This window comes from Kribbella sp. CA-245084 (assembly GCF_050942355.1).
In the GTDB taxonomy this organism is placed as follows: Bacteria; Actinomycetota; Actinomycetes; order Propionibacteriales; family Kribbellaceae; genus Kribbella.
Window position 1 is genome coordinate 172,020 of sequence record NZ_CP192053.1, and the last position, 219,970, is coordinate 391,989.

233 protein-coding genes, 3 tRNA genes and 1 riboswitch (2 of these 237 only partly in view) are annotated in these 219,970 nt (G+C 67.9%); of the genes, 113 read left to right on the forward strand and 123 right to left on the reverse strand.

The genetic code is table 11. From position 1 onward, the window contains the following. On the forward strand, positions 1-80 hold the final stretch of the coding sequence (locus ACQPYH_RS00850) for a nitroreductase family deazaflavin-dependent oxidoreductase (RefSeq protein WP_432885140.1). The gene continues 388 nt to the left of window position 1, outside the view; the window shows 80 of its 468 coding nt (coding positions 389-468); the start codon falls outside the window, past its left edge; the stop codon is at positions 78-80. On the opposite strand, the gene ACQPYH_RS00855 is transcribed toward ACQPYH_RS00850, so the two are convergent. Genes ACQPYH_RS00855 through ACQPYH_RS00865 form a run of 3 tightly spaced genes read right to left on the reverse strand, consistent with a single transcriptional unit; the run spans position 77 to position 4,714 of the window. Next, positions 77-1,867: an ABC transporter ATP-binding protein gene (locus ACQPYH_RS00855; protein WP_432885142.1), complete on the reverse strand. Its 1,791-nt coding sequence runs from the start codon at positions 1,865-1,867 to the stop codon at positions 77-79. The genes ACQPYH_RS00850 and ACQPYH_RS00855 overlap by 4 nt on opposite strands. Then, complete coding sequence (locus tag ACQPYH_RS00860; protein WP_432885145.1) at positions 1,854-3,650, reverse strand: ABC transporter ATP-binding protein; 1,797 nt, start codon at positions 3,648-3,650, stop codon at positions 1,854-1,856. Before ACQPYH_RS00860 ends, ACQPYH_RS00855 begins: the two co-directional genes overlap by 14 nt. 59 nt (positions 3,651-3,709) lie before the next feature. Further along, entirely contained in the window at positions 3,710-4,714 is a 1,005-nt protein-coding gene (locus ACQPYH_RS00865) for a zinc-dependent alcohol dehydrogenase family protein (protein ID WP_432885148.1), read from the reverse strand. 99 nt (positions 4,715-4,813) lie between these two features. On the opposite strand from ACQPYH_RS00865, the gene ACQPYH_RS00870 reads away from it, so the two are divergent. Continuing rightward, a complete protein-coding gene (locus ACQPYH_RS00870) occupies positions 4,814-5,872 on the forward strand; it encodes an adenosine deaminase (protein ID WP_432885150.1) in 1,059 nt (352 codons plus the stop codon). On the opposite strand, the gene ACQPYH_RS00875 is transcribed toward ACQPYH_RS00870, so the two are convergent. From ACQPYH_RS00875 to ACQPYH_RS00900, 6 genes are all read right to left on the reverse strand, one after another. Beyond that, positions 5,864-6,634, reverse strand: a complete 771-nt coding sequence (locus tag ACQPYH_RS00875) for an ABC transporter permease (protein WP_432885153.1) — start codon at positions 6,632-6,634, stop codon at positions 5,864-5,866. The genes ACQPYH_RS00870 and ACQPYH_RS00875 overlap by 9 nt on opposite strands. Then, positions 6,634-7,614 carry an ATP-binding cassette domain-containing protein gene (locus ACQPYH_RS00880; RefSeq protein ID WP_432885156.1) on the reverse strand — a complete coding sequence of 327 codons (981 nt, stop codon included), beginning with the start codon at positions 7,612-7,614 and terminating at the stop codon, positions 6,634-6,636. Before ACQPYH_RS00880 ends, ACQPYH_RS00875 begins: the two co-directional genes overlap by 1 nt. Before the next feature lie 146 nt (positions 7,615-7,760). Beyond that, positions 7,761-8,456 (reverse strand): PadR family transcriptional regulator, encoded by a 696-nt coding sequence (locus ACQPYH_RS00885; protein WP_432885158.1) that lies wholly within the window; start codon positions 8,454-8,456, stop codon positions 7,761-7,763. A gap of 57 nt (positions 8,457-8,513) precedes the next feature. Further along, positions 8,514-9,563, reverse strand: a complete 1,050-nt coding sequence (locus ACQPYH_RS00890) for an acyltransferase family protein (RefSeq protein WP_432885160.1) — start codon at positions 9,561-9,563, stop codon at positions 8,514-8,516. 78 nt (positions 9,564-9,641) lie between these two features. After that, a complete protein-coding gene (locus ACQPYH_RS00895; protein WP_432885163.1) occupies positions 9,642-10,058 on the reverse strand; it encodes a GNAT family N-acetyltransferase in 417 nt (138 codons plus the stop codon). Further along, positions 10,058-11,011 carry a helix-turn-helix domain-containing protein gene (locus ACQPYH_RS00900; protein ID WP_432885166.1) on the reverse strand — a complete coding sequence of 318 codons (954 nt, stop codon included), beginning with the start codon at positions 11,009-11,011 and terminating at the stop codon, positions 10,058-10,060. The genes ACQPYH_RS00895 and ACQPYH_RS00900 overlap by 1 nt, the downstream gene beginning before the upstream one ends. 82 nt (positions 11,012-11,093) lie before the next feature. Here ACQPYH_RS00900 and ACQPYH_RS00905 point away from each other — a divergent pair, with 82 nt between their 5' ends. After that, entirely contained in the window at positions 11,094-11,357 is a 264-nt protein-coding gene (locus ACQPYH_RS00905; protein ID WP_432885168.1) for a hypothetical protein, read from the forward strand. On the opposite strand, the gene ACQPYH_RS00910 is transcribed toward ACQPYH_RS00905, so the two are convergent. After that, positions 11,345-12,517 carry a DUF418 domain-containing protein gene (locus tag ACQPYH_RS00910; RefSeq protein WP_432885170.1) on the reverse strand — a complete coding sequence of 391 codons (1,173 nt, stop codon included), beginning with the start codon at positions 12,515-12,517 and terminating at the stop codon, positions 11,345-11,347. The two genes, ACQPYH_RS00905 and ACQPYH_RS00910, sit on opposite strands and share 13 nt — an antisense overlap. 84 nt (positions 12,518-12,601) lie before the next feature. Between ACQPYH_RS00910 and ACQPYH_RS00915 the strand changes: the two genes are divergently transcribed. Then, positions 12,602-13,426: a class I SAM-dependent methyltransferase gene (locus tag ACQPYH_RS00915; RefSeq protein ID WP_432885173.1), complete on the forward strand. Its 825-nt coding sequence runs from the start codon at positions 12,602-12,604 to the stop codon at positions 13,424-13,426. Here ACQPYH_RS00915 and ACQPYH_RS00920 read toward each other — a convergent pair. Then, positions 13,420-13,560, reverse strand: a complete 141-nt coding sequence (locus ACQPYH_RS00920; RefSeq protein WP_432885176.1) for a hypothetical protein — start codon at positions 13,558-13,560, stop codon at positions 13,420-13,422. The genes ACQPYH_RS00915 and ACQPYH_RS00920 overlap by 7 nt on opposite strands. 102 nt (positions 13,561-13,662) lie before the next feature. On the opposite strand from ACQPYH_RS00920, the gene ACQPYH_RS00925 reads away from it, so the two are divergent. Beyond that, entirely contained in the window at positions 13,663-14,520 is an 858-nt protein-coding gene (locus ACQPYH_RS00925; protein ID WP_130445603.1) for a DNA-formamidopyrimidine glycosylase family protein, read from the forward strand. On the opposite strand, the gene ACQPYH_RS00930 is transcribed toward ACQPYH_RS00925, so the two are convergent. Together ACQPYH_RS00930 and ACQPYH_RS00935 are read right to left on the reverse strand one after the other, a co-directional pair. Continuing rightward, positions 14,513-15,457: a trypsin-like serine peptidase gene (locus ACQPYH_RS00930; RefSeq protein WP_432885179.1), complete on the reverse strand. Its 945-nt coding sequence runs from the start codon at positions 15,455-15,457 to the stop codon at positions 14,513-14,515. The genes ACQPYH_RS00925 and ACQPYH_RS00930 overlap by 8 nt on opposite strands. Before the next feature lie 74 nt (positions 15,458-15,531). After that, the gene (locus ACQPYH_RS00935; protein WP_432885182.1) at positions 15,532-16,368 is read right to left on the reverse strand and encodes a hypothetical protein; all 837 of its coding nucleotides are present in this window, start codon (positions 16,366-16,368) and stop codon (positions 15,532-15,534) included. A gap of 124 nt (positions 16,369-16,492) precedes the next feature. Here ACQPYH_RS00935 and ACQPYH_RS00940 point away from each other — a divergent pair, with 124 nt between their 5' ends. Further along, positions 16,493-16,816 (forward strand): rhodanese-like domain-containing protein, encoded by a 324-nt coding sequence (locus ACQPYH_RS00940; protein WP_432885185.1) that lies wholly within the window; start codon positions 16,493-16,495, stop codon positions 16,814-16,816. Between the two features lie 38 nt (positions 16,817-16,854). On the opposite strand, the gene ACQPYH_RS00945 is transcribed toward ACQPYH_RS00940, so the two are convergent. The 3 genes from ACQPYH_RS00945 to ACQPYH_RS00955 are packed head-to-tail and all read right to left on the reverse strand — an operon-like array spanning position 16,855 to position 19,725. Further along, positions 16,855-18,006: a sensor histidine kinase gene (locus ACQPYH_RS00945; protein ID WP_432885187.1), complete on the reverse strand. Its 1,152-nt coding sequence runs from the start codon at positions 18,004-18,006 to the stop codon at positions 16,855-16,857. 5 nt (positions 18,007-18,011) lie between these two features. Continuing rightward, positions 18,012-19,169 (reverse strand): sensor histidine kinase, encoded by a 1,158-nt coding sequence (locus ACQPYH_RS00950; RefSeq protein WP_432885190.1) that lies wholly within the window; start codon positions 19,167-19,169, stop codon positions 18,012-18,014. Between the two features lie 13 nt (positions 19,170-19,182). Next, positions 19,183-19,725, reverse strand: coding sequence for a hypothetical protein (locus ACQPYH_RS00955; protein ID WP_432885193.1), 543 nt, complete (start codon positions 19,723-19,725; stop codon positions 19,183-19,185). Between the two features lie 155 nt (positions 19,726-19,880). On the opposite strand from ACQPYH_RS00955, the gene ACQPYH_RS00960 reads away from it, so the two are divergent. The 3 genes from ACQPYH_RS00960 (at position 19,881) to ACQPYH_RS00970 (ending at position 24,915) form a co-directional block, all read left to right on the forward strand. Continuing rightward, the gene (locus ACQPYH_RS00960; RefSeq protein ID WP_432885196.1) at positions 19,881-20,540 is read left to right on the forward strand and encodes a response regulator; all 660 of its coding nucleotides are present in this window, start codon (positions 19,881-19,883) and stop codon (positions 20,538-20,540) included. 78 nt (positions 20,541-20,618) lie between these two features. Beyond that, the gene (locus ACQPYH_RS00965; protein WP_432885200.1) at positions 20,619-23,984 is read left to right on the forward strand and encodes a phosphodiester glycosidase family protein; all 3,366 of its coding nucleotides are present in this window, start codon (positions 20,619-20,621) and stop codon (positions 23,982-23,984) included. Positions 23,985-23,994: 10 nt separating this feature from the next. Next, positions 23,995-24,915, forward strand: a complete 921-nt coding sequence (locus ACQPYH_RS00970; RefSeq protein WP_432885202.1) for a S66 peptidase family protein — start codon at positions 23,995-23,997, stop codon at positions 24,913-24,915. Between the two features lie 54 nt (positions 24,916-24,969). On the opposite strand, the gene ACQPYH_RS00975 is transcribed toward ACQPYH_RS00970, so the two are convergent. After that, the gene (locus ACQPYH_RS00975) at positions 24,970-26,040 is read right to left on the reverse strand and encodes a helix-turn-helix domain-containing protein (protein ID WP_432885204.1); all 1,071 of its coding nucleotides are present in this window, start codon (positions 26,038-26,040) and stop codon (positions 24,970-24,972) included. 153 nt (positions 26,041-26,193) lie between these two features. Here ACQPYH_RS00975 and ACQPYH_RS00980 point away from each other — a divergent pair, with 153 nt between their 5' ends. From ACQPYH_RS00980 to ACQPYH_RS00990, 3 genes are read left to right on the forward strand one after another with little or no spacing between them, the layout of a single operon-like run. After that, positions 26,194-26,451: a hypothetical protein gene (locus tag ACQPYH_RS00980; protein ID WP_432885206.1), complete on the forward strand. Its 258-nt coding sequence runs from the start codon at positions 26,194-26,196 to the stop codon at positions 26,449-26,451. Further along, the gene (locus ACQPYH_RS00985; RefSeq protein ID WP_432885209.1) at positions 26,448-26,885 is read left to right on the forward strand and encodes a hypothetical protein; all 438 of its coding nucleotides are present in this window, start codon (positions 26,448-26,450) and stop codon (positions 26,883-26,885) included. Before ACQPYH_RS00980 ends, ACQPYH_RS00985 begins: the two co-directional genes overlap by 4 nt. Further along, positions 26,882-28,189 (forward strand): hypothetical protein, encoded by a 1,308-nt coding sequence (locus ACQPYH_RS00990; protein WP_432885211.1) that lies wholly within the window; start codon positions 26,882-26,884, stop codon positions 28,187-28,189. The genes ACQPYH_RS00985 and ACQPYH_RS00990 overlap by 4 nt, the downstream gene beginning before the upstream one ends. Before the next feature lie 42 nt (positions 28,190-28,231). Here the strand turns inward: ACQPYH_RS00990 and ACQPYH_RS00995 are convergent, their stop codons facing one another. After that, positions 28,232-29,641, reverse strand: coding sequence for an MFS transporter (locus tag ACQPYH_RS00995; RefSeq protein ID WP_432885214.1), 1,410 nt, complete (start codon positions 29,639-29,641; stop codon positions 28,232-28,234). Positions 29,642-29,780: 139 nt separating this feature from the next. Between ACQPYH_RS00995 and ACQPYH_RS01000 the strand changes: the two genes are divergently transcribed. The 4 genes from ACQPYH_RS01000 (at position 29,781) to ACQPYH_RS01015 (ending at position 35,857) form a co-directional block, all read left to right on the forward strand. Beyond that, positions 29,781-31,541 (forward strand): ABC transporter transmembrane domain-containing protein, encoded by a 1,761-nt coding sequence (locus ACQPYH_RS01000; protein WP_432885217.1) that lies wholly within the window; start codon positions 29,781-29,783, stop codon positions 31,539-31,541. Beyond that, positions 31,538-33,316 (forward strand): ABC transporter ATP-binding protein, encoded by a 1,779-nt coding sequence (locus tag ACQPYH_RS01005; RefSeq protein ID WP_432885220.1) that lies wholly within the window; start codon positions 31,538-31,540, stop codon positions 33,314-33,316. The genes ACQPYH_RS01000 and ACQPYH_RS01005 overlap by 4 nt, the downstream gene beginning before the upstream one ends. 84 nt (positions 33,317-33,400) lie before the next feature. Next, positions 33,401-35,182, forward strand: coding sequence for a S9 family peptidase (locus ACQPYH_RS01010; RefSeq protein ID WP_432885223.1), 1,782 nt, complete (start codon positions 33,401-33,403; stop codon positions 35,180-35,182). A gap of 117 nt (positions 35,183-35,299) precedes the next feature. Further along, on the forward strand, positions 35,300-35,857 hold the full coding sequence (locus ACQPYH_RS01015; protein ID WP_432885225.1) for a dihydrofolate reductase family protein: 558 nt from the start codon (positions 35,300-35,302) through the stop codon (positions 35,855-35,857). Here ACQPYH_RS01015 and ACQPYH_RS01020 read toward each other — a convergent pair. Further along, a complete protein-coding gene (locus ACQPYH_RS01020) occupies positions 35,854-36,858 on the reverse strand; it encodes a GTP pyrophosphokinase (RefSeq protein WP_432885228.1) in 1,005 nt (334 codons plus the stop codon). The genes ACQPYH_RS01015 and ACQPYH_RS01020 overlap by 4 nt on opposite strands. Before the next feature lie 149 nt (positions 36,859-37,007). Here ACQPYH_RS01020 and ACQPYH_RS01025 point away from each other — a divergent pair, with 149 nt between their 5' ends. The 5 genes from ACQPYH_RS01025 (at position 37,008) to ACQPYH_RS01045 (ending at position 42,072) form a co-directional block, all read left to right on the forward strand. After that, a complete protein-coding gene (locus ACQPYH_RS01025; RefSeq protein WP_130445616.1) occupies positions 37,008-38,201 on the forward strand; it encodes an ATP-binding protein in 1,194 nt (397 codons plus the stop codon). A gap of 49 nt (positions 38,202-38,250) precedes the next feature. After that, positions 38,251-39,093, forward strand: a complete 843-nt coding sequence (locus ACQPYH_RS01030; protein WP_432885232.1) for a DUF3152 domain-containing protein — start codon at positions 38,251-38,253, stop codon at positions 39,091-39,093. Between the two features lie 30 nt (positions 39,094-39,123). Further along, complete coding sequence (locus tag ACQPYH_RS01035; RefSeq protein WP_432885234.1) at positions 39,124-39,957, forward strand: hypothetical protein; 834 nt, start codon at positions 39,124-39,126, stop codon at positions 39,955-39,957. Beyond that, entirely contained in the window at positions 39,954-40,616 is a 663-nt protein-coding gene (locus ACQPYH_RS01040; RefSeq protein WP_432885236.1) for an alpha/beta fold hydrolase, read from the forward strand. The genes ACQPYH_RS01035 and ACQPYH_RS01040 overlap by 4 nt, the downstream gene beginning before the upstream one ends. Positions 40,617-40,632: 16 nt before the next feature. Further along, a riboswitch (TPP riboswitch) is annotated at positions 40,633-40,751 on the forward strand. Beyond that, a complete protein-coding gene (locus ACQPYH_RS01045) occupies positions 40,747-42,072 on the forward strand; it encodes a purine-cytosine permease family protein (protein WP_432885239.1) in 1,326 nt (441 codons plus the stop codon). It overlaps the preceding riboswitch by 5 nt. Here ACQPYH_RS01045 and ACQPYH_RS01050 read toward each other — a convergent pair. Genes ACQPYH_RS01050 through ACQPYH_RS01070 form a run of 5 tightly spaced genes read right to left on the reverse strand, consistent with a single transcriptional unit; the run spans position 42,014 to position 46,794 of the window. Further along, complete coding sequence (locus ACQPYH_RS01050; protein WP_432885241.1) at positions 42,014-43,231, reverse strand: cation:proton antiporter; 1,218 nt, start codon at positions 43,229-43,231, stop codon at positions 42,014-42,016. The genes ACQPYH_RS01045 and ACQPYH_RS01050 overlap by 59 nt on opposite strands. A 38-nt stretch (positions 43,232-43,269) precedes the next feature. After that, positions 43,270-43,500 carry an anti-sigma factor family protein gene (locus ACQPYH_RS01055; protein WP_432885244.1) on the reverse strand — a complete coding sequence of 77 codons (231 nt, stop codon included), beginning with the start codon at positions 43,498-43,500 and terminating at the stop codon, positions 43,270-43,272. Then, entirely contained in the window at positions 43,500-44,129 is a 630-nt protein-coding gene (locus tag ACQPYH_RS01060; protein WP_432885247.1) for an RNA polymerase sigma factor, read from the reverse strand. The genes ACQPYH_RS01055 and ACQPYH_RS01060 overlap by 1 nt, the downstream gene beginning before the upstream one ends. A gap of 23 nt (positions 44,130-44,152) precedes the next feature. Further along, a complete protein-coding gene (locus ACQPYH_RS01065) occupies positions 44,153-44,857 on the reverse strand; it encodes a flavodoxin family protein (RefSeq protein ID WP_432885250.1) in 705 nt (234 codons plus the stop codon). 8 nt (positions 44,858-44,865) lie between these two features. Beyond that, entirely contained in the window at positions 44,866-46,794 is a 1,929-nt protein-coding gene (locus ACQPYH_RS01070; protein WP_432885252.1) for a thiamine pyrophosphate-binding protein, read from the reverse strand. A gap of 86 nt (positions 46,795-46,880) precedes the next feature. Between ACQPYH_RS01070 and ACQPYH_RS01075 the strand changes: the two genes are divergently transcribed. Together ACQPYH_RS01075 and ACQPYH_RS01080 are read left to right on the forward strand one after the other, a co-directional pair. Next, on the forward strand, positions 46,881-47,498 hold the full coding sequence (locus tag ACQPYH_RS01075; protein WP_432885254.1) for a hypothetical protein: 618 nt from the start codon (positions 46,881-46,883) through the stop codon (positions 47,496-47,498). A 16-nt stretch (positions 47,499-47,514) separates the two neighbouring features. Further along, positions 47,515-48,198 carry a class I SAM-dependent methyltransferase gene (locus ACQPYH_RS01080; RefSeq protein WP_432885257.1) on the forward strand — a complete coding sequence of 228 codons (684 nt, stop codon included), beginning with the start codon at positions 47,515-47,517 and terminating at the stop codon, positions 48,196-48,198. A gap of 89 nt (positions 48,199-48,287) precedes the next feature. Here ACQPYH_RS01080 and ACQPYH_RS01085 read toward each other — a convergent pair whose 3' ends face one another. Together ACQPYH_RS01085 and ACQPYH_RS01090 are read right to left on the reverse strand one after the other, a co-directional pair. Next, complete coding sequence (locus ACQPYH_RS01085; protein WP_432885259.1) at positions 48,288-48,854, reverse strand: methylated-DNA--[protein]-cysteine S-methyltransferase; 567 nt, start codon at positions 48,852-48,854, stop codon at positions 48,288-48,290. Continuing rightward, complete coding sequence (locus tag ACQPYH_RS01090; protein WP_432885262.1) at positions 48,847-49,341, reverse strand: RNA polymerase sigma factor; 495 nt, start codon at positions 49,339-49,341, stop codon at positions 48,847-48,849. Before ACQPYH_RS01090 ends, ACQPYH_RS01085 begins: the two co-directional genes overlap by 8 nt. 234 nt (positions 49,342-49,575) lie before the next feature. On the opposite strand from ACQPYH_RS01090, the gene ACQPYH_RS01095 reads away from it, so the two are divergent. The 5 genes from ACQPYH_RS01095 to ACQPYH_RS01115 are packed head-to-tail and all read left to right on the forward strand — an operon-like array spanning position 49,576 to position 54,022. Next, on the forward strand, positions 49,576-50,127 hold the full coding sequence (locus tag ACQPYH_RS01095) for a flavin reductase family protein (RefSeq protein ID WP_432885265.1): 552 nt from the start codon (positions 49,576-49,578) through the stop codon (positions 50,125-50,127). Further along, positions 50,120-51,163, forward strand: coding sequence for an ABC transporter substrate-binding protein (locus tag ACQPYH_RS01100; protein ID WP_432885268.1), 1,044 nt, complete (start codon positions 50,120-50,122; stop codon positions 51,161-51,163). Before ACQPYH_RS01095 ends, ACQPYH_RS01100 begins: the two co-directional genes overlap by 8 nt. Beyond that, on the forward strand, positions 51,160-51,999 hold the full coding sequence (locus tag ACQPYH_RS01105; RefSeq protein WP_432885270.1) for an ABC transporter permease: 840 nt from the start codon (positions 51,160-51,162) through the stop codon (positions 51,997-51,999). Before ACQPYH_RS01100 ends, ACQPYH_RS01105 begins: the two co-directional genes overlap by 4 nt. After that, the gene (locus ACQPYH_RS01110; RefSeq protein ID WP_432885273.1) at positions 51,975-52,688 is read left to right on the forward strand and encodes an ABC transporter ATP-binding protein; all 714 of its coding nucleotides are present in this window, start codon (positions 51,975-51,977) and stop codon (positions 52,686-52,688) included. The genes ACQPYH_RS01105 and ACQPYH_RS01110 overlap by 25 nt, the downstream gene beginning before the upstream one ends. Then, complete coding sequence (locus ACQPYH_RS01115; protein ID WP_432885276.1) at positions 52,685-54,022, forward strand: LLM class flavin-dependent oxidoreductase; 1,338 nt, start codon at positions 52,685-52,687, stop codon at positions 54,020-54,022. The genes ACQPYH_RS01110 and ACQPYH_RS01115 overlap by 4 nt, the downstream gene beginning before the upstream one ends. Before the next feature lie 171 nt (positions 54,023-54,193). Here ACQPYH_RS01115 and ACQPYH_RS01120 read toward each other — a convergent pair whose 3' ends face one another. Further along, complete coding sequence (locus ACQPYH_RS01120) at positions 54,194-55,171, reverse strand: zinc-binding alcohol dehydrogenase family protein (protein WP_432885279.1); 978 nt, start codon at positions 55,169-55,171, stop codon at positions 54,194-54,196. Between the two features lie 39 nt (positions 55,172-55,210). Here ACQPYH_RS01120 and ACQPYH_RS01125 point away from each other — a divergent pair, with 39 nt between their 5' ends. From ACQPYH_RS01125 to ACQPYH_RS01135, 3 genes are all read left to right on the forward strand, one after another. Next, the gene (locus ACQPYH_RS01125; protein WP_432885281.1) at positions 55,211-56,035 is read left to right on the forward strand and encodes a glycerophosphodiester phosphodiesterase; all 825 of its coding nucleotides are present in this window, start codon (positions 55,211-55,213) and stop codon (positions 56,033-56,035) included. Positions 56,036-56,275: 240 nt separating this feature from the next. Further along, positions 56,276-56,692: an ATP-binding protein gene (locus ACQPYH_RS01130; protein ID WP_130445631.1), complete on the forward strand. Its 417-nt coding sequence runs from the start codon at positions 56,276-56,278 to the stop codon at positions 56,690-56,692. 37 nt (positions 56,693-56,729) lie between these two features. Beyond that, the gene (locus tag ACQPYH_RS01135) at positions 56,730-57,698 is read left to right on the forward strand and encodes a DUF5926 family protein (protein WP_432885284.1); all 969 of its coding nucleotides are present in this window, start codon (positions 56,730-56,732) and stop codon (positions 57,696-57,698) included. 232 nt (positions 57,699-57,930) lie between these two features. Here ACQPYH_RS01135 and ACQPYH_RS01140 read toward each other — a convergent pair whose 3' ends face one another. Together ACQPYH_RS01140 and ACQPYH_RS01145 are read right to left on the reverse strand one after the other, a co-directional pair. Beyond that, positions 57,931-59,148: an arginine deiminase gene (locus tag ACQPYH_RS01140; RefSeq protein WP_432885287.1), complete on the reverse strand. Its 1,218-nt coding sequence runs from the start codon at positions 59,146-59,148 to the stop codon at positions 57,931-57,933. A gap of 87 nt (positions 59,149-59,235) precedes the next feature. Then, positions 59,236-59,826 (reverse strand): dihydrofolate reductase family protein, encoded by a 591-nt coding sequence (locus ACQPYH_RS01145; protein ID WP_432885290.1) that lies wholly within the window; start codon positions 59,824-59,826, stop codon positions 59,236-59,238. Positions 59,827-60,023: 197 nt separating this feature from the next. Here ACQPYH_RS01145 and ACQPYH_RS01150 point away from each other — a divergent pair, with 197 nt between their 5' ends. Further along, positions 60,024-60,815 carry a glycosyltransferase family 2 protein gene (locus tag ACQPYH_RS01150; RefSeq protein WP_432885293.1) on the forward strand — a complete coding sequence of 264 codons (792 nt, stop codon included), beginning with the start codon at positions 60,024-60,026 and terminating at the stop codon, positions 60,813-60,815. Continuing rightward, entirely contained in the window at positions 60,812-62,356 is a 1,545-nt protein-coding gene (locus tag ACQPYH_RS01155) for a DUF2029 domain-containing protein (RefSeq protein ID WP_432885295.1), read from the forward strand. The genes ACQPYH_RS01150 and ACQPYH_RS01155 overlap by 4 nt, the downstream gene beginning before the upstream one ends. Before the next feature lie 6 nt (positions 62,357-62,362). On the opposite strand, the gene larC is transcribed toward ACQPYH_RS01155, so the two are convergent. Continuing rightward, complete coding sequence (gene larC, locus ACQPYH_RS01160; RefSeq protein ID WP_432885298.1) at positions 62,363-63,823, reverse strand: nickel pincer cofactor biosynthesis protein LarC; 1,461 nt, start codon at positions 63,821-63,823, stop codon at positions 62,363-62,365. Next, positions 63,823-64,539 (reverse strand): nickel pincer cofactor biosynthesis protein LarB, encoded by a 717-nt coding sequence (gene larB / locus ACQPYH_RS01165; RefSeq protein WP_432885301.1) that lies wholly within the window; start codon positions 64,537-64,539, stop codon positions 63,823-63,825. Before larB ends, larC begins: the two co-directional genes overlap by 1 nt. Positions 64,540-64,651: 112 nt before the next feature. Between larB and ACQPYH_RS01170 the strand changes: the two genes are divergently transcribed. After that, a complete protein-coding gene (locus tag ACQPYH_RS01170) occupies positions 64,652-65,134 on the forward strand; it encodes a DUF4446 family protein (protein WP_432885304.1) in 483 nt (160 codons plus the stop codon). Positions 65,135-65,858: 724 nt separating this feature from the next. On the opposite strand, the gene ACQPYH_RS01175 is transcribed toward ACQPYH_RS01170, so the two are convergent. Further along, positions 65,859-66,446 (reverse strand): GNAT family N-acetyltransferase, encoded by a 588-nt coding sequence (locus ACQPYH_RS01175; protein WP_432885306.1) that lies wholly within the window; start codon positions 66,444-66,446, stop codon positions 65,859-65,861. Positions 66,447-66,520: 74 nt separating this feature from the next. Then, positions 66,521-68,113: a diacylglycerol kinase family protein gene (locus ACQPYH_RS01180; RefSeq protein ID WP_432885308.1), complete on the reverse strand. Its 1,593-nt coding sequence runs from the start codon at positions 68,111-68,113 to the stop codon at positions 66,521-66,523. A gap of 94 nt (positions 68,114-68,207) precedes the next feature. On the opposite strand from ACQPYH_RS01180, the gene serS reads away from it, so the two are divergent. Together serS and ACQPYH_RS01190 are read left to right on the forward strand one after the other, a co-directional pair. Further along, on the forward strand, positions 68,208-69,482 hold the full coding sequence (gene serS / locus ACQPYH_RS01185; protein WP_432885310.1) for a serine--tRNA ligase: 1,275 nt from the start codon (positions 68,208-68,210) through the stop codon (positions 69,480-69,482). Further along, positions 69,479-70,267, forward strand: a complete 789-nt coding sequence (locus ACQPYH_RS01190; protein ID WP_432885312.1) for an HAD family hydrolase — start codon at positions 69,479-69,481, stop codon at positions 70,265-70,267. The genes serS and ACQPYH_RS01190 overlap by 4 nt, the downstream gene beginning before the upstream one ends. Before the next feature lie 138 nt (positions 70,268-70,405). On the opposite strand, the gene ACQPYH_RS01195 is transcribed toward ACQPYH_RS01190, so the two are convergent. After that, positions 70,406-70,960, reverse strand: a complete 555-nt coding sequence (locus ACQPYH_RS01195) for a WhiB family transcriptional regulator (RefSeq protein ID WP_432885315.1) — start codon at positions 70,958-70,960, stop codon at positions 70,406-70,408. Between the two features lie 573 nt (positions 70,961-71,533). On the opposite strand from ACQPYH_RS01195, the gene ACQPYH_RS01200 reads away from it, so the two are divergent. Further along, positions 71,534-72,343, forward strand: a complete 810-nt coding sequence (locus tag ACQPYH_RS01200) for an HAD family hydrolase (RefSeq protein WP_432885318.1) — start codon at positions 71,534-71,536, stop codon at positions 72,341-72,343. Positions 72,344-72,348: 5 nt separating this feature from the next. On the opposite strand, the gene ACQPYH_RS01205 is transcribed toward ACQPYH_RS01200, so the two are convergent. The 3 genes from ACQPYH_RS01205 to ACQPYH_RS01215 all read right to left on the reverse strand — a co-directional run bounded on the left by ACQPYH_RS01205 (position 72,349) and on the right by ACQPYH_RS01215 (position 74,256). After that, on the reverse strand, positions 72,349-72,960 hold the full coding sequence (locus ACQPYH_RS01205; protein WP_432885321.1) for a bacterial proteasome activator family protein: 612 nt from the start codon (positions 72,958-72,960) through the stop codon (positions 72,349-72,351). Positions 72,961-72,982: 22 nt separating this feature from the next. After that, positions 72,983-73,513 (reverse strand): CGNR zinc finger domain-containing protein, encoded by a 531-nt coding sequence (locus ACQPYH_RS01210; protein WP_432885324.1) that lies wholly within the window; start codon positions 73,511-73,513, stop codon positions 72,983-72,985. 170 nt (positions 73,514-73,683) lie between these two features. Next, positions 73,684-74,256, reverse strand: a complete 573-nt coding sequence (locus tag ACQPYH_RS01215; RefSeq protein ID WP_432885326.1) for a TetR/AcrR family transcriptional regulator — start codon at positions 74,254-74,256, stop codon at positions 73,684-73,686. A 72-nt stretch (positions 74,257-74,328) separates the two neighbouring features. On the opposite strand from ACQPYH_RS01215, the gene ACQPYH_RS01220 reads away from it, so the two are divergent. Next, the gene (locus tag ACQPYH_RS01220) at positions 74,329-74,745 is read left to right on the forward strand and encodes a VOC family protein (RefSeq protein WP_432885329.1); all 417 of its coding nucleotides are present in this window, start codon (positions 74,329-74,331) and stop codon (positions 74,743-74,745) included. Here ACQPYH_RS01220 and ACQPYH_RS01225 read toward each other — a convergent pair. The 3 genes from ACQPYH_RS01225 to mobA all read right to left on the reverse strand — a co-directional run bounded on the left by ACQPYH_RS01225 (position 74,735) and on the right by mobA (position 77,450). Next, the gene (locus ACQPYH_RS01225) at positions 74,735-75,712 is read right to left on the reverse strand and encodes an NAD(P)H-quinone oxidoreductase (protein WP_432885332.1); all 978 of its coding nucleotides are present in this window, start codon (positions 75,710-75,712) and stop codon (positions 74,735-74,737) included. The two genes, ACQPYH_RS01220 and ACQPYH_RS01225, sit on opposite strands and share 11 nt — an antisense overlap. Before the next feature lie 75 nt (positions 75,713-75,787). Beyond that, positions 75,788-76,750: a TRM11 family SAM-dependent methyltransferase gene (locus tag ACQPYH_RS01230; protein WP_432885335.1), complete on the reverse strand. Its 963-nt coding sequence runs from the start codon at positions 76,748-76,750 to the stop codon at positions 75,788-75,790. Between the two features lie 160 nt (positions 76,751-76,910). Further along, positions 76,911-77,450 (reverse strand): molybdenum cofactor guanylyltransferase, encoded by a 540-nt coding sequence (mobA, locus tag ACQPYH_RS01235; protein ID WP_432885338.1) that lies wholly within the window; start codon positions 77,448-77,450, stop codon positions 76,911-76,913. Between the two features lie 41 nt (positions 77,451-77,491). Here mobA and ACQPYH_RS01240 point away from each other — a divergent pair, with 41 nt between their 5' ends. The 5 genes from ACQPYH_RS01240 (at position 77,492) to ACQPYH_RS01260 (ending at position 82,551) form a co-directional block, all read left to right on the forward strand. Next, positions 77,492-78,283 carry a carbon-nitrogen hydrolase family protein gene (locus tag ACQPYH_RS01240; RefSeq protein WP_432885341.1) on the forward strand — a complete coding sequence of 264 codons (792 nt, stop codon included), beginning with the start codon at positions 77,492-77,494 and terminating at the stop codon, positions 78,281-78,283. Positions 78,284-78,341: 58 nt separating this feature from the next. After that, positions 78,342-79,370: an Rv2231c family pyridoxal phosphate-dependent protein CobC gene (gene cobC, locus ACQPYH_RS01245; RefSeq protein ID WP_432885343.1), complete on the forward strand. Its 1,029-nt coding sequence runs from the start codon at positions 78,342-78,344 to the stop codon at positions 79,368-79,370. Between the two features lie 147 nt (positions 79,371-79,517). Beyond that, positions 79,518-80,168: a BatC protein gene (locus tag ACQPYH_RS01250; RefSeq protein WP_432885346.1), complete on the forward strand. Its 651-nt coding sequence runs from the start codon at positions 79,518-79,520 to the stop codon at positions 80,166-80,168. Positions 80,169-80,173: 5 nt separating this feature from the next. Beyond that, complete coding sequence (locus ACQPYH_RS01255) at positions 80,174-81,595, forward strand: cupin domain-containing protein (protein WP_432885349.1); 1,422 nt, start codon at positions 80,174-80,176, stop codon at positions 81,593-81,595. A 29-nt stretch (positions 81,596-81,624) separates the two neighbouring features. Next, entirely contained in the window at positions 81,625-82,551 is a 927-nt protein-coding gene (locus tag ACQPYH_RS01260) for a sucrase ferredoxin (protein WP_432885352.1), read from the forward strand. An 18-nt stretch (positions 82,552-82,569) separates the two neighbouring features. Here ACQPYH_RS01260 and ACQPYH_RS01265 read toward each other — a convergent pair whose 3' ends face one another. The 3 genes from ACQPYH_RS01265 to ACQPYH_RS01275 all read right to left on the reverse strand — a co-directional run bounded on the left by ACQPYH_RS01265 (position 82,570) and on the right by ACQPYH_RS01275 (position 85,975). Next, positions 82,570-83,169, reverse strand: coding sequence for a gamma carbonic anhydrase family protein (locus tag ACQPYH_RS01265; protein ID WP_432885354.1), 600 nt, complete (start codon positions 83,167-83,169; stop codon positions 82,570-82,572). Between the two features lie 275 nt (positions 83,170-83,444). Next, positions 83,445-84,662 carry an MFS transporter gene (locus tag ACQPYH_RS01270; protein WP_432885357.1) on the reverse strand — a complete coding sequence of 406 codons (1,218 nt, stop codon included), beginning with the start codon at positions 84,660-84,662 and terminating at the stop codon, positions 83,445-83,447. A 74-nt stretch (positions 84,663-84,736) separates the two neighbouring features. After that, the gene (locus ACQPYH_RS01275; RefSeq protein ID WP_432885360.1) at positions 84,737-85,975 is read right to left on the reverse strand and encodes an MFS transporter; all 1,239 of its coding nucleotides are present in this window, start codon (positions 85,973-85,975) and stop codon (positions 84,737-84,739) included. 248 nt (positions 85,976-86,223) lie between these two features. Between ACQPYH_RS01275 and ACQPYH_RS01280 the strand changes: the two genes are divergently transcribed. Continuing rightward, positions 86,224-86,312 (forward strand) — tRNA-Ser (locus ACQPYH_RS01280). A gap of 46 nt (positions 86,313-86,358) precedes the next feature. On the opposite strand, the gene ACQPYH_RS01285 is transcribed toward ACQPYH_RS01280, so the two are convergent. Together ACQPYH_RS01285 and ACQPYH_RS01290 are read right to left on the reverse strand one after the other, a co-directional pair. Beyond that, complete coding sequence (locus ACQPYH_RS01285) at positions 86,359-88,221, reverse strand: tetratricopeptide repeat protein (RefSeq protein WP_432894296.1); 1,863 nt, start codon at positions 88,219-88,221, stop codon at positions 86,359-86,361. Positions 88,222-88,294: 73 nt separating this feature from the next. Then, positions 88,295-88,666 (reverse strand): helix-turn-helix domain-containing protein, encoded by a 372-nt coding sequence (locus ACQPYH_RS01290; RefSeq protein ID WP_432894298.1) that lies wholly within the window; start codon positions 88,664-88,666, stop codon positions 88,295-88,297. Between the two features lie 105 nt (positions 88,667-88,771). On the opposite strand from ACQPYH_RS01290, the gene ACQPYH_RS01295 reads away from it, so the two are divergent. The 5 genes from ACQPYH_RS01295 (at position 88,772) to ACQPYH_RS01315 (ending at position 91,949) form a co-directional block, all read left to right on the forward strand. Beyond that, entirely contained in the window at positions 88,772-89,275 is a 504-nt protein-coding gene (locus ACQPYH_RS01295) for a hypothetical protein (RefSeq protein WP_432885363.1), read from the forward strand. A 131-nt stretch (positions 89,276-89,406) separates the two neighbouring features. Beyond that, positions 89,407-89,748 (forward strand): ArsR/SmtB family transcription factor, encoded by a 342-nt coding sequence (locus ACQPYH_RS01300; protein WP_432885365.1) that lies wholly within the window; start codon positions 89,407-89,409, stop codon positions 89,746-89,748. Between the two features lie 3 nt (positions 89,749-89,751). After that, a complete protein-coding gene (locus tag ACQPYH_RS01305) occupies positions 89,752-90,258 on the forward strand; it encodes an SRPBCC family protein (RefSeq protein WP_432885368.1) in 507 nt (168 codons plus the stop codon). Then, positions 90,258-90,923, forward strand: coding sequence for a dihydrofolate reductase family protein (locus ACQPYH_RS01310; protein ID WP_432885370.1), 666 nt, complete (start codon positions 90,258-90,260; stop codon positions 90,921-90,923). Before ACQPYH_RS01305 ends, ACQPYH_RS01310 begins: the two co-directional genes overlap by 1 nt. A gap of 51 nt (positions 90,924-90,974) precedes the next feature. Continuing rightward, positions 90,975-91,949 carry a GNAT family N-acetyltransferase gene (locus ACQPYH_RS01315; RefSeq protein ID WP_432885373.1) on the forward strand — a complete coding sequence of 325 codons (975 nt, stop codon included), beginning with the start codon at positions 90,975-90,977 and terminating at the stop codon, positions 91,947-91,949. A gap of 110 nt (positions 91,950-92,059) precedes the next feature. Here ACQPYH_RS01315 and ACQPYH_RS01320 read toward each other — a convergent pair whose 3' ends face one another. Together ACQPYH_RS01320 and ACQPYH_RS01325 are read right to left on the reverse strand one after the other, a co-directional pair. Then, positions 92,060-92,482, reverse strand: a complete 423-nt coding sequence (locus tag ACQPYH_RS01320) for a hypothetical protein (RefSeq protein WP_432885375.1) — start codon at positions 92,480-92,482, stop codon at positions 92,060-92,062. A 99-nt stretch (positions 92,483-92,581) separates the two neighbouring features. After that, on the reverse strand, positions 92,582-93,310 hold the full coding sequence (locus ACQPYH_RS01325) for a DinB family protein (RefSeq protein WP_432885377.1): 729 nt from the start codon (positions 93,308-93,310) through the stop codon (positions 92,582-92,584). 126 nt (positions 93,311-93,436) lie between these two features. Between ACQPYH_RS01325 and ACQPYH_RS01330 the strand changes: the two genes are divergently transcribed. Together ACQPYH_RS01330 and ACQPYH_RS01335 are read left to right on the forward strand one after the other, a co-directional pair. Further along, entirely contained in the window at positions 93,437-94,426 is a 990-nt protein-coding gene (locus ACQPYH_RS01330; protein ID WP_432885379.1) for an acyltransferase domain-containing protein, read from the forward strand. Next, a complete protein-coding gene (locus ACQPYH_RS01335; protein WP_432885380.1) occupies positions 94,417-95,178 on the forward strand; it encodes an alpha/beta fold hydrolase in 762 nt (253 codons plus the stop codon). Before ACQPYH_RS01330 ends, ACQPYH_RS01335 begins: the two co-directional genes overlap by 10 nt. Here the strand turns inward: ACQPYH_RS01335 and trpD are convergent. Beyond that, a complete protein-coding gene (gene trpD, locus ACQPYH_RS01340; protein WP_432885382.1) occupies positions 95,156-96,214 on the reverse strand; it encodes an anthranilate phosphoribosyltransferase in 1,059 nt (352 codons plus the stop codon). The two genes, ACQPYH_RS01335 and trpD, sit on opposite strands and share 23 nt — an antisense overlap. A gap of 148 nt (positions 96,215-96,362) precedes the next feature. Continuing rightward, complete coding sequence (locus ACQPYH_RS01345; protein WP_432885383.1) at positions 96,363-97,148, reverse strand: glycoside hydrolase family 16 protein; 786 nt, start codon at positions 97,146-97,148, stop codon at positions 96,363-96,365. An 85-nt stretch (positions 97,149-97,233) separates the two neighbouring features. Here ACQPYH_RS01345 and sigJ point away from each other — a divergent pair, with 85 nt between their 5' ends. After that, complete coding sequence (gene sigJ / locus ACQPYH_RS01350; protein WP_432885385.1) at positions 97,234-98,112, forward strand: RNA polymerase sigma factor SigJ; 879 nt, start codon at positions 97,234-97,236, stop codon at positions 98,110-98,112. On the opposite strand, the gene ACQPYH_RS01355 is transcribed toward sigJ, so the two are convergent. After that, positions 98,093-98,830 carry a phosphotransferase family protein gene (locus ACQPYH_RS01355; RefSeq protein WP_432885386.1) on the reverse strand — a complete coding sequence of 246 codons (738 nt, stop codon included), beginning with the start codon at positions 98,828-98,830 and terminating at the stop codon, positions 98,093-98,095. The two genes, sigJ and ACQPYH_RS01355, sit on opposite strands and share 20 nt — an antisense overlap. A 76-nt stretch (positions 98,831-98,906) precedes the next feature. Here ACQPYH_RS01355 and ACQPYH_RS01360 point away from each other — a divergent pair, with 76 nt between their 5' ends. Continuing rightward, positions 98,907-100,175, forward strand: coding sequence for an FAD-binding oxidoreductase (locus ACQPYH_RS01360; RefSeq protein WP_432885389.1), 1,269 nt, complete (start codon positions 98,907-98,909; stop codon positions 100,173-100,175). 76 nt (positions 100,176-100,251) lie between these two features. On the opposite strand, the gene ACQPYH_RS01365 is transcribed toward ACQPYH_RS01360, so the two are convergent. Both ACQPYH_RS01365 and ACQPYH_RS01370 read right to left on the reverse strand, forming a co-directional pair. Beyond that, the gene (locus ACQPYH_RS01365) at positions 100,252-101,124 is read right to left on the reverse strand and encodes an SH3 domain-containing protein (protein WP_432885391.1); all 873 of its coding nucleotides are present in this window, start codon (positions 101,122-101,124) and stop codon (positions 100,252-100,254) included. 269 nt (positions 101,125-101,393) lie between these two features. Beyond that, the gene (locus tag ACQPYH_RS01370) at positions 101,394-101,684 is read right to left on the reverse strand and encodes a hypothetical protein (protein WP_432885393.1); all 291 of its coding nucleotides are present in this window, start codon (positions 101,682-101,684) and stop codon (positions 101,394-101,396) included. A gap of 253 nt (positions 101,685-101,937) precedes the next feature. Between ACQPYH_RS01370 and ACQPYH_RS01375 the strand changes: the two genes are divergently transcribed. Beyond that, positions 101,938-102,705 carry an enoyl-CoA hydratase/isomerase family protein gene (locus ACQPYH_RS01375; protein ID WP_432885396.1) on the forward strand — a complete coding sequence of 256 codons (768 nt, stop codon included), beginning with the start codon at positions 101,938-101,940 and terminating at the stop codon, positions 102,703-102,705. Here ACQPYH_RS01375 and ACQPYH_RS01380 read toward each other — a convergent pair. The 3 genes from ACQPYH_RS01380 to ACQPYH_RS01390 form a co-directional block, all read right to left on the reverse strand. Then, positions 102,676-103,038 carry a YciI family protein gene (locus ACQPYH_RS01380; RefSeq protein WP_432885398.1) on the reverse strand — a complete coding sequence of 121 codons (363 nt, stop codon included), beginning with the start codon at positions 103,036-103,038 and terminating at the stop codon, positions 102,676-102,678. The genes ACQPYH_RS01375 and ACQPYH_RS01380 overlap by 30 nt on opposite strands. Before the next feature lie 80 nt (positions 103,039-103,118). Beyond that, on the reverse strand, positions 103,119-103,274 hold the full coding sequence (locus ACQPYH_RS01385) for a DUF6131 family protein (protein WP_166679556.1): 156 nt from the start codon (positions 103,272-103,274) through the stop codon (positions 103,119-103,121). Between the two features lie 87 nt (positions 103,275-103,361). After that, complete coding sequence (locus ACQPYH_RS01390; RefSeq protein WP_432885402.1) at positions 103,362-104,756, reverse strand: MFS transporter; 1,395 nt, start codon at positions 104,754-104,756, stop codon at positions 103,362-103,364. A gap of 180 nt (positions 104,757-104,936) precedes the next feature. Here ACQPYH_RS01390 and ACQPYH_RS01395 point away from each other — a divergent pair, with 180 nt between their 5' ends. Genes ACQPYH_RS01395 through ACQPYH_RS01405 form a run of 3 tightly spaced genes read left to right on the forward strand, consistent with a single transcriptional unit; the run spans position 104,937 to position 107,182 of the window. Further along, positions 104,937-105,290, forward strand: a complete 354-nt coding sequence (locus ACQPYH_RS01395) for a YciI family protein (protein WP_242000643.1) — start codon at positions 104,937-104,939, stop codon at positions 105,288-105,290. Then, entirely contained in the window at positions 105,287-106,513 is a 1,227-nt protein-coding gene (locus ACQPYH_RS01400; RefSeq protein WP_432885405.1) for an RNA polymerase sigma factor, read from the forward strand. Before ACQPYH_RS01395 ends, ACQPYH_RS01400 begins: the two co-directional genes overlap by 4 nt. Positions 106,514-106,516: 3 nt before the next feature. Next, positions 106,517-107,182 carry a hypothetical protein gene (locus ACQPYH_RS01405; protein WP_432885408.1) on the forward strand — a complete coding sequence of 222 codons (666 nt, stop codon included), beginning with the start codon at positions 106,517-106,519 and terminating at the stop codon, positions 107,180-107,182. On the opposite strand, the gene ACQPYH_RS01410 is transcribed toward ACQPYH_RS01405, so the two are convergent. The 3 genes from ACQPYH_RS01410 to ACQPYH_RS01420 all read right to left on the reverse strand — a co-directional run bounded on the left by ACQPYH_RS01410 (position 107,179) and on the right by ACQPYH_RS01420 (position 110,194). Continuing rightward, complete coding sequence (locus ACQPYH_RS01410; RefSeq protein ID WP_432885410.1) at positions 107,179-107,682, reverse strand: DUF4240 domain-containing protein; 504 nt, start codon at positions 107,680-107,682, stop codon at positions 107,179-107,181. The two genes, ACQPYH_RS01405 and ACQPYH_RS01410, sit on opposite strands and share 4 nt — an antisense overlap. A gap of 108 nt (positions 107,683-107,790) precedes the next feature. Beyond that, complete coding sequence (locus ACQPYH_RS01415) at positions 107,791-109,266, reverse strand: hypothetical protein (protein ID WP_432885413.1); 1,476 nt, start codon at positions 109,264-109,266, stop codon at positions 107,791-107,793. Between the two features lie 124 nt (positions 109,267-109,390). Continuing rightward, positions 109,391-110,194, reverse strand: coding sequence for an alpha/beta fold hydrolase (locus ACQPYH_RS01420; protein WP_432885416.1), 804 nt, complete (start codon positions 110,192-110,194; stop codon positions 109,391-109,393). Between the two features lie 76 nt (positions 110,195-110,270). Between ACQPYH_RS01420 and ACQPYH_RS01425 the strand changes: the two genes are divergently transcribed. Further along, positions 110,271-110,906, forward strand: a complete 636-nt coding sequence (locus ACQPYH_RS01425; protein ID WP_432885419.1) for a TetR/AcrR family transcriptional regulator — start codon at positions 110,271-110,273, stop codon at positions 110,904-110,906. Here the strand turns inward: ACQPYH_RS01425 and ACQPYH_RS01430 are convergent. Together ACQPYH_RS01430 and ACQPYH_RS01435 are read right to left on the reverse strand one after the other, a co-directional pair. Next, positions 110,894-111,973: a lysylphosphatidylglycerol synthase transmembrane domain-containing protein gene (locus ACQPYH_RS01430; protein WP_432885421.1), complete on the reverse strand. Its 1,080-nt coding sequence runs from the start codon at positions 111,971-111,973 to the stop codon at positions 110,894-110,896. The two genes, ACQPYH_RS01425 and ACQPYH_RS01430, sit on opposite strands and share 13 nt — an antisense overlap. Before the next feature lie 59 nt (positions 111,974-112,032). Further along, entirely contained in the window at positions 112,033-113,109 is a 1,077-nt protein-coding gene (locus ACQPYH_RS01435) for a LacI family DNA-binding transcriptional regulator (protein WP_432885424.1), read from the reverse strand. Between the two features lie 195 nt (positions 113,110-113,304). Between ACQPYH_RS01435 and ACQPYH_RS01440 the strand changes: the two genes are divergently transcribed. From ACQPYH_RS01440 to ACQPYH_RS01465, 6 genes are all read left to right on the forward strand, one after another. Further along, a complete protein-coding gene (locus tag ACQPYH_RS01440; RefSeq protein WP_432885426.1) occupies positions 113,305-113,631 on the forward strand; it encodes an L-rhamnose mutarotase in 327 nt (108 codons plus the stop codon). 3 nt (positions 113,632-113,634) lie between these two features. After that, on the forward strand, positions 113,635-114,798 hold the full coding sequence (rhaI, locus tag ACQPYH_RS01445) for an L-rhamnose isomerase (protein WP_432885429.1): 1,164 nt from the start codon (positions 113,635-113,637) through the stop codon (positions 114,796-114,798). Positions 114,799-114,800: 2 nt separating this feature from the next. Then, on the forward strand, positions 114,801-116,834 hold the full coding sequence (locus ACQPYH_RS01450; RefSeq protein WP_432885431.1) for a bifunctional aldolase/short-chain dehydrogenase: 2,034 nt from the start codon (positions 114,801-114,803) through the stop codon (positions 116,832-116,834). An 8-nt stretch (positions 116,835-116,842) separates the two neighbouring features. Further along, entirely contained in the window at positions 116,843-118,354 is a 1,512-nt protein-coding gene (locus ACQPYH_RS01455) for a rhamnulokinase (RefSeq protein WP_432885434.1), read from the forward strand. A 5-nt stretch (positions 118,355-118,359) separates the two neighbouring features. Then, a complete protein-coding gene (locus tag ACQPYH_RS01460; RefSeq protein ID WP_130445686.1) occupies positions 118,360-118,602 on the forward strand; it encodes a helix-turn-helix domain-containing protein in 243 nt (80 codons plus the stop codon). A gap of 66 nt (positions 118,603-118,668) precedes the next feature. Then, positions 118,669-118,917 carry a hypothetical protein gene (locus ACQPYH_RS01465; protein WP_432885438.1) on the forward strand — a complete coding sequence of 83 codons (249 nt, stop codon included), beginning with the start codon at positions 118,669-118,671 and terminating at the stop codon, positions 118,915-118,917. 739 nt (positions 118,918-119,656) lie between these two features. Here ACQPYH_RS01465 and ilvA read toward each other — a convergent pair. Next, positions 119,657-120,940, reverse strand: coding sequence for a threonine ammonia-lyase IlvA (gene ilvA / locus ACQPYH_RS01470; RefSeq protein WP_432885441.1), 1,284 nt, complete (start codon positions 120,938-120,940; stop codon positions 119,657-119,659). 232 nt (positions 120,941-121,172) lie between these two features. Between ilvA and ACQPYH_RS01475 the strand changes: the two genes are divergently transcribed. Then, positions 121,173-122,039, forward strand: coding sequence for an HIRAN domain-containing protein (locus ACQPYH_RS01475; protein WP_432885444.1), 867 nt, complete (start codon positions 121,173-121,175; stop codon positions 122,037-122,039). A gap of 47 nt (positions 122,040-122,086) precedes the next feature. On the opposite strand, the gene ACQPYH_RS01480 is transcribed toward ACQPYH_RS01475, so the two are convergent. Then, positions 122,087-122,911 carry an NAD(P)H-binding protein gene (locus ACQPYH_RS01480; RefSeq protein WP_432885447.1) on the reverse strand — a complete coding sequence of 275 codons (825 nt, stop codon included), beginning with the start codon at positions 122,909-122,911 and terminating at the stop codon, positions 122,087-122,089. Positions 122,912-122,987: 76 nt separating this feature from the next. On the opposite strand from ACQPYH_RS01480, the gene ACQPYH_RS01485 reads away from it, so the two are divergent. Continuing rightward, positions 122,988-123,410 (forward strand): MarR family winged helix-turn-helix transcriptional regulator, encoded by a 423-nt coding sequence (locus ACQPYH_RS01485; protein ID WP_432885450.1) that lies wholly within the window; start codon positions 122,988-122,990, stop codon positions 123,408-123,410. Here ACQPYH_RS01485 and ACQPYH_RS01490 read toward each other — a convergent pair. After that, positions 123,396-124,349 (reverse strand): hypothetical protein, encoded by a 954-nt coding sequence (locus ACQPYH_RS01490; RefSeq protein WP_432885452.1) that lies wholly within the window; start codon positions 124,347-124,349, stop codon positions 123,396-123,398. The two genes, ACQPYH_RS01485 and ACQPYH_RS01490, sit on opposite strands and share 15 nt — an antisense overlap. Before the next feature lie 87 nt (positions 124,350-124,436). Here ACQPYH_RS01490 and ACQPYH_RS01495 point away from each other — a divergent pair, with 87 nt between their 5' ends. Together ACQPYH_RS01495 and ACQPYH_RS01500 are read left to right on the forward strand one after the other, a co-directional pair. Then, the gene (locus ACQPYH_RS01495; RefSeq protein WP_432885455.1) at positions 124,437-124,667 is read left to right on the forward strand and encodes a hypothetical protein; all 231 of its coding nucleotides are present in this window, start codon (positions 124,437-124,439) and stop codon (positions 124,665-124,667) included. Between the two features lie 102 nt (positions 124,668-124,769). Next, positions 124,770-125,981 carry an alpha/beta hydrolase family protein gene (locus ACQPYH_RS01500; RefSeq protein WP_432885458.1) on the forward strand — a complete coding sequence of 404 codons (1,212 nt, stop codon included), beginning with the start codon at positions 124,770-124,772 and terminating at the stop codon, positions 125,979-125,981. Between the two features lie 6 nt (positions 125,982-125,987). Here the strand turns inward: ACQPYH_RS01500 and ACQPYH_RS01505 are convergent, their stop codons facing one another. After that, positions 125,988-127,394, reverse strand: coding sequence for an FAD-binding oxidoreductase (locus tag ACQPYH_RS01505; RefSeq protein WP_432885460.1), 1,407 nt, complete (start codon positions 127,392-127,394; stop codon positions 125,988-125,990). Between the two features lie 89 nt (positions 127,395-127,483). Further along, positions 127,484-130,645: a BTAD domain-containing putative transcriptional regulator gene (locus ACQPYH_RS01510; RefSeq protein WP_432885463.1), complete on the reverse strand. Its 3,162-nt coding sequence runs from the start codon at positions 130,643-130,645 to the stop codon at positions 127,484-127,486. Between the two features lie 51 nt (positions 130,646-130,696). Between ACQPYH_RS01510 and ACQPYH_RS01515 the strand changes: the two genes are divergently transcribed. The 3 genes from ACQPYH_RS01515 (at position 130,697) to ACQPYH_RS01525 (ending at position 132,171) form a co-directional block, all read left to right on the forward strand. Continuing rightward, positions 130,697-131,281 (forward strand): class I SAM-dependent methyltransferase, encoded by a 585-nt coding sequence (locus ACQPYH_RS01515; RefSeq protein WP_432885466.1) that lies wholly within the window; start codon positions 130,697-130,699, stop codon positions 131,279-131,281. A 102-nt stretch (positions 131,282-131,383) separates the two neighbouring features. Then, complete coding sequence (locus ACQPYH_RS01520) at positions 131,384-131,677, forward strand: GNAT family N-acetyltransferase (protein WP_432885468.1); 294 nt, start codon at positions 131,384-131,386, stop codon at positions 131,675-131,677. A gap of 20 nt (positions 131,678-131,697) precedes the next feature. Beyond that, positions 131,698-132,171: a hypothetical protein gene (locus tag ACQPYH_RS01525; protein ID WP_432885471.1), complete on the forward strand. Its 474-nt coding sequence runs from the start codon at positions 131,698-131,700 to the stop codon at positions 132,169-132,171. Here the strand turns inward: ACQPYH_RS01525 and ACQPYH_RS01530 are convergent. The 4 genes from ACQPYH_RS01530 to ACQPYH_RS01545 all read right to left on the reverse strand — a co-directional run bounded on the left by ACQPYH_RS01530 (position 132,168) and on the right by ACQPYH_RS01545 (position 136,235). Beyond that, the gene (locus ACQPYH_RS01530) at positions 132,168-133,127 is read right to left on the reverse strand and encodes an acetylxylan esterase (protein WP_432885474.1); all 960 of its coding nucleotides are present in this window, start codon (positions 133,125-133,127) and stop codon (positions 132,168-132,170) included. The genes ACQPYH_RS01525 and ACQPYH_RS01530 overlap by 4 nt on opposite strands. Before the next feature lie 4 nt (positions 133,128-133,131). After that, positions 133,132-133,590 carry a hypothetical protein gene (locus ACQPYH_RS01535; RefSeq protein ID WP_432885477.1) on the reverse strand — a complete coding sequence of 153 codons (459 nt, stop codon included), beginning with the start codon at positions 133,588-133,590 and terminating at the stop codon, positions 133,132-133,134. A gap of 34 nt (positions 133,591-133,624) precedes the next feature. Beyond that, positions 133,625-134,563 (reverse strand): hypothetical protein, encoded by a 939-nt coding sequence (locus ACQPYH_RS01540; protein ID WP_432885480.1) that lies wholly within the window; start codon positions 134,561-134,563, stop codon positions 133,625-133,627. A gap of 97 nt (positions 134,564-134,660) precedes the next feature. Then, a complete protein-coding gene (locus tag ACQPYH_RS01545; RefSeq protein WP_432885483.1) occupies positions 134,661-136,235 on the reverse strand; it encodes an LCP family protein in 1,575 nt (524 codons plus the stop codon). A gap of 265 nt (positions 136,236-136,500) precedes the next feature. Here ACQPYH_RS01545 and ACQPYH_RS01550 point away from each other — a divergent pair. Further along, positions 136,501-136,590 (forward strand) — tRNA-Ser (locus tag ACQPYH_RS01550). Between the two features lie 163 nt (positions 136,591-136,753). On the opposite strand, the gene ACQPYH_RS01555 is transcribed toward ACQPYH_RS01550, so the two are convergent. Continuing rightward, positions 136,754-137,626 (reverse strand): LLM class flavin-dependent oxidoreductase, encoded by an 873-nt coding sequence (locus tag ACQPYH_RS01555; RefSeq protein ID WP_432885486.1) that lies wholly within the window; start codon positions 137,624-137,626, stop codon positions 136,754-136,756. After that, positions 137,617-137,922: a pyridoxamine 5'-phosphate oxidase family protein gene (locus tag ACQPYH_RS01560; RefSeq protein ID WP_432885489.1), complete on the reverse strand. Its 306-nt coding sequence runs from the start codon at positions 137,920-137,922 to the stop codon at positions 137,617-137,619. Before ACQPYH_RS01560 ends, ACQPYH_RS01555 begins: the two co-directional genes overlap by 10 nt. Positions 137,923-137,950: 28 nt before the next feature. On the opposite strand from ACQPYH_RS01560, the gene ACQPYH_RS01565 reads away from it, so the two are divergent. Then, the gene (locus ACQPYH_RS01565; RefSeq protein WP_432885492.1) at positions 137,951-138,607 is read left to right on the forward strand and encodes a phosphoribosyltransferase; all 657 of its coding nucleotides are present in this window, start codon (positions 137,951-137,953) and stop codon (positions 138,605-138,607) included. A gap of 56 nt (positions 138,608-138,663) precedes the next feature. Here the strand turns inward: ACQPYH_RS01565 and ACQPYH_RS01570 are convergent, their stop codons facing one another. The 4 genes from ACQPYH_RS01570 to ACQPYH_RS01585 all read right to left on the reverse strand — a co-directional run bounded on the left by ACQPYH_RS01570 (position 138,664) and on the right by ACQPYH_RS01585 (position 144,077). Next, the gene (locus ACQPYH_RS01570) at positions 138,664-140,553 is read right to left on the reverse strand and encodes a phosphoenolpyruvate carboxykinase (GTP) (RefSeq protein ID WP_432885494.1); all 1,890 of its coding nucleotides are present in this window, start codon (positions 140,551-140,553) and stop codon (positions 138,664-138,666) included. Between the two features lie 324 nt (positions 140,554-140,877). After that, positions 140,878-142,074 carry a hypothetical protein gene (locus ACQPYH_RS01575; RefSeq protein ID WP_432885497.1) on the reverse strand — a complete coding sequence of 399 codons (1,197 nt, stop codon included), beginning with the start codon at positions 142,072-142,074 and terminating at the stop codon, positions 140,878-140,880. Beyond that, on the reverse strand, positions 142,071-142,661 hold the full coding sequence (locus tag ACQPYH_RS01580) for a hypothetical protein (protein WP_432885500.1): 591 nt from the start codon (positions 142,659-142,661) through the stop codon (positions 142,071-142,073). Before ACQPYH_RS01580 ends, ACQPYH_RS01575 begins: the two co-directional genes overlap by 4 nt. A gap of 861 nt (positions 142,662-143,522) precedes the next feature. After that, positions 143,523-144,077: a hypothetical protein gene (locus ACQPYH_RS01585; RefSeq protein WP_432885503.1), complete on the reverse strand. Its 555-nt coding sequence runs from the start codon at positions 144,075-144,077 to the stop codon at positions 143,523-143,525. 109 nt (positions 144,078-144,186) lie between these two features. Between ACQPYH_RS01585 and ACQPYH_RS01590 the strand changes: the two genes are divergently transcribed. Together ACQPYH_RS01590 and ACQPYH_RS01595 are read left to right on the forward strand one after the other, a co-directional pair. After that, a tRNA-Arg gene (locus ACQPYH_RS01590) sits at positions 144,187-144,259 on the forward strand. 517 nt (positions 144,260-144,776) lie between these two features. Next, on the forward strand, positions 144,777-145,538 hold the full coding sequence (locus ACQPYH_RS01595) for a phosphotransferase enzyme family protein (protein ID WP_432885505.1): 762 nt from the start codon (positions 144,777-144,779) through the stop codon (positions 145,536-145,538). Between the two features lie 123 nt (positions 145,539-145,661). Here the strand turns inward: ACQPYH_RS01595 and ACQPYH_RS01600 are convergent, their stop codons facing one another. After that, the gene (locus ACQPYH_RS01600; protein WP_432885508.1) at positions 145,662-146,336 is read right to left on the reverse strand and encodes an isochorismatase family protein; all 675 of its coding nucleotides are present in this window, start codon (positions 146,334-146,336) and stop codon (positions 145,662-145,664) included. Positions 146,337-146,747: 411 nt separating this feature from the next. On the opposite strand from ACQPYH_RS01600, the gene ACQPYH_RS01605 reads away from it, so the two are divergent. The 3 genes from ACQPYH_RS01605 to ACQPYH_RS01615 are packed head-to-tail and all read left to right on the forward strand — an operon-like array spanning position 146,748 to position 148,018. After that, complete coding sequence (locus ACQPYH_RS01605) at positions 146,748-146,897, forward strand: hypothetical protein (RefSeq protein WP_432894300.1); 150 nt, start codon at positions 146,748-146,750, stop codon at positions 146,895-146,897. Further along, entirely contained in the window at positions 146,875-147,612 is a 738-nt protein-coding gene (locus ACQPYH_RS01610) for a hypothetical protein (protein ID WP_432885511.1), read from the forward strand. The genes ACQPYH_RS01605 and ACQPYH_RS01610 overlap by 23 nt, the downstream gene beginning before the upstream one ends. A gap of 19 nt (positions 147,613-147,631) precedes the next feature. Continuing rightward, the gene (locus ACQPYH_RS01615) at positions 147,632-148,018 is read left to right on the forward strand and encodes a DUF7660 family protein (RefSeq protein ID WP_432885514.1); all 387 of its coding nucleotides are present in this window, start codon (positions 147,632-147,634) and stop codon (positions 148,016-148,018) included. Between the two features lie 7 nt (positions 148,019-148,025). On the opposite strand, the gene ACQPYH_RS01620 is transcribed toward ACQPYH_RS01615, so the two are convergent. The 4 genes from ACQPYH_RS01620 to ACQPYH_RS01635 form a co-directional block, all read right to left on the reverse strand. Then, positions 148,026-148,628 carry a hypothetical protein gene (locus ACQPYH_RS01620; protein WP_432885516.1) on the reverse strand — a complete coding sequence of 201 codons (603 nt, stop codon included), beginning with the start codon at positions 148,626-148,628 and terminating at the stop codon, positions 148,026-148,028. Between the two features lie 698 nt (positions 148,629-149,326). Further along, complete coding sequence (locus ACQPYH_RS01625) at positions 149,327-149,734, reverse strand: arsenate reductase ArsC (protein WP_432885519.1); 408 nt, start codon at positions 149,732-149,734, stop codon at positions 149,327-149,329. Further along, entirely contained in the window at positions 149,731-150,201 is a 471-nt protein-coding gene (locus tag ACQPYH_RS01630) for a hypothetical protein (protein ID WP_432885522.1), read from the reverse strand. The genes ACQPYH_RS01625 and ACQPYH_RS01630 overlap by 4 nt, the downstream gene beginning before the upstream one ends. Continuing rightward, a complete protein-coding gene (locus ACQPYH_RS01635; RefSeq protein WP_432885524.1) occupies positions 150,138-150,521 on the reverse strand; it encodes an ArsR/SmtB family transcription factor in 384 nt (127 codons plus the stop codon). The genes ACQPYH_RS01630 and ACQPYH_RS01635 overlap by 64 nt, the downstream gene beginning before the upstream one ends. A gap of 79 nt (positions 150,522-150,600) precedes the next feature. Here ACQPYH_RS01635 and ACQPYH_RS01640 point away from each other — a divergent pair, with 79 nt between their 5' ends. Further along, positions 150,601-151,998, forward strand: coding sequence for an FAD-dependent oxidoreductase (locus ACQPYH_RS01640; protein WP_432885526.1), 1,398 nt, complete (start codon positions 150,601-150,603; stop codon positions 151,996-151,998). Between the two features lie 407 nt (positions 151,999-152,405). Here ACQPYH_RS01640 and ACQPYH_RS01645 read toward each other — a convergent pair whose 3' ends face one another. The 5 genes from ACQPYH_RS01645 to smpB form a co-directional block, all read right to left on the reverse strand. After that, the gene (locus ACQPYH_RS01645) at positions 152,406-153,023 is read right to left on the reverse strand and encodes a GNAT family N-acetyltransferase (protein WP_432885529.1); all 618 of its coding nucleotides are present in this window, start codon (positions 153,021-153,023) and stop codon (positions 152,406-152,408) included. Positions 153,024-153,163: 140 nt separating this feature from the next. After that, a complete protein-coding gene (locus tag ACQPYH_RS01650) occupies positions 153,164-153,790 on the reverse strand; it encodes a DNA-3-methyladenine glycosylase (protein WP_432885532.1) in 627 nt (208 codons plus the stop codon). Then, complete coding sequence (locus ACQPYH_RS01655; protein WP_432885535.1) at positions 153,787-154,158, reverse strand: hypothetical protein; 372 nt, start codon at positions 154,156-154,158, stop codon at positions 153,787-153,789. Before ACQPYH_RS01655 ends, ACQPYH_RS01650 begins: the two co-directional genes overlap by 4 nt. A gap of 83 nt (positions 154,159-154,241) precedes the next feature. Continuing rightward, the gene (locus ACQPYH_RS01660; protein WP_432885538.1) at positions 154,242-154,778 is read right to left on the reverse strand and encodes a GNAT family N-acetyltransferase; all 537 of its coding nucleotides are present in this window, start codon (positions 154,776-154,778) and stop codon (positions 154,242-154,244) included. A gap of 21 nt (positions 154,779-154,799) precedes the next feature. Beyond that, positions 154,800-155,279, reverse strand: coding sequence for an SsrA-binding protein SmpB (gene smpB, locus ACQPYH_RS01665; RefSeq protein WP_432885541.1), 480 nt, complete (start codon positions 155,277-155,279; stop codon positions 154,800-154,802). Positions 155,280-155,315: 36 nt separating this feature from the next. Here smpB and ACQPYH_RS01670 point away from each other — a divergent pair, with 36 nt between their 5' ends. Further along, entirely contained in the window at positions 155,316-155,702 is a 387-nt protein-coding gene (locus ACQPYH_RS01670) for a DUF7668 domain-containing protein (protein WP_432885544.1), read from the forward strand. A gap of 64 nt (positions 155,703-155,766) precedes the next feature. Then, positions 155,767-156,273, forward strand: coding sequence for a DinB family protein (locus tag ACQPYH_RS01675; protein ID WP_432885547.1), 507 nt, complete (start codon positions 155,767-155,769; stop codon positions 156,271-156,273). A gap of 5 nt (positions 156,274-156,278) precedes the next feature. Here the strand turns inward: ACQPYH_RS01675 and ACQPYH_RS01680 are convergent, their stop codons facing one another. From ACQPYH_RS01680 to ACQPYH_RS01695, 4 genes are all read right to left on the reverse strand, one after another. After that, positions 156,279-157,493, reverse strand: coding sequence for an RNA polymerase sigma factor (locus ACQPYH_RS01680; RefSeq protein WP_432885550.1), 1,215 nt, complete (start codon positions 157,491-157,493; stop codon positions 156,279-156,281). After that, positions 157,493-157,996, reverse strand: coding sequence for a YciI family protein (locus tag ACQPYH_RS01685; protein ID WP_432885553.1), 504 nt, complete (start codon positions 157,994-157,996; stop codon positions 157,493-157,495). The genes ACQPYH_RS01680 and ACQPYH_RS01685 overlap by 1 nt, the downstream gene beginning before the upstream one ends. 144 nt (positions 157,997-158,140) lie before the next feature. Then, on the reverse strand, positions 158,141-158,557 hold the full coding sequence (locus ACQPYH_RS01690) for an NUDIX domain-containing protein (RefSeq protein WP_432885556.1): 417 nt from the start codon (positions 158,555-158,557) through the stop codon (positions 158,141-158,143). Positions 158,558-158,584: 27 nt separating this feature from the next. Beyond that, positions 158,585-159,610, reverse strand: coding sequence for a hypothetical protein (locus ACQPYH_RS01695; protein ID WP_432885559.1), 1,026 nt, complete (start codon positions 159,608-159,610; stop codon positions 158,585-158,587). Between the two features lie 70 nt (positions 159,611-159,680). Between ACQPYH_RS01695 and ACQPYH_RS01700 the strand changes: the two genes are divergently transcribed. From ACQPYH_RS01700 to ACQPYH_RS01710, 3 genes are read left to right on the forward strand one after another with little or no spacing between them, the layout of a single operon-like run. Further along, positions 159,681-160,436, forward strand: coding sequence for an SAM-dependent methyltransferase (locus ACQPYH_RS01700; RefSeq protein WP_432885561.1), 756 nt, complete (start codon positions 159,681-159,683; stop codon positions 160,434-160,436). A 43-nt stretch (positions 160,437-160,479) separates the two neighbouring features. Beyond that, the gene (locus tag ACQPYH_RS01705; RefSeq protein WP_432885564.1) at positions 160,480-161,238 is read left to right on the forward strand and encodes a phosphotransferase enzyme family protein; all 759 of its coding nucleotides are present in this window, start codon (positions 160,480-160,482) and stop codon (positions 161,236-161,238) included. A 28-nt stretch (positions 161,239-161,266) separates the two neighbouring features. Further along, on the forward strand, positions 161,267-162,526 hold the full coding sequence (locus tag ACQPYH_RS01710) for a hypothetical protein (protein WP_432885566.1): 1,260 nt from the start codon (positions 161,267-161,269) through the stop codon (positions 162,524-162,526). Here the strand turns inward: ACQPYH_RS01710 and ACQPYH_RS01715 are convergent. Genes ACQPYH_RS01715 through ACQPYH_RS01730 form a run of 4 tightly spaced genes read right to left on the reverse strand, consistent with a single transcriptional unit; the run spans position 162,485 to position 165,133 of the window. Next, complete coding sequence (locus ACQPYH_RS01715; protein WP_432885569.1) at positions 162,485-163,456, reverse strand: threonine ammonia-lyase; 972 nt, start codon at positions 163,454-163,456, stop codon at positions 162,485-162,487. The genes ACQPYH_RS01710 and ACQPYH_RS01715 overlap by 42 nt on opposite strands. Positions 163,457-163,494: 38 nt before the next feature. Further along, the gene (locus ACQPYH_RS01720) at positions 163,495-164,223 is read right to left on the reverse strand and encodes a nucleotidyltransferase domain-containing protein (protein ID WP_432885572.1); all 729 of its coding nucleotides are present in this window, start codon (positions 164,221-164,223) and stop codon (positions 163,495-163,497) included. Next, on the reverse strand, positions 164,220-164,786 hold the full coding sequence (locus ACQPYH_RS01725; protein ID WP_432885575.1) for a histidine phosphatase family protein: 567 nt from the start codon (positions 164,784-164,786) through the stop codon (positions 164,220-164,222). The genes ACQPYH_RS01720 and ACQPYH_RS01725 overlap by 4 nt, the downstream gene beginning before the upstream one ends. A gap of 2 nt (positions 164,787-164,788) precedes the next feature. Then, positions 164,789-165,133 (reverse strand): ClpX C4-type zinc finger protein, encoded by a 345-nt coding sequence (locus tag ACQPYH_RS01730; protein ID WP_130445727.1) that lies wholly within the window; start codon positions 165,131-165,133, stop codon positions 164,789-164,791. A gap of 93 nt (positions 165,134-165,226) precedes the next feature. Here ACQPYH_RS01730 and ACQPYH_RS01735 point away from each other — a divergent pair, with 93 nt between their 5' ends. Both ACQPYH_RS01735 and ACQPYH_RS01740 read left to right on the forward strand, forming a co-directional pair. Beyond that, positions 165,227-165,658, forward strand: a complete 432-nt coding sequence (locus ACQPYH_RS01735; RefSeq protein WP_432885578.1) for a hypothetical protein — start codon at positions 165,227-165,229, stop codon at positions 165,656-165,658. 20 nt (positions 165,659-165,678) lie between these two features. After that, a complete protein-coding gene (locus ACQPYH_RS01740) occupies positions 165,679-166,176 on the forward strand; it encodes a hypothetical protein (RefSeq protein ID WP_432885581.1) in 498 nt (165 codons plus the stop codon). On the opposite strand, the gene ACQPYH_RS01745 is transcribed toward ACQPYH_RS01740, so the two are convergent. Then, positions 166,173-166,373 (reverse strand): VOC family protein, encoded by a 201-nt coding sequence (locus ACQPYH_RS01745; RefSeq protein WP_432885583.1) that lies wholly within the window; start codon positions 166,371-166,373, stop codon positions 166,173-166,175. The two genes, ACQPYH_RS01740 and ACQPYH_RS01745, sit on opposite strands and share 4 nt — an antisense overlap. 232 nt (positions 166,374-166,605) lie before the next feature. Between ACQPYH_RS01745 and ACQPYH_RS01750 the strand changes: the two genes are divergently transcribed. Next, on the forward strand, positions 166,606-166,980 hold the full coding sequence (locus ACQPYH_RS01750; RefSeq protein WP_432885586.1) for a hypothetical protein: 375 nt from the start codon (positions 166,606-166,608) through the stop codon (positions 166,978-166,980). Between the two features lie 99 nt (positions 166,981-167,079). On the opposite strand, the gene ACQPYH_RS01755 is transcribed toward ACQPYH_RS01750, so the two are convergent. After that, complete coding sequence (locus ACQPYH_RS01755) at positions 167,080-168,015, reverse strand: phosphotransferase (RefSeq protein WP_432885588.1); 936 nt, start codon at positions 168,013-168,015, stop codon at positions 167,080-167,082. Positions 168,016-168,033: 18 nt separating this feature from the next. On the opposite strand from ACQPYH_RS01755, the gene ACQPYH_RS01760 reads away from it, so the two are divergent. Further along, positions 168,034-168,861, forward strand: coding sequence for a DUF72 domain-containing protein (locus ACQPYH_RS01760; RefSeq protein ID WP_432885590.1), 828 nt, complete (start codon positions 168,034-168,036; stop codon positions 168,859-168,861). Between the two features lie 19 nt (positions 168,862-168,880). Continuing rightward, positions 168,881-169,339 carry a hypothetical protein gene (locus tag ACQPYH_RS01765; RefSeq protein WP_432885593.1) on the forward strand — a complete coding sequence of 153 codons (459 nt, stop codon included), beginning with the start codon at positions 168,881-168,883 and terminating at the stop codon, positions 169,337-169,339. Between the two features lie 26 nt (positions 169,340-169,365). On the opposite strand, the gene ACQPYH_RS01770 is transcribed toward ACQPYH_RS01765, so the two are convergent. The 3 genes from ACQPYH_RS01770 to ACQPYH_RS01780 form a co-directional block, all read right to left on the reverse strand. Beyond that, a complete protein-coding gene (locus ACQPYH_RS01770; protein WP_432885596.1) occupies positions 169,366-169,866 on the reverse strand; it encodes a methylated-DNA--[protein]-cysteine S-methyltransferase in 501 nt (166 codons plus the stop codon). A 37-nt stretch (positions 169,867-169,903) separates the two neighbouring features. Continuing rightward, positions 169,904-170,734, reverse strand: coding sequence for a carbon-nitrogen hydrolase family protein (locus tag ACQPYH_RS01775; RefSeq protein WP_432885599.1), 831 nt, complete (start codon positions 170,732-170,734; stop codon positions 169,904-169,906). Positions 170,735-171,116: 382 nt separating this feature from the next. Next, positions 171,117-171,572, reverse strand: coding sequence for a cupin domain-containing protein (locus ACQPYH_RS01780; protein ID WP_432894302.1), 456 nt, complete (start codon positions 171,570-171,572; stop codon positions 171,117-171,119). Between ACQPYH_RS01780 and ACQPYH_RS01785 the strand changes: the two genes are divergently transcribed. Next, positions 171,481-171,846, forward strand: coding sequence for a MarR family winged helix-turn-helix transcriptional regulator (locus tag ACQPYH_RS01785; protein WP_432885602.1), 366 nt, complete (start codon positions 171,481-171,483; stop codon positions 171,844-171,846). The two genes, ACQPYH_RS01780 and ACQPYH_RS01785, sit on opposite strands and share 92 nt — an antisense overlap. A 79-nt stretch (positions 171,847-171,925) precedes the next feature. On the opposite strand, the gene ACQPYH_RS01790 is transcribed toward ACQPYH_RS01785, so the two are convergent. Continuing rightward, positions 171,926-172,267: a hypothetical protein gene (locus ACQPYH_RS01790; protein WP_432885605.1), complete on the reverse strand. Its 342-nt coding sequence runs from the start codon at positions 172,265-172,267 to the stop codon at positions 171,926-171,928. Positions 172,268-172,358: 91 nt separating this feature from the next. Between ACQPYH_RS01790 and fgd the strand changes: the two genes are divergently transcribed. Both fgd and ACQPYH_RS01800 read left to right on the forward strand, forming a co-directional pair. Next, positions 172,359-173,363: a glucose-6-phosphate dehydrogenase (coenzyme-F420) gene (gene fgd, locus ACQPYH_RS01795; protein ID WP_432885607.1), complete on the forward strand. Its 1,005-nt coding sequence runs from the start codon at positions 172,359-172,361 to the stop codon at positions 173,361-173,363. Between the two features lie 31 nt (positions 173,364-173,394). After that, positions 173,395-173,973: a GNAT family N-acetyltransferase gene (locus ACQPYH_RS01800; RefSeq protein ID WP_432885609.1), complete on the forward strand. Its 579-nt coding sequence runs from the start codon at positions 173,395-173,397 to the stop codon at positions 173,971-173,973. Positions 173,974-173,997: 24 nt separating this feature from the next. Here the strand turns inward: ACQPYH_RS01800 and ACQPYH_RS01805 are convergent, their stop codons facing one another. Next, complete coding sequence (locus ACQPYH_RS01805) at positions 173,998-174,762, reverse strand: IclR family transcriptional regulator (RefSeq protein ID WP_432885611.1); 765 nt, start codon at positions 174,760-174,762, stop codon at positions 173,998-174,000. Positions 174,763-174,875: 113 nt separating this feature from the next. On the opposite strand from ACQPYH_RS01805, the gene ACQPYH_RS01810 reads away from it, so the two are divergent. The 8 genes from ACQPYH_RS01810 to ACQPYH_RS01845 all read left to right on the forward strand — a co-directional run bounded on the left by ACQPYH_RS01810 (position 174,876) and on the right by ACQPYH_RS01845 (position 180,976). Then, entirely contained in the window at positions 174,876-176,063 is a 1,188-nt protein-coding gene (locus tag ACQPYH_RS01810) for a DUF6986 family protein (protein WP_432885614.1), read from the forward strand. A 9-nt stretch (positions 176,064-176,072) separates the two neighbouring features. Continuing rightward, on the forward strand, positions 176,073-176,312 hold the full coding sequence (locus ACQPYH_RS01815; protein ID WP_130445744.1) for a thiamine-binding protein: 240 nt from the start codon (positions 176,073-176,075) through the stop codon (positions 176,310-176,312). Then, on the forward strand, positions 176,305-176,754 hold the full coding sequence (locus ACQPYH_RS01820; RefSeq protein ID WP_432885617.1) for a helix-turn-helix domain-containing protein: 450 nt from the start codon (positions 176,305-176,307) through the stop codon (positions 176,752-176,754). The genes ACQPYH_RS01815 and ACQPYH_RS01820 overlap by 8 nt, the downstream gene beginning before the upstream one ends. 91 nt (positions 176,755-176,845) lie before the next feature. Further along, complete coding sequence (uraD, locus tag ACQPYH_RS01825) at positions 176,846-177,340, forward strand: 2-oxo-4-hydroxy-4-carboxy-5-ureidoimidazoline decarboxylase (protein ID WP_432885620.1); 495 nt, start codon at positions 176,846-176,848, stop codon at positions 177,338-177,340. Further along, the gene (gene uraH, locus ACQPYH_RS01830) at positions 177,337-177,651 is read left to right on the forward strand and encodes a hydroxyisourate hydrolase (protein ID WP_432885623.1); all 315 of its coding nucleotides are present in this window, start codon (positions 177,337-177,339) and stop codon (positions 177,649-177,651) included. The genes uraD (ACQPYH_RS01825) and uraH overlap by 4 nt, the downstream gene beginning before the upstream one ends. A 4-nt stretch (positions 177,652-177,655) precedes the next feature. Next, a complete protein-coding gene (pucL, locus tag ACQPYH_RS01835; RefSeq protein ID WP_432885626.1) occupies positions 177,656-178,561 on the forward strand; it encodes a factor-independent urate hydroxylase in 906 nt (301 codons plus the stop codon). 1 nt (position 178,562) lies between these two features. Continuing rightward, positions 178,563-179,906 (forward strand): 8-oxoguanine deaminase, encoded by a 1,344-nt coding sequence (locus ACQPYH_RS01840; protein ID WP_432885629.1) that lies wholly within the window; start codon positions 178,563-178,565, stop codon positions 179,904-179,906. A 119-nt stretch (positions 179,907-180,025) separates the two neighbouring features. After that, complete coding sequence (locus tag ACQPYH_RS01845; protein WP_432885632.1) at positions 180,026-180,976, forward strand: type IV toxin-antitoxin system AbiEi family antitoxin domain-containing protein; 951 nt, start codon at positions 180,026-180,028, stop codon at positions 180,974-180,976. A gap of 80 nt (positions 180,977-181,056) precedes the next feature. On the opposite strand, the gene guaD is transcribed toward ACQPYH_RS01845, so the two are convergent. The 6 genes from guaD to ACQPYH_RS01875 form a co-directional block, all read right to left on the reverse strand. Then, positions 181,057-182,334, reverse strand: coding sequence for a guanine deaminase (guaD, locus tag ACQPYH_RS01850; protein WP_432885635.1), 1,278 nt, complete (start codon positions 182,332-182,334; stop codon positions 181,057-181,059). Continuing rightward, on the reverse strand, positions 182,331-183,197 hold the full coding sequence (gene xdhC / locus ACQPYH_RS01855; protein ID WP_432885638.1) for a xanthine dehydrogenase accessory protein XdhC: 867 nt from the start codon (positions 183,195-183,197) through the stop codon (positions 182,331-182,333). Before xdhC ends, guaD begins: the two co-directional genes overlap by 4 nt. A 5-nt stretch (positions 183,198-183,202) precedes the next feature. Then, on the reverse strand, positions 183,203-185,704 hold the full coding sequence (gene xdhB, locus ACQPYH_RS01860) for a xanthine dehydrogenase molybdopterin binding subunit (protein ID WP_432885641.1): 2,502 nt from the start codon (positions 185,702-185,704) through the stop codon (positions 183,203-183,205). Next, entirely contained in the window at positions 185,701-187,137 is a 1,437-nt protein-coding gene (locus tag ACQPYH_RS01865) for a xanthine dehydrogenase small subunit (protein ID WP_432885644.1), read from the reverse strand. Before ACQPYH_RS01865 ends, xdhB begins: the two co-directional genes overlap by 4 nt. Then, positions 187,134-189,047 (reverse strand): 2-oxo-4-hydroxy-4-carboxy-5-ureidoimidazoline decarboxylase, encoded by a 1,914-nt coding sequence (uraD, locus tag ACQPYH_RS01870; protein WP_432885646.1) that lies wholly within the window; start codon positions 189,045-189,047, stop codon positions 187,134-187,136. Before uraD (ACQPYH_RS01870) ends, ACQPYH_RS01865 begins: the two co-directional genes overlap by 4 nt. A gap of 142 nt (positions 189,048-189,189) precedes the next feature. Next, positions 189,190-190,722 carry a PucR family transcriptional regulator gene (locus ACQPYH_RS01875; RefSeq protein ID WP_432885649.1) on the reverse strand — a complete coding sequence of 511 codons (1,533 nt, stop codon included), beginning with the start codon at positions 190,720-190,722 and terminating at the stop codon, positions 189,190-189,192. A 153-nt stretch (positions 190,723-190,875) separates the two neighbouring features. Between ACQPYH_RS01875 and ACQPYH_RS01880 the strand changes: the two genes are divergently transcribed. Genes ACQPYH_RS01880 through ACQPYH_RS01905 form a run of 6 tightly spaced genes read left to right on the forward strand, consistent with a single transcriptional unit; the run spans position 190,876 to position 197,569 of the window. Next, positions 190,876-191,688 carry a hydroxypyruvate isomerase family protein gene (locus tag ACQPYH_RS01880; protein ID WP_432885651.1) on the forward strand — a complete coding sequence of 271 codons (813 nt, stop codon included), beginning with the start codon at positions 190,876-190,878 and terminating at the stop codon, positions 191,686-191,688. Between the two features lie 14 nt (positions 191,689-191,702). Next, positions 191,703-192,593: a 2-hydroxy-3-oxopropionate reductase gene (locus tag ACQPYH_RS01885; RefSeq protein WP_432894304.1), complete on the forward strand. Its 891-nt coding sequence runs from the start codon at positions 191,703-191,705 to the stop codon at positions 192,591-192,593. Further along, positions 192,593-194,368 carry a glyoxylate carboligase gene (gcl, locus tag ACQPYH_RS01890; RefSeq protein WP_432885654.1) on the forward strand — a complete coding sequence of 592 codons (1,776 nt, stop codon included), beginning with the start codon at positions 192,593-192,595 and terminating at the stop codon, positions 194,366-194,368. The genes ACQPYH_RS01885 and gcl overlap by 1 nt, the downstream gene beginning before the upstream one ends. Further along, the gene (locus ACQPYH_RS01895; RefSeq protein WP_432885657.1) at positions 194,368-195,420 is read left to right on the forward strand and encodes a glycerate kinase; all 1,053 of its coding nucleotides are present in this window, start codon (positions 194,368-194,370) and stop codon (positions 195,418-195,420) included. Before gcl ends, ACQPYH_RS01895 begins: the two co-directional genes overlap by 1 nt. Beyond that, complete coding sequence (gene allB, locus ACQPYH_RS01900; protein WP_432885659.1) at positions 195,417-196,757, forward strand: allantoinase AllB; 1,341 nt, start codon at positions 195,417-195,419, stop codon at positions 196,755-196,757. Before ACQPYH_RS01895 ends, allB begins: the two co-directional genes overlap by 4 nt. Continuing rightward, on the forward strand, positions 196,754-197,569 hold the full coding sequence (locus tag ACQPYH_RS01905) for a bifunctional allantoicase/(S)-ureidoglycine aminohydrolase (RefSeq protein WP_432885662.1): 816 nt from the start codon (positions 196,754-196,756) through the stop codon (positions 197,567-197,569). The genes allB and ACQPYH_RS01905 overlap by 4 nt, the downstream gene beginning before the upstream one ends. On the opposite strand, the gene ACQPYH_RS01910 is transcribed toward ACQPYH_RS01905, so the two are convergent. Next, positions 197,559-197,978 (reverse strand): GNAT family N-acetyltransferase, encoded by a 420-nt coding sequence (locus tag ACQPYH_RS01910; RefSeq protein ID WP_432885665.1) that lies wholly within the window; start codon positions 197,976-197,978, stop codon positions 197,559-197,561. The two genes, ACQPYH_RS01905 and ACQPYH_RS01910, sit on opposite strands and share 11 nt — an antisense overlap. A gap of 123 nt (positions 197,979-198,101) precedes the next feature. After that, positions 198,102-198,641 (reverse strand): GNAT family N-acetyltransferase, encoded by a 540-nt coding sequence (locus tag ACQPYH_RS01915; RefSeq protein WP_432885668.1) that lies wholly within the window; start codon positions 198,639-198,641, stop codon positions 198,102-198,104. 82 nt (positions 198,642-198,723) lie between these two features. On the opposite strand from ACQPYH_RS01915, the gene ACQPYH_RS01920 reads away from it, so the two are divergent. Continuing rightward, the gene (locus ACQPYH_RS01920) at positions 198,724-199,491 is read left to right on the forward strand and encodes an SDR family NAD(P)-dependent oxidoreductase (RefSeq protein WP_432885670.1); all 768 of its coding nucleotides are present in this window, start codon (positions 198,724-198,726) and stop codon (positions 199,489-199,491) included. A gap of 306 nt (positions 199,492-199,797) precedes the next feature. Beyond that, positions 199,798-201,507, forward strand: coding sequence for an ABC transporter ATP-binding protein (locus ACQPYH_RS01925; protein ID WP_432885673.1), 1,710 nt, complete (start codon positions 199,798-199,800; stop codon positions 201,505-201,507). Here ACQPYH_RS01925 and ACQPYH_RS01930 read toward each other — a convergent pair. Together ACQPYH_RS01930 and ACQPYH_RS01935 are read right to left on the reverse strand one after the other, a co-directional pair. Further along, positions 201,434-202,228: an ABC transporter permease gene (locus ACQPYH_RS01930; RefSeq protein WP_432885676.1), complete on the reverse strand. Its 795-nt coding sequence runs from the start codon at positions 202,226-202,228 to the stop codon at positions 201,434-201,436. The two genes, ACQPYH_RS01925 and ACQPYH_RS01930, sit on opposite strands and share 74 nt — an antisense overlap. Beyond that, positions 202,225-203,166 carry an ATP-binding cassette domain-containing protein gene (locus tag ACQPYH_RS01935; protein WP_432885679.1) on the reverse strand — a complete coding sequence of 314 codons (942 nt, stop codon included), beginning with the start codon at positions 203,164-203,166 and terminating at the stop codon, positions 202,225-202,227. The genes ACQPYH_RS01930 and ACQPYH_RS01935 overlap by 4 nt, the downstream gene beginning before the upstream one ends. 94 nt (positions 203,167-203,260) lie before the next feature. On the opposite strand from ACQPYH_RS01935, the gene ACQPYH_RS01940 reads away from it, so the two are divergent. After that, entirely contained in the window at positions 203,261-204,034 is a 774-nt protein-coding gene (locus ACQPYH_RS01940) for a TetR/AcrR family transcriptional regulator (protein WP_432885681.1), read from the forward strand. On the opposite strand, the gene ACQPYH_RS01945 is transcribed toward ACQPYH_RS01940, so the two are convergent. The 4 genes from ACQPYH_RS01945 to ACQPYH_RS01960 form a co-directional block, all read right to left on the reverse strand. Further along, a complete protein-coding gene (locus ACQPYH_RS01945) occupies positions 204,020-204,622 on the reverse strand; it encodes an FMN reductase (RefSeq protein ID WP_432885683.1) in 603 nt (200 codons plus the stop codon). The genes ACQPYH_RS01940 and ACQPYH_RS01945 overlap by 15 nt on opposite strands. Then, positions 204,619-205,764: an LLM class flavin-dependent oxidoreductase gene (locus ACQPYH_RS01950; protein ID WP_432885686.1), complete on the reverse strand. Its 1,146-nt coding sequence runs from the start codon at positions 205,762-205,764 to the stop codon at positions 204,619-204,621. The genes ACQPYH_RS01945 and ACQPYH_RS01950 overlap by 4 nt, the downstream gene beginning before the upstream one ends. A gap of 127 nt (positions 205,765-205,891) precedes the next feature. Then, a complete protein-coding gene (locus ACQPYH_RS01955) occupies positions 205,892-206,227 on the reverse strand; it encodes a tetratricopeptide repeat protein (protein WP_432885688.1) in 336 nt (111 codons plus the stop codon). Positions 206,228-206,290: 63 nt separating this feature from the next. Beyond that, entirely contained in the window at positions 206,291-207,166 is an 876-nt protein-coding gene (locus ACQPYH_RS01960) for an aldo/keto reductase (RefSeq protein ID WP_432885690.1), read from the reverse strand. Positions 207,167-207,421: 255 nt separating this feature from the next. Here ACQPYH_RS01960 and ACQPYH_RS01965 point away from each other — a divergent pair, with 255 nt between their 5' ends. From ACQPYH_RS01965 to ACQPYH_RS01980, 4 genes are all read left to right on the forward strand, one after another. After that, positions 207,422-207,652 (forward strand): antitoxin VbhA family protein, encoded by a 231-nt coding sequence (locus ACQPYH_RS01965; RefSeq protein WP_130445777.1) that lies wholly within the window; start codon positions 207,422-207,424, stop codon positions 207,650-207,652. Continuing rightward, on the forward strand, positions 207,649-208,431 hold the full coding sequence (locus ACQPYH_RS01970; RefSeq protein WP_432885693.1) for a Fic/DOC family protein: 783 nt from the start codon (positions 207,649-207,651) through the stop codon (positions 208,429-208,431). Before ACQPYH_RS01965 ends, ACQPYH_RS01970 begins: the two co-directional genes overlap by 4 nt. A gap of 46 nt (positions 208,432-208,477) precedes the next feature. Continuing rightward, a complete protein-coding gene (locus tag ACQPYH_RS01975) occupies positions 208,478-208,960 on the forward strand; it encodes an N-acetyltransferase family protein (RefSeq protein WP_432885696.1) in 483 nt (160 codons plus the stop codon). Positions 208,961-209,098: 138 nt separating this feature from the next. Continuing rightward, positions 209,099-210,751: a hypothetical protein gene (locus ACQPYH_RS01980; RefSeq protein ID WP_432885698.1), complete on the forward strand. Its 1,653-nt coding sequence runs from the start codon at positions 209,099-209,101 to the stop codon at positions 210,749-210,751. On the opposite strand, the gene ACQPYH_RS01985 is transcribed toward ACQPYH_RS01980, so the two are convergent. The 9 genes from ACQPYH_RS01985 to ACQPYH_RS02025 all read right to left on the reverse strand — a co-directional run. Next, positions 210,748-211,830, reverse strand: a complete 1,083-nt coding sequence (locus ACQPYH_RS01985; RefSeq protein ID WP_432885700.1) for a hypothetical protein — start codon at positions 211,828-211,830, stop codon at positions 210,748-210,750. The genes ACQPYH_RS01980 and ACQPYH_RS01985 overlap by 4 nt on opposite strands. After that, the gene (locus ACQPYH_RS01990) at positions 211,830-212,921 is read right to left on the reverse strand and encodes a hypothetical protein (RefSeq protein ID WP_432885703.1); all 1,092 of its coding nucleotides are present in this window, start codon (positions 212,919-212,921) and stop codon (positions 211,830-211,832) included. The genes ACQPYH_RS01985 and ACQPYH_RS01990 overlap by 1 nt, the downstream gene beginning before the upstream one ends. 93 nt (positions 212,922-213,014) lie before the next feature. After that, positions 213,015-214,454 (reverse strand): diguanylate cyclase domain-containing protein, encoded by a 1,440-nt coding sequence (locus ACQPYH_RS01995; protein ID WP_432885706.1) that lies wholly within the window; start codon positions 214,452-214,454, stop codon positions 213,015-213,017. A 257-nt stretch (positions 214,455-214,711) separates the two neighbouring features. Beyond that, the gene (locus ACQPYH_RS02000; RefSeq protein WP_432885708.1) at positions 214,712-215,458 is read right to left on the reverse strand and encodes a sugar phosphate isomerase/epimerase family protein; all 747 of its coding nucleotides are present in this window, start codon (positions 215,456-215,458) and stop codon (positions 214,712-214,714) included. Between the two features lie 19 nt (positions 215,459-215,477). Continuing rightward, the gene (locus ACQPYH_RS02005; RefSeq protein WP_432885712.1) at positions 215,478-216,293 is read right to left on the reverse strand and encodes a sugar phosphate isomerase/epimerase family protein; all 816 of its coding nucleotides are present in this window, start codon (positions 216,291-216,293) and stop codon (positions 215,478-215,480) included. Then, a complete protein-coding gene (locus tag ACQPYH_RS02010) occupies positions 216,290-217,684 on the reverse strand; it encodes a dihydrodipicolinate synthase family protein (RefSeq protein ID WP_432885715.1) in 1,395 nt (464 codons plus the stop codon). The genes ACQPYH_RS02005 and ACQPYH_RS02010 overlap by 4 nt, the downstream gene beginning before the upstream one ends. After that, positions 217,684-218,844: a Gfo/Idh/MocA family protein gene (locus ACQPYH_RS02015; protein WP_432885717.1), complete on the reverse strand. Its 1,161-nt coding sequence runs from the start codon at positions 218,842-218,844 to the stop codon at positions 217,684-217,686. Before ACQPYH_RS02015 ends, ACQPYH_RS02010 begins: the two co-directional genes overlap by 1 nt. 11 nt (positions 218,845-218,855) lie before the next feature. After that, positions 218,856-219,584: a cupin domain-containing protein gene (locus ACQPYH_RS02020; protein WP_432885719.1), complete on the reverse strand. Its 729-nt coding sequence runs from the start codon at positions 219,582-219,584 to the stop codon at positions 218,856-218,858. A 148-nt stretch (positions 219,585-219,732) separates the two neighbouring features. Further along, positions 219,733-219,970, reverse strand: partial view of a hypothetical protein gene (locus ACQPYH_RS02025; protein ID WP_432885722.1) — the 3' end only. The gene runs 2,891 nt beyond the window's last position; the window shows 238 of its 3,129 coding nt (coding positions 2,892-3,129); the start codon falls outside the window, past its right edge — the gene reads right to left on this strand; its stop codon occupies positions 219,733-219,735.

The following is a 219,970-nucleotide window of genomic DNA, read 5'->3' on the forward strand; positions in this document are numbered from 1 at the left end:
GCGGCGACGTCACCAAGAACTCTCCCGACGAGGTCCTGCACCACATCGCCCCCGGCGTCCCCGTCTTCAAGATCAGCTAGTGGTACGACGCCGCTTGGATCCGGTACAGCTCGGCGTACTGTCCGTCGAGGGCGATCAGCTCGTCGTGGGTACCGGTCTCGACCACCCGGGCGCCGTCGAGGACCACGATCTGATCGGCCATCCGCACGGTCGAGAACCGGTGTGAGACCAGGATCGTGATCCGGCCGTCGGTGCTGTCCTTGGCCGCCGCGGCGTACCGCTCGAACAACGCGTGCTCGGTCTCGGCGTCCAGCGCAGCGGTCGGCTCGTCGAGTACGAGCAGCAGCGGCCGGTCCCGCATGAAGCCACGCGCCAGCGCGAGCTTCTGCCACTGCCCGAAACTGATCTCCGCCCCGTCCGGCCAGGTGGAACCGAGCTGGGTGTCCAACCCCGACTCGAGCCGGTCCAGAACATCCTCGGCGCCGGCCCGTCCCACCGCGGTGGTGACAGCCGGTACGTCGTCCAGCCGGGGCAGATCACCAAGCCCGACGCTGTGCGCCGCGCGGAACTCGAACCGGAAGAAGTCCTGGAACGCACCCGCGATCTTCTCCCGCCACGCTTCGGTCGCGATCCGGTCCAGCGGCTGATCGTCCAGCAGTACACGTCCATCGGTCGGCTCGTACAGCTTGCAGATCAGCTTCACCAGCGTGGACTTGCCCGCACCGTTCTCGCCGACGACCGCGATCACCTTGCCCGCAGGCAGTTGCAGGTTGACGTCTTCCAACGCCGGCCGGTCGGATCCGGCGTACGTGAACGAGACGTGCTCCAGCCGGATGCCGTCGGTGAGCCGTTCGGGTGCGGGGAGATCGGCGGTGTGGTCGAACGAGGCCGCGTAGTTCTCCAGCCAGACCAGCCGCCGCGACCCGTCCAGCCAGATCCCCCGCAGGAAGCCGATCTCGCCGACAGTCGCGCCGATGTACGACGACAGTCGCGCGCCGGCCGCGAGGATCAGCAACACGTTGCCGACCGAGCCGTGCGGTCCGGTCGCCACGAACAACACCGCACCGACGTACGCCGCGCCGAACACGGCCCAGGCGGCGGCATGCCATCCGGCGCTGACCCAACGAGCAGAAGCGATCGGCCCGTACCACTGCTCCCACTCGCGGCGACGGTTCTCCACCAGGTCACGACCGATGCCGATGACGCGAACCTCCTTGCCCGGCGCGGGTGTCGTCGCGGTCTTGAACAAGTGGTCGGCCAGGCGACTGTGCGTGGCGTTCCGCTCCTCGACCTGACGCTCGACGCCGGGCCGCCAGCTCGAGCTGACGACCGTCGGCAGCGCGAACACCAGCAGGAGCGCGAGGACGGGCTGAATCGACATCAGCAGGACGACGGTCACTCCGAGGCGCAGGATCCAGCCGCAGGTCGAGAACAGCGACATGTACATGTGGTCGAGCACGAAGACCTGTTTGCGCAGTACGGACAGGCGGTCTAGATAGTCGCGGCGTTCGTGGTGCTCGACCGTGGCGACGGATGCCTGCAGACGGGCGACGTGAGCCTCGAGCATGATCGTCACGCGGTCGCGGAAGCGTCGGGAGATCCGGGTCGACAGCGTCCGTAGGAACCAGGTCGCCGTCACAGACACGGCCAGGCCGGTAGCGGCGAGCAAGGTCGCTCGCCGGTCGTCCTGCAGTACGCCGTCCGCCAGGACCTTCATCCACAGCGCGAGCAAGGCATCCGGGAGCGCGGCGAGCAGCGTCATCAGGAAGGCGGCGACCAGCAGCCACGGCTCATGCTGGTAGCCCAGCTTGCACAGTCGCCACATCGCGGCGAGGGCCTTCGGCTCTTCGACTTCAGAGCGTGTCATAGCTCAGCCCTTCCTCGTCGACCTCGGCCGTGAAGCGCTTGGCCTGCAGGTCGAACATCGTCCGGTACCGCCCGCCGAGGAGCATGAGTTCGTCGTGGCTGCCGATCTCGACGACGCGACCGTGCTCGAGGACGCAGATCCGGTCGGCATGCCGGACCGTCGAGAACCGGTGCGAGATAAGGATTGTGGTGACGCCGCGGGTCGCGGTCAGGATCCGGTCGAAGATCGCTGCCTCGCCGCGAACATCCAGCTGAGCCGTCGGTTCGTCGAGCAACACGAGACCGGCACCCTGCCGCACCGCGCAGAGCGCCCGCGCCAACGCGACCCGCTGCCACTGACCACCGGAGAGATCCGTGCCGTCGCCGTACCCCGTGGCCAGGCGGGTATCCAGGTCGGCCAGCTGGTCGGCGCCGGCGTCGGCGAGCGCGGCACGGATGTCCGCCTCGGGCGCGCCGCCCGGTGCGACGTTGTCCCGCAGGGGCAGCTCGAGCTTGAGGAAATCCTGGAAGACCGCGGCGACGCGCGTCCTCCAGGCATCGACATCGAGGTCGCGAAGGTCGGTGCCGTCGACGCGAATCGTGCCGTCGTCCGGGTCGTACAACCGGCACAGCAGCTTGGCCAGGGTGGTCTTGCCGGCACCGTTCTGGCCGACGACCGCGAGCGACGAGCCGGCCGGAATGGTCAGGTCGAGCCCCTCGAAGACCGGTTGAGCGGCGTGTGGATAACGGAACTTCAGGCCGCGAAGATCGAGCTCGACAGCTCCCCGCGGAACGGTGAGGCGACCTGGCGTCAGCGCGCCGGCCGGTGCCATCGCGGGCTCCAGCCGATGTACGGCGGCGACCGGCGCGGCTGCTCCGTCGAGCGCCCAGTTCAGTCCGCCGAACGCGATCATGCCGACGCCGATCGCGACCTGGGCGAAGACGACCAGCCGGTCGAGCTCCAACCGGCCGCCGATCGCCGCCGCGCCGAGGGCCCAGAAGACGAGGCCGTTGGCGACGGCGATGATCAGCAGGCTCCAGATCATTGGTCGCTCCCGCAAACGGGTTGCGGCGTACTGCAACTCGAACAGCCGGCGCCGCCGTTCGGTGAAACGCTGCACCGTCCAGTCCGCGAGGCCGAACAGCCGCAGCTCCTTCGCCGGATCAGGCTCGACCGCCAACTCATAGGCGTAGTGGGCGTGCCGTTGCGCCGACCGAACCTCGGCCGTGTTCCGGTCCCTCCAGACACCGCTCTCGCGAAGCAGCCAATGCGTCGACGCCCAGGCGGCAACGAGCAGCAACGGCGCCCACCAGCTGAACCCGAACAACACCACCGCGGACGCGATTCCGCCGACCAGCTCAACCAGACTGCCTGCGACGAAATCGACATTCAGATACATCGGCGGCCCGGTCTGCCCGTGATCGAACTCCCGCGCAACGGTGAGGTCCTCACTCAGCGCCGGATCCTCGAGATGCCCGATCCCCGGCGGCCCGACACAAGCCTCAGCCAGCCGATCATTCAGGTACGCCGACACGCGGCTGCCGAGGTTGGCGCTGACCGCCTGATGCACCGGCGTCAGCACCTGCAGCAAGATGAACGTCACGCCCATCAAGCTCAACGGCGCCGCCAGCGCATCCCCATGCTGCACCGCGCCGACCACCCACCCCATCGCGATCGCGAACACCGCAGGCAACGCCCCGCGCGCCAGCAGCAGCCCCCACCAAGCCGTAGCCAGCCGCGCATCAGCCCGCGGCAGCACCCCGAAGAACTGCCACTCAGCCCGCCCCCGCAGCCGTTTCACCATCCCCTCACCATGCCACCCCGCACCGACGGAAATCTTGAACGTTTGCCGGATCGCAGGGATCAAGCCGCGTGCGAGATCACGACCTTGCCGAACCCGCCGCCGTCGATGTAGTAGCGGAACGCCTCGGGGGTCTCCTCGAACGGGAAGACCCGGTCGATTACCGGATGCAGGCCGGCTGCCGCGATGGCCTCGTTCATCGCCCGGAAGTGCGCGCGGTGTCCCAAGGCGATCGGACGCAGCGTGACCGAGGATGTGAACAGCAACCGGGCGTCGATCGGGTCCGCGCCACCGAGTGAGCCGACGAAGGCGACCTCGCCGCCGGTCGCCGTGGCCCGCAACGACTCGTTCAGAGTCCCGGCCACATCCACGACGTGGTCGACACCGCGTCCGTCGGTCAGCGCACGCACCTGCTTCGCCCAGTCCGGCGTGACGGTGTGGTTGATGACCGCATCGGCGCCGAGCTCGAGGAGCCGCGCCGCCTTCTCGTCGCTGCCGGCGGTCGCGATCACCCGGGCACCGAGCAGCTTGGCGAACTGCAGCGCAAACAGGGACACCCCGCCCGACCCCAGGGTCAGGACGTGCTCACCGGACACCAGACCTTGGCCGCCGACCAGGGCGTTCCACGCAGTCACAGCCACACACGGCAGCGTCGCTGCCTCCTCGAACGTGAGCTCACCCGGGATCGGTACGACGCCGTCCTGGTCGAGTACGGCGTACTCCGTCAGCAGACCGTTCAGCGACCCGCCGAGCTGGTCGGCGTGGGCGAGGTCGAAGCGGCCGTCGAACCACCGCTGGAACACGACCCCCATCACCCGGTCGCCGACCCGTACCCGATCCACGTCCGTGCCCACCGCAACGACCTCGCCGGCTCCGTCCGACGCGGCGATGATGTCGTCAGCCACCGGCAGCGGGTAGCGCCCGCGCAGGATGTTCAGCTCACGCGCGCTGAGCGAGTTCGCCCAAATCCGAACCAGCACCTCGCTCGGCCCCGGCGCCGGCACCGGATGCTCCCGCAACCGCAAGCTCTCGAGCCCACCGCCGTACTGAATGTGATAACTCTTCATCGTCTCCACCCGCCAACAGTGCGTCCCCACCCCACCCACCCTCAATTCCCGCCCGGGTATGAGCCCGCAGCGCGGGAGGCCGCCTGCGAAGATGGCTGGATGATGACTCCGGAGTTGGTGAATGCGGCGCCTAAGGTTCTTTTGCATGACCATCTTGATGGGGGTTTGAGGCCGGAGACGGTGTTGGAGTTGGCGGGGGAGATCGGGCATGCGTTGCCGCGGGCGGAGGCGCCCGAGTTGGGGGCGTGGTTCGTCGAGTCGGCGGACTCGGGGTCGTTGGAGCGGTATCTGGAGACGTTCGATCACACGGTCGCGGTGATGCAGACGGCCGAGGCGATCAAGCGGGTGGCCAGTGAGTGTGTGCAGGACCTCGCGGCGGACGGCGTGGTGTACGCCGAGGTTCGGTACGCGCCCGAGCAGCATCTGACGCGTGGGCTGTCGCTCGAGCAGGTTGTGGATGCGGTGCGGGAAGGGTTCGAGCACGGGATGGCGGTCGCCGAGCGGCCGATCGTGGCGCGGCAGCTGCTGACGGCGATGCGGCACAAGGCGCGGTCGATGGAGATCGCCGAGCTGGCCGTCGCGTATCGCGACGCCGGAGTGGTCGGGTTCGACATCGCGGGCGCCGAGGCCGGCTACCCTCCCACCCGGCACCTGGACGCGTTCGAGTACCTGCAGCGCGAGAACGCGCACTTCACGATCCACGCCGGCGAGGCGTTCGGGCTCCCGTCGATCTGGCAGGCGATCCAGTGGTGCGGCGCCGACCGGCTCGGTCACGGCGTACGGATCATCGACGACATCAACCACGACGGCGACAAGGCCGAGCTCGGGCGGCTGGCGGCGTACGTCCGGGACCGCCGGATCCCGTTGGAGATGTGCCCGAGCTCCAACCTGCAGACCGGCGCGGCCGCGTCGATCGCCGAACACCCGATCGGCCTGCTCGCCAAGCTCCGCTTCCGGGTCACGGTCAACACCGACAACCGCCTGATGAGCGGTACGTCGATGAGCCGCGAGCTGACCCTGCTGGCGGAGGCGTTCGACTACGGGCTGGAGGACTTCCGCTGGTTCGCGATCAACGCGATGAAGTCCGCCTTCATCCCCTTCGACGAACGCCTCGCCATCATCAACAACATCATCAAGCCGTGGTACGCCTCAAACTGACCGCTGGTACGTCCGGAAAGCCCGAGTAGAAAGCCAGCCGACGATCAACGTGAAGGCCAGCAAATAGGAGCAGTGCCGCCAGACCGACGACCAGTCAGGGCTGGCGGCCAAAGACTGGCGGGCGGCGATCGTGGCCCAGTCGACCGGGTTGTAGCGGGCTGCCACGTTGACCCAGTGCGGCGCGACCGCGGGATCGATCATGATCGAGGACATGAAGGTCAGCGGCAGCGAGACGAACTGCGAGATCCCGATCAGCGCCTCCTGCTGACGCGTGAGCAGCGCGACCGCGTTCGACAGTGACCCGAATGCCGTCCCGATCAGCATCGACGCGATGATCGTGATCACGTAGCCGCCGACCCCGCCGTCGTACCGAGCTCCCGCGGCGAAGCCGATCGCGAACACCAGGATCGTCTGGATCAACGTCGTCGACGCATTGCTCAGCAGTTGCCCCGCCATCAGTCCGCCCCGGCTCACCGGTGACGCCAGCAGCCGATCCATCACGCCGCGTTCCATGTCCTGGATGAACGCCGTACCGCTCCAACCGCTCGTCATCAACGCGGTCATCATCACGATCCCAGGCGTCAGGAACGCGATGTACGACGAGTCGCCGAACCCCGGGATGTGCACGACACCCTGGAACAACTGCCCGAACAACAACAGCCAGATCGCCGGCTGGATCAACGTGAAAGCGATCAACGCCGGCTGCCGGTACGACGCCCGCGTCCACCGGCCGAAGATCAAACCCGTGTGTGCAAAAGACATCACGCAGCCTCCTCGGTGACCTTGAACGAACGACCGGTGTGCTGCAGATACACGTCGTCCAGCGAAGGACGCGACACCGTCACCGCAACCACCGGAATCGCCTTGTCCTCAAGGACTCCCAGTACGGCGGGAACCGCGGTCGCCCCGCGATCCACCCGCGCCCGCAGAGTGTTGCCCTCGACAACGATCTCGTCGACCCCCGGCAACTGTCTCAACAACACGCGGACCGATCCGTCGGTATCCGGATCGACCAGCTCGACCTGTACCGAATCACCGCGCAACGCCGACTTCAATGCCTCAGGGGTGCCCTCGGCAACGATCTTGCCGTGGTCGACGATCGCGAGCTGCCCCGCCAGCCGATCGGCCTCTTCCAGGTAGTGCGTGGTGAGCAGCACGGTCAGACCTTCCTGGCCGGACAACCGCAGTACTTCGTTCCACAGGTCGGCGCGTGCCTCCGGGTCGAGACCGGTGGTCGGCTCGTCGAGGAACAGCACGCGAGGCTGGTGGACCAGACCTAGCGCGACATCCAGCTTGCGCTGCATACCGCCGGAGTACGTCTTCACCGCGCGACCGCCGTGCTCAGCCAGGCCGAACCGCTCCAGCAACTCGGTGGCCCGGCGTGCAGCGTCCTGCCGGGACAGTCCGAAGATCCGACCGCTCAGGACCAGGTTCTCGAGGCCGGTCGTCATCGGGTCCGAGCTGGACTTCTGCGGCACGTACCCGATGGCGCGCCGGACGCGATCCTGCTCGCGGACAACGTCGTACCCGGCGACACGCGCCGTACCGGAATCGGCCCGTGACAGCGTGGTGAGGATCTTGACGGTGGTGGACTTGCCGGCGCCGTTCGGCCCGAGCAGGCCGAGTACGACGCCCTCCGGGACGCTGACGGTCAGACCGTCGAGAGCGCGCAGAGGTGGTTTCTTCCGGCCGGCCGGGTACGTCTTGACCAGGTCGACCGCTTCGAGGGCATGCGTAGGCATCAGGTGACTCCCTTGTGTGCTGGGAGCCGGTCCGAGCTGGCTATCCTGATGAATGCGCCTTGGGTGCCAGGTCTTCGGACCGACTCGAGGAACCGCGGCCCTTGACTCCTGGTGTTGCCGCACCGATGAGTCGAGGGCCGCATCTCTTAGTGGGCTTCCGGCGGGATCGCCTTCATCCAGGCGAACTCCTGACCGAAGTACTTGACCGGATCCTTCAACTGCTCGGCCGGACTGATGCCCTCCTCGAGGAAGAGCTTCCACGCCTGCCGCCAGAACACCGCGCCGCCGAGTGAGCCCGTCCGGATCTCCTCGGCGAGTTGGTGCACGTACGCCGACTCGGCCTCGAGCAGTGCCAGCCGGAACTCCGACTCGACCCAGAAGATCCGCGGGAACTCCATCGCGGCCATGTGCTCGTGCAGCGCGGTCATCTCCTTGATCTCCGCGTCGACCGCTGCGAGCCGCTGCTCGAGCAGCTCGACGGCACGATCCGGAGGCAGACCGGGGAGATACGCGAGACCGGCCTCCAACGGGTGGAACTCGCGCGACGGCGTACCGAGCAGCTCGGTCAGCCAGTCGCTGAACTCGGCCTGACCCGCCGCGGTGATCTGGTACACGGTCCGCTCCGGCCGATTGCCCTCCCGGACCGTCTCCAGCGCCTCGATGAAGCCGTGCTTCTCGAGCGCGGACACGACCGAGTAGAGCGAGCCGTAGTTGACCTTGATGCTCTGGTCCTTGCCGCGGGCCTTCAGCATCGTGGAGATCTCGTACGGGTGCATCGGCCGCTCACCCAGACTCCCGAGTACGGCGAACGCCAGCGGATTGCCGACCTTGCGCCTGGCCATCAGGCCTCCTCGATCTCGATTACTCGAAATCGAGTATTAGGCGGCGAGTATCCGGTGTCAAGTATTGAGCCAGGCGAACGCGCGGGCTCCGAGCCCGCGCACCCGGAGCGCCGCCAACCCGCGGTACGCCGGCTCCTCGACGTACTTCGTCAGCAGCCAGGCCAGCGCGATCACACCGATCACTGCGCCGGCGATCTGAGTCAGCCGGCCCGCCCCGAGCTCCATCAACCGGTATGCGATCAGGTAGCCGACGACCTGGTTGAGCAGGTACAGGCCGAAGGAGATCCGTGCCAGGAACTGGATCGGCCGGCGGAACCGGGCGAACGCGGTCCAGTCCGGTCCTCGTGCGGCGCCGGCGACGAAGACGAGCAGCAGTCCGATGCCCAACGAGGACGGCAGGTCCGCCGTGTGTGCGTGCTGGGCGAAGACGGTGGCGAGGAGAAGCGCGCCGAGATGCAGTACGCCGATCCGCCGCTGCGACCAGAGCCAGATCGCGATGCCGATCGCGAACAGTTGCAGGCGATGCAGTCCGAGGCCGTTCCACGTCTGCTGGACCCAGAGCGGGCTGTGGCCGATCCGGTCGTCCCACTGCAGGATCACCGGCGCGATGATCATGATCCAGAGCAGCGTGGTGATTCGCGGCCCGAGTCCACGCGGCCACAGCAGCGCGGCCGCGCCGAATGCCAGCAGCTGGAGCGGCAGCGTCCAGTACGAGCCGTCGATGAGCTGGATGCTCGAGTCGAACGAGGCTGCCAGCGTCAGGTTGCCCCACAGGTCGCGCCCCGTCGGCAGGATCCAGTTGCTCGGGCCGAACAGCACCACGACCGTGTAGGTGAACAGCACAGCGACCAGGTACGGCGGGAGCACGCGGCAGACGCGGCGCCACAGCCACCGCGACGTGGAGCCTCTGCGGATCGTCACGCAGACGAAGTACGCGCTGATCACCAGCAGGATGCTGGCGCCGACCTGGAACGGGTACCGACCGAGCGGTGCGCCGAGCTCAGGATGCAGGAACGGGCCCTGGTACGTCACGTGGGTGAAAATCACCGCCAGCACCGCCACGACGCGCACCACGTCCCAGCTCAACCTGCGTTTGGAGTCACTCACTGCGTCCGACCCTAGCCAGAGCGCGGGGGGCCGACGCAAATCGAACGTGCCACACGTGTGCGGCGTCACGTCCTCCGGCTAGAGCGGCTTCACCCAGCGAGACCACTCGGGCTGGCGCGCGTACCCGGCGGTCGACCAGACCCGATGCGCCGGTTCGTTGTCGTCCAGCACCATCGCGTCGGCCCGCGTACCGCCGTACGACGCGAAGCGGGCCTCGGCCTGGGTGACCAGCTCGCGGCCGATGCCCTGACGCCGGTGCGACGGCGCGACTGCGAGACGGTAGAGGTGGCAACGCCAGCCGTCCCACCCGACGATGATCGAGCCGACGACAATATCGTTGTCCACAGCAAGGATCAGAGCCTGCGGATCACGGTCGATCAGCCGCAGTACGGCGTCGGCCGAGTCCGGCGGACGATGCGAATCCTCGGCGGCTCCGGCCCAGAACTCCATCACTGCAAGGGCGTCCGACGGTTCGGCGTTGCGGTAGGCAACCATCAGCTGGCGGTCTGGAACGTGCGGCGATAATCCTGTGGTGGCACGCCCACCACTCTACGGAAGTGATGACGCAGCAGGGCCGCCGTCCCGAATCCTGATTCGGATGCGATCTGCTCGATGCCCATCCGGGTCTGTTCGAGCAGGGTGCGGGCGCGCAGTACGCGCTGGGTGGTGACCCACTTCAGCGGCGTCGTACCGGTCTCGGCGACGAAGCGGCGGGCGAAGGTGCGCTCGGACATCTGCGCGCGCCGGGCCAGCGCGGGCACGGTGTGATCGGTGGTGAGGTTGTCGATCATCCAGTCGAGCACCGGCTGCAGGCTCTCGCCCGACGACTCCGGCACCGGTACGTCGACGTACTGCCGCTGGCCGCCGTCGCGCTGCGGCGGGACGACCATCCGGCGGGCGATCCGGGTCGCGACCGCACTGCCGAGCTCGCGGCGGACCAGGTGCAGGCACGCGTCGATGCCGGCCGCCGTACCGGCGCTGGTGATGATGTTGCCGTCGTCGACGAACAGCACGTCCGGGTCGACCTTCGCGGTCGGGAACTGCTGCTGGAAACTCTCGGTGTACCGCCAGTGCGTGGTGCACGGCCGGCCGTCGAGCAGCCCGGCCGCCCCCAGGACGTACACCCCGGAGCAGACGGTCAGCAGGATCGCCCCACGGGCCTCGGCCCGCCGGAGGGCTTCCAGGACCCGCTCGTCGTACGCGTGCCGCCACGTGGTCGCCGGGATGCCGATCAGGTCCGCGTCCTCGAGCTCCTCCAGCCCGTACGGCGCGATCACCTGGGAGAAGGTGCTCGTGTCCATCGGCTCGCCCGGGGTGGTCGAGCACACCTTGAAGTCGAACGGTGGCACGCCGTCGGCGGTCCGGTCGAGCCCGAACACCTCCGCGAGCACTCCGAACTCGAACAGCGCGACGTCCTCCATGAGCACGACGGCGACTTTGTGCAGCATCTGGCCAGTATGGCAGGAATTTGTCGAACTATGTCAATAGTGCCACTGGTGGCAGGATCTCAATGGTAGAATCATTACTGCCATGACCGGATACGTAGTTTTCGTAGTACTCGTGCTGGCTGTGATCGCAGCTCTGGAGATCAGCAACAGGCGCCACGCGACCGGTCCGGCGACCGGCCCGAAGGGCTCCTGGATCGCCGATGACCGCGACGTGGCCCGGACCAAGCTTGACCTGCTCGCGCTCGGCGCAGCGGCCAAGCCCTTTGCCCACAAGCCCGCCTCGACCACCGGGACCGTGCACACGATCCGCGCCGCCCGGCTGCACCACGGCCGTCACGCGGCCTGATCGAGCCACTTGGGGGCGGTCGCATTCGTGACCGCCCTCAGGGCTCCTTCCACGGGGCCGTAGCGGAAGTTGTTGAGCCACACGTGGCTCAGGATCACCTGCAGGACGAAGATCCCGACCGCGAAGCCCATCGTCTCCAGTGGCGACACCTGACCCACCAGGCCGAACCCGACGCCGGTGAAGAGCAACAGCGTGGCCACTGATTGCCCCAGGTAGTTGGACAGCGCCATCCGGCCGGCCGGCGCGAGCAGCCGGCGGATGTCCTCGCCGCGATCGGTGTGCATGAACCGCAGCAGCGATGCGGCGTACGCGGCCGACAGGAACGGTGCGGTGAGCACGCTGATCAGTACGGCGCGGGTGTCGCCGTTGCCGCCGAGCGACGCGTAGTACACACCGCCGGTGATGCCGACTGTGAAGCCGACCAGCTGGATCAGTCGCAGTACTGCCTCGTTGCCATTGAGGTTCTTGAGCAGGCGGTGCCGTCCGACCACCATGCCAACCAGGAACGCGGCCAGTGTGGTCGGGCCTTGCACAGTCAGCAGAGACAGCCCGTACGTCGGCAGGGCGCGCACGTGTTCGCCGATGACATCGCTGAACGAGCCCGCGAGGTTCGCAGTCGTCTGCTGCGCGGCGGCGACCGCAGTACTCGGGTCGAGGATCGATGTGGTGTCGAGGAACATCGAAGCGACTGCCAGCGTGACGAAGAGGTACGCGTAGATCGCACCGGCGACCACGAGCGCCGTACGGTCCTTCACTCGGCGCATGCCCAGCAGGACGAGGCCGATGATCGCGTACACGCTGAGGATGTCGCCGGTGATCAGAAAGACCCCGTGCAGTACGCCGATCACGAGCAGCCCGCCCAGCCGCCGCAGCATCCGCGGCCGGAACGCAGCGCCCGCCCGCTGCGCCGCCTCCATCTGCAACTGGAAGCTGTACCCGAACAGGAACGAGAACAGCAGGTAGAACTTCATATCCACGAAGGCCGTCGAGAGCCAGCGCACCGACTCGTCGACCCAGGAGTTGTACGCCGGGTCCTCCGCGACGTGGATCGGGAACCCGGAGGCGGCAAAGGTGATGTTGACGACCAAGATGCCCAGGAGGGCGAAACCACGCAGCGCGTCGATGTCCTGAATGCGCGTCCGATCCAGTACCTGGCTCATGCCGTCCAGCACATCAGCCCAGCACCCCGCGCGCAGTCGCGCTGAATCCTCTTCGAGGGTGGAGTTAGCTCTACCCTCGAACGCGTGACTGACTACAGGGACGTGAACCGGGCCAACTGGGACGAGCGGGTACCGGCGCACGTGGCGTCGCCCAGCTACCACGTGCAGCAGTTCCTCGCGGACCCGTCGTACCTGAGCGAGGTGGTCCGGTTCGATCGGCCGCGGCTCGGTGAGATCAGCGGGTTGCGCGGGGTACACCTGCAGTGCCACATCGGGACCGACACGGTTTCACTGGCCCGGCTGGGCGCGCGGATGAGCGGGCTGGACTTCTCCGGGCCGGCGATCGAGCACGCACAGTCGCTCGCGGAGCGGCTCGGGTTGGCGATGGACTTCCATGTCGCCGACGCGTACGACGCGGTAGAAGTGCTTGGCGCGGCGTCGTACGACTTCGTCTACACCGGGATCGGCGCGCTCTGCTGGCTGCCCGACATCCGGCGCTGGGCGCAGGTCGTCGCCGGACTGCTGAAGCCCGGCGGACGGCTGTTCGTCCGCGAGGGCCACCCGATGCTGTGGTCGCTGGAGGCCGGTCCGGAGGTCCCCGAGGTGCGCTACATGTACTTCGAGACCGCCGAGCCGCTCGTCTTCGACGAGGGTGGCACGTACGTCGAGACCGACGTCGAGTTCGCCACCACTGTGACGCACGAGTGGAACCACGGTCTCGGCGAGACGATCACCGCCCTGCAGCAGGCCGGGCTCGTGTTCGATTCACTCACCGAGCACGACAGTGCGCCCTGGAACGCCCTCCCCGGTCTGATGACCGAGGACGCGGATGGTGAGTGGCGCCTGACGGTGAATCCGCACCATCTAGCCGCCACCTACACCCTCCAGGCCCATAAACCGGCTCAGTGAGCCCGGCGCTGCTGAACCTTCTGGAACGCCTGCTTGATCTTCTGCTGGTTCTCCGGCTTGCTCAGCTCACGCTGCGCGACCTGCATCAGCTTGGCGACCACAGCGCCCTTCACCAACGTCTTCACGAACCCCATCAGGGCCTCCCTACTCTGTTGTCCACGACGTTACCGTCCGCCACAACCCCCTCCTATGGGTGATCCGCCGGAACTGTCCCTGGCGTCAGGCACACTAGGAGCGTGCCTGAGTTGCCGGAGGTGGAGTCGCTCGCCACGTTCCTGCGGGAGCGTGCGGTCGGGCATGCGTTCGTGCGGGCCGACATCACGGCGATCAGTGCGTTGAAGACGTACGACCCGCCGGTGTCCGCGATGGTCGGGCTGCTGATCGACGATGTCCAGCGGCACGGCAAGTTCCTCGACATCTCCGCCCAGGGTGTGCACCTGGTGATCCACCTGGCCCGCGCCGGCTGGCTGCGGTGGAAAGAGGAGCAGAACACCGGGCTGGTCCGGCCGGGCAAGGGGCCGATCGCGCTCCGGACCGTCCTGGACGACGGCTCAGGGTTCGACCTGACCGAGGCCGGCACCCAGAAGAAGCTCGCGGTGTACGTCGTGCGCGACGTCGACGAGGTCCCCGGGATCGCGCGCCTCGGGCCGGATCCGTTCACGCTGTCGCTCGAGGACTTCAGCGACATCCTCAAGCGCCAGGGCCGGGTCCAGCTCAAGGGCGTCCTGCGCAGCCAGTCCGTGATCGCCGGCATCGGCAACGCCTACTCCGACGAGATCCTGCACGTCGCGAAGATGAGCCCGTTCAAACCCGCGTCGAACCTGTCGGAGGACGAGCTCAAGACGCTGTACGACGCGATGCGCGAGACCCTGCAGGACGCGGTGAACCGCTCGGCGGGCCTCGCCGTACAGGACCTGAAGTCGGAGAAGAAGTCCGGCCTGCGCGTGCACGGCCGCAAGGGCGAGAAGTGCCCGATCTGCGGCGACATCGTCCGCGAGGTCAGCTTCGCAGACTCCTCCCTGCAGTACTGCGCAACCTGCCAAACCGGCGGCAAGCCGCTGGCCGACCGCCGGTTGTCCAAGCTGCTCAAGTAGTCATCGCGTCGAACATGGTCTTCACGTCGGGCGTGTTCGGCGTCGACAGCAGCGTCGGTGTACCACTCGTCGTCCGGCGTGACGTGACCGCGAAGACATAGCCGAGGTTGGCGTCGATCCGGTCCTTCAACCACGGTCCGCCGCTGGCGCCGCCGTTCATCGAGCAGGTCAGCGCCGCGTCCGAACCCCACGCGTACGTGTCGCCGTCGCAGTAGTACGGCACCTCACCGTTGTACGGCGGCTCGGCCGGCCAGCCCCAGATCCGGGTTCCAGACTGGTTCTGGCTGTTGCCCCAGACGAGCCCGTTCCCGCCGACCGCGTCGATCAGGTTGGCGCCGTTGCGCTGCTGCAGCGTGACGAAAGCCTGGTCGTGGGTGAAGTCGCTGCTGTTGATCCAGGAGTTGAACGTGCGTGCCTGGCTCCAGTTCCACAGGCCGTAGCCGGACTGGCCGTTGTAGTACGCCGGCGCGAACACGATGTTCGAGTGCCAAGCACCCCCGGCGCCGCTGTGCACACAATGGCCCGCGGTGATGATCAGGTTCTTGTAGTTGTTGTTGATCGTTGACGCCGAGCAGACATAGTTCAGCCCGTTGTCGGTGAAGAACAACTTGCCCGCCGTACTCGGCACGGCGTCGTTGGCGAGATTCTTAGCGAGAGGCGCGATCGGCTTGGACGCGACACCACTCGACGTGGAAGTCCCTTGTTTTGAAGGGGTTCCGGCGGGCAGGTCGGCCGGGATGGCGTTCCGAAGCTTCTCGGCGGTCCAGTAGCCGGTCGCATCCAACGCACCGGCCGGCGCCTTCGACGGCAGGGCAGGCGCCCGTACGGCGGTTGTCGGTGCGATGGCTTCAGCCGCGGCCGGAGCGACCGTGGTGCCGGCGGTGCCGGTGATGAGCAGGATCCCGGCGGCGAGCAGGCGGACAGTAGTTCTGCGCATGCGTGAACTCCTCGATCGGGGCGGTAGATCGATTCACTGCCAGTACAGGGGAAGCGCTCTCAGAATGCAAGCGGTCACAGCGCGACGACGTACGGTGAGGAAGCCGACCGTCGGCCCGCCTCCAACCGGACCCGCAACTCGTGCCGGCCGGGTGGACCCGCAACCCGGGTCGCCCATCCGACGGACCGGCCCGCCTCGAGTCCGTCGAAGGTCCACGCCTGCTCGGTCGCGGACCATTCCGATGGCAGCGGCAGCTCGACCTCACCGCGCGCCCGCGTGCGGCCGAAGTTCGTGACCACCACGGTGACCTCGTCGCGGCCCGGGTGGATCGAGGCCAGCACCGTGCCGACCTGCGCGACGAGCACCCGCCGTACGCCGATCGGGATCGCCAGCGGTACGACCCGAAGCGCAGGCATCGGGAACGGACCGATCGTGGTGCGGGTGAGTTGCTGGCCGGTTACGCCGTACCGTCGTCGGGCCAACCGGATGTGGTGCTGGCTGTCCGGCTCGACCATGCCGACGAACCGTACGGCGACATCCATGGCTCGCCGCGCAACCAGGTGAGCCTTCGCACCGGTCGGAGTGAGGTCCCAGACGCCGTCCGCATTGGCGGTGACCGTGTCCTGCGGGACGATCCGCAGCTTGCCCTGCAAGGCGACGCGGACGACAGGTGATTCGCCGGAGTCAGGCAGGCGGACGACCAGATCGTCGCCGTCGTGGCGCCAGGTCAACGCACGACCGGTGTGGTCCTCGACGACGTGCAGCGGGGCGGTGGCCAGACCAGGGAGGCGTACTTCGTGGTCCGGTGGACGGCGGGCGATCCGGAGCAGCAGGAGCTCACGACTCCGCAGGATTGCCTCACCCCAGGGTTGCGGTTCGAACTCTCCCGGGATTCCCTGAATCAGCGCCACCGCAACCTCCCTTCGAGCCACGGTCCGAAATCCCCCGCCCGGTGTCAATAGCTTTACGGACTCCGGGCAACCGCCTTCCGGAACCGGCCACCTGCGGGTACCGCCGGTCTGCCATGCTTGGGGCATGTTCCGGAACCAGGAGATCCCCGCCGTGGTCGTGGCCGAACTCGACGACGAGCTGCTCGCCGAGGCGTTCGTGCTCGACGTGCGCGAGCCGGACGAATGGGACCGCGGGCACATCGACGGCGCGGTGCACATCCCGCTCGGTCAGTTGCAGGACCGGGTCGGCGAGGTGCCGCTCGACCAGAAGGTCCTCTGCGTCTGCGCCGTCGGCGGCCGTTCCGGCATGGCCACCCAGTTCCTGAACCAGCTCGGCCGCGAGGCGATCAACCTCGACGGCGGGATGCACGCCTGGCAGACCTCCGGCCGCCCCGTCAGCACCAACTGACCGTCAGCAGGAGCTGAAGCCGCGGCGTTTCGACCGGCTCAGCTGCGGCGACCGACTCCTGCGCGCCAGGCGCGCCGGCGGTCGCCGCCCGGCATGGTCGCTTCGACCAGCCAGCCACCGGCAACCGGTCCGGCGACCAGCTGACCGCCCAACTCCTGCACACGCTCCCGCAGCCCGGCCAGCCCGCGCCCCGTTCCGGACAGCAACGGACGCCGCTGAACCGCATCGCCGTTCTCCACCCGAACAGTGAGATCCCGTCCGGCACCGTTCACCACAACGCGAACCGCAGCACCCGGTGCGTACCGCAGCGCGTTCGTCAGACTCTCCTGTACGACGCGGAACGCCGCATGCGCGACCGGCGCCGACACCCCGTCGCGCGAACCCTCGAACCGGCACGAGACGTCCAGCCCGCTCCGCGCCGCCCGCGTGACGATCTCCTCGATCAGCGACAGATCCGGCCCGCCGACCTCTACCCCACCGAGCAGCTCGACCAGCCGTCGCAGATCCTCGTGCCCCTGCCGCGCCGACTCCGCCAGCCCGGCGAACACCTGCGACGTACCGACCGGATCCCGATCCACCAGCCGCTGCCCGGCCGCCGCCTGGATCACCATCACGCTGATCGCGTGCCCGACGATGTCGTGCAGCTCGGAGGCGATCCGCGCCCGTTCATGCCGTACGGCGAGCTCGGCGAACAGCTCGCGCTCCTCCTCGAGCTCGCGCCCGCGCCGCGCGAGCGCCTCGGCCGACTCCCGGTGCAACCGCAGTACCGTCCCGGCCAGGAAACTCGGGACGCTGAACATGATCAGCGGCACCTCGATGTTCTCGCCGAGGACGAACCACAGAACGGCCAGGTACGCCGCCAGCCCGCCCGCGACAACCCATGAAGCGCGCCCGGACCAACCGAGCGCCGCGACCAGCGTGAGCAGCGCGAGGATCGCGAACGCCGTGTCCGGGAACCAGCCGTAGGCGTTGAGCACGACCGGCACCATCAGGAGCGCACCGCCCAGTACGGCGACCAACCGAGGATGGGTCCGCCACCACATCAGCATGAGCCCGCTCGCCAGGAGGCCCGCGGTGAACAGGTTCCCGCCGACCGACGTGGGCCAGCCGTGGATCGCAGTCGGCACGGCGATGACTGCGGCGACCAGCACCACGATCCCCGCCTGCTCGAGTCTGCGTCCGGCGTTCATGGCGCTCAGCCGACCACCGGCAGTTGGGCGACCGCGCCCGCCCGCCCCTTGGTGACCTTGACGTCGACCGAGCCGCCCAGCAACTTCGCGCGCTCCTTGGCACGGGCAACCGCCGCCTTCAGATCGGCCGCCTCGCCCACCTGTCCGTTCACACGGATCTCGAGCGCATCGTCTTCGAACCGCACGGACACGACGATCGGCGCATCGGCCTGATCGGCAAGTGCGGTCACGAGATGCTCGACGATTCGGTACGCCGAAAGCTCAACAGTTGCAGGCAATGCGCGCGGATCGCCGGTCACGACCAGCTGCGAGTGCGCCGTACGAAGTCGTGCGAGCAACGTGTCGAGATGAGCCACCGTCGGCGTCGGCGCGAACGCGACATCATCGCCGCGCAGCAGCCCGACGATCTCCCGCATGTCGTCCAAGGTCTGCCGGCTGTCCGACTCGATCGACTCCAGCACCGCCCTCGCCTCCGCGGGCGACAGGCCGTCCGCGGACTCGGCCGCCGTGGTCAGGTCGGCGAGCCGCTCCTGCAGCAATCCGTCGAGCTGACGCGAGAGTCGCGCCCGGTCGTCCGCGACGTCGAGCGCCGCGCGTTCGTCGCGCAGTTGCCGCAGCTCCGCTTCGCGGTCCGCGAGCTCCTGGTTCAGCGCCGTACGACGACGAGCCGCCAGCCCGACGCCGAACACGATGCAGACGATCGGCAGCGCCAGGATGATCGCGGCCGGGCCGGTGGTCGCGTCGATGACCAGCACGAACACGGTCAGTACGACGCTGAGCCCGCACACGATCCACGCGGTCCTCCGCTTGGACGCCTGCGCCCCGAGGAACGCGACCACGAACGCGAGCGGGAGACCCGCACCGCAGCGGGTCACCCACCCGAACAACAGGTCGTGCGAGGCCATCGCCAGCACGGACACCGTGGCGACGGCGAGGATGCCTCGCCGCCACCACAGCACCGGAATGGTCGCCGCCGCGAACACCGGAATCATCCAGAACGAGTGCGAGCTCTGTGCGTGCACCATCGATCCCTCCGCGATGGCGTTGCGCACCTGCGCGTCGGATGTCTGGAGGTTCTCGAACATCAACAGGACGCCGAGCAGGGTGAGACCGCCCGCGATCCCCCAATCGCGGAGCTTGACCCCTCTGAAGACCCCACCCATGACCGGCTCCTACTCAAGCGGCCGTGTGCTCGTGGACCGTCGCCACCGCGGCGGACTGCTTGGTGACTCGATTCTGCACGAGTACGCCGATCCCGTAGAAGAGCGCGATCCCCGGCAGTGCGACCGCCAGTGCGCCCGCCACCGCGTCGATCGACGCGTCCCGCCACAGCATCACGACCTCGAGCACGACAACGCCTCCGAGACCGATCACCTGGTTGAGCCACGAGCCGGCGAACCGCGCAACGGCGTACGCGAGCGCGAAGCCCAGCGGGATGAGGACGCCGCACCGCGTCACCCAGCCGAACGCCAGCACGTGTGCCAGCGTGGTGACGGCGGTGACGCCGACGACCGCGAGGATGTTGCGCCGGCGCCACAGGATCGGCAGCGTCACCAGCAGGAAGACCGGCAGCATCGCCCACGTGGTCGTCGACAGCGGATGCGGCAGGTCGGCGTCGGTGGCCGTGATGTTCTCGACCATCAGCAGCGCAACCGCAGCGGTCATGAGGCCGGCCAGCACGTAGTCGAGGGGCCTGATCCCCTTCAAGATCTCGTTCATCGGTTTGTCCCTTCGTCCCCGGGTCTTATGACCCCATGCAGCGAAGGTAGATTTCGGCGCCCGTCGTCCACGTCTGGCGCAAGAACGATCCTGTGAAGCTCGCGTCGTCCGCGGGGATGACGGCGTACGCCCCACGGATGACGCACAATCAGCCTGTGTCCGAGAAGATCCGTGTGCTGGTCGCCGACGATCAGACCCTGGTGCGTACCGGGTTCCGGGTGATCCTGGAGGCCGAGGGCGATATCGAGGTGGTCGCCGAGGCCGACACGGGTACTGCGGCCATCCGGCAGGCTCAGCTGGCCGCGCCGGACGTGATCTTGATGGACATCCGGATGCCCGAGCTCGACGGGCTGTCCGCGACCGAGGAGATCCGCCGGCAGCCCGACCCGCCGACGATCATCGTGCTCACCACGTTCGACCAGAACGAGTACGTCTACCGTGCGCTCCGCGCGGGAGCGGCCGGGTTCCTGCTCAAGGACTCACCGTCGACCCGCCTGATCGCGGCGGTCCGCGCGGCGGCGACCGGTGACTCGCTGATCGAGCCCGCGATCACCCGACGGCTGGTCGAGCGCTTCGTCGAACCGGTGGTCGCTCAGGGACTGCCTCCCGAGCTCGCCACCCTGACCGACCGGGAGCTCGACGTACTGCGATTGATCGCGCGTGGCCTGTCCAACGCCGAGATCGCGGCCGAGCTCGTGGTGGCCGAGACGACCGTGAAGACGCACGTCGCCCGGCTGCTCACCAAGCTCGGGGTCCGCGACCGGGTCCAGGCAGTTGTGGTGGCCTACGAGACCGGATTCGCCAACCGCCGCTGAACAACAAGTGAAAGACCTTCCGAATCGGTCGGCGAGACGTTAGTTTGTCACAGCTGTCCGTCCGTTGGGGAGGCTCCTGTGTCGCTCGTCCGTGCTCTGACCACAGCCGTAGGCGTCGGCGGTCTACTCGCCGGCGTACTCGTCGATCCAGCCCTCGGGCAGACCTCCCAAGGCATTACCGACGCCGCGATCGCCGAGGACTGTGTACTGACGTCGCGGGTCGACAGCCCGGTCGCGGCGGGCGTGAACTACACGTCGTTCGACCGCCTCGATCCGAAGGGCTGGCAGCGCGGCGACATCCTCGACACCGACCTGAGCAAGCACGGCGTCACCGTGGACCTGGTCAACAACGGCGGCAAGGTGTCGGGCGGTCAGCCACTCAGCCAGCAGCTCGCCCGCAAGGGCGCGATCGCCGGCGTGAACGGCGACTTCTTCGACATCAACGACACCACCGCGCCGCTCGGCGTCGGGGTGGAATCCGGGAAGCTGACCAACGCGCCGGCCGCCGGCCACAACGACACCGCGGTGATCGGCAAGGACGGGCTCGGCAAGATCGCCGAGCTGTTCCTGCAGGGCACGGCGACCGACGGCGCCACCAAGCTCGAGCTGACCAACCTGAACTCGCCGGCCGTCAACACCGGCGGTATCGGCCTCTACACCCCGGAGTGGGGCGACGCGGCCCGGACCCGGACCGTGGACGGCCTGCCGACCGTGCGTGAGGTGATCCTTCGCGACGGTGTGGTCGTCTCGTCGGCAACCACTCCGGCAACCACCCCGCTCGCAGCCGGCGAGCAGGCGCTGATCGGCCGTGAGGCAGGCGCCGACGCACTGACTGCTCTGCAGGTCGGCGACCACGTCGACGTCGCGTACGGCCTGCGTCCCGACGCCGGTGCTGTCGCGGCCGCGGTCAGCGGCAACTCGCAGCTCGCGAAGGACGGCAAGGTCCCCGACGACGTACCCGACGCCGACCTCGCGCCGCGGACCGCGATCGGGTTCGACGCCGACGGCAGCCGGATGATCCTGCTGACCGTCGACGGCCGGGCGACCGGATCCCGGGGGCTGTCGCTCAAGGAGATGGGCCGGCTGATGATCAGCCTCGGGGCTGACGACGCGCTGAACCTCGACGGCGGCGGCTCCTCCACGATGCTGGCCCGTACGCCGGGCAAGGCCGCGCCGGACGTGGTCAACGACCCGTCCGACGGCGGCGAGCGGCTGATCCCGAACGGTCTCGGCCTCCTCCCGGTCAAGGGCTCCGGCACGCTGAAGGGCTTCCGCGTCGAGTCGGTCGGCACCTCCCAAGAAGGCCCCGACGCCGACATCTCGCGCAGTTCCCGCGTCCTCACCGGACTCAGCCGAGTCCTCAGCGCTGCCGGGTACGACGAGACCTACGCACCCGCTGCCGGTACGCCGTCGTGGTACGCGGGCAGCAACGTCCGCGTCGACCAGCACGGTGTCGTCACCGGCCGCCGCGCGGGCGACGTGATCGTGACCGCGACCCGCGGCGCGGCGAACGGAAGGTTCCCGATGACAGTCCTCGGTACGCCGGCCCGCCTCGCCCCCTCGACCCGCCAGGTGTCGCTCTCCGACTCCACCGCCAAGGGCTTCTTCGAGGTCGACGGGTACGACGCCGACGGGTTCTCCACCTGGATCGAACCGCAGGACGTCAAGCTCAGCTACGACCCGGCCGCCGTCAAGGTCGTTGCTACGCGCAACGGTTTCGAGGTGAACGCGCTGACCGACGACGCGGTCTCGACCGTGATCACTGCGAAGGTCGGTGCCCTGAGCACCCAGTTGAGCGTGACGTCAGGCCTGACCAGCACGGTGGTCGACAAGCTCGACGACCTGACCAAGTGGGCGGCCAACGCCGTACCGGTTGGTGCGGCGACGGCGTCGCGATCTGCTGCGGAGGGACATGACGGCGGGCCGGCGATCGCGCTCGACTACTCGTTGACGGGCAGCACGGCCACGCGGGCGGCGTACCTCTCGCAGACGCCGCAGCAGACGCTGCCTGGTCAGCCGCAGAAGCTCGGCGCCTGGATCTACGGCGACGGCAAGGGCGCATGGCTGCGGGCCAACGCTTATGACGCGGCCGGCGGTACGGCGCAGACGCTGAACCTCGCGGCCACGGTCGACTGGACCGGCTGGAAGTACGTCGAAGCGGACATCCCGCCCGGGCTGACGTACCCGCTGCGGTTCTGGCGGATCTACGTCGTCGAGACTTCGCCGACGCGGCAGTACTCCGGCCGGATCATCATCGACGACCTGACTATCCGGAGTGCACCGCCGGTGACGATGACGCCGCCGGCGAAGGTGATCGACCCGATGGTCGTCACCGACGGGACGGTCACCGGCAACGGCCGCTGGCGGTTCGCGGTGATGTCGGACGCGCAGTTCACCTCGGACGACCCGAACTCGGACTACGTGAAGCAGGCGCGGCGGACGATCCGCGAGGCACTCGCGCAGAAGCCCGACTTCCTGGTGATCAACGGCGACTTCGTCGACCGGGCTTTCGGGCCGGACATCGCGCTCGCCAAGCAGATCATCGACGAAGAGGTGGCCGGCCAGGTTCCGGTGCACTACGTGCCGGGCAACCACGAGACCTACGGACCAGGCGACCTGTCCGAGTGGAAGAAGGTCTTCGGGGCGGCGACCAGCACGTTCGACCACAAGGGCACCCGGTTCATCCTGCGCGACTCGTCGCTCGGGTCGCTGCGGGCCGGCGGCTTCGATCAGATCCTCGACCTGCGCAAGCAGCTCGATTCCGCGGCGCAGGACCGCTCGATCAAGAACGTCGTGGTGATGGCACACCACCCGGTCGACGACCCGTCGCCGACGCAGAACTCGCAGCTCGGCGACCGCAAGGAAGCCGCCATGATCGTTCAGTGGCTGGCTGACTTCCGCGCCTCAACGGGCAAGGGTGCCGCGTACATGGCGGCTCACGCCGGGACGTTCGCCGCGACGCGGACTGACGGTGTGCTGCTGCCGCTGACGGGGAACTCGGGCAAGAGCCCGGCCGCGGCGCCGGATGCGGGCGGCTTCACCGGATGGGCCCTGGTCGGGATCGACCCGCATGTGACGGCGGCGCCGGCTGGCGAGCGGAACTGGTCGGCGCCGGAGCGGTCCTGGTTCCAGGTCGAACTGCGGCCGCACGTCGACTCGCTCGAGCTGACCGCGCCTACGTCACTCCGCCGCGGCCAGTCCGCCACAGCATCCGCCACGGTCATTCAGGAGGACCGGCGAATCCCGGTCACCTTCCCGGTCTCTGCGGACTGGTGGGGCTCGACCTTCCTGTACATCGGTCCGGCAAAGACCGCGCCGTTCTGGGCGGTTGCGTCGTACGACCCGGCGACCGGCCAGCTGACCGCCCTGCACCCGGGCACCGCGCAGCTGGGTGTGACGGTGAACGGAGTCTCCAAGAGCACCACGCTGCGGGTCGATTGGTAGCGTCCTCGGCGTGACTGACGTGGTGGTGCCGCAGCGACTGCGGAGTGGTGATCGGGTTGCCGTGGTGGCGCCGTCGGGCCGCGTGGACGGCGCACGCCTGCAGATCGGCTTGGAGCACCTCAGGTCGTGGGGCCTCGAGGTCGACGTGATGCCGTCGGTGCTGGCCGGGCACGAGCGGTTCCAGTACCTGGCTGCGGACGACAAGGCGCGCGCACAGGACCTGCGGAACGCCTGGCTCGATCCGCAGTACGCCGCGGTGTTCTGTGCTCGGGGCGGGTACGGCGTGCAGCGGATGCTCGAGCACGTCGACTTCGACGAGCTGGTCGCCATACCCAAGTGGTTCCTCGGGTTCAGCGACATCACCGCACTGCACGAGCCGTTGAACGCACGTGGTCTGGTGACTCTGCACGGTCCGATGGCTGCTGCTGTTGAGCAGCTGGAGAACTCAGATGGGCGGGAGCGGCTGCGGGCGTTGCTGTTCGAGCCATCGAGCGTGACCGACCTGCTTGCGCCCGCTGGTGCTCGCACTGTGGTTGGTGGGGTCGCTGAGGGACGGCTGTGCGGTGGCAACCTGGCCTTGCTCGCGTCCAGCCTTGGTACGCCGACGTACGCGCCGCCGGCCGGTGTCGTGGTGCTGGAGGAGGTCGACGAGGCCGGCTATCGCGTGGACCGGATGCTGACGCAGCTGTTGCGCGCCGGGTGGTTCGATGAGGTCACGGGGCTGGTGATCGGCGACTTCAGTGGCGTCCAGGATCCGGTCGATGTCGTCCGCGAGCGGCTCGAGCCCCTCGGCGTACCGATGGTCGAGGGCGCGGCAATCGGACACGAGTCACTGAACCTCGCCCTACCCCTCGGGCTGCCGGTGCGACTCGACGCGACCGCCGCGACTCTCAGCCCAGGTGCTCTCGCAGGAAGTCCCGTGATCTCCTGAAAGAAGATCACGCATGACCAATCCGGTGCCCCTCCAGCGTGACAGCGCGTCGGGCTAGTCGTCCAACGCCTCGACCAGCGCAGCCACGACCTGCTGAGGGAGGTGGGCAGTAGCCTTGCGAGCGTCGCTGGTTCGCAGGTATGCGTGAAGTTGAGTCGGAGTCTCCGGAGCGCCGAGCGGCACGGGTTCGGAACGGCGCCAACCTCGCGCCGAACTGGCCTTAATCGCGGTGAGGTAGTTGGAAGACGTCATCCGACCGAGCGTCTTCGCGCGGAACAGAAGAGCTGCCAATGAAACCTGCCACTTGGACTTGAGCTGGAAGAGCAGAGGCCAGTCCGCGCGTGGTGGCAGCTCGTCATAGATGTCGTCCTCAGGCATGAGGAAGGCCGCCGCAAACTGGTGCGCCTGGTCCTCAATCTCCTTCAGTCCCCAGACCTGCTCTCCATGCATCACCAGGTGACCGAGCTCGTGGGCCGCGTCGAACCGCGACCGCGCCCTGTCGTTTTTGTCCGCGCCGAGGACGACGACAGGGTGTCTCGGAAACGGCAGCGAGAATGCGTCCACGTCGGCGGAGTCGAGGGGCAGACGGATGACGACGACGCCGTGCCTCTCCAGTAGTTCGACCACGTTCTCTACCGGACCGGCTGGTACCCCCCACTCCCGGCGAACCCGCGCCGCAACATCTTCGATGCGCTCGCGGGAGGCGTCCAGGTCGACCGAGCAGTGCGGGACTGTAACCTCCGGCAGCATACTTTCCGGCGCACTCTGCGCGGCATCGTGAGCCAAATGGGCGAGCGCCCGTGCGTGTCGTCGCTGCGAGACAGAACTCTTCCTGAGCGAACGGAAGAACCCTTCGTGCGTCTCTGCCAATTCGACACCGAAGAATGCCACGGGCACCGACAAGGCCTTGGCGAGGATCGGAATCGTCTCATCGGCGGGGCGCGTGTGGCCGGACTCGAACTGACTCACCGCTGCTGGCGTGACATCGGCCGCTCGGGCCAGATCCGCCTGGCTCCACTCCTTCAGCTCCCTTGCCAGGCGGAGCCGGGCCGGGTCGAGCCTGGCTGAAGTAGTCACGTTTTGGCGGCTCCAGTTCGGGATGGAGAAAGGGCGCAGCGCCCTCATCTTGAGGGGTCTGGTCTCTGGGGTGGGTGACAACACGCTACACGATCTTGAGCGAACTTCTTGTCGCAAAATTAAGCTTCATTCTACGCAGAAGATGTTGCTGAACTGCTAGCATCCAGTGGGGGGCCGAGATATGACGAAAGGTTTAGTGCCATGCCCAACCAGAAGAACACGGTCACCGTCACCTTCAACGGGACTGACCGCGAAGTGCCCTTCGAGCCCCACGCCAGCGTGCAGGCTCTGCTCGAGCACGCGAAGAAGGTGTTCAGCGTCCAGTCGAACCACCTGCTGAGCCTGTTCACCGAGGACGGGATCGAGATCACCGACGACCAGCAGTCCGCGGACGATGCGCACATCGTCGCCGGTGCCCTGCTGATCCTCCGCCAGAGCACCGTGCGCGGCGGCAAATGACCACCCTTTCGCTCGCGGCTCCCGCCCTGGTGGACACCTTCGCCCAGCTCCGCAACTGCGGAGCTGGGCGGCGTGAGTGCGTTGTGTACTGGTGCGCCATCTGGCGCAACCCTGATGTGGTGGCTGATGTCGTCCACCCCGATCATCGGGCTACGTTCGCGAGTTATGAGGTCAACTCCGGATGGGTCACCGAGTTCTTCCTCGGCCTTCGTCGTGACTACCGGCGTGTGCTGGCTCAAGTCCACACTCACCCCGGGCCGGCGAACCACTCCGAGATTGACGATCAGTTCGCCATTGCCCCGGAGTTGGGCTTCCTGTCCCTGGTGATCCCGAACTTCGCCACAGGACTGGTTACATTGCGGGGTGCCCACCTAGTCGAGATGGGTCCGACCGGGCTGTGGCGCGAGGTACGTGTCGATTCGGTCCTGCGATGATTGATGAAGAGGCTCTTGCTCGTACCGCGCTCCTGCTGCGGCTCGACGTCTTCCACTCGGACCCGTCGGACGACCCGCGCATCGTCGCGGGACTCCGAGCGAGCACGGCACGCGTCGTTGCAGACCAAAACAATCTCATGTCGTATGCAGGGCAGACTGCGCTGGTCACGTTGTGCGGACAGCTCGCGATGTTCGGGATGCACATCGATCTTGACGTGGCCGACGTTGCATTGGTGAGATCGCAGCCGCCGCTGACCGGTGACCGCATCGGGCAGGCGCTCAGCGAGTACCTCGCAGATCTGATGCCGAGTGGCAACTCTCCCTCAACTAGGGCCGACGTCACGTTCGCGCTTGGGGATACGCACGTCGCTGGCGTTCATGTCAGGGTCGCCGGCAATGACGGTCGTGTGCAGGTTGGCAACAGCTCGGACTGCAACATCCGGTGGGTCGGCGACGATCCGGTGACGGCCATGGCTGCATCTACGACAGCGGCTGCAGATGGTGTGCGGGCGTCAGTCCCTCGCGTCGCCGAGCATCTCGGAGTGTCAGCCCAGCAGAGTGGGAGTTGGAGTCGTGAGTTGGGCCGCGAGGTCGCCCTCGACCTCCGCTACTTACTGCCTGGGGAGTTTCAGGATCTCGGAGATATTGATCTGATCAGCGGAGGCGCGATCAGCAACGCGGCGCTGTTCACGCTTCTCCGGCTGCAGACCGTCCGCGCGGCCGTCCGGGTCATCGAGCCAGACACGTTTGCCGCCAGCAACTTGAACAGATATGCGCTCGGCCGCCGCTCCCACGTGAATCTCGCGAAGGTCGATGTACTGGAGAGCTTTGGTAGCGAGGCACTTGCCATTGTGGGTGTCAAACATCACCTCGACGATGACACGGCCGCCATACTTGGGCCGCTCAGCTCGCGCGTCCTGGTGGGCGTTGACGATATCCCCTCTCGATGGGCGGCGCAGCGTCTTGCGTCGGGCCTTGTCGTCGTTGGCTCTACCTCCCACGACTACGTCGTCGTCTCGGCGCATCCCGTCGGCGGGCCATGCGCAGGGTGTACGCACCCCAAAAACGATGACGGCATCGGCGACATCCCGACGATCTCATTCGTCTCGTTCTGGGCCGGCATGCTCCAGGCGCTCGAATTGCTCCGCTACGCCCGCCTACCGGAGACCGCCGCGAGTCGGAGCGAGATCTATCCATTGAGCCTGGACAAGCCTCGCGGCCTGTATGCCTATCGCCAAGGGGCAGCCCCGACCTGCCCGGTCCGATGTACATCTTCCGCGACCAGATCGTCGTTGTCCCACTAGAAGGACTTGCTCCAGGACGAGGAGCGACGACCCGCGCCGGAATCATCCAGTCTTGACGAGCGCGTCCGCAGTACGTCGAGCCCAGGCACTGGTTGTGATGAGGCCGAGGATCAGGACCAGGGCGCCGCAGCCGGCGATGATGTACCAGCAGAGGCGAGCGGCGTCGACGAAGCCTGTCTCGAGTGGGCCGACCAGACGGGCCGTGAGCACAGTGCCGGCGATCGCGACGCCCAGCGACGCACCCACCTGGCGGCTGGTCGAGGCGATGGCGGCTGCGACACCAGCCTGGGAGCGGGGCATGCCAGAGACGGCGGCGTTGGTGATGGGCGCGTTCAGCATGCCGAAGCCGAGTCCGAAGACCAGATAGCCGATCAGCAACTGCACGGTGGATGTAGATGTCCCCAGCCGCGACAGGATCAGGCCGGACGCCGTCAGCATCGTCCCGGCGACCACTAGCGGTACGCGCGGACCACGGTGGCCGACCAGCCAGCCAGAGATCGGTGCGAACACCACAGTCATCGCGGCCATCGGCAGCGTCAGCAGTCCGGCATGTAGCGCGGTGAAACCACGTGCCGACTGCAGATAGAGCGAGTTGAGGAACAGGAACCCCGACAGCGCCGAGAACCCGCACACCGCGATCAGCGTGGCTCCCGAGAATGGCGCACTCCGGAAGAACCGCGGTTCGAGCAGCGGCTCCTCCCGGCGGCGTTCGTAGTACACGAGCGTCACCGCGGCCGACACGCACACCACGAAGCACCCGATGATCAGCGGCGAGCCCCACCCCGCCGTACGGCCCTCGATGATCCCGTAGGTCAGCCCGCCGAGCAGCAGTACGACGAGGACCTGCCCGACCGGATCCATCCGTCGCGGGACCGCTGCGCGAGACTCCGGTACGAACAATGCGGTCATCAGTACGGCGGCCACCGTCACCGGCACGTTGATCCAGAAGATGAACCGCCACCCGGCCGCGTCGACCAGCGCACCGCCGACGACCGGTCCGACCGCCATGCTCAGCCCGACCACGCCGCCCCAGACACCGATCGCCTGCGCGCGCTCGCGTGGGTTCGTGAAGGTGTTGGTGATGATCGACATCGCCACCGGGTTCAGCATCGACCCGCCGACGGCCTGCAGCACCCGGAACGCGATCAGCAGGTCGATGCTCGACGCGACCCCGCAGAGCAACGACCCGATCCCGAAGAGGACCAGACCGGCCTGGAACGTCCGCCGCCGCCCGACCCGGTCCGCCGTCGACCCGGACACCATCAGCAGGCTCGCCAGCACCAGCGTGTACGCGTCGATCGTCCACTGCAGCTTCGACACCGAAGCCCCGAACTCGGACCGGATCGCCGGCAGCGCCAGGTTCACGATCGTCGAGTCGAGCCCGACGATGAACAGACTGGAACAGCAGATGCCAAGAACCAGCAACCGCCGGCCGCGGGTCAGCTCCTCCACCTGGCTCCGTCCATGCTTGAAGACTTTACTACCGGCCCGGAAAACGGTTTGACGGAGTGTCGGCGGGGCCACCTACGCTTGATCTATTCGCCTGGTCAGGTACCTTCTTTCATCCCTCTATGCCTGTTTGTGAGACGTCATGTCTTTGCGCCTCATCCCATTCGCCGACCCGGGTGTGCCGGACACCCGCTCCGGCCTCCGACTCATCATCTGGCTGGAGCACCAGCAGCTGCGCGGGCAAGCCCTCGCAGTGTTCTGGGGGCTGATCTACTTCGGCGGTATCGCCGCTGCTCCGGTTGCCGTCGGTCTGGCCGTCCAGGCCGCGATCGACCTGTCCTGGTCCAAGCTGATGCTGGCCGGTGGGCTGCTGCTGGCCTTCGGCGCGGCCAAGGCCGGCGCCGACTCGTTCTTCCACCGCGCCGTGGTGACAAACTGGATCAGCACTGCGTCCCGCCTGCAGCAGCTGCTCATGCGCAAGGCTGCAGAGCTGGGCTCCCTGCTGACCCGCCGGATCGCCGCCGGTGAGGTCGTCGCCGTCAGCAGCGGCGACGTCGAGAAGATCGGCTGGTTCGTCGAGGTGCTGGGCCGGTTCGCCGCCGCGCTGCTGACCTGCTTCGCGGTCGTCATCGGCCTGCTGTTCTACGAGCCCCAGCTCGGCCTGGTGGTCGCCATCGCCGTGCCGGTGCTGGCCTTCTCGATCGTCCCGCTGATGGGTCCCGCGGAGCGTCGCGCCGACGAGCAGCGTGCCAAGGGCGGCCGCGCCACGGAGCTGGCTGCCGACACCGTCGCCGGTCTGCGCGTACTGCGGGGTATCGGCGGCGAGCAGCTCTTCCTCGAGCGCTACCGCGAGGCATCGCAGCAGTACAGGAGCAGTGCGGTCCGCAGCGCGCGGATGTGGTCGCTGATCGCGGCCCTGCAGGTGCTGCTGTTCGGGCTGTTCCTGGTGGTCGTCGTCTGGATGGGTGTGCGGCTCGTCACGTCCGGACGGATCTCGGTCGGCGAGCTCGTTACGACGTACGGGTTCATCACGTTCATGCTGGTGCCGCTGCACACATTCGAGGAGACGGCGAGCGCGTTCATCTTCTCGAAGGTGTCGGCCCGCCGGGCCGCGCGGGTGCTGTCGCTGCAGCGGACCGACGAGACCAAGGGCACTGCCGAGGCGCAGCTGCCGCAGGGTGAACTGCTCGACCCGGTCACGGGCCTGCACGTCCCGGCCGGCAGCTTCACCGCGGTCGTCGCCGGCGACCCGGATGCCGGTGGCCTGCTGGCCGACCGGTTGGGCGGTCACAGCCCGACAGCTGACGGTGAGGCCTCCGTGCTGCTCGGCGGCGTTGCCCTCGACGACATCCCGCTGGAGTCCGCGCGGACCGTCGTACTCGTGCAGGACAAGGACCCGGTGCTGTTGTCGGGGACGGTGCGCGAGCTGTTCGACGTGCCGGCCAGTGGTGTCGTCTCTCCGGAGACAGCGCTCGACGCAGCGCAGTGCGCCGACATTCTCGACGTACTGCGGCAGACGCTGCCTGCTGGTGAGTCCGACGCGATGCGCGCAGTGCTGACTGAGCGCGGGCGGTCCCTGTCCGGTGGTCAGCGGCAGCGCGTGGCACTGGCTCGCTCGCTGTACGTCGACCCGCAGGTGCTGGTGCTCGACGAGCCGACCAGTGCGGTGGATGCGCACACCGAAGCGCGCATCGCCGACGGTCTGCAGCTGCTGCGCGCCGGCCGGACCACTGTGGTGTTCACGTCGAGCCCGCTGATGCTAGACCGGGCGGAGCGAGTGGTGTTCGTGCCGGACGGCCGCGTCGATGCGGTCGGGACACACCACGACCTGCTGCACACCAACCCGCGGTACCGCGCCGCAGTAACCCGTGAAGACGAACAAACCGTTGAGGAGTTGGCGTGAAGCGCCCCCTGTACGACCCGGCAGCCCCACAGGAAGTAGTGCGGCTCCCGGTAGCAGGCAGCGCGACTGTGCGCGCCTACCTGAAGTCGCTGTTCCGCCGGCACCGCCGTGCGTTCGGCTGGCTCACGCTGGTCAACGCAGTGGCGGCGCTGAGTGGCATGGTCGGCCCGTGGCTGCTCGGCAACGTGGTCGAGAAGCTCTCGCAGGGCAAGACCGATGTGCAGCTCCCGTACGTCGTGCTCGGCTTCGTCATCGCCCTGGTCGTCCAGACGATCTTCGTGCGGATGACTCGGCTCCGTGGTGCGGTCATGGGCGAGGAGATGCTCGCGGACCTGCGCGAGGACTTCCTGGTCCGCTCGGTCGGGCTGCCGCCCGGTGTGCTGGAGCGCGCCGGGACCGGTGACCTGCTGTCCCGGATCACGACCGACATCGACCGGCTGTCTCACGCCATGCGCGACGCCGTACCGCAGCTGACGATCGCGGTCATCTGGGCAGGTCTGCTGATCGGTGCGCTGGTCGTCACCTCGCCGCCGCTGGCAGTGGCGGTGGTGATCGCCGCACCGATCCTGATCATCGGCGGCCGCTGGTACTTCCGGCGCGCACCATCCGGGTACCGGTCGGAGGCAGCCGGGTACGCCGCTGTCGCGTCCGCACTGGCCGAGACCGTCGACGCCGGCCGGACCGTGGAGTCGCACCGGCTCGGCGACCGCCGGATCAAGCTCGGCGACACCCGGATCGGTCAGTGGGTCGCGTGGGAGCGGTACACGCTCTACCTGCGGATGATCCTGTTCCCGGTGATCAACATGACCCACACGGTCGCGTTGGCCGCCGTGCTGGTGATCGGTGGCGGTTTCGCCATCCAGGGCTGGATCACTGTCGGCGCACTGACCACAGGTGCGCTGTACGTCCAGATGCTGGTCGAGCCGGTCAACATGATGATCCGCTGGTACGACGAGCTGCAGGTGGCCCAGGTGTCGCTGGCGCGGCTGGTCGGCGTCCGTGAGGTGGAGACTGCCGCGACGGACGGCGATGCCGAGCCGGAGGGCCGGACTGTGCTGGCGGATGACGTGCGGTTCGGCTACCTCGAGGGTCGCGACGTACTGCACGGCGTGACGCTGACGGTCGAGCCGGGTGCGCGCGTGGCGCTCGTAGGCCCTTCTGGTGCAGGGAAATCGACGCTCGGTCGGCTGCTGGCCGGCATCTACTCGCCACGCGTCGGTGACATCACCTTGGGTGGTGCGGCGCTGGACCAGATGTCTGCCGAGCAGGTACGCAGCCACGTTGCCCTGGTCAACCAGGAGCACCACGTGTTCGTGGGCAGTGTCCGCGACAACCTGCGGCTGGCGAAGCAGGGCGCGACGGACACCGACCTGTGGGCAGCACTGCGTTCGGTCGACGCCGACGGCTGGGTGGCCGGCTTCGACGACGGGCTGGACACCGAGGTGGGCTCCGGTGGGGTCTCGCTGACGCCGGCTCAGGCGCAGCAGGTCGCTCTGGCCCGGTTGGTGCTCGCGGACCCGCACACGTTGGTGCTGGACGAGGCGACCTCGTTGATGGACCCGCGCGCGGCCAGGCACCTGGAGCGGTCGCTGGCGACCGTTCTGGAGGGCAGGACCGTGGTGGCGATCGCGCACCGGCTGCACACGGCGCACGACGCGGACGTGATCGCGGTCGTCGAGGACGGCAAGATCGTCGAGCTGGGCGCGCACGACGAGTTGGTCGACGCCCAGGGTGCGTACGCGGCTCTGTGGAACTCCTGGCACGGCGAACGCTGACACACGGACGGGTGGATCCGCGGTTATCCACAGGATCAACTGCGATCCCAGCGGATCCACCCGTCCCCGTGTGAGGATGAACGCGTGCTGCTGACGACGCTGTTCTCCTTGCCCACCACGATGGCCCTCGATGTGGACGACGAGGGCCGGATGCTCGTGCTGTATGACGGCACCGGCACCCGCCAGGTCAACGAAGTCGCACCGGACGGGTCCTGGCGAGCGCTCACCGATCTCGGTGACACCTGCCGTGGCGCCCGGTTCGTGCCGGGCAGCAGCCGCGTGGTCATCGAGCACGACACCGGCGGTGACGAGCGCGGTCAGCTCTCCATGCTGGATCTCGAAGAGCCTGGTCTGCCGACGCTGACCCCGCTGGTCCACGACTCGGAGTACATCCATCACCTGGTCGACGCGCGGGCCGGGCGGGTGCTCTACACGACGAACCGCCGCAACGGCGTCGACTTCGATCTGGTCGCGCGCGACCTCGCCACCGGTCGCGAGACCGTCCTGTACGACAAGGGCGGCTGGGTGATGGGCGTCAACCCGTCCCCGGATGACAAGTGGGTCGTCCTTGCGAAGGCGAGCACCCCGGCGAACTCGATGCAGCTGCTGTTGGTCGAGACGTCGAGCCGGACCATCACGGAGCTCACCCCCGAGGACGCGCACAACGACCAAGGCGCCGTCGCCTGGCTCCCGGACTCGTCGGCGTTCCTCGTGTCGACGAACGCGGACCGCGATCGCATGGCCCTGCGCCGGTACGACGTGGTCGACGCGGCGTGGAGCGACGTACTCGTGGATGACGCTCGCGACCTGGCCGGGTGGCCCTCACCGGATGGCGAGCACCTGTTGGTCGCCGTGCTGGAGGACGGCGAGGTGGCGCTGGCGCTGCACCGGCTGGAGGATGGCTCGCTCGTCGCACCGCTTGACCTCCCTGCCGGCGGCGTCGCGGCGTTGTCGATGGCGACGCCGGACCCGATCTGGTCGTCCGACGGATCGTTCGCGGCCATCACCTACAACTCGCCGGTCACACCGCCGACCGTGTATCGGTTTGTCCCGGGCGGCGAGCTGGCTGCGGTTCGACCGGTGGAGGTGCCTGTCGAGCTGAACCATCCGGAGAGTCTGCGCGTGCCGTCGTTCGACGGCGAGCAGGTGCCGGTGTTCGTGTTCCGGCCGACCGCGGCGGACCTGGGCTCGACCGTGGTCCATGTGCACGGCGGTCCGGAGGGTGCGGCGCTGCGGATGTGGAGCCCGATCATCTCGGCGCTGGCCGGCGAGGGACACACGGTCATCGTGCCGAACGTCCGCGGCTCGGCCGGATACGGCAAGCGCTGGTACACGCTCGACGACCGGCAGCTGCGGCTGGACTCGGTGAAGGACCTGGCGGCGATCAACGCCTGGTTGCCAACCATCGGCGGCGATCCGAAGAGGGCCGCGCTGTGGGGTGGTTCGTACGGCGGGTACATGGTGCTGGCCGGCGTCGCGTTCCAGCCGGACCTGTGGGCGGCTGGTGTGGACATCGTCGGAATCGCTTCGCTGGTGACGTTCCTGGAGAACACCTCGGACTACCGGCGGACCATGCGCGAGCGCGAGTACGGCTACCTGGCTACCGAACGCGAGTTCCTGGAGTCAGCCAGCCCACTCAGCCGGGTCGACGACATCCGAGCGCCGCTGTTCGTCATCCACGGCGCCAACGACCCGCGCGTGCCGTTGTCGGAAGCAGAGCAGATCACCGAGGCCCTGACGAAGCGGGGCGTGCCATGCCAGCTGCTGGTGTACCCCGACGAGGGCCACGGCCTCGCCAAGCTCAAGAACCGCCTCGACGCGTACCCACAGGCCTTCAGCTTCCTGCGAGAGCACCTCATCCCCTGACGGAAAGTGTCAACCGACACCGCGCGCTCGCGGCCGCGGCCGTTGTAGGAGGACCTCGTCAAGGACTCGGCGTCGGCTCCGACTTGTGTGACGTCAGACCGATTCGAGGAGAAAACGATGTCCAACAAAGTCGTGGTTTCGGTGCAGACGTCACTCGACGGACGAGTGGCCAGTACCGACGGTGTGCTGGACTGGCTCCAGGTGAAGGACGAGTTGCACGCCCACTTCGTCGAGTTGCACGGGTCGGCCGGCCTGTTCATGTACGGGCGCAACACCTTCGAGGGGCTGGCCGCGTACTGGCCGACCGCGGACGAGGATCCCGAAAGCGATCACCACCTGGTGGCGTACAGCAAGATCTGGAAGTCGAAGCCGAAGCTCGTCTTCTCCCGGACGCTGGAATCCGCCGGCTGGAACACCACCGTGCTCCGCGACCTTGACGTTCTCGCGGAGTACCGACGGACTGCCGACGGCGACCTGTATCTGCTCGGCAGCCCACAGTTGATCACCGCATTGGCCGAGCGCGACCTGGTCGATGCCTACGAGATCTACCTGCACCCCGTCGCCTTGGGCGCCGGCCGGTCGATCCTCGAAGGCCTACCGTCGCGCCAGGGGCTGACGCTGACGGGCACCCGGACATTCGACGGCAACGTGGTGAAGCTGGAGTACAGCCGTTAGCTCCCGACCAGCCCGGCGCGGGTCAGGGCCTTGAGGCGACCGCGGAGAATCTTCTGGCGGCGCTCTTCGTCCGGGAACAGCGCCAGGTAAGCGGGTCCGTTGGCTGCGAGCAGGTCGTCGTCGAGCCGACGTACCGTTCCGGCTGGAGCCCTGTGGGTCATGGCGGCCTGGACTGCCTCGATGTCGATGCCGGCGAGGTGTTCGGTGAGCTGCTCCTCGGTGGTGACGCCGAGGCGATGCAGGATGCCGAGGATCCAGGCGTAGTGCGTGGTCTTGGCGTGCGGGGCGTCCGGGTACCGCCGGGTCAGGTACGTCGTCAGCGTGCCGGTCGTCAGGTCCAGCGGGGCCTTGTCCTCCGCCGTGGCCGCCAGCTCGCGGTACAGCCGGTCGATCTCGGTGAACTCGTTGTCGGCCAGCTCCATCAGCGCGGCGGCGAGCAGGAAGCGCCGGTCGAACTCCGGCTTGCGGCCCGGCGGGATGTCCAGCTTGTACCTGATGTCGTGCTCGAACTCGGCCCACGCGTGCTGGACCGCCGTACGGACCTGGATCTCCATCACCAAGTTCTTCAGTACGGCGTACTCCGGCAGCTCGCGGCGGTGTGCGTTCAGCCGGACCAGATAGTGCTTGCTGGCGTACCCGAACACGCCCTGCGCCCGGGTGTGGGCGCCCATGTCGGTGTGCTCGACGATCTCGAACTCTTCCTCGATCACCTCACACACCCGGTCCACCGCCTCGACCAGGAACGTGATCACCCGCGCCGCCACCAGGTCGGTGATCTGGTTCAGCGGGTCGTCGTACTTCGGTCTGCTCGGATCGTCCGGATGCGACTTCGACGCCTTCGCGACGAACGACTCCGGGTCCTTGGCACGGGCGGTAGCGGTCAGGTAGTTGATGCCCTCTTCTTCACCGATCAGCTCGTTGATCAGCGCCTCGAGCTTGCGCGCGCCACCGACGTACTGCTGGTGCACCCGCTCGTACACCACCCCCGCCTGCTCCACCATGCGGGAACCATAGTGGTCTTCCGGTCGCTCGTGCTGTCTATCGCTTTCTAGTTATTTTGCTAGAAAGTTGTAGAGAGCCCTCGCGACACGCTCTGGTCCTTGATTGGTCAATCTACGGAAAACGCTAGACGGGCTCATACAGTGAAAGCATGGATCCGATCCGGAATCCCTATGCGCCCGGCGCCGGTCAGCGGCCGCCTGAGCTGGCCGGACGCGACATCGAGGTGCGGCAGTTCGAGGTGGTCCTCGAGCGGGTCGCGGCAGGCAGACCGGAGCGGAGCCTGGTGCTCAGCGGACTTCGGGGCGTGGGCAAGACGGTGCTGCTCAACACGTTGCGTTCGCAGGCGATCAAGCGCGCCTGGGGCACCGGGAAGATCGAGGCACGGCCGGAGCAGAGCATCCGGCTGCCGATCGCGCAGGCGCTGCACACCGCGATGCGGGAGCTGGGCCATCGGCACCGCGACGATGAGCGGGTCGACCAGTTCAGCGCCGTACTGAAGGCTTTTGCGCTGCGGACCGGAGCGGAGGACCGGAAGGGGATCCGGTGGCATCCGCCGGTGGACGTGGCCGCGGCGAAGGGGCGGGCCGACTCCGGTGACCTGGAGATGGACCTGATCGAGCTGTTCACCGACGCTGCTGATCTGGCTGGTGACCTGTCTGTCGGGGTCGGGCTGTTCATCGACGAGATGCAGGACATCAGTCCGGACGACCTGTCCGCGCTGTGCGCCGCTTGTCACGAGATCTCGCAGCAGAGCGCGCCGCTGGTTGTTGTGGGTGCCGGGCTGCCGCATCTGCCCGCCGTACTGTCGGCCAGCAAGTCGTACTCCGAGCGGCTGTTCCGGTATGTCCGCGTCGACCGGTTGGCGCGTGACGCGTGCGACCGCGCGCTGATGGTGCCGGCGGAGAGCGAAGGCGTCCAGTACGACGAGGAGGCGCTCGACGAGCTGTACGCCCAGACCGACGGCTACCCGTACTTCGTGCAGGCCTTCGCACACTCCACCTGGGACCACGCGCCGACTTCACCCATCACCATCAAGGACGTCGCTGTAGCTGCTCCCGAGGCGTCTGCCGAGTTGACCGTCGGGTTCTTCGGCTCGCGGTACGAACGTGCCACGCCCGCCGAACGCGAGTACATGCGCGCGATGGCCGAGCTGGGCATCGGCGTCGACGACGGCTCCGTCCCTACCGCCGAAGTAGCCAGCACCCTCAACCGCAAACCCCAGTCGCTGTCCCCCGCCCGAGACGGCCTGATCAAAAAAGGCCTAGTCTTCTCCGCCGAACGAGGAACCGTAGCCTTCACCGTCCCCCACTTCGGAAAATTCCTCCGGACGCGGACGGCTTAACGGAACTGGGGTTTCGTGAGGTGGCAGGTAGTCGATAGGGTCGAGTGTCATGACCACCCGGCGGAGCGGCCAGCGTGCGGGGACGCGTGGGCGGCATAGCCGGCGGAAGTCGTACCGGGGGCAGTGGTTCGCGGTGACTGCCCTGGCTGTGGTGGGGACCGTGGTGGTGGCGCATCCGGATGTGGCGCATCGGGCCAGCCTTGCGGCTGAGGTGGTTGCGGGGGCCAACGAACCTGTGGCTGTCGAGACGCCCAGTGCGACGCCGACGCCGACGCCGGTGGTGACCCCGACGCAGAAGTTCACGACTCCGTTGCGGCCGGCACCGACCTTGACGCGGAAGCCGAAGAACGCGAAGCCGAACGTGCTGGTGTCGACCGGGAAGCTTGCCGTCGTGCCTGGGTTCAACAAGGCGAGCGGCGTGCGCGACAAGCTGACGTACCGCGTCGAGATCGAGGAGGGGCTGTCGGTGAACGGAGCCGCTGTCGCCGCGGCGATCCACAAGACGCTGACGGACCCGCGCGGATGGCAGGCGCTGCACCCGGTGAGCTTCGAGCGGACCGACAAGGTCGACGCCGATCTCCGGATCATCCTCGCGACGCCGGCGCTGACCGACAAGCTGTGCCTGCCGCTCGACACCGGCGGTGAGGTTTCCTGCCGGGTCGAGGACCGCGTGGTGCTCAACGCGAAGCGGTGGATGTACGGGATCCCGTCGTACAACGGGAACGTCGAGCTGTACCGCAGCTACCTGGTCAATCATGAGGTCGGTCACGCGCTCGGCCATGGGCACTCGACCTGCACCAAGCCGAAGACCCCCGCGCCGGTGATGATGCAGCAGACCAAAGGCCTGGCAGGCTGTCTTCCGAACGCCTGGCCCACCATCAAGGCAACCTGAGAAACTAGGTACGACGGGAGGGAGCAGCGAATGTCGTCACAGGACTTCCCGACGTACGGCCGGGGCGATCAGCCCCAGCAGCCCGAGCAGCAGCAGCCCGGCGAGGAGCATCACTACCCCCCGCCCACGCCGTACGGCGGTGGCACGTACGGCACCGGCCGCGGCACTCCGCCGGCCGAAGGCCCGTACGCGCCGCCCCAGCCCTACGGCACCCCACCCGGTCAGTACGGCGTCCCGCCGCACCCGCAGGCTGGTCCGCACCACGCCCAGCCGCCCAGCTACCGCCCCGGCATGCCGTACGGCGCACCGTCGAGCCCTGAGCCGCACGAGCTCCCCGTGTACGGAAGGGAGCAGCCGCGCGACCCCCGTGCCGCCCGGGTCGTCGGTCTGGCCACGGTGATCGCCGGGTTCTACGGTCTGCTCGTCATCTCCGTCCAGCGGGTCTCGCTGCGCGACATCTCGCAGGCACCGGGCTCACCACTCAACCACCCGCTCCGCACCGACGTGATCGACGCGATCGGCCAACTGCTGCTCGTGGTCGTCGGCGCGGGCGCGCTGTTCATGTGGATCCGCGACGTACTCGCCCGTCGCAAGGCCGGCCGCCAGCCGGAGCCGGCTGAGCTGGTCGGACTCGGGCTGGTCGCGCTCTCCGCTGTACCGATCCTGATCTGGCTGATCATGGTGCTGACCACCGGCCTGGGATCCATCGACGGCGCGGTCGACCGGCTGCCCACGGCGTACGGCTGGGGCGGTGCCGGTCTGCTGATCCTCGCGGTCGGTCTGTTCCTCGGGTACCGCGAACTGAAGCCCGACGTGCCCAACCCGGTCGTCCAGGGCCCACCGGCCAAGGCGCCCTGGGAGTGAGCGCACCAGTCGTCCTGGTGCCCGGCCTGGGCCTCGGCCCCGAGTCGTACGCCCGGACCGTAGAACATCTCGTCACGCCGTACCACCTGGTCACCTTGCCCGGGTACGGCGAACCGGCCGGCGCCCGCGAGGACCTGCACCCGCGCGCACTGGCAGTCGCCCTTGCCGAGAAGATCCGCGAGCGGTCCGTCCTCGTCGGCCACTCCGCCAGCTGCCAGATCGTCGTCGAGACCGCAGTCCGGTACGCCGACCTCGCGCACGCCGTCGTACTTGTCGCGCCGGCGGGTGACGCGCGCATGTCCAGCTGGGTCGACCGTACGGTGCGCTGGCTCGGATCCGCCGTACCGGACTCGCCCAAGCTGATCCGGACCGTGACCCCGCAGTACGCGCGGACGACGCTGCCGACGATCGCCCGCGCGGTCGAGGCCTCACGGCATCACGACCTGGCCGAAGTGATCTCGCAGGTCAAGGCACCGGTGTTCATCGTCCGCGGCAAGTACGACCTGCTCTCGACGGCGGAGTGGGTCCAGCGGCTCGCCGAGCTGAGCCACGGCGAGGCCCGGACCTTCGCCACCGGCGCGCACATGCCGGTTGTCACGAACGGTCCGGAGCTCGCCGCTCTCATAGAACGAGCAGCCGCCCTGCCGGAAACTACCTGACGCGTTAGACTCCAAGCACAACCTATGCGGGAGCTCGCACCGAACACGCGCGGGCTGAGAGGGCGACAGCTTGGGTCGCCGACCGCCTGAACCTGACCGGGTAATGCCGGCGTAGGGATTGGGGTCACTCATGACCGATACCGCTGTTCGTCCTGCCAGCTCGACCGAGGCGCCGCTCGTCCTCACCACCGATGCGCCGCGGACGCTCGGGTTCTTCGACCAGTTCACGCTGTGGGGCAACTTCGGCATCTCGCTGTTCGGCCCGGTGACCGGTGCGCTCGTGGCGGCGTACACGGGCTCGCTGTGGCAAGGTCTGCTCGCGGTCGTCGTCGGCTGCGGGATCGGGGCGCTCGTGCTGGGTGGTGCGGCCGTGTTCGGGTCGCACACCGGTGCGCCGGCGATGGCGAGCCTGCGGGGGTTGTTCGGCCGTCGCGGCTCGATCGCGCCGACCATCCTGAACATCGCGCAGAACGTCGGCTGGGCGACGATGGAGATCATCGTGATCTCGCAGGCCGCGGTCGCGGTGACGAGTGAACGCTGGCGCTGGCTGTTCGTCGTACTGGCCGGGATCATCGCGACGACGATGGCGGTCCGGCCGCTGGGCAGCGTGAAGATCCTGCGGAAGTTCATGGTGTGGCTGGTGCTGATCGCGTCGGTCTACCTGTTCGTGCAGGTGCTCAGCAAGCCGGTGCACGCTCTGCCGCAGGACAGCGTGTTCGGCTTCTGGCCGGCCGTCGACCTCGCCGCCGCGGGTGTTGTGTCGTTCGCCCCGCTGGCCGCCGACTACACACGGCACTCGCGCACCAACAAGGCTGCCTTCGGTGGATCCGCACTCGGCTACGGCCTGGCAGCGATCGGGTACTACGCCCTCGGAGTCGTCGCGGTGGCCACCTTGCAGACCAACAGCGACGACGTGATCACCGCACTGGTCACCCTGCCCGCCGGCGCGATCGCTCTGTTCGTGCTGCTGGTCGACGAGGTCGACGAGGCGTACGCGAACGTCTACTCGACCACCATGGCCACGCACAACCTGATCGGCCACATCGACCGCCGGTGGATCTCGGTCGCGATCGGTGTGCTCGCTACCGGGCTCGCGCTGATGGTTGACCTAGGCAACTACACGCAGTTCCTGTACCTGATCGGCTCGGTCTTCATTCCCCTGTTCGCGGTCGCGATCGCCGACTTCTTCGTGGTCAGCAAGATGAACTGGGACGTGTCCGGCACGGCGAAGTTCCGCTGGCAACCGACGCTCGCCTGGCTGATCGGATTCGTCGGGTACCAGCTGGTCAACCCGGGCACCGTGGCCGGCTGGTCCCCGTTCTGGACCGACGTACAGCAGGCGCTCTTCAACAACCACCCGGTCCCGACCTGGCTCGGCGCGACGTACACCTCGATCGTCATCTCGATGCTGGCCGCGGTTCTGCTCGGCCGGATCGGTCGGCGGCAGGCTGCCTGAGCAGCACGAGGGCGATCGCCGGGAAGATCAGCACGGACAGCAGTCCGGCGCAGACCAGCGCGGCGGCGGTGACCGGAGTCATCAGCCCGGTCACCACGCCGATCTGCGTCGCGGTCACGATGAACGGCAACGAGGTCGCCTGCAACAGCGCGACAGCGGCGGTACTCCGACGACCCAGTGTCCGCACCGAGAGGTACGCCGGTATGCCCCGCACCACGAGCAACGCCAGTAAGAACAGCGGAACACGCACCAGCGCCGCCGGATCGTCGAACAACCCGCGCAGATCCAGCCGCAGACCGCTCGTCACGAAGAACACGGGGATCAGGAAGCCGTAGCCGAGCGCCTCCAGCTTCGTCCGGAACCTGGGGTGAGAGGTCGCATCGCGGTCCACCAAACCAACGACTGCCCCGGCCAGGAATGCCCCGAGGATCGTCTCCAGCCCGAATTGCTCGGCCAAGGCCACAAAGGCGATCAGCAACACCACGGCCGCCCGGACCCGGATCTCCGCGGTGGTGTCCTGCAACCGCAACAGAACCAGGCCGATCCGCTGCGACCTGCCCGCGGTCGCCACGACCAGTCCGGTGACCGCGACGAGCAACGCGAACAGCCCGACCATGATCAACCGCTCGCCCGCGCCCCCGCCCTCGGTCGAGAACACCAGCGACAACAGGAGCACAGCCGCGAAGTCGGCAACCGAAGCCGCGGCAATGGTGAACTGACCGACTGTCCCGTCCACCTGACCAGCGTCCTTGAGCACCGGCACCACGAGCCCCAGCGAGGTCGCCGACAGCGTCACGGCGAGGAGCAACGCGCTGTGCACCCAGCCGGCGGCCGCGAACACCGCACCGGTCGCGCCGCCCAGCACGAGTGTGACCAGGTAACCGAGTACGGCGAGCCGCAGGACCTGACCACGCAGCCGATGGACATCGATCTCGAGTCCCGCGAGAAAGAGCAGGAACGCCAGGCCCAGCACGGAGACGATCTGCACCGGCAGATCGACGTCGACCAGCCCGAGGCCGTGTGGGCCCACGATGATCCCGGCCACGATCTCCAGCACGACGGCCGGTACGCGGAGGCGCGGGCTGAGTCCGAGCAGCAGCGGGGCCAGCAGCGCGATCACCGCGACCGCGAACAGATTGGTGAACTCGACATCCGGCATACCAAGTCAGTGCCGCCGGACCTGCCGGGCGTTACAGGTCAGTCGCGCGGGAAGGCGCGGAACGCTTCCAGCAGGCGTTCTTGGGTTTCAGTGCTGAGGGATTCGGGCTCGACCTGGCCGACCTCGGCGATGGTACGGCGCATTTGCTCGACATAGATCTCGCAGCCGTCGCAGATCGCGAGGTGCTCAACGAAGCGTTGCTCGGCCTCCGGATCCAGCGCTCCGTCGAGGAAGGCGGTGACCAGCTCGACCAGCTCCGCGCACGTCATCACGCAGCTCCGAAGTACTGCTCAAGCTCGCTGCGGACGGCGGCGCGGGCGCGGTGCAGCAGGACACGCTGGTTCGCTGCCGAGATGCCGAGCAGGGTGCAGACCGCGCCGGCGTCCTGTCCGTCGATGTCACGCAAGGTCAGCACCACCTGTTGGCGGGTCGGGAGGTTCTCGATCGCTTTGGCCACCGCAGCCCGGACCTCGTGCGCGAGGACCTCGGTCTCGGTGGACGGCCAGGGCTCGGGAAACGCTCGCCAGCCGCCCGGGTACTGGTCGTCGGGTCCACGGAAGCGGGCCGGGTCGACGGTCGGCTCGTGGTCCTGGAACAGGCTCGTCCACGGCACGGTCCGATGCTCGCGCGAACCGCGCTTGCGGGCGATGTTGACCAGGATCCGGTAGACCCAGGTCTGCAGCGACGCCCGCCCCTCGAACCGCTCGATGCCCTGCAGGACCGCCAGCCAGGTGTCTTGCACGACTTCCTCCGCGCTGGCCGTGGTCGACACGAACGACCTGGCCAGCCGCAGCATCGAGCCGGACCAGCTGTTCAGCAGGCAGGCGAACATCTCCTCGTCTCCGGCTCGCAGCCCGGCGACGAGGACGTCGTCCGTCGGCAGTACCCCCGCCCCCACAAGGCGACGGTACAACAGCATGGTCAGCGGTACTCCGGGTTCTCGAAGTCGTAGCGGCATCCGGCGTCCCACTCCGACCGCTGGTTGCCGTACGCCGGGATCCCGCCGCGGTCCCGGATCATTCGGGCCACATGCAACAGGTTCCAGGTCATGAACGTCGTGTTCCGGTTGGTGAAGTCGTTGTCCGGTCCACCCGATCCCTGATCCAGGTACGACGGACCCGGGCCGGCTTCACCGATCCAGCCGGCATCGGCCTGCGGCGGGACCGTGTACCCGAGGTGCTGCAACGAGTACAGGACGTTCATCGCGCAGTGCTTCACCCCGTCCTCGTTGCCGGTGATCAGGCAGCCGCCGACCCGCCCGTAGTACGCGTACTGACCGTGCTCGTTGAGGATCGAGGAGTTGCCGTACAAGCGCTCGATCACGCGCTTGGTGACCGAGCTGTTGTCGCCCAGCCAGATCGGGCCGGCGATGATCAGGATGTCGGCGGCCATCACCTGTTCCTGGATGGCAGGCCAGGCGTCCGCCGCCCAGCCGTGCTCGGTCATGTCCGGCCAGACGCCGGTCGCGATGTCGTGGTCGATCGCGCGGATCACGTCGACCTGGACACCCTGCTTCTCCAGGATCTTCCGGCTGACGTCGATCAGGCCCTCGGTGTGGCTGACCGCGGGCGACCGCTTCAGGGTGCAGTTCAGATACAGCGCACGCAGATCGTCGTATTCGGGCACGGTCTCTCCTAGAGAAGTTCGGCGTCCTGCTCGATGCAGAGCAGGCCTGGTCCAGTAGTGGCGAACAGTTCGGTCATCGCGCCGTCGAGGTCCTCGCGGCGGGTGACCCGGATCCCGGTCGCGCCGCAGAGCTCGGCGTAGGCGGCCCAGTCGGGGTTGTGCAGTGAGGTGTGCCAGACCGGGTAGTCGGCGGCGAGTTGTTCCTTGCTGATCTTGCCGAGCGAGTGGTTGTCGAGCAGGACGTGCTTGATCGGAATGCCGTACTTCACCGCGGTGGTGAGCTCGGCGGCGTACTGCCCGAATCCGCCGTCGCCGGTGACCGCGACGATCGGACGATCCGGTGCCCCGGCCCACGCGCCGAGGGCGGCCGGGTAGCCGAAGCCGATCGAGCCGAGGTAGCCCGACATCAGGACCGGCTGTCCCTTCGACTCCAGGTACCGGCCGAGCGAGTACGCATGGTTGCCGACGTCAACGGTGACGACGGCCTCCATCGGCAAGTGTTTGCCTAGGGCATCGAAGACGGCTGCCGCGGAGACCCCGCGGCCACGGTCGTCCTGGACCCGGCGCGCCTTCTCCGCACGCCAGATGGACCAACGGTCGGCGACATCCGGTCGCTGGTCGGTCGCCTTGGTGTCGGTGAGCCGGTCCGTCAACGCCCGAAGGGTCAGTGCGGCGTCGCCGAGCACGTCGACGGTGACGGCGTCGAACCGCCCGATCGCGGCGTGGTGGTCGTCGATCTGGACGATCTGCTTGTAGTTCGCGATCCCGGTGTGGTTCGAGAACGAGGCGCCGACCACGATCAGCAGGTCCGACTCGTTCATCAGCCAACTCGCCACCGGCGTACCGCTGCGACCGAGCACCCCGGCGCCGAGCGGATGCGTGTCCGGTACCAGACCCTTCGCCTTGAAGGTGGTCAGGACCGGCGCGTTGAGTCGCTCGGCCAGTTCGCGCACCTCCGACTCGGCGCCGCGCGCACCGTGGCCGACGATCAGCACCGGTCGCCTCGCGTCCTGAATCACCGCGGCGGCTCGGGTAAGCGTGTCCGTGGAGGGCTGGATGCACCTCCGGGAGAGTCGACCGGCCGGCGTCTTCGCGGCTGCGTCGGACGGGAGTACCTGCACCTCATCTGGCAGCACGAGATGGGCGACGCCACGCCCGTCGATCGCATGCTTGACCGCGAGCGCGGCGAGCTCGGCGTGGTCGCTGCCAGCCTGGACCGCCGTACTCGACACCGCGACATCCTTGAAGACAGCGGTCAGGTCGAGGTCCTGGAAGGCCCCGCGGCCGAGGACCTTGGACGGCACCTGCCCGGAGATCGCGATCACCGGCGAGCCGTCGAGCTTGGCGTCGTACAGCCCGGTGAGCAGGTTGGTCGAGCCCGGTCCGGCGATCGCGAAGCACGCCGCCGGTCGGCCGGTCAGCTTCCCGTACGCCGAGGCCGCGAACGCCGCGGCCCCTTCGTGCCGGATGCCGACGTACGTCAGCTCGCCGCGCTCCTCCGCGCGCCGCATCGCCTCGGCGAACCCGAGGTTGGAGTGACCGACCATGCCGAAGACATGACTGATGCCGTGGGCAACCAACGTCTCGACCAGTACGTCGGCTACCGTCCGGACCGGCGCGGGCAGGTCGGGCAGCTGGACGTAGACGCCGTCAGCCCGCTCGTCCACCGGGTACGACGGAACGCCGTCGGAGAACCCTTCCGGTGGCTGCCCGGTGATCGGGTCGTAGTCGTACCCGTGCCAAGGGCAGCGCAGCAGACCCTTCTCGATCGAGCCCTCGCCCAATGGCCCGCCCTGGTGCGGGCACTTGTTCTCCAGCGCGCCGAGCCGCGCCCCGCAGCGGGCGAGCGCGACGCTCCGCCCGTCGACGACGACGCTGCGGACCCGCCCGTCCGCCGGTACGTCGTCCTGGTCCACCCGGTGCCAGTTGCCCGACATGTAACGCCTCCCACCCGTCGCGACACCAACCTTGTGAATGAACAGTGCCGTTTCGCGGCTTGGTGTTACAGGAGGAAACTGCTCTCATGGACGAACGTTCGCTGGCCGTAACCCGCCGGTCCCTGCACGGCGTCGCAGAGCTCGTGCTGGCCGGACCGCAGTACCGAGGCGGTGGTGGGATCAGGTTGCGCGTCGTACCGGGCGGCTTCGCCACCCTGGCGGATCCTGGCGTCCGCGTGGACGGCGACCGGTTGATCACCTCTGCCGGAAAGCTGCCGCTGACGGGCACGTATGCCGAAGTCGCCGAAGCGGCCGGGCTCGAGGCGTCTCGGCTCGACGACGTCTACAGCGGCGGTCCCGGCGTACTGCCCGGCGAGGGGCTGGAGGTCGATCCCGAGGCCGCACGGCTGCTGGCGGACGCGTTCGCGCGTGGTGACGCGGCGCTACGACAGCTCGCTCCCCGCGAGACGCCCGTGCTCTGGCCGGAGCACTTCGACGTGGCGGTCACGCTCGACGAGGTGAACTACGGGGTGTCGCCGGGCGACGACGCCATTCCGGAGCCTTACGCGTACGTCGGTCCGTGGACGCCGCAGACGGGGGATTTCTGGAACACATCGTTCGGCGCCGCTCGCCTGCTGGCAGAGGTGCCCGACGTACTCGTGTTTTTCCAGAAAGGCAGGGGCCTGGTCACTGACCCGGAGTAACCGGAATACTTGCGGCATGCTGAATTCCGCACTGCGCAGCCGGGCCGAGTACGCGGAGCTGGGGGCCGACGGGTTGGCCGCGCGTACGACGCCTGAGCGGGACGCGCTGATCGTCAAAGCCGTCGAGGAGCTGCTGGACGGCAAGGAGTCGGTGCTCGACCTGTGCTGCGGGTACGGGCGGGTCGCGTTGCCGCTGCGCAAAGCCGGGAAGGTCGTCCGCGGGCTGGACATCTCGCCGAACCTGATCGAGGCCGGCCAGGCGAAGGCGGCCGAGGAGGAGCTCGCGATCGACTGGGCGATCGGCTCGATGACCGATCTGCCGTACAAGTGGGACTCGTTCGACGCGGTGATCTGCCTGTGGACGGCGTTCCACGAACTGTTCGCCGAGGACGAGCAGATCTCCACGATCTGCGAGATCTCCCGGGTGCTGAAGCCGGGCGGGATCGCGATCATCGAAGGCCCGGCCTGGGGACCGGCGACCGCGGCCGAGATCGCGAACGGGATGCGGCAGGGGCCGGAGCACCGGATCGTCACGACCGAGTTCAGCGACAACCGCAGCGGCGTGCACTTCATCCACGACGAGATCAGCTACGGACGCCTCTGCGCGGCCGCCGGAATCGACGACTACAAGGTCTACAAACGCGACTGGGGCGGACGCCGCCGGCTGATCCTCGAGATCCACCAACCCGCAACTTCCTGACAAGTCAACAGGAGCAGATCCCCACTCCACATTGGGGATCTGCTCCTTCTATTTCGAGTCTAAAACCGTTCCGGGCAATTCCGGAAAACTCAGCTTTTTGCTTCGAGATTCAGCAAGAATCGTTTCGCGTCGAGCCCGCCGGCGTACCCGGTGAGGGCTCCGTTCGCCCCCACGACCCGGTGGCACGGCAGGACGACGCAGACCGGGTTCGCGCCCAGCGCCGTACCGACCGCGCGGGCCGCCTTGGGCTTGTCGATGTCGGCGGCAACAGTTCCGTACGTCGTCGTCGCGCCGTACGACGTGTGCGTCGGCAGATCCGTGAGTACGAGCCGCTGGAACGGTGTCGCCAGCGCGAGATCCACCTCAAGGTCGAAGCCCTGACGGCTGCCGGCGAGGTATTCGTCGAGCTGACGCCGTACGTCGTCCAGCGGGCGGGCCTGCCGGAGTACGCGCGGGGACACGGCCCGGGCGAGGCGGGCGGTCATCGTCTCCTCGTCGCCGAACGAGCTGGCGACGACCCGGCCGTGCGCGATCGCGAGCAGCATCGTCCCGATCGGGGTGTCGTGCAGCGTGTAGGCGACGTCGGCGTCGGGAAAGCTGGGTGGTTTCGAGTCGGGCATGGCGAGCCGGGTCAGCCGGCTCTCGAGATCAGTCATCATCTACTCCGAGTTTGCTGCGCAGGGTCGCGAGCGCGTCGCTGACGAGCCGGCGCGATGCGGCGGGCGTGGTGTCCAGAGCGGCGGCCACGCCGTGGTGGTCCAGGTCGCCGACGTATTTGAGCGTGACCGCGAAGCGTTGCCGCTCCGGGAGCTCGTTGACCGCCCGCCAGAGGTCGGGGTCCGGCCAGGCGGCCGCGTCCGGGCCCTCGACCGCCACCGGCGGCGCGTCCTCCAGCGGGCGCTGCGGCTTCCGCGCCCGGTGTACGTCGGTCGCGCACCGGGCCGTGATGGTGAGGAGCCAGCTGCGCAGGTTCTTCGCCGAGGTCAGCGCCGGGTACGCCGCGTACGCCTTCTCCCAGGCGCGTTGCGCCGCGTCGTCGCCGTCCACCGGACCGGCCATCGCCCGCGCCAGCCGGGCGACGTCCCGCCAGTGCGCGTCGATCAGCGCCTGGAACGGCGGCAGCTCGACCTTCTCCCGAGTCATCACGACAGTAGAACGCACGCAGCGGCCCGCGTGTGAGGGTGGCCGGTCCAGATCACGAGATTGTCTAGTTAGCCGATAGACAATGATGCGAAGATAGCTGACATGACGACGACACTCCTCACCCGCCGTCGCGTCATCGATCTGCTGCGGACGGCGAGCGCCACCTGTCGGTGACGCGCTCCTCTGTCTCCTCTGGCGAATTCTCGCCGCTCACCTTCCTCCCAAGGGAGTGACATGTCTGTTCCCGCATTGCATCGTCCTGCCCTGTCCGTCGTACCCGACCACCCAGACCGCACTGTGGAGCGGGTGGTGGACGCCGATGTCTACCGCTCCGTCTTCCGTCGCCACGCCGCCGGCGTCGTCGTGATCACCGCGGACGCCGGCCACGGCCCGGCCGGCTTCACCGCAACCTCGCTGGTCTCGATCAGCCTGCTGCCACCGCTGGTGTCGTTCGCGATCGCCACCAGCGCCTCCAGCTGGCCGACCGTCAGTACGGCGACCAGCCTGGTGATCAACTTCCTGTCCGCCGACCAGCACGGGATCGCGGGCCGGTTCGCGACCAGCGGGATCGACCGGTTCGCCGAGCCGACCAACTGGTCCCGCCTGGCCACCGGTGAGCCCGTTCTCGACGAGGCCCCGAGCTATCTGCGCGCCCAGGTCGAGCACCGCTTCGCCGTCGGCGATCACTACCTGGTCGTCGCGCGCCTTGCCACCCACACCGAACGACGTGAACACGAGCCGCTGCTCTACCACGACGGCCACTACGCGAAAGCCCACCATGTCTAGAAAACGCCTGTACGCCGCCCTTGCCCTTCTCGCCCTGGTCACCGGCTGCAGCGGCAACGCGGCCGCCGACGGAGCCGTCAAGCTCTCGCTGGACGCCGCCCTGCCGACCACGGTCCCCGACGGTACGAAGATCGTCGTCGGCGACCCGGCCACCGAGGTCGCGCTCAAGCTGTCCGGTCAGTACGACAAGGTCTCGAAGTACGTGCAGTTCGCGAACCTGAGCGGCGGTCCGCAGACCACCGAGGCGTTCCGGGCGCACGCTCTGGACGTCGGCTCGGTGGCCGAGATCCCGCCGATCCACGCGACCTGGACCGGCCTGCACGTGAAGATCGTCGCCTCGAAGTTCCGCAAGGACCCGCTGAACCATCCGATCTACCAGCTGGGCATCGCGCCGGGCACCACGGTGAAGACGCTGTCCGATCTACGCGGCAAGAAGATCGCCTACAGCCCCGGTCAGGCGCAGGGTGCGCTGATCCTCAAGGTGCTGCAGAAGGCCGGCCTGACCAAGGACGACGTGAAGTTGGTCGAGCTGCCGAGCACCGGTGACGTCTACACGAACGCACTGGCCGCGAAGCAGGTCGAGGTCGCCCCGATCGGCGGCGTGCAGATCAAGCGGTACCTGGCGAAGTACGGCAAGGACGGCGCGACGACGATCCCGCACGGGATCCGCGACGACGCCGGCCACCTGTATGTGCCGACGGAGTCGCTCGAGGACAGCGGCAAGGCGGCCGCGATCCGTGCGTACGTCGCCGCGTGGGGCGTCGCGCAGATCTGGATCGACACACACCCCAAGGAATGGATCCAGGGGTACTACGTGAAGAACCAGGGCCTGACCGAGTCCGACGGTCAATGGCTGGTCGACAACGCCGGCCACCCAGACATCAGCGCCGACTGGAGCGGTGCGATCCAGCGCCAGCAGGCCACCATCGAGCTGCTCGCCAAGGAGACCGGCAACAAGGTGATCCAGGCCAAGGACCTGTATGACCTGCGGTTCCAGACCGTCGCGGCGGACGCGATCAAGGCAGGTGCCAAATGAGCGTGACAACCCTGCCCGGGCTGCGGTCCCGCGAGGCGGCCGCGCGTCCCGTCGTACGGCGTCGCCGGCTCGGACCGGGGAAGCCGATCAGGTTCGGGGCCGCGATTGGTCCCGTGCTGTTGCTGGCGATCTGGAGCATCGGATCGGCCACTGGTTGGATCGACCAACGAGTCCTGTCCGCGCCGTGGACCGTGGTCACGACGGCCGTTGACCTGATCGCCGACGGCCGGCTGCAGTCGAACCTGTGGACGTCGGCTCAGCGGGCGCTGATCGGACTCGCACTCGGCATCGTGCTCGGCGTCGCACTGGCGCTGATCTCCGGCCTTTCTCGTCTTGGTGAGGCCGTGCTCGACGGACCGATCCAGATCAAGCGGGCTATTCCGTCCCTGGCATTGCTGCCGCTGCTGATCCTCTGGCTGGGCATCGGCGAGTCGATGAAGATCGTCACGATCCTGCTCGGGGTGTTCATCCCGATCTACATCCACACCCACAACGGCCTGCGCACGATCGACAGCCGGTACGTCGAACTCGCGCAGACGGTCGGGCTGTCCCAGTGGGAGTTCATCCGGCGCGTGGTCCTGCCGGGTGCGCTGCCCGGCTTCCTGCTCGGACTGCGGTTCGCCGTGACCGGCGCGTGGCTGTCGCTGGTCGTCGTCGAGCAGATCAACTCCACCAGCGGCATCGGCTACATGATGGAACTGGCCCGCACGTACGGACAGACCGACATCATCATCGTCGGCCTCGTCGTGTACGGCGCCCTCGGCCTGCTCTCCGACGCCGTCGTCCGCCTGATCCAGAGGAGGGCCCTCTCATGGCGCCGAACGCTAGCCTCGTAAGCACGGTCCAGGTCCGCGAGCTGGTCCGCCGGTACGACGATCGCGCCGTACTGGACGGCTTGGATCTGGACATCGAACCGGGCGAATTCGTTGCCCTGCTGGGGAAGAGCGGCTCCGGAAAGAGCACGCTGTTGCGGGCGTTGGCCGGGTTGGACTACGACGTCGACGGGTCCGGTGAGCTCGCCGTGCCATCCAATGTTTCGGTGGTCTTCCAGGACTCCCGGTTGTTGCCGTGGGCAAAGGTGCTCGACAACGTCGTACTCGGTCTGAATGGTGCCTTCGATCGCGGGCTGCGCAGTTTGGACGAGGTCGGGCTGGCTGGTCGCGAGCAGGCCTGGCCGAACGAGTTGTCCGGTGGCGAGCAGCAGCGCGTTGCTTTGGCGCGATCGTTGGTGCGAGAGCCGGAACTGCTCCTCGCGGATGAGCCGTTCGGGGCGCTGGACGCGCTGACCCGGTTGAAGATGCACGTGTTGCTGCGGAAGTTGTGCGCGGCGCACCAGCCCGCCGTACTGCTGGTCACACACGACGTCGACGAGGCGATCGTGCTGGCCGATCGGGTGATCGTGCTCGATGCCGGCCGGATCGTCGCCGAGGAGACGATCTCGTTGCCCGTGCCGCGGAGTGCGGCCGATCCAGGATTCGCCGCGGTCCGGTCGCGGCTTCTCGATGCCTTGGGAGTTTCGGTATGACCAGACAGCTGCATCTGAACGCGTTCCTGATGAGCACCGGGCACCACGAGGCGTCGTGGCGGCTGCCGGAGAGTGATCCGTTCGCGAACACGTCGGTGGCGCACTACCAGGCTCTGGCGCAGCTGGCGGAGCGGGGGAAGTTCGACTCGATCTTCTTCGCCGACTCGCCCGTCCTGTTCGGTACGGTCGGGCGGCGGCCGGCCGGTTCGCTGGAGCCGACGGTGCTGCTGACCGCGATCGCGGCCGTGACGTCGCGGATCGGGCTCATCGCGACGGCGTCGACGACGTACAACGAGCCGTACAACCTGGCTCGGCGGTTCGCCAGCGTTGATCACGTGAGTGGTGGGCGCGCGGGCTGGAACGTGGTGACGACGGCCGGTCCGGATGCGGCGCTCAACTTCAACCTCGCGGACCAGCCGGCGCATGCGGAGCGGTACGAGCGGGCGGCGGAGTTCCTCGAGGTCGCGTACAAGCTGTGGGACTCGTGGCAGGACGACGCGGCGATCGCGGACAAGTCCTCCGGTGTGTGGGCGGTGCAGGACCGCGTCCAGCCGATCGACCACGTCGGACGGCACTTCCAGGTCCGTGGGCCGCTCAACCTGCCGCGGTCGCCGCAGGGGCATCCGCTGATCGTGCAGGCCGGGTCTTCCGAGGACGGGAAGGGTCTCGCGGCGCGGTACGCCGAGGCGGTGTTCACCGCGCAGCAGACGCTGGAGGACGCGCAGGACTTCTACCGCGATCTGAAGGCGCGCACGGCCGCTCTCGGGCGGGATCCGTCGGAGGTGAAGATCCTGCCCGGGATCGTGCCGGTGATCGGGTCGACGGTCGCCGAGGCCGAGCGGCTGGAGCATCAGCTGGATTCCTTGATCCGGCCTGAGTACGCGCGGCTGCAGTTGGCGAAGACACTCAAGGTGTCGCCCGAGGACCTGCCATTCGACCAGCAGCTACCCGCGGATCTACCGGACGAGGACGAGATCGAAGGCGCGAAGAGCCGCTACACGCTCATCGTCACGCTGGCCCGCCGCGAGAAACTCACTGTCCGCGAACTAATCGGCCGCCTGGGCGGTGGCCGCGGCCATCGGACCTTCACCGGTACGCCAGAGCAGGTCGCAGACGCGATCCAGCACTGGTTCGAGGCAGGCGCCGCCGACGGCTTCAACATCATGCCGCCGGTCCTCCCGTCCGGCCTCGAGACCTTCGTAGACGAGGTAATCCCAATCCTCCAATCCCGAGGCCTCTTCCGCACCGACTACACCGGCACGACCCTCCGCGACCACTACGGCCTGCCGCGGCCGGCCGGTCGTACGGCGGCTCTGGCGGAGGCGACCGCCTGATCGCCCATCGAGACCGCTCAGCACCCCGCCACACCCCGCTCAGCGCCCCACCCCACCCCGCCCCGCCCCCGTCACGTCTGGTGGGTACACCCACCGGACCGTTGGTTGGCCAACCGGATTCTCGTGCGCCAACCCCCCGTCTGGTGGGTATGCCCACCAGACGGGGCCGGGTCAGGCGACTCGGACGACGAGCTTTCCGACGGCCGTGCCGTCTTGCATGATGCGGTGGGCTTCGCCGATCTCGTCCATCGTGAAGACCCGGTCGATCCGGATCGGGAGTTTGCCGGCGGCGACGAGGTCGGCGTACCGCTGGAAGGCGGCCGTCGGGAGGTCGGAGCTTTCGCCGCCGTACGCGGTCAGGCGGACGCCGTTCGGGATGTAGTCCATCGGGTAGAAGTCCGGGATCGTCCAGTTGTCGCTGAGCATTCCGGTGAAACACACCGTGCCGTGGATCGCGGTCGCTTTCAGGGTGTCCGGCAGGACATTCGTGCCGACGAGTTCGAGTGCCGCGTGAACACCGTCCGGGAGAATCTCCCGCACCTTTTCCGCGACGTTGCCGTCGTCAACGATCGGATGATCGACACCGAGCTCACGAAGAACATCCAGCCGGTCAGGATTCCGCGTCGTCGAGAAGACCGTCAGCCCGTGTTCCTTCGCCAGTACGGCGGCCGCGACGCCCACGGACGACGTACCGCCGCGAACCAGCAACGACTGCCCCGGCTCGATCGCGAGACCCGCGTAGAGCGACCCATGGGCGGTCTGCAGCATCTCCGGCAGTGCGCCGAGCGTCGCCCAGTCGAGGTCGGTCGTCACCGGGATGACCGACGACGCCGGTACGACCGTGTACTCCGCATATCCGCCGTCGTACTCGCGCCCCATCCCGCCCATCATCGCGACCACCTGCTGCCCCACCGCGAACTCGCCGCCCGGCGCCGCGTCGACCGTCCCGGCCGCCTCGATCCCGGGGATGACCGGGAAGTGCGCGTTCGTCGCGAAGCCCGCGCGGAGGTGGTACTCCGACCGGTTCAGCCCGAACGCCTCCACCTTGATCCGCACCCACCCGGCCCGCGGCTCCGGCACCGGGACCCGTCGTACCCGCATCTCCTCCGGCTCGACCGGCCCCTCCAGCACAACCGCCCGCATGTCCATGCCGCCAATCCTTGCGCACCGTGTGAAAGAGTTTCCTTCATGCGGAAGCTCCCGCGCGTCGTGGCTCATCGCGGCGCCAGTGAAGTCGATCCGGAACACACCCTCGCGGCGTACCGGCGGGCGATCGAGGTCGGCGCAGACGGGCTCGAGTGCGATGTCCGGCTGACGGCCGACGGGCATCTCGTCTGCGTCCACGACCGTCGGATCGACCGCACGTCGAACGGCCGCGGCGTGCTGTCCACGATGAGCCTCGAAGAGCTCGAGTCGTACGACTGGGGTTCGTGGAAGCGCCCGTGGGCCGACCTCGACGAGGAGGCCGAGCTACCCGGTCTCGACGTACGGAAGGTGCTCACCCTCGACACGCTGCTCGCGACCGTCCGGGACGCCGGCCGTCCGGTCGAGCTGGCGATCGAGACCAAGCACCCGACCCGGTACGCCGGACTCGTCGAACGCCGCCTGATCGAGGCGCTCGACCGCTACGGCTGGGCCCGTCCGAAAATCGGTTCGGAGTCGCCGGTCCGGGTGATGAGCTTCTCCTGGCTGTCCCTCCGCCGGATGCGTACGGCGGCGCCCGGCCTGCGCACCGTCCTGCTGATGGACCGCATCCCGCTCCGTTTCCGCGACGGCTCACTGCCGACCGGGGTCTCGTACGCCGGCCCGAGCCTGGAGATCGTCACCGCGCACCCGGAGTACGTCGATCGCGCGCAGAAGCACGGGCACCAGGTCCACGTGTGGACGGTGAACGCCGAGGAGGACCTGCGCCGCTGCCGCGAGATCGGCGTCGACGTGGTGATCAGCGACCGCCCGGACGTCGCGCTGAGGGTTCTGGCGGAACCGCCGGAAGAGGTAGGACGTCGTACCTGACCACTTGGTTTGTGACACTTGCGAACGATTTCGTGTGTCATGTGTCACGTGGTCTGGATACGTAGTGAGACGAATGCGGGCGGTTATTGCAACGTTCAATTCCGTCGATTTCGTTACGGTTTCTTCGGATTTAGGCGCGATCTCCGATGCCCTATGTAACGGAATACCTGCGGTGGTTTTCCAGGGCCCGATCGTGGGCAGATGTTCCTGTGGCTGAACCGATCATCGAGGAGACCCTGCTTGTCCTCTGCGACCCTGCCCGCCGACGTTAGCGTCGTGGACGTCGTACTGCCGCATGAAGTGTCCGCGGTAGCGGACGCCCGTCGCCGTCTGGCCGCCTACCTGAAGCGCTACCGGATCACCGATTCCGCTTGTGACGATGCGCAATTGGTGCTCTCGGAGCTGCTGTCGAACGCGATCCGGTACGCACCGCCGTTGCCGGCCGGTGAGGTACGTGCGGCCTGGTGGATCGACCGGGCCGGGATCCATGTCGAGGTCACCGACGGTCGTGGGGACACCGAGCCGCAGCGGATCAACGACACCCACCCCGAGTCGGTCGGAGGCCGCGGGCTGGCGATCGTCGACATGCTGACCTCCGGCTGGGACGTTCGTACGGCGGCTCACCACCGAACGGTGCACGCAATCGTCCCGAGCTAGTTCGCTCTTCCCTGCTCCGGGCTGCAAGACTGCGGGGATGGGAAAGAAGTCGCGGCAGCGCGCTAAGAACACGACGACCGTCACCCTCGATCCGGCCGACCTCGTCGACGTCGGTCTGAGGGAGCCCTGCCCCTGTGGTTCGGGCAAGCGGTTCAAGCAATGCCACGGCAAGGAGCGGGCGCAGGCAGCGGACGCGTTCATCGTGCGGCCGTTCGAGGGCCTGCCGGCCGAGTGTGACCTGATCGCGTTCCGCGAGATCGTCCCGTCGGGCACCGTCGAGGTCGAGCTGACCGGCGACAACGCGGGCAAGACGATCAACCTCGTCACGCTGCTCCCGATGGCGATGCCGGGCCTGGTGCGCGACGACGAGACGATCTGGATCGGCCTGCAGACGCACGCGTCGTCGGGCGACCCTAGCCGCGACCTCGGGCACGCGATCACCGCCGCGCTGCACACCGAGCCGGGCAACCCGATCCAGGTCGGCGACCTGATGAAGGACGGCCCGCGGCTGCAGGACCTGATCGACACCTCGAAGCCGCTCGAGGTCAAGGTCCACGAGGGCTTCGACTACTGGGTCGGCGAGAACGTCGAGGACCCGACCGGTGAGGTCGCCGCCGGCCTGGAGCGTGCGAACGCGGCGGCAGCTCCGACGGTCCGGCTGGAATCGGTCGACGCGGCGTACTGGACGCAGATCGGCGACCGCATCTACCTGCGCTGGGTCATGCCGCACACCGAGGACACCCTGCTCGACGCGCTGGCCCGCTTGCACGCGGCCGGGTCGTCCGCGCTGATCGACGGCAGCCGGTTGATCGGCTCGTTCCGTGCCCTCGGCGTACTCGCACCTGTCTGGGAGCTCCCGGCCGGCACCGAGGCCGCCGAGGTCGAGAAGCCGGCGGCCGACTTCGCCACCGCGCTCGAGAAGGCGCTGGCCACCGAGGCGCCGCTCACCACCGAGGAGCGGGCCGCCCGAGCCGGCCTTGCCAGCCGCCAGCTCACCATTCGCTGACCGAAACGACGAACGCCCGGCTGAGTCCTTCAGCCGGGCGTTTCGTTTAGTTACAGTGGCCTAGGCCGGGATAGTGATTCTGGGCCTAGGAACGTGGACGGCCCAAGTCCTGCTGACGGGGGAGCAACAGGGCCTGGGCCTAGACAGGAAGAGTACTCACGAAGGTCCTCCGCCACAACCCCCGATCTCACTCCGCGTGTCGTAGGGCTCACGTGACGGTCGGAGCGAGCGCTCAGGCGGTCATCGGCGCCCGGAGTACGGGGCACGACATGCACCGGGGTCCACCGCGGCCGGAGCCGAGTTCTGAGCCGGAGATCCGGATGACCTCGATCCCGGACTCCTCGAGGCGCGCATTGGTCTCGACGGTCCGCTCGTACGCGATGCAGACCCGCGGCGCGAGGGCGAGAGTGTTGTTCCCGTCGTCCCACTGCTCCCGCTCGGCTGTCACAGGGTCGAGGCCTGTGTCGATCCGTCGGAGCGTGTCGATACCTAGCGCCTTCGCGGCCGCAACCAGGAACGGCTCGGGCTCCGCGATGTGCAGCTGGTCGCCGTCGATGGTGACAGCGAGCGCCCGCATCTCCTCGGCCATGTTCGGGTACATCAGCACGGCGTCCGTGTCGACCATCGTGCACACGGTGTCGAGGTGCATCGTGGCGCGCTGCTGAGCAATCGGTACGGCGAGAACCGTGTGCGCCAGGTCCTTCGAGAACACCCGTCGCGCCAGCCGCTCCACCCCGGCAGGCGTGGTCCGCTCCCCGACCCCGACCGCGAGTACGCCGGGACCGAGCGCGAGCACGTCACCGCCCTCGACATGCTCCAGCTGGTGGTCGTACACCTTGTCCACGCCGGCGAACCGCGGGTGGAACGTGTAGATCAGCTCGGTCAGCTGCGTCTCGCGCATCCGGGCCGGCATCGCCAGCGACGTGACCGCCACCGTGTCCCGGATCCAGACGCTCGAGTCACGGGTGAAGAGCAGGTTCGGCAGCGGGTCGATCAGGAAGTCCTCGTGCGCGAGCAACGACGTCACGAGCCCGCCCGCCCGGACCTCGTCGTTCCGTACACCGGCCATCAGCGCCTCGGCCAGCCCGGCCGGATCGAGCTCGCCGAGGGATGCCTGCAGGTAGTCGCGCAGGGTGTCGCCGAGCCGCAGGTCCTCGGTCGCACCGGTGACCGCCTGCGCCCGGGCTGCCGGATCGGTGAGGGATTCGGTCAGCAGCTCGCCGAGGTACAGCACCTCGACGTCGCGGTCCCGGAGCGCCTGGGCGAAGGCGTCATGCTCATCCTGGGCCCGGCCGACCCAGGGGATGCCGTCGAACAGGAGCTTGTCGTTGTTCCGCGGGGTGAGCCGGCGGAGCTCGTTCCCGGGGCGGTGCAGCATCACGGTCCGGAGCGCGCCGACCTCACTGTCGACGCCGTACGCCTTGCCGCTGTCCCGCTGCGCCTCAGTCATCGCCCGCCCCTTCACTCCGTTGTGGCTCACCACGCTACGGCAGTCCACTCAATCTGTCTGATTGTCCGACAATATCCTCGGACGGGCTCAGGAGCGAACTCGGTCGTAGAGGAGGCAGAAGGCGCCGGACTCGGTGGGGGTGGAGTCGGTCAGCTTCCAGGAGGTGGCGGGTAGGCCGTCCTCGAAGAGTCGCGCGCCGCCGCCGACCAGCTCGGGATCGAGGGTGATGCTCAGCCGGTCCACCTCGTCGGCGGCCAGGAGCGCCCGGATCACGCTCGTGCTGGCCAGGACGATGATGTCGCCGCCCTCCTGGGCGCGGAGTTCCTTGACCACATCCGCGGGCTCGCCGTCGGCGATCCGGGAGTTCTGCCACGGCGTCTCGGTCATCGTCGTGGAGAAGACCACCTTCTCGGTCTCGTTCAGCCAGCGCGAGAAGGCCCGGTCCTGCGGCGCCGCGTTCTCGTCATCGGCCACCGCCGGCCAGAAGCCGCCGAAGCCCTGGTAGTTCTTGCGGCCGAGCAGTGCCGTCGTGGCAGGCTCGGTCACCCGGATCATGTGGTCGCGGGCACCCTCGGTGATCGCGTGGGGGACGATCCAGCTCATGTCGTAGTCGCCGCCTGCGCCGTTCACCCGTCCGTCGAGCGAGAGCGAGATGTTGGCGGTCACTGTGCGGGTCATTTCGGTACCTCTTCCGGTTGCGCTTCGGTGTGCCTGACACCAGAAATCCTGCCGCCGCAGCAACCCCGGAACATCTGCCACCTGGCTGATATCGGCAGCCGCCTGGCTGACCCGCATGTCGTACGAAAGGACGAATATCCACAGCCGACCGACGCTGACGAGGTCGATCGGCTGGAGAGGAACTAGGCTGCGGTGCTGTGTCCGGTCAAGATCTTTCCCCCGAGCCGTTCGAGCGTGCCGTCGCCTGTGTGATCCCGGCGAAGGACGAGGCCGACCGGATCGCGGCGACCGTCGACGCGGTGCACAAGATCATCGGGGTGGACCTGGTCGTGGTCGTCGACGACGGCTCCACGGACGGTACGGCGGAGGCTGCCGAGCGCGCCGGTGCCGTCGTGGTCCGCCACGAGCGCAACCGGGGCAAGGCCGCCGCGATGGAGACCGGCGCGGCCGCGGTCGCCGAGCGCGACGGTGCCCGCGCGCGCCACCTGCTGTTCCTCGACGCCGACCTGACCGACACCGCTTCCGGTGCGGGTCCGCTGATCGAGCCGGTGCAGACCGGCCGCGCGGACATGACCATCGGCACGTTGCCCGCGCAGGTGCGAGCCGACGGGACCAAGGCCGGCGGCCACGGCTTCGTCGTACGGCTCTCGCGCGCCGGGATCGAGGAGGCGACCGGCTGGGCCCCGGAGCAGCCGTTGTCCGGGCAGCGGTGTTTGACGCGCGCCGCGTTCGACTCCGCCGTACCGCTGGCTGCCGGGTTCGGGGTCGAGACCGCGCTGACGATCGACCTCGGTCGGAAGGGCTTCCGCATTCTCGAAGTGCCGATCGACGTTAGCCACCGGGCGACCGGGACTGATCTGCGCGGTCAACTGCACCGCGCGAAGCAGTACCTGCACGTCCGGCGCGCGCTCGCCGCACGCAGTGCGCTCCCCGCGGACGGTGGTGGCCCGTCGCTCCGCAGTCTCTTCCCGCGGAAGTCCGCGCAATGAGCACTGATCTCCAGCTCGGCCGGAAGTACGGTCGCCGGGCCGTCGCTCTCTACCTCGTCTGTACGGCGCTGGTCGTCGCGGTCGGCCTGCTCGGACCGTCCGTGGTCGTGCTCACGCTGACCGGCCGGCACCCGTGGCTCCCGTCGTACTGGTTCGACGCGCACGCCAACGACTGGCTCGTGTCGGTGATGATCTACGTTGCGATCGCGCTCGGCGGGTACGGCGTTTTCCTTGCTACCAAGGCGCTTCGGCACGGTTGGGCCCCGCGTGTCGACCGCTTGATTGCCTTGGGCATCGGTACGACGGCGGCCATCACGTTGGTGCCACCCATGGCTTCCGGCGACGTGCTGATCTACGCGGCGTACGGGCGGATCATGGCGCTCGGCGGCGACCCGTACACGGCCTCGCCGGCGGACACGATCCGGCTCGGGTACGACCCGGTCATCGCCGCGACCGAGCGGCCGTGGCAGGGCGCCCGCAGTGTGTACGGCCCGATCGCGACCTGGATCCAGTGGCTGTCGTCGCTGATCGGCGGCAACTCCGCGCAGCTCACCGTGTGGATGCTGCAGTTGTCGGTCGGGATCAGCCTGGTGGTCACCGGTCTGCTGCTGGTCAAGCTGGTCGGCAAGGATCTGCCGGCCCGGCGGCGCGTGATCATGCTCGGCCTCGCGAACCCGCTGATCCTGTGGTCGGTGCTGGCCGGCGCCCACAACGACGCGATCGCGGTGATGTTCGCGGTGATCGCGCTGGTGCTGTTCCGGCGGCACGTGTTCCTGGCAGGCATCCTGATCGGCGTCGCGGGCTGCACCAAGCTGTCGATCGGCCTGGTCGGCGTCGCCATGTTGTGGGCGCTGCGCGCGGATCGGCGGAAGGCCGCGTTCTTCTGCGGCGGCGGCGTGATCGCGATGGGCGGTCTGTACGCGATCGTCGGACTGCAAGCGTTCCAGCAGGCGCGCTCGCAGACGTCGTTCATCTCGACCGGTACGCCGCACAAGGTGCTGCTGAGCTTCTTCACCCTGTTCCTGCCGAACGGGTTGGTGCGCACCGTTCTGGCCATCCTCGCGTGGGTCGGCCTCATCATGGTCGCGATCCTGCTGACGCAGGTGTTCCCGAAGTCGCTGGTCCCGCAGACGCATCCCGACGACCCGACACCGGCCGCGATCCGGTACACCGCGATCTACGCGATCGCGTGGGTCCTCACCGCGATGTACTCACTGCCCTGGTACGACGTGATCGCCTGGGTCGCCCTCGCCGCGGTCGCCGCGTCGAAGGTGGACGGGCTGATGGTTGTTCGTACGACGATGCTCGCCATCGCGTACGTGCCGGGCCGCGATCCGAACGCGCGACAGGTCGCAGCGAGCCTGTCGGACTCGCTCGAGTTCTTCAGCGCTCGACTGCGGGACACTCTCTGCCCCGCGATCGAGCTGGCCGTGCTGATCGGGTTGATCGTCTGGGCGCGGCGCAGTGGTGCGCAGTGGTGGCCGTACGACTGGCCGCGCCGCAAACAGAAAGCCGTTCCGCAGAAGGCCGAAGCGGTGTAGTTCGCTTTAGTTCCAGAGGTCGTGGCCTGCCGCGACGGCCTTGGCGAGTACGGTCTTGACCGGCTTCTTCAGGGCGTTCGCGGCGGCCGCGACGTCGTCGTACTCCGGTTGGACGTTGACCACCTGACCGCCGTACCGCGCGATCTTGACGTGAATGCGCTGGCCCTCGACGTCGACCGTGGTGAACTCGCGGTCCGCGGCGTGCTTGCGGATGCCGAACTCGCGCAGGCCGATCGCTGACGTCTCGGACAGGATCACCGCCCGGACCGTCTCGGCCTTCGCGCTGCCGACGAGGACCGAGAGCGTGTGCGCCGGGCGGCCCTTCTTCATCAGGATCGGGGTCAGCCACGCGTCGGCCGCTCCCGCTTCCATCAGCCGGGCGAGGACCTGCGGCCAGATCCGTGGGTCGAGGTCGTCGACGTTCGTTTCGTAGACGAGCTCGGTCGCCGAACTCTCGGTCGATTCGCCGAGCACGACGCGCAGGATGTTCGGCACCTCCACCGGGTCGCGGCCGCCGGCGCCGACGCCGGTGTGCTGGATCCGCATCGGCGGGAGGGTGCCGTACTCGTTCGCAAGGCTGGCCAGCAAGGCGGCGCCGGTCGGCGTGGTCATCTCGTACGGCGCTGTGCCGCCGGTGACGGGTGCCTGTGCTTCGGACAGGATCGCGAGGACCGCCGGGCCGGGGATCGGGATCCCGCCGTGTTGCCCGCGAACCTGCCGCCCTCCGCCCAGCACGACCGTCGACACCACAATCCGGTCGAGATCCAGCGAGACAGACGCCGCAGCTACGCCGACGATGTCCGCGATCGCATCCAGCGCGCCGACCTCGTGAAAGTGCACGGTGTCCGGCTCCACGCCGTGCGCCGCAGCCTCAGCCCGAGCAAGCCGAGCGAACGTGTCGAGAGCCCGCTTCCGCACCGCATCACTGAGCTCCGCCTCCTCGAGCAACCGCCGAACATCAGCCCAAGCCCGCGTCGGCCCGGAGTGCTCGTGCCCGTCCCCGGCGTCATGCCCGTGTCCGTGTCCATGCCCATCCCCGGCGTCATGCCCGTGCCCGTGTCCGTGCCCATGCCCGGCGCCATCGTCGTGCCCATGCCCGGCGCCATCGTCGTGCCCGTGCCCGGCGCCATCGGTCTGGCCGTCCCCAGTCACGTCTGCGTGCCCGACCCCCGCCTCTGCGCCGCCGGCGTACTCGTGCCCGTCGAACTGCCCGGCGCCATCGACCTGCCCGTGCCCATCCCCAGTGTCTGGAATGTTCTCCGGGTGAGGCTCGCCGTTGACCTGGACGGTTGCTTTGGTGGCGGCTATCTGGTGGCGGGCCGTCTGCTTGACGGTGACGGACAACGACGGGTCGACGGCGGCGACGGCCGCGTTCACCGCCTTCAGGTCCGCGCCGGCCGCGATGAACGCGCCGAGGAGCATGTCCCCGGACGCACCAGCCGAGCAATCGATCCAAGCGATGCGCATCAGGCTTCCTTCGTTTCGCGCGGAACGGACTGACGAGCGACCCGAGCCGCGAACACCCCGGCCCCGAACCCGTTGTCGATGTTCACAACCGACACCCCGGGCGCACACGAGTTCAGCATCCCGAGCAGCGCAGCCAGCCCGCCGAACGAAGCGCCGTACCCGACCGACGTCGGCACAGCCACCAGCGGTACGCCGACCAGCCCGCCGACCACGCTAGGCAGCGCCCCCTCCATGCCGGCCACGACGATCAAGCAGTCCGCAGCATCGAGCCGCTCCCGCACGCCGAGCACCCGGTGCAGCCCCGCCACACCAACGTCCGTGATCACGTCCACGTGAGCGCCGAACACCCGAGCAGTCGTCGCCGCCTCAGCCGCAACCGGCGCATCCGACGTACCAGCAGCCACCACGGCGACCGTTCCGCGCAGTACGCCGGGCTCGCCCAGCACCGCCGTACGCCCGACCGGATCCACCACAGCTTCCGGCAGCGCAGCAGTCACCGCCTCCTGTGCCTCATCGGTCAGCCGGGTCGCGAGAACGGCGTGTCCGGGGTGCGTGGCGTGCAGTGTGCGGAGCAGTTCCACCACCTGAGACGGCGTCTTACCGGCTCCGTAAACGACTTCGGCGTCGCCGGTACGCTCCAACCGGTCCGTGTCGAGGCGGGCATATCCGAGGTCGTGGACGCCAGGTTGTGGGCCCTGATCAGGCAAATGTGTCACCCCGCGAATCTACGTTGCCCCGGCCCGAGGTACCGCATCCGTCCCGGCTCGCACACGCTGTGCGATCGCCTGAATACTCAGGCATAACACCTGATGCCTTAGGCTCTCGTGCGTGTCTTCGACGTTAGCCGGTGCCTTCGGGGTCGCCGCCCTGTTCGTGGCGGTGCTTGCCCTGGTCTTCGCAATCCAGGCCCTCCGGGCCCGAACCGTCACGTCGGACAAGTCCACACCGGTCGCCCTCCCGGAGCCCGAACCGCAGGCCGAACCCGAGCCCAAACCCGGCACGGTGAAGTCCGAACTGCGCAAACTCGGCAAGGAGTTGGCCGTCACCCGCGGCGAACTGAAAGAGACCTTGCAGCACCTGGCCGTCGTCCGGTACGACGCCTTCGGCGAAACCGGCGGCAAGCTGTCGTGGTCAATGGCGATCCTGGACAACAACGGCGACGGCGTCGTGCTGACGTCGATCAACAGCCGGGCCGACGCCCGCACGTACGCCAAAGAAATCAAGTCCTTCGCCAGCGAATCCAAACTCTCGCCGGAAGAAGAAGAAGCAATAGACACCCTCCACAAAGAAGCCGGCCCCACGGTGAACTGAAAGCCCCCCACGTGCTTCGCAGCCGCCTCTCGTCGCTGCGCTCCTCGGCGCGTCTGCTTCGCGCGCAACCCGCCCACCCCCCGGCTGCCGCCGGTGATTCCCTTCCGGCTGTCGCCGGGATCTGCGGGCTGCCGCCGCGGTCTCCGGCTGTCGCCGGTCTTCCGGCTATCGCCGGGTTGCGGGCTGCCGCCCTCGTGTGACTGCTAGCTGGTTGTCGTGCCGGAGCCGACGTGCGGCCGCGGAGCGTGATCCCCCGCGTGCTTCGCAGCCGCCTCTCGTCGCTGTGCTCCTCGGCGCGGCCGCTTCGCGCGCAACCCGCCCACCCTGCTGCCGCCGCGGTCTGCGGCTGTCGCCGGTTGTTCCGGCTCTCGCCGGGTGTGCGGGCTGCCGCCCTCGTGTGACGAGGTGCTGGCGGGGACCCTGGCTCCCGCTGCGGTTTCCGGCCGTCGCCGGTTGTCCGGCTATCGCCGAGTGTCGCAGGGCTGCCGCCCTCGTGCGACGGCTAGCTGGTTGTCGTGCCGGAGTCGAGGTGCTGGCGGGGCGGGTGGCCTTCGTGCTGCGCAGCTGCCTCTCGTCGCTGCGCTCCTCGGTGCGTCTGCTTCGCTCGCGACCGGACCCGGCCCGGCTGCTGCCAGGTCGTGCGGGTTGCGGCGCACGGTCGACCGGCAGCTCGTGATCCCGCCCGCTGTGGATGGGGTGGTGCAGGTGAGACCGGCCGGCGCAGTTATTCGCGGGTGGTCGGGGGCACTTCGCGCACCATTACGCAGTTGCCCAGGCCCTTGGGGCGGTCGTAGGTGAAGCCCTCGCGTTCGTACATCGTGCGGGTGCCGTTGTAGAGGAACGACGAGTTCTTCTTCCGGACTCCGCCCGTGTCGTGCGGATAGCCCTCGACCAGGCCGCCGCCGGTGTTCGCGATCAGTTCGACGGCTCCGCGGAGGGCGATCGCCGCCAGGCCCTGACCGCGATGGCCGCGTTCGACCAGGATGCAGGTGACCCGGTAGTCGGGCTGTCGCTCGGCAGTGGCGACGTACTCCTTGCGGTGCTGGATGTTGGGCAGTTCCTCGGGTGATCCGTACTCCGCCCAGGCGACGGCCTGGTCGCCGTCGTAGACCAGCGCCGCGTGCGCGATCCCGTCAACCACCAGACGTTGCTTGAGCGCCCGGTTTCCCTCAGCGGTCTGGCCCTTCTCCGCGCAGTCGGGATGGAAGTGCGTGCACCAGCAACTGGCGAACATGCCCTTGTTCCGCTCGACGAGAGCGGCGAAGTCGTCGAACGTCTCCGGCGTGAGCGCCTTGATCACGAAGTCGGACATACCGACAACGTAACCCTGATTCCGGACGTTCTACGTCCGCTTGCCAGCACACGACGCCGCTTGGGGAGGCCCGTCTACCGCCGTTTGGGAACCCGCGCCGTCAAGGCCCCAGGCTCGATCTCACAAACGAGATACCGCCCGGGCCCGATCGGGTCGCCATCCAGTTGGCGCTGGACATCCACAGCCGCGTGGATCTCCACCTTGCGTCCGGTGAAGCGCTCCAGATACATGTCGGTCCGGTTGGTCCGCGTCATCAGGCGCCACAGCACGATCGGCCACTGCGTCACCCGCCTCGGGGCGATCACAACCACATCCAGCAGCCCATCATCAGGCCGTGCGTCAGGCAGCAGTGGGATGTTGGCCTGCAGCATCCCCACATTCCCGACCACCACAGTCCGCACCCGCCGTTCGATCGGCTCGGCATCATCCAGCGCCAGCGTTACCCGCACGGACGGATGGTTGATGTTCTTCGCGGCTGACACCAAGTACGCCGTCCAGCCGATCTGCTTCTTCAGATGCGGCGGCGCGTCCGAGATGATCGCCGCGTCCAACCCCAGCCCCGCCATCACCGCGAAATGATCAGTGTCCAGCTGATCGCCATGCACCCGGACCAGGTCGATCCGTCGGTCGCGACCTTCGAGAATCCGCTCCAACGCGTCGTCGAGATCGAGCGGGATATGCAGGTTGCGGGCCAGCAGGTTGCCAGTCCCGGCGGGGATCACCCCGACCGGGATCCCGGTGTGCGCGAGTGCCGAGCAGACCACGCGGACCGTACCGTCGCCACCCGCGACCAGCACCAGGTCCGACTCGTACTCGATCGCCTGCTTGGCCATCGCGTTGCCGGCGTCGTCCTCGCGGGTCTCGAGCCACAGCGGTTCGTCGTACCCGCGGATCTCGAGGGCTCGCGTGACCTTCCGGCGGAACGCGACGCCGTCGCCGACCTTGATCGGGTTCACGATCACGGCTGCCCGCGGGGGAGCCGCCGTACCGTCGCCATCTGACGGCGTACGACGACGTCGGCGGCGCAGCCCGGGCCGCAGACCGAAACCGATCGAGGTCGCGGTCAGGATTCCCAGACCGAGCGCCCAGCCGCCGAGCACGTCCGATATGTAGTGGACGTTCAGCGCGATCCGGTCGGCCGACGCGATCCACACCACCCCGATCACCGGCAGCAGGACCAGCAGCCGGAACCGCCGCCGCCAGCCCCGCACAGACGGCAGTACGACGCCGAGCGCGCCGGCCATCACGAACGCGGCCGTGGCGTGACCGGAAACGTACGAGTAGCCACTGGTCTCGACGAGCGCCTGGGCCGGCGGCTGGCGCTCGAAGATCTGCTGGACCGTCTGGACCAGCACGAGCTCGGCGACCGCCGACGTGAGCAGCCAGAACGTCAGCAATCGGGCCCGGCGATGCCAGAGGTACGCCGCGACGATCACGATCACCGCCCGTGACGTCCACGGCAGCACGACCGCTCCGACGACCTGCCAGAAGTCGACGACGCCCTCGTGCGCGGCGCCGTACGACGCGGCCCGGTTGGCGACCGACTGGTCCCAGCGCGCCAGCGGCGACCAGTGCTCGAAGACGAGCAGCGTGATCGCCGTGAACGGCAGCGCACCCAGTACGACCGTGAGCGCACGGCCTACCTGACTGGGTGGGTGGTGGTTCATCGCCCGCTCAGATCCCCCTCTGTGGTCACCTGACGCCACCTCATCATCCCGAATAGACTTCGCCGTCCATGACACGCCCCGATACCCTCAGGGTGTGATTGACGCGAAACTGCTCCGTGAGAACCCCGATGTCGTCCGCGCGGCCCTGACCAAGCGCGGTGAGAGTACGGACCTGGTCGACCAGATTCTGGTCGCCGACAGTGAGCGTCGATCGTCCATCTCCGCTTTCGAGGCGCTCCGGGCCGAGCAGAAGTCGCTCGGCAAAGAGGTCGCTCAGGCGAAGGGCGACGAGCGGACCGCCCTGCTGGAGCGGACCAAGGTGGTGGCCGCGGACGTGAAGGCCAACGAGGCGGCTGCCAAGGAGGCCGAGCAGCGCTTCGACGAGCTCGCGAAGGCGCTACCGAACCTGGTCTCCGACGATGCCCCGGTCGGCGGCGAGGACGACTTCGTCGTAGTCGAGGAGGTCGGTAAGCCGCGTGACTTCGCCGCCGAGGGCTTCGAGCCCCGCGACCACCTCGAGCTGGGCGAGTTGCTCGGCGCGATCGACATGGAGCGCGGCGCCAAGATCTCGGGCAGCCGGTTCTACTTCCTCAAGGGCGCCGGGATGTTGCTCCAGCTCGGCATGCTCCAGCTGGCCGTCCAGCAGGCGGTGGAGAACGGCTTCACCCCGATGATCACGCCGACGCTGGTCAAGCCCGAGGTGATGGGCGGCACCGGGTACCTGTCGGCGCACGACGACGTGTACCGGCTCGAGGACCCCGAGCTGTACCTGACCGGTACGTCGGAGGTCGCGCTCGCCGGCTACCACATGGACGAGATCGTCGACCTGTCCGACGGCCCGATCCGGTACGCCGGCTGGTCGTCCTGCTACCGCAAGGAAGCCGGCTCGCACGGGAAGGACACCCGCGGGATCATCCGCGTCCACCAGTTCGACAAGGTCGAGATGTTCTCCTACTGCAGGCTCGAGGACGCCGCCGACGAGCACCTGCGGCTGCTGGCCTGGGAGAAGGAGATGCTCGACAAGATGGAGCTGAGCTACCGGGTGATCGACACCGCGACCGGTGACCTCGGCGTCTCGGCGTACCGGAAGTTCGACTGCGAGGCGTGGGTGCCGACGCAGGGCCGGTACCGCGAGCTGACGTCGACGTCGAACTGCACGGACTTCCAGGCACGCCGGCTGAACATCCGGCACCGCGACGCCGACGGCAAGACGCAGCCGGTCGCGACGCTGAACGGGACGCTGGCCACCACCCGCTGGATCGTCGCCATCCTGGAGACGCACCAGCTGGCCGACGGCTCGGTCCGGGTGCCGACAGCCCTCCAGCCGTACGTCGGCGGGCGCGAGGTCCTCGAACCGGTCGGTAAATGAGCGGGAAACCGACAGCTGTTGCCCTGGACATCGATGGCACGCTCATAGATCACGACGAGGGATTGTCGCCCGCGGTTCTCGACGCGGTACGACGTACCGCGGCGCAGGTCCCGGTCATCCTGGCCACCGGCCGGGCCTGGTCGACCACCAAACCGGTGGCCGAGCGGCTCGGCCTGCCGGCCGGCGGGTTCGTTGTCTGTAGCAACGGTGCGCGGACGATGCGGTTCCCGGACGGCGACGTCGTCGACGAGCGGACCTTCGACCCGTCGACGGTGATCACGTCGGTGCGCAAGTACGCGCCGAACGCGCGGATGGCGGTCGAGGAGTCCGACGGCACCTACCTGGTGACCGCTCCGTTCCCGGACGGCGACCTCGGCCGGGACGCGAGGATCCGCGTCGTGGGCCACGACGAGCTCGCGCCGCAGCCCGTGACCCGGTTGATCATCCGCGACCCGGACCAGTCCGAGAGCGACTTCGTCCACCTGGCGGAGCGCCTCGGCCTGCACGGCGTCAGCTACTTCGTCGGCTGGACCGCCTGGCTCGACATCGCGCCCGAGGGCGTCGACAAGTCGACCGGGTTGAAGGTCGCGCTCGCGCAGTACGACCTGGAGCCGGCCGGTCTGCTGGCGATAGGTGACGGACGCAACGATATCGAGATGCTGACGTACGCCGGTCGCGGTATCGCCATGGGTTCGGCTCCTGACGAAGTGAAGTCGGCCGCCGACGAGGTGACCAAGTCCGTCCAGGACGACGGCGTCGCCACGATACTCAACCGCTGGTTCTGATGACAGGCCTTTCGGTGAGGATCGAAAGGCTTGACGCGATCAACTTGCTGTAGGCAACCGAAAGGCCCGGAACCCCTGTCTGTACAGGAGTTCCGGGCCTCGTGTCTCCGATAGTCCGCTGGCGGGCCGAGTATCGGATCAAGCAACCCGGCTGCTGCCGGTCCGGCGTGGCTGGCACTGCTGGTCGACGACGGTGTCGAACGCGTCGAGCACAGCGGTGACCTTGGGCCGCGGCCGCGGGGTCTTGGCTGCCGGGCTCTGGCCGCGCCGCGCACGGCGCAGGTGACGCTTCACCGTCGACAGCGAGCAGCCCAGCCGCATGGCCAGGGACTCCAGGCTGTCGTTCGGGTACTGCGTGCGCAGCCGGAGGACCTCTTCGTGGCTCACCGGGCGGCGGGTGCCGCGTGCACCGGCGAGCTGGTCGAAGTCGTCGGCCTGGACCTCGACGTCGAGCAGGTTGCGGATCGAACGCCGTTGTACCGCAGTGGTTCCGGCGACGAAGCCGCTCACGTCGTGCTCGGCGACGGCGCTGTACAGGCATTCGGTGAAGAGCGGGCAGGACGCGCACAACGCCTTTGCCTCGCGGACGAGCTGTTCGTACCGCTCCCGCGTACGACGGGTGGCGGACGCGGGCGGCGGCTCTTCCATCAGGCGGTGCTGAAAGATGTCGGAACGGGCGATGCAGCCGGTCATTGCCCCCTCCTTGATGGAAGATGTGTCGACAGCCGCTCGGGAGCTACTGCCCCCCGGCCCCGCTAGGTTGGCGCTGTTGACGGTCATCAAGGCTCCCCAAGTATCGACCCGAGTGAACGAACGATGAACAACGCTCGTCCGCACGGATCCGCTGCTGATGGACCTGCGCTTTGTTGCCGGCCCACCATGTCGTCCCGGGCGCGGGACGCATCGATCCATAACTGTTGACGCCACTGCCGAGGTTTTGGTTGCAGCCAATTCCACAACAGTTCTTCGACGTTTGTGTGTGCTTCCGGAGGCGGGGCGGCATCAGTCGCGCTGATCCAGAACACGCTTAGGACGCGGCCGAACAGCCGCCGGTTCCCCACCAGACCAACGCATGAAATCACGCACCAACCGTGCCGCGCAGGGGAACTTGCTGCCTTTGCAGCATCCTGCCGTAACGGTCTGATGACGTTGTCAAAAGCTCAATCAGATAAGTCAAAAAGGGCTGAAACCGACGTCTAATTGCTTGCGCCCGGGGCGTCGGGAGGAGTAGTGCGACGCCGGCTGTGACGAGGATACGGTGGCCTGGTGACGGCTTCGCAGTACCCCCGCCTGATTGCCACCGATCTCGACGGAACGCTGGTCCGCAGCGACGGCACCGTGTCCGAGCGGACGCGCTCCGCCGTGCTCGCGGCACAGCATGCCGGAAGTGTTTTCGTGATGGTCACCGCTCGGCCACCTCGCTGGCTGCACGACCTGTCCGACCTGGTCGGCGATCACGGAATTGCGATAGTTGCCAACGGCGCTATTTTGTACGACGTCCTGCGCCGTAAGGCGATTCGGACCCGATTGATCGATCCCGCGGTCGCACTCGACGTCGCGCAAGCGATCCGTACGGCGATCCCGGACGTGCAGTTCGCGATCGAGCGACCGGACCGCTACGGACAGGAACCGGTCTACCTCAACCGCTGGCCTCAACCTGACAACACCTTGATCGCCGCGGTCGAGGAGCTACTTTCGGAGCCGGCCGCAAAACTGCTCGTCCGGCATCCGAGCCTGCACTCCGACGAGCTGCTGGCGCTCGTCGCACCGTTGGTCGGCCAACGGGTCACGGCCAGCCACAGCGGCGGTCACGGGCTGGTGGAGATCTCCGCGACCGGTGTCTCGAAGGCTGCGATGCTGGCCGATTTCGCCGCAGAGCAAGGGATCTCGGCTGCTGAGACGATCGCCTTCGGTGATTCCGTCAACGATCTGCCGATGCTCGCCTGGGCGGGTACGTCGTACGGCGTGGCCAACGCACACCCCGAAGTTCTTGCAGTAGTGGACAAAGTCTGTCCTACAAACGACGAGGACGGCGTCGCCGCCGTCCTCGAGGAGTTGTTACAGCCTTTGAAATAAGGCGTTCAGAGATACATCCCGCCGGTGCGCGGGTCTTCGGCGGTGCCGGCCTGCGGCGCGCCGGGGAAGCCCGGGTGCCCCTCGGGCAGCTGCTGCCCGCCGGGGAGCGCGCGGCGCATCTGCTCGAGCTGCTGACGCGCAGCCATCTGCTGCGCGAACAGCGCGGTCTGGATGCCGTGGAACAAGCCCTCCAGCCAGCCCACCAGCTGTGCCTGCGCGATCCGCAGCTCGGCCTCGCTCGGCGTGCTGTCGTCGGTGAAGTCGAGGCTGAGCCGCTCCAGCTCCTCGACGAGCTCCGGCGCCAGGCCGCTCTCGAGCTCCTTGATCGACGCTTCGTGGATCGAGCGCAGCCGCGCCCGGGAGGCTTCGTCGAGCGGCGCCGACTTCACCTCTTCCAGCAGCTGCCGGATCATGTTGGCGACCCGCATGACCTTGGCCGGCTGCTCGACCAGCTCGGTCACCGAACGCGGTTCGTCGTCGTGCTCGTCGCGGTCGTCCTCGGAGCGCGGCGGCCCCTCGACGGCCATGCCGTCCGGCCCGACGATCAGCACCTTGCCGTCCTCGGTCCTCGCCCCGGCCATCGGAACTTCCTGGCCCTCGCTGCTGCTCTCGCTCATTGGCCCATCCTAGGCGTGTCCCCTATGACGCCCGGGCGCGGTGGCGGCGTACGGCGTCGCGGTTGGCGCAGGTGGGGCTGCAGTAGCGCTGGCGTCCGGTGCGGGACAGGTCGGCGTACACGTTGTCGCAGCCGTCGGTGGCGCAGCGGCCGAGTCGGGTGATGCCGCGACCCGCCAGGTGCAGCGCCGTACCCGTGCTGATCAGCGTCGCGACCAGCCGCCCGACCGGGACGTTCATCGGGCGGTAGTGCATGTGCCAACCGTCGTCCGCGTGGTTGGTGAGCCGTGGATGCTCGGTGTACTTCGCGAGCATCGCGTTCACCAGGTCGACCCGCGTCTGTTCGTCCTCCGCATCCACGACCTGCAGCCACTCCTCGAGCGCGGTCTCGACGGCCGCCAGATCATCGGCGGTGACGCGACGCTCGCGCACGAGCCGGTTGTCGACGCCGCTCTCCTCGCATCGCTCGGCCAGCTCCTCCGGCGTGGTGGCCGGCCGCGTGACCAGGTTGACCGCCAGCAGAACGGCGTCCGCGCCGTAAGGGTTGAGATGCATAATGCCATTACATCACGATGGGTGCATGACAGAAACCCATCGGCATCGCTGGAGTGCAGTCTCTGCCCACCAAGTCAGTGAGGGCCTGGTCGTGTACCAGCGGTGCGCTTGCGGCCAATGGCGCATCACCAGCACGCCGCCGTACCCCGTCGCGTACCCCGAGGTTGCGATCAGTCCTTCGCGGTAAGGCGGCGGACGAGGCGCGCGGTGGTCGCGTCGACGTCGTACGGATGGCCGGTGCCCGGGGTCAGTTGGTCGAGGATCAGGCCGTCGATCGCGAAGTGCAGCAGGCGAATCTCCTCGGCTCCGCCCGGCAGGCCGGCGTTCGAGTTGAACGCGACATCCGCGTCGAAGCCCTGCCGGATCGTCCGCGACAGGATCTCGCTCAGGCCTGGGCGGCGGGCGGCTTCCAGGCGGAGCTCCAGTAGAGCGAGTGAGAGCTCAGGACGCCCGAGCAGCCGCTCGACGATGTAGCGCACGTAGTCGGTCATCAGGTCGACATCCGGCTTGCGCTTGGCCAGTGGCTCGAGCACGTCCGGGTCCGGCGCGAGCCGCTCGAAGATCCGCTCGCCGAGGGCGCCGAGCAACGCGTCGCGGGTCTTGAAGTAGTTGGACGCCGTACCGGCCGGGAGCCCGGCAGCGGCGTCGACGGCTCTATGAGTGAGCCCGCGGGCGCCGGCCTCGGCGAGGACGGCCAGGCCGGCGTCGGCGAGCTGGGTACGGCGTTCCGGATTCCGCGGCATGTTGACAGGCTAGCAGGGTTCCACTACAACTGTCGTACACAACAACGACAGCTGTAGTAGTCAGGAGAACATATGCAACCCGCGGCATTCGGCGCGACCGTGGTCACCGACCGGCCTTCGGAGGTCGCCGCCTTCTACACGCAGTACCTGGACCTCCAGGTCGGCATCGACCTCGGCTGGTTCATCACACTTCGCCGAGGTACGGCGGACTGGGAGCTCGCGATCTGCGAGCGGGGACACCCGACCGTTCCGGCAGCGGTGTCGGCGCAGACCGAGAGCGGATCCGTCTTCGGCTTCGTCGTCGACGACGCGGACAAGGTCGCCGCTTTGCTGGTCGAAGGTGGCGTCCGGCTCGAGACCGAGCCGGTGACCGAGGTGTTCGGCCAGCGGCACTTCTTCGTCCGCGACCCGGCCGGTACGTGGCTCGACGTGATCCAGTTGGTCGAGCCCGACCCCGCATGGGTGGCGGCGAACCTGCCTACACCGTGAGCAGGATCTTGCCGAGGTGGTTGGACTGCTCGAGGGCTCGATGCGCCTCAGCCACCTCGGCGAGCGGGAAGGTGGAGTGCACGATCGGGCGGACCTTCTTCTCCGCGATCAGCGGCCAGACGTGGCCGACGACCTCGGCGAGGATCTGGCCCTTGTTCTCGACCGAGCGGAACCGCAGGCCGGTGGCGATGATCGAGCCGCGACGGCTCATCAGCCGACCGAGGTCGAGCTCGCCCTTCGCGCCGCCCTGCATCCCGATCACGACCAGGCGTCCGTCGTACGCGAGTGACTTCACGTTGTCGGTCAGGTACTTCGCGCCCATGATGTCGAGGATCACGTCGGCGCCGGCGTTCTTCGTCGCCTCCTGCACGACCGAGGCCCACTCGGCTTCCTTGTAGTTGATGGCGACGTCCGCACCGAGCAGGGTGGAGAACTCCATCTTCTCCTTGCTGCCGACCGTGGTCAGCACCCGCGCGCCGTGCGCGACCGCGAGCTGGATCGCCATCGAGCCGATCCCGGACGAGCCGCCGTGCACCAGCAGGGTTTCGCCGGCCTTGAGGTGCGCGGTCATGAAGATGTTCGACCAGACGGTCGCCACGACCTCGGGCAGCGCGGCGGCGCTCACCAGATCAAGGCCGTCCGGGACGGGCATCACCTGCGGAGCGGGGACGGCGACCTTCTCGGCGTACCCGCCGCCGGCGAGCAGCGCGCAGCACTCGTCGCCGACGGACCAGCCCTCGACCTCGGCGCCGACTGCGGAGATCCGGCCGGACACCTCGAGCCCGATCGTGCCCGGGGCGCCGGGCGGCGGCGGGTAGAAGCCCTGCCGCTGCATGAGATCGGCCCGGTTTACACCCGCGGCGACGACGTCGATGACGACCTCGTCGACGGCTGGTTGCGGGTCCGGGATCTCGCCGACCCGGAGGACCTCGATTCCGCCGGCACCCTCACACACGACAGCTCGCATGGCCCACAACTTACCCTCAGGTCGCGACCAGCCGCTCCATGTCCCGGGCCACGCACAAGCCGTCAGAGTTGCGACTCAAGGACGCCGGGCCACCACGATGTCACGCACGATCGCCTGGTCGACCCTGTGGACGAAGTCGGAGTACGGAGGCTCATCCAGCGGCTCGAGCCCAGCGGCGGCCAGGATCTCTGTCGCCGCCGAGCGGCGCGCGACGTTGGTGTTCCACGCAATTCCCAGCGCCCCGCCCGAACGCAAGAGCCCGGCCCACGTCGGGACCGCTGCCTTGAGCAGATCGATCGGACTCCGATGCAGGCCACTCTCGGCCGTGCGACTGCCGTGCTGCACGCCGTACGGCGCGTCGGTCACGACCAGATCGAAACTCCCGGGGCGGTGGAACTCCAGCGCCTTGGTGGTGTCGGCATTGACATACGAGAGCGTCAGCGCCTCGCCGGCTTTCCAGCCCTCCTTGGTCAGACCGAGCGAGACCTCGAGCCGACGTGCAACCACCTCGTGCTCACGGCGAACCCGGGCGACGGACGCATCGTGCTTGAGACGTTTTCGCTTGAGCCAGGTCTGGATGAACGTGGCGTAGGCATCGAAGTCCTTGCGGTCCAGATCGACGCCCGCGGCGTCGAAGCCGTACATGAGCGCCTGGTTCATCGTGGTTCCGCGGCCGCACAGCGGATCGATCACGCTGAATTTGCGATCCAGCATCTGTTCGGCGAATCTCGACGAAAGCAATGTGACGTTGAGCAGGAGCTTGGTGAAGAGCTCGTTGGTCTTTCCTTGATACTTCTGAATGCTGATCAGGTCGCTGTCCAGTTTGTCCAGCGACTGTAAATAGACCGGCTCGAGAAATTTCCCGTCGACCCGGAACAGCGCGTAGATCGACGACAGGTTGGCGAGCAGGGCGACGTCGCGGTCGCTCAGCTCGTCGGACTCGAACGTGATGTAGGGGATGCCGCCGATCGACGTCTGGGCAACGTTCTGCACCGCCGAGCCCAGCGCAACCTGGCTGAACAACGAAAGCTCAGCCATCGTCAGCGCTGCCGACGACTCGGCATAAACCCGATTTGTCGCCGGGAGTATGAGTATTGCGTATTCGGCCATATCTCCCGCAAAGTTCATTGGCTTGGTGGCTGACCGGAATTCTACCGCAGCCGTATCTCACCTTCCTGAATGCCAATTGCTCTGCAAGTCAGTCGTCCAGGTCGGCCCAGGTGTCGACATCGTCGCCGGCGCGCGTCGGCGCGGTCCAGGTCAGGTTGAGTCCCGCGAGCGTACGGCGTACCGACTTGTCCCGCGGATCGCCTCCGCGCTGGATCGCGTCGTGGAGCGCGGTACGGCGGTACGCCGTCGCGAGCTGCTGCTCCTGTCCGGACGTGTCGCGCAGCCCGTACCCGTCGTACTCGCCGAGCCCGTCGACCAGCGTCGTCACGTCGTCCTTCGTCAACCAGGGCAGGTCGCAGCTGACCACCACGACAACTGGCGCCGTACCTCGCTGTAGTCCGGCCGCCAGCCCCGCGACGGGCCCACCCGCCGGCGGATCCTCCACGGTCCAGTCGACGGCGCGGTACGTCGTACGCACCGGTCCGACCACTACCGTCTGCGCCGCATCTGCCGTTGCTGTCAGCACCCGATCCAGCAGCGTCATCCCGTCGAGCACCAACATCGCCTTGTCCACCCCACCGAACCGAGTGGACCCGCCCCCAGCCAGCACCACCGCGTCAAACTCCACGGAGGCAGTCTCGCATTCGAGTTGTGCGGCACCATGGAGAGATGAGGATCGCTGTGGTGCAGACCGCCAGTGGCTATGACAAGGCTGCCAACCGGGACCTGGTCAGTCGGCTGGTTGCGGACGCCGTACAGGGACGGCCTGATCTCGTTGTGCTGCCGGAGGCGATGATGTCCGACTTCGCTGTCGAGGGTGAGTCGGTGGCTGAGGCGGCCGAGTCGCTCGACGGTGAGTTCGTGGCGACGCTGCGGAAGGCTGCGGTCGAGCACAGCGTGGCGATCGTGGCCGGCATGTTCGAGCGCAGCTGTGACCAGCACCGTCCGTACAACACCCTGCTGGCCGTCGGTGCGGACGGCGCACTGCTCGGTGCGTACCGCAAGATCCACCTGTACGACGCGTTCGGGTACAAGGAGTCCGACCAGCTCACCGCGGGCGATGTAGCTCCGGTGGTGGTGCAGGTCGGCGACCGGAAGCTCGGACTGATGACCTGCTACGACCTGCGCTTCCCGGAGCTCTCCCGCGCGCTGATGGACGCTGGAGCGGAGGTGCTCGTCGTCCCCGCGGCCTGGGTACGCGGACCGCTCAAAGAGCACCACTGGACCACTCTGCTCACTGCGCGCGCAGTGGAGAACACCTGCTACGTCGCAGCCGCCGCACAGAACGGCAAGAAGTACTGCGGCCTCAGCCAAGTCGTGGACCCGCAGGGCGTCGCACTGGCCTCGGTGGGCGAGTCGGACGGACATGTGTTCGCCGAGATCACGGGCGAGCGGCTGGCCGACGTACGCAAACGCAACCCGTCTCTCCAGAACCGCCGGTACTCCGTCACGCCACGCTGATCGCCCAACGCGCGGACCGGCTGGTCCGAAACGGTCACTGACACGTTAACCTCCTGGCGTGGTGGATGCGTTTGATCTGGAGCATCACGGTGATCTAGAGGTCGGCGAGGGTCTCGTCGACCTCGCTGTCAACGTTCGTGCGGGCACTCCGCCGCCCTGGCTGGTCGATGCGATCACGGCGAGCCTGACGGAGCTCGCGGCGTACCCGCGTCCTGGGGCTGCGGTCAACGCGGTCGCGCGGCGCCATGGCGTGTCGCCGGATCGAGTGCTGCTCACCGCGGGGGCTGCGGAGGCGTTCGTGCTGATCGCGCGGGCCTTCCGGCCACGGCATCCGGTCGTCGTTCATCCTCAATTCACCGAGCCCGAGGCAGCGCTGCGCTCGGCCGGTCACCTGGTCGACCGGGTGATCCTGCGGCCCGAGGACGGGTTCGTGCTGGACCCGTCCGCCGTACCGCGGGATGCCGATCTGGTCGTCATCGGCAACCCCACCAACCCGACCTCGGTGCTGCACCCGGCCGACTCGCTGCGTGAACTGGCGCGGCCCGACCGGATCCTGGTCGTCGACGAGGCGTTCATGGACGCCGTACCGGGTGAGCCCGAGTCGCTCGCCTGTGCGTCGATCCCAGGGCTCGTGGTGGTGCGCAGTCTGACCAAGACCTGGGGACTTGCCGGGCTGCGGGTCGGATATGTGCTCGCGGCGCCGAGTTTGATCGAACAATTGTCAGCCGTTCAACCTCAGTGGCCGGTGTCCACTCCTGCTCTCGCGGCGGCAATTGCCTGCAGCAACGAGCGTGCTGTCATGGAAGCGGCACAGGCCGCGCTGGACATTTCCCGGCAGCGTGCCCACCTGCTTGACAAGCTCGGAACGGCGGATGGCCTTTCGACGTACGGCGTGGCGTCGGCGCCGTTCGTTCTCGCCCACGTTCGCGGTGCCGCGGAACTGCGGGAATCCCTGCGTGCACAGGGGTTTGCGGTCCGTCGCGGGGATACGTTCCCCGGGCTGGGGCCGGACTGGTTGCGGATCGCAGTACGGCCTGAGGATGTCACCGACGGGTTCGTGAAGGTACTCGCGGATCTCCTTCGCTGAACTGTTCCGGTACCCGCTGCTCAATCGAGTTGGCGCTGTAACGCTGGAGGGGTTTAGCGGAGCTCCACTTTGCGCACAAGATGGCCAGGGTGCCCCATTGACGATGTCCCGGGCATCTTTCTGGCCATTCGCGAAGGGAGCAGCACAATGGGTCTCAGCGACGACGACATGAACACCTCATCCGAAGGTGGCGAAGGCTTGGCCGACGGGGGCGCCAACGTCGGCGGCACCGATGGTGGAGCCGACGGCGGTGCGGGCGGCAACACGTCCGGCGGGTACGGCGACTCCTCCTCCTCCTCCTCCTCCGACGGCGGGACCGGGGAAGGCCCGGCTGACGGCGGTGCCTCGCAGGGCGCGCAGGACGGCGGCGCCGATGGCGGTGCAGGAGACGGCGCAGGCGGCGGCTCAGGCAACTACGGCGAAGGCACCGCAGACGGCGGCGCCAACGAGGGCGCAAGCGACGGCGGCGCTGACGGCGGCGCGGGCGACAACACGTCCGGCGGTGCGGGCGACAACACGTCCGGCGGCTACGGCGACAGCTCGTCCTCCGACAACGGCGCTGACGGCGGAGCCGATGGTGGCGCTAGCGGCGGCGCCGATGGTGGCGCGGGCGGCGGCTCCGGCGAAGGTCTGGCTGATGGTGGCGCCTCGCAGGGTGGGCAGGATGGCGGCGCGGACGGCGGCGCCGACGGCGAAGGCACCGCGGACGGCGGCGCAAACCCAAGCAGCTCCGACGGCGGCGCAGACGGCGGTGCCGGCAGCGGCCAAGGCGGCGGCGGGAACTCCGGAAGCTGGTGACCCCCATGCCGGCCCCCGGCCCCGACCCCACCCCCACGACCCCCGCGAACCCGGTGAGCCCGGCAAACCTGGTGAACCTGGTGAACCAGGTGGATCCGGTGGACCTGGTGAGCCAGGCAAACCCGGTGAGTCCGGTGGACTCCGTGGACGCGGTGAGCCCGCGGACTCGGGTTGGCGGGGTGTCGCGGGGTGGGTTGGGGGATGAGGTGGGGGACGGGCGCCTGGCGCTCCGGCGTTGTGTGGCGGGGGATTTGGGGGAGTTCGCTAGCTCCTACTGGGGTAGGCGGGCGCTGCTGTCCTGCGGCCCGGATCTGCCTGCGCCGTATGACGATCTGTTCAGCCTTGAGGCTGTGGACGAGCTGCTGTCTCGTCGCGGTCTGCGGACGCCGTTCTTGCGGATTGCGAAGAACGGTGCGGTCGTGGGGGACAGCCAGTTCACCGGACCGGCTGGTGTGGGTGCGGAGATCGCTGACCAAGTACGGGACGACAAGGTGGCGGCGTTGTTCGCCAGCGGGCACACCGTCGTACTGCAGGCACTGCACCGGACCTGGCCGGCTCTGGTCGACTTCTCGACTCAGCTGTCTGCCGACGCCGGGCATCCGGTGCAGATCAACGCGTACATCACCCCTGCCGAGTCCCAGGGGTTCTCGGCGCACTACGACGTACACGACGTCTTCGTACTGCAAGTGGCCGGCGAGAAGCACTGGACCGTGCACGAGCCGGTCCACATCGACCCGCTGCGCAACCAGCCCTGGACCGATCACGCCCAAGCCGTCGCAGCAGCTGCGCGCGACAAGCCTCCCGTGATCGACGAGGTACTGCGACCTGGCGACGCCCTGTATGTGCCGCGCGGGTTCCTGCACTCAGCCAAGGCACTGGGCGGAGTCAGCGCACATCTCACCGTCGGAATGCACACCCTGACGCGCTACCTGCTCGTGCAACAGCTGGCCGCGCTAGCCGCCAACCAGCCAGCCCTGCGCACCGCATTGCCCCTCGGCTTCGACCCTGGCGATCCAGAACAGCTCGCCGAGATCCTGCCCGCCGTAGCCGAGCTCTTCGCACAAGAGATCCGCTCCGCGACCCCGGACGCACTAGCTGCCCGTCTACGCCGCCGCACCTGGTCCGGCAACCGCCCAGCACCACTTCCTCCGCTGGCCCACGCGGCCTCGATCGCCTCCCTCTCCATCGGCACAACAGTCCGCCTACGCCCCGGCCTCCACTGCCGCGTAGTCCCCGGCAACCCGGTCGTCCTCCAACTGCCGGACCGCACAATCACGTTCCCAACAGCCACCCAAGCAGCCGTCACCGAACTAACCTCCGGCACCGACTGCAAGGTAGGCAATCTCCCCAACCTGACCGACGCCGACCAGTTGGTCCTAGTCCGCCGCCTCCTCACAGAAGCCGTCCTAGTAGCAACCAACAACTGACGTGAGTTGGTGTGGAAGTGTGAGGCGGCGTGGACGACGGGGACACTCGATACCGACCGGAAACAGGCTGCGCAGCTCAAGCCGACCTCCGGCACGACTCGCTGATAGCCACCGCCCCACCAGCCCAACGCTGGCTCCTCATCGAATCCCACACGCCTTGGCCCCGCCAGGCGCTCACCACCCTCGAACACACCTCCGCCGATCTGGTTGCGCGGTTGTGCAGGGAGTTGGGGATTCGGCCGGTGCTGGTTCGGCGGTACGGGCGTGTGGATCGGGCGCGGGGCCGACGGTGGGGATTGGTGGACTGCCGACCGGGGCGTGAAGAAGTCCGCTGGGGACCGCTGCCGACGGACGAGCACCTACTCGACGTACTCGCTGGCAAGGTCCCAGGCACGATTAGCACCGAACCCGTGTACCTCGTCTGCACACACGGCCGTCACGACGCGTGCTGCGCCGTACGAGGGCGTCCGGTCACCGCGGCGCTCGCCTCCGCGTACCGGGAGCGCACGTGGGAATGCAGCCACATCGGCGGCGATCGCTTCGCGGCGAACGTCGTAGTACTCCCGCACGGGCTGTTCTACGGCCACGTCCCACCGACGCGCGCCGTCGAACTCGCCAGGCAGTACGACAAGGGCTTCGTCGTACCCGATCTCCTCCGCGGATCAGGTGCCTTCTCCCCAGCCGTCCAAGCCGCCCAACACTTCGCCCGCGAAGCCGGCCACTCACCAACCGTCGACAACCTCATACCGCAATCCGTCCAACAACTCCCCAATCACCAGTACCGAATCCTCCTCAACACCATCGACCCCGCGATGCCGTCGAACGCGACTTCCACCGGATCGATCGCCGTCGAGGTGTCGGCTCACCTCGACACCGTCGACGCCCGACTGACCTGCGCAGGCACTTCTCCCGCACAGATCCGCCGCTTCGAGCTCCACTCCCTCACTGCCGACTGAACCCACAAACGGATCAGCTCAGGTTGGGTCGATGCGGCGGTCCTCGAGGTGTGAGCCGTAGTACGCAGACTGGCGGGCCATGATTTCGCGCAGGGGTGTGCCACGAGGTACGCCGTACACCGTGCCTGGGAAGTCCAGCTCGCGTTGGATCTGCCACAGCTCCTCGTGCCGGTCCGGGGAAAAGAGCTGTGCGGGGTTGCCGGCCGCGATCCAGCCGATCGGGAGGATCGCGCCTGCTTCCAGGTGCGAGTTGACGTGCAGCACGCTGTTGATCCGGAGTTCTGCGCCTGTGCCGGCGACGGAACCGGGGAACAACGCGGCGCCCGTGGCGATGAAGACTTCGTTCTCGACCGTGGCGCCGTTCACATGTGCATGGGGACCTATCAGGACCGCGTCGCCGATCAGGGCGGGATGGTCGGCCCGGCCGCGCACCAGGGCGTTCTCCATCACCACACTGTTCTCGCCGAGCCTGACCTCGCCGTTCTCCGCAGTCAGCACAGCACCGTGCAGAACCCTGCTGCCTTCGCCAAGGACGACGGCGCCGCAGAGCACGGCCGATGGTGCGACGTACGCGGATTCGGGCACGACCGGTTGTCGGCCGCGGTGTTCGAGCAGCATCTGTCGCCGTCCTTTCGTTGTGTGACCACCTCGCTCCAGCTGTACCCAGTCTTGCCTGCGAACCGTGCGAAACCTGCGAACCGTGCGGACTCTCCACAGCCCGGGTCCTCACAACCCCGGGCGGCGGAGTCCTCCGGGCCGTCCACATCGAAGGTGGGAGACTCGGTCCATCGGACAATCCGGGTGGAGAACCGCGAACTGAGCCAACATTAGAACACATGTTCGACGCAGCGCAACGCATCCTGACAGGTCAGGAACCAGCCCGATCAGACCGCTCAGATCCGCGCGGAACTCAACCGCGGCGCGACCCGGGCCAGCACGTAGATCGTCAGGCTCGCCACCAGCGCCAGCCCGGCCAGCACCACCCACGGCAGCTCGTGATGAACCTCGAACAGCTGCGCGAAGAACCCCGGCGCCAGCACGCTCGAGAAGGCGAACGAGTACTGCCAGTACGACAGGTACTTCCCGCGCCCAACCACAGGCGAGACCGCAGCCGACAGGGCGTTGTTGGTCGCCGCATGCAGTACGTCGGCGAACGCATAGCAAGCCGTGGCGAGCACCAGCACCGGCACGACCCACCCTGCCGGAATGTGGATCTGCAGTGCCATCAGCACCGCCCACACGGCGTAGGTGATCCCAGCGACCACCATGACGTTCGTACGCCGTCGGCGCTCGGTGTGCCGCACCACCAGCGTCTGACCGGTCGCCAGTACGACAGATGTCGCCGCAATCAGCACACCGACCAGCCACTTCGGCACGGTTAGCGCCTCCGTGACATACACCGGTACGCCGACGCCGAGCATCATCGTGCAGAGCGCCAGCAGCGTGTTCGCGCCGATCAGCACCAGGAAGGTCTTGTCCTTGCGGAGTAGCGGAGCCGGTCCGGTGTCCTGGTTGGTCCGCTCGTGGTGTGAGGGGTGCAGCCGCAGCAGGAGCAGACCGGCTATGTAGAACGTCACCGCGTTGATTGCCATCGCGACCAGGAACGGTGCGTCGCCACCGATGGCCAGCAGCCAGCCCGCTAGCAAAGCGCCGAGTGCCACGCCGCCAGCCTGCATCATGCCGCCCAGCCCGAACCACTTGTCCCGCTCGCCCTCGTCGGCGACGTCCGCAAGCAGACTGAAGATCGCCGACCAGAACACCCGCTGCCCGGTCGTCGTCACCAGCGAGCACAGGAACAGCACCCAGATCGATCGCCCGAAGAAGAAGCCGGTGAACGCCAGTCCCTGAGCGAATTGCGCGGCCACCACGATGTTGCGCGGCCCGACCCGGTCGATCACCACGCCCACTGCGGCCGGTGCGGCGATGGAGAACAGCGTCGCGACGGTCAGCATCAATCCGGCCGTGCCGAGCTGGATGCCGGCGACCTTGTTGAAGAACAGCAGCAGGAGCGGTCCCGCGCAGCCGCCGCCGAACGAGTCGATCGCGAGCGCGGCCAGCAGCGGTACCCGGCCGCGGACGTTCGGGAGGCCGAGTGACGTGGCTGCGGGCATGGCGGAGCGCTCCCATCGGTCATCTCGGCGGCTGGCGCACTCTAGCAAGCGCTCTCCAGCCGTACCATCCGATTTCAGTCTGCTGCAGGCACCCGCCGCAGGGAGATGTGCCGGAGCGGACGCCAAGCGACTGCTGTCATGAGCACCATGGCCACGAAGGCGATCGCGAACGGAGCAGCCAGTCCGAACCGCTGCGCCAGTACGCCGCCGAGCACCGAGCCGATCGCGGCGCCGCCGACCGAGGCCAGGAGGTACACGCTGTTCACCCTGCCCATCAGTGCGTCCGGAGTGACCAGCTGACGTGTTGTAGTCGAGACGATGCCCCACACAACGGCGTGGACGCCGAACACGGCCATAGTCGCGCCGGCGACCCACGGGTTCCTGGTGAGCGCCAGGACGAGGTGGACCGTCGTTTCGATGACCAGGCCCGCGCGCAGCAGAGTCACGGAGCCGATGCGTGGCTCCAGGAAGTGGTACGCCGGCATGCCGAGCACACCGCCTACCGCGCCGACAGAGATGAGCAGGCCGAACTGTGTCTCGGTCAGACCAAGCCGCTCGCGGGCGAAGAGCACCCAGGTCGCGAACGCTGCGCAGAAGGTGATGTTCATGACCAGGATCGACAGGGCGAGCGTCCGTACGCCGGAGTGCTGCCACAGCCAGCGGACTCCTTCGTGCACTTCATGCCAGAGAGCTGCACGCGTGGAGTGGTCAGCTAGTGGTGGACGTACGGCGACGCGGGCGATCAGAGCTGCTGCTGCGGCGAAGGTGACCGCATCGAAGACCAGCGGGATACCAGCACCCGCCGCAAACAACAGTGCGCCGATTGGTGGCCCACCGAGCTGCTGCAGGACGGTGGCGCTGGCGAACAGTCGTGCATTGGCTTTGCCGAGATGCTCCTTCGGTACGGCGCTGACCAGCAACGCGCCGGATGCGTTATCTGCAAGGGTTTCCGCCGTACCGAGAAGGAACAAGGCGAGGTAGATCGCCCAGAGCGGCGAGGTGTCGAGCAGTACGGCGGCACCCAGCGCGACCAGGACGATCGCACGAAAGGTGTCAGCGGCAACAATCATCAACCGGCGATCGAGCCGATCGACGAGAACGCCACTGAACAACGCGAACAGCAACCACGGCAGCTGCTGAATAAACGCCGCAGCCCCCACCGCCGCAGGCTCCCTGGTAATCGAGGCAACAAGCAACGGCCCGGCGGCCGCCATGGCCCCGTCGCCGAGATTGGAGATGATCGAAGCCGGCCAGATCTTCCGAAAATCCGACCCGAGCTCAGCCGGAAACGCAACAGCGCCAAGCGAACGCATAAGACTCCTGAGGGCATGACGAATCAACAGGACGCCGGCTGCTGGTAAACAGCCCGGCGGTTGGTCCGGTCAGCGCAGGTTCAGTGCGCCGACCGGACGGTGCTTGCCATGTCTTCGAACGACCGAGACATTGCCCTCACCTCCGTCCGTACCCCCGGCGGTCGATCCGCCGCTGCCCAGACCATACCGGCCGCCTCCCGCCCCCGCACGCCGATTCGGCTATCCTCGACCCTCGGCGGCAACCGCCGGGAGGGTTCGCATAGTGGCCGAGTGCGCTGGTCTTGAAAACCGGTATGGCGGGTGACCGTCATCGTGGGTTCGAATCCCACACCCTCCGCTTAAAGAGGTTTCGAGAGGTAGCTGTTGTTGCCGGGCGGCTCGGTTCAGTGGGTGGCCAGTTTGTCGCGGAGTTGCTCGGCGTCCGGGTGGTGCATGTCCTCGAGAATGTCGGCGGCCTGCTGCCATCGGTCGTGTGCCGTCGCCGGCTCGCCGGCTGCCGCGTGCGCGTCGCCGAGGTGGTCGAGGACGACGGCCTGGAAGGCGAGATCGCCGGTGTCGCGGCTCAGGCCTACAGTCCGCTCGTAACAGCTGATGGCCTTTTGATGATCGCCCAGGTGATGACAGGCGTAGCCGACGCTGTCCCACGCGTATGCCTCGCCGGCCCGATCGCCGATCGTGCGCAGCAGATTTGCGGCGTGCTCGCAATGCTCCAACGTGGCCCGGTACTCACCGGCCAAGGCGTGATGCCAGCCGAGATTGTTCAGCGCACGCGCTTGGCCCGCCCGGTCATCGGCTGACTCGAACACGGTGATCGCCTCGCGGTCGATGCGGAGAGCCGCGGGGTAATCACCCAGCCGGACAAAGAGTTCACCGAGGTTGAGCAAGGCGATCCCTCGGCCGGTGGCGTCACCCAGTTCGGCCCACAGGTCGTGCGCGGTCCGCAGGTGGCGTTCGGCCTGATCGTCTCGACCGAGGTTGTTACAAGCCACGCCGAGGCTGCCGTGTGCGAAGGCGACGCCGGTCGGGTCCCCCGCGCGCTGCGCGGCGTCCAGAGCCTCCGTCTGGAGCACGATGAGATCGCGCCATCGCCCGCGACGGTGCAAGAACTCCTCGATGGTTCGGGCCAATTGCCAAGCCTGGGAATCGAATCCCGCGGCGACCGCCCGATGCACCGCCGCGACCAGCGTCTGCTCCTCGGCAGCGAGCCAGTCCAGAGCGAGGGAGCTATCAGCTGGTACTTCAGGCTCCACGCCCGACGCGATCGGATCCAGCGCTATCGGACGCCAGTAGCCTTTCGTCAGCCTGTCGGCGCCGTACGCCGAATGTAGGTAGTGGTCGAGCATGCGCTGCGTCGCCGCGTGCCGCTCCGGCTCCGTATCGGCCAGGTGCGCGGCGTACGTCCGCACCAGATCATGAAATGCGTATCTGCCGGCGGCGTACTCGACGATCAGATGCGAGCTGTGCAGTTCGGCCAACTGCTTGCGTGCGCGGTCTCGCGAGATGCCGGCGAGGCTGGCGGCCGCGGCCAACGAGACGTCCGGACCGCAATGCAGGCCGAGCAGGCGGAACATCCGTGCCGTCTCGGGGCTCAGTTGCCGGTACGACCAGGAAAACACCGCCGAGACACTGGTCGCCGGGTCGCCGCCGTCCAGCGCGTCCAGCCGCGACCGCTCGTGCAGCTCGGCTGCCAGCGACGACGGCGGAAGGGCCGGCCGAGCGGCGGCCCGGGCCGCGACAACAGCCAACGCCAGCGGTAGCCGGCCGCACGCCGCTACCAGGTCCGCCACCGCGTCCGGTGCCGCGGCTACCCACTCCGGTCCGATCCGCCGCGCAAGGAATTCACGGGCTTCGCCCACGCTGAGCACCTCGAGATCCAGCTGCCGGGCGCCGTCGGCGACCAGCCCCGTCAGCGCGTGCCGACTGGTGACCAGCACCAGACATCCGGGACTGCCCGGCACCAGCGGGCGCACCTGCGCGGCGTCACGAGCGTTGTCGAGCAGGATCAGCAGACGCCTTCCCGCCAGCACACTGCGATACATACTCGCTGTCGCGTCCACGTCCGACGGGATCCGCTCCGACGGGATCCCGAGTGCGAAAAGGAGACGATGGATCGCCTGCTCGGGCGGCAGCGGCGAACCGGACGGGTCGAACCCTCGCAGGTTGACGTAAAGCTGCCCGGCGGGGAAGCGGTCCGCCACCTGATGCGCCCAGTGCACGGCCAGGGCCGACTTGCCGACTCCCGGCATCCCGCTGATCGCCGAGACCACAACCGTGCCGCCCAGTCCGTCGAGGAGTTCGTCGAGCGCCTTGGACTCGTCGCTACGGCCGATGAAGTGCCGCGGAGCGGCGGGAAGCTGTCGCAGTACGTCGGTCGCCGCCGGGTCGGCACCGCCACGCGCTGTCTGCAGGAACGCGGACCGGGCATCGGCGCCCAAGCCCAACGCACGCGCCAACAGATCGGTCGAGCTCCGGTACGGACGTGCGGTACGGACGTGCGGTGCGGCCGCGTTCCAGATCGCTGATCGCGCGCACACTCAGACCGGACCGTTCCGCAAGCTCCTCCTGGGTCAGCCGCGCCGAGCGCCGATGGCGGCGCAGCAGAGCGCCGAACGCGGACTCGTTTCCGCCGCTCGATTCGCTGTCGGAGCTCACCCGGCAAGTCTGCCAGTAAGTCTGCCGGTGAAATCTCATGGTCACGCCCTGGGCGTACGGCGAGGCTGAGAACGAACCCACGACAGATCCCCGACGCAAGGGAGCACCATGTCTCACCCACGCAACTCCGTCAGGCGAGTGCTCATGGCGCTCGCAACCGGCACTGTCGCTGCCGTCGTCGCCACCATCGGCACCGGAGCCGCTTACGCCACTGGGACAGCCACGACCACCAGCCAGCGGCCCGCTGCCGCCTCGACCGACGTGGCGCTGATGACCTCGACGACCATCCACCACTCGACGCCCGGCACACCGCCTTCCAGCGTCGTCGATGCGAAGTGGTGCAGCTCGGACGCCGACTGGGCGCACGCGTGTTTCCAAAGGCACGGTGACAAGGTCTGGGTCGACAACAACTCCGGCGAACATGTGAAAGCCCACTGGGAGAACTGGCTCAGGAACGCTGACGGCATTTGGGTCTTCTACCGAGACGGCGACTGCATCAGCATGAACTGGGGCTGGGGGTACTGCGGCGAGAACTTCTACGAGGACAGCAGCCTCAATCCGGTCGGCGGACACGGCAGCGGCATCCGCTTGTACACCTGCTACGGAGAATGCGATCGGCACTACCAGTGGGTCCGCAACAACAGCTAGCTGTTGCGGGTCATGAGGATCCAGTAGCGGACGGGTCTTTCTGCGGTAGCCGCGGAGAGACCCGTCCGGCACGTCCTGGCCCATGACATCAAGCTGCTTGACGCATGCCGATATGGGCATATGATGTGGGTATGGCACGGGCAGCGACTACGTCGGATGTTTTTAATGCGATTGCGGAGCCGCAGCGGCGGGAGATTTTGGTTTTGTTGCGGGGTGGGGAGCGGCCGGTGACGGAGTTGGCCGAGGAGTTGGGGATGAGCCAGCCGGGGGCGTCGAAGCACTTGCGGGTGCTTCGGGAGGTCGGGCTAGTGCGGGACCGGAGGGCGGGCAAGCAGCGGTTGTACGGGCTGGATGCCCGTGGGCTGCGGCCTGTCCACGAGTGGGCCGGCGGGTTCGAACGGTTCTGGAACGAGAGCTTCGACCGGTTGGACACGTACGTGCAGGACCTCAAGCAGGCAAGGCAGGAGGACTAGTTGATGAGCACGACAGGACAGGGAACGCCGGCGCAGTCCGCGACGGCCGACCGGGAGATCGTCATCTCCCGGGTCATCGACGCCCCGCGAGAGCTGGTGTTCGAGGCGTTCACCGAGGTCCGGCACTTGTCGCAGTGGTGGGGGCCGGAGGGATTCACCACGACCACGCGGGCGTTCGAGTTCCGCGCCGGCGGGGAGTGGGACTTCCTGATGCACGGGCCGGACGGGACGGAGTACACCGAGTGGATCACCTGGACCGAGATCGTGCCGCCGGAGCGGATCGCGCTGCTGCACGGTGAGTCGCGCGACGACCCGAACGCCTTCGACTCGCTGATCACGTTCGAGGCCGACGGTACGGCGACCCGGATCGAGATGCACACGGTGTTCCCCAGCAGGGAATTGCGCGACGAGGCGGTCGAGAAGTACCACGCGATCGAGGGCGGTCAGCAGACCCTCGGCAACCTGGCTGCGTACGTCGCCGAGCTCGTTCGGAAGGGAGTGGAGGACTGATGGCCGGAAAGGTGTTCTTCAGTGTGACGATGTCGCTCGACGGTTTCGTTGCGCCTGACGAGGTGGCCGTCGAGGACGTCTTCTCGCCCGAGGGCAAGAACGACCCGAGGGTTCAGCGCTGGATGTCGAAGTGGTCGGAGCTGCAGGCGTGGATCTTCCCGCAGCGGTTCTTCCGGGAGAACCTCAAGCTCGGCGAGGGCGGCGAGGAAGGACTCGACAACGACATCGCCCGGGCGACGTACGAGCGCACGGGTGCGAGCGTGATGGGCAAGCGGATGTTCGACGGCGGGGCGCTGGCCTGGCCGGAGGAGGCGCCGTTCCACACGCCGGTCTTCGTCGTTACGCACGAGACGCGTGACCCTTGGGAGCGGCCGGGCGGGACCACGTTCCACTTCGTCAACGACGGCATCGAGAAGGCGCTCGACTTGGCCCGCGAGGCCGCCGGCGACCGGGACGTTCGCATCGCCGGCGGCGGCGCGACGATCCTGGAGTACCTGAACGCCGGCCTGATCGACGAGTTCTCGATCGCGCTCGCACCCGTGCTGTTCGGCAGCGGGATCCGGCTGTTCGAGGGCGTGGACGATGGCCGCCTGGCCCTGGAGCCGGTCCGTGCGGAATCCTCCCCGAGGGCGACGCACCTGACCTACACCGTCCGTGAGCGATAGGCGGCCTCAAATTCGATTGCTGATCGGTTGTGCCCGCCGGACGATGCGGGCATGACCATCAGGCAGCTGGATCCGGAGGACGCCGTGGCGATGGGCCAGTGGTACGAGCTGGCGGTCGCGGTCACGCAGTACGACGTACCCGACTTCCCCACACCTAGCCGGCAGGAACACCTGGCCCGCGAGGACCCAGCGCTGCTGGCCTGGGACGGTGACCGAGTTGTCGGCGCTGCGTCGTACCAGCTGCCGCAGTCGGAGAACCTTCGCTTGATGTACCTGGACCTGATCGTGCACCCGCAGTACCGGCGTCAAGGCATCGGCACCCGGTTGCTTGAGGAGGTCTACGCAGTGGCCCGGCAGCACGAGCGGAGCCTGATCGAGGTCGAGACGGTTCGGGCACTGCCGGGTGGTGTTGCTCGCGACGAGGCGGGCTATCGCTACCTCACCAACCGCTCTCATCAGCTCGGAGCGACCAGCATCAGATCCCGCTGCCAGCTCGCCGACCCTCCGGAAGGCGAGGCGACACCCGCCGACGGGTACTCGTTGGTGCAGTGGCGCGACGTAGCGCCCGACGAGATCGTCGACGATGTCGCCGCGCTGCAAAGCCGGTTGATGGTCGACTCCCCGACCGGTGAGCTCGCGGTCGAGCAGCGGGTGTACGACGCCGCGCGGGTACGCCGTCAGGAGGCGGACGAGCTGCGCCGCGGCTACCGCTCCTACTCGACCGCTGCCCGGCACGACGCGACCGGGCAGATCGTCGCCCGGACCAAGCTGGCGTTCGAGTCCGACGACGACACCCATGCGCGGCAGCGGATCACGATCGTCGAACCGGCACACCGCGGTCGACGTCTCGGTCTGCTCGTGAAGTCGGCCAACCACGCGTACACACAGGCGAACGAGCCGACGCTCCGCTTCATCGACGCCTGGAACGCCGAGGACAACACGCACATGCGCGCGGTCAACGCAGCACTCGGCTTTCAACCGGTCGACGCTTGGTCGGTCTTCCAGCTACCGGTGCCACCCCTGTAAGTACATCGTCAGCGATTCGTCAGCGCACCCCTTTAGCGTCCCTAGGTGTTCACACCGAAGGATGGGAGGGCGATCATGCGCGCAGACAGCAAGGACATCTGAACCGGGGATCAGCTGCCCCAGCAGAGGTTCGTGTCGATCCAGAAGGTTATGGAGTTGTACGGCGTCAGGTTCGGGTCGTAGGAATCGTGCTGGCCGATCACCAGGTGGTAGCCGCCGCCGTTCTTGCCGCTGTTGAACCAGATCGGTCCGCAGGTGGTGTTGTTGAGGACCAGGTGGACGCCGTACAACCCATACACGTTGTACTCGCCGTGATTGATGCCCGGCGCGTAGTACGGGTAGTACTTCACCGACGGGTGGTCGCCGTTCCAGCCGTCGCCCGGGTAGATGCACAGGTAGTTCGCCGGGCAGCCATGGATCGGTCCGATCGACGCTGCTGCCGGTGCGGCTTGCACGACGACCAGTCCGGTCAGAACGGCGGCCAGAGCCGTCCCACAGGCGAGGGCCTTGCGGGCGATGCGACGTACGAACATGTAGATCCACCCCTGTCGATACGGTCGGTGATTTCCCCAGCACACTGACCGACGGACAGGGGCGGACGCGAACACTTCGAGAGTTGTTGAAGGGCTGACTCAGCGGGACTCGAGGGTGTCCAGGTCTCGGGTGGCGAAGCGGAGGTGCTCCCATTCCTCTTCGATGATCACGTGCAGACAGGAGCGGACGGTCTGGGGGTGCTCGGGGTTGTGCGGGTTCTTCCGGGGCGCGTCGAGCTCGGTCGGGGTGGTTGCGGCGATGAAGTCGCGGACCATGGCGACGCGGCCGGCGCGGGCCTCGAGAACCTCGGCGTACGTCGGCACCTTCGCGCCCGGGTCGTCTGTGCCGAGGTACTTCAGACCGAGCGGGTGGTACGGGTCGTCGAGCTCCATGACGCTGCGGCCGAACCAGGTGTCCGTGGCGTGCGTGAGGTGCCGCTCCGTCTGCGCGAACGACCATTCACCGTCCACGGAGGCGTCGACAGTGCCGGCCGGCATGGCCTTGGCGCGTTCGCGGGCGGTCGCCCAGGCTTGCTCGACCTGGGCCCAGGCTGCGCGCAGACCGTCCGGGTCTGTGGCGCGCCGGTTCTCGCGACCGGGGAACCGCCGGTTGAGCTCCGCGTCGATGAACGGCACGACGTCGACGCCGTTGACGATCAGGCTGGCGTCCGCCGTGCCCAGCCACGGCGCGTCGATGTCGCCGGCCTGGATGTCGACGCCGCGCATCACGACCCGGGACAGATCGGACTCGACGAACCGAGCCCCGCTCAGGTCCACCTCATTGAACTCGGCTCCCTGCAAGTCGTCGGACCGACCGAACTTCGTCATGCCATCTCCCAAATCTGTCGAGGTTGAGGCGAGCGTATCTGTGGCCTAGGACACAAAAGTCGTGCGCGAGACCTGCGGCCCGTGGTGGAGTCGAGGCACTGACAAACGCGGCGGAGGGAACTGGACGTGGACGTTCTGACAGCGGCGGAACGAGTGGGCTTCTCCGAGCGGGCCCGAACGCGGTTCCAGGGCCTGGAGGTGGGCGATGGGCTACGGGTGCCGGAGGACGCCGAGGCGTTGATCGAGTACTGCGGAGTGTCGGCGACCGATCGAGAGCAGATGCTCGCAGCACGCCCGGACCCGGACAAAGACCCGGAGTGGTGGACGATCGCGTCCGCGTTGGCCGGCGAGATCGACCGCGACATGGGGCTCGCGCTGCCGTCGACCGGCTTCCGAGGCTGGCCCGCAGTACCGCAGGACGCGTCGGCTGTCGGGTTGTTCGCGAACGCCTGGGCCCTGCTAGCCAACCTGCCTCGATTGCATGAGCTGCACGCGAAGCACGGTGTGCCGGATTCGGTGACTAGAGCGACTGTCTCCGCGCTGGGTGGAGTGATGGCGACGCACCGGCAGGTCTTCGGTCGTCCTGGTGTCGGACTGATGCCGCTCTGGGGTCCGCCGCTGCGGTTCCGTGGCGCGGACTACGAGATCGGTCGGCACGACTTCACCCGCGCCCAGCTGGGTCTGGGCGATGGCGTCTCCGGGCATCTGCTGATGATTCACATCCCACCGAGCGGCCCACTCGATGCACAAGAGTCGGAAGAGTCTGTCGCCGCTGCGGTCGAGTCCTTCAAGCGCTGGTACCCGGAGGAACCGGTCCACGCGTTCGTGTGTCACTCCTGGCTGCTGGATCCGCAGCTGGCCGAGTACCTGCGGCCTGACTCCAACATCATCCGCTTCCAGCAGCGCTTCGACCTGCTGCCGCTGCTGCCACCGGAGGACCCGGCTGAGGGCGACCGCGAGCTGATGCGCCTCGGGCTGCAGTTGCCGGTGCCCGACGGCGCGCCGGACCTGCACAGCATTCCGCAGGACACCTCGCTGCAGCGCGCGTTCGTGTCGCACCTGCGCGCCGGGCGGCACTGGTACGGGCGCACGGGCATGCTGAAGGGATGGAGCTAAGGATTCCGGTTGGACAAGACGACCTGTGGACCGAGCATCTGGCCGGCGACGGCGTACCGATCGTCTTCCTGCATCCAGGCACTGGGGACTCCCAGGTGTGGGACCTGGTCGTGGCTGGGCTCAGCGGGCGCCGCATCGTTCGGTACGACGTCCGCGGCTATGGACGGTCTCCGCTGCCGACCGAGGAGTTCTCGCTGCTGGACGACCTGGTGACAGTGCTGGAGCAGCTGGACCTGCAGCGGGTCGTTCTGGTCGGCTGCTCGATGGGTGGCGGTACTGCGCTCAGCTTTGCGCTCACGCATCCGGACCGAGTCCACGGCCTCGTGCTGCTCTGCCCGAGCGTCCGTGGCTTCCCCGTACTCGAAGAGCCCGCCCTGGACGCGCAGTACGCCGAGCTGATCGCCAACCGCGACGTGGACGGCCTGGTGCAGTTCGGCCTACCGGTGTGGGCGGCGACCGTGGCTGACGACGCTGTGGTCGATCAGCTCCGCGCTGCGGCGCCAGCCTGGTTCGAACAAGGCACGTACCTCAACGCCGAGCCGCCTGTGTACGACCGGTTGAACGAGATCCACGCGCCCACCACAGTGATGGTCGGCGACCAGGACCGCCCGATCGCGACAGCCTCGGCGGGCGCCGCCGCGGCCCGCATCCCCGGCTCCCAGTTCACCTGGATCCCCGGCGCCGACCACTACCCCAGCCTCCGCAACCCGCAGCTAGTAATCGATGCCATCAACAACTGTATGGGCGGATAGTTCGCGCCCGACTGGTCCAAGCCGCCAGGACTCGCGCGGCCTCGCCGGTGTCCACGGCGCGACGACAGCGGTCCAGCGCATCTGCCAGCAGGTCGAGCAGCGGCGCCGTACCCAGCGAGAGAGCAGCCACGGCCGCCGCCGCATTGAGCAGTACGACGTGCCGCAGCGGCCCAGCTGCTCCGTGGACGAGGGCGTGCAGAGCCCTTGCATTGAAAGCAGGGTCACCGCCTTGAAGGTCGGACAGCGTCGACGGGCGGAGGCCGAGTGAGCGTGGATCGAAGACCGTCTCGGTTGCCGAGCCGCCATGCACGATCCACAAGCGCGAGTAGCCAGTAGTGGTCAGCTTGTCGAGGCCATCGTCGCCGCGTGCTACCAGGGCTGACTTTCCTTGCCGGGCAAGCGCACCGGCCAGCACTGGCAGCATCTGCGCTCGGGCGACGCCGACGAGCTGGTGGGCTGGGTTTGCTGGGTTGAGCAGCGGCGCGAGCACGTTGAAAGCGGTGGGGACGGCCAGCTCACGCCGTACGACGGCAACCTGTCGTAGCGCCGGATTGAAGCGTGGAGCGAACAGGTAGGTCAGGCCAACGTCAGCCGCGACGGCGGCAGCTTCTGAGGCTGACAGGTCGAGCGGTACACCCAGGTGCTCCACCAAATCGCCAGAGCCGCCGGCCGACGAGGACGCGGCCCGTCCTCCGTGCTTCACCACGGTGACACCCGTGGCGGCTGCCACCACTGCAGCCATGGTGGAGATGTTCGCCGCACCAGTCCGGTCGCCGCCCGTCCCCACGATGTCCACGAACGGCCCATTGATCCGCACCGGCGTCGCATGCGAACGCAGTACCTCGGCCAGACCGGTGAGCTCGTCAGGTGTCTCGCCCTTGGCTCGCAGTGCGATCAGGAACCCGGAGATCTGGGCCGGTGAAGCCTCGCCCAGCACCACCTGGTCCATCGCCCAGCCGGTGTCCGCCGCCGACAGGTCGGAGCCGGCCAGGAGCGCGGAGATCAGACCGGACCAGGTCCGGAGTGTTGTCGCCATCGGGTGTCCTCGAGGGTGCTGGGCCGCCCACGAGGAGACATCACAACGGCCGCCTCGCAGGAGACGGCCGGGTGGGTACGCGCGGAGTCAGGCCGTCAGTCGACGGCCCACCACATACCTGCGCGCTGGAACATGACACTGACCTTAGTCACGCCACCAAAGCCTCCGCAACGTTCCATCCGCGGATGGAGTCGACGGTGAAGGTAGGCACATGCTCCTCACCGGACCGTTCCGGGAAGTCGAACACGGCCAGCATCAACTGCACCGGGTACGTCGGGGCGCCCTGACAACTGCGGATCGCAGCGCCGTCCACGAAGAACGACGCCTCGCCACCGGTCCACTCGACCGCGTACGTGTGGAAGTCACGCAGGTCGATCGGGAGCCGGACCGCCTCGAAGTCCTGCGGTACGGCGGGGTCGCGGATCGTCTTCAGGCCCATGCCGACGTCGGTCGACCGGCCCGGTACCAGAGCGTCGCCGAACACCTCCATCACGCAGATCTCGCCGCACTGCTCCGGCTGCTCCTCCAGCCCGACCATCCAGAGCGACACCATCGACCGTGGACTCAGATCGGCGCGGGCGCGGAGTTCGACGTACCCGCCGTTCGGAGTCCAGCCCCAGAACGGCTCCTGCTCCTCGCGGACGACCAGGCCCTCGCGGTACGGCTGTTGACCGACCACGCTGCCCACCGGACCCGAGTAGTTGCCGGACTGGATGCCGGAGACTCGCAGGTCGGGCTTGTGGTCGCCCACGCACCACAGGCCCTGGTCGACGGGGATGCTGAGCGTCAGGCACGAGTCGCCCAGCTGGTACGTCGCTGCCGATGCCGCCCGCGAACTCCACTGCGGCAGGTAATGCGGTGACCAGACCGACCGGTCGAGCGACGACGCATCGAAGTCGTCCTCGAACAGCAAGTCACCGCGTACCTGACTCATGACCCCATGATGAGCGGATCGGAGGCGTTGTCACATCATGGTGCTCCCATTCGTCAGGGAAGTGATGCGACAGGAGACGGCACCGGTGGACGACCACGAGCAGTTGGCGCGGCAGTTCGAGCAGAACCGCGGGCACCTGCGCGCGGTCGCGTATCGGATGCTCGGGTCGGTGGCCGAGGCGGAGGACGCCGTACAGGAGGCATGGCTGCGGCTGAGCCGGACTGACGTGAGTGATGTCGGCAATCTGGCGGGCTGGCTGACCACAGTGGTGTCGCGGGTGTGTCTGGACCTGCTGCGCAGCCGGAAATCGCGGCGTGAGGACTCACTGGACACGTATGTGCCGGACCCGATCATCGGTGAGCTGGGGCCGGAGGACGAGGCGGTCCATGCGGATGCGATCGGGCTGGCGTTGCTCGTCGTACTGGAGACGTTGTCGCCGGCTGAGCGGTTGGCGTTCGTGCTGCACGACATGTTCGGCGTCGGGTTCGACGAGATCGCGACGATCGTGGACAAGTCGCCCGCTGCGACGCGTCAGCTGGCCAGTCGGGCGCGGCGGCGGGTCCAGGGCGCTCCTGCGAGTGACGGGGATGTCAGCCGGCAGCGAGTGATCGTGGAGGCGTTCATGGCGGCGTCGCGTGGCGGTGACTTCGAGGCGCTGCTCGAGCTGCTCGACCCCGACGTACTACTGCGCGCGGACGCTGGTGCGGCGACTGCGGAGTTCGCCGGGCCGGCGGTGTCTAAGCTGGTGCGCGGTGCGAAGGCTGTTGTCGAGCAGGCGCTGCTCTTCAGCCGGATGGCGCCGTACAACCAGGTGGCGCTGATCAATGGCGTGCCTGGAGTCATCACCGTGGTCAACGACCGGCTCCTAGGTGTCATGGCCGTCACGGTCGCCGACGGCAAGATCACCCAGATCGACATCCTGGCCGATCTGGAACGTCTAGAGGTCATCCCGCTACCAGCGTGAGCACCCGCTCCGCCTGTGCCTCCGCGGTCCCAGGCGGGTTGCGGTGGGCGCTCGGTCCGCCTGGCGCGATGAGAGTCAGCCAGAAGCCGGCCCACAGACAGCGGGCTGTGTGGAAGCGGTCGGGGTCCGGGGCGAAGCGTTGCACCAGCGGCGTCCAGTCGGTCCCGCGTCCCGACAGGTGCTCGACCAGGTTGGCGAGCTCGACGGTGCGATCGCCCAGCCCGGCGTCCTCGAAGTCGACGATGCGCACGCGCGTCCCATCCCAGAGGTAGTTGGCGAGGTTCGGGTCCCCGTGGGCGACGACCGGTTCGTGTACGGCGGTGAGGTCAGGCGGCTCGTTGTCGAGCCAGGCCGAAGCTGCGCGAGCGATCACGCCGTCGCCATCCTGCAGCACTGTCAGACCAGCGCGGGTCCGGCTGACGAGCGCAGACAGGTCAATCGCGGGCAAGGAGGAAGGTGGGATGGACCAGAGGGTCTCGATCGCGTCGCCCAGAGCGGTTAGCTGGGGAAGGCGCACAGGGGCGGTGAGGGGCTGGCCGGGGAGTGTGGTCATGGTGAGCGACGGGGCGGGGGTCCTGGAGAGGGGGTGGGGGACCAGGTCGGGGGTTGCCTCGGACAGGAGGGTTAGCGCGGCCCACTCTCGGTCGGGTTCGTTGCGGGACCAGGAGACGTAGCGCTTGGTCAGAACCGAGCCGGAGACCGAGATTGTGTGGGTCATCGGAAGAGTGTGTCGATAACGGGGTCCCTTCTTCGACGTATGGGCAGGAGCTGATACGGCGAGGGAGTGGGATCGGATGTCTACGCAGGCGATTGCAGCGGTTGTCAGTGACGTTGTGGCGGGGCTGCTGGGGGCCGGGTTCAACGGTGCGGTCCGGCTGCCCGGCGAGGTCGAGTACGACGAGCAGCGCCGCTCCGTCATCCCGTCAGTGGACTCACGCCCGCTGCTGGTTGCCGAGGCGTACAGCAGGACCGACGTACAGGCAGCGGTCCGGACCGCCCGCGACTACGGCGTACCGGTCGCTGTGCAGGCCACCGGTCACGGGACTCGCGTACCGGCGGACGGCGGGATCTTGCTGAAGACAACGCCGATGACGTCGGTGCTGATCGACCCGGAGCGTCGCATCGCCAAGGTCGCGCCGGGTGCCCGCTGGGGCGCTGTCCTCGATGCGGCGAGGCAGTTCGGGCTCGCTCCGTTGTCCGGCTCGCACCGCGACGTCGGCGTCACTGGGTACACACTCGGCGGCGGAGTGGGCTGGCTGGCCCGCAAGTACGGGTTCGCGGCCGACAGCGTGATCCGCGCCGAGGTCGTCACCGCCGACGGACGAACGGTCACCGCAAGCGCCGAACACCACGCAGACCTGTTCTGGGCGATCCGCGGCGGCACCGGCAACTTCGGCGTGGTCACGTCACTCGAGTTCCGCCTGTACCCGGTCCGCCAGGTCCACGCCGGCATCGTCTACTTCGGCATCGACCGCGCCGCCGCGATCCTGCGCACCTACCGCGATTGGACCGCGACGATCCCCAACGAGCTGAGCACCGCCGTCGTCCTGACCCGCATCCCCGGCACGGAGCAGCGCGCCGTCGCGATCAAGGTCCTGTACGCCGGCCCTGCCGATGTCGCCGAACACCTGCTCAAGCCGCTCTTCACAACGGCCGGTCAGCGCCTCGCCGGCGAGCTGCAGACGATCGAGTACGCCGATGCCGCGATGGGCGGCACGCCCGCGCGACACCTCGACTTCCTCGACACGCTGACCGACGAGGTGATCGACATCGTCACCGAACTCGAGGACGCCACCGTCGAGGTCCGGCACTGGGGCGGCGCGATGGCAAACCCCGGCCCCGGCGCCGGTCCGGTCGGTCACCGGCAGGCGTCGTACTCGCTGATCATCGACCGCGAGGTCGCTGGTCTGCCGAGCTCCAGCCGCACGTTCGTGAACTTCCTCGGCGACCCGGGCCGCGCGGACACGGCGTACGACGCCAAGGATCTGCAGCGGCTGCGCGAGGTCAAGCGCGCGTACGACCCGACGAACTTCTTCCACCTGAACGCCAACATCCGGCCATGACGGTATCTGCTCAAAGACAAGCGACCCGGTCCCCAGGAGGGTCAAGGGACCGGATCGCTCAGGGCGCCTCAGGAATTCAGACTGTGCCGGAGTTGCCGTAGACGGAGACGTGGACGTGGTCCATGTGGTTCGCGGTCGCGCTGCCGCGGTCCTCCATCGCGCGCCAGCCCTCGCTGCTGCGCTGGACCGTCCAGATGTGCTGCTCCCAGATCAGCTGGCTGACGCCGAGCTTCTTGTAGTTCGCCTTCAGCCAGTCCGCGATCTCCTGGCCCTCGCCCGAGCTGTTGATCATGATGTCGACCGCACGCCCGCTCGAGTGCTCCGAACCGCTGTCGCCGGACCGCAGCCCGCCGTACGTCGAGATGTCGGGGAACATCGCGCAGATCGCCCGGTGCACCCGGATGGCGTCCTGGGTCAGGCCGGACTCCATCGCGGAGCCGGACTTGCAGGCTGCCTGCGAGATCGAGCCGCCGCCGACGCTCGCGACCGGCTTGGTCGCGGACAGGTACTGCGCCTTGACCCAACGGGACTTGCCGTCGCTGACGACCTCGGCCCAGATGCCGTCGATCTTGCCGGTGACCGAGACCTTGGTGCCCTTCGGCAGCACGTCCAGCAGGATGCCGGTCAGCGGGAGCGACCACAGGTTCACGTCGGTGGTGGTGTACTTCGAGCCGCTCACCTTCGGCGGAGCCGCGTTCAGGTCCGCAGCCGCGCGGGTCTTCGCGGAGGTCGGCGTCGGGATCGGCGCCTGCTTCTTCAGATGCTTCGCGGTCGGGGACGCCTTCGGCTTGGGAGCCGCGGAGGGCGTCGTCGACGTGGCGCCGATCGGCGGACGAAGAGCGTCCCGGCTGATCGTGGTGTCGCGCGACAGCTGCAGGGACGAGCTGGCGATCGACGGGTCGAGCTTGACGTGCTGGGCGGGGAGGGCGGCGGCCGATCCGGTGGCCACGAGGGCCACTGCCGCGCCGGGAATCACAACCTTCGCAAGACCTGGCTGGATCACCCTTTTGCGCTGCTGCCGGTGCCGCGCCTGTCTATGCCGTCCTTCTGTCACTTGTCCGAACCCAATCTGCCGAGACCAAAACGTTATCGACCGGAGGAGTCAAGCACACTTCGCCGCGCCGGTTCGAATCGGCCCTCGGTCTTAACGCATTACGAACATCCACAGGCTCGCCGCGAGCGTGATTTGCCCGGTATCCGGATGTAACCGTTCCGAGATCAAACGCTTGGTCGACAAATCGCCGCTGTGATCGCGGTCGCGAGGTGGTCTGCGTACCGCTCGGGACTGCATTCGCGGAGCAGGACGAGGAGCTCGTAGAGCTCGACTGAGATGTATGTCCACAGCACGTCCGCGACCTCCTCGAGGGTGATCCCGGGGCGCAGATCGCCGGTCTCGAGCAGGTGGCGGCCGAACCTGGTCATCCCGACCAGGCGCTCGTCGAGCAAGGTCTGCCAGATCTCTCGCAAAGTCTCGTCGCCGTGCCGGCCGTCCCGGATCAGGATCTGCACGCGCGCCGACCTTTCCTGGCGCTCGACTCGGCCAGGCGCAGCAGCTTGGCTGGGTGCCGCCGGCGCCGGCGTACCTGTTCCGGATGCGCGCGCGAAGTCCCAGGCGAAGAAGCGGATCGCCAGGCCATCACAATCGGCGTCGTCGCGCTGACGTACGCCGGGCCGGCGGCCGAGCGCGCAGTTGTGATGGCCTGGCGATCCGGTGTGATCCAGGGCGCGGCGGTCCGGCGGTTCTTGCTGGTTGACTGCCCGCGTGGACTTTCGGATCGAGCTTGGGCCGGTCGCTCGGCTGGTGATCGACCGGGTCGAGAAGCGGAACGCCCTGACCCGGTCGATGTGGGAGGCGCTGCCCGGACTGCTCGCCGAGTTGGCGGATGACGGCGGCGTGAAGGTCCTGCTCGTCAGCGGCGCCGGGCCGAGCTTCTCGGCCGGCGCGGATATCCGGGAGCTGATCTCCGGTGACGATCCCGCCGATCCGATGGCCGAACTGCGCGCGTTCAACCTGCGGGCGCAGGGGGCGTTGCGGGAGTTCCCGAAGCCGACGATCGCGGTCGTCCGCGGGCACTGCATCGGTGGCGGTCTGGAGATCGCGGTGAACTGCGACTTCCGGTTCGCCGCCCGCGATGCGAGCTTCGGGGTCACGCCGGCGCGGATCGGCGTGGTCTATCCGCCGGCCGCGATCAAGGTCCTGCTCGACCTGGTCGGTCCGGCGACCACGAAGTACCTGCTCTTCAGTGGTGAGTTGCTGACTGCGGACGAGGCCGAGCTGAAGGGGCTGGTCGATCGGGTGGCCGACGATCCGATGGCGCTGGCCGAGGCGTTCGCGGAGACGCTGGTCTCGCGGTCGCAGTTGACGATCCGCTCGGCCAAGGAGTCGGTGAACGCTCTGTTGGCAGGCGAGAACGCCGATGCGGCAGCGGTACGACGCTACCGCGAGACGATCGCGTCGGGTGAACTCGCGGAAGGCATCGACGCCTTCACGCAGAAGCGGTCACCCGAGTTCGTCTGGCATCCCCGCTGAGATCAGCGTGCCGCGGAGCTCGACCCGGTCGTCGATCGCGGCCGAGACCAGCGACGCGATCGCCTGGGCTCGCTCGTCGTCGACGGCGTCGACCAGGAAGTACCCGGCGAGCTGCTCCTTCGCCTCGCCGAACGGCCCGTCGGTGACGACCTGCTCGCCGTCGCGGATCTGCACGATCCGGCCTTCCTCGGGCGGCAGCAGGCCCTCGGAGCTGACCAGCTCGCCGGACTCGTCGAGCTCACGCTTGAGCCGCGTCAGGCGAACGACGCCCTGCTGGTCCTCTTCGGTCCAGGTGCGGTCGAGGTTGCGGAAGATCATCACGACGTACTTCATGGGTTCACCGTAGCGACGGGGACGGACAGAACCCCGCGGACTCGTGGTCCGCGGGGTTCGGCCGTTCAGGTCGAGGTGGATCAGTACCAGTGCCGGCGGCCGCCGACAGCACGCCCCGTCGATCCGAGCAGGAAGAGCACTGCTCCGACCACCAGTAGCACAATCCCGATGGTCCACAGGATCGGGATACTCAGCAAGAATCCCAGAATCAGCAGGATCAAACCGAGGATGAGCATGAAGCCTCCTTCTCAAGGGCCACCGGGCGGTCGCTGGTGGCCACACGGATCAGGTGCCCACGCCTAACCTCCAACGGGTGTTTGAGTTCAGGACGCGACGGGCTCAAGCCGGAGTGAGCGTTTGCGGGTGAGTAGCAGGCCGCAGCCGGCCAGACCGATCGCGATGAAGAACCACACTGTCGCGAAGGCGATCCGGTACCCGTGGGTCAGGTCGACCGGCGTCGCGCCCGACGTACTGGCTGTTGCCACAGCGGAGACTGCCGCGACGCCGACCGCACCGCCGATCTGGAAGCTGGCGCTCTGCAGGCCGGACGCGATGCCGGAGTCCTCGCCAGGTACGTCGCTGAGTGCGGCGATCGAACCTGCGACCGTTCCGGCGCCCAGTCCGGCGCCGAAGATCGTCAGACCCCAGAAGGCGAGCTCGAAGTACCCGGAGTCCACGGTCAGTTGCGTCATCAGCGTCGTACCGACTCCGGCGATCAGCAGCGACACAGACGCGACCCAGCGCGGGCCGACGCGTGTGACGAGGTGCTGGCCGACGATCGACCCGACGACCGCGGCAGCCGCGAGTACGGCGGACATGAGGCCATAGCGGATCGCCGACACGCCTAGAGCCAGCTGGGCGTACTGCGTGTAGACGAAGTTGAGCCCGAACGCCGCCAGGCCCCAGGCGATCGTGATGAGGTTGCCGCCGACCAGTGCTCTCGAGCGGAAGATCCGCAGCGGTACGAGCGGTGCAGCGGATCGCTTCTCCACCACGACGAACGCTGCGAACAGGACGGCCGAGAGGACGACGAGCAGCGCCGTCCGGAGTGCCGAGGACTCAGGTGCCTCGATGACGGCGTACACGAGGACGATGAGTGCTGCAGTGACTGTGACCGCGCCGGCGACGTCGAAACCGCGGCGTCCTGGTCCACGACTGTCCATCAGCAGCGTGGGTGCGAGTACGACGACCAGTAGGCAGACCGGCACGTTGATGAAGAAGATCCATTGCCAGCCGAGTCCGTCCGTCACCGGTCCGCCGATGAGCGACCCCGCCGTACCTCCGACTCCGCTGGTTGCGCCCCAGATGCCGAGCGCCTTGTTGCGATCCGGACCGGACGGGAACGTCGTCATCACGATCGACAACGCACTCGGTGCCAGTACGGCGGCCGCCGCGCCCTGCAGGCCACGCGCGAGGACCAGCGCGTCACCGCTCCACGCGAACCCGCACAGCAGAGAGGACCCCGCGAACAACAGCAGTCCGGTCATGAAGACCCGCCGGCGACCCAGCAGGTCCGAGATGCGGCCGCCGAGGAGCAGGAGGCCGCCGAACATCAGCGCGTACCCACTGGGCACCCACTGCACGCCGCCGGTCGAGAATGTCAGCTCGCGCTCGATCGACGGGACGGCGACCAGCACGATCGACGCGTCCAGAATGATCATGAACCCGGTCAGACAGAGCAGTGCCAGCGCCAGCCACCGTTTCGAATGCGAAACCATCAGAAATCTCCAGTACGCGGGGACGCCCCGGCTGAGCGTCACTCGGTGGAGACGTCGGTGCTGGTCGGGCGGAGTTCGACATCCTGGAACTGTCGAAGTTCGGTGGCCTTGTTTCGACGTACCGAGTGACAGGGGGTCACAGGGGCCTCCGCGAGGGACAGGATGGTGCCTGTGAAGTACATGCTGCTGATCTACAGCAACCCGGAGAGCTGGGCGAGCCTGTCCGCCGAGCAACGCGAAGGACTGACCACTGCGCACGAGACGCTCGCGCGGGAGCTCACCGAGCAGGGCCTCCTGGTCAGCGCGGCCGGTCTGGCCGACCCGATCACCACGCGGACCGTGCAGGTGCGTGACGACACCACGACCACGACGGACGGGCCGTACGCCGAGGCCAAGGAACACCTGGCCGGGTTCTACCTGGTGGAGTGCGACGACATCGACCAGGCGATCGGGTACGCCGCCCGGATGCCGGACGCGGAGTACGTCGCGGTAGAAGTGCGACCGGTGATGGATGCGTCTGGGCTGGAAATGTGAGTGAGTTCGATCTGCTGCTCCGGGAGCAGGCGCCGCAGGTGCTGAGTGCACTGGTCCGGCATTACGGGCACTTCGACCTGGCTGAAGAGGCGGTCCAGGAGGCCCTACTCGCGGCGACGCAGCAGTGGCCGAGCGACGGTGTGCCGGACAACCCGCGTGGTTGGCTGATCCGGGTCGGGTCGCGGCGGCTGACCGATCTGCTGCGCAGCGAATCGGCGCGACGACGGCGTGAGGAGAACGCGGCCCACCTCGCCGCTCCGGAGGAGTTCGTTGCCTCAGGCCCGGAGATCGACGATCCGGGCGGGCGGGACGACACGCTGACGTTGTTGTTCCTCTGCTGTCACCCGGCGTTGTCGCCGGCCTCGCAGATCGCCCTGACGCTGCGTGCGGTCGGTGGTCTCACGACCGCGCAGATCGCCGCCGCATTTTTGGTGCCGGAGGCAACGATGGCGCAGCGGATCAGCCGGGCGAAGCGGAGTATCAAGCAGGCAGGTAGTTCGTTCGAGATGCCGCCCGAGGCGGAGCGGGACGAGCGGATGGGCGCCGTACTGCATGTGCTCTATCTGATCTTCAACGAGGGCTACACCGCGTCATCCGGGACCTCGTTGCACAGTGCGGAGCTCACCAGTGAAGCGATCCGGCTGGTGCGCGGCGTACGGAAACTGCTGCCGGATGACGGTGAGGTGGCGGGGCTGCTGGCGTTAATGCTGCTCACTGACGCGCGTCGGCCGGCGCGGACCGGGGCGGAGGGGGCACTGGTTCCGTTGGCCGAGCAGGACCGGTCGAAGTGGAACAAGGCGACCATCGTCGAGGGTGAGGCGCTGGTTACCGATGCGCTGTCCCGCTCGCAGCTAGGCCCGTACCAGGTGCAGGCCGCTATCGCTGCGGTGCATGACACGGCTGAGCACGCTGACGACACGGACTGGCGCCAGATCGTCGCGCTGTACGACGTACTCGAGCAGCTGGTCGACAACCCGATGGTGAAGCTCAACCATGCGGTTGCTGTCGCTATGGCGGTCGGCCCGAAGGAGGGGCTCGCCGTACTCGAGCCGCTCGAGGCGGACGACCGCATGAACCACCGGCTGGAGGCAGTGCGCGCGCATCTGCTCGAGATGTCCGGTGACACTGCTGCTGCGCGGGAGAGCTACCTGCTGGCGGCCCGTCGTACGACGAGTGTGCCGGAACGGAACTACCTACAGTCGAAGGCGGACCGGTTAGCCTGAGGTGTGGATCTGACCAGAGCCTCGCTTCTTCGGGAGATGCTGAGCGCCACTGAGCTGGGGAGCCGGACGACTGCGTTCGGCTATGCACTGCGACGGTTCACGACCAGACGCAGTGGGCTCATGCTGTTCGGACCGGTCGACGACGAGCCGTGGCACCTGACCGCGCATCTGGACGACGAGCTCCACCGGGCCGGCATCGAGGACGCACGGCCGTCACTGGTCCGCTGGGCACCGGCCCCGGGCGCACCTCCGCACCTGGCGATCGGTCTGGACCGGCTGAAGGACGCTGGTCGTGGTGAGTCGCTGCTGGTGGTCGCCGAGGACAATCCGGCCGACACGTTGCTGGAGCGCGTCAGCGACGTACGCCGACGCGGTACGACGATCTTCAGCATCGGCAACGGCGACAAGGACCTGATGTCGCTCAGCCACGAGACGCTCGTGCCGGAGCTGCTGGTTCCGGACGGGTTCGGGTGGAGGAGCCGGTCGCTCGGGTACGACCACGACGAGCCGCAGTCGGCGTTGACCGACGTAGAGCCGCAGACCGACGAGAGCTTCGAGATGGCGCAGCACCTGGTCAGCCTGGCTGCCGCAGATGAGGAGGCAGGCCGGTCCGGTTGGCGCCGCCGCCTCCGGACTGCCATCGAGCGCCTGAGCGGCGAGCCCGCCTAGCTGTCGAGGTAGAGCGCTGCCAGCCGGGGCAGGTGAGTCACCAGATCGTCCTCGTCGTCGAAGTCGATCTCCTGGCCCGCCGGTAGGTCCGGCGTGTCCGGGGCGTCCGCGTCAACAGCCTTCCAGTACGCCGCTTCGTCGCCGGTCACGTTCTTGTACGCGTGACTGCCGACGTGCAGCATCCCTTCGCCGTCGAACCCTTCGAACCCCTCCGGCCGATCCTCGTCGACCACGTCCGCGAGCGAATCCGGCCCCGCCAGCGCGGCGTCCCAGATCTCACGCCCCTGGGCGATCAACCACCCGCGGAACGAATCGAACCCGTCCTCCGAAGCACCGGAGTTGATCAGGTACGCCGCCGCCCACAGGTCCCACCGGTACGACTCGACCTGCAACCGCGCGAACTCGACCCCGAACCCCGCGATCTCCTCGGCCTGCGCCGCACCCAGCGCCTTGGTCAACGCGTCCGCAACCCCGTCCGGATCAGCCACGGTGTCATCCACCGAGGCCCGAGCATCCTCGACAAGACCCCAGAACCCATCCCTGTCCACCCCCAAACCATCTCACCCACCCAGGGTCCAACGGGAGCGCTAATCGATGATGATCTTCTGTTAGGTGGAGGGTTCGGACGTTCCGGGCCAGCCGGTGGCCAGACTCGGCGTGAGCTGTTCCAGGTGGTCCGGGGTGTCCGGCTCGTCGTGCTGGTCCGGTAGCGGGACCGGACTCCCATCGTCCGGCAGGCTCGGTGCGTGTTCGGAATCGGCTCCGTCCTGTGACGAAAGCGCCGTGGAGGTCAACGAAGGACGTTCGTCAGGCTGCTCCGGAGACTCACGCAGCCGCGGCGGAGCCGCCGTCCAGGCCCGCAGGTCCTGGACGATGTCGCCGTAGAAGGTGTTGATCGCGTTCTCCACCGAGTCGATGAACGACCCTCGGCCGCGACCGCGCTTGCTGCCGAGTGGCGACCCGAGAGCGACCCGGAACGAGCGCAGTTCCTTCTTCGGGTCCTCGATCAGTACGCCGGGTTGATCACGGACAGCACGCAGCAGCTCCGCAGTACCCGCCCCGCGGCCGTGCATCACGAACGCTTCGATCCTCGTCGAGTCCGGGGCATGCCGGAGCTGGCGGAGCAGCCAGTTCACCCGCGTCGTGGCGCGGCCGTCTCGAGGTGCTGCGATGTCGACGTGACAGGTGACGGTGCCGGCCCGCAGGTCCGCCGTGATGACCAGGGGTCCGACCGCGTTCGGGATGTTGATCGAGCCCTGCAAGGTTCCCTGCGTGCTCATGGACTGCACCAGCGACTGCGAGCGCAGTTCCGGCTCGGCCAGTTCCTTGCGCGAGAGCGCGGGCGTGACGTCGTCGCCCAGTTTCCGGCCGAGCTGGAGGCTGACATACCTGAGCAGGGCGTCGAACCGCGCGGCCACCTCAGGAGCGCATTTGTCGCCAGGGCGGAGCGTTCCGGACGCCACGGCTTCCCGCGTGGTTACCCAGGATGGACCCATGTCGTCGAACTGCAACGCGCCTGACCGCGGGTGCTCGAGGTACCGGATCAACTCGCCGAGGATCCAGGCCTGATCAGGGTCGGCGACGCCACGATGTTCCTTCTGCAGAACGGCTTCCGCCAGCACCATCGACCAGGACCAGTGATGCAATGCAACCCGCTTGAGCTTGCGCTTGTCGATCTTCGTCGGGTGCAGTCCGGCGACTGCCGGAATCTCGTTCGAGATCGTGACCACCGCATCGAAACCCTGCTCGCGGGCGATGTCCAGGTAGGCCTCGAGCTGCTCGGCCTCCAGTACGTTGACCCCGGTCTTGACCTCGACGAGAGCGGTCCATTCCTTCTGTCCGCGCCGAGCACGCAAGAGACCGTCCGGGTAGAGCCGCCGTTCGCCCAGGTAGAACGGCACCTCGATGTACGTCTCCAGCGGACCGGCCGGCGCGCCCATCGGTTGCGTCAGTACCCGTCCGAACTCGCGCACCGACGACATCACCGCGAGCAGAGCGGACGTGGCGCGGCGCTCCTGCTCGTCGGCACCGCTGATTCCTGAGGTCGGTATCAGGCGTGCCTGATGCCAGCTTTCCTCTGCCATTGCCATCCCCCACGGGTTTTGTCCCGGCAGACCCCCCACAGGCCCGCATCACCGTGATTACCCGTCGAATTCGGCACGTTACGCCTCTGATCACAGAACGTGAAGGGCTAGACCGGATCCTGACTCACAGTCCCGCTGCGAACTCGCGCAGAACTGGCGCGAGAGTGCTGGGGTCGGTGCTGTGGTTTTCGCCGGGGATGGGGGTGAGGGTGGCGGTGGGGAGGTGGGTGGCTACGGCTTGGGCTCCGGATGACAAGGCGGGCCAGGTTTTGTCGCCGTGGAGGACCAGGACGGGGAGTTTTACCTGGGACCAGCGGTCTTCGGGGAGGGGGTTGCCGGACATGGTGGTGCCCATGATGCGGCCGTCGTAGGCGATGGTGTGGGCGATCTCCTCGACGGGGGCCCAGTAGGGGGACTGCTTCATGCCGGCGTCGGCTTCGGCGGGGAGACCCGCGGCGGCGGTCATGAAGAGTTCGGCGGCCTTGTCGCGGCGGCCCTCGGCTACGAAGGCGTCCAGTTGCTCGACGTAGTCGGACGGGAGGGGCGGTCGTACGTCGTCGACGACGACAGGCGGCTCGAAGAGGACGAGGCCGGCGATGGGGAGGCCGGCTGCGGCGGCGTCGAGGGCCAGGAGGGCGCCGGAGGACCAGCCGAAGAGGATGGCCGGTTGGCCGGCGTCGTCGATCAGGGCGGAGAGGTCCTCGATCTCGCGCTGGATCGCGTACGGCGCGGTGTCGGTGCTCTGGCCGCGGCCGCGTCGGTCGTACACGTACGTCCGGAACTCGTCGCTCAGCAGTTGTCCGACCTCTGCGTTCGCCGGGTTGACGGCGCGGTGCGCGGTGGCGCCGTCGATCAGGATCAGCGGCCGGCCCTCGCCGTACGCGTCGAAGGCGATCGTGGTGCCGTCGGCGGATTTCACGGTGCTCATGGTCTTCTCCTCATTGGCAGGGAACTAGACCGTACAGTACTCGTCAGAGAACTGGACTGTCTAGTATGATTTCCGCATGGAGCAGGTAGAGACCGAAGGACGGACGCCCCGCAAACGCCGCGCGATCCTGGCCGCCGCGACCACGGCCTTCCTTCAGCACGGGTACCTCGGCGCGAGCATGGACGAGGTCGCCGCGAACGCCGGCGTCTCCAAACAGACCGTCTACAAGCAGTTCGAGAACAAGGAACGCCTGTTCGCCGAGATCGTCCTCGGCACCAGCGATCAACTGATGGACGGCCTACTGCAGGCGTACGTCGACACCCTCGACGGAGCCGCCGACGCCCGGGAAGCCCTGCGTGCGCTGGCTCATCGCCTGCTCCAAAGCCTGACCGCCGACAGCGTCCTGCAGCTGCGCCGGCTGGTGATCGCAGAGGCAGATCGCTTCCCCGAAGTGTGCGGAGCGTGGTTCAACCAGGGCTTCGAGCAGTCGCTGGACGCGCTCGGTGAAGCGCTGACGAGACTGAGCGATCGCGGTCTTCTGAAGCAGCTCGACGACCCGACGCTCGCGGCGTACCAGTTCGCCGGCTTGGTCATGTACAAGCCGATGAACCGCGCGATGTTCGCCGGCACGCGCCAACGCCCGAAGCCCGGCGAGCTGGAGAAGCTCGCCGACCAGGCAGCCGACGTGTTCCTCGCGGCTTACGGCGTCTGACGCTCGTCGTCCCCTGCTGAGTCGGCTGAGTCGGCGGACGGCCTGGTGATATGTAGGTGAATCCGCCAGCCCGCCCACGCCAGCAGGCCTACCGGGATCGGTAGCCAGAAGGACGCGAGCCGGTACAGGAGGGTCCCGATCAGCGCGGCGTCCGGGCTGATTCCGATCAGCACGAGCAGCGCGGTCAGACCGGCGTCGACGAAGCCGAGACCACCCGGCGTGATGGGGATCATCGCGAGGGCCTGCGCGACGACGTACGCCAGCAGCACCAGCGACGGCCGGGCGTGCACATCGAACGCCGCCAGCGCGGCGACCAGTGCGGCGTAGTCGAACATCCGGTTCGCGGCCGCAGCCAGAGCCGCGGCCCACCACCGGCCCTCGAATGCGGCGGCAACCCGGTCCCGCTGGGTGGCCAGCTGTGCGGCGCAACTGTCGGCGGTCACGCTGCGCTTGACGAGGTGGATGACGTGTCCGGCGCCGCGACCGACCAGGTGGACGAACCGAGGCCATCTGAGCGCCGCCACCCCGAAACCGACGATGAGGATGGCCATGACCAGCGACACCAGGAGGCCGAGTTCCAGCTGCCGGGCCGGTGGTGGCCCGATGAACACAGCGGGGATCGTCAGGACCGGCAACAGCAATAGCACGCCGGTCGTCATCAAGCCCATCGCGGTCAAGGCGGAAGCGACGACGGCGGCCGGCTGACCGGCTTGGATCAAGAGCCGGGCTTGGAGGACTCCGCCGGTGGCCGCGCCGCCGGGCACGACCTTGCTGGCCGCGTTCCCGGCCAGCTGCGCGGTCGCGATCGTTCCCCACCCCACGTCGACGTGGTCGGCGGTGTTCTCCGTCAGGGCAAGTCTGGCCAGCCACCACAGTGCGGCGAAGCTGCAAGCCTCGAGGAGTACGAGGACCGCGAACCACCAGGGGTCAACGTCCGCGAGACGCGGCCAGGCTCCGAAGAGCGACAGGATGCTCGGCGCCACGATGTACAGGCCGACACCGGTGATGGCCAGGCCGACAGCGCGACCGCCCCATCGCCGTACCAAACCACTGCCAGCGATGCGCATGTCTCACCTCGCCCCTAAGACCCACTCCCCTCGCCACCATAGCGCGAGGACGATGTGGTTCAGAGGGTGCCGCGGGTGGAGGTCCGGACCACCAGCTCAGGCGTGAACGTGACGCGCTGGTGCTCGTGGTCCGGGTTCGACGACTCGTCCAGCAACAGCTCCGCCGCGGTCCGGCCGAGCAGTTGTCGCGGCTGACGCACCGATGTCAGCGGTACGGCGGCAGCCTCGGCGAACTCGATGTCGTCGTACCCGACGATCGCGAGATCCTCCGGGACGCGCAGCCCGAGACTCACGCACTGCTGCAGCAATCCCAACGCCAGCAGGTCGTTCGCACAGAAGGCGGCGGTCGGCCGCCTATCCGCCGGAAGGCCGGCAAGTCGTTGCCCTGCGCCCCTGCCTTCGGCGACCGTGAGCGCGCCGGTGGTGAGCTCGATCAGATCCGCCGCCGGCTTCCCGGCCGTCTTCAGGGCCCGGCGAGCGCCTTCGCGCCGGTCGACGACCTGGCCGATCGTGTTCGGGCCGCCGACGTACGCGATCCGTTCGTGGCCGAGCTCGAGCAGATGCGAGATCGCGAGCTCGCCGCCGAGGACGTCGTTCACCGCGACCGAGCAGTGCTCGCCCTCGTCGAGAGCACGGTCGACCACCACCACCGGCGTACCGCGGGAGGGCAGTTTGCGCAGGCGGGACGAGTTCTGGTCGATGGGCGTGATCAGGATGCCCTGCACCCGCTGCTGCTCGAGCAGATCGAGGTACGCCGCCTCGCGGTCCGCGTCCTCGCTGCTGGTGCAGAGGAAAACGGACAGCCCGGCCGCCTGAGCCGCCTCCTCGACGCCCTTCGCGACGTCGGTGAAGAACGGGTTGCCGGCGTCGAGCATCAGGTAGGCGAGGATCCGGCTGGACCCGGCTCGCAACTGCCGGGCCGACTCGTTCCGGACGAAGCCGAGCGAGGCCATCGCCGCCTCGACCTTCGCGCGGGTCAGTGGGCTGACCACCTCCGGCCGGTTCAGCACGTTGGAAACGGTCCCCAGCGAAACGCCGGCCGCCGCGGCCACAGCCTTCACGCCGGCGGCATGCGGCTTCGGAGTACGGCGCCGCCTGGTCCGCTCAGGCAGGGCTTCCGCATCGTCCACGGACACGAGAACCTCCCTGCGCACTTGAAACGTGTTAGCTGCCGAAGAATACGCTTCCTGCAGATTCTCCGCGACGGCAGTCCGGGATCGGCCGCAAAAGCTGGGCAGGCACTTGACGGCCGCAGGGCACCGCGCTTAGCGTCATGGGACGCTGTTGAAACCTTTCACAGCCTTCCCGCCCGCTCAGACACAGGTGCCGCCGTGAATCGTTACTGCTTCTGCCTGCAGGTCCGGCCGGACCGGTTGGACGAGTACGTCGACCGCCACCGCAACGTCTGGCCCGATATGCAGGCCGCGCTGCGGGACTCCGGGTGGCACAACTACTCGCTGTTCCTCCGCGACGACGGGCTGCTGATCGGGTACGTCGAGGCCGAGGACCTGGACGCCGCCCAGAAGGCGATGGCGGCCACGGAGGTCAACACGCGCTGGCAGTCGGAGATGACCGAGTTCTTCACCGGGATCGACGGACGCCCACCGGATGAGTCGTTCCTGCTGGTGCCCGAGATCTTCCATCTGAAAGAGGACTGAACAATGACGACCGATGCCGTGAAGGCCGCGCTGAGCCGCCAGGAGATCGAGCTGCCCTCGTGGGCGTTCGGCAACTCCGGCACCCGGTTCAAGGTGTTCGCCCAGCCCGGCGTACCGCGCTCGCCGGAGGAGAAGATCGCCGACGCGGCCGTCGTCCACAAATACACCGGGGTCGCGCCGAGCGTCGCGCTGCACATCCCGTGGGACAAGGTCGACGATTACGCAGCGCTCTCGGCGTACGCGAAGGAGCAGGGCGTCCGCCTCGGTGCGATCAACAGCAACGTCTTCCAGGACGACGACTACAAGCTCGGCAGCGTGACGAACCCGGATCCCGCGGTACGCCGCAAGGCCACCGACCACCTGCTCGAATGCGTCGACATCATGGACGCGACCGGGTCCCGCGACCTGAAGTTGTGGTTCTCCGACGGCACGAACTACCCGGGCCAGGACGACATCCAGGACCGGCAGGACCGGCTCGCCACCGCGCTTCGCGAAGTCTACGAGCGGTTGGCCGACGGCCAGCGGATGCTGCTCGAGTACAAACTGTTCGAGCCGGCCTTCTACACCACCGACGTGCCGGACTGGGGTACGTCGTACGCGCACTGTCTCGAGCTGGGGCCGAAGGCAACGGTCTGTATCGACACCGGGCACCACGCGCCGGGGACGAACATCGAGTTCATCGTCGCGTTCCTGCTGCGGACCAAGAAGCTCGGCGCCTTCGACTTCAACAGCCGGTTCTACGCCGACGACGACCTGATGGTCGGGGCGGCGGACCCGTTCCAGCTGTTCCGGATCATGAACGAGATCGTCCGCGGCGACGCGCTCGACCCGGAGCGCGGGATCGCGTTCATGCTCGACCAGTGCCACAACATCGAGGAGAAGATCCCCGCGATCATCCGCTCGGTGATGAACGTGCAGGAGGCGACCGCGAAGGCGCTGCTGGTCGACCGGGACGCGTTGCGTGCGGCCCAGCAGAGCGGTGACGTGCTCGGCGCCAACGCCGCACTGATGGATGCCTACAACACCGACGTCCGGCCGCTGCTCGCGGAACTCCGCGAGTCGCAGGGCATGGATGCCGACCCGGTCGCGGCGTACAAGCGCAGCGGCTACTTCGAGCAGATCACCAAGGACCGCGTGGGCGGCCAGCAAGCTGGATGGGGAGCATAAGAGTGAGCGACACTGCAGCCGAGCTCGTTGCGCGTAGCAACCGACTGGGTGCCGATCCGCGCAACACCAACTACGCCGGCGGCAACACGTCGGCGAAGGGTACGGCGACCGATCCGGTCACGCAGAACCCTGTAGACCTGTTGTGGGTCAAGGGATCCGGCGGCGACCTCGGCACGCTGACCGAGAAGGGTCTCGCCGTCCTGCGGCTCGACCGGCTGAACGCTCTGGTCGATTCCTATCCGGGTGTCGACCGTGAGGATGAGATGGTCGCCGCGTTCGACTACTGCCTGCACGGGAAGGGCGGCGCGGCGCCGTCGATCGACACCGCGATGCACGGGCTGGTCGATGCCCCTCATGTCGACCACCTGCACCCGGACTCCGGGATCGCGCTGGCGACCGCGGCGGACGGCGAGAAGCTGACGGCTGAGTGCTTCGGCGACCGGGTGGTGTGGGTGCCGTGGCGGCGGCCCGGGTTCCAGCTCGGTCTGGACATCGCCGCGATGAAGCGGGAGAACCCTGCCGCTATCGGCTGCGTGCTCGGCGGCCACGGCATCACCGCGTGGGGCAACACGTCCGCGGAGTGCGAGGCCAACTCGCTGGAGATCATCCGGACGGCGGAACAGTTCCTCGCTGATCGTGGTGTCGCGGAGCCCTTCGGCCCCGTTGTTCAAGGCTTCGAGGCGCTGCCGGCCGATGAACGCCGGGTGCGCGCCGCGGCCCTGGCCCCGGTGATCCGTGGACTCGCGTCGACCGACAAGCCACAGGTGGGGCACTTCGACGACTCCGACGTCGTGCTCGAGTTCACCGCTCGGGAGAGGCTGGGTGAGCTGGCTGCTCTCGGCACCTCCTGCCCGGACCACTTCCTCCGGACCAAGGTGCGTCCGCTGGTGCTGGACCTGCCGGGCAACGCACCGCTCGAGGATGCAGTGGCGCGGCTTCGCGAGCTCCACGCGGCTTATCGCGAGGACTACGCGGCGTACTACAACAGGCACGCGGACGCCGACAGCCCTGCGATGCGGGGCGCCGATCCGGCGATCGTGCTCGTCCCCGGTGTCGGGATGTTCAGCTTCGGGAAGGACAAGCAGACCGCGCGGGTGGCCGGCGAGTTCTACGTGAATGCGATCAACGTGATGCGCGGCGCCGAGGCGGTGTCGACGTACGCGCCGATCGATGAGCGGGAGAAGTTCCGGATCGAGTACTGGGCGCTGGAAGAGGCGAAGCTGCAGCGGATGCCGAAGCCGAAGCCGCTCGCGACCCGGGTCGCGCTGGTGACCGGTGGTGGGTCGGGGATCGGTAAGGCGATCGCGCAACGACTCGCTGCCGAGGGCGCCTGTGTCGTCGTTGCGGATTTGGATCTCGCGGCGGCCGAGGCGGTCGCGAAGGAGCTGGGTTCGTCCGACGTTGCCGTTGCCGTAGGCGCCGATGTGTCGTCGGCGGATGCGGTCGAGGCTGCGCTGCGGGACGCCGTACTGGCGTTCGGCGGGGTGGACCTGATCGTCAACAATGCTGGGCTTTCCATCTCGAAGTCGTTGCTAGAGACAACGGAACGCGATTGGGACCTACAGCACGACGTGATGGCGAAGGGCTCCTTCCTGGTGTCGCGCGCGGCCGCGAAGGTGCTGATCGACCAGGGGATGGGTGGCGACATCATCTACATCTCCAGCAAGAACTCGGTCTTCGCCGGCCCGAACAACGTCGCGTACGGCGCGGCGAAGGCCGACCAGGCGCACCAGGTCCGGCTGCTCGCGGCCGAGCTCGGCGAGTACGGGATCCGCGTCAACGGCGTGAACCCCGACGGCGTGGTCCGCGGGTCCGGGATCTTCGCCGGCGGGTGGGGTGCGCAGCGGGCCGCGGTGTACGGCGTACCGGAGGCGGAGCTCGGTGCGTTCTACGCGCAGCGGACCCTGCTGAAGCGTGAGGTGCTGCCGGAGAACGTCGCTGCCGCGGTGTTCGCGCTGACCGGTGGCGACCTGACCCACACGACCGGTTTGCACGTGCCTGTCGACGCGGGCGTGGCAGCCGCCTTCCTGCGGTAGGCGCTGCCATGAAGCGTGTCGCGGCGGTGGATCTGGGTGCGTCGAGCGGTCGCGTGATGCTCGGCGAGGTCGGCGCGCACGTCCTCGAACTGCGCGAGGTGCACCGGTTCTGGAACGGGCCGGTGCGCGTCCACGGCCGGTTGCACTGGGACATCTTGCACCTGTACCGCTCGACGCTCGAAGGCTTGCGTACTGCGGGCGCACTCGACGGGATCGGGATCGACTCCTGGGCGGTCGACTACGGCCTGCTCGACGCCGACGGCCGCCTGCTCCGCAATCCGGTCCACTACCGCGACTCACGCACCGACGGCGTGATGGAACGTGTGCTGGAGAAGGTGCCGGCCGCAGACCTGTACGCCGCAACAGGTCTCCAGCAACTCCCCTTCAACACCATCTACCAACTGACCGCCGAGGCCGGCGCCTTCGGCGCCAACCCGGCTTTGTCGGAGCACCTCAACGCTCTCTCCACCGCTTCTTCCCCCGCGCCCGCGGGCGGGCGCGGGTTGTTGGAGGAGGCCGCGAACTTGCTGATGATTCCTGATTTGCTCGGGTATTGGCTGACGGGGGAAGTCGGGGTGGAGCGGACCAATGCTTCGACCACGCAACTCTTCGACGTTCGTTCGCGGGAGTGGAGCGATGAGCTGATCTCGCGGGTGGGTCTTCCGCGCAGGGTGTTTCCGGAGCTGCGGGAGCCGGGCGACGTGATTGGGAAGGTGCTGCCTGATGAGACCGGGTTGGCGCCTGGGATCCCGGTGATTGCGGTGGGGTCGCATGACACCGCGTCCTCCGTGGTTGCGGTGCCTGCTGCGGATGAGCGGTTCGCCTACATCTCGTCGGGGACCTGGTCGCTCGTCGGGCTCGAGTTGGACTCGCCCGTCCTGACCGACGAAGCGCGCGAGGCCAACTTCACCAACGAAGGCGGCGTCGACGGGCGGATCCGTTTCCTGCGGAACGTCATGGGCCTGTGGATTCTCCAGGAATGTCAGCGAGTCTGGGGCGACGACGACCTGGACGGGCTCCTGCGAGACGCCGCCGGCGCGCCGTCGTTCGCCACCCTCATCGACCCGGACGCACCCGAGTTCCTTGCCCCAGGCAACATGCCGGGGAGGATCGAGGAGCACTGCCGCACGACCGGGCAGGAGCCGCCGCGGTCGCAAGGCGCCATGGTTCGCTGCATTCTGGAGAGCCTCGCGCTGGCGTACCGCCGTACGTTGCGAGCGGCGCAGTCGATCGCCGGCCGCGAGGTCGACGTACTGCATGTCATCGGCGGCGGCTCCCAGAACGAACTGCTCTGCCAACTGACCGCCGACGCGTGCGGACTGCCTGTCCTGGCCGGCCCGGTCGAGGCATCCGCGCTCGGCAACGTACTCGTCCAAGCTCGCGCTCTGGGCGAGCCCCTGCCGGACCTGGCCGCCATGCGCGCGCTGGTCCGCTCCACCCATCGCCTGCGGACCTACACCCCGCAGGGCAAACCGGCCGACTGGGACGCCGCCGAGTCCCGGATGTTCGGAACCAGGTGATCTGTATGACCGTTCTCCCCCAGGAACTTCGACCGCTCGCGCGACGGGTGCCGCCGCGCGAGATCAGCCACGATGATCTGCAACTCCTCCGTCTGCTCGCCACCGGACTGCCCGTCGACGCGGTCGCGCGCCGACTCGACCTGTCCGAGCGAACCGTCCGCCGCCGCACCCGCCTGATCTGCGACCGCCTCGGCTTCAGCACCGCAATAGAAGCCATCGTCTGGGCAGCCCGCCGCGGCCTGGTCTGAGGCACGGCGTTAACCCGCGCCCGGCCCGGGTACCGGGAGTTCTGATCATCGAGCCGAGGAGGAGCGATGAACGGAATGACCATCGTCTGGATCGTCGTCGCGGTCGCCGCGCTGGTGATCGTGGTCGCCCTGATCGCCGGGGCGGTCTCCAAGACATCCAAACACCGGGCCGAGGCGCGGCCGCCGTCAGCCGACGCCACCGAACGCAGCGAGCAACACGAGCGCCGTCCCCGGACCCAGAACCTATGGCCAGAGGACTGGGACGACGGCAACCCCCTACACGACCCCCGCCGCTCCAAACACACCAAGCACTAACTCAAGACACTGCTGGGCGGCGTGGCGCCGTATCGGCAGGAACCGCCAGTTCATGCGCTGGAGTCGTGCGGCCCACCTACGGCTGACCGCCGAAGGCAGCTACCACTCTCTTCCGTGATGTACGCCGCCGTAGAGCTGGAGCGTTGCTGACACGGCAGCCGGCACAGTGAAACCTGCGGCTGATCACCTGAGCCAGCCACTACTCTAAATCTCTTCTTTCTTTGTTCTTGTCTGAGGGCTATTCAGAAGTGCTGGGTGAGTCCGCGTGGTGGAGGCGCGGTGGGATGCCGGGAGAGCTTGAAGACCAAGCCTGCCCCGACACCAGCCGGATCCTGTGTCGGCGTACCGGCTTAGGGCCCTTCTCCACGACTCGGCGAACCAGCGCCGGTCGGGCGTCTGCCAAGTCTGTGCGATCCCGCTGGTTGGTCTGCATCTGGACAGGACGTGTGCCTCCAACAGCCGGCCCCGGCTCCTCGCGTACGCCTGAGACCGAGCCCGACACCATCACACCTCCTGTCGAGCTGCAGATCTGAGAGGCCAAACCCGACGGATGGACACTTGACCCCTGGCGTACAGGCGGGCAACCGACCACCTCGGGGGTAACCCCTCAGACGCTCCACCGGGAACGGCCTGGTCGGCCGGACAGCACCTGCCGACTGACACTGGACCGCCGGACCCAGCCATGAACCCAACTGCCACTCTATCTTTCGTCTTTCCCTTTCTTTCTTGTTCTTTCTCGTCAGATCAAGTATCTGAACTCGGGGGAGTTTGGGTGGATGGGTTCGATGTCGAGGGGGGCGGCTTCCATGCGGGTTAGGAGGCCCGGGAGGTCGGTGCGGTTGCTGATTTCGATGCCGACGAGGGCTACGCCGGTCTCGCGGTTGTTGCGCTTGACGTACTCGAACAGGGTGATGTCGTCGTCCGGTCCGAGTGCGCCGTCGAGGAAGGTGCGCAGTGCGCCGGGCTCCTGGGGGAACGTGACCAGGAAGTAGTGCTTCAGGCCCTCGTACACCAGCGAGCGCTCGAGGATCTCGCCGTACCGGCTGACGTCGTTGTTGCCGCCCGACAGCAGGCAGACGACGGTCTCACCGGGCCGTACGTCGAGACCGTTGCCCAGGGCACTTGTCGACAAAGCGCCAGCGGGCTCGGCGATCAGTCCGTCGGTCTGGTACAGCTCGAGCATCTCCGAGCACACCAATCCCTCGGGCACCGACATCAGCTCCACGCCGGTCTGCTGGACCAAGGGCAGCGTCACCTCACCGACCCGCCGTACCGCGGCACCGTCGACGAAGCTGTCGAGATGCGGCAACGTCACCGGCTCGCCCGCCTCCAACGCCGCCGCCATACTCGCCGCGCCGCCCGGCTCGACCCCGACGATGCGTACGCCGGGATGCCGCTCCGCGATCCACGTTGCAACCCCTGCAACGAGACCGCCACCGCCGACCGGAACCACGAGTACGTCGGGAGCCTGGCCGAGCTGATCGACCAACTCGACGGCCACGGTCCCTTGCCCTGCAACGGTTCGCGGATCGTCGAACGCCGGCACCATCGTTGCCCCGGTCGCCTGACCTTCGGCGAGAGCAGCGGCTGCCGCGTCGTCGTACGTGTCGCCTGTGACGATCACCTGGATCTGCTTGCCGCCGAGGGCCGCGATCCGGTCCCGCTTCTGGCGCGGCGTCGTCCGCGGGACGAACACCTTGCCCTGGACACCGAGGATGTGGCACGAATACGCCAGCCCCTGACCATGGTTGCCAGCGCTCGCGCAGACCACGCCCGCCGCTTTCGCGGTGTCGTCGAGCTGGGCGATCAGGTTGTACGCGCCGCGCAGCTTGTAGGAACGGCCGATCTGCAGGTCCTCCCGCTTCAGCCAGACCTGCGCGCCGGTGCGCTCCGACAGGCGGAGGTTGCGTTGCAACGGTGTGCGCACGGCGACACCGTCCAAACGGTCGACCGCGGCCTCGATCGCTGCCGCGTCGACGGTCCGCGGAGTGGTCGATCGAGCGACTGAACTACTGCCCTGCATGACGTTCCTTCCCGTGCATTTGCACGATCTTCCCTGATCCGCTCGCTGCACAAGACGATCCGCGTCCACAGTCCGGACCGGCGGATACCCATTGCGCATCAGACTCTTGCACCATGCGTGAAAGAGCCTTTCACTGGGCAGTCTAGTTTTCATACGCTCACTCGGTGTAACGACCAGGTCCCTGGAACAGATGAGCCGAGTAAAGCCGGTCAGTGAGGACTGGAGGGCAAGAATGGAACTGATTCCGTTCAGTCTGTGGGGAGACGCCCTGTGGTGTGGTCAGGAGGTCGTGCGGGAGGCTCCGCACGAGCAGGCGATCCGTAGCCTGTTTCCCGATCCCATCCCAGCGCGTGGCGCAGATCTGGACACCGAGGCGGACCTCGTCCCGGAACCGCACAACCGTTTCGACCCGCGGTCGATCGCCGTCAGGGTGCAGGGCAAGGTTGTCGGCTATCTGCCGAGGGACGACGCGCACCGGTATCACCCGGTGCTGTCAGAACTGCTGGCCCAAGGCCTGCAACCGCAGGTCCCGTGTCATCTGTGGGTCAGCGAGTGGGAGCCGGCGGACTGGGACGGCAAGGGCGTCCAGGGCACCGAGTTCCACGCAAGTGTCGCGGTCGCTCTCGGGCAGCCGCACATGCTCGTGCCGGTGAACCTGCCCCCACCGGGCAGTTTCCACCTGCTACCGCCCGGCAGCGGCATCGTCGTACCGGGCAGCGAGGTGCATCCCGACGTACTGGCGCCGTTCTTCCGGGCGGAAGGCGAGTGCTGGGTGTACGCCACCATGCACGCGGTCGAGGAGGAGGACGGTATCCAGGACCGGCACCGGATCGTGGTCGAGATCCGGCTCGACGACGAACCCGTCGGCCGGCTCAGCCCACGGCTGAGCGCCGAGTTCCTGCCGGCGATCCACTACCTCTCCGACATGCGCGCCGAGACCGCTGCACGTGTCGCCGTCCGCGGCGATCGCACCGCATCGGAGGTGATCCTTTACGCGGCGCGGAGTCATGACCTCCCGGCTACCTGGCCGGACGGGCTGGCCCGCTCCCCAGTCGCTTCTCCGCAATGGCACTACTGGGCAACCAAGGAAGCCAACTAGGCGGCTGCGCAGTACTGACCATGCCTCACCAGGCCGGTACTGCGGAGCTACTTGAACAAAAGCTGGTTGTCGCCGCACCAGGACGCGAACGTTCGTGGTTCGCGCCTGGTGAGGCGGCGTACGGCGTCCGTGCGTAGGCCAACCGTGTCGGCGCGCATGAGCTTGAGCCCCTCGACGATCGCGGCCGCCAGATCCGGCGGCGCGCCGTCGGGGTAGCGGAAGCGGACAGCCTCTTCGGGGGTCTCGATCGGGCGTAGGTAGAGCGTGCGGCCGATCGCGTCGCCGAGGATCGTGACCTGCTCGGCGAGCGTGAACGCCTCGGGCCCGGTCAGCGTGTACTCCTGCTTCTCGTGCCCGTCCTCGGTCAGAACGGTCGCCGCGACGGCCGCGATATCCGCCGGATCGATCGGCGCGGATCGGCCCGGACCGATCGGGTCGAGCACGTAACCGCCGGCGCGGATCGTCGGCAGCCAATCGACGGCGTTCGTCATGAAGCCGGTCGGCCGGAGGAATGTTGCCGGGATCCCCGAGTTCCGGATGAGTTGCTCGCGCTCGTGATGCCAGTGCCCCATCGCGGGGATCGGGTTGCCGAGCACGGCGTACGACGAGAGGTAGACGAACTGCCGTACGCCGGCCTCGCGGGCTGCGGCGACGACGTTGACAGTGTGGTCGAGGCCCGTGCCGGGGACGAGCAAGAACACCTTGTCGACGCCGTGCAGATCGAGCGGTCCGTCCAGGTCGCCGATCTGTTGCTCCGCGGGTAGATCCGGGCGCGCGCTGCGGACCAGGGCGCGGAAGTCGGCTCTGCGGGCGTTGAGCTCGTCGACGAGGCGACGGCCGATGTGCCCGGTGGCGCCGGTGATGAGTAGCATGGCAGACTCCTTTACCGGTTAACGATTCCTCAAGAACGTTAACCGGTAAACGATCTGATCGTCAAGGAGTGTGCCGATGTCCGAGTTCCTGGAGTTGCACAGCAAGACGTCCAAGCTGCTGCGCGCCGCGGCGGACGCCGCCGTACAACGCCATGGGCTGCGGCTCGGGCAGGATCACCTGCTGGCCGCGTTGTGGGCCCAGGACGGTCGTACGCCGGGTGAGATCGCCGCGGCGGTCAACGTCACCACACCCGCCGTCACCAAACTCGCCACCCGTCTCGCGGAGTCGGGTCTGCTCGAGCGGCGCCCCGATGGGCACGACAACCGCCTTGTCCGCCTCTGGCTGACACCGGCCGGCCGAGCCCTGCAGAAGCCGATCGAGGCCGAACGCCAGTCCCTCGAGGACCGCATCACCGCGACCCTCACAAAGACCGAGCGCGCCCAACTGATCAAGGCCCTGACGAAGATCCAGCAGGTGCTGGTGTCAGACCTCGCGTGAGCCGGAGCGATGCGTCTCGTTCGCATCCATGCGATACGCCAGTCGGGGGTCCACAGCCCCGCCGGTGCTACCCGCTCCACCCGCGGCGCCGGTCGGCGCGTCGGCCGCCGAGGCGACGCCCGATGATGCGGCCGCCTGTGCGGTCCGGAGGTCGACTGCCGCCGCCGGGATCGGCTCACTCGTTGGCGCCGGTGGATGCGCAAGCCGCTCGACAGCCTCGAGGCCGGCTCGAGCGGTCTCGGTGCCGATCATTCGAGCCTCGAGCAGAGTCTGGTCGAACGCCCGCGGCGGCAGTCCCGAGTGTCCGTTCAGGTCCTGGGCGGCAACGGCGTCGATCTCCAGGGCACGCTGCTCCATCGCCTGCTGGATGCTGGTGATCGCGTTCTCGTGCTGCTCGGGAGGGATCTGGGCCTGCGCCTCCGGCGACGACCTGAAGACAGCAGTCGCGGCAGTTCGCAGCGGCGAGTTCTGTGGCCCAGGGCCGTACGACGTCGACAGCATGGTCCGGGCGATGTCCGCTGCGGGACGGTGATCGCCGAGGTGGTCGCCGATGGTCTCGCTGAAGCCGGCTGCCGCGGCCTGGCGCAGGCGGTCGCGGAGGTCGGCGGGCTCGGGCTCGCCGGCTGTCCGCTGGTCGAGGATCCCCTGGGAGGCGTGCGGGACCTGGCTGGCCGCGATCATGTTGTCCACATCCTGAACGGCCACCTGCCGGGCCAGTCCGCGGACGAGTGCCTGATGCCGGGAGTCCCCGGCGTACGCATCGGCCATGGCATCACAGATGGCGCCTCGATCCTGGGCATCGCTCGAGCCGTTGAACCGGCCGGCGTTGTCCTTCATCGGACGCCCGGTGTGCGCCTGCACCATCGTGGACATGCGGTCCCACCATTGCCCCCGGACCGACGCCGCTCGCTCGGCGGCGGACTTGAACCCGAAGGCCACTTCGTTCTCCTCAGTGCCGATGGCAACAATCCGGGCCCGATCGTACGGCAGCGATGGGCGACTGCCCGGTCGGCGTACGCTGGAGATATGGCGAACGCACCGGAGTGCCCCGTCTGCGGGCAGCAAGGAGTGCCGATCCTCTACGGCCTCCCGACCCGGGTCGCCCAGGAGGCGGCGGCGGCCGGCAAGGTACGCCTGTTCGGCTGCGTCGTACCGTCCCAGCCGGATCAGTGGATCTGCCCGCAATCACACACCTGGCAGGCAGATGACGACGCCGTCCTGATCGCCGCCATCGACGCTGCCATGAAGAGGTCCTGAGAGCTAGATCACGAGCCGGGACGTCACAAGCGCCTGGGGCGGTCGTGTCCTGGAATGCGGTGACCACCCATAGGGGGTGGTCCGAGCATTCCGGAGAACGACGTGCGACACCTCATCACCCTGATCGCCGCTGCTATGGCGGTGACCGGCCTGGCCGCGCCGGCGCAGGCGGCCGATTGCGACGTGCAATGCCAACTGGATCTGCAGCACCAGAACGCCGTACCGCGGACGTCGTTCTACGACCCGCCCGCTCCGTTGCCTTGGGCACCGCCCGGCGCCGTGATCCGGAAGCAGGCGACGACCGACTACACCGTCGGACCGGCGACCCGGATCATGTACCACTCGCGGACGTCGGCCGGCCGTGATGTGGCCGCGACAGCCGTTGTCCTCGTGCCGGCGGGCAAGGCGCCAGCCGGTGGTTGGCCGGTCGTCGTCGACGCGCACGGCTCGAGTGGGATCGGCGTACCGTGTGCGCCGTCGCTGATGAAGGACCTCTACCACGGCAACCAGATGATGGCCTTCGTCAGCCGTGGCTTCGCCGTCGTCGCGCCCGACTATGCGGGCCTCGGCACCGACGGCAGGCCTGAGCTCGTCAACAAGACCGCGGAATCCAGCGATGTCATCTACGCCCAGCAGGCCGCCCGCCGCGTGCGGCCGGACCTGTCCCAGCGGTGGGTCGTGTGGGGCCACTCGCAGGGTGGCGGTGCGGCGATGGGTGTCGCCGAGCGGCAGCGACTGCACCCGCAACCCGGGTACCTCGGCGCCGTGCTCACGTCGCCGGTAGCCGACCTGTCCGAGGTCGTCGACCACGTCGCCGCGACTCCCGGGTACGGTGCCTTCGCGGCGATGATTGCCCAGGGCGCGCATTTCAGCGACCCGAGGATCCAGCCCGAGAGGCTGCTCAGCCCCGAGGCCTACGCCCGGATCGGCATCACCGCGGTCGGTTGCCTGAACGCGGCGTTCACGGCGTACGCCGACCTGACCGGGCCGCAGCTGGTCACGCCGGCGTACTCGACTGATCCGGCCTTCCGGAACTACCTGCGGGTCAACTCGGCCGGGACCGAGAAGCTCGGCGGACCGATCCTGCTGCTCCAGGGCGAGGCCGACACCGTCGTTCCCGTCGGGGTGACCGACCAGATCGCGAAGGACCAATGCCGGCTCGGGACACGACTCACGTACAAGACGTACCCCCGCCTCGAGCACGACACCTACCCGTGGGTGCAGGGCATCGACGACGGCGCCATGCCAGACATCCTCGCCTGGACCGCCGACCGCTTCGCCGGACGCGCTGCTGCGACGTCCTGCACCCGGTGACCTCTGCTAGCTAGCCGGCCTGATGTTCTGGTTCAGATGGAACAGGTTCGTCGGGTCGTAGGTGTTCTTGATGCTGACGAGCCGTTCGTAGGTCGCCGCCGGGTAGGACGCCCGGACGATGTCCTCGTTGGTCTCGCCGGTGAAGTTCACGTACGACGCCGCGCTCGGCCCGAGCGAATTCCCGGCTGAGCGAGCCCACTCGACGGCACCGTCGTACCCGGCCGCGTCCTCGCTCCGGGCGACGACGTTGAGGATGAACTCGCGGTCGCGCGTGCCGAACGCCGTCGCATCGGCCGGAACCCTGCCCATCGCACCCCCGAGGTGGTGGACGTGGAGCTCCGACAGACCATTCGGTACTGCGGAATGCGCGGCGACGAGCGCGTCGACGGTCGTCGGACCGAGGTCGCCGAAGAACGCCGACCGGAAGTAGTTCCGCAGACCGCGCGGGAACAGCGGATCGAGCAGCGTCTGCATCGCGTTGTACGGCATCGGTCCGAACAGATCGGCAACAACCGGTGCGAGTTCGCGGAACGGCCGGGTCGCGGCGTCGCCCGCTTCCGGCTGCCCGGACCACATCCCCAGTACGGCGACGATCGGCTTGCCGTGGACCTCCTCCGGTAGGAACGGCAACGGCGGCGCGGTCGTCAGGTTGATCGCCAGGGACAGGTCGTCCGGGGCGCCTGCGGCCGCAGTACCGAAGCCACGCAGTACGTCGGCAGCGCGATCGCCGGGGTAGAAGACGAGGCCCGCGAAGACGGTCGGACCGACTTCATAAGCCTTGAACTCGAAGGATGTGACGACACCGAAGTTGCCGCCGCCGCCCCGCAATGCCCACAGCAGCTCGGGGTTTTCGGTCTCACTCGTGTGCAGGTACCGGCCGTCCGCGGTGACGATGTCGGCCCCGATGAGGTTGTCGCAGGCCAGGCCTGCCTTGCGGACGAGCCAGCCGATCCCGCCGCCGAGCGTGAAGCCGGCGACACCGGTGGTCGACACCAACCCACCGGTGACCGCCAGCCCGAAGGCCTGCGCCTCCGCGTCGACGTCGCCCCACGTGCATCCACCCTGCGCGACGATCTGCCGTCGATCGGGATCGATCCGCACCGAGTTCATCGGCGACAGGTCGATGACGATGCCGCCGTCGGTGGTCGAGAAACCGGGGATGCTGTGACCGCCGCCCCGAACGGCCAACGTCAACCCCTCGCTCCGGGCGAACTCCACGGCCCGGATGACGTCGGCCACCCCCTTGCACCGGACGATCAGCGCCGGCTTCTTGTCATGCGCGGCGTTCCAGATCGACCGCGCATCGTCGTACGACGGGTCCGCCGGGCGGATCAGCTCGCCACGAAGTCCTTCGGCAAGTTCACCGAGGGTGGCCTCCCCGAGCGTGTCCTGCCGTGCTTGCGTCGTTGTCATTTCCACTCCCGATTCGTTCCCCATGCCAGGACGTTTCCCGGCCCGGTAACGACATTAGGAACGGCCTCTTCGCAATGACTTAGCGTGACTTAGCGGCGCATGAGCAGGGCGGCGCGCGGCGTACCGATGCGGCAACCCAGGCGGGTGAAGAGCTCCAATGCCGCCGGAGCGTGCCGGTCCACGACCTCAGTGTCACCGTCCTCGACGGCGAGCTCGGCCGCGAGCAGCCGCGTCCACGCCTCGAGTCGCAGATATCCCTGCGGGTGAAAGGCTTCGACCGCCTGTTCGGTCAGGATCCGTGCGGTACGGCGCTCTCCGGCGTACAACTCGACGACTGCCAGGTTCAGCAGAGCGCCGCCCGCCGCAGGGGCATCGTCGACCGCCTCTCCGCGATCGAGGGCCGCGCGCGTGAGCCGTCGTCCTGTCCCGGGGTCTCCGGCCGCCGCGGCGAGCAGGCCGAGGTTGGCGAGCGTCAGGCTCTCGCCTCGGCGATCTCCCAGCTGCTCACGGATCCGGAGCGCCTCGCGCAGGTGCTTCTCGGCCGGACCGAACAGTCCCTGGTCACGTTCGATGCAGCCGAGGTGGTTCAGCGCGTGGCCGAGCCCGGACGCATCGTCGATCCCGGTGAAGGTGTCGACGGACCGCCGTACTGCGTCCTGTGCCGCGTCGAGGTTTCGCGTCAGGCGGTGGGCGTCGGCTAGGCCGGACAGCGCGTAGCCGGTGCCTTGGACGGCTCCGACCCGTCGGCCGATCAGGAAGGTCTCCTCGAACACCGGAATCCACGAGCCGTCGATCGGTGCGAGCGGCAGGCACATCGTGACCGCGGGGAAGAACCGGTTCGTGTTCGGGTCGATCTGCGCGAGTCGCCGCAGGCACTCTTCGAAGCGCTCCTGCGCGAGTTCGGCGTTCTCGCGGAACAGAGCGGTCATCGCGCCCAGGCCTTGGGCCGCTGCGGCGAGGGGCTCCGCTCCGAGGGAGTCGGCTGCCGCGAGCGAGTCCACCGCGGTCTGTTCGATCTCGTCGAGATCGCCGCTCCCGAGCAGCAGCGTGCCGCGCAGTACCCGGGTAGTCACGAGATCGACCTGGTCCCCGGACTGATAGGCAACGGCGACTGCCTCGTCGCCTAGTCGGGGCAGCCGGTCAGCCAGCCCGCTCCGGGCGAGCAGGATCGCCAGCGCGAAGATGGCGCGCGCTCGTTCGCGGGACGGTTCGACCGCGACGTCGAGAACCCGTTCGAGCCAGCCCGCACCTTCGGAGAAGTGCCCTCGTGCCAACCAGTACGGCGAAAGGCTGAGCCCCAGCAGCAAGGCCCGCTCGTGATCGTGGCGGAGCGCCCAGTTGAGCGCGGCGCGGAGGTTGTCGTGGTCGGCGTCGAGCAACTGCGGGCGTTCGACGACGACGCCGGCCCGCTCGGGATCCTCGTCGGCCGCGAGCTCCAGGAAGTGTCTGCAGTGCGCCGCGTCCATCGCCGCGGCCTCGTGCGCCGCGACCAGACGCTCGCGCGCGAACTGGCGAATGGTGTCCAGCAGTCTGTAGCGGGAACGCTGCCCGTCGTGGTCGACCAGCAGCAGCGACTTGTCGACGAGGCGGCCGAGGATGTCCAGAACGTCTGAGCCTGGCAGCCATTCGTCGGCGCAGACCTGCTCGGCGGATCGGAGCGAGAAGCTGCCGGAGAAGACCGCGAGCCGGCGCAGCAGCACCTGCTCGTCGTCCTCCAGCAAGGCATGGCTCCACTCGAGGGTCGCTCTCAGCGTCGCGTGGCGGGTGACCTCACCGGGACGGCCGAGCAGCGAAAGCGCCTCGCCCAGACGCGCGGCGATCTCTGCAGCCTCCAGGTGCGAGGCGCGTGCAGCGGCCAGCTCCAGAGCGAGTGGAATGCCGTCGAGGCAACGACAGATCTCTACGACGGCGGTGGCGTTCGTCGCGTCGAGGACGAAGCCGGGCCGGACGTCTTGGGCTCGATCGACGAAGAGCCGTACTGACGACAGTGTGCGGAGTCGGTCCAGTGCATCCGTTGGCTCGGGAAGCTCGAGAGACGGTACGCGGAACGTCACCTCGCCCGGCGCATGCAGGGGTTCGCGGCTGGTCGCGAGGAGGCTGACGCCGGGGCAGCTTCGGCGTACTGCGCTTGCCAGTCCGGCGCAGGCGGCGAGGAGATGTTCGCAGTTGTCCAGTACTAGAAGGAGATTGCGGGGCGCGAGTCGGGTGATCAGGGTGCGGGTCGAGTCGGAGCCGGCGGCGGGGTCCAGGCCTAGTGCGGCTGCGACAGAGTCGGCGACGAGGTGCGGATCGGCTACGGGCACGAGGTCGGCGATCCAGACGCCGTCGGCGTACGAGTCGACCAGCCGGCGCGCGGCCTCCTCCGCGAGGCGGGTCTTGCCGGCGCCGCCGACGCCGGTGAGGGTGACCAGGCGTCCCTGTTCCATCAGGCGGTGGACGTCCGCGATCTCGCGCTCACGGCCGACGAAACTCGTCAGCGCCGGCGCGAGGTTGTGCCGCGGTTGCTTTTCGGCGGTGATGGTGCCAGTGAGCAGTTCTTGGTACAGGCGTTGGGTGTCCGGGTCGGGATCGGTGCCGTACGCAGTACGCAGGTCGCTTCTCAGACGCTCGTACTGCGCCAACGCCTCCGACGAACGGCCCGTCGCCGCAAGCCGTCGCATCAGGCTTCGGACGCCGTGCTCGTGCAGCGGATCGATGGCGAGTGCGCGCGTCAGGGCGTCGAGCGCCTCGGACTCATGCCCGTCCGCGGCGGCCGCGTCCGCGAAGTCGACGAGCAGGTTGCCGAAGGTCGCGCGGAGCTCCTCACGCGGCCGGACCGCCCAATCCTCGAATCTGTCCTCCGGCAGCAGATCGCCTGTGTACGCAGCGACTGCGGCGCGGAGGTCGGCCAGGTCACCGCTGGTCCGACCCAGCGCGGCCAGCCGTTCGAACGTGCGTACGTCGACCTCGACGAGGCCGTCCGCGAGCAGCACCACGAAGTCGTCGCGCAACTCCAAGAGGCCGTTGCTCGGTTCGTCACCCGCGAGTGCCCGCCGTCCGACGTGTAGGGCTTGGTGGAGATTGTTGACCGCCGACGTCGACGGCCGGTCCGGCCAGAGCGCCTCGAGCAGTACGTCGCGATGCAGCCGCTGATCGCGCGTCAACGCGAGCAGCTTGACCAGCGTCCGCGCCTTCCGCAGCCGCCACGCCGTCGGATCGACGGATCGCCCCTCGCGATCGACAGCGAAACCACCGAGCAGTTGGATCCGCACCTTCACCCTCCCCCCACGATCGTAGGCCCCACCTTCGGCGAGGATGGGCGGATGAGCCAGCGGTGGAACCACAACATCCACTACCACCCGCGCATCCTGGGTGCCGTCCCGCGTGGCGCGTCGTCCGCGCTCGACATCGGCTGCGGCGAGGGCATGCTGGCCCGCGAGCTGCGGCGCGTCGTACCAGCCGTCACCGGCATCGACCTCGATGCGCCGAGCCTCGAGTTGGCGCGTGGGTACGACGACGACATCGCGTATGTGCACGGGGACTTCCTGGAGTACCCGTTGGCGTCGTACGACGTGGTCGCCTCCGTCGCCACGCTGCACCACGTCGACGCCCGCGCAGGTCTGCTGCGGATGAGCTCGCTGGTGCGACCGGGCGGGGTGCTGGCGGTCGTCGGTCTAGCTCGCGCGACGCTGCCCCGCGACGCGCCGTCCGAACTCGCCGCTGCCGCCGTAGGCACCGCCCACCGCGTCATAAAGGGCCACTGGCAACACCCATCCCCCATCGTCTGGCCACCACCCGTCACCTACCCCGACATGCAGGCCCTAGCCGCCGACCTCCTCCCCGGCGCGACCTACCGCCGCCACCTCCTCTACCGCTACTCAATCCTCTGGACCCGCCCCCATGCCTGAAATCGTCACCCCAGACGCGGCGCTGCTGGCCCGCGCCGTCCAAACCTTCATGAACCGCGACGCCGACCCGTCCTACCTAGCTTCCCCGGCACGCTGACCTTCGTGGCAACTGATTCTGAGGAGATAGCCGGTTGGTGCTGGGGCTACCACCTACCCCGCCCCGACGGCACCTCAATGCTCTACCTCCACCAGCTGGAGGTAGCCAAACCCCACCAAGGCCAGGGCATCGGCCGAGCCCTCCTCACCACCTTCATGACCGCCGGCAAGGCGGATGGCGCCACCAAGATGTTCCTGACCACCGGCGCTGACAACACGCCGGCCCGTGCCCTGTACGACTCGGTCGGAGGCGGCCTGGCTGCCCAAGGCCCCACCGTGAACTACTGGTTCTTGCTGTAGGCGCTGCTTAGCCTGTGGTTGTGGAGAAGAAGTGGGGACACGATCCAGAGGCGAGTGAGTGGTTGCCGTTGGACATCACGGGGGAGGCGCTGGCCAACGAAGAGATGGATCGGATTCGCACGCAACTGGCGCCCTTGTCGGCGTACGACGGTGGCATGCTGTGGGACTCCGAAACCGCAACCCTGACGATCCAGATGACCACCGAGGACGCCCTCCAACAGGCCCGCCTCCTGCTGCTGGTCACGAGTCCGACCTGGTTGCGCGTCCTGTTCATCCAGGTCCAGTACTCCGCCGACGAACTCAGCGAACTCGCCACCCGACTCCTTGAACACCAGACCAGCTGGATCGGTGTCTCAGCCCTCAGCGGTGGCGTCGACCACCGCGCCAACCGCCTGATCCTGATCCTCGACCGCAACCATCCCGACGCCCCCACCATCATCCAAGCCGTCACCAATCTCAACGACCCAAGAATCAACCTCGACGTCTACTCCTAGAGCTTCGCGCCGATTAGTTGGTAGATGTCGTCGTGGGCGCCGGGGAGATCGTCGTGGCCGAAGTCGGGGTAGAGGCGGGTTTCTTTCACCGACTTGAGTTTGTTGTAGACGGCGAACTGGGTGGAGGGCGGGCAGACCTGGTCCTCCAGGCCTACGAAGAGGGTTACCTCGGCCTGGATGCGCGGGGCCAGGTTCTGTACGTCGATGTAGCCCAGCGTCGTGAACACCTCGTCCTGCCGCAGGTGCCTGGGGTCGCGCTTGCGGAACCACGTGACGATCTCGTCGTACGGGCCGGTCTCGAGGTTCAAATCCCACGTCCGTTGGTAGTCGCACAGGAACGGGAACACGCTCGCCGTGTACTTGATCGACGGTGTCAGCGCGGCCGCCACCAGCGACAACCCACCGCCCTGGCTCCAACCGGTGGTCGCGATCCGCGAGGCGTCCACCTCCGGCAAACCGCCGATCAGGTCAGCCAGCCGCCGCGTGTCGAGGAAGATGTGCTTGTACAGCAACCCATCCGGCCCGGCGTCCAGCCCGTGCACCAGATGGTGCTGCAGCGAGAAGCTGTTGCCCTCCTGCGACGGAGTACGGAAGCCGACCTGCTCCCGCACATCCAGCGCCGCGACGGTGAACCCGCGAGCCGCGTAGGGCAGGAGCTCGACCCACTTCGGCTGCTCACCGCCGTACCCGTGGAAGAGCAGCACCGCCGGCCCGGTCGGCTCAGCAGGCCGCAGTACCTTCGCGTGGACCCGGTACCCGCCGGTCCCGGTGAAGTACAGGTGCTGCGCGGTCGCCGTGGTCAGCGGGAAGTCGGTCGCGTCCACGAACTCCGCGTCGGCAGGGACCTCGTCCAGGGACAACAGCGCCTTGTCCCAGAACTCGTCGAAGTCCGCGGGCCGCGGGTTCGTGCCCTGGTAGGTCAGTAGCTCGTCGTACGACAGCTCGAAGGAAAGCACCGGATCATTCTGCGCTGCCGGTGTCCTCCGGCACAGTCCCGTCCCAGATCGTGTACCCGTGCGCCGCGTTGAGCTTGTCGCGCAGCGTAGCCTCCAGCGACGGGACCTGCTTCGGCGCGAGCCAGGCCAGCGGCAGCAGGATCGGGTGGTCGGGCTGCTTGGTCCGCAGCACGATCGCCTCGCCGTGCGTGGTCTCCACCCGGCCGACCTCGGTGATGTCGGTCCACGGCGTCCGTACGCCGCGCACCTCGACGTCGGAGTCCCGCAGCCGCGCGACCTTCGGCGGCCGGGCCAGGATCCACAGACCGGCCAGCGTGATCACCCCGCCGAGCGAGACGAACACCGAGACCGCGACGGACGGCAGCCCCAGTGCCCACAGCACTGCGGCTACCCCGAGAATGATCAGCCCGGCGGCCAGGATCCCGAGGAACCGTCCCGACCGCATCCGGTACGTCGTACGCATCGACACAGGATCTCATCCGCCCGGGGTAATCACGTCAGAAGGATTCCGTCTCCGAGGACGACGCGTTGCCGAGCGGCGTCTTGGCCAGGCTGATCGTCCAGTTGTACGACCCGTCGAAGATGTCGTCGAACTTCTGGTACGAGCAGTTCTCGGTGAACCGGTTGTTCTTCGCGTCCCAGCTCGTGCCGGACTTGAAGTAGACCCAGTAGTCCTGGCTGCGGATCCCGTTCAGCGTCGCGGTCTTGTTGGCCCGGACGTAGATCGACGCCTGCGGCTGCCGCGGGTTGCTGCCGGCGATCACGATCACCACGTCGTCGCCGGCGTTCTTGATCTCGAGCGAGCCCGATCCGCGCGAACCGGACCGCTGGAACACGTCGCCGTTCTCGCCCCGGCCCGCGATCACGGCCGGCTGGGCGAGCTTGGGCGGCACCGACAGCGCGCCGAACTTCACGCCCCTGCCGATCGACTTCTGCACGCTCTGCGCGAGCTCGGAGTACGCGAACCGCAGGCCGCTCTTGGCTTCGTACAGCCGGACCTCCAGCGACTTCGGGAACCCGCAGCCGGTCTTCGTGCCGCCGGCCCGGGTCAGCTCGGTGCTCACGTCCCCGGCGTACGCGTCGAAAGCATCGAGTACGGCGGGATGCGCCGTCACCAGGCCTTTCGGCGGGGTGATCTTCGCCAGCTCGCTGCGCTCGATGACGACCGACTTCGCGAGCAGAGCCCGGGACGCGTCGAAGGCGGCGATCGTTTGCGCGTTCATCACCCGGGCGACGGACGGCTTGAGCACCTTCTCGACATTCGTCATCGCTCGCTGGTACATCGGCACCGAGAGCGCGACCGGGCTCGGAGTGGGCTTGGGCGCTGTCGACGCGGGCGGTGCGCTCGTCTTCGTCGTACCGCCGGCCGGTGGCGCGACACCCTTGTCCGGCTCACTGCTGCAGCCCGCACAGGCCAGAACTGCAGTTCCGACCACAACCGCCAGCGAACGCCTCACAGTCACCCCCAGGTGTGACTCGATCTCGTTGAGTCGTAATGATTCCGCCGCTGGGGTTCAACCAACCGAATTTGTCTCAGTTTCCGGTCTGGCTCGGGTTGTAGGCGCACGCGTCGTTCAGGTTCTCCGCCGTCCCCGGGGTGGTCGGGGTGGTCTTGGTCGGCGTCGGCTTCTTCGTCGTCCCGGAGGTCGGCTTCTTGGTCGGCTTCACCGTCGACGCTACCGGGTTGGCCTGCGCGGTGAGCGCCTTCTGGATGATCTCGCGCATCGCCGTGTAGTTCGGGTTCTGGCCGGTCGGGAAGTTCTTGTTCTTGTCCAGGTCGATGTTGGTGACCTTGGCGCTCTTCACCTTCAGCGCGAGCTGGATGAACGCCGGCAGGATCTCCTGCGGGATGTCGGTGCGGAGCAGTTGCTTGCCGGCCTTCGCGATCTGCTGGTACGACGTCACCAGCGCCTGCGGGTTCGCGCTGCTGACCAGCGCGTGGATCGTGCAGCGCTGCCGCTCCTGCCGCGACGGGTCGCTCAGCCCGTATCGGCCGCGGGCGAACCACAGCGCGTGGTACCCGTCGAGCTTCTGGTTCGGCCCCGGCTCGATGTAGCCGCTCGGCTTCTTCTCCGAGTTCGACCCCGGACCCTCGCCGTAGTCACCACCGATCGGCACCCGGTAGTTCACGTTCACCGTGATACCGCCCAGCGCGTCGATGATCTGCCGGAAACCAGCGAGGTTGACCTGCATGTAGTAGTCGATGTCCAGGCCGAGCGCCGCGCTCGCGGCCAACTTCACCACGTCGGCGCCCATGTTGTCGGTCTGACCCAGCACCCCGGGATGCGCCTTCGGGATGTTGTCGTACATCGAGTCCAGGTAGTACTCCGGCTGTTCGGCCGGACCGTTCGGGTCGTAGAACCCGTCCGGGTAGATCTTGTGCAGCGGGGAGTCCTCCGGGAACGGCATCCGCATCCAGTTCCGGCTCAGCGAGATCAGCGCCGTGTTACCGGTCTTGGTGTCGATACTTGCCACGATCACGGTGTCGGTGCGTACGCCGGTCCGGCCCGCGCCGTCGTCGGCGCCGAGCAGCAGCAGGTTCAGCCGTGGGGTCTTCGCCCACGGGTCGCTCGCGTTGGTCACCTTCGGCCGGGTCGCGCTCTTGGACTTGCCCTCGGACTGGAACACGCTGCCGACCAGGTCACGCTGCGCCATCACGGTCTGCGCCGCGACGGTCGTCGGTACGGCGATCCCGAAGCACAGCAGCCCGACGAACAGCGAGCCCGCCAGCCGGCCCGTATAGGTCATGCTGACCGGGCGGATCAACTTGTGCGACGCGACCACGACCCAGATCCACAGACCGCCGAGCAGTACGACGGCGCCGGTGGCGATCAGCAACTGCCGCGGCGACACCGCGAGCGCAAGGACCGAGTCGCGCTGCGTCAGACCGACGTACGCCGCGATCAGCAGCAGGCCGACGCTGATTGTCAGCACGAACGCACCGAGCTTCTTCCGGCCGCCCATCAACAGGCCGGAACCCGGCACCAGGGCGCTGAGCAGGGTGAGGCCGATCGCCTTCGAGGCCGTCCTGGCCCGATGCGAACGGGCCCGGGACCGGCTGGCACGAGGCGCTGCCCTCCGACCGGCTGCGCGAGTACTCCGCGACATGGCTCCGTTCCCTGATCGACGACGTGGCGACCCCTCCGTCGGCCGCCAGCAGCAGCCCACGGTACTTCAGACGCTCACAACACCAAGTTGGTTGACATGATGCTGGCGACCCCCGTCGATGCCGCCACAGTACAGGGGCCCTGGGCTACTTCCCCAACGTGCCGCCCCGACCACTCAGAGTGTCGACGCACCCGCTTTGCCGCCGAGCCGGTCGAGCAGATAGTCTTGGTCGTCGTCGTGTCCCCCCGCGTGGGGGAACGTCGGAGGAGGCGTCGCCTAGTCCGGTCGATGGCGCCCGCCTGCTAAGCGGGTTGAGGGTAAACCCCTCTCGCGAGTTCAAATCTCGCCGCCTCCGCTCTGGGAGCTCCCTGTCTGCAGAAAGCGCAGACGGGGAGCTCCGGCTTTTGTCCGGGGGTGCAACCCCCGGACCCCGCCCGGAGGGGCTTCGCCCCCCGGACCCCCCGGATTCCGTTCCTGGGCTGGAGCCCCTCGGGTTCTTGCGTGGCTGGGGTTTGCTGTTATTGGCCCTTTGCTTTTGCGATTTGCTCGACCGTCTGTGGGGTCATTGGTTCTGGCGAGATTATTAGGTGCTCTACGCCTAGTTTTTCGTAGGCTGTGATTGCTTCTGGTAGGGCTTTTACCGGGATTGCGTTGGGGCTTGGTTCGGCTGCTGGCTGGTCTGGGTCGCGGACGATGATTCCTGCGGTGGGAGTCACCGTCGTGCCTGCTGCCGCTGTTGCTTGGCGTAGGGCTTCTAGGCGTTCCTCGACCTTTTCGTTCGGGGTGCCGTACCAGGCTGTGTTGTACATGTCGGCCCATTGTGCGGTCAGGCGCATCATGCGGGGGCGGGCGCCGGCGACGAGAATGGGAATGCGGTGGGGTGGGGCTGGGTCCAGGTTTGCTTCGCGCACCTCGTAGTACGTGCCTTTGTAGGTCACCGTCTCTCCGCGCACCATTCGCGCGACGATTTCCAGCCATTCCTCGAAACGGCCTACGCGGTGATCTGTGGGCAAACCGAACGCTTCGTATTCGGGGTCGTGCCAGCCGGCGCCTACGCCGAGGATGAGTCTTCCGGCGGATACCTCGTCGAGGGTTGCGGCCATTTTGGCGGTTAGGCCGGGGTCTCGGAATGAGGCGCAGAGGACCATGTTTCCGAGTTCTACTCGGGAGGTGACTGCGGCTACTGCGGTCAGGAGGGTCCAGGACTCGTGCATGCCGTAGATCTGGTCCTGGGCGTCGCGGTAGAGGAAGTGGTCGGCGATCCAGACCGAGTCGAGGCCGCCTTGCTCGGCCGCCTCCGCCACTGCCCGGACGTCCTTCCAACCGGGCATCCCGCCGTCAGGACCGTCTCCTGCGCCGAGGGGGAGCATCACACCGATTTTCATGCCCATGGGCCTACGCCTCCGATTTTGGTGGGGGTGATGTGGGTCAGGTAGCCGGGCGGCGGTTCGGCCCCTGGGAAGAACTCGGCGTCGGGGCCGATGTAGGTCAGCGTGAGTGCCACCCGGCCGTCGCGGCGGATGTTCTTCACCTTCTGGTTGTTCGGGACGTGCGCGGCGATGATCTCGTCGCCGTCCAGACCGACCCAGATCACGGAGACCTGCGGGCTGCCGTCGGGGTTGATTGTCACCAGATGACCCAAGGCGTTCGACTCGAGGACGGCTCGCGCGGTCTCAGGGATTCGCATGGGGTCAACGTAGTTGGATCATGGCGGGATGAGGAGGCCGTATTTCGATCGGACTGCTGCGGGCGAGGTGCTGGCCGACGAGCTCGGGCCGGTCGCCGGTCCGGTCCTGGTGCTCGGGCTCGCGCGCGGCGGCGTACCGGTCGCGGCGCCGGTCGCGGACGCCCTCGGTGCGGAGCTCGACGTGCTGATCGTGCGCAAGCTGGGGTTGCCGGGGCAGCCGGAGCTGGCGATGGGCGCGATCGCGGGCGTCGGCGAGGAACTGCATGTCGTGCGCAACGAGCAGATCGCGCGGGACGTCGACGCGGCTGCGATGGAAGAGGTACGCCGGCGCGAGGTCCGGGAGCTGCGCCGGCGCGAATCGGCGTACCGCGGGGATCGGCCGCCGATCGACGTACGGGATCGGGTGGTGATCCTCGTCGACGACGGGCTGGCTACCGGCTCGACGATGCGGGCAGCGGTGGAAGCGGTACGACGCCAGCAGCCCGCGCGCGTGATCGTCGCCGTACCGGTGGGTGGTGTGGAGAGCTGCCGCCGGCTGGCGCGGATCGCTGATCAGGTGGTGTGCGTGTGGATCCCGCGGTACTTCAACGCGGTCGGGCAGGCGTACCGCGACTTCTCGTCGGTGAGCGACGACGAGGTCCGGCGGGTGCTGGCAGAAAGCACAGCGCGGCGCCCCGGCAGATAGCCGAGGCACCGCGCTGTCGGTCCGGCCGCCGGCTTCCGACTCGGCGGCCGAAGTCCCTACCCCAGCCGGGCCTTCAGGTTGTCGAGCTCGACCTTGAGCTCGGTCGGCACGGTGTCGCCGAGCTTGGCGAACCACTCCTCGATCAGCGGGATCTCGGCCTTCCACTCCTCGACGTCCACGTCGAGCGCGATCTCGAGGTCCTGCGCGGTCATGTCCAGCCCGGCGACGTCGAGCGCGTCCGCGGCCGGCACCCGGCCGATCGGCGTCTCGATCGCGTCGGCCTGGCCCTCGATCCGGTCGATGACCCACTTCAGCACGCGGCTGTTCTCACCGAAGCCCGGCCAGACGAACTTGCCCGCGTCGTCCTTGCGGAACCAGTTCACGTAGAAGATCTTCGGCAGCTGAGCAGCGTCGTGCTGCTTGCCGACGGTCAGCCAGTGGTCGAAGTACTGCCCGGCGTCGTACCCGAGGAACGGCAGCATCGCCATCGGGTCGCGCCGTACGACGCCGACCTGGCCGACCGCGGCCGCGGTGGTCTCGGACGACAGCGTCGCGCCCATGAACACCCCGTGCGCCCAGTCGCGCGACTCGGTCACCAGCGGGACCGTGGTGGCGCGGCGGCCGCCGAAGATGATCGCGGAGATCGGTACGCCGTTCGGGTCGTCGTACTCGTCGGCGATGATCGGGCACTGCTTGATCGGCGTGCAGAACCGGCTGTTCGGGTGGCTCGACAGCTCGCCGTTGCCCGGCGTCCACTCGCGGCCCTTCCAGTCGGTCAGGTGGTCCGGCGGGGTCGGCGAGTAGCCCTCCCACCAGACGTCGCCGTCGTCGGTGAGCGCGACGTTGGTGAAGACCGAGTTGCCCTTCTCGATCGTGCGCATCGCGTTCGGGTTCGTCTTCCAACCGGTGCCGGGGGCAACACCGAACAGCCCGAACTCCGGGTTCACGGCGTACAGCCGGCCGTCCTTGCCGAACCGCATCCAGGCGATGTCGTCGCCGAGCGTCTCGACCTCCCAGCCCTCCAGCGTCGGGTCGAGCATCGCCAGGTTGGTCTTGCCGCAGGCGCTCGGGAACGCGGCCGCGACGTAGTGGACCTTCTTCTCCGGCGAGATCAGCTTCAGGATCAGCATGTGCTCGGCCAGCCAGCCTTCGTCGCGGGCCATCGCGGACGCGATCCGCAGCGAGTAGCACTTCTTGCCAAGCAGCGAGTTGCCGCCGTACCCGGAACCGTAGGACCAGATCGCCCGCTCCTCGGGGAACTGGACGATGTACTTCTCGTCGTTGCACGGCCACGGCACGTCCTTCTGGCCCGGCTCGAGCGGTGCGCCGACCGAGTGCAGGCAGGGCACGTACGACGCGTCCTCGCCCAGCTTGTCCAGCACCTCGGCACCGGTGCGGCACATGATCCGCATCGACGCGACGACGTACGCCGAGTCGGTGATCTCGACACCGAACATCGGCTTCTCGGCCGTCAGCGGGCCCATGCAGAACGGGACGACGTACATCGTCCGGCCGCGCATCGAGCCGCGGTACAGCTCCGTCATCAGCGCCTTCATCTGCGCCGGGTCCATCCAGTTGTTGGTCGGACCGGCGTCCTTCTCCTCCGTGGAGCAGATGAAGGTGCGCTGCTCGACCCGCGCCACGTCACTCGGATCCGTGCGGACCCAGAACGAGTTCGGCTTCTTCTCCTCGTTCAGCCGGACCATGGTGCCGGCCGCGATCAGCTCGTTCGTCAGCGTGGCGTACTCCGCGTCCGACCCGTCGACCCAGTGGATCCGGTCGGGCTGCGTGAGCTCGGCTACCTCGGCCACCCAGTTGAGCAGGCCGGCGTGCTGCGTCGGGGCCGCCGTCAGGTCGTACGGCGTCGGACTTTCGCCGGGGAGGGAGTCCTTGGTGGCTGCTGAGGTGGCGGTCTCGGTATGGGTCGGGCTGGCGGTTGTCGTCATTCGCGGCTCATTCCCTCTCGGCTGTCGGGCCCGGCGACGTTCGGCCCCTCGACGCTGAAAGGCGGGCACGGCGTCCGGCCGCCGGGGTCTCCGGCGGTTCGATGCAGCTGGCTGGCGGTGTAGTCGCTCGCATACCAGTGCGTCCAGTGGGCGTATACCAGTGTGCAAGTGGTACTACGGTACGCGAACGACCCCGGGGCTGTGAACCGCCAGAACGTGAACCCGGTCACAAAGTTTTCGCGACAATCGCTTTCCGGTGGAGCTTGTGAAAATGAGAACGGCCCGCGCTGTTCGCGCGGGCCGTTCAGCAGATTTTGCGGTCGATCAACTGGTCTGCCGCCAGATGTCGTTGACGACCCGCTGGACATCCGGCGCCTCGGCCACCTGCCCGTAGACCATCGCGCCGACCAGCCACCACTGGCCGCCGCTCAGGAACGCGTGCGTCATCGTGATCGTGTACGGCGCCTTCGTCGACACCGTCAGCCAGGTCCGCGCGTCCTTCGCGGTCGCCGGCGCGGTCGTCTTGTAGATCTTCGTCCACAGCTGGTCGAACGAGGGCCGGTCGGCCAGGCACTGCGCCAGACTCACGCACGGGTGGAGCGCGACCTGTGCCTGGAACGAGTTCTTCAGGCCGTTCGCCGGGTCGTACTCGGACGCGGTGACGACCTTCCGCAGGATGAGCTGCGAGGACTCACCCAGCCGGATCACCTGCGGCGGCCGCGGCCAGCCGATCGCGAACGGCAGCTCGGCGTTCGCGACGACCTGGAGATCGGTGCCAGCGGCGTACGTCGCCCCGAACACGCCGGCTGATCCGTCGGGGCGTTTGTACGGCGCTGTCGTGACGATGTTGATCGGCGGGATCAGGACCTTGGCCGGGAACGCCTCCGGGCTGACCGCGGGCGCCGCGACCTCGACCGGGTCGTCCTTCTTCACGGCGCTGCCGATCGCGGAGCCGATCGAGTACGTGATGCTGAAGACGATCAGGACGACGACGGCCACGACGGCGTAGATCCAGGAGCCGATCTTGCGGCTGTACTGGCGGGCGACGTCGATCTTCGTGGGCTCGTCGGGTTGCTGTGGTGGTTGTTGTTGGTGTGGACGGTCGGCGTACGACGGGATGTTGTCTGCTTGCGGGAGGTCCGGCGGCATTGCGCCGTACCCGCTGAGTTGCTGGCGGATCGCCTGCAGGGAGACGTCGTCGTTCCCGATGATCCCGTCGAGCGGGTCGATCAGCCGCTCCGCGCCGGTCTGTCCGGGGATCAGCTGCGTGATCGCGTACGGGCGGCTCGAGTTGAAGTTGGCCGCCCAGAGCGGCGTCTCCTGCTGGCCCGGCACCAGCGCGGCGTCGCGGCTCGCGCGGCTCAGTCGCTCCACGACTGTCTCGTCGCGCGCGCCGTCCTCGCTCAGCACGAGCGCGATGACTTCCATGCCGGTGAACGTGCGGCCGTGCCACAACTCGGCGAGCGCGTGCTGGAGCAGTCGCTGATCCAGCTGGTAGCCCGGGATCTCCGGCGTACTCACTTGCTCTCCCAGATGGCGCGATCCGCCAGCGCCAACGCTGCCTTCTGCGCCACGCCCGCGTCCACCGGATTGGCTATGTAGTCCACCTGTACGACGATGTCCGCGCGCTGCACGAGTGTGTGCACAGCCCATGATTCGCCGGCCATGCCGCTGGGGGTCCGGCTGACCTTGGTCGGGTACGGCCTGTCCTCGTTGAGCGTCTTCATCGGCGATCGCGTGAAGACCTTCTTCGCGGTCTGTGTCGGCGTGAACGGCTTGTTCCCGGCGCCGGCATCCTGCCCGCCGTACGGCGTGATGCTGACCTTCACGCTCGCCGCGGTGTACGCGCGGGCCTTCGCCCGGGAGCTGCCCGCCTCGCAGGTGATCGTCGTACTCCCGACCTGCGTCATCGTCACCGGCCCACTCGATGCCTTAGGCAACAGGCTCGAGACGTCCCCGATCCGCGCACACAGATCCGCCGGCATCGTCCGCGCTTCGACGATGTCCGCAGGCGTCACCGGCTCGCCGACCGCCCACCCGATCCCCCCACCCGCAATCGCAGCCACCCCACACCCGATCGCCGTACCCCGCACCAGTCGACTACCCATGCCCGCGACCTTAACCACGCGGAGGTCCTCCCTAACCGATCAGGCAACCCCCCTTAGACGCAAACCCCCCTCGACCCGGTTCCCCGCGGGTCAGGTGGTGATGTTTCCCCACGCATGCGCTACGCGCGACTCCTTCGTCGCCGTGCTGGCGCGCACGCTCCCACCCACCCGGTGTTGCGCGCTGCCGCGCGGTGTGCGGCTGCCGCCGCGTCGACTACAGCATGGTGGGTTCTGCTGCTGGTCGGTGAGGTGGAGGTGGTGGGGTGGTCCCACGCGTGCGCTACGCGCGGCTCCTTCGTCGCCGTGCTGGGGCGCACGCTCCCACCCACCCGGTGTTGCGCGCTGCCGCGCGGTGTGCGGCTGCCGCCGCGTCGACTACAGGGTGAGGGGTCTGCTGCTGATGGGTGAGGTGGAGGTGGTGATGTGTCCCCACGCGTGCGCTACGCGCGGCTCCTTCGTCGCCGTGCTCCCGCGCACGCTCCCACCCACCCTGAGGTGTCTTGCGCGCTGCCGCGCGCGGTCTGCGGCTGCCGCCGCGTCGACTACAGCGTGATGGGTCTGCCGCTCATGGGTGAGCTGGAGGTGGTGGGTGTCTCTCCACACGTGCGCTACGCCGTGTGCGCTATCTCCGCGGCGCCCCGCCTGCTGGCGTGTACTCGTGATGGGCGAGCTGGCTGTGGCGGTGCTGCCGTCGCTCGTCCATCACCCGTCGATGGAGCCGCCCTCCGCACATGGTTGCCAATGGCACCCGACTGCGCGGGCTGCCTAACGGCGGGATCCGGCCGGCACACCCCGTCGTACGGAAACCTCACAAGCGCCCCGTCGTACGGGAACCTCACGCGGACCCCGGCGTACGCCCGACTAGCTCAGCAGCGTCTTGACCGAGCCGCCCGACTCGGTGAGCTTCGTGCCCAGCCCCTTCAGCGCATCCCCGACCGTGCCGAGGATGTCCGACAGGTCCTTCATGTTGCCGGCGAGGCTCTCGACCTCGGTCGCCACCGCGCCGATCTGCCCGCTCCCGTCGGTCAGCTTCTTCGCGGCCGCATCCCCGATCCCAGGGATCTTGTCCAGCTCACCGGCCAGCCCGGCCAGCATCCCGGACGCGTCCTTCAGCCGGTCCTTGGCCGAATTCATCGTGCCAGCGCTGCCGGTCAGCGCCTTCCGTGCGCCGCCTTCGCCGTCATCCCCGACCAGCGCTCCAGCAGCCTTCGCCGCCTGCTCGCCGGCCTCCGCCAGCCCGGTCCCGATCGTCTTCAGCAGCTCCGGCAGTTGCCCGATGAACCCGACCGCCCCATCCGGCAACCCCCGCACAAGCTCGAGCACCTTCTGGAAGTCGTCCGAGTTCTCCATCACGAACCCGACCGCCTTCTTCACGTCCCCGAGATCCCGCCCGCCCAGCAAATCCTCGATACCCATGCGCGGATCGTAGGGCTCACAACCCCCGCAGTACCCGACACCGCGCCGCCCTCCAGAGCCGATTGGCCTACACCCACCCCCTCCATGTATCGTTACTCGACGTTGTCCAGCGCTCGTAGCTCAACGGATAGAGCATCTGACTACGGATCAGAAGGTTGGGGGTTCGAATCCCTCCGAGCGCGCAAATCGAAGGCCCAGGATCAGTCCGCTGACCTGGGCTTTTGTGTTCCCCGGGACCTGCCAGAAGGGCGGCCCAACCACTCGGCCGTTCTTCCGGACCCCCACGCGCACCCCAACGTCACTCTTCGTCGTGCTCCCCGAATAGGAAGCCGAGTCTTCACCGCTCTTGTCGCTCTTGTCGTGTGCCACCTGATGTCTGACGATTCTGTGCCAGTTGATGGTTGACACCTCGTCTATGAAGTTGGGGTGGTATTTGCGTGGCCGCTGTCCTTTGGCGCTACGAGCCGGTTGGGTGGTGGTGCGGCGTGCGACCGTGGTGTCGACTCGGTCGTGCGTGTTCAAATGGCGATGGTCTGCCAAGAGCGCTGAGATCGTTCAGTTCTGCTCGATGACGATGAGGTAGCGAGCGGCGTGCGCCGTGGGCCGTCGAAGCCGTTGGCCTGGTGCAGGGCTGCGCTAGGTTGGTGCGGTATGAGCGAAGGCCAGCCGCTGACGGGTGGCAGTGTCACTGAGGGGATCGTGCGGATCGGGGATACTGTTCGGCGGCCGCTGCGGCCGTTCAGTCTGACTGTGCAGGGCTACCTGGGCCACCTGCGCGATGCCGGGTTCACCGGTGCGCCGCTCCCGCTTGGCGTCGATGAGCAGGGGCGCGAGGTGTTGTCGTTCGTCCCCGGCCAGGTGCATCGTCACCCGCTGCCGGCGGAGGCAGCAGGTGACGATGTCCTCGTCGACCTGGCCCGGCTTATCCGTGCGTTGCACGAGGCGTCGGCTGGGTGGGTGCCGCCACCCGGTGCGGTGTGGGGCGGGTCGCCCGCCGTCCAGGGAAAGCTCGTCGGGCGGGCCGAGCTGGTCAGCCACCGCGACTATGCCACGGGCAACGTGATCTTCCGCGACGGTCGGCCCGCCGCGCTGATCGACTTCGACCTCGCCAGGCCGACCACCCGGCTCTACGACATCGCGAACGCGCTGTGGTACTGGGCGCCGCTCAAATGGGGCGATCCCCGGGACCGGGCACCCGCGTTGGAGGACGCCGATATCCCGCACCGGATGGCCGTGTTCGCAGACGCCTACGGCATGACGGCGCGGCAACGCGCGGGGCTGACGCCCTTGGCCGTTGACATGGCGCGCCGCTATTACGAAGATTCCTCCGCCTCCGCCAAGCTGGACCCAGTGTTCCGCAAGCACTGGGAGGGCGGCGGCAGGGACGTGCTGCGGCGGGCCGAGGCGTGGCTGCGCGAGATGGCCCCGGCGATCGCCGCCCGCGTCGTCCAGCCGGGCTAGCTGCTGCCAGCGCCGCGGAAAGCGAGTGCAGGCGCGCAGACCACCCCGGTGTGCGCGCCTGAGCGGAGCGCAGCGACCGTATCGTCGGATCGCGTACCGCGTACAAACGCTGAGCGTGGGACTTCAGGATGTTAGGAGGTTAAGCACTTCTGTGGTGGGGCGGACGTCGCCGAAGGTGCGGTAGACGGTATGGAGGGTGGCGTTAAGGTCCTGGTCGCGGCGGGCGGCGTTTGCGTCGGCGACCATCAGGACGCGGTAGCCAAGGGTGCTGGCGTCGCGCGCGGTTGACTCGCAGCAGACGTTTGCCACGGTGCCGGAAATCAGAACGGTGTCGATGCCACGCGCCTCAAGCAGGTCAGACAGGTCGCAGCGGCCAGGGAAGAAGGCGCTCGCCGCCGTCTTTTCTACAAGTAGGTCTTCATCTCGTACATCGAACTCGCGCCAGACTCGGTCCCGCAGCGGACCGGTGCCGCCCGATTCGCTGAAGATCTTCGCAATGTCGGCCCCGAAGAACTCCTTTGTCACCGCGGTGATCTCAGTTCGTCCCGGCAGTACCCACGCAACTGTCCCACCCAGGTCACGCAGGGTGCCAGCAAGCTCCTGGATGTTCGGCACAATGCCGCGTTCGTAGTCCCCTTCCGCGACGAAAAACGAGACCATGTCGACCACCACTAGCGCAGTACGCTCCGGTACCAGCTCCTGATAGGCATGCCGCTTCCCGCGCCGCGTCTCCTGCCGTAGGTACTCCCGCGCCTCGATGGTCCACTGGTGCAGTTTGGGAACCACTGTCTCCGTCATGCGGAGCACCCTGCCAGTGCCCACCGACATTGCCTGCGGCGCGACTCGCGGCTCCGGGATGATGCAGGGCGGCATCATGGGCAGGAGCCCAATTGCTAACGGTTCTGCTCACACCGGCTCCGGATCGGGACGGACAGCCATGAGCATCCGGCCCGGACCCTGGGGCGTCGCCAGGCGCGGTGCCCACCCGTACCCTCAGGCATACCCCAACGTCACTCTTCGTCCTGCTCCTCGAACAGAACCCGAGCTGTCGGCGGCGTCCCGGGTCAGGTCCTCTTCCCACGTCGACGTAGATGACCTTCGTGGCGGTCGGCGAGCTGTGGCCGAGCACATCTTGGATGACCTCTAACGGCCTAGCTTCGCGAACAGATTCGCACCGGCAAGATTAAGGCCGGCGAGCGCGTGCCGACCGTGCAGGACCTCATGGCCTCCCACGTCGTGTCCCGGAACACCGTCCGCCTCGCGCTCGGGATGCGGTCTCCCTCGACGTCGGCAAAGCTGGTGCGACGAGCGCGTCCGAACCGGCAAGATGAGCGGCATGCCGGACCTCGCCCGAGATGAAGCCGCTGCCTTGCTGGCAGACGCTGTCAGTCTTTGGCGTCTCAGTCCTGGCACCGCCAATGAGGTGATCGATGCCGCCGTGCAGTGTCTTGTAGCCGGTGTTGACTCGCCGACACTTCGAGAGCTCGCCGGAGCCTCGCCGCGGGACTCGCGGTTCGTTCTGGAGCCGCTGATCGAGGACACGCTCGACGAGTTGGGGATGGAGGACGTGTTGGCAGTCAACGCTCAACGAGGCGCCTTTGCCGCCGTGCTCCGCCGCTTCAAACGCAACGATCTCAGCGCACGTGAACTCGTCCGTTGGGCACACACCAACATCGGCCACGACGGCGACGCGCGGTGCCAGGTGTTCGTCGACCTCGACGATATGTACGACACCGTGGACTACTCCGACGACGGCACCGAAGATCTCGACCGCTGGACTGCCGAGGAGGTCGACGCCTACCTGGAAGGACGGCGTTCACCCGGCCGAACGACCGTCTGGCGGACGCCCTCAACTCCCACCGCAGTGATCTGCGGACCAATGCGCCGACCTCGCCAATTCGAAGTCCGCATCTCTCCTAGCGGGCGAACCCTTTCGGCGAGGAGCTGGGATGACCTCTGGTGCAGCCTTCCAGAATGCGGTGTGCCGTGGCGAAACGTTTCCTTTGAGTCGAACCACGTGAGGGAGCAGGTGCTCAAAGCCTGGGGCGAGCACCCGGACGCTCCCGCCAGTTAACGCATGGCATGCTGCGGGAATGGGGCTTGAGTGCCGACGATGCCAGCGACCGGTCAAGGTCTCCGCAGCACAGTTCGAGGTCTTCGAGCGAATGCACTACGTGTGCTTTCACTACGAGTTCGAGCATGGTGAGTTTGACGTCGACGAGGAGTGCACAGCTGGTGGATGCCCTTCAGCCTCGCTGGCGAACGGCCGGGAGCAGGTCATAGCAACGGCCCGCGACCTCGCTGAGGAGGCGGCCTTGGGTGCGCCTTGGCCTAATGCAGCACTCCACGAGTACCTCGAAGCCCTCGCGTCGTGGCTTGCCGATTCGGGCGGCTACTACCTCAATCGACGAACCGTACCGCCCGGCAATGGCTGGGAAGTCGTAAACGATGCTCTCAGGGCCGCGACAGTCTACGAGTGATCGCACATCAGGCCGAGGAGGGAGACGTGATCACGCCTGATGGGCGTGCCCGAGGCCAAGCGTACTTGCCATGGCGAGGGTTCCCGTCGAATGTGCTCGGACGACGCGGACGCTGCACGAGCTGCGCTTTGACGCCGATCCATTCGCGCAGCTGAGAGGCGAGCCGCGGATCCTGGACTTGGTCCAGGTGCCACTGGGCGGCGCCGACCAGTCTCTTCGCCTGCCGGGATTGTCGCATCTGCGTGCGGTCAAGGCCGCGCAGTTCGCGCCGGTCAGCGAGTGTCGCCGCCTCGTTCAGACGGACTGGGAGGGCGTCCAGGCACGCCCGGACGATCTCGTCAGCCGTTGGCAGCACGCCCAAGCTGATGCCCGCGCGCCGCATCTTCATCGTGCAATACGCAAGCTGCTCTGCGCTCTCTGCTTTGGTGAACACGGCCCGTGCCTGTCCCTGGCGCAGGAGCCAAAGCGTCAGTTCCGCCCAATCCGCCTGCCCGCTCGACTGCCCATCCAATTCCTGATCGATGACCAGCAAAAGGTACAGCCACCAGTTGGTTCTCTCGTTCGGCGCCGGCTGGCGGCGGTCAAGCCATCTACAGCGCCGGGCGCTCATCGAACCCGAGCAGCTCGACCAACCCGTCCTTGACGGCCTGGCGTCGGGCGTCGCCCGCCGGATCCTCAGTCCTACCCATCGCTACAGCATGCCCGTAGCCTGCGGCGTTGCGAAACCTCCGCATCTGCCGCGATCCGCGCTCACCACTGTCGCAGATCACCTGGCAGACGACCGTCGCACATCACCGAACAGACGACGTCCAGGTGCTGGGGTTTCTGTTTCCGCGGGGCGGTTGATGACCGTTGGTCCGCCTTCTCGATACCCATCCGCGCGTGGCAGACATCTACAGACCTTCGCCAAGGTCGGTCGTTGCTGCATTGGTTCGTTCGAGGTGTCGGGCTTGGCGAAGGAGTGACAGCTCGTCGATGGAGGCCAAGACTTCGTCCCACGACAGGTCTGGCGCGTCGACCCCACTCGCAGTTCGCGGGTAGCGCCGGAGCGTGCGAAGGATCGTTTCGTAGTGGCCTTTTTCGTCAGCCGGTGCCGAGGCTTGTTCTCGGACCACCACGTGCGTGAGCCAGTTCACGTCGCGGTTCCATGCCGGATTGCTAAGTGAACGCACGCGTATGTATCCCAGCCCGTCCCACCAACGCCGCGAGTGCCACTTTATCGAATTCGCCGGCGGCAGACCGGCTGGTGGGTCCTTCACTCAGCCATTCTCGCTGGTGACCAAACCTGCCACGATTCGTGTCTGCGCCTCAGGGCTGGCTCGCCCGTAGTTCGGCGAGGAGGTTTTCGATGTGGGTGCGGATTTCGTCGCGGATCTGGCGGACGGTCTCGAGCGGTTGGCCGGCGGGGTCGGTTAGGTTCCAGTCTTCGTAGCGTTTGCCGGGGTAGAAGGGGCAGGCGTCGCCGCAGCCCATGGTGATCACTACGTCGCTGGCCTGGACGTCCTCGGTCGACAGTAGGCGCGGGGTGTTTGCGGTGATGTCGATGCCGACTTCGCGCATTGCCTCGACGGCGACGGGGTTGATCTGGTTGCCGGGTTCGGAACCTGCTGACAGTACGTCGACGTCGTCACCGGCCAAGGACCGGAGCCAGCCGGCGGCCATCTGGGAGCGGCCGGCGTTGTGGACGCACACGAACAGAACCGTAGGTTTGCTCACGAGGACGCTCCAGCCGTGGTTTGAGGTGTGGCGATGTCGTCGGCCGCTTGGCCCGCGTCGGGGTAGAGGACGGCGAGTGCGGATGTGCCGAGGGCGGCCCCGAGGATCTGAAAGACGATGAAGCCGACGGCCGAGCTGAGCGCGATACCGGCGAACGTGTCGCTGAAGGCACGTCCCATGGTGACGGCCGGGTTGGCGAACGAGGTCGAGGACGTGAACCAGTACGCCGCACCGATGTACGCGCCGACCGCGGCGGGCGCCAACGCCGAGCGGCCCGTCCGGGCGAGCGCGAAGATCAGCAGGATCAGGCCGCCGGTGGCGACGGTCTCGCCGATATAGAGGTGGCCGGCCGATCGGTGCGTGGTCGACCAGGACACGGCGGTTTCGCCGTACATCAGGTTCGTCAGGATCGCCCCGAGGACTGCGTCGAGGCGGTTTCCGGTACGGCGAGAAGGCTGGCGACCCACCGCAGCTTCTCGGGCACGGGCCAGTAGTAGACCCAGGTGCCGCGGCGCTCGCAGTCGACCAAGCCGGCCTCGCGGAGCACCTTGAGGTGATGCGAGATGGTCGGTCCGCTGACGTCGAACTGTGGCGTCAGATCGCAGACGCAGACCTCGTCACCCGCGGAAGTGATGATCGAGAACAGCCGGAGCCGGATCGGATCGGCGAGCGCCTTGAACACGGACGCGCCCTCGGCGGCTCCCGCCGCGTCGAGAGCTGTGTCGGAGATCGGCGCGCAGCAGCCTGCGCCTGCGACGGGGGTCAACCCGATCTCTTGTTTCGACATGGATCTATATTGACTCTTGTCGAATCAAGAGGCAAGCTGACTCTTGATTCGATGATCTTCTAGATAGGGAGCTGGGATCGTGATCGAGCAGACAGGGGCGCCGGTCGTCGTCATCGGAGCGGGTCCGGTCGGTCTTGCGGCAGCCGCGCACCTCGCCGAGCGTGGCGTGGACTTCGCCGTACTCGAGTCCGGTCCGAGTGTCGCAGCGGCGATCGAGGAATGGCGGCACGTGAAGCTGTTCAGTCCGTGGCGCTACGACATCGACTCCGCGGCTCGTCGCCTGCTCGAACAATCCGGCTGGACCGAACCCGACTTGGCCAAGCTCCCCACCGGTGGCGATCTCATCGACGCCTACCTCGCACCGCTGACGAAGACTCCGGAGCTGAACGACCGCATCCGCTACAACGCCCAGGTCACCGCCGTGACGAGAGTCGGTTTCGACCGAATCCGCACGACAGGCCGCGAGGTGGCGCCGTTCCTGATCCGCCTCGCTGACGGGTCCGAACTGCTGGCGTCGGCCGTGATCGACGCGGCCGGCACCTGGCGGAAGCCGAACGTCCTCGGCGGCTCAGGCATCCCGGCCCGCGGCGAGGTCGAGGCTGTTGAAGGCATCGCACACGCTCTGCCTGACGTCCTCGGCGTCGACCGGGAGCGCTTCGCGGGTTGTCGTACGGCGGTCGTCGGCGCGGGTCACTCGGCCGCAACGACGCTGCTCGACCTCGGTCAGCTCGCCGACGAGGCACCAGGTACCGAGGTTGTGTGGGTTGTGCGTGGGACCGACCAGGCCCGCACGTACGGCGGTGGTGACGCCGACGAGCTGCCCGCCCGGGGCGCGCTCGGGTCCCGCTTGAAGAAGCTCGTGCGGTCCGGCTTGGTCGAGCTGGTCAGCTCGTTCCAGATCGAAGGTATCGACCGCGCGGGCGGCAGGGTGCGGCTCACGTCCGGCGAGCGTGAGGTGGTGGCCGACACCGTGGTCAACTCGACCGGCTTCCGGCCGGACCACGACATGGTCTCCGAGCTGCGCTTGGACCTGGATCCGATCATGGGCTCCACCCGCGCGCTGGCACCGCTGATCGACCCCAACAAGCACTCCTGCGGCACGGTCCCGCCGCACGGCGTCGACGAACTCGCGCACCCCGAGCCCGGGTACTACGCAATCGGCGCCAAGTCCTACGGCCGCGCCCCGACGTTCCTCCTCGCGACCGGCTACGAACAAGCCCGCTCGGTCGTCGCGGCGCTGGCCGGCGACTGGGAGGCTGCACGAGACGTTCAGCTCGACCTACCGGAGACCGGCGTGTGCTCCTCCAACCTCGCCTACGGCGGCACCACCGACGAGACCGGCGGCTGCTGCGGCCCAGCCCCGCAATCATTCGAGCTCTCCGCGCCGGGGGGCCGCGGCCTCGCCACCGGCATCACCGGCGGCCTACTAACCGTCATCGAAAACGACACCCCCAAGTCCTCAGGCTGCTGCGGTTGATGCCTCTGGCAACCTCCACGGCCGGCCGCGCCATCCGGCCGCGGAGGCATTCGCCGTGACGTAGTCGCAGCGCTCGCAATCAACACAACCGTCACCTACGGCACGCTCTACTACAGGCACTGGCAGCGGAGCCGGGCCACTGCCGACCAGCGCCCTCGGCATCCGCAAGGCCGCGCCCAACGATCCGGCGAAAAGGCGAGCCCAGGCTCTCGAGTTCCAGCCACGTCTCGATGCGCTGGCGGAGGTCCAAGGACAGGCTGGGTTCGACCAGGAGCCACGGCCGCTCGCCGGTGCAGGTCGTTGGGGTCAGGCTGGGGTCAGGCATTGCCTTCGGGCCATGGCGTACATGACCGACTCGTTGCCCTCGGCGAAGGACTCGACAAGCCCGGCTCTGATCGCCTTGCACATCACGCTGGTTCGTCCGGCTCGCGCGTCGTCCATTCGTGCGGCAGCGCCGCGAACCACATCACGTCGATGCGCTCGCCCCGCCACACGCTGTGTGCGCGCATCGTTCCCTCGTGCACGAACCCTGCTCGGCGGGCCACCGCAGCTGACGCTTCATTGTCCGCCTCGACCGTCAGGAAGGCGCGAGCTGCGCCGAGCTCGAACAACCACCTTGTGAGCAGAGCCACCGCTCGAGTCGCGTACCCGCGCCCGCGCGCTCTCGGCCCGATCCAGTAGCCGAACTGCGCTACGTCTGCCGTCGACCAGTCATCGACGCCGCAGCAGCCGACCAGGCCACCAGAGGCTGCGTCCGTGATCGCGAATGCAACACCAGATGGTGGCTCGGCCGCGCCGAACGCCCGCCAGCTCGACGCGAACTCGTCAATGATCGCTTCAGCGTCCTCGATCGAGAGCGGCGGCGCCGGTCGTCCGAGACGGTCGTGGGCTCCGTTGTAGCGTCGGATCGCTGGATCGGCGAACGCTTCCGTCATGAACCCGGCGTCATCTCTCGACCAAGGGCGGAGAGTGACCACGCCATCCGAGAGCACCACGACCGGAATGTCGGCATCCGTTTCGCGCACGTCTATCGGCTCCTTTCGTTCGGCGCGTTCCTGGGCAACTCTGCCACGCGCGCCAGTAAGGCGTCGCGGGCTCGGTGGCGGGACGAGACGCGTGAACTTGATGATGCGCGCTGTGATCTGAACCCGACGAGCGATCGCCACTAGGTTGGCAGCCACCCGGAACGCTTGGGCGTGAGGTGGTATCTGAGGGGCGCGTCGTGGCCGTCGTGTTGTGTGCTGATGCCGACGCGGTTGGTGGTGTGGATGTCGGCTGCGTTGATCGGGATGCGCCAGTCCTCAAGGAACAGTTCGTCGGCGGTGAGGTCTGCGCCGTACAGGTCCTTGGTGATCTGGAAGGACTTGCACAGCTTGCCCGGCGAGTTGGCCAGGTCCGTGACAGCGCGCGGTTTGTCCCATTGGGCGGCCATCAGGTCGATGCCTTCGACTGGGACGACGCCGCGGATGAACACCACGTCGGGCACATCGGCCCGATTCACAACGGCTGCAAACTGATGCCACATCCCGTAGGCCAGATAGACGTACGCGACGCCGCCCGCCTCCCACATGATGGTGGTGCGCGGCGTTCTCTTGTTTCCGTGGTGGACGTCGTCTGCGAAGGCCGGGTACGACTCGACGTCGTGGATCACTCCCGCGATGCGGCCCGCCGCCGTACACCGAACCAAGACCTTGCCGAGAAACTCGGTCGCGCACTCGACCGCAGGCCGCAGATAGAACTCACCATGCAACCGCGTGGCTGACGCGGGCCGGACCATCCGCGTCTCGCTCATGCCGTTGTCAGGTCGCGGTTGGGGACGAAGATGTTTAGTCGCGCAAGGTAGTCCGGTGTTTGCTCGATGATCTCGTCGTGGTCCAGGAACGGGTGCTCGGGGACCCATGGATCTGGGAGGGCCTCGACCTTGGTCCAGTCTGGTGGCGCCTGGTCAACGGCCTCGAATTCGTGGGCCGTCAGGGCGGCGAGGAGTACGTCGAATCCTGCGTGACCGGTTGTTGACGGCAACGCTTCCCATGCTGCTTCGGAGCCGTCGTGGCGGCTTAGCAGGAGGCGCAGGTGGTCTCGGCCCTGGAGCACCATCCGCCAGGCCCAGTCCTCGTCGCTCGCCTCGCGAATGGCTGTCGCGGTGGCAGGAGGAGTCATGATCCGACGCTCGCGCGCCTCGTGAAGGGCATGGGCAATCCGCGCAGCCCGGGCACTCATCTCCCCCGTCACCCCAGCGCCGTTCAGGCAGTTCTGGCCGGGGGCCGGATGCCGAGCCATTGTTCCGAGCCCCAGGCTTCGAAGCGTTCTAGTTCGGTGAAGCCTAGGGTGGCGGCTAGGCGTATTGAAGCGGTGTTGGCGGACTGGGTGGTGAGGATGATCGGCTCGCCGGGGAGGGCCTCGTCGAACCAGGTGAGGGCGGCGGTGCAGGACTCGGTGGCGTAGCCGGAGCCCCAGGATTGGGGGAGGAAGAGGTAGCCGAGGTCGGCCTTGTCCTTGGCGGCGGGGCGACGGTGGGTGGTTGCTCGCCTGAGGAGGATCTGGCCGATCATTGCGCCGTCTAGTTCGACTACGAAGCTGCCAGGCCACTGTTCCGGTACGTCGGGCAGCTCGCGTTCGAGTTCGGCGCGGGGGCGGGGGCCGCCGAGGTACGTGTTCACTTCGGGCGAGGCGAGTAGCTCGATGAACGTCGTACGGTCGCGCGCCTCGGACTCACGGAGTACGAGCCGTTCGGTCTTGATCGGCGCCGGCGGCCAGGCCACGGGTCCCAGGTCATCCACCAGCGCACGCTAACAAAGGGATCAGTCCGAGCGGCCCTTCAGGCGGCGGTTGACGGCGCGCTCGACCTCACGGGTCGCCTCGCGTTCGGCGAGTGCGTTCCGTTTGTCCCAGGTTTTCTTGCCGCGGGCAAGGGCGATCTCGACCTTCGCGCGGCCGTCCTTGAAGTACAGGAGCACCGGGACGACCGTCAGGCCGCTCTCGTTGACCTTGCGCTCGATCTTGTCGATCTGGGCGCGGTGCAGCAGGAGTTTCCGCTTGCGGCGGGAGCCGCCGTTGAACCAGCGGGACTGCGAGTACTGCGGGATGTGTACGCCGTGCAGCCAGATCTCGCGGTTCTCGACCTGGGCGAACCCGCCGACCAGCGAGGCCCGCCCGGCCCGGAGCGCCTTCACCTCCGGCCCCTCCAGCACGATCCCTGCCTCCCAGGACTCGCCCAGCTGATAGTCATGCGCAGCCTTCCGGTTGCGCGCAACCACGGGCTCGACCTCAGGCTTCTTCACCCAGTGATTGTCCCCCGACCGCACTACTCTTTTCAGATGGCCGCGGAAGTGATGCCTCTCAAGGACGAAGTCCAGACTCCCGTACCGCATGCCTGGCGAGAAGTCCTTGACGCGATCGTTCACTCCCTCGTGCGAGGAGACGCCCGCATCGGCCAAGGCATCGAGAACGTTGATCCGATCTCCGAAGCCGTCTCGAACTACTGCCGTGAAGCAGTCGCGAACTATGGATCGGTCACGCTGATCCAGCTGCCTGAGGCCACGTGGGATACCTCGGTCGCGATGTGGCAGGGCAACCACTGGGATTGTCTCGTCGATCTCTGGATCGCCGAGGAAGGTCGCAGTGACCTCGTACTGGAGGTGGCGGTCTCCGAAGATGATGAGACGGCGTTCCGATTTCGCCCCTATCTCGTTTACGTCCCATAACTGCAGTCAGTCCAGTGCCTAACTCGGTGGCCCGTGGGGTCGACTCGCACGTAGCCTCGCCGGCATGTCGACATGGACCATGCCCGAGCGGCCCGAACCACCGAACAACCCGGTCGACGAGCGGTCCGCTCTCGATGACCGCCTCGACTACCAGCGCACGACGCTGCTGCAGAAGTGTGGCGGCCTGACGCCTGAGCAGCTCGCGATGCGAGCGGTGCCGCCGTCGACGCTGTCGTTGCTCGGGCTCGTTCGGCACCTGTCCGGCGTCGAGGCGTGGTTCCACACGTACGACGGTCAGCCCGACCTCCAGTACTTCTGGGACTACGTGCCCGGCGCGAGGAACAGCGGTGACATCGTCGATGTCACGCGAGCCGCGGACGACCTGGCCAGCTATCAGGCGAGTGTCGCCCGCTCGCGTACGGCGGTGGCGGGGCTCAGCCTCGACGCGGTCAGCCCCGGCGAGGACTACACGCTGCGGTGGATCTACCTGCACATGATCGAGGAGTACGCACGCCACAACGGTCACGCGGATTTCCTCCGTGAGCGCATCGACGGCGCCACGGGCGAATAGCTTTGTCAGTCCAGAGCGGCGGCTTTGTCCAGTAGTACTGAGCGTTCGCGTTCGTTGGTGCAGAGGCGGGCTGCCAACTCGAGTTCGGCGCGAGCCTCGGGGAGGCGGCCGAGGCGAGTGAGGAGTTCGCCGCGTACGGTCGGGACGAGATGCGAGCCGGGGAGCCGGTCCGAGGCGACAAGCTCGTCGACCATGGCCAGCGCTTCTGCCGGACCGGAGGCCATCGCGACCGCGACGGCTTGGTTGAGCTCGACGATCGGTGAAGGCGCGACGCGGCCGAGGGCCTCGTAGAGCACCACGATCCGGTCCCAGTCGGTTGCCTCGACCGATGGGGCAGACGCGTGTACGGCGGCGATCGCGGCCTGCAAGCCGTACGGGCCGAGGCCGCGAACCGAGGCCTTCGCAAGTGCAGCCAGACTGCGCTGGATCGCCGAGAAGTCCCATCGCTGCCGGTCCTGGTCCTCCAGCAGGATCGGCGAACCGTCCGGGCCGGTACGGGCTGGGAAGCGTGCGGCCGTCAGCTCGCACAGCGCGAGCAGGCCGTGCACCTCCGGCTCGTCCGGCAGCAGTGCGGCCAGTGTGCGGGTCAGCCGGATCGCCTCGTACGCGACGTCCCGGCGTACCAGCAGGTCACCCGACGTCGCCGTCGATCCCTCTGTGAAGATCACGTAGACCACGCTGAGTACGCCGCCGAGCCGCTCGCGGCGCTCATCGGCTGGCGGCAGCTCGAACGGTACGCCGGCAGCCGCGATCGTCTTCTTCGCGCGGGTGATGCGGGCCTGCACGGTCGGTACGGGTACGAGGAACGCGCGGGCGATTTGCTCCGACGACAGGCCGGCGACCACGCGCAGGGTCAGCGCCACCCGGGCCTCGGGCGAGAGCACCGGGTGGCAGCTGATGAACATCAGCGCGAGGATGTCGTCGTCGATGCGGTCGGGGTCGATGTCCTCGTCGACGACCGGGTCGGCCGCCAGCATCGCGTACCGGTCCTTCAGCGCAGTACGGCGGCGGATCGCGTCGATCGCTCTGCGCCGGGCCGTGGCCATGAGCCAGCCGGCCGGACTGTCCGGCGGGGTCCGCGGCCACGACACCAGCGCCTCGGCCACCGCCTCCTGCGCGGCGTCCTCGGCCAACGCGAAGTCCCCGGTGAACCGGGTCAGCGCGGCAACGATCCGCGCCGACTCGATCCGCCAGACCGCCTCGACATCCGCCGCATCCATCAGACCCGGCCGACGCTCTCGCGCTCCCCGTCCCCCTCGGAGCTCTCGCGCTTCCCGTCCCCGCCGGCTTCCGTGGAGCCCTCGCCGACAGCGGCTTCTGCGGACCCCTCGCCGGTTTCGTGCGCACCGGCCTCCTCGTGGCCTGGCGGCCGCTCGTCCTCGCCGGCAACCCGCCGTACCTCGATCTTGGACCCGGCCACCGACGGCAGCCGCTTGGCCCACTCGACCGCCTCCTGCTTCGACGCGACATCGAGCATGAAGTAGCCGCCAAACAGCTCCTTCGTCTCGCCGTACGGCCCGTCCGTCACCACCGGCGCCTCGCCGCTGAAGTCGACGACAACGCTCTCGGCCGCGTCATCCAGCCCCTCGGCCGCGATGAACACCCCGGCCTTCATCAACTCCTCGATGAACTGGTACGTCGAAGCCGCCAACTCCTCGAACCCAGCCATCACAGCTGCATTCGACTCGTCAGTACCCCGCGTGATCAGCATGTACTTCGCCATCGCGCTCTCCTCGTCCCACGAACCGCCTGCCGGCCCGCACTACCCCCAGGTCGAACAACAACCCCCAAGATCGACAACCCCCCGAAGAATCTTCCTCTCGCCCCGCCCCCGCCGAATCTGCCGGACGAATCACTCGTCCCCAGCTCAAGGGCTGAGCTCAGGAAACCGGCGGAGTGCTTCGACGACAAGTGGCGAGAACATCCGGGCATCGGCCGCCGTCGCGAGCACCACCCCGCGGACGTCCTCCGCCGCGATGCCGTGTACGACGTGGCTCGCCACCTCCACACGCGAGACCACACCCGAATGCGTGAAGTCGATCGGCCGACCGGAAGCGTCCCGGCGAACGTGAAACTCGAACGGAGCGCGGTCGACCACTCGAGCAAGCTCGACCCCGCACTCTTCCCGCAGCTCGCGCCGAAGCGTCGCCGCCTCGGATTCACCAGGCTCAGGCGAACCACCCGGCAGGTCCAGAAGCCCGTCATACGGCCCGCGCGCCTTCCGCACGAGCACGATCCGCCCCTCCTGCCACCAGACCCCATAGACGCCGAAATGCTCGGTCACACCCCTAGTTCATCATCGTGGGGGGCTTCAGTTGGCGAGTGCGGCGATTGCGGTGAGGTAGTTGTGGGGGATTTCGGCGCGGGATCGGAGTTCGAGGGGGTCGGCGTAGGGGAGTAGGCGGTGCCAGGAGGTGAGGCGGTGGACGTTTGTGAGGGCCTCGGTGGCGGCGAGGTCGGTGCGGAGTACGTGGGGGTCGGCGTCTAGGTGGTCGCGCCAAACGGTCAGGTAGGTGGTGTGTAGTTCGTCGCGGTCTGGGCGGGACAGAGGGGCGCGGGTCCAGTCCGTGACCGCGTCGAGGAAGCTGTGCAGGGAGACGAACGGGTGGGCCCACAGGGCGTTGCCGAAGTCGAAGAAGCGCGGGCGGAGTACGCCGGTTGAGCGGTCCGCGAAGATGTTCGCCGGGTAGATGTCGTTGAGTTCCAGGTCGAGCGGGACGGTGTCGCTGAGGGACGCGGTTCGTCGGTCCAGTACGTCGGCGGCGCGCGCGGCTCGTTCCAACAGCTCCGGGTCGAACTGGAGCGGCGACCATTCCTCGGCCACGGCGCGCACGCGATCACCGGCGGCGCGGGGTGCGAGCTGGACCATCCCGTCGTACTCCGTCAGGTCGACACGGCCGAGGATGGTGCATTGGAGGCGGGCCAGCGCCCGGACGACGATGCAGCGTGTCCGCTGATCGGCAACATCAGCATGCGTCAGCGTCGTACCTTGATCGTCCGTCAGCAGCCAACGGCGTTCGCGATCCACCGCGAGCGGCACGATGACGTCGTACGGCGCGAGTCGGGCCAACGTGGCGACCAGCGCGGCCTCGAACCGATGGGCGGGGTTGTTCTCCTTGAACCACACCAGGCCTTCGGCGGTCGGATAGCAGCGCACCACCGACCAGAAGCGAGCGCGGTAGGTAACGGGTACGCCGCTGATCCGGCGACCGAGCTCGGCGAGCCGATGACCGACCCACGCGTCCGCGGCCTGCGTCCACTCGGGTGAGGTCCAGCGGCGTACCCATTGGCCCTCGGCGTCGGGGCCGAGCGGTCTGGCGGGCGGCGGATCATGCACCCGCGGCACGCTACCGGCCCGGCGAATAACCGGTTGCCTCGGCGCGAGGTGGCTCGGAGACTCGCATGGCATGGATGATTCCGAGTTGGACGTGCTGTTGAGGAATGGGCGTTACCCGCGGGCTGCGGCGTACTCGGGGCGGTGGATGGTTGAGGGCGGAATGGGGCCCAACCCCGTGTGGCAGGCGGAGGCGTTGGGCGAGGTCATGGCGCTCGAGCCTGGGATGCGGGTGCTTGATATGGGGTGTGGCACCGCGCTCAGCTCGATCTTTCTGGCCAAGGAGTACGGCGTTGAGGTGTGGGCCACCGACCTGTGGATCAAGCCCGACGAGAACCTGCGCCGCGTCACCGAGGCTCAGCTGGAAGACCAGGTCCACCCGATCCACGCCGAAGCCCACGACCTGCCCTTTGCCGAGGACTTCTTCGATGCGCTCGTCAGTATCGGCGCGTATCACTACTTCGGCACCGACGACCTCTACCTCGGCTACTACTCACGCTTCGTGAAGCGCGGCGGTCAGATCGGCATCAGCCAGCCCGGCCTCGTCGCGGAGTACGAGACGCTTCCCCCGCCGCATCTCGCGCCGTACTGGAAATGGGACTTCTGCGCCTGGCACAGCCCGACGTGGTGGCGTCGCCACTGGGAGAAGACCGGCCTGGTCACCGTCGACATCGCCGACCAACTCCCCGACGGCTGGCAGGACTGGCTGCAATGGAACGAAGCCTGCGACCAAGACGCCGGCACCCCGGGCCGCGAGGAAGCCCAAATGCTCCACACCGACGCCGGCCAATCCCTCGGCCTCACCCGACTAGTTGCCCGCCGCAACTGATTAACCACCTGCAGGTAGAGCCTTGGTTCGGGAGGATGTCGGTGTGGAAGGTGAAGAGGTGCTGACGGGTGGGAATGTTGCCGGGCGGGTTGTGCGGGTCGGGGCGACTGTGCGGAAGCCGGCGCTTCCTCAGACGGCCGCGGTTGAGGCTGTGCTTGAGCATCTCGCCGAGCGGGAGTTTGACGGCGCGCCGCGTACGTACGGGCTGGATGACGAGGGGCGGCATGTCCTCGAGTACGTGCGTGGAGAGCTCGCCCACGCGATGCCTCCGTCGACCCTGGACGAGTTGCGCCGGGTTGGCCGGTTGATTCGTGAGCTCCACGACACGATGGAAACCTTCGAGCCGCCGGCAGATGTCACCTGGAACGTGATCGTCCCGGACCTCGCCGGTGGCGACCTGATCTGTCACAACGACCTCGCGCCTTGGAACCTGGTCCGCAACGACGAACGCTGGGTCTTCATCGACTGGGACAACGCCGGCCCCTCGTCGCGGCTCTGGGATCTCGGGTACGCCGCAACCGCGTTCCTTCCGTTCGTGGCGGGCGGCGACCCACAGGTCGACGGCCCGCGGTTGCGCGCGCTGGTCGACGGCTACGGCCTCGACCCGGAGCAGCGGCGCGCCCTTCCCGCACAGATCGCGGCCCGCACGCGCGGCCAGTACGACCTGCTGATCCGCGGCCACGAGACCTGCGAGCAACCCTGGGCTCGCCTGTACGACGAGGGCCACGCCGACTATTGGGGCCCGACCGCGGCGTACATCGCCGAGCATCACGACGACTGGGTCGCAGCACTAGTCAACTGATGACCTGCTCAACCGCGAGGATGCTGGGATGGGGAGCATCACGGGGCCGGCCAAGGCGCTCGGCGCGGCGTTCGTTCTGGGCGCGGTTCTGGTCGCCGTCGTTGCCTCGGGCATCGGACTCGAGCAACCGTTCAGGATCGACGACTCCGGTGACCTGGCCATCGTGTACGCCGTCCTCGGCGCCTGGTTCCTGGTGTACGTCGTCATGGCGATCGTCGCCGTCGCGGACGCCGCACGCCTGACGCGACGTGGTGATCTCGCCGCCGCCCAGGAGTCGGCGAACTTCGTGAAGCTCATCGCCATCCCGTACTTCCTGCTCAACTTCGTCGCGCTGACTGAGGTAGTCGCGGTCGTCGGCGTCAACGATCGGGACCGGCTCGGTCTCGACGGGTTCCTCGTGGCGGTGCTGTTCGTCATGCTGACGTACGTCGTGTTGCTGCCGACATCGGCGTACAGCGTGGCCTGTCTGGTCATGATGAAGCGGAGCGATCAGATCGGGCGGATCTTCTTCGGCCTCAACCTGGTGCTGCAGTTCCTGTTCGTCGTCGATGTTCCGAGCACGATCGCGGTGGTCGAGGTCGCTCGGGACCGCTTGGGTGACACCCGCCGGCCGGGAACGCTCTCGAGGAACCTGCTGGCCGGCGTCCTCATCGCGGGCTCGTCGGCCGCCCTCCTGTGGCTCGCCTTTGTCGCGATCTTCTGGCTGCTGGATCCGCCCGGGCCGTTCGTCCGCGATGCGATCTATGTGCTCACGATCGCGTCGCCGGTGGTGTTCGTCCTGCTCGTGCTTCTCCCGGTCGTGCCTCTGGTCACGTTCCGGACCGCCGTTCGCCTCTTCTTGACAGACGACCTCGACGCACTGCAGCGATCGGCCCGCACCGTCAAGCTCGCCCTGATCCCGCTGTTCGTCCAGAACTTCGTCCTCTGCGCGATCGCCGTACTCGCCACCACGTTCCTCCCGATCGTCGCCACCCACGGAACTCTGATCTTGCTAGGTCCCGGCGCCCTGGTGTTCCTTGGAGCGTTCGGCACAACCGGTCTGGTCTGGGCCGTCATCACGACGTACCTGATGATGCTGCCAACCTCGATCTGCGGCCTGACGATGCTCGCCCTACTGATACGCCACCGAGCCATCACCCCGCGCTTCTGCACGATCCACACCCTCCTACACCTGATCTTCGTAGGCGACATCATCAGCACCCTCGTCGTCGCCCACCGCGCCCGCCAGCTCATGACGGCCGGACCATCACCCGCCTTGCACACCGATCCAGCGGTGGTACGCGGGTAGGTCGACGTTGCTGCCGCAGATGATGGTGAGGACGTGGCGGTCGGCGAAGCGGGTGGGGTTTTCGAGGACGGCGGCGATGCCTAGGGCGGCGGAGGGTTCGACGATGAGGCCGGCTTGGTTGTAGAGCAGGCGCATGCCGGTGATGATCGATTGCTCCTGGACGAGTACGGCGTCGTCGGCGATCAGGAGGAGGTCGTCGAGGACCTCCGGGATCGGGAAGCGCCCGGCCACTCCATCGGCGATGGTGTTGGTTGAGTCGGTGGTGACGACACGGCGTTGGTGCCACGAGCGGGTCAACGCTGGCGCGCCCTCCGGTTGCACACAGATCACGTCGATGTCGGGCGCCAGATCCTTCACCACATGACCCACGCCAGTGGCCATCGCCCCGCCCCCGAGCGCGATCAGTACGGTGTCGAACATCGGCGTACCGTCCATCAACTCGAGACCGATCGTCGCCGCACCCTCGCAGGTCTCGAGGTCGAGGCTGTCTTCGAGTAGACGAATTCCTTCGTACTGCGCGATCGCCGCCGCCCGCTCACGAGCCAGCTCGTGGTCGCCGTCCACGAGCTCCAACTCGGCGCCCAGCGCGCGGATCCGATCGAGCTTCGCCTTGGTCGCGAACCGCGAAGCCACAACGGTGACGTCAAGCCCACGACGCCGACCGGACCAAGCGAGCGCCTGGCCGAGATTGCCCGCGCTCGCGCATACGACCGCCCGCGCACCGGCCTCAGCCAACTGGCTCGCAACCAGCTCAGTGCCGCGACCTTTGAAACTGCGCACCGGGTTCGCCGTCTCGAGCTTGATACTGACCCCACACCCAAGCTCCGGCTCCAACGCCTCACACCTGTACTGCGGCGTATCCAGAAACACCGGATCAATAACCCCACGAGCGGCCCGAATCCGACCCGTATCAAGCCGACTCTCTCCCACAACCCAAGACCCTAACGGCTTTTGGCCTGCCTCGGGGGCTAGGGCAAGGTCTCGAGGAGGTCGAGGTACGCGTGGGCGGCGGCGAGGCTTTCCGGGTGGGCCAGCGGGTCGAACTGGGTGAGGAGCTGGCGGACGGCGGCGAGGTGGTCGGGCCAGTCGCCTTCGGGGGAGCCGCCGAGGAACTGGATTGTGCGCGGTGCGTCGGGCGAGTGGCGGGCGAGTTGTTTGGCTGCGATCGGGATGAGTGCGAGCCGCATTGCCTTGTGCTCGTCGGGGGTCTTCGGGGTGGCGGGCTCGTGGTCGCCGCGGTGCTCCGAGAGGGATCGGGTAATGCCGTGTCGGTCGAAGAGCACGGTGCTGTCGGGTGGCCAGGTCGCTAGCGAGACCGGGTGGATATACCAGTCGACCCAGAGTGGGAGGTCGTCCACGACGTACTGCGCACTGACTGCTCTGGTGCCGACCGGGCCGTTGTGGCGGGCATCGATCGCGAACGCTCGGAGGCCAGGCCCGCGGGGGAGGCGATCAGGTACTGCGTAGTCGTCGAGGTGCTCGTCCTTCACGACGAGCAGCAGGTCGACGTCGCTCCAGTCGTCAGCACGCCCGGCGCCGAGCGAACCAACCAGCGCCGCGCCGGCCACCAGCGGATCGTCCTGGAGAGCGGTGGTCGCCGCGCTCAGCCACCGGTCGCGGATGCGAGCCAGGCGGGGTGCCGGCGGTGCGCTGGTCTTCCACGCGGTACGCCGGGGTCGGTCGTCGTCGCGGGTCATGTGGCTGGCTCCGGCAGGAAGGTTGGGCCTGCGTCTAGAGCGGGGAGTTGATTGAGTTCGCGTACGCCGCAGTGCTCGATACCGGCGTCTCCGGTGAGGGACTCGATGAGCATGCCATGGGAAACGGCGATGAACGGGGCGCCGTGGCGCTGGAGAGCCCGGGCTGCTCGGCGGCGTACTGAGGACTGTGGTTCCCACGTGCGGGTTTCGCCGGCTGGCCACTCGCCGCCGTGGAGGTGAAAGTCGGCAACGGCCGCAAGAGCCTCTTCCGTACGCCAAGAGAGCGTTGCATCCGGCAACCATTCGCGAAGGTCGACTTCGACTGCGGTGAGTGGCAGGTGGGCCTCGGCGGCTATCAGGCAGGCAGTCTGCAGGGCGCGCGTCATAGGTGAAGAGATAATGTGCCGAGCGCCGCTGTCGCGGAGCTCTCGGCCGGCTTCTCTTGCCTGTTCGATACCCACGGCTGATAGCGGAGAAAAGTCGCGGGCGGGGCCCCACCAGCCTTCTGCATCCAATTGAGCGCCGTCGACTTCACCATGGCGGACAAGGAGAATTCTTGGCATGGTTATTCCTCGCCGGAGAAGCGTTCCCAGGCTGATTGGCGGCTGATTCCTAGGGCTTCGCCGATTCGTGCCCAGGTGACGGAGCGGGAGCGGAGCCGTAGTACGCGGTCCTGGACGGCTGCTTCGACCTGGCTGTGTGACGAGTTGATCCGGGCTACGTCGGCGAGCAGTTCGTCGTCGCTCTTGCCGTCCAAGGGCGGGAACTTCGGCACGGGTTTGCCGCTGAGCAGGTGGTCGCAAAGCCCCACACACTCGTTGCAGATGAACACCCCCGGTCCGGCGATGAGATGTTCCACCTCGTCCTTGACCTTGCTGCAGAACGAGCAACGCATCAGGTTGTCTGACATGACACCTCCCGAGATTGTCAGGACCACCCTGACAACGCTTGTCAGGCTAAGCCTGACAAGCGCGACCGGTCAAGGGTCGGGGAGAATCCGTGCATGGCGACGTACGTGAGGTACCAGAGTCCCGTCCCCGATCGGCGCGGCCGGCGGATCGGGATCTTCGGCTTGGTGAACATGCTGGGGAATCGCGGGTGGCTGACTGCGGAAGAGGAGCAATTCCGGCGTACGACGAATGCCTGGTACGACGCGACGTACGTGAATCCGTCGAGCGTCGATCCGGCGATTTATGAGGACAATCCGTACGCCGCCGCGTGGTTCATTCCAACTGCTCAGCATTTGCTGGAGCCGATTCCCGGGTATCTCAAGATCCTTGCCGCACACAACCTTCCGTGCGAGCGCTATACCTCCACGTCCCCGGGCCGCGTGATCTACGAGGACCCGCACCAGGTTGTCGTCGTACCGCACGAGCCCGAGGACCTCACCAAGGCGACCACGTTCATGTGGCTCCCGCCTCGCAGAGAAGCCTGATCCTGGTAGTAATACGTCCTATGACTAGTGCCTGGGAAGTCTCGGAGTTGCCGCGCGGGATTGTGGCGTTGCTGGACGAGCCGCGGACGCTGGGCGAGCTCGCCGAGCGGCTCGAGCTGACGGATGCGCGCGTCCTCTGGTACCTCGCGAAGCTCCGCGACACAGGCCGGGTCGTGGAGGACGCCGGCGTTTGGCGGCGTACTGCGGCCGGGGCGGAGCTCGCCGCGAGTCCCGCGCCGGAGAAGAACGGGCGGACCGAGCTGCCCGGGCCAAGTGCGCAGGACTACGTCCAGGCGTACGCCGATGCGGCGGCGGGCATGTTCGGGGCGGGGTTCGTGCAGGACATGGGCGAGCATGCCGGGCGGGTGCCGGGTGAGCGGGTCGCGGAGTTCCACGAGCGGTTGTTGAGTCTGATCGGCGAGTACTTCGCACCCGACAAGGTCGACCGCGCCGCGACCCCGAAGTACGGCTTCCGCTGGGTGCTGACCCCAGTAGACCTCCACCCGCTGGACGACTAACCAGGCACCCAGCACAAACAGAACGGGTGGCCCGCGGGATCGGCGTACACCTGAACCCCACGCGCGGCTGCGGGGTCGTCGGCGGGTTTGAGGAGCCGAGCGCCGAGGGCGATGGCGCGCTCGTGGGCGGCGGTGTGCGCGTCGACGCCCTCGAAGTACAGGTCGAGGTGGATCTGCTGCGGCGCACCTCGGGCCACTCCGGCGGCACGTGATCAGGCGCCAGCTGGACACCCAGCGCCCATCCGCCGTCGGCCCAGATCGCGCGCCAGCGATCGCCCCACTTCTCGACGGTGCCGTCGAGGAAGCCGGCCCAGAACGCGCTCTCGGCCTCGATGTCGGCAGCGTCGAAGACGATCATCCGGTGCTTGATGTCCATACACGCCAGTCTGACCGCTCAAGTGGCCATCCGGATCACTTACGGTGAGGTACATGGCGTTTGCTGCGAAGGGGAGCAAGGGGGAGTCGTTCCTTGCGGTGGTGGTCGGTGGTGGGGCCGCGTTCGGGTTGATCGTGCTGACGTCGCGGGCGTGGAAGGCGTGTCAGGTCGACGTGACCGGCAGCGTGCCGAACGGGCTGACGCTCCTGTTCCTCGGGGTGCCGCTCGCCTTGATCGTCAACCTCGTGCTGTTCACCATCGTCTTCCGGTACGCCGGGAAGGCGTTCCTGTTCTCGCTGATCGCAGCCGCCATCGCAATCGCGATCGCCGACCTCGCCCTGTTCTCCTGGCAAGGCACCCCGGCCGGCTCGCCCGGCACCTGCCCGGGCAACGTCCCACCGTGGTGGCCCACCTGGATCCCCACCTGATAGCGGATCCCCACGCCATCACAATCGGCTCTCGCCGGCGCGGTCAGGCGTGAGTTCGCGTAGCCGTCGCGATTGTGATGGCCTGGGGATCCGCCACCGTCACAACATCCGCAGCAGTGCGGCGACGCGTTCGGGATCGCCGATGTGCGCGGTTGCGGGGAAGAGGCGGCCCCAGGAGCTGGCGCGGGTCAGGTGGCTGAGTCGGCGAGCCAGCGTGGCTGCTCGACGTAGCGCCTGCTGCGGGTGCTCGGCAGTCCACGGCTCCAGGTACGCGTCCTCGAGCCGCGGCACGACGTCCGGACCGAGCTGCTCGGCGGCGCGGTCGATCGCGACGAGGAGGCTGCAGAACGGGTGGGCGACGTTCGCGTCACCCCAGTCAAAGAATGTGTACCGCCCCGGCCCCGCGACCAGGATCTGACCATCGTGCAGATCGGCGTGGTCGAGCGTCGCGGGGATCCCGAACCCGTCCAGCTCCGCGCACCACTCCACCAACCGAGGCCGGAACGCCAGCAGCCGCTCACGATCCTCCACACCAAGCGTCCGGTTGCCGGCCACCGTCTCGTCGAAGAGCCGCACTAGATCCCGGGCATCAGGTACGCCGAGTCGCACCAGCTCATCGACCCGCGGTACGAGCGTCCGCTGCAGCTCGGCGTACTGAACGAGGACCTGCTCCCAGTGCCGCACCTCCAAGGTCTGCGCGCGGAGGAGCGCGCCGCCGTCCGGAAGGAGCGACCACCCGCGGGCGGTGTCGACGGCGTACGGCGTGAGCACGTGCTCGGGCGCCCAACCCGCCAATGCCTCGGCGAGTGCCGGCTCGAACGCGCTGCCGGGCGAGGTCGCCTTGAACCAGATCGGACGCTCAGCGCAGACCCGGATGATCACCGACCACGGCCGAAGCCGCACCCGCCGCTCGCCTGTCTCGCCCACACCGAGCGCCTTGAGCTGCCGATCGAGCCAATCGAGCGCCGCGGAGCGCCACGCCGGATCCTCCCAGGGGGTCTGTGCATCCGGGTACGCCCCGCGGTCGAGTTGCATAAGGTCAATAATCGGGGGATGACGCGCTGGCCGGACACCCAATTTCGGGTCGGCATCTCCGGATGGCGCTACCCGCCGTGGCGCAAGGTCTACTACCCCGACGGACTCCCGCAGCGCGCCGAGCTCGAGTACGCGTCCAACCGGCTGAACTCGATCGAGCTGAACGGCTCGTTCTACGCCCTCCAACGGCCGTCGTCGTACCAGCGCTGGTACGACGAGACGCCCGACGGCTTCGTCTTCTCGATCAAGGGCCCGCGCTTCGTCACGCACCTGAAGCGGCTGGCCGACGTGGATGCGCCGTTGGCCAACTTCTTCGCCTCCGGAGTACTTGCACTCGGCAACAAACTCGGTCCGGTGCTGTGGCAACTACCCCCGAACTTCCAGTACGACGCCGAGCGCTGCGCAAACTTCTTCGCACAGTTGCCGCGGTCAACGTCTGCTGCGGCGGAGGTTGCCAAGGGCCACGATGAGCGCATGAAGGATCGTGCGCTGCTTGAGTGCGCTGTCGACATCCCGATCCGGTACGCGATCGAAGTACGCCACAACAGCTTCAAGACCAAGGAATTCGTCGACTTGGCGCGGGAGTACGAGATTGCCGTGGTGTGTGCGGACACGGCCGGCAAGTGGCCGATGTTCGACGACGTGACGGCGGACTTCGGCTACGTCCGGTTGCACGGAGCCGACGAGCTCTATGTGAGCGGGTACGACGACAAGTCGCTCGACCGGTGGGCGCGGAAGGTCCGGTCGTGGAAGTGCGACACCTACGTGTACTTCGACAACGACGTGAAGGTGCACGCGCCGTACGACGCCGAGCGGCTGGCGGGTCGGCTCGCCGCCGAAGTATGACGGGCTTACCGTCGGCGGCATGACTGAGAACCCTGGAGAACTCGTCGATCAAGCGGTGGAGCGGTCACTGAAGCTGGTCGTCACCTGGCCGGCCTGGGATGGCGAGCCGCTGATCTCCGACGACGGGCGGACGTACACGCCGCACAAGGCGGTCCGTCGGATCGCCGACCACATGGTCGATCACCTCGCCGAGATCGAGGCGCTGCTGGCCGGCGTACCGACGCAGCCCGACGAATGGCACGCGAGCGCGCTCACGTCCGCCGCCGACCTCGCGCCGTTCTCCGAGGAGGACGTACGCGAGGCCGAGCAGCGGCTGCGTCGGCTCGGGCGGACCTTCGTGCTGCGGTACGCCGCCGTCGAGCCGGCCGAGTGGGACAAGGACCGCAGCCCGAACTGGACCCTCCGCCAGATCGCCGAACACCTCACCGAACTCGACTGGTACGCCGATCAGGTCGGCAACCTGTCACGAACGGACTAGTTACAAGCTGACTAGTTCCAACCGGACTAGAACAACCGAGCGCCGACCGGCTGTTCCAGGTCGAGCAGGAACTGCTTCCGCTTGAGCCCGCCGGCGTACCCGGTGAGCGAGCCGTTCTTCCCGATCACCCGGTGACACGGGATCACGATCGACAACGGGTTCTGCCCGACCGCCTTACCGACGGCCTGGGCCGCGTGGGCGGGCTCGCCGAGCCGCGCGGCGATCTCGCCGTACGTCGTGGTCTCGCCGTACGGGATCTCCTCGAGCACCGTCCACACCCGGCGCTGGAACTCATCACCCTGCAACCGGGTCGGGAACTCGAAGGAGACCCGCGAGCCCGCGAAGTACGACTCCAACTGCTCGACGACCGCGGCGATGAACGGGTCGGTGGCTTCGACCCGTTCACCCAACGTCTCCGCGGTCGGCTTGACCCAGTGATGCGGGAAGTAGACGCCGACCAGGACGTCGTCGTCGGCGACCAACGTGAGCTCACCGATCCGGGTGCTGACAATCGCGTGCCTGTTCATACAGATAGAACGCACCAACACCCGGACCTGTGAGGCCCTACGACCCGATCCGCTCCCGCGTCCGCCGCCGGAACGTCCGGCCGACCTGCGACCACTCGGACGGCTGCAGATCGGTCACCGCGATCGCCGGCCGACCGCCCTCAGACGCCTGTGCCAACCACTCACCCTTCGGACTGGTCACGCCGGCTACCAGACCGGTCTCCGGGTTCGCGGTGACGGCCAGACTGATCCAGCAGGTGTTGTTCGCGGCCGTGCCTCGCGCCTGCACGCCGATGTGCTCGTTACGCCCGTTGGTGCTGGCGTAGGAGACCAGGACGGTGTCGGCGCCGAGCCGGTCGTACTCGGTGAACAGCTCCGGGAACAACACGTCGAGCCCGAGCGCGAGGCCGAAGCGGTACCCGTCCACCTCGAACGTCACCGCCTCCGTGCCCGGCGTGTACATCCAGGTGACCTTCGTGGTCGACAGCGCACGCTCGTCGTACCGTGCGACCATCTGTCCTTTGTCCGACACGACGTACATGCTGTTGTGCGGACGTTCGCCGGGCAGTTGGTGGACCGACGGGATCACGGTCCAGATCCCGAGCTGCTGCGCGAGCTTGGTGATCTGGTCGAGCTCGTCCTGGAGCACCGGCCAGTCGGCCTTGGTCCAGTCCGAGGGACCGATCTCGTCCGGGCCCAGCGACGACATCACGTGCTTGCTCGGGAAGCAGATCGCGCCCTCGCAGAAGTGAACGAGGCGGGCACCGGCAGCGGCGGCCTCTCGCATCAGCCCGCGGACCTCGGCGCCGCTCTCCCGGAGCAGCTGGGAGTTGGTCGGGTCTTCGTGCACCGTCGACTGGGCGACGGCGATACGGAACGGTTCCGGCATGTCTTCTCCTGTTGGAGTTGGACGGAAGTGCCGGAGGGCAGACGTGTAGGACTCACCGGTTTTCGCGGCGCGGGCTCGGACCCGTTGCTTGAAGTTCCTGTGCGCTGTCATCTGGCCTTCCACGCACTCGCACGCGATCCCCCAGCGATCCCGTCGAGGCGGCTGACCAGGACGAGCGGCCCGAGACAGGAAGTCCCTTTGCCTTCTCACTGTGACCGCGCTGGGGCCGGTCGACGAAGGTGGGGCGCGGACCGCGCCGGACCCACATCTTGTCCGAGCCGCCGCGACGGAGTCAACCAGACCCGCCGCCCGGGTCGAATCCGGACGTCTGTCAGGAAACGACATGCGGGCTAACTAGCTCGAGCGGTGAGCACGCGGTCGCTCACCGACCACGCCGGTCGGTCCACGCGAGACTTTCCACGAAATGGACGTCGTACTCCGTGTGGATTCTGGCGATGTTCGCGTCGGACAGTTCTCCGGCCAGCACTCGGGGCAGCAGGCGGAAGTACGGGAATCGGTCGATGCCGGGCGCGATCGTGATGAACAGGTCCGCGCTCGCGCCCGGCGCCGCGCCGAATGCGTGGCTGACACCGGGCGCCACGACCACGTAGTCGCCCCGTCCGAAGAGGTGGACAGTGTCGTCGACCAGCATCTCGAGCTCCCCGTCGAGGACGTAGAACGCCTCACTGGAGAGGTGATGGACGTGCGGCAGTGCCCCGGCCGTCCCAGGCGCCAGCCGGAGGCGGTTGGCGCGCCTCCGCGAACGGCACGAGCTGACGCTGGCTGAATACGAGATCCTCGTCCGGCTGTCCGAGGCGCCTGGACGGTCGATGCGTATGGCTGAACTGGCGGACCTCGCGTACTACTCGCGCAGCCGGTTGTCGCACCGGGTCCGGAGGCTTGAGGATCGCCACCTCGTGCGCCGCAAGACGGCGACCGATGACGGGCGCGGCGTGGTGGCCACACTGACCGACACCGGATTCGCGCTACTGGAGCGTGCCGCGCCCGACAACCTGCGGTCCGTCCGGGAGCACTTCGTCGACATTGTCGAGACGGCCGACTTGCACGCGATCGGACGGGCCATGCGCGCCGTCACCGACGCCCTCCCCTGACTGAAGTGGCGACGACGGCGCCCTCGACCTGGTGAGGACGGAACTCTCGGACGCGATTACCTTCTGCTCAAGGCGGTTTTCAGCGGCGCAAGTGGTCGCCGGCCGCGTCCATGGCTACCCCGACCAGCTCCGGGCTGAGGTCGACGACGGTGTTCCCGTCGGAGTCCAGCTTGCCGGACTCGGTGATCGACAGCCCGATCAGCGCCAGCGCTCCGGCCCGGTGGCGTTGGAGACGAGCGGCCGGGTCCTCGGGCCGCGACAGCGCCCGCGCGTCGTCCAGTTCGCCGGCATCGTCCTGCTCCCAGGCGGCGACGGCACGTTCCGCGAGGGCGGCCGGCACGGTTACCCGGATCGAGGGCAGCCCGGCCGTGCGGAACGTCGTACCGATCAGGCCCAGCACTCGGGCGTCGTCCGTATACACGCGAAGGATGGTAGCGACCTGGGGCGGCATAAAGTCGGACCTGGGCGCGGTTGTCCTCCGGAGTACGCGCAGACGACGTTTGGAGCAGAGGGTGAGCATTCGAGTCGGGTACAAGGCTTCGGCGGAGCAGTTCGGGCCGCGGGAGCTGGTGGAGTACTCCGTCCGGGCCGAGGAGCTCGGGCTCGACAGTGTGACCGTTTCCGACCATTTCCTGCCGTGGCGGCACGAGGGCGGCCATGCGCCGTTCGCGCTCGCCTGGATGGCGGCGGTCGGTGAGCGGACCAATCGGGTGCTGCTCGGTACGTCGGTTCTGACGCCGACATTCCGGTACAACCCGGCCGTGATCGCGCAGGCGTTCGCGACCCTCGGCGTGCTGTATCCCGGGCGTGTCATGCTCGGCGTCGGCAGCGGCGAGGCGCTGAACGAGATTGCCGTGTCGGGGATGGAGTGGCCCGAGTTCAAGGAGCGGTTCGCCCGGCTGCGCGAGTCGGTGCAGCTGATCCGCGACCTGTGGACGAAGGACGGAGTCAGCTCCGAGGGGCCGTACTACAAGACCGTCGACGCGTTCATCTACGACCGTCCCGAGACGCCGATCAAGGTGTACGTCGCTGCCGGCGGGCCGCTGGTTGCGAAGTACGCCGGGCGCGCGGGTGACGGGTTCATCGCGACGTCCGGCAAGGGGATGGAGCTTTACACCGACAAGCTGATGCCCGCCGTACGCGAGGGTGCCGAGAAGGCCGGGAAGAAGTTCGAGGACATCGACCGGATGCTCGAGGTCAAGATCTCGTACGACCGGGACGCCGATCAGGCCCTCGAGAACACGCGGTTCTGGGCGCCGCTGTCGTTGACGCCGGAGCAGAAGCACAGCGTCACCAGCGCGACCGAGATGGAGCGGCTCGCCGACGAGCTGCCGATCGAGCAGGTCGCGAAGCGGTGGATCGTGGCGTCCGACCCCGACGAGGTCGTGAAGCAGTTCCAGCCGTACCTCGACGCCGGCTTCAACCACTTCGTCGTCCACGGTCCCGGGAACGACCAGGAGCGGTTCCTGACCCAATTCACCGAAGACGTTCTGCCGTTGCTGCGCAAACTGTCTTGAGCTGAGGAGTCAGGCGGTCGACAATCAGCGAGTGCCCGACTATCAGATCGTCCGCGACGACGACCCGCGGTGCGCCGAGCTGGAAGCAGCCGGCTACCGCGTGGTCGCCGAGTCGTGGGCGGTCCGGCTGTTCGATCCGGATCGCGAGTTACTCGAGTCCGCCGTACTCCGGGCCACCGCCGGCGGGCTGACGATCCGCGAACTCGGGCCCGAGTCGGCGGAGACCTTGCACAAGCTCGAGAAGGCGAACGAGGCCGACTACCCGTACACGCCGGCGACGCATCGGGTGGTGGGCGAGCTTGCCGACACCCGCGGGCTGTGGCCGGGCAACCGGGTGTTCGGCGCGTTCGACGGCAATCGGCTGGTCGGCGCGACAGTCATCTGCGAGAAGGACGGCTTCGGCGACACCGCGTTCACCTCAGTCCTCGCCACCCACCGCCGCCGCGGCGTCGCACAAGCCGTCAAGGCCGCGTCCATCCTCGCGTTCCTCGACATCGGAATCACCCGCTTCTCCACCGGCGGCGCAGCCGCCAACCAAGCCAGCCTCCGCGCAAGCCAGTCCCTCGGCTACCAACTCACGGAGCAGTGGCGCACGTACTCACCCGAGTAGAGCAACCCGCGTGCTCCGCAGTACCTAGTGGAGGTCTTCCGACAAAGACTTGGCGGCTTGGGTCAGGAGGGGGACGGCTCGCTCCACCAGGTCTTCGGTCATGCGGCCGGCGGGGCCTGAGATGGAGATGGCCAGTGGGGTGGGGGCGTCGGGGACGGCTACCGCGACGCAGCGGACGCCGACCTCCTGTTCGCCTTCGTCCATCGCGTAGCCGTGCCCGACCGCCTCGTGGAGTTGGGTGGTGAAGGCGTCGGCGGTGGTGATGGTGTTGTCGGTGTGTTTCGGCATGCCGGTGCGGTGCAGCAGGTCGCGTACGTCGGACTCCGGGAACTGCGCGAGGATCGCCTTCCCCACCGCAGTGCAGTGCGGGAGAACGCGCCGGCCCACCTCGGTGAACATGCGCATCGAGTGGCGAGACGGCACCTGCGCGAGGTACACAATCTGGTCGCCGTCGAGCATTGCCATGTTGGCGGATTCGCCGAGTTCGTCGACGAGGTGCGCCAGGTGCGGCCGCGCGAACACACTGAGCATGTGCGACGAACTCTCGCCGAGCCGGATCAGCTTCGGCCCCAGCACGTACTGCCGCGACGGCTCTTGACGCAGGTAACCGAGGTCGACCAGGGTTCGGACCAGTCGGTGGATCGTCGGCAGCGGCAGGCCGGAGGCCGTGGCCAGCTGGGACAGGCCCATCATGCCGCCTGCGTCGGCCATGGTCTCGAGCAGCCCGAAGGCACGCTCGATGGACTGCACACTGCCAGTACGGCCCTTGGTGCCGTTCGTCTCCGCCATGAAGACCACCTTTCCGGATGACGGAAGTTTAGCGCCAGATCGTGGAAAAGCTAGATGCTTGTGCCTTCCGCACTGTAGATATTAGTCTCCACAATACGGAAAAAGGAGGCCTTATGGACGACCTGCTGGCTGAGCTCGACCGGCGCCTGGCCGCTGCGGACGCGGCACTCGCCGCCGATTACCGGGGCGATCGCGGCGTTCGCCAGCCGATCCACACGGTGTACGTGCCGGCCGATCGGTACGACGTACGCACGGTAGGCGACTGGGGTGCGCAGGCGCGCGCGGCGCTCGAGGAGTACGGCGGATCGGCCGCGGACCTCGCGAAGGTGCTGGATCTCCCGGCCGAGTTCGCCGACGATGTGTACGACCGGGTCCGCGCGAAGTTGGAGCGCGAACCGATCGAGGACCTGCGGATCGACTTCGAGGACGGCTACGGCAACCGCCCGGACGACGAGGAGGATGCCGCCGCAACCGCCGCCGCGCAGGTCAACCCAGGTACGCCGTTCCACGGACTGCGGATCAAGTCGCTCGAGGCCCCGACCCGCCGTCGCGCGGTCCGCACGCTCGACTTGTTCCTCAAGGAAGCCACGATCGCCGATGGCTTCGTCATCACGCTCCCGAAGGTGACGTCGGTCGAGCAGGTCGAGGCGATGCTGCTCGTGCTGGAGGCGCTTGAATCCAAGCATTCACTGCCTGAGTTGAAGTTCGAGATCCAGGTCGAGACCCCACAAGCGATCCTCGGCTCGGACGGCACCGCGCTGATCGCCCGGATGGTCAAGGCCGGCGGTGATCGCGTCACCGGGCTGCATTACGGCACCTACGACTACTCCGCTTCGCTCGGCGTCGCGGCGGCGTACCAGAGCATGGAGCACCCGGTCGCCGACCACGCCAAGGACGTGATGCAGTTGGCCGCGGCCGGCACCGGCGTGTTCGTATCCGATGGTTCGACCAACGTTCTCCCGGTCGGTGACGCCGTACACGATGCGTGGCGACTGCACTTCCGGCTGGTACGCCGTTCGCTCGCGCGCGGCATCTACCAGGGCTGGGACATGCATCCCGCCCAACTCCCGACCCGTTTCGCGGCGACATACCTGTTCTACCGAGAGGGCTTCGACCAGGCCGCTCGCCGACTCCGCGCGTACCTGGGCGACGGCGAGTCCGGCTACCTCGACGAGCCGGCCACGGCGACGGCGCTCGCCGCGTTCGTACTGCGCGGCATCGAGTGCGGCGCGATCGACACGACGGAGTTCGACACCACCGGTCTCGCCAAGCTTGCCCGCCGGGCGGTCCCAGAGGACTAGCCTCGCGACATGAGACTCGTTGCGGAGTTCACCACGGAGCCCTTCGATGTCGAGGGTTCGCCGCCCGCGCATGCCACCGAGGCGCTGCGGGCGGCCGAGGAGGCCGGGCTGGACTGCGAGTTCGGCCCGCTCGGGACCCAGGTGAGCGGCGAGCAGCACCTCCTGCTGCCCGCGCTCCCGAAGGTGCTCGAGGCGGCGTTCGCCGGCGGCGCGAGCCAGGTGACCCTGCAGGTACGCCGCGATGCCTGAGCAGCACCCGCTCGTCGAGGCGATCACTCCGCTGGTCGAGCGGCTGAACGCGGAGGTCGTCGCGCCGAGCGACGCGCGCGCCGACGACATCCCACTCATGTGGGAGGGGGAGCCGGTGGCGGCCGTGCGCCTGCCGACCGCGGACACCGGCGCCGCGCGCCGGCCGGGCGCTGACGGCGGCGCCGTACACCCGCCTGGCGCCGACGGCGGGGTGGCAGGTTCCGGCGGCGGGGCGGCCGGCGGCGTCCAGGGGCTGCTGACGCAGGTGGCCGAGGAGTTGGGCGGGCCGCTGGACCAGCTCTCGCGGCACGACAAGCAGCAGGCGGTCCTCATGCTCGAGGCACGCGGCGCGTTCGAGTTCCGGAAGTCCGCCGAGATCGTGGCCGAGGCGCTCGGCGTCACCCGCTTCACCGTCTACAACTACCTGAACCGCGCCCGCTGATTTTCAACAAACTGTTGACGCCGGGCGGGTCCGGTGTCACGCTCTCGTCATACGGAAAGTCGATTTCGGGATTCGAGAAGGTGTGTGATCCGTGGACCTGGAGGAGTTCAACTCCACTCCGGCTGACCGGCTGCGGCCGGCCCTGGCGGCCTGCTGTGACGTGCCCGAGTGGGTCGACGGAATCCTGGCCAAGCGGCCGTACGGCGACGTCGCCGCACTGGCCGCGGTCGCGGACCAGACGCTCCGGGAGCTCGACGACGACGAGGTCGATCATGCTCTCCAGGCGCACCCGCGGATCGGTGACCGGGCGCAGGGCGTGAGTACCGAGGCCTCCTGGTCGCGGAGGGAACAGTCCGGGGTCGGCGACGACCCGGGCGCCCGCCGAGAGCTTGCCGAAGGCAACCGTCAGTACGAGGAGCGGTTCGGCCGGGTGTTTCTGATCTGCGCCACCGGGCTGTCCGCGCAGGACATGCTCACCAGTCTCCGCGAGCGTCTCCTGCACGACGACGTGGCCGAGGCGAAGGTCGTTCACGAGGAGCTGCGCAAGATCGCGCTGCTCCGGCTGGCCAAGGTGGTGGACGCATGAGTTCGCTCAGTACTCATGTGCTCGACACCGCACTGGGCCGGCCGGCGCAGGGTGTTCCGGTGCAGCTCTACCAAGGTGACGTCGTACTCGCGACCGGTGCGACGAACGACGACGGGCGGTTCGCCTTCACGTCGACGCTCGAACCAGGGACCTATCGGCTGCAGTTCGACGTCACGTCGTACGCCGCCGCGACCGGTCAGGACATCTTCTTTCCCGAGGTCTCCGTGACCTTCACGGTCGCCGACGAGCGGCACTACCACGTCCCCCTGCTGCTCAGCCCGTTCGCGTTTTCCACCTACCGAGGGAGCTGACCCCATGGCCATCCACCTGGGCGCCAACCAGTACGGCAAAGCCGAGAGCCGCGTTGTCCGGATCTACCGTGACACGCCCCGCCACCAGATCCGCGACCTGAACGTCTCGACCGCCCTGCGCGGCAACTTCGAGGCCGCGCACACGACCGGCGACCAGAGCGACGTATTGCCGACCGACACGCAGAAGAACACCGCGTTCGCCTTCGCGAAGGAGAAGGGTGTCGGGGCGATCGAGGACTACGCGCTGACGCTCGGCGCGCACTTCCTCGAGGCGTCGCCGGTCGCCGGGGGCGCGCGGGTCGAGGTCGAGGAGTACGCCTGGGACCGGATCCAGGTCGACGGTCAGGACCACGACCACTCGTTCGTCCGGACCGGCGGCGGTGTGCGTACGACGGTCGTCAACGTCGAGGGACGCGGTGCGGAGCGGAAGTCGTACGTCGTGTCGGGCATCAGCGATCTCGTCGTACTGAAGTCGACCGGGTCGGAGTTCCACGGGTTCCTCAAGGACAAGTACACGACGCTGCCGGAGACGAACGACCGGATCCTCGCGACGTCGCTGGTCGCGCGGTGGCGGTACGACCACACCGACGTCGACTGGGACAAGTCGTACGACCAGATCAAGGGGCTGCTGCTCTCACGGTTCGCCACGATCCACAGTCTCGCTCTGCAGCAGACGTTGTACGGGATGGGTGAGGCCGTGCTCGAGCAGCACCCGGAAGTTGCCGAGATCAAGTTCTCCGCGCCGAACAAGCACCACTTCCTGGTCGACCTCTCGCCGTTCGGGGTCGAGAACCCGGGCGAGGTCTTCATCGCCGCGGACCGCCCGTACGGCCTGATCGAGGCGACCGTGACGCGCGACGACGCGAGCGACGCCGGCAGCGCGTGGCACGCCGTACCCGGATTCTGCTGACATGTCGAGGATCGTGATCGAGGGCGCTCACCTAGCGACCCTCGATCCGTCCCGGCGCGAGTTCGTCGGGCATGTAGTTGTTGAAGGCAAGCAGATCGTTGCGGTCGGCCCCGGTCCGGCATCGGCGTACGACGGCGCGCGGGTCATCGATGGCTCGGGATGCCTTGTCACACCGGGCTTCGTGAACACGCATCAGCATCTCTACCAGTGGGTGACGCGCGGTCTCGCCGCGGACGCAACGTTGTTCGAATGGCTGACGACGCTGTACCCGGTCTGGGCGCGGATCTCCGAGGAGACCGTGTACGTCGCGGCCCGGGCGGCGCTCGGTCAACTGGCTCGGACCGGATGTACGACGGCAGCCGACCACCACTACGTCTTCCCGCGCTCCGGTGGGGATCTGCTCGCTGCCGAGATCGCTGCGGCTGCCGAGATCGGGCTGCGCTTCCACCCCGCTCGTGGATCGATGGATCGCGGTCAGAAGGACGGCGGGTTGCCGCCGGACTCCGTGGTCGAGGACCGCGACGAGATCCTCGCCGCGACCGAAGCTGCGATCGACCGCTGGCACGATCCTTCGCCGGACTCGATGCTGCAGCTCGTGGTCGCGCCGTGTTCGCCGTTCAGCGTGAGCGGCGAACTGATGCGCGATTCGGCCGAGCTGGCCCGGCGCCGCGGCGTACGTATGCACACCCACCTCGCCGAGACCACGGACGAGACGGACTGGTGCCGGGAGACGCACGGGCGCACGCCGCTCGAGTACGCCGACAGCCTGGGCTGGACCGGGCAGGACGTGTGGTTCGCGCACGGCATCCACTTCGACGACACCGAGATCAAGCACCTCGGCAGCACCGGCACCGGCGTAGCGCACTGCCCCAGCTCCAACGCTCGCCTGGGCGCCGGCATCGCACGTACTGCCGATCTCCGCGCGGCCGGCGCTCCGGTAGGGCTGGGCGTAGACGGTGCCGCCAGCAACGAATCCGGCAGCCTGGTCGAAGAGGTCCGCCACGCCCTGCTCTTTGCCAGAGCCCGCGGCGGCCCCCAGTCCCTGACGGTCAGGGCCGCGCTGGAAATGGCGACGCTGGACGGCGCCCGCATCCTCGGACGCTCGGACCACATAGGTTCCCTTGAGCCCGGCAAGCTCGCCGACCTGGCCGTGTGGAACCTGAACACCCTGCCCCACGCCGGCATCCCGGACCCGGTCGCCGCCCTGGTCCTCAGCACGCCCCCACCGCTGGCTCTCCTCCTCGTCAACGGCCGCCCCGTCGTGGAGCACGACGTACTGCTCACCGCCGACCCGGCCGCCCTAGCCCGCGAGGTCGCCCGCACGCAATCCAAGCTTCTCGCCTGAGTGGCAACAGGCCCTGGGGACTGGCGATAGGCAACGCCGTATCGACAGTCCCCAGCGGCTATCCACAGATGTGCAATCACGCGCCGCGCGGAGATGTGGCGCATGCATGTTCTAGGGGCATGAACAGGAGATTGGAAGTGATCGCGGCGGGGAGGGGCGGGTGGTTCACTCGCCCGGACGCGCTCGCCGCGGGGTACAGCGACAGCGAGGTGCGGCAGCGGGTGCGGAGTGGTCAGTGGGTCAGGATGGGTTTCAACTCGTACGTCGATCCGCGTGGCTGGCCCGTTGACGAACCGCCGTGGGAGCGCGCGATCCGGCTTCATCGGCTCAGCGTGCGGATGGCCCGGGAGCGACTCGGGGCCGTCGTGGTCAGCCATCAGTCGGCCGCGCTGTTCCACGGACTGCCGGTCTGGGGCACTGACTTAACCGCCGCGCACTTCACCCGTGTGGGGACGGGGCAGTCTCGCCGAGGCCGCGGCATCCGCGTGCATCGCGGTGCGCTCGCGGCCGACGAGATCGTGGAGCTGAACGGGCTCCAGGTCACCGCGTGCGAGCGCGCAGTCGTGGAGACCGCATGTACGACGTCGTACGAGGTCGGTGTCGTCCTGGCCGACGGCGCATTGCGGATGGGGCTGACGACCCGCGAGCGGCTCGCCGCCGTCGTACGGCGTCATCGTCACTGGCGTGGCCTGCCGGCTGCGAGTGCGGCTGTGCAGTTCGCGGATGGCCGCAGCGAATCGGTCGGCGAATCGCGCCTCCGTGTCCTGATGGCCAACCACGGACTGCCGGCCCCGGAGTTGCAGGTCGAGATCCGCGACGAAGCCGGCCGCTTCATCGGCCGCGTCGACTTCCTGCTCGGGACGCTGGTGGTCGAGTTCGACGGAGCGATGAAGTACGGCGACACCGCGAACGCCGTACTCGCGGAGAAGCGGCGCGAGGACCGCCTCCGCGAACGCGGGTACGGCATGATCCGCATCTCCTGGGCCGACCTAGCCCAACCACACGACACGGCCGCCCGGCTCTGGCGCGCGATGTCGGCGTACGCCGTGGGGACTGGCGATAGGCAATAGCTTGTGGCCAGTCCCCGTCTGGGGTGGCCAGCACCGGCCGGCCTTGGACGAGTAGCAGCTGGTCCAAGGCCGGCCGGCGGTCAGTGGAGGAGGGTGCCGTTGATCCAGACTGCTTGGACGTCTGCAGGGGTTCCTAGGGTGAAGATTCGGGCCAGGGCCTCTTCGGTGTCTTCGGCGTGGGTGATGGCGACGGCCAGCGGGGAGCCGTCGGCGGGACGGAGGAGCTGGGCGTCGAAGTGCTGGCCGACGCTCAGATGGCCGACCTGCGGGAGGTCCAGGGCCTCGGCGCCGGCGGTGGTGGACAGGTAGAGCAGGTGGGCTGCGGTCAGCGGGCGACCTTGGTCGGCCAGGAGTTGCTGGCAGAAGTACGCCTGCAGGCCCTCCTTCAAGAGCGAGAAGCCCGTGCCGGCGCCCACATCGGATCCCAGGGCCACGCGTACGCCGTACTGCAGGTGGCGGCTGAACGGGAACAGACCGCTGCCCAGCGCCGCGTTGCTCGTCGGGCAGTGCGCGACGGTAGCGCCGCTGGTCGCCAGCATCTTGAGCTCCACGTCCGTCGGGTGGACGTTGTGAGCGAGCACCGTACGGCGGTCCACCAGCCCGTGCCTGTCGTACGTCGTGACGTAGTCGGCGCCTCCGAACAGGTCGGCGACCGACGCGATCTCAGCCTCGTTCTCGTTAACGTGTGAGGTGAAGAGTGCGCCGGGGATCGCGTCCATCAGCTCACGACAGGTAGCGAGCAGGTCGTCGGTGCACGAGAGCGAGAAGCGCGGCGTCACGGCGTACCGGTTGCGGCCGACGCCGTGCCAGCGATTCGCGAGGGCGAGCGACTCGGCGTACGCGCGGACCGGTGTCGTCAGAAGCTCGGGCCGGAGCAACCGGTCGCTCAGCACGAGACCGCTCGTCACCCGCAGACCGACACCGGACGCGGCGTTGAAGAGTGCATCGACCGCGTCGGAGTAGTGCGCGCCGAAGACCAGCGCCGACGTCGTCCCAGCCGCGGCCAGGCCGCGGACGAACTCGTTGGCGACACCAGTGGCATAGGAGACGTCCGCCATCCGCGCTTCCTCCGGGAGCGCGTACCGGTCGAGCCACTCGAGCAGCGGCAGACCGAGACCGCCGACGGCGCGGATCTGCGGGAAGTGCACGTGGGTGTCGACGAAGCCCGGGAGTACGACGCCGTCGGTCAGGTCGACGACCTGCTCGGCGGGGTGTGCCGTCCGGATCTCCAGGAACGGGCCACGAGCAACGATCACGCCGTCCTGGACCAGGAGTCCCGTGTCGCTGTCCACGCGCAGGTTCCCGCCGTTGAACGGGTTCTCCGGCGTGTCGATGAACGTGCCACGGAAGATAGTCATGCCTTCGCCTCACGATGGGCCGAGGCGGGGCGACGCTCGGCAGGGTGGGCCGACACGGGAAGCCGGTCGGCGGTAAAACGTTCGAGCAGCCAGGCAGCAACACTGACCGCGATGACGGCCGGCTCCTTGCCGGTCACGCTGGGAATGCCAATGGGTGTGGTGATCCGGGCGATCGCGTCCTCGGAGTTGCCGTCCTCGGCCAGCTTGCGCTGGAAGCGGGTCCACTTGGCGCTGGATCCGATCAGGCCGATCGTGGCCAAGTCGTCGTTGCGAATGGCAACGTCACAGAGCGCGGCATCTTCGGCGTGGTCGTGGGTCATGATCACCGCGTGGGTACCTGGCGGGAGTTCACCGACCACGAGCTCCGGCAGCACCGGCACGTTGTGCACGTGTACTTGCGCCACCGCATCATCCAATACAGCAAGGCGATCCGCGGTCAGCTGATCCGTTCGGGAGTCGACGAGATGCAGCTCGATGTCGTGCCGCGCGAGGATCCGCGCCAGCTCTAGGCCGACGTGCCCGACCCCGAAGATCGCGACCGAAGGCACCACGGGCAGTGGTTCCAGCAACAGCTTCACCTCTCCACCACAGCACTGAACTCCGTGCTGGTACGGCGCTTTGTCCGACAACGCAGCCGTCAGCTCCTCGGGGACCGTGATCCCGTCCGCGATGATCTCCCGCGAACGCTCGATCGCCAGCGCTTCAAGGTTGCCGCCGCCAACAGTCGCCCAGACGTTGTCGGCAGCAACCACCATCTTCGCGCCGGCCTCGCGCGGCGCATGCCCGCGCACCGACATCACGGTGACGAGCACTCCGGCCTGTCGGCCGGCTCGCAACCGCTGGATCGCCTTGACCCACTCCATCTCCCTCACCCGCCCGCTCTGCGGGCCGAGGAGGGGGCAGCCGTAGCCTCACCGGTGCCACCGGCGGACGTGCCACCGGCGGAGGTGCCGCTGGCGGACGTGCCACGGGAGGAGGTGCCGCCGGTGGACGTGCCGCCGGCGGACGACGGGACGGCTGCGCCGCCCGCGTGTGTCCAGTCGGGTTCGCCGGAACGGGCGCGGTCCAGCGCCCAATAGACAGCCTCGGGGGTTGCCGGTGACGGGAGGTCGATGCTGATGCCGGCAGGGCCGAAGGCCGCGGCTGCTTGCCGCAACGCCTCGCGGACCGAGAACGCCAGCATCAAAGGGGGTTCACCCACAGCCTTGGAGCCGTAGACCGCGCCGTCCTCGTGAGCCTTCTCCAGCAGCCGAACATTGAAGACCTCAGGCATCTCCGAGAAGCTCGGCAGCTTGTACGTGCTGGCTGCCTGCGTCGACAGCCGTCCACGACGGTCGCCGGTGCTCTCGTCCCAGCGCAGGTCCTCGAGCGTCAGCCACCCGGCGCCCTGCACGAATCCGCCTTCGATCTGCCCGATGTCGATCAGCGGGCTCAGGCTGTCGCCGACGTCATGCACGATGTCGACCCGGCGCAATGTGTACGCCCCGCTGAACCCGTCCACCTCGACCTCGGACGCCGCCACGCCGTACGCGAAGTACTTGAACGGCTCGCCGCGCATCGCGTTGGCGTCCCAGTGCAGGCCCTCGGTCCGGTAGAAGCCGGCCGCCCACAGCTGGACGCGCTGCATGTAGGCCATGCCGATCAGCTCGTTCCACGGCAGTCCATCGCCCGACAAACCCCGTACATCGCCGTCGACGAACCGTACGTCGGACGGGCTGATCCCGAGCCGCCCGCCGGCGACCTGCGCCAGCCGTTCCCGGATCTGCTCACAAGCGTTCTTGATCGCCGCACCGTTCAGATCGGCACCGGACGACGCAGCAGTAGCGGACGTGTTCGGCACCTTGTCGGTACGCGTCGGTGCCAGCCGCACCCGCGACAGCGGCACCCCGAGCGTGGTCGCAGCGACCTGCAGCATCTTGGTGTGCAGGCCCTGCCCCATCTCGGTGCCGCCGTGGTTGATCAGCACGGACCCGTCCTTGTAAACGTGGACGAGCGCCCCGGCCTGGTTGAACGCGGTCAGGTTGAACGAGATCCCGAACTTCACCGGAGTCATCGCCAGCCCGCGCTTCACATGCTCGTGCGAGGCGTTGAACGCCTCGACAGAAGCAAGCCGAGCGGCAACGTCCCCGCCGGCGATGACCTGGCTCCAGCACGACTCGAGCCGATCCGCGTGCCGGACGGGTTGCCCGTACGGCGTGGAGTCGCCCGGCTGGTAGAAGTTCCGTCGCCGCAGCTCCAAAGCGTCGTACCCGAGGAGTGGCGCACACCGACCGAGGATGTCCTCGATGACGAGCATGCCCTGCGGCCCGCCGAACCCGCGGAACGCGGTCTGGGAAGTCTTGTTCGTCTTCGCGATCTGCCCGTCGACGCGGACATGCGGGATCTCATAAGCGTTGTCGATGTGGCACATCGCCCGCGCCAGCACCGGCTCGGACAGATCCAGGCTCCACCCGCCATCCGCGGTCAGCGTCGCGTCCAGCGCAACCAGCCGACCGTCGTCGGAGAAGCCAACGCGCCACGACGAGTGGAACCCGTGCCGCTTGCCCGACATCGTCATGTCCTGCGTCCGGTTCAGCCGCAGCCGCACCGGCCGCCCGGTCAGCGTCGCGCCGAGCGCAGCGATCGCGGCGAACCCGTGCGGCTGCATCTCCTTGCCGCCGAAGCCGCCGCCCATCCGCAGGCACTGCACGGTCACGGAGTGACTGGCCAGCCCGAGTACGTGCGCGACGATCTCCTGCGTCTCCGACGGATGCTGCGTGCTCGACTGCACGAAGATCTGCCCGTACTCGTCCACCAGCGCCAACGCCGCATGCGTCTCGAGGTAGAAGTGCTCCTGCCCGGCGAACTCGAACTCTCCGCTGAACACATGCGGAGCCCCCGCCAAAGCAGCTGAGACGTCGCCGCGCTCCAGATGCCGCCCGATGCCCTGGAAGCTCCCAGCCTCGATCGCCTCGCGAACGCTCACCAACGACGCCAACGGCTCGTACTCGACCTCGACCGCCAACGCCCCGAGCCGCGCGGCCTCCAACGTGTCCGCAAGCACCCAGCAGACCGCGTGCCCGTTGAACATCACCTCGCCCGGGAACAACGGCTCGTCATGCTTGACGCCGGCGTCGTTCACCCCCGGTACGTCGTCCGCGGTCAGCACCCGCACAACACCGGGTACGTCGTACGCCGGCTTCACGCGCAACGCAGTCACCCGCGCGTGCGCGTGCGGCGACTGCACCGGCCACGCGTGGAGCACGTCCTTCGTGCGCATCACCAGATCGTCTGTATATAAGGCGGCCCCGGTCACATGCAGCGCAGCGCTCTCATGCGGCATCGGTACGCCGACAACTGCGGCAGCAGGCCGTTCCGACAGCGAGCTCATGCCTCGACCCCCTTGAAGTAGAACCGCAGCAACGACTGCCCGAGCATCGCCGAGCGGTACGCCGAACTCGCGCGGTGATCGTCCATCGGCGTACCCTCCGCGGCCATCACCCCGGCGGCGGTCCGCACGGTCGTCTCGTTCCACGGCTGACCGATCAACGCCGCCTCGGTCTCGCGGGCGCGCAACGGGGTCGCCGCAACACCGCCGAGCCCGATCTTCGCGTCCCGAACGACACCGTCCTGTATGTCGACGGCGTACCCGATCGCGACGCTGGAGATGTCGTCGAAGCGGCGCTTGGCGATCTTGTGGAAGGCGGTCATCGGTGCCAAAGGCAACGGGATCACGATCGTCTTGATCAGCTCGTCGGCGGCCTTCATGGTCTGCCGATACCCGGTGAAGTAGTCCGCCAACGGCACCACGCGCTCACCCCGCAACGACGCCAGCACGAGACTGACGTCCAGTGCCAGCAGTGCGGGTGGTGTGTCTCCAATAGGAGATCCGGTCCCGAGGTTCCCGCCGATCGTCGCGCCGTTCCGGATCAGCCGCGACGCGAACTGCGGGAACATCTCGGCCAGCAACGGCACCCGCCCCGCCAGCCGCCGCTCGATCTCGGTGAGCGTCAACGCCGCACCCAGCCGAACCTCGTCGTCGCCGAAGGAGAACTCGCGCAGCTCCTCCAGCCGGTCGATCGCGATGGTCAGCGGCGGGCGGGACCCGAAGATGTTCACCTGTACGCCGAGGTCGGTCGAACCGGCGACAACCTGCGCGTCGGTCCGCTCGCCCAGAACTGTCAGTGCGTGGTCGAGCGAGCTCGGACGGATGAACTCGCCCTCGGGCGAGACCATGCCGGTCGGCGCCGGCGCGGGCGGCGGGGAGTTGCGGCGTACGGCGAACGCGTCGTTCTCAGCCGGATCCTCGAGGGCGTAGGCCGCGTCGCGGATCGGACGATAGCCGGTGCACCGACACAGGTTGCCGCTCAGCGAATGCAGATCGAAGCCGTTCGGGCCGTGCTCATGATCGCCCTCACCACAAGAACGCCCCGGGCGGTAGAACTCGGCCGCCATACTGCACACGAAGCCCGGCGTGCAGTACCCGCACTGCGAGCCCCCGCGAACAGCCATCTCCTTCTGCACCGGGTGCAAGGCATCCGGCGAACCGAGGCCCTCGGAGGTGATGACCTCCTGGCCGTCCAGCGACGCGATCGGCAGCAGGCACGCGTTGATCGCGGTCCACTCTGTCGGGGCCTCCGTGCCGGCGCGGGCGACGAGGACCGAGCACGCCCCACACTCGCCCTCGGCGCACCCCTCCTTGGCGCCGGTCAGGCCGCGGTCGCGGAGCCAGTCCAGCACCGTGGTGTGGACGGGAATGTCGCCGAGAGCGGTGAGCTCGCCGTTCACCGTCACAGCAGGGGCGCGCAGTGCTTGGGTAGTCATCGGTTCGTGCTCCAACGGGTTCGTGCGCTGTGGATCGGGTTGGCGTCCGAGACGAAGTCGTCGAACCGGTAGCCGGCGATCTTCGCGATCTCGAGCAGCGCGGCGGCGTGCTCCTGGTTCTCGCAGTTGCCCAGCCGCTCGCGGCCCTGCTCGACGATCCGGTCGTACGACTCGGCATCGCGCACCGAGATCACCAACGGGAACCCGAACCGCTGCTCGTACTCCGACGTGATGGCGGCCAGCTGGTCGCGTTCCGGATCGCCCAGGAACGTCAGCCCCTTGTCCGACTGGTCCCGCAGCGACGCTTCGCCACTGAGGCCGTCGGCAACGAACTGCGAGCCCAGCTGCGGGTACGCCTGGATCAGATCGCGCTGCTCGTCGCGCGAGCCGGAGAACAACGCCTCCTGGAAAGAACGTCGCAGCGCGTGGGTGTCGGCGTACGGGCGCATGTCCCATGCCCGCTCGACGGCCCAGCGGGGACCCTGGAAGAGCCCGCCGAAGGTCTCGACGAACTCCTCGCGGGTCATCTTGTTCACCTGGTCCAGCCGCACGGAGTCACCCGGCTGTCCCGCGACCGCGGGGCCGTAGTTCTTGCCGACGTGGTGGAACAGGATGTTCAGGAAGATCGCGGTCAGGCTGCCGAGCGTGATGCCGCTGCCGAAGATGATCTCGGCCCAGTCCGGCACGGCCTGCGCGACCTGCGGCTGCGCGGTGACGTACATGGCCAGACCGACGCTGGTCGCGACGATGACGACGTTGCGGTGATCGTGGAAGTCGACCTTCGTCAGAGTCTGGAAGCCGACCACGGCCACGGTCGCGAACATCGCCAGCGCGGCACCGCCCAGGACCGGATGCGGTACGCCGGCCACGATCGCGCCGGCCTTCGGCAGCAGCCCGATCACGATCATGATCGCTCCGGCGGTCGCGACCACCCAGCGGCTGCGGACCCGGGTCAGCCGGACCAGGCCGACGTTCTCGGCGAAGCAGGTGTACGGGAACGAGTTGAAGACGCCGCCGATCGTGGTTGCCAGGCCGTCGGCCCGTAGTGCCCGGGCGATGTCCTCGCGGCCGATCCGCTTCTCGACGATCTCACCGGTCGCGAAGACGTCACCGGTGGTCTCCACCGCGGTGATCAGCATGACCACGACCATCGAGATGATCGCCGCCACCGAGAACTTCGGCCAGCCGAAGTAGAACGGCGTGGTCACTCCGGCCCAGGCAGCGTCCCCGACCGCCCCGAAGTGTGCGTCGCCGAACGCCCAGGCAACCAGGGTCCCCACGACCAGGCCGATCAGCACGGCGATCGTCGCCATGAAGCCCTTGAAGACCCGCTGGATCAGCACGATCAAGGCCAGCGTCCCCAGCGCGTAGGCCATGTTCTTCCCGCTGGTCGGTGCGGCATCCGGGCCGGCGCCGCCGACCGCGTCCCCGGCCGCGACCGGCAGCAGCGCCAGACCGATGATCGTGATCACTGAGCCGGTCACCACTGGCGGGAAGAACCGGATCAGCTTGCTGAAGTACGGCGCGATGAAGAACGTGGCCAGCCCGGCGACCAGTACGGCGCCGTAGATCACCAGCAGGCCGTCGGTACCGCCGCCGGCCGCGAGCCCGATCGCGATCATCGGCGAGACCGCCGTGAACGTCACGCCCTGCAGCAGCGGCAGCCGGACGCCGACCTTCCAGAATCCGACCGACTGGATGATCGACGCGATGCCGCAGGTGAAGAGGTCCGCGTTGATCAGGTGGATGAGTTGCTCGGTGGTGAGCCCGATGGCACTGGCGAGCAGGATCGGTACGATCACCGCCCCGGCGTAGAACGCCAGTACGTGCTGAGCGCCGTACACCGCGAGCTTGCCAGGTGGCAGCACCTGATCGACGGGGTGGCGGCTGGACCGCAGGTTTGCCTTCATCGGGGACACGCTCCTCGGGCTGCATGGGGCGGCGGGGGATTTGACCTGCCCCTGAGCATCGGCTCAGAACGCGCCGGATTGCACCCGGTGAACCTCCGAAGATGAACGGCCGGAGAACACCCTGTTTTGTGCGATCACACAACTAGAGCGATTTGAGCGCGAGAAACACGTCGACCCGGTCCTCGAGGCTCGACAGATCGCGACCGGTCAGTTGCTCAACGCGTTCGATCCGGTAGCGAACGGTGTTCACGTGCAGATGCAGCGACTCCGCCGTACGCGTCCAGGAACACGAGCAGGCGAGGAAGGCCTGGAGCGTAGTGAGCAGGTCGGCATGGGTACGGCGGTCGTGCTCGAGGACCGCTCCGAGGACACGGTTGGTGTAGGTGCGCCGTACGTCGTCCGGCAGGGTCGCGAGCAGGAGGACGTGGGACGCGACCTCGTCCGAGGTGACCACCGAGACGGGTGCGCGCCCGGCCCCGGCGGCCCGCTGCGCGAAGCGGGCTTCTTCGAGTGCGCCGGCGAGTGCGTCGACTGAGGTCTCGCCGCTGATTCCGACCGCGAGCCGACCCCGATTCAGACCCGGACCGAGACGGCTGAAGCTCCGTCGTACGTGCTCCGGCAGCTCTGGCGTGTAAGGCAGGAAGCCGACCAGCAAACCGTCGCGTCCAGGAGCGACGACCGCCGGGCCGACGGTCAGCGCCACGTCTTCAAGCAGGCTCAGTGCGACCTCGCTCGGTCCGTCATCGCGGAGCTCGGCGACCGCCACGACCATCGGTCGCTCCGAGTGCGATCCGGCCTGTTTGAGCCGCGCTGCGACCTCGGCCTGCGGTGCGCCGGATTCGACCAGCGCGAGCGCGTCGGCGACCAGCGGGCGCAGCGCCCGGCGGCCCTCGTCGCGGCGGGCGCGGTCCAGCGCGGCGATCGCGCACAACTCGTGCACCGCCTCCACGTGGTCACGGGACCATTCGTTGTGGTCGCCTTCGATCACCAGGACCCATGCCGTCAAGCGGTTCCCCAGCCCGGATCCAACCGGGAACAGGCTGTACGACGCATCGATCGTCATCGCGACAGCAGGCGTGCGATCCGCGGTCAGGAACTTGCGCGTCACCGCGTCGATCGCGGCGGGGTCGAGCTCACCCGGCCCCGGTACGACGTGGCGCCCGGTCGGGGTCAGCACGCGACAGTCGTGCCCGATCTCCGCCGAGATCCGCGCCGCCAACTCGTCGAGGCTGCGCCCGGCCGCGATCGACGACAGCAGCTGCCGCTGCCGGACGAGACTCGCCGACAACCGGGCCCCGGTCTCGGCCGATCCCGCCGCCGCGACGTACTCCGTCACGTCCGCGAACGCGATCTCGATCGGCACCTCGATCAGCGTCACCTCGTGCCGCCGGCACGCATCCGTCAGGTCCGCCGGCACGTCGCCCAGCTGCGCCTTTCCGGCCAGGATCGTCCTCGCCCCGCGGCCTGCCATCGAGGCCACGAACACCTCGCTGTCCATCGGCCGTCGCCGCCAGACCAGCCCGGTCAGCACGACCTCGCCGCCGTTCAGGTACCGCCCCGGCTCGAGCAGGTCGGTGGTGACGAGCCGCCCGATCGGGCGATCCAGCACTCCACCCGCCGAATGCAGCAGGCGCAGCCCGAGCTCGGGCGCATCCAGCAACTCGGACAGCAGCACGGCAAACCTCCTTTAGAGGAACGTACAACGCGCGCGCCCACGTGAGACACCCCCTCGCCGTCCCGAACCCAGACCTTGACGCTCTCGCCCAAGCCAACCTATGGTTTTCGCAGAACAGAAACGAACTTCCGCAATACGGAAATTGGAGTCAGGATGAGCCACCAACTGCGGTACACGGTGAACTGCTCGTTGCTCTTCACCGAGTTGCCCCTGCTGGAGCGACCGGCCGCCGCCCGGCGGGCCGGGTTCAGCGCGGTCGAGTTCTGGTGGCCGTTCGTCGAGGCGGTCCCGCCGGACCGGCAGGTCGACGCGTTCGTCAACGCGATCACCGACGCCGGTGTCCAGCTGACCGGCCTCAACTTCTTCGCCGGCGATATGCCCGGCGGCGACCGCGGGCTGGTGTCCTGGCCGAAGCGGTCGAGCGAGTTCCGCGACAACATCGACGTCACGGTCGGCATCGGTGAGCGACTCGGCACCCAGGGCTTCAACGCCCTGTACGGCAACCGCGTCGACGGCAGCAGCGAGCGCGAGCAGGACGACCTCGCGGTCGAGAACCTCGCCCTCGCCGCCCGGGCCGCCGCGCGGATCGGCGGCACGGTCCTGGTCGAGCCGGTCAGCGGGGCAGACCGGTACCCGCTGAAGACGGCAGCCGACACCCTCACCGTGATCGACCGTGTCCAGACGGCGTACGACGTACCGAACGTCGGACTGCTTGCCGACCTGTACCACCTCGCGGTCAACGGCGACGACGTGAACAAGGTGATCGCCGACAGCACCGACTGGATCGCCCACGTGCAGATCGCCGACGCGCCAGGCCGCAACGAGCCCGGCACCGGCACGCTCCCGCTCGACCAGCAACTGACCGCCCTCGAGGCAAACGGCTACTCCGGCTGGGTCGGACTCGAGTACAAGCCGTCCACCACCTCAGACGAAAGCTTCGGCTGGCTGCCGTTCGAGCGCCGCTGACCCACCTAGGAGACATTCACATGACGAACATTGCCTTCATCGGTCTGGGCATCATGGGCAACCCGATGGCCGTCCACCTCGCCAACGCCGGACACACCGTGACCGGCCTGGACCGTAGCCCGGAGCGGGCCGAGGACCTGGTCGCCGCCGGCGGCCGGGCCGCGACCTCGCTGGCCGACGCGGTCAAGGGCGCCGACGTGATCTGCGTGATGGTGCCCGACTCGCCCGACGTCCAGGCCGTGCTCGAGGGTGAGGACGGGGTCTTCCAGCTGGCCGAGACCGGCACGCTGATCATCGACTTCTCCAGCATCCGGCCGGACGTCACCCAGCAGCTCGCCGAGCAGGCCCGGGCGCTCGGCTTCCACCTGCTCGACGCCCCGGTGTCCGGCGGTGAGGCGGGTGCCAAGAACGCCGCGCTGTCGATCATGGTCGGCGGCGACGCGGACGACTTCGCGAAGGCCAAGCCGCTGTTCGACGTGGTCGGCAAGACCGTCGTCCACGTCGGCCCCAGCGGTTCGGGCCAGACGGTCAAGGCCGCCAACCAGCTGATCGTCGCCGCGAACATCCAGGCAGTCGCCGAGGCTGTCGTCTTCCTGGAGGCGTACGGCGTCGACACCAAGGCCGCGCTCGAGGTGCTGGGCGGCGGGCTGGCCGGGTCGACCGTGCTGAACCAGAAGAAGGAGAACATGCTGTCGCGCTCCTTCCAGCCCGGATTCCGGATCGACCTGCACCACAAGGACATGGGCATCGTGACGGCGGCCGCGCGCGAAGCTGGTGTCGTCGTACCGCTCGGTGCTCTCGTCGCGCAGCTCGTCGCGTCTGCGCGGGCCAACGGCGACGGCGGTCTCGACCACTCGGCTCTGCTGCGCGGCGTCGAGCGGCTGTCCGGGAAGGAGATCGGCTGATGACACGGATGCGTGCGGTTGACGCCGCAGTACTGATCCTTGAGAAGGAGGGTTCGACGCAGGCGTTCGGGTTGCCGGGCGCGGCGATCAACCCGTTCTACGCCGCGATGCGCGACCACGGCGGGATCAAGCACGTCCTCGCCCGGCACGTCGAGGCTGCCTCGCACATGGCCGAGGGGTACACCCGGGCCCGGGCCGGCAACATCGGCATCTGCATCGGTACGTCGGGACCGGCCGGGACCGACATGATCACCGGCCTGTACTCCGCTGCCGCTGACTCGATCCCGATCCTGTGCATCACCGGCCAGGCGCCGGTCGCCAAGCTGCACAAGGAGGACTTCCAGGCCGTCGACATCTCGTCGATCGCCAAGCCGGTCGCGAAGTGGGCGGTCACGGTGATGGAGGCCGCGCAGGTGCCCGGCACCTTCCAGAAGGCGTTCCAGGTGATGCGCGAAGGCCGTCCGGGTCCGGTGCTGATCGACCTGCCGCTCGACGTACAGCTTGCGCAGATCGACTTCGACATCGACACGTACGAGCCGCTTCCGGTGTCTCGTCCCGCGGCGACGCGGGCGCAGGCGGAGCGGGTGCTCCAGATGCTCGGCGCGGCCGCTCAGCCGTTGATCGTTGCCGGTGGCGGCGTGATCAACGCGGACGCGAGCGATCTGCTGGTGGAGTTCGCCGAGCTGACGGGCATTCCCGTCGTACCGACGTTGATGGGGTGGGGTTCGATCGCCGACGACCACCCGTTGAGCGCCGGGATGGTCGGTCTGCAGACCTCGCACCGGTACGGCAACGCGACGATGCTGGCGTCCGATCTGGTGCTCGGCATCGGCAACCGGTGGGCGAACCGGCACACCGGCGGGCTGGATGTGTATCGCGGTGAGCGGAAGTTCATCCACGTGGACATCGAGCCGACGCAGATCGGGCGGGTGTTCGCGCCGGACTACTCGGTCGTGTCGGACGCGCGGGCCGCTCTCGAGGTCTTCGTCGAGGTGGCGCGCGAGTGGGCCGCCGACGGCAGGCTGGCCGACCGTACGGCGTGGGCTGCGGAGTGCCGCGACCGGCGTACGGCGTTGCAGCGGAAGACGCACTTCGAGAGCACGCCGATCAAGCCGCAGCGGGTGTACGAGGAGATGAACCGTGCGTTCGGGCCGGAGACCCGGTACGTCAGCACGATCGGGCTCTCGCAGATCCAGGCCGCGCAGATGCTGCACGTGTACCGTCCGCGGCACTGGATCAACGCGGGCCAGGCCGGGCCGCTCGGCTGGACCGTGCCGGCGACGCTGGGGGTCGCGGTCGCGGATCCGGAGAGCACCGTGGTCGCGCTGTCGGGCGACTACGACTTCCAGTTCCTGATCGAGGAGTTGGCGGTCGGGGCGCAGTTCAACATCCCGTACATCCACGTGGTTGTGAACAACTCGTACCTCGGGCTGATCCGTCAGGCGCAGCGGAACTTCGACATGGACTACTGCGTGCAGCTGTCGTTCGAGAACATCAACAGCCCGGAGGTCAACGGCTACGGCGTCGACCACGTGAAGGTCGCGGAAGGTCTTGGTTGTAAGGCCCTCCGGGTCTTCGAGCCGGACGGAATCCTGCCGGCGCTCGAGCAGGCGAAGAAGCTGATGGTCGAACACCAGGTCCCGATCGTCGTCGAGGTCATCCTGGAGCGCGTCACCAACGTCTCCATGGGCGTAGAGATCGACAACGTCATCGAATTCGAAGACCTCGCCATCTCCCCCGAAGACGCGCCGACAGCACTGGCCTTGCTGGACTGATGGTTCGGGTAGTAGTTGCCTCCGACAAGTTCAAAGGAAGTCTGACCAGCGCGGAGGTGGCGGCTGCGGTTGGTGTTGGGGTACGACGAGTCCACCCCGACGCCACCGTGGTCGCGGTTCCGGTAGCCGACGGCGGTGACGGCACGCTCGCCGCGGCCGTCGGGGCGGGCTATGAGTTGGTCCCGGTTGTTGCCTCAGGCCCTACGGGGGAGCCGGTGAAGTCCGGCTACGCCCGCAGGGGCGACACCGCGGTGGTTGAGCTCGCGGACGTGTCCGGCCTGGTACGCCTTCCCGGTGGAGTTCCGGCTCCGTTGACGGCCACGTCGTACGGCACCGGTGAGCTCATCGCCGCAGCCGTTGCCGCCGGCTGCACCCGCATCATCCTCGGCATCGGCGGCAGCGCCTCCACCGACGGCGGCGCCGGCCTGATCGCCGGGCTGGGAGGCCGGCCGGAGGGCGTGCAGGTAGTGGTGGCTTGTGATGTGGACAATCCGCTGACCGGGCCTCGGGGTGCGGCGGCTGTGTACGGACCGCAGAAGGGCGCCACCGCCGAGCAGGTCGTCGAGCTCGACAACAAACTGAGCGCGTGGGCCGACCAGGTCGCCGCGCAAACCGGCCGCGATCTCCGGGATGTGCCGGGCGCAGGAGCCGCGGGCGGGGTCGGCTTCGCGGCGCTTGCGCTCCTGGACGCCGAGCTGCGGCCGGGGATCGAGTTGGTGCTGGAGATGGTCGGGTTCGAGGAGCAGCTCGCGGGTGCCGACCTCGTGATCACCGGCGAAGGGGCGCTCGACGAGCAGACCCTGCACGGGAAGGCTGTGGCCGGAGTAGCTACGAAGGCGGCCGGCATCCCGGTGGTCGCCGTGTGCGGCGTCAACCAACTGGAGGCTCATCAGCTTCAGCAAGCCGGTGTGCAAGCGGCGTACGCGCTCACCGAGCTCGAGCCGGACGTCCAGCGGTGCATCGCCGAGCCGAAGCCGCTGCTCGAACAGCTTGGCGAACGGATCGCCGTCGAGCACCTTACGATGACGAGAAGGGAGAGAGGGATCGCATGAACGCTCTTGATCTGGTGATCCGGGCCCGGCGAGTCGTCCGCCCCGCAGGCGAGCAGCCGGGTGCGATCGGCGTACGGGACGGGCGCATCGTCGCGATCGCGCCGTACGACGCCGAGCTCCGGACGACCGCCGACGTACGCCTCGCCGACGACGAAGCACTACTCCCGGGCCTCGTCGACTCCCACGTACACGTGAACGATCCCGGCCGGACCGACTGGGAAGGCTTCACCTCCGCGACCAAGGCAGCAGCCCGCGGCGGCGTCACCACGATCATCGACATGCCGCTCAACAGCATCCCGCCCACCTGCGACGTGCCGGCGCTCACCCTCAAACGCAAGACCGCCGAGACCCAGGCGTACGTCGATGTCGGGTTCTGGGGCGGCGCGATCCCGGGCAACGTCCCCGACCTGCGTCCACTCCACGATGCCGGCGTGTTCGGCTACAAGTGCTTCCTGCTGCATTCCGGGGTCGACGAGTTCCCCCCGCTCGATCATGCACAGCTCGAGGCCGCGATGCGTGAGATCAGCGGCTTCGACGGTCTGCTCATCGTGCACGCCGAGGACGCCCACCGCATCGACGAAGCGACGCAACCCGACGGGGCGAGCTACGAAGCCTTTCTCAGCTCCCGTCCCCGCACCGCCGAGAACGATGCCGTTGCCGAGGTCATCGACCTTGCCCGCGAGACCGGCTGCCGCGTCCACATCCTGCACGTCTCCAGCGCCGAGGTCCTCCCGCTGCTCGCGAAGGCCCGCGCGGACGGCGTACGGATCACCGCGGAGACCTGCCCGCACTACCTGAGCTTCACCGCCGAGGACATTCCCGACGGCGCCACGCAGTACAAGTGCTGCCCGCCGATCCGTGAGGCCGCGAACCGAGAGCTCCTCTGGGACGGCCTTCGCGACGGCACGATCGACCTGGTCGTCTCCGACCACTCGCCGTCGACGATCGACCTCAAGCACCTCGACACCGGCGACTTCGGCACCGCCTGGGGCGGGATCGCGTCGCTCCAGCTCGGCCTGCCCGCCGTCTGGACCGAGGCGCGCCGCCGCGGCTTCACCCTCGCCGACGTCGTCCGCTGGATGTCCGCCGCCCCCGCCAAGCAGACCGGCCTGACCGCCAAGGGCGGCCTCGAGATCGGGTACGACGCCGACTTCTGCGTCCTCGCCCCGGACGAGACCTTCACCGTCGACGCGACGCAGCTCCAGCACAAGAACGCCATCACGCCGTACGACGGACGCACCCTCACCGGCGTCGTCCGGAGTACCTGGCTCCGCGGCCGACCCGTCGACATCGCCGTCGACCCACGCGGCCGCCTGCTGACCCGAGGAGAACGATGAGCTACTACGCGCCGAAAGGCGGGCTGCCCGCGCAGACCGACCTCACCACCGACCGCGCGGTCTTCACCGAGGCGTACGCCGTCCTCCCGCGCGGCACGATGCGCGACATCGTCACCAGCCGGCTGCCGTTCTGGGACGACACGCGGTTGTGGGTGATCGCCCGTCCGCTGTCCGGGTTCGCCGAGACGTTCTCGCAGTACATCGTCGAGGTCGGGCCGGGCGGCGGGAGCGACAAGCCGGAGACCGATCCGGCCGCCGAGGCCGTGCTGTTCGTTGTCTCAGGCAACGTTGTGCTGACGGTCGCCGGCGAGAAGCACATGCTGACCGAGGGCGGGTACGCGTACCTGCCGCCGGGCGGGGACTGGACGGTGCGGAACACGAGCGACGCGGTCGCGACGTTCCACCTGGTGCGGAAGGCGTACGAGCGGGTCGACGGGATCGACGTACCGCCGGCGTTCGTCACCAACGAGGCGGACGTCGAGGGCCGGGAGATGCCGGGCACCGAGGGACGCTGGAGGACGCAGCGGTTCGCGGACCCGGACGACGTACGGCATGACATGCACGTCAACATCGTCAGCTTCGAGCCGGGCGGGGTGATCCCGTTCCCGGAGACGCATGTGATGGAGCACGGGCTGTACGTGCTGGAGGGCAAGGCGATCTACCTGCTGAACAAGGACTGGGTCGAGGTGCAGGAGGGCGACTTCATGTGGCTCCGCGCGTTCTGCCCGCAGGCCTGTTACGCCGGCGGTCCGGGACGCTTCCGCTACCTGCTTTACAAGGACGTCAACCGGCACCCCAAGCTCACGCTCTGAGGTCCTTGCGGAGGAAGATCCGGCTCCGGTCGGCGCCGACCGGGACCCGGCCGAACTCGGTCCAGCCGTGGCGCGCGTAGAACTCGGGCGCCTGGAACTGGATCGTGTACACGACGCCGCTGACGCAACCGCGCCTTCGGGCTTCGGCTTCTGCTTGGGCGAGGATCTTGCTCCCCAGACCGGTACCGCGGAGCCTGTCCGGCAGGTAGAGCAGGTCGACGAACCACAGCCCGAGCGACGTACGGCCGGTGAGCCCGCCGACCGTCTCGCCATTCTCCTTGATCAGCACAGCGAGCGGCCGGCGGTCCTGTACGCCGGCGGCGGTCAAGTTGAACTCGTCCAGCCCGTCGGAGACCACCGCCTCGTCCGAGGCCCTCGGCTCGTCGGTCAGCACGACAGTGAAGGTCATGCCTCTGGACGCTAACCGCCGCCACCGACATCTCGACAGGTAGTGCATCCCCGGGACGCTGTACGCGCACGCTCAGGTGCACTAGTGGCGAGTGGACACCTCCTGTCGAGATGCCCGGTTTGGTCAGTCGGCGATGCGGACCGGGCGCTGGGGCGGCGTGAGCGGGTCCGTGACGAGCCGGGCGTGGCGCTCCACGTCGTACCGCGTGCCGTCGAAGGCGAGGCGTTGGCGCTCGATGCCTTCGGAGAGGAAGCCGGCGCCGGCGGCGACCGCGCAGGATGCCGGATTGTTCAACTGGTGACCGAGCTCGAGCCGGTACAGCCCGGCCTGCTCGTGCGCCCAGCCGGCCAGCGCGCGGAGAGCATCCCGGGCGACACCCTGCCCACGGACGTCGGCGAGCGTCCAGTACCAGGTCCAGCCGACCCGGTGCCGGTCGATATTCGTCACGGCGACGCACCCGATCGGGTGATCGTCGGCGTCGGCAACGGCGTACACATGCCCGTTGTCGAGGTCCGCGACCCGCCCGATCCAGTCGACCGCGGACGCCCGGTCCACGATCCCGCGCTGCACCGCCACCTCGGGATCCTGGTGCGCCGCCGCCAACCGCAGCGCATCCGCCGTCCGCCACCGCCGCAACCCCAACTCCCCGAGCGCGTATCCCATCCCTCGAATCTACCGCCGGGTCCAGACCAACGGACGCACACACGGCGCGTTACGTTCGCCGGAGCAGGAGAGGATAGGGCCTATGGGATATCTGGATTTCAGGGATCAGGTTGTTGTGGTGACCGGGGCCAGTAGTGGGATCGGGGCTGCGGCGGCGGTCGGGTTCGCGGAGAGTGGGGCTTCGGTCGCGCTTCATTACCACCAGAACGAGGAGGGTGCGAAGCACACCGTGGGGGCGGTGCAGACGGCCGGTGGTACGGCGTCGTTGCACCAGGCGGATCTGGCCGACCCGAAGTCGGCGGACGCGTTCATCGACGAGGTGCTCGCGCAGCACGGGCGGATCGACGTACTCGTCAACAACGCGGGCGACCTGGTCCACCGGTCGCCGATCGCCGACGTACCGGACGAGGAGTTCCACCGGATCCTCGACGTGAACCTGACCTCGGTCTTCGCGCTGAGCCGGCGGATCGTGCCCGTGTTCCGGGCGCAGGGCGGCGGCTCGATCATCAACGTCACGTCGATCGCCGGGCGGACCGGCGGCGCCGGCGGCTCGGTCGTGTACGCGACCAGCAAGGGCGCGGTCAGCACGTTCACCCGCGGCCTGGCCAAGGAGCTCGCCCCGGAAGGCATCCGGGTGAACGCGATCGCGCCGGGCGTGATCAAGACCCCGTTCCACGACCGCCACACCGCCGACGCGCAGATGCAGGCCATGCTCGCCACCATCCCGATGGGCCGCACCGGTACGCCGCACGAGTGCGTCGGCACGATCCTGTTCCTCGCCTCCGACCGCATGTCGTCGTACGTCACCGGCCAGATCATCGAGATCAACGGCGGCCAATTGACGCCCTAGGCAACGGTCGGGGTTCGGAGGTTGTTGCCAGAAACATCGGATGGATCCCCAAGCCTGGCTGGCTAACTTCGTGGTTGTCGCAAGCAGTTGACCGCGGCAACAACCAACACACGAAGGAGAACTGCCATGAGCTTCAAGAAGATCGCCCCGCTCAAGCCGAAGGCCCCGAAGGGCGGCGCGTGCCACAAGAAGCCCGCCAAGAAGGCGCCGCGCCGCCGTCGGCCGATCGCTCGCTGACCTCAGTTCTCTGACGATGGGGCCTGCACTCCGCAGGCCCCATCGGCGTGTTCACCCGGGAGGCGGCAGATGACGATCCGGCAGGCGTTCGCGCGGTTCTGGCCGCTGACGCGAGGTGACCGGCGGTGGTACGTCCTGGTCTGTGTTTGTGTGATCGCGGCGGCTCTGTGCGAGACCGTCGCGATCCTGCTCTTCGGCAGCCTGACCGACAACGCGCTCGAGCAGGGCTCACTCGCGGCGTTCTGGCATCCCGCGTCGGCCTGGCTCGCGGTCGCGGTCGTCGGCGCGATCATCGGGTACTTCGGCAACTCGCTCGCCTACTGGAGCGGTGAGCGGTTCGTACGCCGACTCCGCGCCCGCGTGTTCGCCCATGTGCAGGACCTCCCGCCGGACTTCTTCCAGCGGTACCGCCGCGGTGACCTGGTCGAGCGGCTCAGTGGTGACGTCGAGGCGATCGAGCAGCTGGTCGTGTCCTCGACGATCGGCGTGGTGTCGGCGGTGTTCCGCGTCGTACTGTTCTCGGCCGCGGCGTTCTGGCTGCGCTGGGATCTTGCGCTGGTCATGTTCGTACTGGCGCCGCTCTTGTGGCTGGCGGCGAAGGTGTTCTCCGGTCCGATCAGGCGCTTCGCCCGCTCCGAGCGGGTAGCCGACGGAGCGATCACGTCGGTGCTGGAGGAGTCGCTGGGCCTGATCGAGCTGACCCAGGCGTACGACCGCAAGCCGTCCGAGGAGAAGCGGCTCGACCGCGAGGCGGTGTCGTGGATGCGCGCCTCGGTGAGCGGCGCGCGCCGGACCGAGCTGTATGAGCAGGTAGTCGAGGTCCTCGAGACGCTGTGTGTGCTCGGGGTGATCGGCCTCGGGGTCTGGGAGATCTCGCAAGGTCGGATGACGCTCGGCGCGCTGCTGTCGTTCGCAGCATTCCTCGGGTACCTGTACCCGCCGCTCCGCAGTCTCGGCGAACTCAACCTCACCGCCACGGCTGCCACCGCTGCGACCGAACGCCTGACCGAGCTGCTGTCCGTCACCCCGTCCGTCACCGACCCAGATCACCCGGCCGAACTCGACCACGTCCGCGGACGCCTCGAGTTCGACCGGGTCGGGTTCTGCTACCCCGGCGCCGACACCCCCACACTTGCCGGCTTCGACCTCACCGTGCAGCCCGGCGAGTTCGTGATCCTCACCGGCCCGAGTGGCATCGGCAAGTCCACGATCGCGAAGCTCCTGCTCCGCTTCTACGACCCCACCGCCGGCACGATCCGGCTGGACGGCGTACCGCTGGAGTCTCTGGAGGTACGGCGCCTGCGCGAGAACATCACGTTGCTCTCGCAGCAGACGCTCGTCCTCCCCGACACGATCCGGGCAAACCTCGCCTACGGCCGCCCCGACGCCACCGACGCGGACATCATCGCCGCAGCCCGCGCATCCGCCGCCCACGACTTCATCACCGCCCTACCCGACGGCTACGACACCCGCCTCGACCCGTCCACCCCGACTCTCTCCGGCGGCCAACTTAAACGCCTGACCTTCGCCCGAGCCCTCCTCCGCAACACCCCGGTCCTAGTCCTCGACGAACCAACCGCAGGCCTGGACCCCACCGCAGCCCACGAAATCATCACCCCGCTCCAATCCCTGACCCACAACCGGACCACCCTCCTGATAACCCACGACCCAGCGCTCCTGCCCTACGCCGACCGGGTCGTCACGCTCAGCGGGACAGAGTCCGGAAGCGATGCGCAGACAGTGGAAGGAAGATTGCTGTCAGCAGCAAGGGAGCTATGACGGCGGCCAGCCCTGCGTGGGTGCCTATCCAGGTGGCGGTGGCGGAGGGGTCGGGGTTGCCGAAGAGTTCTCGGCAGGCGGTTGCCGTTGCTGACAGTGGGTTCCACTGGGCGATGGTGCCTAGCCAGCTGGGCATCGTGGACGTGGCTACAAAAGTGCTGGAGAGGAAGCCGATGGGCCAGACCAGGACCTGGACCATCGTCACGCTCTGCGCGTTCTTCACAGTCAGACCGATGAAGATGCCGACCCACAGCAACGCGAACCTCAGCAGCAACAGCAACCCGAACGCGGCCAGCGCGGCCGGCAGGCCTTCGTGCCAGCGCCAACCGAGTGCGAGACCGGTCGCGACCAGCACGAGGAGCGTCACCATCGAGTCGAGCATGTCCGCGATGCATCGCCCGAGCACCACCGCCGTCGAGCTCATCGGGAGCGAGCGGAACCGGTCCGTCACTCCCTTCGACACATCGGTGGTGACCGCCGTCATCGTGCCCTCGAGCCCGAACAGCATCGCCAGCGCAAAGATCCCCGGCACCAGCAATTCGTAGTACGACGAACCCTCCGGGAAATCCATCGCCCCGCCCAGCAGGCCGCCGAACATCAGCAGCATCAGCACCGGGAAGAACCACTGGAACAGCACCAACCCGGGCTGCATCCGCCAATGCATCAACGTCCGCCGCGCGATCGTCCAGCTGTCCGCGAGCGCCCACCCGAGCCCGTTCATGCGGCCGCCCCGGTCAGGTGCAGGAAGACCTCGTCCAGCGTCGGCCGCCGCAACGTGATGTCCTCCGGTTCAATCCTTGCCTCATGCAACGAGTTCGCCATCACCACCAACGCCTTCGTACGATCCTTCACCGGCACACTCACCCGTACGTCGACGACCTGGATCTCGCCGTCCGCCAGCGGCCCGGCCAGCTCCACCACCCGCGGTACGTCGGCCGGATCCGCGAGCAGGATCTCCAGCCGGTCCGACCCGAGCTGCGTCTTCAGCTCATCAGGGGTGCCCTCGGCAACGACCTTCCCCGCCTTGAGCATCGAGATCCGGTTCGCGAGCTGATCCGCCTCCTCCAGGTACTGCGTCGTCAGCAACACCGTCGTACCGCCATCGACCAGCTCCCGTACGGCGGACCACACCTCGATCCGGCCGGCCGGATCGAGCCCGGTCGTCGGCTCGTCCACGAACAGCACCCGCGGCGCCACGATCAGGCTCGCCGCGAGATCCAGCCGCCGGCGCATCCCGCCGGAGTACTTGCTGACCGCCTGCCCGGCCGCCTCCGTCAGGCTGAACCGCTCCAGCAGCTCGTCGGCCCGGCTCTGGTGATTCTTCAGATGGTTCAGCCGTCCGAACATCACCAGGTTCTGCCGCCCGGTGAGGATTTCGTCCACAGCGGCGTACTGCCCGACCAGCCCGATCCGCCGTCGTACCTCTGCGCCCTGGCGGCGTACGTCGTACCCCGCGATCGTCGCCGTACCGGAATCCATCTCCAGCAGCGTGGACAGGATCCGCACCGCCGTCGTCTTGCCGGCGCCGTTCGGACCGAGCAGACCCGTCACCGTGCCGGCCGTGACCTGCAGGTCGAAGCCGTTCAGCCCCGCACCCTCCGTGCCGCCCTTGTAGTTCTTCCGTACGCCGACGGCCTCGATCACTGTTTCCGTAGTCATTCCCACCTCTCGGGTCGTTGAGCCGTAGAGTGTACCGTACATTGTACGGCTCAGGTACGATGCGTTCAACGACGAGCGGTGGAAGAAGGTTCCGGTGGCGGGAAGGAAGGCGGCTGCGCCCGATCCGGCGCGCAGTCTGGCGCTGCTGTGGGGGAGCCACGCGAAACCCGGCCGCTCCGGTCTGACCGTGCGCGCGATCGTCGACGCCGCGATCGAGCTCGCCGATGCCGAAGGCCTCGAGGCGCTGTCGATGCGGATGGTCGCCGACCGGCTGAAGGTCGGCACGATGTCGCTCTACACGCACGTTCCCGGCAAGGGTGAGCTGACCGACCTGATGTTCGACCGCGCGTACGGCGACCTGTACGCCGACGCCGACGAGCCTGTGCGGCAGTCCGGCGGCTGGCGGGGCGCGCTCGAATTCATTGCCCGCCGCAACTGGGAGATCCTGACCGCGCACCCGTGGATCCACGAGGTGCCGACGATGCGTACGGCGCTGGGCCCGAACATCACCCGCAAGTACGAGGCGGAGCTACGCCCGCTCGACGGCCTCGGTCTGACCGACGTCGAGATGGACTCCGCGCTGGCCCTCGTCCTCACCCACGTCCAGGGCACCGCCCGCGCCGGCGCCGAACAACTCCGCACCCAACGCGACTCCGGCCTCACCGACGAGGAGTGGTGGCGTCAGATCTCCCCGACCCTCACCACAGTCATGTCCGGCACTCACTTCCCCGTCGCCGGCCGCGTAGGCACCGCCGTAGGCGAACACTTCCAGTCAGTTATAGACCCAGCCCACGCCCTGACCTTCGGCCTGACCACCATCCTCGACGGCCTGACCCAGCTGATCGAGTCGCGATCAGCTGTTGAGTAGGTCTTCGAAGGGGGTGGGGTTGGTGAAGGGGTCGGCCTTCGTGGGGGTTTCGTGGTGGAGGGCGGCGACCAGTTCGCTTGCTGCCTGGGTGATGCGGGGGCGGAGGCCGGCGGCGTTGGGGCCCCAGTCGGTGGAGGCGGCGTAGACGCCGGTCGGGACCGGGAGGGCCTCCAGGTACGCGAAGAGGGGCCGGAGCGCGAACTCCAGCACAAGCGAGTGGCGTTCGGTGCCGCCGGTTGCGCCCAGGAGGACGGGCTTGCCGGCCAGGGCCTGGTCGTCGAGTACGTCGAAGAACATCTTGAACAGGCCCGAGTACGACGCACTGAACGTCGGGCTGACGACGATGAGGGCGTCAGCCGACTCGACCGTCTCGAGGACCTCGCGCAGCTCGGCCGACGGGAAGCCGGTGAGCAGGTTGTTGGTCAGGTCGTGAGCGTGGTCGCGGACCTCGATCGTCTCGATGCGGGAGGTGATCCCGCGGCCCGACAACTCGTCCGCGACCGCGGCCGACAGTTGGTCGGCGAGCAGCCGGGACGACGACGGTGTCGTCAACCCAGCTGTCACCACGGCAATCACGCGTTCGTTCATCGCGTCGGCTCCTCGGCGGTCGGCTCGGCCACCACGGCCGGCTCATCGATCGTCTCCAACTGGCGCGCACGCTCCGCGGCGGCCTTCAAAGACTCGTGCGTCGGTGCGTCCGGCACGTGCGCCGGCTTCAGCGCGGCGAACTCCTTCCGCAGTACCGGAACGACCTCTTCGCCGAGGATGTCCAGCTGCTCCAGCACAGTCTTCAGCGGCAACCCGGCGTGGTCCATCAGGAACAGCTGCCGCTGGTAGTCACCGAAGTGCTCCCGGAACGACAGTGTCCGCTCGATAACCTCCTGCGGACTGCCGACAGTCAGCGGCGTCTCCCGGGTGAAGTCCTCGAGCGACGGCCCGTGTCCGTAAACCGGCGCGTTGTCGAAGTACGGCCGGAATTCGCGGACCGCGTCCTGCGAGTTCTTGCGCATGAAGACCTGACCGCCGAGCCCGACGATCGCCTGGTCCGCGGCGCCGTGCCCGTAGTGCTCGAAGCGCCGGCGGTACAGCTCGATCATCTGCTTGGTGTGCGTGATCGGCCAGAAGATGTTGTTGTGGAAGAACCCGTCACCGTAGTACGCCGCCTGCTCGGCGATCTCGGGCGACCGGATCGACCCGTGCCACACGAACGGCGGTACGTCGTCCAGCGGCCGCGGTGTCGCGGTGAACCCCTGCAGCGGCGTACGGAACTTGCCTTCCCAGTCGACGACGTCCTCGCGCCAGAGCCGGCGGAGCAACGCGTAGTTCTCGACGGCGAGCGCGATGCCGTTGCGGATGTCCTGACCGAACCACGGGTACACCGGACCTGTGTTGCCGCGACCCATCATCAGGTCGACCCGGCCGTCGGCCAGGTGCTGCAGCATCGCGTAGTCCTCGGCGATCTTCACCGGGTCGTTGGTCGTGATCAGGGTCGTCGAGGTGGACAGGATGATCTTCGACGTCTGCGCCGCGATGAACCCGAGCTGGGTCGTCGGCGACGACGGCACGAACGGCGGGTTGTGGTGCTCACCCTGCGCGAACACGTCCAGCCCGACCTCCTCGGCCTTCAACGCGATCGCCACCATCGCCTTGATCCGCTCACCCTCACTGAGCGTGACCCCGGTCGTCGGATCCTCAGTCACATCCCCAACACTGAACACCCCGAACTGCATCGGCTCTCCTCAGTCTAAGTAGTTCACTATTAAACTACATAACACCGACCCGTGGCCAGTCATTCCGGCCTGGGTACGCCGAAGGCCCGCGATCCGGGTGCGGATCGCGGGCCTTCAGTGTCGTCGATCAGAGTGTGTGACCTTCGAGCAACTCGTCGTCACCGGTTAGGGCGGCGGCGATACGCCGATGCTTGCCGGCCTCGTCGCGGCGGGACTGCCGCTCGAGCGTCCGCGCGAGCATCAGGTGGGCGTAGTACTCGGTGGGCTGACGCTCGATCACCTCGAGCAAGTGCTCTTCGGCGGGCTTGAGCAGGGCCGCGTGGTAGTAGGCCCGCGCCAGCAGGAGCCGCGTCCCGACGTCGTCCGGGGTCTCGTCGACGATCGGCTTCAGGGCGCGGATGGCGCCGCGGTAGTCCCGCTCCTCGAAGTACTGCTGGCCGAGGCCGTAGCTCAGTGCACGCATGTCTTCCACGCGCGACAGAACGCCGGGTCGCGCGGTGGTATTCCGGCGCGACCCGGTGGTGGATCAGGCTGCGTCGAGTACTGCGACCTGGTCCGGCGTCAGCTGCAGGTCCACCGCGGAGTACGAGTCGCGGATGGTTTCCGGGCGGCTGGAGCCTGGGATCGGGATGACGATGGGGGACTTGGCGAGCATCCAGGCCAGCGTGAGCTTCTGCGGGCTGACGCTGAGCTCGGCTGCGAGGGTCTGGAAGGCCGGGTACTTCGCGCCGAGCTCGCCGGCGTTGGAGATGCCGCCGAGCGGGGACCACGGGAGGAACGCGATGCCCAGCTCGTCGCACAGCTCCAGTTCCGGCTCGCTCGAGCGGAACTTCGGCGAGAACTGGTTCTGGACCGAGACGAGCCGGCCGCCGAGGATCTCGTTGGCCTGCTTGATCTGGGCCGGGTTCGCGTTCGAGATGCCGGCCATCCGGATCTTGCCGGCGTCGAGGAGGTCGCGGATCGCGCCGACGGAGTCCTCGTACGGCGTCTTGGGGTCGGGCCGGTGGAACTGGTACAGCCCGATCGCCTCCACGCCGAGCCGCTTCAGCGACGCTTCGGCCGCCTCGGCGATGTACTTCGGGGAGCCGTTGAGCGTCCAGCTGCCGTCGCCGGGCCGCAGGTGGCCGCCCTTCGTCGCGACCAGCACGTCGGAGGTGTCACCGCCGTACGACGCCAGCGCCTTCGCGATCAGGCTCTCGTTGTGTCCGTCGTCGGTCGCGGTCAGGTGGTACGCATCGGCCGTGTCGATCAGCGTGATCCCGGCGTCCAGCGCCGCGTGGATGGTCGCGATCGACCGTGCCTCGTCGGGCCGTCCCTCGATCGACATCGGCATCCCGCCGAGCCCGATCGCGGATACCTCGACGTCACCGATCCGGCGGGTCTTGTTCGTGTCAGCTGCCATACGTCCAACCTCCCGCGCGAGGACTGCGAATTCCAACAGGAATATCCGAACACACTCAGCACCCCGACTACTGAATGCCCCGGACTGAACCGCTGACTGCCGACCTCGTCGTACTGAGTACACCCGCCGGGGACTGGCCACAGGCCATTACTTATCGCCAGTCCCCTTGGCATGCGCCCACACCGCTCGCCCGACGGGTAGGAATCCGGACTTCGCTACGCTGGGCCGATTGCTAGCTACTCGGGGAGCTGACTGATGGCCTACGAACCGTGCCGCTACGCCCAGCGCTGGCCGGAGTTGTTCGAATCGCTCGACGATGACCAGAAGCAGCGGGTCAGCGACGCGCTCGCGAACAACCGGCTGGAAGGCTGGGAGCCGCAACGCGACGATGTCGCCGACCTGGCCGACCGCGAGGCGGGCCGGATCGACACCGCGGAGTACATCCGCCGGACGATGTCGAAGGTGACCGGCGGAGACCCGGTGTGACCTCACCGGAGAAGCAACGCTGGGACGCGTATCTCTGGGAGCCCGGCGGCTGTCTCCGGAACAAGCTCGGCATCAAGAACCCGATCGAGCTGCACTTCGCCGAGTACCGGCTGCGGTCCGTGCGGCAGGGCGAGATCGATCGCGGTGACGTCGAGATTCCGCGCACGTACGACAAGGCGCACGTGCAGGCGATCCACAAGCACCTGCTCCAGGACGTGTACGACTGGGCCGGGGAGTTCCGGAACGTCGGAATCACCAAGCAGGGCAAGACGTTCGTGCCGGCCGAGCTGCTGGACAAGTGGTCCGGCAAGGTCAGCGCGAAGATCAACGACAAGGACTGGTCGACGATGTCGCGGGACGAGTTCGTCCAGAGCATCGCCGAGGTGTACAGCTACCAGAACCTCACCCACCCGTTCCGCGAGGGAAACGGTGCCGCGGGCAAGGTGTTCATGAACCACGTCGCCGAGATGTCGCCGTACCGCCTCGACTTCAACCGCGTCGAGCGGGACGAGTGGAACGCGGCATCGAGCGCGGCGTACCCGGAGGACCTGGAGAAGAGCGCCGATCCCGATCCGAGCAAGATGTACGCCGTCTTCGACAAGATCGCCGTCGAACGCGGCTCCGTCGTACGCGCCGATCCGGAGCTGGCGATGGCGCTGCAGCTGCAGAGCTCGACGTACGCCGGGATCGACGAGTCGGAGCAGACCGGCAACGGTCTGGGGGAGCGGCCGGCCACGTACGACGCCGACCGCGACGCCGAGGTGGAGCACGAGTCTTGACCCCGGTGGCCGCGTGGTCGCGTAGCCGCGGTGCAGGATAGGCGTTATGCAGACCGACGAACGGATCCGCCGCGCCCGGCCGGAAGACATCCCGGCACTCGTGGAGCTCGTGTACGCGCTGGCCGAGTACGAACGCGCCCCCGACGAATGCCACCTGACCGTCGACCAGCTGGAGACCGCTCTCTTCGGCCCCAACCCCGCCGTCTTCTGCCACGTCGCCGAACACGAAGGCGAGATCGCCGGCTGCGCGATCTGGTTCCTCAACTTCTCCACCTGGCGCGGCGTCCACGGCATCTACCTCGAAGACCTCTTCGTCCGCCCCGAAACCCGAGGCACCGGCCTGGGCAAGGCCCTCCTGAGAGCCCTCGCCCAGGAATGCGTCCACAACAACTACGAACGCCTCGAATGGTCCGTCCTCAACTGGAACACCCCCGCCATCGACTTCTACAAGTCCCTAGGCGCCACCCCCCAAGAAGACTGGACCATCTATCGCCTAACCGACGAGTCCCTCACAAAGCTGGGTTCATAAAGGCAGAGGCGGTTGGTTGAGCCCCCGCGCGGGCTGTTGGTCGCTGGGGATGTCAAAAGTGGCAAACGGGGGGCGGATGGCTGACTGATCCGGCAGGATGGGCCGGCGGTTGTTCTGGATTGGTGGGGATGCGGGGAGATGGCTGGGGAGTTGCGGGTTACCGAGGTGGACGGGGTTCCGGTCTACTGGGTGCCGGGTGAGCGTCGGATGCGGGCCAGCCTGTGGTTCCGGGGTGGCTTTGCGGACGAGACGCTGCCCACGCATGGCTGGCGGCACCTGCTCGAGCACCTCGCGCTGCACGATCGCGACACGATCCGCGTGCCGATCAACGGGCGCGTCACCATGCTGCATACGACCTTCGACGCCGAAGGTGAGCCCGAAGACATCGTCACCTTCCTGCGGGACCTCTGCGGTTGGCTGGGCGCGCCCGACTTTGGCGAACTGGAGCACGAGCGGCGAGTCCTGCGTGCCGAGAGCGCACGGCGACATCCGGGGCCTGTCGAGCTGCACATGTTGTGGCGGTACGGCGCCCAGGGGCCGGGGCTCGTCGCATATGACGAGTACGGACTGCAGACCGCCGAACCGGATCGTCTCCGAGCGCTGGCTGCGGAGGTTTTCGCCCGCGGGAACGCCGTACTCGCACTGACCGGTCCGCCGCCGGCGGGTCTGCGGCTTCCGCTGCCCGACGGTTCGCGGTCACCCGCCCGGATCGCCGTGCCCTGCGATCAGAGGTTGCCGCTCGGCTTCGGCGGTTCTCCGGGGTCCGTGGCGGTGTCGGGCGTGCTTCAGCGATCGACCGTCGGCCCGACGCTGGGGCGGGCCTTGCGGCGTGCGCTGGAAGACGGGTTCCGGCACGGCGCAGGAGTCGGGTACAGCGGATGGCACTCGTACGAACTGGTGGACGCGGAGAACGCGATGCTCACTGCCGGGATCGACATGCTGCCCGAGGCGCGACCGACGGTGGTCGCGCAGACCTTGGACGTACTTCGCGAGCTGTGCCAGCGCGGTCCGGACCCGACCGAGCTGCGCGACGACCTGGATCAGGAGATCCGGCGGATCAAGACCGAGCCGGCCGAACACTGGATGCCGTACGTAGCGGCACGCGAGGTCCTGCTGGGGCGTCCGGTACTGGAGCGCGACGAGCTGATTGCTGAGGCCGAGGAGATCACGGTCGGCGAGGTCCGCCGGGCCGCGGACGTGTTGTGGGACAGCGTGCTGCTGTCGGTCGATCCCGACGCGACGACCGATTCCCGGCTGAGCTGGGTCACTCGTCAGCCGGGCTCGAGGTCGACGCCCACCGGCCGACGCTTCAGAGCGGCCGGCTGGCCGATCGTGAAGGGCGAGCTGACCGTTGGCCGCCGCGGCGCTCACATCGAGACGGGATCCGCTGAGGCTTCGGCGTCGTACGACGACCTGGCAGTCCTGATCGCGTATCCGGACGGTGGTCGGCAGCTCATCCGGCGCGACGGGTATCAACTGCAGATCGAGCCGGCCCGTTGGCGGAACGGTCAACAGGCCGTGGCAGCCGTCGACGATGCCGTCTCCCCGGCGTTGAAGGTCCCGATGCCGCCCCGCGATCCGGAGGACATTCCGCGCAGCCCGGTGACGCGACGCCACCTGGCGACGTACCTGCTCAAGCAGCCTGCGTTCTGGGTCGCCCTGATCTGCGTCGCCGTGGTTGTCATCGGCCTGGCCAGCGGTATCCCGGCTCAGCGGATCGCCCAGCCGGGGGCCGTCGCCGTGCTCGTCGTCGGCGTCATCGTTGCCCTCTACAACCTCCGCCGGACCTAACTCAGGAAGCAGTCGCGTAGCTCGGTGAGTAGTTGGGACTTGTCGGTGAACGGCTCGGTTGCCAACCAGATCGTCTCGACCGCGGCCGAGAACGAGTCCACGTTGAAGGTGGCGGTGACCACCGTCACGGTGTTGTCGAATGGGTCGCGGTCATCGAACCACCCGTAGGCCTGGGCGACGAACTGGTGGACGGTGGCGCTGGCATCTGTCCCCGGTTCGACCCGTGGTGGCGGTCCGTTGAGGGTCTCGAGCCAGTCGGCGCCACGGTCCATGCGGTCCAAGATGCCGGCAATCCGCTCGTTGTCGGCGTACCCGGCCTCCTCGCACCCGCGTCGTGCCGCCCACCGTGCGATCAAGCGCAATGTCTGCGGTTCGGTCTGCTCGAGCGCATTCACCAATGCCCGGTCGATGAATGCCAGCTCCCGGCCGTTCATAGTGCGCTCCAGCCGTTCGGTTGGCAGCGTGCCGCCCCAGGCCGTCGCTCGCTCGGCGAGGCGTTGCTCTTCCTCCTGGCGCGCCTTCTCCTGCTTCAGTTCCGCGAGCTGGGCAGGTGTCGGCTGCTGGCGGGCGAACTTGTGCCAGTACGCCGCCTGCTTACTGGTCTCCTTCACCACCCGATCAGGCGCGGGCCTCGCCGGCCAGAACTGCAGAAGGTAGCGATCCACGAGCGGTTCACCGTCCTTCGGCGGCCCGGCCTGGTGTCCTTCGTCCATACCCCAGGCCGAGTAGCGGACCCGGTAGTCCGTCTGCGGTTCAAGCTCCAGCGACCACGGTCCGCCGCTTCCGCCCCAGGTGACCAGCTTGGCGTCACCGATCGGCCGGTACGGCGCCTCGACGACGTCCTCCGCGTCGTACTCGACCGACGGCATCGTGTCGTGCAGTTCGACGGTGAAGCCGACCCTGCCGGTGTGCAGCCCGGTGATCAGAAACAACTTCCCCGGCACCGCCGCGCCGCACAACCCGTTCCGCTGCCCGGCGAAACATTCACCGAGGTCGGCGTACTCCTCCCCACTCTCGACGTAGATCTGCGCGTAGGCCACCCACGCGGGCTCACTCATCGTCGTGCGCACCAGGCTCATCAGGCCAACTTCCTAAGTTCGGGAAACGCTTCGCGTAGCTCGTCGACCAGCGCAGGATCATTGCCGGCAGCACCAACCGCCAGCCACACGGAGCCAACAGCTGCGACGAGCGGATCCTCGAGGCCCGCTGTCCTGATCACCAACATCGCCTGCACCGGCCCGCTGAGCCCGGGATCCCAGTCGCCCGCGGTGGCGACGGCGTACGGACCATCACCGAACGCTCCGGGCGGAGGTTGGAATGCATCGTGAAGTGCCAGCCCACGGTCCATGCCGTCGAGCGCAGCCGCGATCCAGTCCACCTGATCCAGCCCCGCCGCCGTGCACGCACGCCGGGCCGACCAGCGCGCGACGGCGACGAGCGTGCCGGCGTTCGCCCGATCGAGCGCATCGAGAAGGGGTCGATCCAGTCGCGCCAGATCGTTCGCGTGCCAGACCTCGCGAACCCGCTCACTGGGCAAACTCCCGCCCCACGCCGCGAGCACTGCGGCTTGTCGAGTCGCCTCCTGCGCCTGGACCTGGATTCGCTCGAGTTCCTCGGTGTAGCGCGCCCGCTCTTCCGGTGTCGGTGGTGGCGGTGGGTTCCGCACATGCTCGTGCGAGTACGCCGCCTCCCGGCTCGTCACCTTCACGACCTGATCCGGGGCGGGTGATGCCGGCCAGAACTGCAGGACGTACCGGTCGACGGATGGCTCGCTTTCCTTCTGGCCATCTCGGTGAGCCGCGTCCATACCCCAGCCGCAGTACCGAACCCGATAGTCGACCTGCGGCTCGAGTTCCAACTCCCACATGCCCGCCGCGCCACCACCCCACGCCACCAAGGCGGGCTCGCCAAGTGGCCGGTACGACGCCTCGACGATCTCCTCCCAATCGTCGTCGACTTGCGGTTCCTCGTCGTACAACTCGGCCTCAAACGCGACCTGCCCCGAGTGCAGCCCAGTAATCAGAAACAACTTCCCCGCCACCGCCGCGCCACACAACCCGTTCCGCTGCCCGGCGAAACACTCCTCCATCGACGAGTAGTCCTCGCTACTCTCCACGTAGATCTGCGCATAGGACACCCACGCGGGCCCGCGCATCAACGTGCGGTGCATCTGTCGTTCCCCCCAGGATCGTCAGCCCCATTTGAACCACACCCGCGCACTCCCGTTCAAGCCACTGGACCTGCAACTTGGTGCAATCCGTGTTTACGGGCGGCGGTTCTTCGCCGTGTACATCGCCTGGTCGGCCTCGTGGAGGAGGGTGTCTAGGTCGGTGGTGGTGGGGGTGATGGGGACTGTGCCGACGCTGGTGGTGACCTCTACTGCGATGTTGGGGAGGGGGCGGCTGACGGCGGACTCCAGGCGGCCTATCAGCGCGGTCAGGTCGTCGCCGGCGATGTCTTCGGCTAGTACGGCGAACTCGTCGCCGCCCAGCCGCGCAACTGTGTCGCCGTGGCGGACGGCCGTGGTCAGGCGGTTCGCGATCTCGCGCAACGCGCGGTCGCCCGCTTCATGGCCGTAGCCGTCGTTCACGAGCTTGAAGTGGTTCAGGTCGCAGAAGAGGAGCGCGCCGGGACGGCCCGTCGTGCGGGTCCGCTCGAGGACCTTCGTGAATCGGTGCTGCAGCAACCGCCGGTTCGGCAGGCCGGTGAGTGGGTCGTGAGCGGCGTGGTGGCGGAGTTCGCGTTCGGCGTCCTTGCGGGCCGTCACGTCGTCGATCTGGATCAGCAGGATCCGCGGCCGCTCGGCGCCCTGTTCGACGATCGCCGCCGTACCGCCGAGCCAGATCGCGTTCCCGCTCGGCTGCGTGAACACCCGCTCGAACCGGTACGTACCGTTGCCAGCAGCAACATCTTCCAGGTCGGTCCGGGTCGACCCCGGCTCCTCGTCGCGCAGGAACTGCGCCAGCCGAGCCCCGAGCAGATCGCTGGCGTCGTACCCCGTGATCCGGCAGAAGGCGTCGTTGACCCGCAGGATCCGGCCGCGCTCTGGCCCGTCGAAGCCGATCGTCGCCATGCCGTTCCCGGCGCCCTCGAAGACCAGCCGGAACGTTGCCTCGCTCGCCTCCAGCCGCGTCTTCTCGGCGAGCAACTGATCCGTCAGCCGCGCCTTGTCGATCGCGAGCCCGGCCTGGGTCGCGAAGATCTCCAGCAGCTCCCGGTGGATCGGCCCGGGCCGGCGCTGGTCCTCGGGCAGGTCGACCGAGAGCATCCCGACCAGCTCCCCGTCCGAGGAGTACAGCGGCGCGAACAGCGCGTCGAGCGGATGCCACGCGCCCGGATCGTTGGAGACGGGTACGTCGGGCACCCACCCGACGACCTCGCCCTCGGGCAGCCGCTCGTGCGGCACGAAGCGCAGCTTGCCCCACGCGTCCGCGATCGCGAACTCGGTGTCGAAGATGTCCGGCGCACTGACCCGCCCGAGCAGCGCCTCGCGCGCCTCGGGTGAACCTGCGACCGCGATCACTTCGAACTTGCCCTCCGCGTGCCGCAGGTTCAGTACGGCGATCCCGAAGCCGAGCCCGTTCACGACGCCGTCGACGACGGCCTGCAGTGTTTCGGCAAGGCTTCGCCCAGCGCCCATCCGGGCGCTCACTTCGTACAGGCGACGGACGGCACTGAGCCGTACCGTTGGATCGTTCTGCACCCGTCGAGAATAGGCCGATCTCACGAGCTGTGAGCAGACGTAAACGGAATTGATCCGGTTTCGGGGGTGACTGACGGCTCCGCACCTACTGCGCGGCACTCGGCACGGCACCTCGCCGCACGGGACCGAAGGCCACGATGCTCCGCATCGAGACCTTCGCCCCCGCGCGCCGATGCACCGCACCGAGCACCTGCTCGCGACGGTGCGGAGCCGTCAGTCGCCCCCGCAGCGTTCGTTCTCACAGTCGTGAGAACTTCTCAGTACCGGATTTCGGTCAGGCCGCGGTAGCTGCGTTCGGCCGACTTCCAGGCGTCGGTGGGCTTGTCGTGCTCGACCAGCCACTGCTTCACGCCGCCCGCCTGGGCGTGCTCGAACATCGCGCCGAAGTCGAGCTTGCCGGCGCCGACGTCCTCCCACGAACCGTCCTCGGCCATGTCCTTGACGTGCAGCGCGGGGAACCGGCCGGGGTGCTCCTGGAACAGCTTCGCCGGGTCGTGCCCGCCGTCCACCGCCCAATACAGGTCCAACTCGAAGCCGAGCAGCTCCGGGTCCACGCCCAGCAGGATGTCGTACAGCACCTGCCCGTCGACCTCGTCGAAGTCGCGCCCGTGGTTGTGGAACAGCAGCTTCAGCCCGGCGTCGCGCGCCACCTTCCCGGCCTCGGTGAATGCGGCCGCCGCGGCCTTGAAGCCCTCGATGGAGTGCTGCTCGGACGGGATCGACGGTACGACGGCCCACTGCGCGCCGAGCGTCTTCACATCGGCGAGCGCGCCGGCCCAGTCGTCGGCCAGCCGCTTGTACCCGACATGCTCGAGCACGATCTTCAGCCCGGCGTCGTCGGCGTACGACCGGATCTCCTCGGCGCTGTGGTCGAACCGACCGCTCACGCCGACAGTCTGATAGCCGATCCCGGCGAGGCGCTTCAGCGTCCCCGGGTAGTCCTCGGCCAGAACGTCCCGCATCGTGTAGAGGTGCATCCCGATACCACCGGCGGGAATAGTCATGCAGACAGCTCCTCGGTAACTAGATGACGTGTTCCTTGTAGCGCGCCAGGGCCAGGTCGAAGACCTCCTGGCCGGGCGCGTCCCACAGTTGCTGGTTGAAGATCTCGACCTCGATCGGCCCGTCGTACCCCGCCGCGTCGCACGCCTCGCGCAGCCGGCGCAGCTCGATCGAACCGTCGCCCATCATGCCGCGCCCGAGCAGCGTGTCCTCCGGCAGCGGGACGACCCAGTCGCTGACCTGGTACGACAGGATGCGCTCACCGGCCCGCTCGATCTGCCGGTACACATCCGCGTCCCACCACAGGTGGTAGGCGTCCACGATCACGCCGACCTGCGACACCGGGAACTGCTCAGCCAGATCGAGCGCGCCGCCGAGCGACGACACCACACAGCGGTCCGAGCAGAACATGGGATGCAGAGCCTCGACGGCGAGCTTCACGCCACGTTCTTCGGCGTACGGCGCAAGCTCGGCGAGCCCGTCGCGCACCATGCCGCGCGCACCGTCGAGATCACGTGAACCCGCGGGCAGTCCGCCGCTGACGAGGACCAGGACCGACGTACCGATCGTTGCTGCCTCGTCGATCGCGCGCCGGTTGTCCTCGCTCTTCGCCTTGCGCTCGGCCGGATCGGTCGACGTGAAGAACCCGCTCCGGCACAGCGACGAGACCTTGAGGCCGGCGTCGGCGACGAGCTTCGCCGCCTTGTCGACGCCGTACTCCTGGATGGGCTCGCGCCACAGGCCGATCCATTCGAGGCCGTCGTTGGCGCTCGCCGCGACGACGTCTTCGAGCGGCCAGTACTTCGTTGTCGCCTGGTTGAGGCTGTACCTGTTCATGCGTCGACACCGCTCACGCGCAGCAGTTGGCGGAACCGGTCGACGGCGAGCTCAGGGTCGGTGAGTACGCCGGCCTGGTCGGCCAAGCGGAAGGTGTCGGCGAGATGCGGGAGCGACCGGCCCGTCTGGAGGCCGCCGACCATCGTGAAGCCGGGCTGGTGTCCGTTCAGCCAAGCCAGGAAGGCGATTCCGGTCTTGTAGTAGTACGTGGGCGCGGAGAAGATCTGCCTGGCGAGCGGGACGGTTGGTGCGAATACCCGCTCGTACTCGGCCAGATCGCCAGCGTCCAGGGCCTTCAGGGCGGCCGCGGCGGCAGGGGCGATTGCCGCGAAGATGCCGAGGAGGGCGTCGCTGTGGTGGTTCTCGTCGCCGCGGATCAGCTCGGGATAGTTGAAGTCGTCGCCGGTGTAGAGCCGGACGCTTTCGGGGAGTCGATTGCGTAGGGCAACTTCATACGATGCGTCGAGCAACGAGATCTTGATGCCGTCGACCTTCGCCACGTGGTCGTTGATCAGGCCAACGACCGTGTCGGCGGCGGATTCGAACGATCCGCTGCCCCAGTAGCCTTCCAAGGCGGGGTCGAACATGGGGCCGAGCCAGTGGAGGATCACCGGCTTGGTCGACTGGGTGAGAAGGCGGTCGTAAACCTTCCGGTAGTCATCGGGCGATTCGGCTGCCGCGCACAGCGCACGACTCGCCATCATGATCGGCTGCGCACCAGCCGCCTCCGCCACCGCAAACTGCTCTTCGTACGCCGAGACCACGTCTTCCAGCGAATGCTTGCCAGGCGCAAGCTGATCCGTCCCGGCCCCAACCGCGATCCGCCCCTCAGGCGCCTCACCCGCCGACCGCCGAATCAGCTCCTGCGTAGCCTTCCAGTCCAGCCCCATCCCACGCTGCGCCGTATCCATAGCCTCGGCCACAGACAACCCCAACGACCACAAATACCGCCGAAACCCCAGCGTATGCTCCCAATCCACCACCGCCGGCGCCCCCGGCGAGTTATCCCCCAACGGATCCGCAACAACATGAGCCGCCGCAAACGCCACCCGAGAAGTCGCCACCGAATAGGTGCCCCCAGCAACCGGCCGCCCAACCAACCGATACGTCTCCAACCCACCACCACCCGAACTCGCCCAGCCACTCACCACGCCCCGCGAGCCGCCGCCTGGTCCACCCGCACCACTCCGCGCGCCGCTGCCGCCCAGCACACCCTCCGCGCCGCTGCCCCGCAGCTCACCTTCCGCGTGGCCGCGCGCCGCCGCGCCGCGCGCCGCGCCGGCCCCACCGTTTGAGGCATCCGCCCGCACACCACCGCCTTCAGCGCCGCCGGCCGACGTGGGACTGGCGAGGTTTCCGGCGCTTGTAGGCAGCTTGAGTTCCAGCGTCATTACTTGACCTCGAGGTCGAGCTGAGGAACGTCGAGTTTGCGGCCTTCGTGCCAGGACTGGAGGCCCAGTTCGGCCAGCTGCACGCCCTTGGCGGCTTCGATGAAGTCCCAGGTGAAGGGGGTGTCGTCTACTACGTGGCGCAGGAACATCTCCCACTGGACCTTGAAGCCGTTGTCGAAGGGCTCGTTGTCCGGGACCTCGGCCCACTGGTCGCGGAACGGCTCGGTGGCCGGCAGGTCCGGGTTCCACACCGGCTTCGGTGTCGCCGACCGGTGCTGAGCCCGGCACCGCCGCAGCCCCGCGACCGCGGACCCTTCAGTCCCGTCGACGTGAAACTCGACCAGCTCATCCCGGAACACCCGCGTCGCCCACGAGGAGTTCATCTGCGCGACGATCCCGCCCTCGAGCTCGAACACGCCGTACGCCGCATCGTCCGCGGTGGCGGCGTACTTGTCGCCCTGCTCGTCGACCCGCTCAGGAATATGCGTAGCACCCTGGCAGTACACGGACTGAACCCGACCGAACGTCTGGTCGAGCACGTACCGCCAGTGGCAGAACATGTCGAGGATGATGCCGCCGCCCTCTTCGGACTTGTAGTTCCACGACGGCCGCTGCGCTTCCTGCCAGTCGCCCTCGAAGACCCAGTAGCCGAACTCACCGCGGACGGACAGGATCCGGCCGAAGAACCCGCCGTCGACCAGTCGCTTCAGCTTGCGCAGGCCGGGCAGTGACAGCTTGTCCATCACGACGCCGTTCTTCAGCCCGGAGTCGATCACGGTCCGGGCCAGATCGACCGCCGCGTCCAGGCTCTCGGCGATCGGCTTCTCGCAGTAGATGGCCTTGCCGGCCTCGACCGCGGCGCGGACGCCCTTCTCGCGCAGCTGGGTGAGCTGGGAGTCGAAGTAGATCTCGACGTCCGGCTGCGCCAGCGCCTCAGCCAGGTCGGTGGTCCACCGCTCCAGCCCGTACTGCTCGGCGATCCGCCGCAGCTTGAGCTCGTTGCGGCCGACCAGAATCGGTTCGGGGATGATCATCGTGCCGTCCGCGGCGGGCAGTCCGCCCTGCTCCCGGATCGCCACGATGGAACGCTCGAGGTGCTGGCGCAGGCCCATCCGGCCGGTGACGCCGTTCATCACGATGCCGATGCGTCGCTCGTTCACTGTCGTACCTCTCACGCTCGAGTGTCATAAACGTCGAGGCGGCCGCACATGCCGTGCAGGCCGGACTCAGTAGGTGCAGGAATTTGATGTAGCGCAGCTGATTCCAGGTGCGGCGCGGTCCCGGCCTCCAGCGCGTCCAGCGCGGTGCCGGTCTCGTCGGCGAGGCGGCGCGCGCCCTGCTCCCAGCGCTTCCGCCAGTCCGCGACCTGCGGCTGCACTAGCCGGATCGCGGCCGCGTAGAAGTCGTCCAGCGCGGACGGCCCCTCCGACTCGTACCGCTCCCGCAGTACGCCGTATCCCTGGACCGCGAGGTCGCGCCGCGCCATCGCCGACTCGGTCCGCGCGTCGTCGGCGAGCGCAGTCGCCTTCGAGTACGCCGAGCGGTCGGTAAGGTGCGCTGGCGGCAGCGTCATCACGGCGTCGCCGGCCTCAGGCAGACCGGAGTTCGACATCAGGGCAAGGATCTGGAGGCCACCGCGGTTGACGAGCCGGTGGATCATCCCGGGCCCGAACCAGACCACAGCGCCGGCCTGCAGCGCGGTCTCGCTGTACCCCTTCGTGGAGAGCGTCTGCACGGCGCCTTCGCCGGCGAGCACGTAGTACCCCTCGGAGCAGGCCAGGTGCACATGCGGCGTACCGCCGACCAGGCCGTCGGAGGCCTCGGCGTCGTACACCGTCAGTTTCGAGATACCGATCCCACCCGGCAGCGGCATGGCCGGTCCGGGCTCGAACTCACACATGCGCGCCTCCCTCCTGAGCCTGGGAAAGGGCTTTCCGCAGCCTGTGACCGTAACCATAGGTGGGCTGTTTCGGCGAGTCAACCTGTAACGGAAAGCGATCTCCGGCCAGAACCGGCCGACTGCGGCCAGTTACATCGAAGTAGATGACTCAGCTGGTGGTCAGGACGGCCGTGAGGTCCATGAGCGTGGGATAGCCGCGCTTGCAGGCGTCTGGGCACGCGGTTGTGGCCTGCGCCAGTAGGTCGCTGTCCAGGTCGGCCTGGCTGGTTGCGGACAGCACCCAACCGAGCGGGGCAGACAGCGACGGTTGCGTGCTTTGGTGCACGACGTAGAGGTTGTGCGGGAGCAGTTGCTGGCTGCGCAGCAGCGTGCACAGGTTCTGCGGA

What these genes read in the sequence shown, in the direction of transcription:
- ACQPYH_RS01020 (WP_432885228.1), bottom strand. Translation starts at nt 36,858, where the DNA reads ATGGTGGAGCAGGCGGGGGTGGTGTACGAGCGGGTGCACCAGCAGTAC.
- ACQPYH_RS01000 (WP_432885217.1), top strand. Translation starts at nt 29,781, where the DNA reads ATGTCTTTGCGCCTCATCCCATTCGCCGACCCGGGTGTGCCGGACACC.
- ACQPYH_RS01045 (WP_432885239.1), top strand. Translation starts at nt 40,747, where the DNA reads ATGACCGATACCGCTGTTCGTCCTGCCAGCTCGACCGAGGCGCCGCTC.
- ACQPYH_RS01570 (WP_432885494.1), bottom strand. Translation starts at nt 140,553, where the DNA reads ATGACGACAACCGCCAGCCCGACCCATACCGAGACCGCCACCTCAGCA.
- ACQPYH_RS01945 (WP_432885683.1), bottom strand. Translation starts at nt 204,622, where the DNA reads ATGAACGAACGCGTGATTGCCGTGGTGACAGCTGGGTTGACGACACCG.
- xdhB (WP_432885641.1), bottom strand. Translation starts at nt 185,704, where the DNA reads ATGAGCTCGCTGTCGGAACGGCCTGCTGCCGCAGTTGTCGGCGTACCG.
- ACQPYH_RS01290 (WP_432894298.1), bottom strand. Translation starts at nt 88,666, where the DNA reads ATGAGATTTCACCGGCAGACTTACTGGCAGACTTGCCGGGTGAGCTCC.
- ACQPYH_RS01070 (WP_432885252.1), bottom strand. Translation starts at nt 46,794, where the DNA reads ATGTCGGGCAACTGGCACCGGGTGGACCAGGACGACGTACCGGCGGAC.
- ACQPYH_RS00870 (WP_432885150.1), top strand. Translation starts at nt 4,814, where the DNA reads ATGATGACTCCGGAGTTGGTGAATGCGGCGCCTAAGGTTCTTTTGCAT.
- ACQPYH_RS02005 (WP_432885712.1), bottom strand. Translation starts at nt 216,293, where the DNA reads ATGAACAGGTACAGCCTCAACCAGGCGACAACGAAGTACTGGCCGCTC.
- ACQPYH_RS01395 (WP_242000643.1), top strand. Translation starts at nt 104,937, where the DNA reads ATGCTGCTGATCTACAGCAACCCGGAGAGCTGGGCGAGCCTGTCCGCC.
- xdhC (WP_432885638.1), bottom strand. Translation starts at nt 183,197, where the DNA reads ATGGAGTGGGTCAAGGCGATCCAGCGGTTGCGAGCCGGCCGACAGGCC.
- ACQPYH_RS01770 (WP_432885596.1), bottom strand. Translation starts at nt 169,866, where the DNA reads ATGAACAGGCACGCGATTGTCAGCACCCGGATCGGTGAGCTCACGTTG.
- ACQPYH_RS01560 (WP_432885489.1), bottom strand. Translation starts at nt 137,922, where the DNA reads ATGCGAATCCCTGAGACCGCGCGAGCCGTCCTCGAGTCGAACGCCTTG.
- ACQPYH_RS01480 (WP_432885447.1), bottom strand. Translation starts at nt 122,911, where the DNA reads ATGCTACTCATCACCGGCGCCACCGGGCACATCGGCCGTCGCCTCGTC.
- ACQPYH_RS01275 (WP_432885360.1), bottom strand. Translation starts at nt 85,975, where the DNA reads ATGCGTTCGCTTGGCGCTGTTGCGTTTCCGGCTGAGCTCGGGTCGGAT.
- ACQPYH_RS01390 (WP_432885402.1), bottom strand. Translation starts at nt 104,756, where the DNA reads ATGGTTTCGCATTCGAAACGGTGGCTGGCGCTGGCACTGCTCTGTCTG.
- ACQPYH_RS01975 (WP_432885696.1), top strand. Translation starts at nt 208,478, where the DNA reads ATGCAGACCGACGAACGGATCCGCCGCGCCCGGCCGGAAGACATCCCG.
- ACQPYH_RS01415 (WP_432885413.1), bottom strand. Translation starts at nt 109,266, where the DNA reads ATGGCAGAGGAAAGCTGGCATCAGGCACGCCTGATACCGACCTCAGGA.
- ACQPYH_RS01140 (WP_432885287.1), bottom strand. Translation starts at nt 59,148, where the DNA reads ATGACTGAGGCGCAGCGGGACAGCGGCAAGGCGTACGGCGTCGACAGT.
- larC (WP_432885298.1), bottom strand. Translation starts at nt 63,823, where the DNA reads ATGCGCATCGCTTGGATCGATTGCTCGGCTGGTGCGTCCGGGGACATG.
- ACQPYH_RS01355 (WP_432885386.1), bottom strand. Translation starts at nt 98,830, where the DNA reads ATGACCCACACAATCTCGGTCTCCGGCTCGGTTCTGACCAAGCGCTAC.
- ACQPYH_RS01215 (WP_432885326.1), bottom strand. Translation starts at nt 74,256, where the DNA reads ATGCCGCGGAATCCGGAACGCCGTACCCAGCTCGCCGACGCCGGCCTG.
- ACQPYH_RS01380 (WP_432885398.1), bottom strand. Translation starts at nt 103,038, where the DNA reads ATGAAGTACGTCGTGATGATCTTCCGCAACCTCGACCGCACCTGGACC.
- ACQPYH_RS01620 (WP_432885516.1), bottom strand. Translation starts at nt 148,628, where the DNA reads ATGAGCGCCCGGCGCTGTAGATGGCTTGACCGCCGCCAGCCGGCGCCG.
- ACQPYH_RS01760 (WP_432885590.1), top strand. Translation starts at nt 168,034, where the DNA reads ATGACGCGCTGGCCGGACACCCAATTTCGGGTCGGCATCTCCGGATGG.
- ACQPYH_RS01805 (WP_432885611.1), bottom strand. Translation starts at nt 174,762, where the DNA reads ATGGCGGAGACGAACGGCACCAAGGGCCGTACTGGCAGTGTGCAGTCC.
- ACQPYH_RS01495 (WP_432885455.1), top strand. Translation starts at nt 124,437, where the DNA reads ATGGCGAACGCACCGGAGTGCCCCGTCTGCGGGCAGCAAGGAGTGCCG.
- gcl (WP_432885654.1), top strand. Translation starts at nt 192,593, where the DNA reads ATGACACGGATGCGTGCGGTTGACGCCGCAGTACTGATCCTTGAGAAG.
- ACQPYH_RS01285 (WP_432894296.1), bottom strand. Translation starts at nt 88,221, where the DNA reads ATGCCGGGAGTCGGCAAGTCGGCCCTGGCCGTGCACTGGGCGCATCAG.
- ACQPYH_RS01110 (WP_432885273.1), top strand. Translation starts at nt 51,975, where the DNA reads ATGGCGCCGAACGCTAGCCTCGTAAGCACGGTCCAGGTCCGCGAGCTG.
- ACQPYH_RS01190 (WP_432885312.1), top strand. Translation starts at nt 69,479, where the DNA reads ATGAGCGGGAAACCGACAGCTGTTGCCCTGGACATCGATGGCACGCTC.
- ACQPYH_RS01775 (WP_432885599.1), bottom strand. Translation starts at nt 170,734, where the DNA reads ATGCCGGAACCGTTCCGTATCGCCGTCGCCCAGTCGACGGTGCACGAA.
- ACQPYH_RS00945 (WP_432885187.1), bottom strand. Translation starts at nt 18,006, where the DNA reads ATGAACGCCGGACGCAGACTCGAGCAGGCGGGGATCGTGGTGCTGGTC.
- ACQPYH_RS01845 (WP_432885632.1), top strand. Translation starts at nt 180,026, where the DNA reads ATGAACAGGAGATTGGAAGTGATCGCGGCGGGGAGGGGCGGGTGGTTC.
- trpD (WP_432885382.1), bottom strand. Translation starts at nt 96,214, where the DNA reads ATGGCGACAACACTCCGGACCTGGTCCGGTCTGATCTCCGCGCTCCTG.
- ACQPYH_RS00860 (WP_432885145.1), bottom strand. Translation starts at nt 3,650, where the DNA reads ATGGTGAAACGGCTGCGGGGGCGGGCTGAGTGGCAGTTCTTCGGGGTG.
- ACQPYH_RS01090 (WP_432885262.1), bottom strand. Translation starts at nt 49,341, where the DNA reads ATGACTCGGGAGAAGGTCGAGCTGCCGCCGTTCCAGGCGCTGATCGAC.
- ACQPYH_RS02020 (WP_432885719.1), bottom strand. Translation starts at nt 219,584, where the DNA reads ATGTGTGAGTTCGAGCCCGGACCGGCCATGCCGCTGCCGGGTGGGATC.
- ACQPYH_RS01840 (WP_432885629.1), top strand. Translation starts at nt 178,563, where the DNA reads ATGTCGAGGATCGTGATCGAGGGCGCTCACCTAGCGACCCTCGATCCG.
- ACQPYH_RS01195 (WP_432885315.1), bottom strand. Translation starts at nt 70,960, where the DNA reads ATGACCGGCTGCATCGCCCGTTCCGACATCTTTCAGCACCGCCTGATG.
- ACQPYH_RS01600 (WP_432885508.1), bottom strand. Translation starts at nt 146,336, where the DNA reads ATGACGGAGACAGTGGTTCCCAAACTGCACCAGTGGACCATCGAGGCG.
- ACQPYH_RS01865 (WP_432885644.1), bottom strand. Translation starts at nt 187,137, where the DNA reads ATGACTACCCAAGCACTGCGCGCCCCTGCTGTGACGGTGAACGGCGAG.
- ACQPYH_RS00875 (WP_432885153.1), bottom strand. Translation starts at nt 6,634, where the DNA reads ATGTCTTTTGCACACACGGGTTTGATCTTCGGCCGGTGGACGCGGGCG.
- ACQPYH_RS01250 (WP_432885346.1), top strand. Translation starts at nt 79,518, where the DNA reads ATGGGTCTCAGCGACGACGACATGAACACCTCATCCGAAGGTGGCGAA.
- ACQPYH_RS01315 (WP_432885373.1), top strand. Translation starts at nt 90,975, where the DNA reads ATGACCATCAGGCAGCTGGATCCGGAGGACGCCGTGGCGATGGGCCAG.
- ACQPYH_RS01420 (WP_432885416.1), bottom strand. Translation starts at nt 110,194, where the DNA reads ATGAGCACCGTGAAATCCGCCGACGGCACCACGATCGCCTTCGACGCG.
- ACQPYH_RS01050 (WP_432885241.1), bottom strand. Translation starts at nt 43,231, where the DNA reads ATGCCGGATGTCGAGTTCACCAATCTGTTCGCGGTCGCGGTGATCGCG.
- ACQPYH_RS01765 (WP_432885593.1), top strand. Translation starts at nt 168,881, where the DNA reads ATGACTGAGAACCCTGGAGAACTCGTCGATCAAGCGGTGGAGCGGTCA.
- ACQPYH_RS00895 (WP_432885163.1), bottom strand. Translation starts at nt 10,058, where the DNA reads ATGGTTGCCTACCGCAACGCCGAACCGTCGGACGCCCTTGCAGTGATG.
- ACQPYH_RS01145 (WP_432885290.1), bottom strand. Translation starts at nt 59,826, where the DNA reads ATGACCCGCACAGTGACCGCCAACATCTCGCTCTCGCTCGACGGACGG.
- ACQPYH_RS01080 (WP_432885257.1), top strand. Translation starts at nt 47,515, where the DNA reads ATGCTGAATTCCGCACTGCGCAGCCGGGCCGAGTACGCGGAGCTGGGG.
- ACQPYH_RS01580 (WP_432885500.1), bottom strand. Translation starts at nt 142,661, where the DNA reads ATGGGTAGTCGACTGGTGCGGGGTACGGCGATCGGGTGTGGGGTGGCT.
- ACQPYH_RS01025 (WP_130445616.1), top strand. Translation starts at nt 37,008, where the DNA reads ATGGATCCGATCCGGAATCCCTATGCGCCCGGCGCCGGTCAGCGGCCG.
- ACQPYH_RS01210 (WP_432885324.1), bottom strand. Translation starts at nt 73,513, where the DNA reads ATGCATCTCAACCCTTACGGCGCGGACGCCGTTCTGCTGGCGGTCAAC.
- ACQPYH_RS01935 (WP_432885679.1), bottom strand. Translation starts at nt 203,166, where the DNA reads ATGACTACGGAAACAGTGATCGAGGCCGTCGGCGTACGGAAGAACTAC.
- rhaI (WP_432885429.1), top strand. Translation starts at nt 113,635, where the DNA reads ATGACGACCGATGCCGTGAAGGCCGCGCTGAGCCGCCAGGAGATCGAG.
- ACQPYH_RS01270 (WP_432885357.1), bottom strand. Translation starts at nt 84,662, where the DNA reads ATGCCCGCAGCCACGTCACTCGGCCTCCCGAACGTCCGCGGCCGGGTA.
- ACQPYH_RS01505 (WP_432885460.1), bottom strand. Translation starts at nt 127,394, where the DNA reads ATGACAACGACGCAAGCACGGCAGGACACGCTCGGGGAGGCCACCCTC.
- ACQPYH_RS02010 (WP_432885715.1), bottom strand. Translation starts at nt 217,684, where the DNA reads ATGACGCTGGAACTCAAGCTGCCTACAAGCGCCGGAAACCTCGCCAGT.
- ACQPYH_RS00910 (WP_432885170.1), bottom strand. Translation starts at nt 12,517, where the DNA reads ATGAGCCAGGTACTGGATCGGACGCGCATTCAGGACATCGACGCGCTG.
- ACQPYH_RS01115 (WP_432885276.1), top strand. Translation starts at nt 52,685, where the DNA reads ATGACCAGACAGCTGCATCTGAACGCGTTCCTGATGAGCACCGGGCAC.
- ACQPYH_RS01460 (WP_130445686.1), top strand. Translation starts at nt 118,360, where the DNA reads ATGACCGTTCTCCCCCAGGAACTTCGACCGCTCGCGCGACGGGTGCCG.
- ACQPYH_RS01750 (WP_432885586.1), top strand. Translation starts at nt 166,606, where the DNA reads ATGGCGTTTGCTGCGAAGGGGAGCAAGGGGGAGTCGTTCCTTGCGGTG.
- ACQPYH_RS01385 (WP_166679556.1), bottom strand. Translation starts at nt 103,274, where the DNA reads ATGCTCATCCTCGGTTTGATCCTGCTGATTCTGGGATTCTTGCTGAGT.
- ACQPYH_RS01425 (WP_432885419.1), top strand. Translation starts at nt 110,271, where the DNA reads ATGGAGCAGGTAGAGACCGAAGGACGGACGCCCCGCAAACGCCGCGCG.
- ACQPYH_RS01565 (WP_432885492.1), top strand. Translation starts at nt 137,951, where the DNA reads ATGAGGAGGCCGTATTTCGATCGGACTGCTGCGGGCGAGGTGCTGGCC.
- ACQPYH_RS01230 (WP_432885335.1), bottom strand. Translation starts at nt 76,750, where the DNA reads ATGGCTGAGCTTTCGTTGTTCAGCCAGGTTGCGCTGGGCTCGGCGGTG.
- ACQPYH_RS01085 (WP_432885259.1), bottom strand. Translation starts at nt 48,854, where the DNA reads ATGACTGATCTCGAGAGCCGGCTGACCCGGCTCGCCATGCCCGACTCG.
- ACQPYH_RS01240 (WP_432885341.1), top strand. Translation starts at nt 77,492, where the DNA reads ATGAGGATCGCTGTGGTGCAGACCGCCAGTGGCTATGACAAGGCTGCC.
- ACQPYH_RS01980 (WP_432885698.1), top strand. Translation starts at nt 209,099, where the DNA reads ATGGCTGGGGAGTTGCGGGTTACCGAGGTGGACGGGGTTCCGGTCTAC.
- ACQPYH_RS00920 (WP_432885176.1), bottom strand. Translation starts at nt 13,560, where the DNA reads ATGGGGTTCGTGAAGACGTTGGTGAAGGGCGCTGTGGTCGCCAAGCTG.
- ACQPYH_RS01820 (WP_432885617.1), top strand. Translation starts at nt 176,305, where the DNA reads ATGCCTGAGCAGCACCCGCTCGTCGAGGCGATCACTCCGCTGGTCGAG.
- guaD (WP_432885635.1), bottom strand. Translation starts at nt 182,334, where the DNA reads ATGACTATCTTCCGTGGCACGTTCATCGACACGCCGGAGAACCCGTTC.
- ACQPYH_RS01965 (WP_130445777.1), top strand. Translation starts at nt 207,422, where the DNA reads ATGGCCTACGAACCGTGCCGCTACGCCCAGCGCTGGCCGGAGTTGTTC.
- ACQPYH_RS01310 (WP_432885370.1), top strand. Translation starts at nt 90,258, where the DNA reads ATGGCCGGAAAGGTGTTCTTCAGTGTGACGATGTCGCTCGACGGTTTC.
- ACQPYH_RS01155 (WP_432885295.1), top strand. Translation starts at nt 60,812, where the DNA reads ATGAGCACTGATCTCCAGCTCGGCCGGAAGTACGGTCGCCGGGCCGTC.
- ACQPYH_RS01535 (WP_432885477.1), bottom strand. Translation starts at nt 133,590, where the DNA reads ATGCGTACGACGTACCGGATGCGGTCGGGACGGTTCCTCGGGATCCTG.
- ACQPYH_RS01335 (WP_432885380.1), top strand. Translation starts at nt 94,417, where the DNA reads ATGGAGCTAAGGATTCCGGTTGGACAAGACGACCTGTGGACCGAGCAT.
- ACQPYH_RS00885 (WP_432885158.1), bottom strand. Translation starts at nt 8,456, where the DNA reads ATGGCCAGGCGCAAGGTCGGCAATCCGCTGGCGTTCGCCGTACTCGGG.
- ACQPYH_RS01320 (WP_432885375.1), bottom strand. Translation starts at nt 92,482, where the DNA reads ATGTTCGTACGTCGCATCGCCCGCAAGGCCCTCGCCTGTGGGACGGCT.
- ACQPYH_RS00880 (WP_432885156.1), bottom strand. Translation starts at nt 7,614, where the DNA reads ATGCCTACGCATGCCCTCGAAGCGGTCGACCTGGTCAAGACGTACCCG.
- ACQPYH_RS00980 (WP_432885206.1), top strand. Translation starts at nt 26,194, where the DNA reads ATGCCCAACCAGAAGAACACGGTCACCGTCACCTTCAACGGGACTGAC.
- ACQPYH_RS02000 (WP_432885708.1), bottom strand. Translation starts at nt 215,458, where the DNA reads ATGACTATTCCCGCCGGTGGTATCGGGATGCACCTCTACACGATGCGG.
- ACQPYH_RS01485 (WP_432885450.1), top strand. Translation starts at nt 122,988, where the DNA reads ATGTCCGAGTTCCTGGAGTTGCACAGCAAGACGTCCAAGCTGCTGCGC.
- ACQPYH_RS00985 (WP_432885209.1), top strand. Translation starts at nt 26,448, where the DNA reads ATGACCACCCTTTCGCTCGCGGCTCCCGCCCTGGTGGACACCTTCGCC.
- ACQPYH_RS01430 (WP_432885421.1), bottom strand. Translation starts at nt 111,973, where the DNA reads ATGCGCATCGCTGGCAGTGGTTTGGTACGGCGATGGGGCGGTCGCGCT.
- ACQPYH_RS01295 (WP_432885363.1), top strand. Translation starts at nt 88,772, where the DNA reads ATGGCGCTCGCAACCGGCACTGTCGCTGCCGTCGTCGCCACCATCGGC.
- ACQPYH_RS01225 (WP_432885332.1), bottom strand. Translation starts at nt 75,712, where the DNA reads ATGCGAGCTGTCGTGTGTGAGGGTGCCGGCGGAATCGAGGTCCTCCGG.
- ACQPYH_RS01985 (WP_432885700.1), bottom strand. Translation starts at nt 211,830, where the DNA reads ATGAGCCTGGTGCGCACGACGATGAGTGAGCCCGCGTGGGTGGCCTAC.
- ACQPYH_RS01545 (WP_432885483.1), bottom strand. Translation starts at nt 136,235, where the DNA reads ATGTCGCGGAGTACTCGCGCAGCCGGTCGGAGGGCAGCGCCTCGTGCC.
- ACQPYH_RS01095 (WP_432885265.1), top strand. Translation starts at nt 49,576, where the DNA reads ATGTCTGTTCCCGCATTGCATCGTCCTGCCCTGTCCGTCGTACCCGAC.
- ACQPYH_RS01680 (WP_432885550.1), bottom strand. Translation starts at nt 157,493, where the DNA reads ATGGATGCGGCGGATGTCGAGGCGGTCTGGCGGATCGAGTCGGCGCGG.
- ACQPYH_RS01915 (WP_432885668.1), bottom strand. Translation starts at nt 198,641, where the DNA reads ATGGGATACGCGCTCGGGGAGTTGGGGTTGCGGCGGTGGCGGACGGCG.
- ACQPYH_RS01300 (WP_432885365.1), top strand. Translation starts at nt 89,407, where the DNA reads ATGGCACGGGCAGCGACTACGTCGGATGTTTTTAATGCGATTGCGGAG.
- ACQPYH_RS01105 (WP_432885270.1), top strand. Translation starts at nt 51,160, where the DNA reads ATGAGCGTGACAACCCTGCCCGGGCTGCGGTCCCGCGAGGCGGCCGCG.
- ACQPYH_RS01955 (WP_432885688.1), bottom strand. Translation starts at nt 206,227, where the DNA reads ATGCGTGCACTGAGCTACGGCCTCGGCCAGCAGTACTTCGAGGAGCGG.
- ACQPYH_RS01700 (WP_432885561.1), top strand. Translation starts at nt 159,681, where the DNA reads ATGGATGATTCCGAGTTGGACGTGCTGTTGAGGAATGGGCGTTACCCG.
- ACQPYH_RS00940 (WP_432885185.1), top strand. Translation starts at nt 16,493, where the DNA reads ATGTTCCGGAACCAGGAGATCCCCGCCGTGGTCGTGGCCGAACTCGAC.
- ACQPYH_RS01725 (WP_432885575.1), bottom strand. Translation starts at nt 164,786, where the DNA reads ATGCCAAGAATTCTCCTTGTCCGCCATGGTGAAGTCGACGGCGCTCAA.
- ACQPYH_RS01910 (WP_432885665.1), bottom strand. Translation starts at nt 197,978, where the DNA reads ATGACCTTCACTGTCGTGCTGACCGACGAGCCGAGGGCCTCGGACGAG.
- ACQPYH_RS01755 (WP_432885588.1), bottom strand. Translation starts at nt 168,015, where the DNA reads ATGCAACTCGACCGCGGGGCGTACCCGGATGCACAGACCCCCTGGGAG.
- ACQPYH_RS01670 (WP_432885544.1), top strand. Translation starts at nt 155,316, where the DNA reads ATGGCCGCGGAAGTGATGCCTCTCAAGGACGAAGTCCAGACTCCCGTA.
- ACQPYH_RS00975 (WP_432885204.1), bottom strand. Translation starts at nt 26,040, where the DNA reads ATGAGGGCGCTGCGCCCTTTCTCCATCCCGAACTGGAGCCGCCAAAAC.
- ACQPYH_RS01035 (WP_432885234.1), top strand. Translation starts at nt 39,124, where the DNA reads ATGTCGTCACAGGACTTCCCGACGTACGGCCGGGGCGATCAGCCCCAG.
- ACQPYH_RS00900 (WP_432885166.1), bottom strand. Translation starts at nt 11,011, where the DNA reads ATGCTGCACAAAGTCGCCGTCGTGCTCATGGAGGACGTCGCGCTGTTC.
- ACQPYH_RS01810 (WP_432885614.1), top strand. Translation starts at nt 174,876, where the DNA reads ATGGACGACCTGCTGGCTGAGCTCGACCGGCGCCTGGCCGCTGCGGAC.
- ACQPYH_RS01015 (WP_432885225.1), top strand. Translation starts at nt 35,300, where the DNA reads ATGTCCAACAAAGTCGTGGTTTCGGTGCAGACGTCACTCGACGGACGA.
- ACQPYH_RS01255 (WP_432885349.1), top strand. Translation starts at nt 80,174, where the DNA reads ATGCCGGCCCCCGGCCCCGACCCCACCCCCACGACCCCCGCGAACCCG.
- allB (WP_432885659.1), top strand. Translation starts at nt 195,417, where the DNA reads ATGAACGCTCTTGATCTGGTGATCCGGGCCCGGCGAGTCGTCCGCCCC.
- ACQPYH_RS01615 (WP_432885514.1), top strand. Translation starts at nt 147,632, where the DNA reads ATGGGGCTTGAGTGCCGACGATGCCAGCGACCGGTCAAGGTCTCCGCA.
- ilvA (WP_432885441.1), bottom strand. Translation starts at nt 120,940, where the DNA reads ATGCAGGGCAGTAGTTCAGTCGCTCGATCGACCACTCCGCGGACCGTC.
- uraD (WP_432885646.1), bottom strand. Translation starts at nt 189,047, where the DNA reads ATGAAGGCAAACCTGCGGTCCAGCCGCCACCCCGTCGATCAGGTGCTG.
- ACQPYH_RS00930 (WP_432885179.1), bottom strand. Translation starts at nt 15,457, where the DNA reads ATGCGCAGAACTACTGTCCGCCTGCTCGCCGCCGGGATCCTGCTCATC.
- ACQPYH_RS01610 (WP_432885511.1), top strand. Translation starts at nt 146,875, where the DNA reads ATGCCGGACCTCGCCCGAGATGAAGCCGCTGCCTTGCTGGCAGACGCT.
- ACQPYH_RS01895 (WP_432885657.1), top strand. Translation starts at nt 194,368, where the DNA reads ATGGTTCGGGTAGTAGTTGCCTCCGACAAGTTCAAAGGAAGTCTGACC.
- ACQPYH_RS01655 (WP_432885535.1), bottom strand. Translation starts at nt 154,158, where the DNA reads ATGACTCCTCCTGCCACCGCGACAGCCATTCGCGAGGCGAGCGACGAG.
- ACQPYH_RS01305 (WP_432885368.1), top strand. Translation starts at nt 89,752, where the DNA reads ATGAGCACGACAGGACAGGGAACGCCGGCGCAGTCCGCGACGGCCGAC.
- ACQPYH_RS01880 (WP_432885651.1), top strand. Translation starts at nt 190,876, where the DNA reads ATGAGCCACCAACTGCGGTACACGGTGAACTGCTCGTTGCTCTTCACC.
- uraH (WP_432885623.1), top strand. Translation starts at nt 177,337, where the DNA reads ATGAGTTCGCTCAGTACTCATGTGCTCGACACCGCACTGGGCCGGCCG.
- ACQPYH_RS01515 (WP_432885466.1), top strand. Translation starts at nt 130,697, where the DNA reads ATGAGCCAGCGGTGGAACCACAACATCCACTACCACCCGCGCATCCTG.
- ACQPYH_RS01950 (WP_432885686.1), bottom strand. Translation starts at nt 205,764, where the DNA reads ATGCAGTTCGGGGTGTTCAGTGTTGGGGATGTGACTGAGGATCCGACG.
- ACQPYH_RS01345 (WP_432885383.1), bottom strand. Translation starts at nt 97,148, where the DNA reads ATGAGTCAGGTACGCGGTGACTTGCTGTTCGAGGACGACTTCGATGCG.
- ACQPYH_RS01325 (WP_432885377.1), bottom strand. Translation starts at nt 93,310, where the DNA reads ATGACGAAGTTCGGTCGGTCCGACGACTTGCAGGGAGCCGAGTTCAAT.
- ACQPYH_RS01120 (WP_432885279.1), bottom strand. Translation starts at nt 55,171, where the DNA reads ATGGACATGCGGGCGGTTGTGCTGGAGGGGCCGGTCGAGCCGGAGGAG.
- ACQPYH_RS01710 (WP_432885566.1), top strand. Translation starts at nt 161,267, where the DNA reads ATGGGGAGCATCACGGGGCCGGCCAAGGCGCTCGGCGCGGCGTTCGTT.
- ACQPYH_RS01920 (WP_432885670.1), top strand. Translation starts at nt 198,724, where the DNA reads ATGGGATATCTGGATTTCAGGGATCAGGTTGTTGTGGTGACCGGGGCC.
- ACQPYH_RS01735 (WP_432885578.1), top strand. Translation starts at nt 165,227, where the DNA reads ATGGCGACGTACGTGAGGTACCAGAGTCCCGTCCCCGATCGGCGCGGC.
- ACQPYH_RS00865 (WP_432885148.1), bottom strand. Translation starts at nt 4,714, where the DNA reads ATGAAGAGTTATCACATTCAGTACGGCGGTGGGCTCGAGAGCTTGCGG.
- ACQPYH_RS01925 (WP_432885673.1), top strand. Translation starts at nt 199,798, where the DNA reads ATGACGATCCGGCAGGCGTTCGCGCGGTTCTGGCCGCTGACGCGAGGT.
- ACQPYH_RS01055 (WP_432885244.1), bottom strand. Translation starts at nt 43,500, where the DNA reads ATGACGTGCGCGGAGCTGGTCGAGCTGGTCACCGCCTTCCTCGACGGA.
- ACQPYH_RS01135 (WP_432885284.1), top strand. Translation starts at nt 56,730, where the DNA reads ATGGGAAAGAAGTCGCGGCAGCGCGCTAAGAACACGACGACCGTCACC.
- ACQPYH_RS01815 (WP_130445744.1), top strand. Translation starts at nt 176,073, where the DNA reads ATGAGACTCGTTGCGGAGTTCACCACGGAGCCCTTCGATGTCGAGGGT.
- ACQPYH_RS01265 (WP_432885354.1), bottom strand. Translation starts at nt 83,169, where the DNA reads ATGCTGCTCGAACACCGCGGCCGACAACCGGTCGTGCCCGAATCCGCG.
- ACQPYH_RS01205 (WP_432885321.1), bottom strand. Translation starts at nt 72,960, where the DNA reads ATGAGCGAGAGCAGCAGCGAGGGCCAGGAAGTTCCGATGGCCGGGGCG.
- ACQPYH_RS00950 (WP_432885190.1), bottom strand. Translation starts at nt 19,169, where the DNA reads ATGGGTGGGGTCTTCAGAGGGGTCAAGCTCCGCGATTGGGGGATCGCG.
- ACQPYH_RS00905 (WP_432885168.1), top strand. Translation starts at nt 11,094, where the DNA reads ATGACCGGATACGTAGTTTTCGTAGTACTCGTGCTGGCTGTGATCGCA.
- ACQPYH_RS01360 (WP_432885389.1), top strand. Translation starts at nt 98,907, where the DNA reads ATGTCTACGCAGGCGATTGCAGCGGTTGTCAGTGACGTTGTGGCGGGG.
- ACQPYH_RS01175 (WP_432885306.1), bottom strand. Translation starts at nt 66,446, where the DNA reads ATGTCCGACTTCGTGATCAAGGCGCTCACGCCGGAGACGTTCGACGAC.
- ACQPYH_RS01030 (WP_432885232.1), top strand. Translation starts at nt 38,251, where the DNA reads ATGACCACCCGGCGGAGCGGCCAGCGTGCGGGGACGCGTGGGCGGCAT.
- ACQPYH_RS01960 (WP_432885690.1), bottom strand. Translation starts at nt 207,166, where the DNA reads ATGGCAGCTGACACGAACAAGACCCGCCGGATCGGTGACGTCGAGGTA.
- ACQPYH_RS01635 (WP_432885524.1), bottom strand. Translation starts at nt 150,521, where the DNA reads ATGTCGAAACAAGAGATCGGGTTGACCCCCGTCGCAGGCGCAGGCTGC.
- ACQPYH_RS01555 (WP_432885486.1), bottom strand. Translation starts at nt 137,626, where the DNA reads ATGGGCATGAAAATCGGTGTGATGCTCCCCCTCGGCGCAGGAGACGGT.
- ACQPYH_RS01650 (WP_432885532.1), bottom strand. Translation starts at nt 153,790, where the DNA reads ATGAGCGAGACGCGGATGGTCCGGCCCGCGTCAGCCACGCGGTTGCAT.
- ACQPYH_RS01180 (WP_432885308.1), bottom strand. Translation starts at nt 68,113, where the DNA reads ATGAACCACCACCCACCCAGTCAGGTAGGCCGTGCGCTCACGGTCGTA.
- ACQPYH_RS01100 (WP_432885268.1), top strand. Translation starts at nt 50,120, where the DNA reads ATGTCTAGAAAACGCCTGTACGCCGCCCTTGCCCTTCTCGCCCTGGTC.
- pucL (WP_432885626.1), top strand. Translation starts at nt 177,656, where the DNA reads ATGGCCATCCACCTGGGCGCCAACCAGTACGGCAAAGCCGAGAGCCGC.
- ACQPYH_RS01990 (WP_432885703.1), bottom strand. Translation starts at nt 212,921, where the DNA reads ATGCACCGCACGTTGATGCGCGGGCCCGCGTGGGTGTCCTATGCGCAG.
- ACQPYH_RS01220 (WP_432885329.1), top strand. Translation starts at nt 74,329, where the DNA reads ATGCAACCCGCGGCATTCGGCGCGACCGTGGTCACCGACCGGCCTTCG.
- ACQPYH_RS01075 (WP_432885254.1), top strand. Translation starts at nt 46,881, where the DNA reads ATGGACGAACGTTCGCTGGCCGTAACCCGCCGGTCCCTGCACGGCGTC.
- ACQPYH_RS00990 (WP_432885211.1), top strand. Translation starts at nt 26,882, where the DNA reads ATGATTGATGAAGAGGCTCTTGCTCGTACCGCGCTCCTGCTGCGGCTC.
- ACQPYH_RS01675 (WP_432885547.1), top strand. Translation starts at nt 155,767, where the DNA reads ATGTCGACATGGACCATGCCCGAGCGGCCCGAACCACCGAACAACCCG.
- ACQPYH_RS01465 (WP_432885438.1), top strand. Translation starts at nt 118,669, where the DNA reads ATGAACGGAATGACCATCGTCTGGATCGTCGTCGCGGTCGCCGCGCTG.
- ACQPYH_RS01730 (WP_130445727.1), bottom strand. Translation starts at nt 165,133, where the DNA reads ATGTCAGACAACCTGATGCGTTGCTCGTTCTGCAGCAAGGTCAAGGAC.
- ACQPYH_RS01720 (WP_432885572.1), bottom strand. Translation starts at nt 164,223, where the DNA reads ATGACCCGCGACGACGACCGACCCCGGCGTACCGCGTGGAAGACCAGC.
- ACQPYH_RS01905 (WP_432885662.1), top strand. Translation starts at nt 196,754, where the DNA reads ATGAGCTACTACGCGCCGAAAGGCGGGCTGCCCGCGCAGACCGACCTC.
- ACQPYH_RS01125 (WP_432885281.1), top strand. Translation starts at nt 55,211, where the DNA reads ATGCGGAAGCTCCCGCGCGTCGTGGCTCATCGCGGCGCCAGTGAAGTC.
- ACQPYH_RS01930 (WP_432885676.1), bottom strand. Translation starts at nt 202,228, where the DNA reads ATGAACGGGCTCGGGTGGGCGCTCGCGGACAGCTGGACGATCGCGCGG.
- ACQPYH_RS01740 (WP_432885581.1), top strand. Translation starts at nt 165,679, where the DNA reads ATGACTAGTGCCTGGGAAGTCTCGGAGTTGCCGCGCGGGATTGTGGCG.
- ACQPYH_RS01685 (WP_432885553.1), bottom strand. Translation starts at nt 157,996, where the DNA reads ATGGCGAAGTACATGCTGATCACGCGGGGTACTGACGAGTCGAATGCA.
- ACQPYH_RS00955 (WP_432885193.1), bottom strand. Translation starts at nt 19,725, where the DNA reads ATGAACGAGATCTTGAAGGGGATCAGGCCCCTCGACTACGTGCTGGCC.
- ACQPYH_RS00855 (WP_432885142.1), bottom strand. Translation starts at nt 1,867, where the DNA reads ATGACACGCTCTGAAGTCGAAGAGCCGAAGGCCCTCGCCGCGATGTGG.
- ACQPYH_RS01455 (WP_432885434.1), top strand. Translation starts at nt 116,843, where the DNA reads ATGAAGCGTGTCGCGGCGGTGGATCTGGGTGCGTCGAGCGGTCGCGTG.
- ACQPYH_RS01475 (WP_432885444.1), top strand. Translation starts at nt 121,173, where the DNA reads ATGGAACTGATTCCGTTCAGTCTGTGGGGAGACGCCCTGTGGTGTGGT.
- ACQPYH_RS01585 (WP_432885503.1), bottom strand. Translation starts at nt 144,077, where the DNA reads ATGGGTATCGAGGATTTGCTGGGCGGGCGGGATCTCGGGGACGTGAAG.